This window comes from Geodermatophilus sp. SMS 5-13, from assembly GCF_059428245.1.
Genome location: NZ_CP165729.1, coordinates 2,256,891 through 2,482,107, shown reverse-complemented (window position 1 = coordinate 2,482,107; position 225,217 = coordinate 2,256,891). Strand labels below are relative to the sequence as shown.

Annotated in this window: 220 protein-coding genes, 6 tRNA genes and 3 pseudogenes (2 of these 229 only partly in view); 81 read left to right on the top strand and 148 right to left on the bottom strand. The window is 74.4% G+C overall.

Annotation, left to right across the window (positions count from 1 at the left end; translation table 11 throughout):
- The 20 genes and pseudogenes from yajC to AB3388_RS12085 all read right to left on the bottom strand — a co-directional run.
- Positions 1-156 carry the 5' end (the start) of a preprotein translocase subunit YajC gene (gene yajC, locus AB3388_RS12180; protein ID WP_495411031.1) on the bottom strand. It extends 192 nt beyond the left edge of the window, so only the first 156 of its 348 coding nucleotides appear in the window; it begins with the start codon at positions 154-156; its stop codon lies off the left edge, out of view.
- A 171-nt stretch (positions 157-327) separates the two neighbouring features.
- Positions 328-1,467, bottom strand: a complete 1,140-nt coding sequence (gene ruvB, locus AB3388_RS12175; RefSeq protein WP_495411030.1) for a Holliday junction branch migration DNA helicase RuvB — start codon at positions 1,465-1,467, stop codon at positions 328-330.
- Positions 1,464-2,099 (bottom strand): Holliday junction branch migration protein RuvA, encoded by a 636-nt coding sequence (gene ruvA / locus AB3388_RS12170; RefSeq protein WP_495411029.1) that lies wholly within the window; start codon positions 2,097-2,099, stop codon positions 1,464-1,466. The genes ruvB and ruvA overlap by 4 nt, the downstream gene beginning before the upstream one ends.
- Positions 2,096-2,665: a crossover junction endodeoxyribonuclease RuvC gene (gene ruvC / locus AB3388_RS12165; RefSeq protein WP_495411028.1), complete on the bottom strand. Its 570-nt coding sequence runs from the start codon at positions 2,663-2,665 to the stop codon at positions 2,096-2,098. Before ruvC ends, ruvA begins: the two co-directional genes overlap by 4 nt.
- A gap of 82 nt (positions 2,666-2,747) precedes the next feature.
- Positions 2,748-3,512 carry a YebC/PmpR family DNA-binding transcriptional regulator gene (locus tag AB3388_RS12160; RefSeq protein ID WP_495411027.1) on the bottom strand — a complete coding sequence of 255 codons (765 nt, stop codon included), beginning with the start codon at positions 3,510-3,512 and terminating at the stop codon, positions 2,748-2,750.
- Complete coding sequence (gene pdxT, locus AB3388_RS12155; RefSeq protein WP_495411026.1) at positions 3,509-4,174, bottom strand: pyridoxal 5'-phosphate synthase glutaminase subunit PdxT; 666 nt, start codon at positions 4,172-4,174, stop codon at positions 3,509-3,511. The genes AB3388_RS12160 and pdxT overlap by 4 nt, the downstream gene beginning before the upstream one ends.
- 59 nt (positions 4,175-4,233) lie before the next feature.
- Positions 4,234-5,544, bottom strand: coding sequence for a guanine deaminase (locus AB3388_RS12150; protein WP_495411025.1), 1,311 nt, complete (start codon positions 5,542-5,544; stop codon positions 4,234-4,236).
- The gene (xdhC, locus tag AB3388_RS12145; RefSeq protein WP_495411024.1) at positions 5,541-6,386 is read right to left on the bottom strand and encodes a xanthine dehydrogenase accessory protein XdhC; all 846 of its coding nucleotides are present in this window, start codon (positions 6,384-6,386) and stop codon (positions 5,541-5,543) included. The genes AB3388_RS12150 and xdhC overlap by 4 nt, the downstream gene beginning before the upstream one ends.
- Positions 6,387-6,396: 10 nt before the next feature.
- Positions 6,397-8,844, bottom strand: coding sequence for a xanthine dehydrogenase molybdopterin binding subunit (gene xdhB, locus AB3388_RS12140; RefSeq protein WP_495411023.1), 2,448 nt, complete (start codon positions 8,842-8,844; stop codon positions 6,397-6,399).
- Complete coding sequence (locus AB3388_RS12135; protein WP_495411022.1) at positions 8,841-10,307, bottom strand: xanthine dehydrogenase small subunit; 1,467 nt, start codon at positions 10,305-10,307, stop codon at positions 8,841-8,843. The genes xdhB and AB3388_RS12135 overlap by 4 nt, the downstream gene beginning before the upstream one ends.
- A 45-nt stretch (positions 10,308-10,352) precedes the next feature.
- Positions 10,353-12,287: a 2-oxo-4-hydroxy-4-carboxy-5-ureidoimidazoline decarboxylase gene (gene uraD / locus AB3388_RS12130; protein ID WP_495411021.1), complete on the bottom strand. Its 1,935-nt coding sequence runs from the start codon at positions 12,285-12,287 to the stop codon at positions 10,353-10,355.
- A 49-nt stretch (positions 12,288-12,336) separates the two neighbouring features.
- Positions 12,337-13,101, bottom strand: coding sequence for an aspartate/glutamate racemase family protein (locus AB3388_RS12125; RefSeq protein ID WP_495411020.1), 765 nt, complete (start codon positions 13,099-13,101; stop codon positions 12,337-12,339).
- A gap of 213 nt (positions 13,102-13,314) precedes the next feature.
- Complete coding sequence (locus tag AB3388_RS12120; RefSeq protein ID WP_495411454.1) at positions 13,315-13,980, bottom strand: GntR family transcriptional regulator; 666 nt, start codon at positions 13,978-13,980, stop codon at positions 13,315-13,317.
- Between the two features lie 105 nt (positions 13,981-14,085).
- A complete protein-coding gene (locus AB3388_RS12115; RefSeq protein WP_495411019.1) occupies positions 14,086-14,931 on the bottom strand; it encodes a bifunctional allantoicase/(S)-ureidoglycine aminohydrolase in 846 nt (281 codons plus the stop codon).
- 54 nt (positions 14,932-14,985) lie between these two features.
- Positions 14,986-16,320, bottom strand: a complete 1,335-nt coding sequence (gene allB / locus AB3388_RS12110; RefSeq protein WP_495411018.1) for an allantoinase AllB — start codon at positions 16,318-16,320, stop codon at positions 14,986-14,988.
- Complete coding sequence (locus AB3388_RS12105; protein ID WP_495411017.1) at positions 16,317-17,477, bottom strand: glycerate kinase; 1,161 nt, start codon at positions 17,475-17,477, stop codon at positions 16,317-16,319. The genes allB and AB3388_RS12105 overlap by 4 nt, the downstream gene beginning before the upstream one ends.
- Positions 17,477-19,273, bottom strand: a complete 1,797-nt coding sequence (gene gcl, locus AB3388_RS12100; RefSeq protein WP_495411016.1) for a glyoxylate carboligase — start codon at positions 19,271-19,273, stop codon at positions 17,477-17,479. The genes AB3388_RS12105 and gcl overlap by 1 nt, the downstream gene beginning before the upstream one ends.
- A gap of 41 nt (positions 19,274-19,314) precedes the next feature.
- Positions 19,315-20,217, bottom strand: a pseudogene (locus tag AB3388_RS12095) (2-hydroxy-3-oxopropionate reductase); the annotation flags it as partial.
- 31 nt (positions 20,218-20,248) lie between these two features.
- On the bottom strand, positions 20,249-21,067 hold the full coding sequence (locus tag AB3388_RS12090; RefSeq protein WP_495411015.1) for a hydroxypyruvate isomerase family protein: 819 nt from the start codon (positions 21,065-21,067) through the stop codon (positions 20,249-20,251).
- Positions 21,068-21,159: 92 nt separating this feature from the next.
- Positions 21,160-22,416 carry a DUF6986 family protein gene (locus AB3388_RS12085; protein WP_495411014.1) on the bottom strand — a complete coding sequence of 419 codons (1,257 nt, stop codon included), beginning with the start codon at positions 22,414-22,416 and terminating at the stop codon, positions 21,160-21,162.
- A gap of 133 nt (positions 22,417-22,549) precedes the next feature.
- On the opposite strand from AB3388_RS12085, the gene uraD (AB3388_RS12080) reads away from it, so the two are divergent.
- Genes uraD (AB3388_RS12080) through bcp form a run of 4 tightly spaced genes read left to right on the top strand, consistent with a single transcriptional unit; the run spans position 22,550 to position 24,773 of the window.
- Positions 22,550-23,068, top strand: a complete 519-nt coding sequence (gene uraD / locus AB3388_RS12080; protein ID WP_495411013.1) for a 2-oxo-4-hydroxy-4-carboxy-5-ureidoimidazoline decarboxylase — start codon at positions 22,550-22,552, stop codon at positions 23,066-23,068.
- Positions 23,065-23,397, top strand: a complete 333-nt coding sequence (uraH, locus tag AB3388_RS12075) for a hydroxyisourate hydrolase (RefSeq protein WP_495411012.1) — start codon at positions 23,065-23,067, stop codon at positions 23,395-23,397. The genes uraD (AB3388_RS12080) and uraH overlap by 4 nt, the downstream gene beginning before the upstream one ends.
- Positions 23,398-23,403: 6 nt before the next feature.
- Entirely contained in the window at positions 23,404-24,300 is an 897-nt protein-coding gene (gene pucL, locus AB3388_RS12070) for a factor-independent urate hydroxylase (protein WP_495411011.1), read from the top strand.
- Entirely contained in the window at positions 24,297-24,773 is a 477-nt protein-coding gene (bcp, locus tag AB3388_RS12065) for a thioredoxin-dependent thiol peroxidase (RefSeq protein ID WP_495411010.1), read from the top strand. The genes pucL and bcp overlap by 4 nt, the downstream gene beginning before the upstream one ends.
- Position 24,774: 1 nt before the next feature.
- Here the strand turns inward: bcp and pdxS are convergent, their stop codons facing one another.
- The 10 genes from pdxS to AB3388_RS12015 form a co-directional block, all read right to left on the bottom strand.
- Complete coding sequence (gene pdxS, locus AB3388_RS12060) at positions 24,775-25,686, bottom strand: pyridoxal 5'-phosphate synthase lyase subunit PdxS (protein ID WP_495411009.1); 912 nt, start codon at positions 25,684-25,686, stop codon at positions 24,775-24,777.
- A gap of 47 nt (positions 25,687-25,733) precedes the next feature.
- Complete coding sequence (locus AB3388_RS12055) at positions 25,734-26,285, bottom strand: LemA family protein (RefSeq protein ID WP_495411008.1); 552 nt, start codon at positions 26,283-26,285, stop codon at positions 25,734-25,736.
- Between the two features lie 11 nt (positions 26,286-26,296).
- Positions 26,297-27,505: a glycosyltransferase family 4 protein gene (locus AB3388_RS12050; RefSeq protein ID WP_495411007.1), complete on the bottom strand. Its 1,209-nt coding sequence runs from the start codon at positions 27,503-27,505 to the stop codon at positions 26,297-26,299.
- Positions 27,505-28,476 (bottom strand): phosphatidylinositol mannoside acyltransferase, encoded by a 972-nt coding sequence (locus AB3388_RS12045; protein WP_495411006.1) that lies wholly within the window; start codon positions 28,474-28,476, stop codon positions 27,505-27,507. The genes AB3388_RS12050 and AB3388_RS12045 overlap by 1 nt, the downstream gene beginning before the upstream one ends.
- Positions 28,473-29,123 carry a phosphatidylinositol phosphate synthase gene (gene pgsA, locus AB3388_RS12040; protein ID WP_495411005.1) on the bottom strand — a complete coding sequence of 217 codons (651 nt, stop codon included), beginning with the start codon at positions 29,121-29,123 and terminating at the stop codon, positions 28,473-28,475. Before pgsA ends, AB3388_RS12045 begins: the two co-directional genes overlap by 4 nt.
- Complete coding sequence (locus tag AB3388_RS12035; protein ID WP_495411004.1) at positions 29,124-29,696, bottom strand: HIT family protein; 573 nt, start codon at positions 29,694-29,696, stop codon at positions 29,124-29,126.
- Positions 29,693-31,735: a threonine--tRNA ligase gene (gene thrS / locus AB3388_RS12030; protein ID WP_495411003.1), complete on the bottom strand. Its 2,043-nt coding sequence runs from the start codon at positions 31,733-31,735 to the stop codon at positions 29,693-29,695. Before thrS ends, AB3388_RS12035 begins: the two co-directional genes overlap by 4 nt.
- An 83-nt stretch (positions 31,736-31,818) precedes the next feature.
- A complete protein-coding gene (locus AB3388_RS12025; protein WP_495411002.1) occupies positions 31,819-32,370 on the bottom strand; it encodes an MOSC N-terminal beta barrel domain-containing protein in 552 nt (183 codons plus the stop codon).
- A complete protein-coding gene (locus AB3388_RS12020; RefSeq protein ID WP_495411001.1) occupies positions 32,367-32,780 on the bottom strand; it encodes an HNH endonuclease in 414 nt (137 codons plus the stop codon). The genes AB3388_RS12025 and AB3388_RS12020 overlap by 4 nt, the downstream gene beginning before the upstream one ends.
- A 17-nt stretch (positions 32,781-32,797) precedes the next feature.
- Positions 32,798-33,268 carry a hypothetical protein gene (locus tag AB3388_RS12015; protein ID WP_495411000.1) on the bottom strand — a complete coding sequence of 157 codons (471 nt, stop codon included), beginning with the start codon at positions 33,266-33,268 and terminating at the stop codon, positions 32,798-32,800.
- A 314-nt stretch (positions 33,269-33,582) separates the two neighbouring features.
- Between AB3388_RS12015 and AB3388_RS12010 the strand changes: the two genes are divergently transcribed.
- On the top strand, positions 33,583-34,629 hold the full coding sequence (locus tag AB3388_RS12010) for a polyphosphate kinase 2 family protein (protein ID WP_495410999.1): 1,047 nt from the start codon (positions 33,583-33,585) through the stop codon (positions 34,627-34,629).
- A gap of 32 nt (positions 34,630-34,661) precedes the next feature.
- Positions 34,662-37,466, top strand: a complete 2,805-nt coding sequence (locus AB3388_RS12005; protein WP_495410998.1) for a cation-translocating P-type ATPase — start codon at positions 34,662-34,664, stop codon at positions 37,464-37,466.
- 76 nt (positions 37,467-37,542) lie between these two features.
- On the opposite strand, the gene AB3388_RS12000 is transcribed toward AB3388_RS12005, so the two are convergent.
- The 4 genes from AB3388_RS12000 to AB3388_RS11985 all read right to left on the bottom strand — a co-directional run bounded on the left by AB3388_RS12000 (position 37,543) and on the right by AB3388_RS11985 (position 39,673).
- A tRNA-Val gene (locus AB3388_RS12000) sits at positions 37,543-37,614 on the bottom strand.
- Between the two features lie 27 nt (positions 37,615-37,641).
- Positions 37,642-37,992, bottom strand: coding sequence for a TIGR02611 family protein (locus AB3388_RS11995; RefSeq protein ID WP_495411453.1), 351 nt, complete (start codon positions 37,990-37,992; stop codon positions 37,642-37,644).
- 152 nt (positions 37,993-38,144) lie between these two features.
- Positions 38,145-39,023, bottom strand: a complete 879-nt coding sequence (locus AB3388_RS11990) for an anti-sigma factor domain-containing protein (protein ID WP_495410997.1) — start codon at positions 39,021-39,023, stop codon at positions 38,145-38,147.
- Entirely contained in the window at positions 39,020-39,673 is a 654-nt protein-coding gene (locus tag AB3388_RS11985; RefSeq protein ID WP_495410996.1) for a sigma-70 family RNA polymerase sigma factor, read from the bottom strand. Before AB3388_RS11985 ends, AB3388_RS11990 begins: the two co-directional genes overlap by 4 nt.
- Positions 39,674-39,807: 134 nt before the next feature.
- Between AB3388_RS11985 and AB3388_RS11980 the strand changes: the two genes are divergently transcribed.
- The 4 genes from AB3388_RS11980 to AB3388_RS11965 all read left to right on the top strand — a co-directional run bounded on the left by AB3388_RS11980 (position 39,808) and on the right by AB3388_RS11965 (position 40,646).
- Entirely contained in the window at positions 39,808-40,248 is a 441-nt protein-coding gene (locus AB3388_RS11980) for an SsgA family sporulation/cell division regulator (protein WP_495410995.1), read from the top strand.
- A gap of 84 nt (positions 40,249-40,332) precedes the next feature.
- Positions 40,333-40,405, top strand: a tRNA-Gly gene (locus AB3388_RS11975).
- A 40-nt stretch (positions 40,406-40,445) separates the two neighbouring features.
- A tRNA-Cys gene (locus AB3388_RS11970) sits at positions 40,446-40,516 on the top strand.
- Positions 40,517-40,571: 55 nt separating this feature from the next.
- Positions 40,572-40,646: transfer RNA gene (locus AB3388_RS11965), tRNA-Val, on the top strand.
- Positions 40,647-40,661: 15 nt separating this feature from the next.
- On the opposite strand, the gene AB3388_RS11960 is transcribed toward AB3388_RS11965, so the two are convergent.
- The 4 genes and pseudogenes from AB3388_RS11960 to AB3388_RS11945 form a co-directional block, all read right to left on the bottom strand.
- Positions 40,662-41,801, bottom strand: coding sequence for a tyrosine-type recombinase/integrase (locus tag AB3388_RS11960; protein ID WP_495410994.1), 1,140 nt, complete (start codon positions 41,799-41,801; stop codon positions 40,662-40,664).
- 8 nt (positions 41,802-41,809) lie between these two features.
- Positions 41,810-42,172, bottom strand: coding sequence for a hypothetical protein (locus tag AB3388_RS11955; protein WP_495410993.1), 363 nt, complete (start codon positions 42,170-42,172; stop codon positions 41,810-41,812).
- Positions 42,173-42,294: 122 nt separating this feature from the next.
- The gene (locus AB3388_RS11950; protein WP_495410992.1) at positions 42,295-42,699 is read right to left on the bottom strand and encodes a hypothetical protein; all 405 of its coding nucleotides are present in this window, start codon (positions 42,697-42,699) and stop codon (positions 42,295-42,297) included.
- A gap of 35 nt (positions 42,700-42,734) precedes the next feature.
- Positions 42,735-43,294, bottom strand: a pseudogene (locus tag AB3388_RS11945) (transposase); the annotation flags it as partial.
- Between the two features lie 95 nt (positions 43,295-43,389).
- On the opposite strand from AB3388_RS11945, the gene AB3388_RS11940 reads away from it, so the two are divergent.
- The 12 genes from AB3388_RS11940 to AB3388_RS11885 all read left to right on the top strand — a co-directional run bounded on the left by AB3388_RS11940 (position 43,390) and on the right by AB3388_RS11885 (position 49,430).
- On the top strand, positions 43,390-43,869 hold the full coding sequence (locus tag AB3388_RS11940) for a hypothetical protein (RefSeq protein ID WP_495410991.1): 480 nt from the start codon (positions 43,390-43,392) through the stop codon (positions 43,867-43,869).
- A 129-nt stretch (positions 43,870-43,998) separates the two neighbouring features.
- On the top strand, positions 43,999-44,226 hold the full coding sequence (locus tag AB3388_RS11935) for a hypothetical protein (protein ID WP_495410990.1): 228 nt from the start codon (positions 43,999-44,001) through the stop codon (positions 44,224-44,226).
- Positions 44,227-44,386: 160 nt separating this feature from the next.
- Positions 44,387-44,605 carry a hypothetical protein gene (locus AB3388_RS11930; protein ID WP_495410989.1) on the top strand — a complete coding sequence of 73 codons (219 nt, stop codon included), beginning with the start codon at positions 44,387-44,389 and terminating at the stop codon, positions 44,603-44,605.
- On the top strand, positions 44,598-45,074 hold the full coding sequence (locus AB3388_RS11925) for a hypothetical protein (protein ID WP_495410988.1): 477 nt from the start codon (positions 44,598-44,600) through the stop codon (positions 45,072-45,074). Before AB3388_RS11930 ends, AB3388_RS11925 begins: the two co-directional genes overlap by 8 nt.
- The gene (locus AB3388_RS11920) at positions 45,074-45,670 is read left to right on the top strand and encodes a hypothetical protein (RefSeq protein WP_495410987.1); all 597 of its coding nucleotides are present in this window, start codon (positions 45,074-45,076) and stop codon (positions 45,668-45,670) included. The genes AB3388_RS11925 and AB3388_RS11920 overlap by 1 nt, the downstream gene beginning before the upstream one ends.
- A gap of 7 nt (positions 45,671-45,677) precedes the next feature.
- Positions 45,678-46,100 carry a hypothetical protein gene (locus AB3388_RS11915; RefSeq protein WP_495410986.1) on the top strand — a complete coding sequence of 141 codons (423 nt, stop codon included), beginning with the start codon at positions 45,678-45,680 and terminating at the stop codon, positions 46,098-46,100.
- Positions 46,090-46,377, top strand: a complete 288-nt coding sequence (locus tag AB3388_RS11910; RefSeq protein WP_495410985.1) for a hypothetical protein — start codon at positions 46,090-46,092, stop codon at positions 46,375-46,377. The genes AB3388_RS11915 and AB3388_RS11910 overlap by 11 nt, the downstream gene beginning before the upstream one ends.
- An 11-nt stretch (positions 46,378-46,388) precedes the next feature.
- Positions 46,389-46,784, top strand: coding sequence for a hypothetical protein (locus tag AB3388_RS11905; protein WP_495410984.1), 396 nt, complete (start codon positions 46,389-46,391; stop codon positions 46,782-46,784).
- Between the two features lie 18 nt (positions 46,785-46,802).
- Entirely contained in the window at positions 46,803-47,165 is a 363-nt protein-coding gene (locus AB3388_RS11900) for a phage tail fiber protein (RefSeq protein WP_495410983.1), read from the top strand.
- 4 nt (positions 47,166-47,169) lie between these two features.
- Entirely contained in the window at positions 47,170-48,753 is a 1,584-nt protein-coding gene (locus tag AB3388_RS11895; protein ID WP_495410982.1) for a hypothetical protein, read from the top strand.
- Between the two features lie 12 nt (positions 48,754-48,765).
- Complete coding sequence (locus AB3388_RS11890) at positions 48,766-49,134, top strand: hypothetical protein (RefSeq protein ID WP_495410981.1); 369 nt, start codon at positions 48,766-48,768, stop codon at positions 49,132-49,134.
- Positions 49,134-49,430 (top strand): hypothetical protein, encoded by a 297-nt coding sequence (locus AB3388_RS11885; RefSeq protein WP_495410980.1) that lies wholly within the window; start codon positions 49,134-49,136, stop codon positions 49,428-49,430. The genes AB3388_RS11890 and AB3388_RS11885 overlap by 1 nt, the downstream gene beginning before the upstream one ends.
- A 99-nt stretch (positions 49,431-49,529) precedes the next feature.
- On the opposite strand, the gene AB3388_RS11880 is transcribed toward AB3388_RS11885, so the two are convergent.
- Positions 49,530-50,129 (bottom strand): hypothetical protein, encoded by a 600-nt coding sequence (locus AB3388_RS11880; protein ID WP_495410979.1) that lies wholly within the window; start codon positions 50,127-50,129, stop codon positions 49,530-49,532.
- Complete coding sequence (locus AB3388_RS11875; RefSeq protein WP_495410978.1) at positions 50,126-50,467, bottom strand: hypothetical protein; 342 nt, start codon at positions 50,465-50,467, stop codon at positions 50,126-50,128. The genes AB3388_RS11880 and AB3388_RS11875 overlap by 4 nt, the downstream gene beginning before the upstream one ends.
- Positions 50,468-50,602: 135 nt before the next feature.
- Between AB3388_RS11875 and AB3388_RS11870 the strand changes: the two genes are divergently transcribed.
- Positions 50,603-50,681: transfer RNA gene (locus tag AB3388_RS11870), tRNA-Ser, on the top strand.
- Positions 50,682-50,751: 70 nt separating this feature from the next.
- Here AB3388_RS11870 and coaE read toward each other — a convergent pair.
- Complete coding sequence (gene coaE, locus AB3388_RS11865) at positions 50,752-51,348, bottom strand: dephospho-CoA kinase (RefSeq protein ID WP_495410977.1); 597 nt, start codon at positions 51,346-51,348, stop codon at positions 50,752-50,754.
- 151 nt (positions 51,349-51,499) lie between these two features.
- Between coaE and AB3388_RS11860 the strand changes: the two genes are divergently transcribed.
- Complete coding sequence (locus AB3388_RS11860; RefSeq protein ID WP_495410976.1) at positions 51,500-51,775, top strand: hypothetical protein; 276 nt, start codon at positions 51,500-51,502, stop codon at positions 51,773-51,775.
- A 142-nt stretch (positions 51,776-51,917) separates the two neighbouring features.
- Here AB3388_RS11860 and rpsA read toward each other — a convergent pair whose 3' ends face one another.
- Positions 51,918-53,384: a 30S ribosomal protein S1 gene (gene rpsA / locus AB3388_RS11855; RefSeq protein ID WP_495410975.1), complete on the bottom strand. Its 1,467-nt coding sequence runs from the start codon at positions 53,382-53,384 to the stop codon at positions 51,918-51,920.
- Positions 53,385-53,603: 219 nt separating this feature from the next.
- Here rpsA and AB3388_RS11850 point away from each other — a divergent pair, with 219 nt between their 5' ends.
- Positions 53,604-54,461, top strand: coding sequence for a class I SAM-dependent methyltransferase (locus tag AB3388_RS11850; RefSeq protein ID WP_495410974.1), 858 nt, complete (start codon positions 53,604-53,606; stop codon positions 54,459-54,461).
- Here the strand turns inward: AB3388_RS11850 and AB3388_RS11845 are convergent, their stop codons facing one another.
- Together AB3388_RS11845 and polA are read right to left on the bottom strand one after the other, a co-directional pair.
- Positions 54,462-54,998, bottom strand: coding sequence for a GNAT family N-acetyltransferase (locus tag AB3388_RS11845; protein WP_495410973.1), 537 nt, complete (start codon positions 54,996-54,998; stop codon positions 54,462-54,464).
- A gap of 22 nt (positions 54,999-55,020) precedes the next feature.
- The gene (gene polA / locus AB3388_RS11840) at positions 55,021-57,750 is read right to left on the bottom strand and encodes a DNA polymerase I (RefSeq protein WP_495410972.1); all 2,730 of its coding nucleotides are present in this window, start codon (positions 57,748-57,750) and stop codon (positions 55,021-55,023) included.
- Positions 57,751-57,812: 62 nt separating this feature from the next.
- Between polA and AB3388_RS11835 the strand changes: the two genes are divergently transcribed.
- Positions 57,813-58,217: a PaaI family thioesterase gene (locus tag AB3388_RS11835; protein WP_495410971.1), complete on the top strand. Its 405-nt coding sequence runs from the start codon at positions 57,813-57,815 to the stop codon at positions 58,215-58,217.
- Positions 58,218-58,222: 5 nt separating this feature from the next.
- Here the strand turns inward: AB3388_RS11835 and AB3388_RS11830 are convergent, their stop codons facing one another.
- Positions 58,223-58,840, bottom strand: a complete 618-nt coding sequence (locus AB3388_RS11830) for a GNAT family N-acetyltransferase (protein ID WP_495410970.1) — start codon at positions 58,838-58,840, stop codon at positions 58,223-58,225.
- A 189-nt stretch (positions 58,841-59,029) separates the two neighbouring features.
- Here AB3388_RS11830 and AB3388_RS11825 point away from each other — a divergent pair, with 189 nt between their 5' ends.
- From AB3388_RS11825 to AB3388_RS11805, 5 genes are read left to right on the top strand one after another with little or no spacing between them, the layout of a single operon-like run.
- The gene (locus AB3388_RS11825) at positions 59,030-60,331 is read left to right on the top strand and encodes a branched-chain amino acid ABC transporter permease (RefSeq protein ID WP_495410969.1); all 1,302 of its coding nucleotides are present in this window, start codon (positions 59,030-59,032) and stop codon (positions 60,329-60,331) included.
- Positions 60,332-60,334: 3 nt separating this feature from the next.
- Positions 60,335-61,333: a branched-chain amino acid ABC transporter permease gene (locus tag AB3388_RS11820; protein WP_495410968.1), complete on the top strand. Its 999-nt coding sequence runs from the start codon at positions 60,335-60,337 to the stop codon at positions 61,331-61,333.
- A complete protein-coding gene (locus tag AB3388_RS11815; protein ID WP_495410967.1) occupies positions 61,323-62,318 on the top strand; it encodes an ABC transporter ATP-binding protein in 996 nt (331 codons plus the stop codon). The genes AB3388_RS11820 and AB3388_RS11815 overlap by 11 nt, the downstream gene beginning before the upstream one ends.
- Positions 62,315-63,172, top strand: coding sequence for an ABC transporter ATP-binding protein (locus AB3388_RS11810; RefSeq protein WP_495410966.1), 858 nt, complete (start codon positions 62,315-62,317; stop codon positions 63,170-63,172). The genes AB3388_RS11815 and AB3388_RS11810 overlap by 4 nt, the downstream gene beginning before the upstream one ends.
- Before the next feature lie 11 nt (positions 63,173-63,183).
- Positions 63,184-63,606, top strand: coding sequence for a DUF7712 family protein (locus AB3388_RS11805; protein ID WP_495410965.1), 423 nt, complete (start codon positions 63,184-63,186; stop codon positions 63,604-63,606).
- A gap of 88 nt (positions 63,607-63,694) precedes the next feature.
- Here the strand turns inward: AB3388_RS11805 and AB3388_RS11800 are convergent, their stop codons facing one another.
- Together AB3388_RS11800 and AB3388_RS11795 are read right to left on the bottom strand one after the other, a co-directional pair.
- On the bottom strand, positions 63,695-65,026 hold the full coding sequence (locus tag AB3388_RS11800; RefSeq protein WP_495410964.1) for an ABC transporter substrate-binding protein: 1,332 nt from the start codon (positions 65,024-65,026) through the stop codon (positions 63,695-63,697).
- 210 nt (positions 65,027-65,236) lie between these two features.
- A complete protein-coding gene (locus AB3388_RS11795) occupies positions 65,237-65,836 on the bottom strand; it encodes an ANTAR domain-containing response regulator (RefSeq protein ID WP_495410963.1) in 600 nt (199 codons plus the stop codon).
- 100 nt (positions 65,837-65,936) lie between these two features.
- Between AB3388_RS11795 and AB3388_RS11790 the strand changes: the two genes are divergently transcribed.
- Together AB3388_RS11790 and AB3388_RS11785 are read left to right on the top strand one after the other, a co-directional pair.
- Positions 65,937-66,010 (top strand) — tRNA-Leu (locus AB3388_RS11790).
- A 210-nt stretch (positions 66,011-66,220) separates the two neighbouring features.
- Positions 66,221-67,885, top strand: a complete 1,665-nt coding sequence (locus AB3388_RS11785) for an aminotransferase class V-fold PLP-dependent enzyme (protein ID WP_495410962.1) — start codon at positions 66,221-66,223, stop codon at positions 67,883-67,885.
- A 4-nt stretch (positions 67,886-67,889) separates the two neighbouring features.
- Here AB3388_RS11785 and AB3388_RS11780 read toward each other — a convergent pair whose 3' ends face one another.
- The 17 genes from AB3388_RS11780 to AB3388_RS11700 all read right to left on the bottom strand — a co-directional run bounded on the left by AB3388_RS11780 (position 67,890) and on the right by AB3388_RS11700 (position 90,585).
- A complete protein-coding gene (locus AB3388_RS11780) occupies positions 67,890-68,753 on the bottom strand; it encodes an acyl-CoA thioesterase (RefSeq protein WP_495410961.1) in 864 nt (287 codons plus the stop codon).
- On the bottom strand, positions 68,750-70,168 hold the full coding sequence (pyk, locus tag AB3388_RS11775; protein ID WP_495410960.1) for a pyruvate kinase: 1,419 nt from the start codon (positions 70,166-70,168) through the stop codon (positions 68,750-68,752). Before pyk ends, AB3388_RS11780 begins: the two co-directional genes overlap by 4 nt.
- Before the next feature lie 126 nt (positions 70,169-70,294).
- The gene (locus AB3388_RS11770) at positions 70,295-71,782 is read right to left on the bottom strand and encodes a glutamate synthase subunit beta (RefSeq protein WP_495410959.1); all 1,488 of its coding nucleotides are present in this window, start codon (positions 71,780-71,782) and stop codon (positions 70,295-70,297) included.
- 53 nt (positions 71,783-71,835) lie between these two features.
- Positions 71,836-76,503, bottom strand: coding sequence for a glutamate synthase large subunit (gene gltB, locus AB3388_RS11765; protein ID WP_495410958.1), 4,668 nt, complete (start codon positions 76,501-76,503; stop codon positions 71,836-71,838).
- A gap of 307 nt (positions 76,504-76,810) precedes the next feature.
- Positions 76,811-77,779 (bottom strand): prolipoprotein diacylglyceryl transferase, encoded by a 969-nt coding sequence (lgt, locus tag AB3388_RS11760; RefSeq protein WP_495410957.1) that lies wholly within the window; start codon positions 77,777-77,779, stop codon positions 76,811-76,813.
- Complete coding sequence (gene trpA / locus AB3388_RS11755) at positions 77,776-78,585, bottom strand: tryptophan synthase subunit alpha (protein ID WP_495410956.1); 810 nt, start codon at positions 78,583-78,585, stop codon at positions 77,776-77,778. Before trpA ends, lgt begins: the two co-directional genes overlap by 4 nt.
- Positions 78,582-79,931, bottom strand: a complete 1,350-nt coding sequence (gene trpB / locus AB3388_RS11750) for a tryptophan synthase subunit beta (RefSeq protein WP_495410955.1) — start codon at positions 79,929-79,931, stop codon at positions 78,582-78,584. Before trpB ends, trpA begins: the two co-directional genes overlap by 4 nt.
- A gap of 44 nt (positions 79,932-79,975) precedes the next feature.
- A complete protein-coding gene (trpC, locus tag AB3388_RS11745; protein ID WP_495410954.1) occupies positions 79,976-80,809 on the bottom strand; it encodes an indole-3-glycerol phosphate synthase TrpC in 834 nt (277 codons plus the stop codon).
- Between the two features lie 161 nt (positions 80,810-80,970).
- Positions 80,971-81,609, bottom strand: coding sequence for a Trp biosynthesis-associated membrane protein (locus tag AB3388_RS11740; protein WP_495410953.1), 639 nt, complete (start codon positions 81,607-81,609; stop codon positions 80,971-80,973).
- Entirely contained in the window at positions 81,606-83,105 is a 1,500-nt protein-coding gene (locus tag AB3388_RS11735; protein WP_495410952.1) for an anthranilate synthase component I, read from the bottom strand. Before AB3388_RS11735 ends, AB3388_RS11740 begins: the two co-directional genes overlap by 4 nt.
- Positions 83,102-83,473: a phosphoribosyl-AMP cyclohydrolase gene (hisI, locus tag AB3388_RS11730; protein WP_495410951.1), complete on the bottom strand. Its 372-nt coding sequence runs from the start codon at positions 83,471-83,473 to the stop codon at positions 83,102-83,104. Before hisI ends, AB3388_RS11735 begins: the two co-directional genes overlap by 4 nt.
- A 47-nt stretch (positions 83,474-83,520) precedes the next feature.
- Positions 83,521-84,186, bottom strand: coding sequence for a hypothetical protein (locus AB3388_RS11725; RefSeq protein WP_495410950.1), 666 nt, complete (start codon positions 84,184-84,186; stop codon positions 83,521-83,523).
- On the bottom strand, positions 84,186-85,841 hold the full coding sequence (locus AB3388_RS11720) for an FAD-binding dehydrogenase (RefSeq protein ID WP_495410949.1): 1,656 nt from the start codon (positions 85,839-85,841) through the stop codon (positions 84,186-84,188). Before AB3388_RS11720 ends, AB3388_RS11725 begins: the two co-directional genes overlap by 1 nt.
- Before the next feature lie 10 nt (positions 85,842-85,851).
- A complete protein-coding gene (locus tag AB3388_RS11715) occupies positions 85,852-86,355 on the bottom strand; it encodes a hypothetical protein (RefSeq protein ID WP_495410948.1) in 504 nt (167 codons plus the stop codon).
- A gap of 35 nt (positions 86,356-86,390) precedes the next feature.
- Positions 86,391-86,846, bottom strand: coding sequence for a hypothetical protein (locus AB3388_RS11710; protein ID WP_495410947.1), 456 nt, complete (start codon positions 86,844-86,846; stop codon positions 86,391-86,393).
- A gap of 155 nt (positions 86,847-87,001) precedes the next feature.
- Positions 87,002-88,816, bottom strand: a complete 1,815-nt coding sequence (locus AB3388_RS11705; protein ID WP_495410946.1) for an ABC transporter ATP-binding protein — start codon at positions 88,814-88,816, stop codon at positions 87,002-87,004.
- Entirely contained in the window at positions 88,813-90,585 is a 1,773-nt protein-coding gene (locus AB3388_RS11700) for an ABC transporter ATP-binding protein (RefSeq protein ID WP_495410945.1), read from the bottom strand. The genes AB3388_RS11705 and AB3388_RS11700 overlap by 4 nt, the downstream gene beginning before the upstream one ends.
- 104 nt (positions 90,586-90,689) lie before the next feature.
- Between AB3388_RS11700 and AB3388_RS11695 the strand changes: the two genes are divergently transcribed.
- A complete protein-coding gene (locus AB3388_RS11695; RefSeq protein ID WP_495410944.1) occupies positions 90,690-91,304 on the top strand; it encodes a TIGR03085 family metal-binding protein in 615 nt (204 codons plus the stop codon).
- Positions 91,305-91,331: 27 nt separating this feature from the next.
- Here AB3388_RS11695 and AB3388_RS11690 read toward each other — a convergent pair whose 3' ends face one another.
- From AB3388_RS11690 to AB3388_RS11665, 6 genes are all read right to left on the bottom strand, one after another.
- Positions 91,332-93,851 carry a polynucleotide kinase-phosphatase gene (locus AB3388_RS11690; RefSeq protein ID WP_495410943.1) on the bottom strand — a complete coding sequence of 840 codons (2,520 nt, stop codon included), beginning with the start codon at positions 93,849-93,851 and terminating at the stop codon, positions 91,332-91,334.
- On the bottom strand, positions 93,848-95,260 hold the full coding sequence (locus tag AB3388_RS11685; protein ID WP_495410942.1) for a 3' terminal RNA ribose 2'-O-methyltransferase Hen1: 1,413 nt from the start codon (positions 95,258-95,260) through the stop codon (positions 93,848-93,850). Before AB3388_RS11685 ends, AB3388_RS11690 begins: the two co-directional genes overlap by 4 nt.
- Before the next feature lie 93 nt (positions 95,261-95,353).
- Complete coding sequence (gene hisF, locus AB3388_RS11680; RefSeq protein WP_495410941.1) at positions 95,354-96,127, bottom strand: imidazole glycerol phosphate synthase subunit HisF; 774 nt, start codon at positions 96,125-96,127, stop codon at positions 95,354-95,356.
- Positions 96,124-96,516, bottom strand: coding sequence for a RidA family protein (locus AB3388_RS11675; protein ID WP_495410940.1), 393 nt, complete (start codon positions 96,514-96,516; stop codon positions 96,124-96,126). The genes hisF and AB3388_RS11675 overlap by 4 nt, the downstream gene beginning before the upstream one ends.
- Positions 96,513-97,244: a bifunctional 1-(5-phosphoribosyl)-5-((5-phosphoribosylamino)methylideneamino)imidazole-4-carboxamide isomerase/phosphoribosylanthranilate isomerase PriA gene (gene priA / locus AB3388_RS11670; protein WP_495410939.1), complete on the bottom strand. Its 732-nt coding sequence runs from the start codon at positions 97,242-97,244 to the stop codon at positions 96,513-96,515. The genes AB3388_RS11675 and priA overlap by 4 nt, the downstream gene beginning before the upstream one ends.
- A 68-nt stretch (positions 97,245-97,312) precedes the next feature.
- Positions 97,313-98,128, bottom strand: coding sequence for a mycofactocin-coupled SDR family oxidoreductase (locus AB3388_RS11665; protein WP_495410938.1), 816 nt, complete (start codon positions 98,126-98,128; stop codon positions 97,313-97,315).
- Between the two features lie 60 nt (positions 98,129-98,188).
- Between AB3388_RS11665 and AB3388_RS11660 the strand changes: the two genes are divergently transcribed.
- From AB3388_RS11660 to AB3388_RS11650, 3 genes are all read left to right on the top strand, one after another.
- Positions 98,189-98,788 carry a nitroreductase family protein gene (locus AB3388_RS11660; RefSeq protein WP_495410937.1) on the top strand — a complete coding sequence of 200 codons (600 nt, stop codon included), beginning with the start codon at positions 98,189-98,191 and terminating at the stop codon, positions 98,786-98,788.
- A 123-nt stretch (positions 98,789-98,911) separates the two neighbouring features.
- Positions 98,912-99,289 (top strand): DUF1707 SHOCT-like domain-containing protein, encoded by a 378-nt coding sequence (locus AB3388_RS11655; RefSeq protein WP_495410936.1) that lies wholly within the window; start codon positions 98,912-98,914, stop codon positions 99,287-99,289.
- Positions 99,290-99,296: 7 nt separating this feature from the next.
- Entirely contained in the window at positions 99,297-100,343 is a 1,047-nt protein-coding gene (locus AB3388_RS11650) for a molybdopterin-dependent oxidoreductase (protein WP_495410935.1), read from the top strand.
- On the opposite strand, the gene AB3388_RS11645 is transcribed toward AB3388_RS11650, so the two are convergent.
- The 3 genes from AB3388_RS11645 to AB3388_RS11635 form a co-directional block, all read right to left on the bottom strand.
- Positions 100,344-102,635, bottom strand: a complete 2,292-nt coding sequence (locus tag AB3388_RS11645; protein WP_495410934.1) for a M28 family peptidase — start codon at positions 102,633-102,635, stop codon at positions 100,344-100,346. It abuts the gene before it with no gap.
- Positions 102,636-102,704: 69 nt separating this feature from the next.
- Positions 102,705-103,343, bottom strand: coding sequence for an imidazole glycerol phosphate synthase subunit HisH (hisH, locus tag AB3388_RS11640; RefSeq protein WP_495410933.1), 639 nt, complete (start codon positions 103,341-103,343; stop codon positions 102,705-102,707).
- A gap of 25 nt (positions 103,344-103,368) precedes the next feature.
- Positions 103,369-104,244 (bottom strand): endonuclease/exonuclease/phosphatase family protein, encoded by an 876-nt coding sequence (locus tag AB3388_RS11635; protein ID WP_495410932.1) that lies wholly within the window; start codon positions 104,242-104,244, stop codon positions 103,369-103,371.
- A gap of 123 nt (positions 104,245-104,367) precedes the next feature.
- On the opposite strand from AB3388_RS11635, the gene AB3388_RS11630 reads away from it, so the two are divergent.
- The 3 genes from AB3388_RS11630 (at position 104,368) to AB3388_RS11620 (ending at position 106,431) form a co-directional block, all read left to right on the top strand.
- Positions 104,368-104,547 carry a PLDc N-terminal domain-containing protein gene (locus AB3388_RS11630; protein WP_495410931.1) on the top strand — a complete coding sequence of 60 codons (180 nt, stop codon included), beginning with the start codon at positions 104,368-104,370 and terminating at the stop codon, positions 104,545-104,547.
- A 146-nt stretch (positions 104,548-104,693) separates the two neighbouring features.
- Positions 104,694-105,923, top strand: a complete 1,230-nt coding sequence (locus tag AB3388_RS11625; RefSeq protein WP_495410930.1) for an HNH endonuclease signature motif containing protein — start codon at positions 104,694-104,696, stop codon at positions 105,921-105,923.
- A 58-nt stretch (positions 105,924-105,981) separates the two neighbouring features.
- Positions 105,982-106,431 carry a MaoC family dehydratase gene (locus AB3388_RS11620; protein WP_495410929.1) on the top strand — a complete coding sequence of 150 codons (450 nt, stop codon included), beginning with the start codon at positions 105,982-105,984 and terminating at the stop codon, positions 106,429-106,431.
- A 123-nt stretch (positions 106,432-106,554) separates the two neighbouring features.
- Here the strand turns inward: AB3388_RS11620 and AB3388_RS11615 are convergent, their stop codons facing one another.
- The 5 genes from AB3388_RS11615 to hisD all read right to left on the bottom strand — a co-directional run bounded on the left by AB3388_RS11615 (position 106,555) and on the right by hisD (position 111,497).
- Entirely contained in the window at positions 106,555-108,009 is a 1,455-nt protein-coding gene (locus AB3388_RS11615) for a ferredoxin reductase family protein (protein WP_495410928.1), read from the bottom strand.
- A 237-nt stretch (positions 108,010-108,246) separates the two neighbouring features.
- On the bottom strand, positions 108,247-108,477 hold the full coding sequence (locus tag AB3388_RS11610) for a hypothetical protein (protein WP_495410927.1): 231 nt from the start codon (positions 108,475-108,477) through the stop codon (positions 108,247-108,249).
- Between the two features lie 4 nt (positions 108,478-108,481).
- Complete coding sequence (gene hisB / locus AB3388_RS11605; protein WP_495410926.1) at positions 108,482-109,078, bottom strand: imidazoleglycerol-phosphate dehydratase HisB; 597 nt, start codon at positions 109,076-109,078, stop codon at positions 108,482-108,484.
- Positions 109,075-110,196 carry a histidinol-phosphate transaminase gene (locus AB3388_RS11600; RefSeq protein ID WP_495410925.1) on the bottom strand — a complete coding sequence of 374 codons (1,122 nt, stop codon included), beginning with the start codon at positions 110,194-110,196 and terminating at the stop codon, positions 109,075-109,077. The genes hisB and AB3388_RS11600 overlap by 4 nt, the downstream gene beginning before the upstream one ends.
- Positions 110,193-111,497 carry a histidinol dehydrogenase gene (hisD, locus tag AB3388_RS11595; RefSeq protein WP_495410924.1) on the bottom strand — a complete coding sequence of 435 codons (1,305 nt, stop codon included), beginning with the start codon at positions 111,495-111,497 and terminating at the stop codon, positions 110,193-110,195. Before hisD ends, AB3388_RS11600 begins: the two co-directional genes overlap by 4 nt.
- Before the next feature lie 100 nt (positions 111,498-111,597).
- Here hisD and AB3388_RS11590 point away from each other — a divergent pair, with 100 nt between their 5' ends.
- The gene (locus tag AB3388_RS11590) at positions 111,598-112,446 is read left to right on the top strand and encodes an LON peptidase substrate-binding domain-containing protein (RefSeq protein WP_495410923.1); all 849 of its coding nucleotides are present in this window, start codon (positions 111,598-111,600) and stop codon (positions 112,444-112,446) included.
- Positions 112,447-112,485: 39 nt separating this feature from the next.
- Positions 112,486-112,683, top strand: coding sequence for a helix-hairpin-helix domain-containing protein (locus AB3388_RS11585; protein ID WP_495410922.1), 198 nt, complete (start codon positions 112,486-112,488; stop codon positions 112,681-112,683).
- Here the strand turns inward: AB3388_RS11585 and AB3388_RS11580 are convergent, their stop codons facing one another.
- Positions 112,684-113,457, bottom strand: coding sequence for a DUF2567 domain-containing protein (locus tag AB3388_RS11580; RefSeq protein WP_495410921.1), 774 nt, complete (start codon positions 113,455-113,457; stop codon positions 112,684-112,686).
- 61 nt (positions 113,458-113,518) lie between these two features.
- On the opposite strand from AB3388_RS11580, the gene AB3388_RS11575 reads away from it, so the two are divergent.
- A complete protein-coding gene (locus tag AB3388_RS11575; RefSeq protein ID WP_495410920.1) occupies positions 113,519-114,013 on the top strand; it encodes a nucleotidyltransferase domain-containing protein in 495 nt (164 codons plus the stop codon).
- On the opposite strand, the gene dnaE is transcribed toward AB3388_RS11575, so the two are convergent.
- The 5 genes from dnaE to lspA all read right to left on the bottom strand — a co-directional run bounded on the left by dnaE (position 114,010) and on the right by lspA (position 120,560).
- Complete coding sequence (gene dnaE, locus AB3388_RS11570) at positions 114,010-117,576, bottom strand: DNA polymerase III subunit alpha (protein ID WP_495410919.1); 3,567 nt, start codon at positions 117,574-117,576, stop codon at positions 114,010-114,012. The two genes, AB3388_RS11575 and dnaE, sit on opposite strands and share 4 nt — an antisense overlap.
- Positions 117,577-117,751: 175 nt before the next feature.
- A complete protein-coding gene (locus AB3388_RS11565) occupies positions 117,752-118,201 on the bottom strand; it encodes a GNAT family N-acetyltransferase (protein ID WP_495410918.1) in 450 nt (149 codons plus the stop codon).
- Positions 118,194-118,997, bottom strand: coding sequence for a CPBP family intramembrane glutamic endopeptidase (locus AB3388_RS11560; protein ID WP_495410917.1), 804 nt, complete (start codon positions 118,995-118,997; stop codon positions 118,194-118,196). Before AB3388_RS11560 ends, AB3388_RS11565 begins: the two co-directional genes overlap by 8 nt.
- An 8-nt stretch (positions 118,998-119,005) precedes the next feature.
- Entirely contained in the window at positions 119,006-119,953 is a 948-nt protein-coding gene (locus AB3388_RS11555; protein ID WP_495410916.1) for an RluA family pseudouridine synthase, read from the bottom strand.
- Between the two features lie 43 nt (positions 119,954-119,996).
- Complete coding sequence (gene lspA / locus AB3388_RS11550; RefSeq protein WP_495410915.1) at positions 119,997-120,560, bottom strand: signal peptidase II; 564 nt, start codon at positions 120,558-120,560, stop codon at positions 119,997-119,999.
- Positions 120,561-120,902: 342 nt separating this feature from the next.
- Here lspA and mqo point away from each other — a divergent pair, with 342 nt between their 5' ends.
- Entirely contained in the window at positions 120,903-122,408 is a 1,506-nt protein-coding gene (gene mqo, locus AB3388_RS11545) for a malate dehydrogenase (quinone) (RefSeq protein ID WP_495410914.1), read from the top strand.
- Here mqo and AB3388_RS11540 read toward each other — a convergent pair.
- The 10 genes from AB3388_RS11540 to AB3388_RS11495 form a co-directional block, all read right to left on the bottom strand.
- Positions 122,398-123,669: a glycoside hydrolase family 32 protein gene (locus AB3388_RS11540; protein ID WP_495410913.1), complete on the bottom strand. Its 1,272-nt coding sequence runs from the start codon at positions 123,667-123,669 to the stop codon at positions 122,398-122,400. The genes mqo and AB3388_RS11540 overlap by 11 nt on opposite strands.
- Complete coding sequence (locus AB3388_RS11535; protein WP_495410912.1) at positions 123,666-124,901, bottom strand: DUF4032 domain-containing protein; 1,236 nt, start codon at positions 124,899-124,901, stop codon at positions 123,666-123,668. Before AB3388_RS11535 ends, AB3388_RS11540 begins: the two co-directional genes overlap by 4 nt.
- Before the next feature lie 23 nt (positions 124,902-124,924).
- Positions 124,925-126,022 (bottom strand): glycoside hydrolase family 36 protein, encoded by a 1,098-nt coding sequence (locus AB3388_RS11530; RefSeq protein ID WP_495410911.1) that lies wholly within the window; start codon positions 126,020-126,022, stop codon positions 124,925-124,927.
- Positions 126,023-126,252: 230 nt separating this feature from the next.
- Complete coding sequence (locus AB3388_RS11525) at positions 126,253-127,185, bottom strand: carbohydrate ABC transporter permease (RefSeq protein ID WP_495410910.1); 933 nt, start codon at positions 127,183-127,185, stop codon at positions 126,253-126,255.
- On the bottom strand, positions 127,182-128,165 hold the full coding sequence (locus tag AB3388_RS11520) for a carbohydrate ABC transporter permease (RefSeq protein ID WP_495410909.1): 984 nt from the start codon (positions 128,163-128,165) through the stop codon (positions 127,182-127,184). The genes AB3388_RS11525 and AB3388_RS11520 overlap by 4 nt, the downstream gene beginning before the upstream one ends.
- Before the next feature lie 82 nt (positions 128,166-128,247).
- On the bottom strand, positions 128,248-129,564 hold the full coding sequence (locus AB3388_RS11515) for an ABC transporter substrate-binding protein (RefSeq protein WP_495410908.1): 1,317 nt from the start codon (positions 129,562-129,564) through the stop codon (positions 128,248-128,250).
- Positions 129,565-129,674: 110 nt separating this feature from the next.
- Positions 129,675-130,799, bottom strand: coding sequence for an ABC transporter ATP-binding protein (locus tag AB3388_RS11510; protein WP_495410907.1), 1,125 nt, complete (start codon positions 130,797-130,799; stop codon positions 129,675-129,677).
- Positions 130,800-131,009: 210 nt separating this feature from the next.
- Positions 131,010-131,597, bottom strand: coding sequence for a hypothetical protein (locus tag AB3388_RS11505; protein WP_495410906.1), 588 nt, complete (start codon positions 131,595-131,597; stop codon positions 131,010-131,012).
- A gap of 43 nt (positions 131,598-131,640) precedes the next feature.
- Complete coding sequence (locus AB3388_RS11500; RefSeq protein WP_495411452.1) at positions 131,641-133,143, bottom strand: potassium/proton antiporter; 1,503 nt, start codon at positions 133,141-133,143, stop codon at positions 131,641-131,643.
- Between the two features lie 70 nt (positions 133,144-133,213).
- A complete protein-coding gene (locus tag AB3388_RS11495) occupies positions 133,214-133,390 on the bottom strand; it encodes a hypothetical protein (protein ID WP_495410905.1) in 177 nt (58 codons plus the stop codon).
- Positions 133,391-133,459: 69 nt separating this feature from the next.
- On the opposite strand from AB3388_RS11495, the gene ileS reads away from it, so the two are divergent.
- Positions 133,460-136,612: an isoleucine--tRNA ligase gene (gene ileS / locus AB3388_RS11490; RefSeq protein WP_495410904.1), complete on the top strand. Its 3,153-nt coding sequence runs from the start codon at positions 133,460-133,462 to the stop codon at positions 136,610-136,612.
- Positions 136,613-136,947: 335 nt separating this feature from the next.
- Positions 136,948-137,562 carry an endonuclease domain-containing protein gene (locus tag AB3388_RS11485; RefSeq protein WP_495410903.1) on the top strand — a complete coding sequence of 205 codons (615 nt, stop codon included), beginning with the start codon at positions 136,948-136,950 and terminating at the stop codon, positions 137,560-137,562.
- Positions 137,563-137,603: 41 nt separating this feature from the next.
- On the opposite strand, the gene AB3388_RS11480 is transcribed toward AB3388_RS11485, so the two are convergent.
- The 20 genes from AB3388_RS11480 to mraZ all read right to left on the bottom strand — a co-directional run bounded on the left by AB3388_RS11480 (position 137,604) and on the right by mraZ (position 158,741).
- The gene (locus AB3388_RS11480; protein WP_495410902.1) at positions 137,604-138,185 is read right to left on the bottom strand and encodes a hypothetical protein; all 582 of its coding nucleotides are present in this window, start codon (positions 138,183-138,185) and stop codon (positions 137,604-137,606) included.
- Between the two features lie 77 nt (positions 138,186-138,262).
- Positions 138,263-138,997 (bottom strand): DivIVA-like cell division protein Wag31, encoded by a 735-nt coding sequence (gene wag31 / locus AB3388_RS11475; RefSeq protein WP_495410901.1) that lies wholly within the window; start codon positions 138,995-138,997, stop codon positions 138,263-138,265.
- Between the two features lie 100 nt (positions 138,998-139,097).
- The gene (locus AB3388_RS11470; RefSeq protein WP_448623844.1) at positions 139,098-139,394 is read right to left on the bottom strand and encodes a YggT family protein; all 297 of its coding nucleotides are present in this window, start codon (positions 139,392-139,394) and stop codon (positions 139,098-139,100) included.
- 55 nt (positions 139,395-139,449) lie between these two features.
- Positions 139,450-140,190 (bottom strand): cell division protein SepF, encoded by a 741-nt coding sequence (locus AB3388_RS11465; RefSeq protein ID WP_495410900.1) that lies wholly within the window; start codon positions 140,188-140,190, stop codon positions 139,450-139,452.
- Positions 140,191-140,256: 66 nt separating this feature from the next.
- Positions 140,257-141,027 (bottom strand): YggS family pyridoxal phosphate-dependent enzyme, encoded by a 771-nt coding sequence (locus AB3388_RS11460; RefSeq protein WP_495410899.1) that lies wholly within the window; start codon positions 141,025-141,027, stop codon positions 140,257-140,259.
- Between the two features lie 46 nt (positions 141,028-141,073).
- Positions 141,074-141,805, bottom strand: a complete 732-nt coding sequence (gene pgeF, locus AB3388_RS11455; protein WP_495410898.1) for a peptidoglycan editing factor PgeF — start codon at positions 141,803-141,805, stop codon at positions 141,074-141,076.
- A 71-nt stretch (positions 141,806-141,876) separates the two neighbouring features.
- On the bottom strand, positions 141,877-143,196 hold the full coding sequence (gene ftsZ / locus AB3388_RS11450) for a cell division protein FtsZ (protein ID WP_495410897.1): 1,320 nt from the start codon (positions 143,194-143,196) through the stop codon (positions 141,877-141,879).
- Positions 143,197-143,524: 328 nt separating this feature from the next.
- Entirely contained in the window at positions 143,525-144,127 is a 603-nt protein-coding gene (locus AB3388_RS11445; protein ID WP_495410896.1) for a peroxidase-related enzyme, read from the bottom strand.
- Positions 144,128-144,148: 21 nt separating this feature from the next.
- On the bottom strand, positions 144,149-144,949 hold the full coding sequence (locus tag AB3388_RS11440) for a cell division protein FtsQ/DivIB (protein ID WP_495410895.1): 801 nt from the start codon (positions 144,947-144,949) through the stop codon (positions 144,149-144,151).
- Positions 144,946-146,394, bottom strand: a complete 1,449-nt coding sequence (murC, locus tag AB3388_RS11435) for a UDP-N-acetylmuramate--L-alanine ligase (RefSeq protein WP_495410894.1) — start codon at positions 146,392-146,394, stop codon at positions 144,946-144,948. The genes AB3388_RS11440 and murC overlap by 4 nt, the downstream gene beginning before the upstream one ends.
- Positions 146,381-147,481, bottom strand: a complete 1,101-nt coding sequence (gene murG, locus AB3388_RS11430; protein ID WP_495410893.1) for an undecaprenyldiphospho-muramoylpentapeptide beta-N-acetylglucosaminyltransferase — start codon at positions 147,479-147,481, stop codon at positions 146,381-146,383. Before murG ends, murC begins: the two co-directional genes overlap by 14 nt.
- Positions 147,478-148,998, bottom strand: a complete 1,521-nt coding sequence (gene ftsW / locus AB3388_RS11425; RefSeq protein WP_495410892.1) for a putative lipid II flippase FtsW — start codon at positions 148,996-148,998, stop codon at positions 147,478-147,480. Before ftsW ends, murG begins: the two co-directional genes overlap by 4 nt.
- Before the next feature lie 7 nt (positions 148,999-149,005).
- Positions 149,006-150,403: a UDP-N-acetylmuramoyl-L-alanine--D-glutamate ligase gene (gene murD / locus AB3388_RS11420; protein ID WP_495410891.1), complete on the bottom strand. Its 1,398-nt coding sequence runs from the start codon at positions 150,401-150,403 to the stop codon at positions 149,006-149,008.
- Positions 150,404-150,406: 3 nt separating this feature from the next.
- Entirely contained in the window at positions 150,407-151,483 is a 1,077-nt protein-coding gene (gene mraY, locus AB3388_RS11415) for a phospho-N-acetylmuramoyl-pentapeptide-transferase (RefSeq protein ID WP_495410890.1), read from the bottom strand.
- The gene (locus tag AB3388_RS11410; RefSeq protein WP_495410889.1) at positions 151,480-152,874 is read right to left on the bottom strand and encodes a UDP-N-acetylmuramoyl-tripeptide--D-alanyl-D-alanine ligase; all 1,395 of its coding nucleotides are present in this window, start codon (positions 152,872-152,874) and stop codon (positions 151,480-151,482) included. The genes mraY and AB3388_RS11410 overlap by 4 nt, the downstream gene beginning before the upstream one ends.
- On the bottom strand, positions 152,871-154,361 hold the full coding sequence (locus tag AB3388_RS11405) for a UDP-N-acetylmuramoyl-L-alanyl-D-glutamate--2,6-diaminopimelate ligase (protein ID WP_495410888.1): 1,491 nt from the start codon (positions 154,359-154,361) through the stop codon (positions 152,871-152,873). The genes AB3388_RS11410 and AB3388_RS11405 overlap by 4 nt, the downstream gene beginning before the upstream one ends.
- Before the next feature lie 200 nt (positions 154,362-154,561).
- Complete coding sequence (locus tag AB3388_RS11400) at positions 154,562-156,397, bottom strand: peptidoglycan D,D-transpeptidase FtsI family protein (protein WP_495410887.1); 1,836 nt, start codon at positions 156,395-156,397, stop codon at positions 154,562-154,564.
- Between the two features lie 2 nt (positions 156,398-156,399).
- Entirely contained in the window at positions 156,400-156,930 is a 531-nt protein-coding gene (gene ftsL / locus AB3388_RS11395; RefSeq protein ID WP_495410886.1) for a cell division protein FtsL, read from the bottom strand.
- Complete coding sequence (gene rsmH / locus AB3388_RS11390; protein ID WP_495410885.1) at positions 156,927-157,901, bottom strand: 16S rRNA (cytosine(1402)-N(4))-methyltransferase RsmH; 975 nt, start codon at positions 157,899-157,901, stop codon at positions 156,927-156,929. The genes ftsL and rsmH overlap by 4 nt, the downstream gene beginning before the upstream one ends.
- Before the next feature lie 405 nt (positions 157,902-158,306).
- Complete coding sequence (gene mraZ / locus AB3388_RS11385) at positions 158,307-158,741, bottom strand: division/cell wall cluster transcriptional repressor MraZ (RefSeq protein ID WP_495410884.1); 435 nt, start codon at positions 158,739-158,741, stop codon at positions 158,307-158,309.
- 248 nt (positions 158,742-158,989) lie between these two features.
- Here mraZ and AB3388_RS11380 point away from each other — a divergent pair, with 248 nt between their 5' ends.
- Genes AB3388_RS11380 through AB3388_RS11370 form a run of 3 tightly spaced genes read left to right on the top strand, consistent with a single transcriptional unit; the run spans position 158,990 to position 163,766 of the window.
- Positions 158,990-159,973: an AAA family ATPase gene (locus AB3388_RS11380; RefSeq protein WP_495410883.1), complete on the top strand. Its 984-nt coding sequence runs from the start codon at positions 158,990-158,992 to the stop codon at positions 159,971-159,973.
- Positions 159,974-159,978: 5 nt separating this feature from the next.
- Positions 159,979-161,361, top strand: a complete 1,383-nt coding sequence (locus AB3388_RS11375; RefSeq protein ID WP_495410882.1) for a DUF58 domain-containing protein — start codon at positions 159,979-159,981, stop codon at positions 161,359-161,361.
- Positions 161,358-163,766 carry a transglutaminase TgpA family protein gene (locus tag AB3388_RS11370; protein ID WP_495410881.1) on the top strand — a complete coding sequence of 803 codons (2,409 nt, stop codon included), beginning with the start codon at positions 161,358-161,360 and terminating at the stop codon, positions 163,764-163,766. The genes AB3388_RS11375 and AB3388_RS11370 overlap by 4 nt, the downstream gene beginning before the upstream one ends.
- A 162-nt stretch (positions 163,767-163,928) precedes the next feature.
- Here AB3388_RS11370 and AB3388_RS11365 read toward each other — a convergent pair whose 3' ends face one another.
- From AB3388_RS11365 to AB3388_RS11350, 4 genes are all read right to left on the bottom strand, one after another.
- On the bottom strand, positions 163,929-164,354 hold the full coding sequence (locus AB3388_RS11365) for an SCO2097 family morphological protein (RefSeq protein WP_495410880.1): 426 nt from the start codon (positions 164,352-164,354) through the stop codon (positions 163,929-163,931).
- Positions 164,355-164,462: 108 nt separating this feature from the next.
- Positions 164,463-165,812 (bottom strand): DNA polymerase IV, encoded by a 1,350-nt coding sequence (gene dinB / locus AB3388_RS11360; RefSeq protein ID WP_495410879.1) that lies wholly within the window; start codon positions 165,810-165,812, stop codon positions 164,463-164,465.
- A 56-nt stretch (positions 165,813-165,868) separates the two neighbouring features.
- Positions 165,869-166,477: an SAM-dependent methyltransferase gene (locus AB3388_RS11355; RefSeq protein WP_495410878.1), complete on the bottom strand. Its 609-nt coding sequence runs from the start codon at positions 166,475-166,477 to the stop codon at positions 165,869-165,871.
- On the bottom strand, positions 166,474-167,448 hold the full coding sequence (locus AB3388_RS11350; RefSeq protein WP_495410877.1) for an acyl-CoA dehydrogenase family protein: 975 nt from the start codon (positions 167,446-167,448) through the stop codon (positions 166,474-166,476). Before AB3388_RS11350 ends, AB3388_RS11355 begins: the two co-directional genes overlap by 4 nt.
- Before the next feature lie 142 nt (positions 167,449-167,590).
- On the opposite strand from AB3388_RS11350, the gene AB3388_RS11345 reads away from it, so the two are divergent.
- From AB3388_RS11345 to AB3388_RS11335, 3 genes are all read left to right on the top strand, one after another.
- Positions 167,591-167,881, top strand: coding sequence for a BatC protein (locus AB3388_RS11345; RefSeq protein WP_495410876.1), 291 nt, complete (start codon positions 167,591-167,593; stop codon positions 167,879-167,881).
- A gap of 314 nt (positions 167,882-168,195) precedes the next feature.
- Entirely contained in the window at positions 168,196-169,209 is a 1,014-nt protein-coding gene (locus AB3388_RS11340) for a cupin domain-containing protein (RefSeq protein ID WP_495410875.1), read from the top strand.
- 25 nt (positions 169,210-169,234) lie between these two features.
- Positions 169,235-170,149 (top strand): ferredoxin family protein, encoded by a 915-nt coding sequence (locus tag AB3388_RS11335; protein ID WP_495410874.1) that lies wholly within the window; start codon positions 169,235-169,237, stop codon positions 170,147-170,149.
- Positions 170,150-170,151: 2 nt separating this feature from the next.
- Here AB3388_RS11335 and AB3388_RS11330 read toward each other — a convergent pair whose 3' ends face one another.
- From AB3388_RS11330 to AB3388_RS11320, 3 genes are read right to left on the bottom strand one after another with little or no spacing between them, the layout of a single operon-like run.
- A complete protein-coding gene (locus AB3388_RS11330; RefSeq protein ID WP_495410873.1) occupies positions 170,152-171,321 on the bottom strand; it encodes an alkaline phosphatase family protein in 1,170 nt (389 codons plus the stop codon).
- Positions 171,318-172,061 carry a class I SAM-dependent methyltransferase gene (locus AB3388_RS11325; RefSeq protein WP_495410872.1) on the bottom strand — a complete coding sequence of 248 codons (744 nt, stop codon included), beginning with the start codon at positions 172,059-172,061 and terminating at the stop codon, positions 171,318-171,320. The genes AB3388_RS11330 and AB3388_RS11325 overlap by 4 nt, the downstream gene beginning before the upstream one ends.
- Positions 172,062-172,071: 10 nt before the next feature.
- Positions 172,072-174,891 carry an ATP-binding protein gene (locus AB3388_RS11320; RefSeq protein ID WP_495410871.1) on the bottom strand — a complete coding sequence of 940 codons (2,820 nt, stop codon included), beginning with the start codon at positions 174,889-174,891 and terminating at the stop codon, positions 172,072-172,074.
- Between the two features lie 127 nt (positions 174,892-175,018).
- Between AB3388_RS11320 and AB3388_RS11315 the strand changes: the two genes are divergently transcribed.
- Positions 175,019-176,623 carry an AMP-binding protein gene (locus tag AB3388_RS11315; protein WP_495410870.1) on the top strand — a complete coding sequence of 535 codons (1,605 nt, stop codon included), beginning with the start codon at positions 175,019-175,021 and terminating at the stop codon, positions 176,621-176,623.
- Between the two features lie 6 nt (positions 176,624-176,629).
- Here the strand turns inward: AB3388_RS11315 and AB3388_RS11310 are convergent, their stop codons facing one another.
- The 4 genes from AB3388_RS11310 to AB3388_RS11295 all read right to left on the bottom strand — a co-directional run bounded on the left by AB3388_RS11310 (position 176,630) and on the right by AB3388_RS11295 (position 181,821).
- Positions 176,630-177,112, bottom strand: coding sequence for a VOC family protein (locus tag AB3388_RS11310; protein ID WP_495410869.1), 483 nt, complete (start codon positions 177,110-177,112; stop codon positions 176,630-176,632).
- Positions 177,113-177,266: 154 nt separating this feature from the next.
- The gene (locus tag AB3388_RS11305) at positions 177,267-180,959 is read right to left on the bottom strand and encodes a DNA polymerase III subunit alpha (RefSeq protein WP_495411451.1); all 3,693 of its coding nucleotides are present in this window, start codon (positions 180,957-180,959) and stop codon (positions 177,267-177,269) included.
- A 44-nt stretch (positions 180,960-181,003) separates the two neighbouring features.
- Positions 181,004-181,492 carry an SAV_6107 family HEPN domain-containing protein gene (locus tag AB3388_RS11300; protein ID WP_495410868.1) on the bottom strand — a complete coding sequence of 163 codons (489 nt, stop codon included), beginning with the start codon at positions 181,490-181,492 and terminating at the stop codon, positions 181,004-181,006.
- A complete protein-coding gene (locus AB3388_RS11295) occupies positions 181,492-181,821 on the bottom strand; it encodes a DUF6504 family protein (RefSeq protein WP_495410867.1) in 330 nt (109 codons plus the stop codon). The genes AB3388_RS11300 and AB3388_RS11295 overlap by 1 nt, the downstream gene beginning before the upstream one ends.
- 240 nt (positions 181,822-182,061) lie before the next feature.
- Here AB3388_RS11295 and AB3388_RS11290 point away from each other — a divergent pair, with 240 nt between their 5' ends.
- Genes AB3388_RS11290 through AB3388_RS11270 form a run of 5 tightly spaced genes read left to right on the top strand, consistent with a single transcriptional unit; the run spans position 182,062 to position 186,650 of the window.
- On the top strand, positions 182,062-182,580 hold the full coding sequence (locus AB3388_RS11290) for a YbaK/EbsC family protein (RefSeq protein WP_495410866.1): 519 nt from the start codon (positions 182,062-182,064) through the stop codon (positions 182,578-182,580).
- Positions 182,577-183,149, top strand: coding sequence for a GNAT family N-acetyltransferase (locus AB3388_RS11285; RefSeq protein WP_495410865.1), 573 nt, complete (start codon positions 182,577-182,579; stop codon positions 183,147-183,149). Before AB3388_RS11290 ends, AB3388_RS11285 begins: the two co-directional genes overlap by 4 nt.
- An 8-nt stretch (positions 183,150-183,157) precedes the next feature.
- On the top strand, positions 183,158-184,732 hold the full coding sequence (locus AB3388_RS11280; RefSeq protein ID WP_495410864.1) for a phytoene desaturase family protein: 1,575 nt from the start codon (positions 183,158-183,160) through the stop codon (positions 184,730-184,732).
- Positions 184,729-185,505, top strand: coding sequence for a carotenoid biosynthesis protein (locus tag AB3388_RS11275; RefSeq protein ID WP_495410863.1), 777 nt, complete (start codon positions 184,729-184,731; stop codon positions 185,503-185,505). Before AB3388_RS11280 ends, AB3388_RS11275 begins: the two co-directional genes overlap by 4 nt.
- On the top strand, positions 185,502-186,650 hold the full coding sequence (locus AB3388_RS11270) for a glycosyltransferase family 2 protein (protein WP_495410862.1): 1,149 nt from the start codon (positions 185,502-185,504) through the stop codon (positions 186,648-186,650). The genes AB3388_RS11275 and AB3388_RS11270 overlap by 4 nt, the downstream gene beginning before the upstream one ends.
- Positions 186,651-186,678: 28 nt before the next feature.
- Here AB3388_RS11270 and AB3388_RS11265 read toward each other — a convergent pair whose 3' ends face one another.
- Positions 186,679-186,906: a hypothetical protein gene (locus tag AB3388_RS11265; RefSeq protein ID WP_495410861.1), complete on the bottom strand. Its 228-nt coding sequence runs from the start codon at positions 186,904-186,906 to the stop codon at positions 186,679-186,681.
- Positions 186,907-186,988: 82 nt separating this feature from the next.
- On the opposite strand from AB3388_RS11265, the gene AB3388_RS11260 reads away from it, so the two are divergent.
- Positions 186,989-187,645, top strand: coding sequence for a flavin reductase family protein (locus AB3388_RS11260; RefSeq protein ID WP_495410860.1), 657 nt, complete (start codon positions 186,989-186,991; stop codon positions 187,643-187,645).
- A 3-nt stretch (positions 187,646-187,648) separates the two neighbouring features.
- Here AB3388_RS11260 and AB3388_RS11255 read toward each other — a convergent pair whose 3' ends face one another.
- Together AB3388_RS11255 and AB3388_RS11250 are read right to left on the bottom strand one after the other, a co-directional pair.
- Positions 187,649-188,626, bottom strand: a complete 978-nt coding sequence (locus AB3388_RS11255; RefSeq protein WP_495410859.1) for a carbohydrate kinase family protein — start codon at positions 188,624-188,626, stop codon at positions 187,649-187,651.
- 58 nt (positions 188,627-188,684) lie between these two features.
- On the bottom strand, positions 188,685-189,377 hold the full coding sequence (locus AB3388_RS11250) for a CDP-alcohol phosphatidyltransferase family protein (RefSeq protein WP_495410858.1): 693 nt from the start codon (positions 189,375-189,377) through the stop codon (positions 188,685-188,687).
- A gap of 50 nt (positions 189,378-189,427) precedes the next feature.
- On the opposite strand from AB3388_RS11250, the gene AB3388_RS11245 reads away from it, so the two are divergent.
- Entirely contained in the window at positions 189,428-190,237 is an 810-nt protein-coding gene (locus AB3388_RS11245; RefSeq protein ID WP_495410857.1) for a lipase family alpha/beta hydrolase, read from the top strand.
- Here AB3388_RS11245 and AB3388_RS11240 read toward each other — a convergent pair.
- Positions 190,234-190,728 carry an inorganic diphosphatase gene (locus AB3388_RS11240; RefSeq protein WP_495410856.1) on the bottom strand — a complete coding sequence of 165 codons (495 nt, stop codon included), beginning with the start codon at positions 190,726-190,728 and terminating at the stop codon, positions 190,234-190,236. The two genes, AB3388_RS11245 and AB3388_RS11240, sit on opposite strands and share 4 nt — an antisense overlap.
- Before the next feature lie 120 nt (positions 190,729-190,848).
- Here AB3388_RS11240 and AB3388_RS11235 point away from each other — a divergent pair, with 120 nt between their 5' ends.
- Positions 190,849-191,487, top strand: a complete 639-nt coding sequence (locus AB3388_RS11235; protein ID WP_495410855.1) for a dihydrofolate reductase family protein — start codon at positions 190,849-190,851, stop codon at positions 191,485-191,487.
- A gap of 73 nt (positions 191,488-191,560) precedes the next feature.
- On the top strand, positions 191,561-192,235 hold the full coding sequence (locus tag AB3388_RS11230; RefSeq protein WP_495410854.1) for a hypothetical protein: 675 nt from the start codon (positions 191,561-191,563) through the stop codon (positions 192,233-192,235).
- Here AB3388_RS11230 and AB3388_RS11225 read toward each other — a convergent pair.
- Genes AB3388_RS11225 through AB3388_RS11215 form a run of 3 tightly spaced genes read right to left on the bottom strand, consistent with a single transcriptional unit; the run spans position 192,210 to position 195,051 of the window.
- Positions 192,210-193,019, bottom strand: a complete 810-nt coding sequence (locus AB3388_RS11225; protein ID WP_495410853.1) for an ABC transporter permease — start codon at positions 193,017-193,019, stop codon at positions 192,210-192,212. The genes AB3388_RS11230 and AB3388_RS11225 overlap by 26 nt on opposite strands.
- Positions 193,016-193,945 (bottom strand): ABC transporter ATP-binding protein, encoded by a 930-nt coding sequence (locus tag AB3388_RS11220; RefSeq protein WP_495410852.1) that lies wholly within the window; start codon positions 193,943-193,945, stop codon positions 193,016-193,018. The genes AB3388_RS11225 and AB3388_RS11220 overlap by 4 nt, the downstream gene beginning before the upstream one ends.
- Entirely contained in the window at positions 193,942-195,051 is a 1,110-nt protein-coding gene (locus AB3388_RS11215; RefSeq protein WP_495410851.1) for a LolA family protein, read from the bottom strand. The genes AB3388_RS11220 and AB3388_RS11215 overlap by 4 nt, the downstream gene beginning before the upstream one ends.
- Positions 195,052-195,178: 127 nt before the next feature.
- Here AB3388_RS11215 and AB3388_RS11210 point away from each other — a divergent pair, with 127 nt between their 5' ends.
- From AB3388_RS11210 to AB3388_RS11200, 3 genes are all read left to right on the top strand, one after another.
- Positions 195,179-195,874 carry a PD-(D/E)XK nuclease family protein gene (locus AB3388_RS11210; RefSeq protein WP_495410850.1) on the top strand — a complete coding sequence of 232 codons (696 nt, stop codon included), beginning with the start codon at positions 195,179-195,181 and terminating at the stop codon, positions 195,872-195,874.
- 4 nt (positions 195,875-195,878) lie between these two features.
- Positions 195,879-196,436: a hypothetical protein gene (locus AB3388_RS11205; protein ID WP_495410849.1), complete on the top strand. Its 558-nt coding sequence runs from the start codon at positions 195,879-195,881 to the stop codon at positions 196,434-196,436.
- 108 nt (positions 196,437-196,544) lie between these two features.
- Positions 196,545-197,165, top strand: a complete 621-nt coding sequence (locus AB3388_RS11200; RefSeq protein ID WP_495410848.1) for a hypothetical protein — start codon at positions 196,545-196,547, stop codon at positions 197,163-197,165.
- Here AB3388_RS11200 and metF read toward each other — a convergent pair.
- On the bottom strand, positions 197,155-198,057 hold the full coding sequence (gene metF, locus AB3388_RS11195; protein WP_495410847.1) for a methylenetetrahydrofolate reductase [NAD(P)H]: 903 nt from the start codon (positions 198,055-198,057) through the stop codon (positions 197,155-197,157). The genes AB3388_RS11200 and metF overlap by 11 nt on opposite strands.
- Before the next feature lie 180 nt (positions 198,058-198,237).
- On the opposite strand from metF, the gene AB3388_RS11190 reads away from it, so the two are divergent.
- From AB3388_RS11190 to AB3388_RS11180, 3 genes are read left to right on the top strand one after another with little or no spacing between them, the layout of a single operon-like run.
- Positions 198,238-199,356, top strand: coding sequence for a polyprenyl synthetase family protein (locus AB3388_RS11190; RefSeq protein ID WP_495410846.1), 1,119 nt, complete (start codon positions 198,238-198,240; stop codon positions 199,354-199,356).
- Positions 199,353-200,822, top strand: coding sequence for a phytoene desaturase family protein (crtI, locus tag AB3388_RS11185; protein ID WP_495410845.1), 1,470 nt, complete (start codon positions 199,353-199,355; stop codon positions 200,820-200,822). The genes AB3388_RS11190 and crtI overlap by 4 nt, the downstream gene beginning before the upstream one ends.
- Positions 200,819-201,754: a phytoene/squalene synthase family protein gene (locus AB3388_RS11180; protein ID WP_495410844.1), complete on the top strand. Its 936-nt coding sequence runs from the start codon at positions 200,819-200,821 to the stop codon at positions 201,752-201,754. The genes crtI and AB3388_RS11180 overlap by 4 nt, the downstream gene beginning before the upstream one ends.
- Here the strand turns inward: AB3388_RS11180 and AB3388_RS11175 are convergent.
- The 9 genes and pseudogenes from AB3388_RS11175 to AB3388_RS11135 all read right to left on the bottom strand — a co-directional run.
- Positions 201,751-201,900 (bottom strand): annotated as a pseudogene (locus tag AB3388_RS11175) (lycopene cyclase domain-containing protein); the annotation flags it as partial. The gene AB3388_RS11180 and the pseudogene AB3388_RS11175 overlap by 4 nt on opposite strands.
- 56 nt (positions 201,901-201,956) lie before the next feature.
- Positions 201,957-202,289 carry a lycopene cyclase domain-containing protein gene (locus AB3388_RS11170; RefSeq protein ID WP_495410843.1) on the bottom strand — a complete coding sequence of 111 codons (333 nt, stop codon included), beginning with the start codon at positions 202,287-202,289 and terminating at the stop codon, positions 201,957-201,959.
- A gap of 28 nt (positions 202,290-202,317) precedes the next feature.
- Positions 202,318-202,641 (bottom strand): Rv2175c family DNA-binding protein, encoded by a 324-nt coding sequence (locus AB3388_RS11165; protein WP_495410842.1) that lies wholly within the window; start codon positions 202,639-202,641, stop codon positions 202,318-202,320.
- A gap of 30 nt (positions 202,642-202,671) precedes the next feature.
- A complete protein-coding gene (locus AB3388_RS11160) occupies positions 202,672-203,172 on the bottom strand; it encodes a DUF6158 family protein (RefSeq protein WP_495410841.1) in 501 nt (166 codons plus the stop codon).
- 1 nt (position 203,173) lies between these two features.
- The gene (fdxA, locus tag AB3388_RS11155) at positions 203,174-203,509 is read right to left on the bottom strand and encodes a ferredoxin (RefSeq protein ID WP_495410840.1); all 336 of its coding nucleotides are present in this window, start codon (positions 203,507-203,509) and stop codon (positions 203,174-203,176) included.
- Between the two features lie 82 nt (positions 203,510-203,591).
- A complete protein-coding gene (locus AB3388_RS11150) occupies positions 203,592-204,593 on the bottom strand; it encodes an NAD(P)/FAD-dependent oxidoreductase (protein WP_495410839.1) in 1,002 nt (333 codons plus the stop codon).
- Positions 204,593-206,302: a 2,3-epoxybenzoyl-CoA dihydrolase gene (boxC, locus tag AB3388_RS11145; RefSeq protein ID WP_495410838.1), complete on the bottom strand. Its 1,710-nt coding sequence runs from the start codon at positions 206,300-206,302 to the stop codon at positions 204,593-204,595. Before boxC ends, AB3388_RS11150 begins: the two co-directional genes overlap by 1 nt.
- A gap of 117 nt (positions 206,303-206,419) precedes the next feature.
- Positions 206,420-207,283, bottom strand: coding sequence for an amidohydrolase family protein (locus AB3388_RS11140; protein WP_495410837.1), 864 nt, complete (start codon positions 207,281-207,283; stop codon positions 206,420-206,422).
- A 4-nt stretch (positions 207,284-207,287) separates the two neighbouring features.
- Complete coding sequence (locus tag AB3388_RS11135) at positions 207,288-208,901, bottom strand: benzoate-CoA ligase family protein (RefSeq protein ID WP_495410836.1); 1,614 nt, start codon at positions 208,899-208,901, stop codon at positions 207,288-207,290.
- 162 nt (positions 208,902-209,063) lie between these two features.
- Here AB3388_RS11135 and AB3388_RS11130 point away from each other — a divergent pair, with 162 nt between their 5' ends.
- Positions 209,064-209,906 carry a PaaX family transcriptional regulator gene (locus tag AB3388_RS11130; protein ID WP_495410835.1) on the top strand — a complete coding sequence of 281 codons (843 nt, stop codon included), beginning with the start codon at positions 209,064-209,066 and terminating at the stop codon, positions 209,904-209,906.
- Positions 209,907-209,937: 31 nt separating this feature from the next.
- Here AB3388_RS11130 and boxB read toward each other — a convergent pair whose 3' ends face one another.
- Positions 209,938-211,416, bottom strand: a complete 1,479-nt coding sequence (boxB, locus tag AB3388_RS11125; protein ID WP_495410834.1) for a benzoyl-CoA 2,3-epoxidase subunit BoxB — start codon at positions 211,414-211,416, stop codon at positions 209,938-209,940.
- Positions 211,417-211,515: 99 nt separating this feature from the next.
- On the opposite strand from boxB, the gene AB3388_RS11120 reads away from it, so the two are divergent.
- The 9 genes from AB3388_RS11120 (at position 211,516) to AB3388_RS11080 (ending at position 218,914) form a co-directional block, all read left to right on the top strand.
- Positions 211,516-212,616, top strand: a complete 1,101-nt coding sequence (locus AB3388_RS11120; protein ID WP_495410833.1) for an alpha-hydroxy acid oxidase — start codon at positions 211,516-211,518, stop codon at positions 212,614-212,616.
- An 88-nt stretch (positions 212,617-212,704) separates the two neighbouring features.
- Complete coding sequence (gene pknB / locus AB3388_RS11115) at positions 212,705-214,705, top strand: Stk1 family PASTA domain-containing Ser/Thr kinase (protein WP_495410832.1); 2,001 nt, start codon at positions 212,705-212,707, stop codon at positions 214,703-214,705.
- Complete coding sequence (locus tag AB3388_RS11110; protein WP_495410831.1) at positions 214,705-215,601, top strand: deoxyribonuclease IV; 897 nt, start codon at positions 214,705-214,707, stop codon at positions 215,599-215,601. Before pknB ends, AB3388_RS11110 begins: the two co-directional genes overlap by 1 nt.
- Before the next feature lie 91 nt (positions 215,602-215,692).
- On the top strand, positions 215,693-215,872 hold the full coding sequence (locus tag AB3388_RS11105) for a (2Fe-2S)-binding protein (protein WP_495410830.1): 180 nt from the start codon (positions 215,693-215,695) through the stop codon (positions 215,870-215,872).
- Between the two features lie 15 nt (positions 215,873-215,887).
- Positions 215,888-216,346 (top strand): NUDIX domain-containing protein, encoded by a 459-nt coding sequence (locus AB3388_RS11100; protein WP_495410829.1) that lies wholly within the window; start codon positions 215,888-215,890, stop codon positions 216,344-216,346.
- A gap of 141 nt (positions 216,347-216,487) precedes the next feature.
- On the top strand, positions 216,488-216,682 hold the full coding sequence (locus AB3388_RS11095) for a (2Fe-2S)-binding protein (protein ID WP_495410828.1): 195 nt from the start codon (positions 216,488-216,490) through the stop codon (positions 216,680-216,682).
- A 39-nt stretch (positions 216,683-216,721) separates the two neighbouring features.
- Positions 216,722-217,204, top strand: coding sequence for a bacterioferritin (gene bfr, locus AB3388_RS11090; protein ID WP_495410827.1), 483 nt, complete (start codon positions 216,722-216,724; stop codon positions 217,202-217,204).
- A 63-nt stretch (positions 217,205-217,267) separates the two neighbouring features.
- Entirely contained in the window at positions 217,268-217,594 is a 327-nt protein-coding gene (locus AB3388_RS11085) for a GYD domain-containing protein (RefSeq protein WP_495410826.1), read from the top strand.
- A 156-nt stretch (positions 217,595-217,750) separates the two neighbouring features.
- Positions 217,751-218,914 carry a S8 family peptidase gene (locus AB3388_RS11080; protein ID WP_495410825.1) on the top strand — a complete coding sequence of 388 codons (1,164 nt, stop codon included), beginning with the start codon at positions 217,751-217,753 and terminating at the stop codon, positions 218,912-218,914.
- 4 nt (positions 218,915-218,918) lie between these two features.
- On the opposite strand, the gene AB3388_RS11075 is transcribed toward AB3388_RS11080, so the two are convergent.
- The 3 genes from AB3388_RS11075 to AB3388_RS11065 are packed head-to-tail and all read right to left on the bottom strand — an operon-like array spanning position 218,919 to position 222,338.
- Complete coding sequence (locus tag AB3388_RS11075; protein WP_495411450.1) at positions 218,919-219,947, bottom strand: threonine aldolase family protein; 1,029 nt, start codon at positions 219,945-219,947, stop codon at positions 218,919-218,921.
- Positions 219,948-219,949: 2 nt separating this feature from the next.
- A complete protein-coding gene (locus AB3388_RS11070; protein ID WP_495410824.1) occupies positions 219,950-221,287 on the bottom strand; it encodes a class II 3-deoxy-7-phosphoheptulonate synthase in 1,338 nt (445 codons plus the stop codon).
- Between the two features lie 25 nt (positions 221,288-221,312).
- Positions 221,313-222,338: a 6-phosphofructokinase gene (locus AB3388_RS11065; protein ID WP_495410823.1), complete on the bottom strand. Its 1,026-nt coding sequence runs from the start codon at positions 222,336-222,338 to the stop codon at positions 221,313-221,315.
- A 79-nt stretch (positions 222,339-222,417) separates the two neighbouring features.
- Here AB3388_RS11065 and AB3388_RS11060 point away from each other — a divergent pair, with 79 nt between their 5' ends.
- The 3 genes from AB3388_RS11060 (at position 222,418) to AB3388_RS11050 (ending at position 224,347) form a co-directional block, all read left to right on the top strand.
- Complete coding sequence (locus tag AB3388_RS11060; RefSeq protein WP_495410822.1) at positions 222,418-223,314, top strand: SDR family oxidoreductase; 897 nt, start codon at positions 222,418-222,420, stop codon at positions 223,312-223,314.
- 82 nt (positions 223,315-223,396) lie between these two features.
- Entirely contained in the window at positions 223,397-223,936 is a 540-nt protein-coding gene (locus AB3388_RS11055) for a methyltransferase (RefSeq protein ID WP_495410821.1), read from the top strand.
- A gap of 21 nt (positions 223,937-223,957) precedes the next feature.
- Positions 223,958-224,347 carry a PaaI family thioesterase gene (locus tag AB3388_RS11050; RefSeq protein WP_495410820.1) on the top strand — a complete coding sequence of 130 codons (390 nt, stop codon included), beginning with the start codon at positions 223,958-223,960 and terminating at the stop codon, positions 224,345-224,347.
- Here AB3388_RS11050 and AB3388_RS11045 read toward each other — a convergent pair.
- Positions 224,337-224,918 (bottom strand): GNAT family N-acetyltransferase, encoded by a 582-nt coding sequence (locus AB3388_RS11045; RefSeq protein WP_495410819.1) that lies wholly within the window; start codon positions 224,916-224,918, stop codon positions 224,337-224,339. The genes AB3388_RS11050 and AB3388_RS11045 overlap by 11 nt on opposite strands.
- A 109-nt stretch (positions 224,919-225,027) precedes the next feature.
- Positions 225,028-225,217 carry the 3' end of a polyadenylate-specific 3'-exoribonuclease AS gene (locus AB3388_RS11040; protein ID WP_495410818.1) on the bottom strand. Its footprint extends 296 nt past the window's final position, so the window shows 190 of its 486 coding nt (coding positions 297-486); its start codon lies beyond the right edge, outside the window; the stop codon is at positions 225,028-225,030.

Here is a 225,217-nt window from a genome sequence, read left to right as displayed (position 1 = left end):
GTGCAGGCCGGCGGTGGTCATCACCGGCGTGCCGGGGGCGAGGGAGTCCCGCATCGCCTGCTGCTGGGCCTGCATCCGCTTGCGCTGCCGGGCGGGCAGCACGAACAGCAGGACCGCCGCGAGGGCGAGCAGGATGAGCGGGAAGTACTGCTCCATGACGAGTGCTGTGCCTCTCTACCGCGCAGCGTCTCCGCGGTGGGTGCGCCCCCGCGGATCGGGGACGCTCGGGTGCGTCCAGGTGCGACGCGCGGTCCGTGCGGCTCGGCGCGACCGGGCAGGACGCGCGCGGCCGCGGCCGGACGAGTTGCGCGCCAGCGATTCGTGAGTCTAGGCGTCGAACAGCGTCTCTGACGACGACCCTGGGGTCTGTGGGACCCCTGGGAGGGAGCCGAGGATCCCCGCGCCGCGCGGCACGGGATGGCCGAGGTGCCGCCAGGCCGCCTCGGTGGCCACCCGCCCACGCGGCGTGCGCGCCAGCAGGCCGGCCCGCACGAGGAAGGGCTCGCAGACCTCCTCGACGGTGTTGGGCTCCTCCCCCACGGCGACCGCGAGCGTGGCGACGCCGACCGGCCCGCCGCCGAACTTGGTCACCAGCGCGTCGAGCACCGAGCGGTCGAGCCGGTCCAGGCCCAGCTCGTCGACGTCGTAGAGCGCCAGGGCCGCGCGGGCGACCTCGCGGGTGACCCGGCCGTCGGCCTTGACCTCGGCGAAGTCGCGGACCCGGCGCAGCAGCCGGTTGGCGATCCGGGGTGTGCCGCGGGAGCGCCGGGCGATCTCCTCCGAGCCCTCCCCGGTCAGCTCCACGCCGAGCAGCGCCGCGCTGCGGGACAGCACCAGCTGCAGCTCGGCCGGCTCGTAGAACTCCATCTGCCCGACGAAGCCGAACCGGTCGCGCAGGGGGCCCGTGAGCAGGCCCGCTCGGGTGGTGGCGCCGACGAGGGTGAACGGGCTGATCTCCAGCGGGATCGCGGTCGCGCCCGGTCCCTTGCCGACGACGACGTCGACGCGGAAGTCCTCCATCGCCATGTACAGCAGCTCTTCGGCCGGCCGGGCGATGCGGTGGATCTCGTCGATGAACAGCACGTCGCCGGGGCCGAGGTTGGACAGCATCGCGGCGAGGTCCCCGGAGCGCTCGATCGCCGGGCCGCTGGTGATCTTGACCGAGGTGCCGAGCTCGCTGCCGATGATCAGCGCGAGGCTGGTCTTGCCCAGCCCGGGCGGGCCGGAGAGCAGCACGTGGTCCGGCGGGCGGCCGCGCCGCTTGGCGCCCTCGAGCACGAGGTCGAGCTGGCGGGCCACCTTGGGCTGGCCGATGAAGTCGGCCAGCGAGTGCGGCCGCAGCGCCGACTCGACGACCCGCTCCTCGTCGCCGGCCCCGCCTGACATCGACGAGGCCGACACCGAGAAGTCCCGGCCGTACCCCTCGGCCAGCTCGGCCGACATCGGGATGTCGAAGGGGTTGCTCATGAGCGGCCCAGCATCTGCAGCGCCTGCCGCAGCAGGACGGCGACCTGCACGCCGCCGTTCGCGGCCTGCTCCTCGGCGACCGGCTCGAGCGCGGTCACCGCCGAGTCGGCCTCACGGCCGCTCCAGCCCAGACCCACCAGGGCAGCCGACAGCTGGTCCCGCCACGGGGCCACCGGGGTGACCGAGGGCAGGCCGGCCGCGGGGGCGCCGTCGAGCTGGGTGTCGACGGTGGTGGAGCCGAGCCGGTCGCGCAGCTCCAGCACCAGGCGCTCGGCGCCCTTCTTGCCGATGCCGGGCACCTGCATGAGCGCCTTGAGGTCGCCCATGGACACGGCGCGCCGCACCTCGCGGGGCGGGTGGATGGCGAGCACCGCCTGCGCCAGCCGCGGGCCGACGCCGTTGGCGGTCTGCAGCAGCTCGAAGAGCTGGCGCTCGTCGTCGTCGGCGAAGCCGTAGAGGGTCAGCGAGTCCTCGCGGACGACGAGGCTGGTGGACAGCCGCGCCTGCTCCCCCACCTGCAGCCGGGCGATCGTGCCGGGCGTGCACTGCACCGCCAGCCCGACGCCGCCGACCTCGACGACGGCGCCGTCCGGCGACACGGCCGCGACCCGGCCGTTCACGCTGGCGATCACCGGGACACCCCCGTCCAGCGCGGCAGCGTCCGCGCGCCGGGCATCGGGGCGCCGATCCCGCCGGCCAGCGCCGCGGTCCGCAGCCGCTGCTGCGCCGGGGCGCGCCACACGTGGCAGATGGCCAGGGCCAGCGCGTCGGCGGCGTCGGCGGGCTTGGGCGCGGCCGCGAGGCCGAGGACCCGGGTGACCATGAGCGTGACCTGCTCCTTGTCCGCGCGGCCGTTGCCGGAGATGGCGGCCTTGACCTCGCTGGGGGTGTGCCAGGCGACCGGCCGGTCGGCCTGCGCGGCGGCGAGAGCGGCCACGCCGGCGGCCTGCGCGGTGCCCATCGCCGTCCCCTTGTTGTTCTGGGTGAAGACCCGCTCGATGGCGACCACGTCGGGGCGGTGCTCGCGCAGCAGCGCGGTCACCTGCGTGTGCAGCTCGAGCAGCCGGAGCTCCAGGTCCAGCTCCGCGGAGCTGCGGATCACCCCCACGCCGACCGCGGCCGGCCGGGCGCCGGGGCGGCCGTCGACGATCCCCCACCCGCACCGGGTGAGGCCGGGGTCGATGCCGAGGACCCGCATGGACGCGCCTCCCACAGTGAGCCGAACGGGTGTTCGACCCACGCTAACCGTCCTCCACGACGAGGCGGCGGCGCAACACGCGTCAGGCGTCGACCTTCTCCAGCACGTCGTCGCTCACGTCGTAGTTGGCGTAGACGTTCTGCACGTCGTCGCAGTCCTCGAGGGCGTCGATCAGGCGGAAGACCTTGCCCGCGCCGTCCTCGTCGAGCTCGACCGTGGTGCTCGGCACGAACCCGGCCTCGGCCGAGTCGTAGTCGATCCCGGCGTCCTGCAGCGCGGTGCGGACGGCGACCAGGTCGGTCGGCTCGCTGATCACCTCGAAGGTGTCGCCGAGGTCGCGGACCTCCTCGGCGCCGGCGTCCAGGACGGCCAGGAGGACCGCGTCCTCGTCGGTCTCGCCGCTCTCCTGCGCCTTGGGGACGACGATGACGCCCTTGCGGGAGAACAGGTAGGACACCGAGCCCGGGTCGGCCATCGAGCCGCCGTTGCGGGTCATCGCCGTGCGCACCTCGGAGGCGGCGCGGTTGCGGTTGTCGGTGAGGCACTCGATGAGCACGGCCACGCCGCCGGCGGCGTAGCCCTCGTACATGATCGTCTGCCAGTCCGCCCCGCCGCCCTCGGCGCCGGACCCGCGCTTGACCGCGCGGTCGATGTTGTCGTTGGGGACCGAGGACTTCTTCGCCTTCTGGATGGCGTCGTAGAGCGTCGGGTTGCCCGCCGGGTCGCCGCCGCCGGTGCGCGCCGCGACCTCGATGTTCTTGATGAGCTTGGCGAAGAGCTTGCCGCGCTTGGCGTCGATCGCGGCCTTCTTGTGCTTCGTCGTCGCCCACTTGGAATGGCCGCTCACGAGTCCTCCTCTGCGCCGGCGACCTCGCCGGCGGTCTCTCGAGCCAGATGGGCACGGACGATGTCCGCGAACAGCGCGTGCACCCGGCGGTCCCCGGTCAGCTCGGGGTGGAAGCTGGTGGCCACCAGATTCCCCTGGCGGACGGCGACGATCCTACCGTCGGCCGGTCCGCCCACGACCCGAGCGAGCACCTGCACGCCCTCGCCGGCCTCCTCGACCCACGGCGCCCGGATGAACACCGCGTGCACCGGCGCCCCGCCGAGGCCCTCGAACCCGAGGTCGGCCTCGAAGCTGTCCACCTGCCGGCCGAAGGCGTTGCGGCGCACGGTGGCGTCCAGCCCGCCGATCGTCTGCTGGCCGGGAGGCGCGTCCAGCAGGCGGTCGGCCAGCAGGATCATCCCGGCGCACGAGCCGTAGACCGGCAGCCCGCCGGCGACGGCCTTGCGCAGCGGGTCGAGCAGCCCGAACCGGTCGGCCAGCTTCCCGATCGTGGTCGACTCCCCGCCGGGCAGCACCAGCCCGTCGACGGCGTCGAGCTCCTCGGGACGGCGCACCGGCACCGCCTCGGCGCCCTGGGCGCGCAGGACCGCGAGGTGCTCGCGGACGTCGCCCTGCAGCGCGAGCACCCCCACGACGGGACGGCGCGAGGCTGGCCTGGACACGATCGTCCAGGCTACGGCGATCCGGGCCGGACGCGGACGCCGGTCGGCAGGCCGCCGCGTCAGGCGAGGACGGCGGCCTCCTCCTGGGGCGACGCGGTCAGGCGCTCGCCGTCCACCCAGACCCCGGCGACGTCGGCCGGGGAGCCGAGCGCGAAGGTCTTGGCCAGGGCATCCTCGGCGTCGACGGCGTGCCGCAGCGCGACGGCCAGCGTGCTGCCGGCGCGCGGCCGCAGCCACACCGCGTCGAACCTTCGACCGGCCCCGAGGTCGCCGACGTCCGCCAGCTGCAGCGCCTCGGCGCCCGCCGACGTCGCCAGGTACAGCAGGTGCGCCGGGGTGAGCGGGACGCCGTCCTCCCCCGACAGCTGCTGCACGAAGTAGGCCTGCAGGCCCTCCTTGAGCAGCGAGAACCCCGTGCCGGCCCCGACGTCGGACCCCAGCGCGACCCGCACGCCCGAGTCGAGGTGCCGCTTGAGCGGGAACAGGCCGCTGCCCAGCGCGGCGTTGCTGGTCGGGCAGTGCGCCACGGTGGCGCCGCGGTCGGCCAGGCAGGTCAGCTCCACCTCGGTCGGGTGCACGTTGTGCGCCAGCACGCTGCGCCGGCCGAGCAGGCCGGTCCGGTCGTAGGTGTCGACGTAGCCGCACCCGTCGAAGAGTTGCGCGACCGTCGCGATCTCCACCGCGTTCTCGTTGACGTGCGAGGTGAAGAAGGCGCCGTCCACGTCGGAGAGCAGGGAGCGGCAGGAGTCCAGCAGCGGCTCGTCGCAGGAGAGGGAGAACCGCGGGGTGACCGCGTAGCGGGTCCGGCCGGTGCCGTGCCAGCGCCGCGCCAGCGCCAGGCCCTCGTCGTAGGCGCGCTGGGGTGTGGTCAGCAGCTCGTCCCGCAGCAGCCGGTCGCTGACGACGAGGCCGCCGGTGATCCGCAGGCCGGTCCGGGTGGCCTCGGCGAACAGCGCGTCGACTGCGGGGGCGAAGTGGGCGCCGAACACCAGCGCCGACGTCGTCCCCGCCTGGACCAGCCCGGCGACGAAGTCCGCGGCCACGGCCTCCGCGTAGGAACGGTCGGCCAGCCGGGCCTCCTCCGGCAGCGCGCAGCGTTCGAGCCACTGCAGCAGCGGCATGCCGAGCCCGCCGATCGCCCGGACCTGCGGGAAGTGCACGTGGGTGTCCACGAAGCCGGGCAGCAGCAGGCCCTCGCGCAGGTCGACGACCTCGTCGCCGGGATACCGCGCGGTCAGCGCGGCGAAGGGACCGCGGTCGGCGATCACCCCGTCGCGCACGCGCAGGCCGGCGTCCGCCTCGGCCCGCAGCGCGCCCCCGGCGAACGGGTTCTGCGGGGTGTCGAGGACGGTGGCGCGGAACAGCGTCATGACTCGTCCCTCCCGGCGGCGGGCTCCAGGCGGGCGCCGGCCGCCTCCCGCTCGAGCCGCTCGACCAGCGCCGCCGCCACGCCGATCGCGATCGTCGACGGGTCCTTGCCGGTCAGGCCCGGCAGGCCGATCGGCGAGGTGATCCGGTCGATCGCCGCGTCCGGCTGGCCCTCGTCGGCGAGCTTGCGGCGGAAGCGGGCCCACTTGGGCGCCGAGCCGATCAGCCCGATCGAGCCGAGGCCGGGGGTCCGCAGGGCGGCGTCGCAGAGCGCGAAGTCCTCGGCGTGGTCGTGGGTCATGATCAGCACGTGCGCGCCGGGCGGCAGCTCGGCCAGCACCAGCTCCGGCAGCACCGGCACGTCGTGGGCGTGCACCGAGGCCACCGCGTCGGCCAGCACGCCGAGCCGCTCCGCGGTGAGCTGCTCCGGCCGCGAGTCCACCAGGTGCAGGTCCAGGTCGCGCCGGGCGAGGATCCGCGCGAGCTCGAGACCCACGTGGCCGACCCCGAAGACGGCGACGGCGGGCACGACCGGCAGCGGCTCCAGCAGCAGCGTGACCTCGCCGCCGCAGCACTGGACGCCGTGCTGGTAGGGCGCCTTGTCCGACAGCGCCACCGTCAGGAGCTCGGGCTCTCCCCCGGCGCCCTCGAGCATCGCGCGGGCACGGGCGATCGCGACCGCCTCCAGGTTGCCCCCGCCGACCGTGCACCACGTGCGGTCCGCGGTGACGACCATCTTGGCGCCGGCCTCCCGGGGGGCGTGGCCGCGGACCGCCGCCACGGTGACCAGCACCCCCCGGCGCCGGGAGGCGCGCAGCTCCGCGACCGCCGTCGTCCAGTGCATGGCGACGTCCTCAGGTCCGGGTGAGCGTCTGCTGGGCCCGCTCCGAGAACGGCACCATCGGCGGCGCGTCCGGACCCGGCTGGTCCGGCACGACCCCGGGAGCCCCCACGGCGACGTGCCCGTGCTCGGTGCTCCGGCGGGCCTGCTCGACCGCCCAGTAGACGGCCTCCGGCGTCGCCGGTGAGGCCAGGTCCACCGACAGCCCCGGGGACCCGAACGCCGCGGCGGCCTGGCGCAGCGCCTCGCGCACCGAGAAGGCGAGCATCAGCGGCGGCTCCCCCACCGCCTTGGAGCCGTACACCGCGCCCTCCTCGGTCGCGTTCGGCAGCAGCGTCACGTTGAAGACCTCGGGCATCTCCGAGAAGCTCGGCAGCTTGTAGGTGCTGGCCGCCTGCGTGCTGAGCCGCCCGCGGTTCGGTCCGTCGCTCTCGTCCCACCGCAGGTCCTCGAGGGTGAGCCAGCCGGCGCCCTGCACGAAGCCGCCCTCGATCTGCCCGACGTCCACCAGCGGCGACAGGGAGTCGCCGACGTCGTGCACGATGTCGACCCGCCGGGTGCGGTAGGCGCCGGTGAAGCCGTCGATCTCCACCTCCGACGCCGCGGCGCCGTAGGCGAAGTACTTGAACGGCTCGCCGAGCATCCGCGACGAGTCCCAGTGCAGGCCCTCGGTCCGGTAGAAGCCCGCCGCCCACAGCTGGACCCGCTGGAAGTACGCCTGGCGGACGACGTCCTCCCAGGGGATCCGCTCGCTGGCGAAGGCCACCCCGCGCACCAGGCCGTCGCCGAAGCGGACGTCGGCCGCGGCCACCCCGAGCCGCTCGGCCGCGACCTGCGCCAGCCGGCCCCGGATCTGCTCGCAGGCGTTCTTGACCGCCGCCCCGTTGAGGTCGGCGCCGGAGCTGGCCGCGGTGGCGGAGGTGTTGGGCACCTTGTCGGTGCGGGTCGGGGCGAGCCGCACCCGCTGCAGCGGCACGCCCAGCGTCGTCGCCGCGACCTGGAGCATCTTGGTGTGCAGGCCCTGCCCCATCTCGGTGCCGCCGTGGTTGATCAGGACCGAGCCGTCCTTGTAGACGTGCACCAGCGCGCCGGCCTGGTTGAAGGCGGTCAGGTTGAACGAGATGCCGAACTTGACCGGCGTGACCGCCAGCCCCCGCTTGGTGTGCGGGTGCGCGGCGTTGAACGCGGCGATCTCCCGCTGGCGGTCCTCGAAGTCGCTGCCCTCGAGCACCCGCTGCCAGATGGCCTGCAGCCGCTCGGGGTGCCGCACCGGCATGCCGTACGGCGTGGTGTGGCCGGCCGCGTAGAAGTTGCGCCGGCGCAGGGTGGCTGCGTCGAGGCCCAGCAGCGGGGCGCACCGGCCGAGGATGTCCTCGATCACGATCATCCCCTGGGGGCCGCCGAACCCGCGGAACGCGGTCTGCGAGGTCTTGTTGGTCTTCGCGATCCGGCCGTTCACCCGGACGTTCGGGATCCAGTAGGCGTTGTCGATGTGGCACAGCGCGCGGGCGAGCACGGGCTCGGACAGGTCCAGGCTCCAGCCGCCGTCCGAGGTGAGCGTCGCGTCCAGCGCCTGCAGCCGGCCGGACTCGTCGAAACCGACCCGCCACCGGGCGAGGAAGCCGTGCCGCTTGCCGGACATGGTCATGTCCTGCGTGCGGTTGAGCCGCAGCCGGACCGGCCGGCCGGTGAGGGTGGCGCCGAGGGCCGCGACGGCGGCGAACCCGTGCGGCTGCATCTCCTTGCCGCCGAAGCCGCCGCCCATCCGCAGGCACTGCACGGTGACCTGGGAGTTGGTCAGCCCCAGCACGTGCGCCACGATCTCCTGGGTCTCCGACGGGTGCTGCGTGCTGCTCTGCACGAACACCTGGCCGTTCTCGTCGACGTGCGCCAGGGCGCAGTGCGTCTCCAGGTAGAAGTGCTCCTGCCCGGCGAACTCCAGCTCGCCGCTGAACACGTGCGCCGCGCCGGCGAGGCCGGCCTCGACGTCCCCGCGCTCCATGTGCGGCTGCCCGCCCTGGAAGCTGCCGGCGGCGATCGCCTCCCGCACGGTGATCAGGGAGGGCAGCGGCTCCACCTCGACCTCGACGGCCAGGGCGCCCAGCCGGGCCGCCTCGAGCGACTCGGCGAGCACCCAGCACACGGCGTGGCCGTGGAACATGACCTCGTCGGGGAACAGCGGTTCGTCGTGCTTGACCCCGGCGTCGTTGACCCCGGGGACGTCGGCGGCGGTCAGCACGCGGACCACGCCGGGGACGTCGTACGCCGGCTCGGTCCGCAGCGCCGTGACCCGGGCGCGCGCCTGCAGCACCTGGACCGGCCAGGCGTGCAGCACGTCCTTGGTCCGCTCGACCAGGTCGTCGGTGTAGAGCGCCTCGCCCGTGACGTGCAAGGCGGCGCTCTCGTGCGGGACGGCCCGGCCCACGACCGGGTCGCCGGGCCGCTCGGACAGGGCGCTCATGCCCTCACCTCCGGGTGCTCGGAGAACAGCTTGTGCAGGGACTGGCCCAACATCGCCGCCCGGTAGGCGGCGCTGGACCGGTGGTCGTCGAGCGGGGTGCCCTCGCCGGCCAGCACCTCCGCCGCGCCGCGCACCGTCTCCTCGGTCCAGGGCCGGCCGGTGAGCGCCGCCTCGGTGTCCCGCGCCCGCAGCGGGGTGGCGGCGACCCCGCCGAGCCCGATCGCGGCACGCCGGACGACGCCGTCGGTCACGTCCAGGGCGAACGCGACGGCGACGCTGGAGATGTCGTCGAAGCGCCGCTTGGCGGCCTTGGTGAAGGCGACCAGCCCGGCCGCGGGCAGCGGGATCCGGACGGCGCGGATGAGCTCGTCCGGCCGTCGCACGCTGCGCCGGTAGCCGGTGAAGTAGTCGGCCAGCGCGACCTCGCGGTCACCCTCGAGCGAGGTCAGGACGACGACGGCGTCCAGCGCGAGCAGCGCCGGCGTGGTGTCGCCGATCGGCGAGCCGGTGCCGAGGTTGCCGCCGATCGTGGCGCCGTTGCGGATCAGCCGGGAGGCGAACTGCGGCCAGACCTCGTCCAGCAGCGGCAGCCGCCCCTCCAGCCGGGCCTCGATCTCGGACAGGCTCAGCGCCGCGCCGATCTCGATCGCCGACGCCGAGACGTCGAACCCGCGCAGCTCGGGCAGGCGGTCGATGGCCACCACGAGCGGGGCCCGCACCCCGCGCAGGTTCACCTCGACGCCCCAGTCGGTGGAGCCGGCCAGGAGGACCGCCTCCGGCCGCTCGGCCACGACCCGCAGGGCCCCGGCGAGGTCGGCCGGCCGGACGAACTCCGCGCCGTCGGCCGCCAGCCGGGTCGCGGTCACGGCGGGCGGCGGCTGGCCACGCCGGGCCGCCAGCGGGTCGGCGTCCGCGGGCGCGCCGAGCGCGAACGCGGCGTCCTTGATCGGCCGGTAGCCGGTGCAGCGGCAGAGGTTGCCGGAGAGGGCGTGCAGGTCGAAGCCGTTCGGGCCGTGCAGGTGGTCCGCCCCGTTGCCCCTGTGCCCGTTGCCGCTGGGCCCGTCGGAGCCGGCCGGTGACCGGGCCGGGCGGTAGTACTCGGCCGCCATGCTGCACACGAAGCCGGGCGTGCAGTAGCCGCACTGCGACCCGCCCCGCTCGGCCATCTCCCGCTGCACGGGGTGCAGCGCCGTCGAGGTGCCCAGGCCCTCGGCGGTCACGAGTTCCTGACCGTCGAAGGCCGCGACGGGGACCAGGCAGGCGTTGAGCGCCGTCCACTCCGTCGGGGTGGACCGGCCCGGACGCGCCACGAGGACGGAGCACGCGCCGCACTCCCCCTCGGCGCACCCCTCCTTGGCCCCGACGAGGCCGCGCGCCCGCAGCCAGTCGAGCGCGGTGGTGTGCGGTGCGACGCCGTCGATCGGCATCGACCGGCCGTTCACGGTGACGGCTGGCGATTCCATGAGGTGCTGCTCCCGTCTGGTGGTGTCCCGTCGGTTCGAACCGGGCTACAGCGCCGGGGTGTCGTACGTCTGGGTCCGGGCGGTGTGGATGGGGTTGGCGTCCGCGACCAGGTCGTCGAAGCGGTAGCCGGCGATCTTCGCGATCTCGATCAGCGCGGCCGCGTGCTCCTGCGTCGGGGAGTTCTGCAGCCGGAGCCGCCCCTGCTCGAGGATCCGTTCGCGGCTGGGGTTGTCCCGGACGCAGACGATCAGCGGGAAGCCGAACTTCTCCTGGTAGGCCGTGGTGACCTCGCGGAAGGCCTCGTGGTCCTCGTCGGTCAGCCGGGTCAGGCCCGCGGTCGCCTGGTCGAGCGTGGACTGCTCGCCCGCCTCCCCCTCGGCGACCGGGTCGCTGCCCAGCGCCGGGTAGGCGTGCATCAGTTCGAGCTGCTGCTCCGGCGTGGCCGCGAACAGCGCCTCCTGGAAGGCCAGCCGCAGCGCGCTCGTGCTGCTGAACGGCCGCTGCGTGTAGGCGTTCTCGACCACCCAGGTCGGCCCCTGGAAGAGCTTGCCGAAGGTGGCGACGAACTCCTCGCTGCTCATCATGTTGACGTCGTCCAGCCGGACCTGGTGCTGCCCCGGCATGCCGGCCACCGCGGCGCCGCGGCTGCGGCCGACGTGGTGGAACAGGATGTTGAGGCCGATCGCGACCAGGCTGCCGAGCGTGATGCCGCTGCCCAGGATGATCCGCGCCCAGGACGGCACGGCCTCGGCGATCCCCGGCTGGGCGGTGACCAGCATGGCCAGGCCCAGGCTGGTCGCGACGATCACGACGTTGCGGTGATCGTTGAAGTCGACCTTGCCCAGGGTCTGGATGCCGACCACGGCCACGGTCGCGAACATGGCCAGCGCCGCGCCGCCGAGCACCGGGGCCGGGATGCCGGCGACGATCGCGCCGGCCTTCGGGAGCAGGCCGAGCAGGATCATGAACCCGCCGGCCGCGGCGACGACCCAGCGGCTCTTGACCTGGGTGAGCCGGACCAGCCCGACGTTCTCGGCGAAGCAGGTGTAGGGGAAGGAGTTGAGGACGCCGCCGATCGTGGTCGCCAGGCCGTCGGCCCGCAGCGCCGCGGCGATGTCCTTGCGCCCGACCCGCTTGTCGACGATCTCGCCGGTCGCGAAGACGTCCCCCGTCGTCTCCACGGCGGTGATCAGCATGACGACGATCATCGAGACGATCGCGGCGGCGCTGAACTTCGGCCAGCCGAAGTAGAACGGCGTCGTGACGCCGACCCACGAGGAGTCCGCGACCCCGCTGAAGGTGGCGTCGCCGAGGATCCAGGCGAACAGCGTGCCGACGACCAGGCCGACCAGGACGGCGACGGTCGCCAGGAAGCCGCGGAAGAACCGCTGCATCAGCACGATCAGCGCCAGCGTGCCCAGCGCGTAGGCGAGGTTGCGCGCGTTGCCCGGGTCGGGGTTGGCGCCGCCCCCGACGACGTCGAGCGCGGCCACCGGCAGCAGCGCGATGCCGATGATCGTGATGACCGTCCCGGTGACCACCGGCGGGAAGAAGCGGATCAGCCGGCTGAAGTACGGGGCGATGAGGAAGGTGAACAGCCCGGCGCAGATGACGGCGCCGTAGATGACCAGCAGCCCCTCCGTGCCGCCGCCCGCCGCCAGGCCGATCGCGATCATCGGGGACACGGCGGTGAAGGTGACGCCCTGCAGCAGGGGCAGCCGGACGCCGACCTTCCAGAAACCGACCGACTGGATGATCGACGCGATCCCGCAGGTGAACAGGTCGGCGTTGATCAGGTGGATCAACTCGCGCTCGGTCAGACCGATGGCCCCGGCGAGCAGGATCGGGACGATCACCGCGCCGGCGTAGAACGCCAGCACGTGCTGGATGCCGTACACGGCGAGCTTGCCCGGGGGCGGGACCTCGTCGACGGGGTGCTTGCGCTTGCGCGGTGCGGTCGAGCGGGCTGTCGTGGACATGACGGTCCTCGCTGTCGGGGGTGACTGTGGGTGATGACGAGGGGCGTGTTCAGCGAACGGTCGACAGGCGGCCGAGCGGCCAGCCTCCGAAGTCCTTTCCGCGCGGGGCGGCGTCGGGGCCGGCCGGGCTCGGGCGCAGGCCCTGCCGGACGAGACCCTCGGCGAGCAGGGCGGCGGCCTGGACGCCGTCCACGACGGGCGCCGCGGTGTCCGCCCCCACGGCGTCCCCCAGCCCCGCCATGGCGGCGCACCCGAGGCACAGGACGTCGGCGCCGTCGTCCTCGACCGACCGTCTGGCCTGCGCGGCGATCGCGGGGACGGCCGAGACGGGGTCCTCCTCGAGCTGGCCGACCGTGACCCCGCTCGCCCGGACGCCGGCGCAGCGGACGTCGAGGCCGGCCAGGCGCAGCCGGTCCTCGATCATCGGGACGGCGCGCGGCACGGTCGTGACCACCCCGAAGCGGCGGCCCAGCAGGCAGGCGGTCTGGGCGGCGGCCTCGGTGATGTCCACGACCGGCACGTCGACCAGCTCCTGCAGGCCCTCGCGGCCGTGCTCGCCGAACCCCGCCAGCACGACCGCGTCGTAGGGCCGGTCGAACGAGGCCACCGCGTCCAGCACGGCGACGGCAGCCAGGTGGCTGTCGACCTGGCCCTCGACCGCCTCCGGGCCGAACCGGGGGGTGAGGCCCACGACCTCGGTCGTCGGCGCCACGACCCTCCGGGCGGCGGCCACCACCGTGCCGGTCACGGACGCACTCGTGTTGACGTTGACGAGGAGGATGCGCAGCCGCGCGTCCGGATCGGTGCCGGCCATGGCGCCTCCTCGCCTCAGAGGATCGGGCGGGCCCGGCACCCGGCGTCCGGTGTGAACCGGGCCACAGCGGCACAGTAGGGCGCCCTCACAGCGCCGTCAAGGATTTGGTATACCAAGACTCGGGGGATGGCGGCCTGACGGAGTAATCGGTCGAGCTCACGGCCGATGAGGCGCGAGTGGTATACCGAACGGAGTTCTGCCGGAAGGGTGGACTCAGTCCGGCATCGCGTCGAGGACCATGTGCCGGCTGGCCCGCACGTGCGCCAGCGCGACGGCCGCGGCGAGCTCGGCGTCGCCCATCACGAGCGCGGCGTAGAGCTGCTCGTGCTCGGCCTGCACCCGGGTGTGGTCGGTCGTCTGGCGGAACAGCCACCGCAGCCGGCCGGTCACCGGCTCCAGCAGCGCGCGCAGCGACGGGTTGCCGCTGAGGTCGAGCAGGGTCTCGTGGAAGGCGGTGTTCGCCGTCCCGGCCCACGAGTGGTCGCCCGCCTCCACCGCGCGCCGTCCGTCCTCCACGACGGCGGCGAGCCGGGCCAGGCCCGCCTCGTCGGCGCGCTCGGCGACCAGCCGGGCGACCAGCCCTTCGAGCACCTGCCGGATGTCGAACAGGTCCGCGACCACCGCGCGGGTCAGGTCGCGGACCACCGCGCCGCGGCGCGGCAGCAGCTCGACGAAGCCCTCGCTCTCCAGCGCGCGCAGCGCCTCGCGGACGGGCACCCGCGAGACGTCGAACTCCTCGGCCAGGTCCCGTTCGACGAGACGGAAGCCCGGCGCCCAGACCCCCTCGGCGATGCGCGTCCGGATCTTCTCGCGGACGACGTCGCGCAGCGGCAGGCTCTCGACCGGGGTCACCGGCCCCGGGAGGGACTCGGCTTGCATGCTCACGCCGTAGATCGTCCCTCGCAGCAGCTCGGCGCGTTTCGCGGGGTCGGGACGGGTGGCCTCTTCGGGGTACACCTCGTTCACCCTGGTGGGGGACCCAGCTCAGAGCAGCTGCCGGCTGAGCGCGGCATGCCGGTTGACGTCCTTGTAGAGGAGGTACCGGAACCGTCCCGGGCCACCGGCGTAGCAGGCCTGCGGGCAGAACGCGCGCAGCCACATGAAATCGCCGGCCTCGACCTCGACCCAGTCCTGGTTGAGCAGGTACACGGCCTTGCCCTCGAGGACGTAGAGCCCGTGCTCCATCACGTGCGTCTCCGGGAACGGGATCACGCCGCCGGGCTGGAAGTTGACGATGTTGACGTGCATGTCGTGCCGCACGTCGGTCTGGTCGACGAAGCGGGTCGTCGTCCACGCGCCGTTCGTCCCGGGCATCGGGAGCGGCTCGATGTCGCGCTCGTCGGTCACGAACGCCTCGGGCACCTCGACGCCGTCGACGCGCTGGTAGGCCTTGCGGATCCAGTGGAAGCGGGCCGGCGCCGCCTCGTCGTTGTGCAGCGTCCAGTCCGCGGCCGGCGGGAGGAACGCGTAGCCGCCCGGCTCGAGCCGGTGCTCCTGCCGGCCGACCGTCAGCCGGAGCGTGCCCTCGACGACGAACAGCACCGCCTCGGCGGCCCGATCGGTCTCCGGGCGGTCACTGCCACCCCCCGGGGAGACCTCGACGATGTACTGGGAGAACGTCTCCGCGAACCCGGACAGCGGCCGGGCGATCACCCACAGCCGGGTCCCCTCCCAGAACGGCAGGTTGCTGGTGACGATGTCGGTCATCGTCCCCTTCGGCAGCACCGCGTAGGCCTCGGTGAACATCGCCCGGTTGGTGGTGAGCTCGTGCTGGCCGGGCAGGCCGCCGCGGGGCGCGTAGTACGGCGCCCTCGTCTCCGTCGCTGTCACGCCCGTCGTCCTTCCGCGAAGAGCCGCTCGGCCGCGGCTCGGTGATGTCGGTGGTCATGCCTCGCCCCGGGCCAGGAACCGGCCCCGCGGCTCGCCGTCCACCGGCCGGCCGCGGAGCCACGTCCCCCGGACGACGCCGTCCAGCCGCTGGCCCGCGTAGGGCGTGACGGGGTTGCGGTGGTGCAGCCGCGCGGGATCGACGACGAAGGACCCCTCCGGCGCGAAGACGCAGAAGTCGGCGTCGTAGCCCGCCGCGAGCCGCCCCTTGGTCCGCAGCCCTGCCAGGCGGGCCGGGCCCTCGCCCATCCACCGGACGACGTCGGCCAGCGGGTGCCCGCGCGCCCGGGCCCCGGTCCAGACGGCCGGCAGGCCGAGCTGCAGCGAGCTGACCCCGCCCCAGGCGAGCGCGAAGTCGCCGGCGTCGAACCGCTTGAGCTCGGCGGTGCACGGCGAGTGGTCCGACACGACGCAGTCGATGTCCCCGGCGGCGAGCGCCCGCCACAGCGCCTCGCGGTTGGCCTCCCCGCGGATCGGCGGGCAGCACTTGAACTGCGTGGCGCCCTCGCCGATCGCCTCGGCGGCGAAGGACAGGTAGTGCGGGCAGGTCTCGGCGGTGACGGCCACGCCCTCGGCGCGCGCCGCGCGCAGCGCCGGGAGCACGGCGGCGCTGGACAGGTGCAGCACGTGCGTGCGGGCGCCGGTGCGGCGCGCGGCCCCGAGCACCGTCTCGACGGCCCGGGTCTCGGCGGCGTCCGGCCGGGAGCCGAGGAAGTCCGCGTACCGCCGTCCGCCCCGGTGCGGGGCGTGCGCGATCTCGTCGGGGTCCTCGGCGTGGACGATCATCAGGCCGCCGAAGGAGGCGACCTCCTTCAGATAGGTCTCCAGCTCCTCGGCGGACAGCGGCGGGAACTCCTCGACGCCGGAGTCGAGCAGGAAGCTCTTGAAGCCGAAGACGCCGGCCTCGTGCAGCGCGCGCAGCTCCGGCAGGTTGCCCGGCACGGCGCCGCCCCAGAAGCCGACGTCCACGGCGCACTTGCCCTCGGCCGCCCGCTTCTTGGTCTCCAGCGCGGCGACGTCGACCGTCGGCGGGAGGCTGTTCAGCGGCATGTCGACGATCGTGGTGACGCCGCCGGCGGCCGCGGCGCGGGTGGCCGTCGCGAAGCCCTCCCACTCGGTGCGGCCGGGCTCGTTGACGTGCACGTGGGTGTCCACCAGCCCGGGCAGCAGCACCTCGTCGGACCCCAGCTCGAGCACGTCGGCCCCGTCGAGCCGGTCGCCGAGGGGAACGACGGCCCCGATGCGCCCGTCCCGCACGCCGACGCAGACCGCCTCCTCCCCGCGCCCGGTGACGGCCCGCGGCGCGCGGACGACGAGGTCCCAGCCGCTCACGGCGCGCTCCCCGCCACGGAGACCCCGAGCCGGTCGTGCGCGATGCGCTCCCCGAGGCGCTCGAGCAGCGGACCGGCCTGCTCGATGCACCGGTCGACGTCGCTCTCGAGGTCGGTGAGCGCGTAGGCCGCGTCGATGCCGGCCGCGCGCAGCTCCGCCGCCCCGAGCAGGCAGCGCCCGGCGACGGCGACGACCGGGACGCCGGCCGCCCGTGCCGCCGCGGCGACTCCGGCCGGCGCCTTGCCGTGCAGCGTCTGGGCGTCCAGCGACCCCTCCCCCGTGATCACGAACCCGGCCTCCGGGAGCACGTCGGCGAAGGCCGTCAGCCCGAGGACGACGTCGATGCCCGGCCGGCGCTCGGCCCCCAGCGCGGCGAGGCAGGCGTAGCCCACGCCGCCGGCCGCGCCGGCCCCCGGCTCCTCGGCCGCGAGAACGGCCGGCTCGCCGAGGGCCACCCCGAGCTCGGCGACCCACCGGGTCAGCCCGGCCTCGAGCACCGCGACGTCGGCCGGCGTCGCACCCTTCTGCGGGCCGTAGACGGCGGCGGCGCCGTGCGGTCCCAGCAGGGGGTTGTCGACGTCGGTCGCGAGCACCACCCGGACGCCGGCCGGCCGGACGTCGAGCCCGGAGAGGTCGACGCGGGCGAGACGGGTGAGCGCGCCGCCGCCCAGGGGCAGCTCGGCGCCGGCGGCATCGAGCAGCCGCGCGCCGAGGCCGACGAGCAGCCCCGCGCCGCCGTCGGTGGAGGCGCTGCCGCCGATCCCGACCACGACCTCGCGGCAGCCGAGATCGAGCGCGGCCCGGACGAGCTGGCCCGTGCCGAGGCTGGTCGCCGCGAGCGCCGCGCGCCGCCCGCCCGGCAGCACGGCCAGGCCGGACACCGCCGCCATCTCCACCACGGCGGTCGGGCCGCGGACGGCCAGCGCGCCGTCCAGCGGTTCGCCGGTGGGGCCGGCCACGCGCACCGGCACCCGCCGGAACCCCGCCGCCTCGGCCGCGTCGAGCGTCCCCTCCCCGCCGTCGGCGACCGGGATCTCGCGGACGTCGAGGTCCGGCACCACGGCGCGCAGGCCGGCGGCCACGCGGGCGGCCACCCCGGCCGCCCCGAGGCTGCCCTTGAACTTGTCGGGGGCGACGACGACGACGGGTGCGCTCATCAGTCCAGGTACTGCATGTGCTCGAGGTCGAGCCCGCCGATCGCGGTCGGCGCCAGCTCGCGGGTCGCGGCGAGCTCCTCGAACTCGACGACGCCGTCGATCTCGGTGCCCATCGAGATGTTGGTGACCCGTTCCAGGATGATCTCCACGACCACGGGCACCCGGTGCTGGGCCATGAGCTTCTTGGCCTCCTCGAACGCCGGGAGGATTTCCTCCGGGTCGCGCACGCGGATCGCCTTGCACCCCATGCCCTCGGCCACCTTGACGTGGTCGACGCCGTAGCCCTGCATCTCCGGCGAGTTCTGGTTCTCGAAGCCCAGCTGCACGCAGAAGTCCATGTCGAAGGCCCGCTGGGACTGCCGGATCAGGCCCAGGTAGGAGTTGTTGACCAGCACGTGGATGTAGGGCAGCTGGAACTGGGCGCCGACGGCGAGCTCCTCGATCATGAACTGGAAGTCGTAGTCGCCCGACAGCGCCACGACGGTGGCCCCGGGATCGGCGACGCAGACGCCCAGCGCCGCCGGGAGCGTCCAGCCCAGCGGGCCGGCCTGCCCGCAGTTGATCCAGTGCCGCGGGCGGAAGACGTGCAGGAACTGGCCGCCGGCGATCTGCGACAGTCCGATCGTGCTGACGTAGCGGGTGTCCCGCCCGAAGGCCCGGTTCATCTCCTCGTAGACCCGCTGCGGCTTGATGGGCGTGGTCTCGAAGTGCGTCCTGCGCAGCAGGTCCCGCTTGCGCTCCTGGCAGTCCCGCACCCAGCCGCTCCGGTCGGGCACCCGGCCGGCCGCGCGGCGCTCGCGCGCCACCTCGAGGAAGAGCTCGAGCGCGGCCCGGGCGTCGGACACGATCCCGAGGTCGGGGGCGAAGACCCGGCCGATCTGCGTCGGCTCCACGTCGACGTGGACGAACGTCCGGCCCTGCCGGTACGTGTCCAGCCCGCCGGTGTGCCGGTTGGCCCAGCGGTTGCCGAGGCCGAGGACGAAGTCGGACTCCAGCAGCGTCGCGTTGCCGTAGCGGTGCGCCGTCTGCAGACCCACCATGCCGGCCATCAGCGGGTGGTCGTCCGGGATGGCGCCCCAGCCCATGAGGGTCGGGATCACCGGCACGCCGAGCGTCTCGGCGAACTCGACGAGCAGGTCCGCCGCGTCGGCGTTGATGACCCCGCCCCCGGCCACGATCAGCGGCCGCTGCGCGGTGGCCATCATGTCCAGCGCCTTCTCCACCTGCGCGCGGCTGGCCCGGGGCTTGTAGACCGGCAGCGGCTCGTAGGTGTCGATGTCGAACTCGATCTCGGCCATCTGCACGTCGAAGGGCAGGTCGACGAGCACCGGCCCCGGGCGGCCGGACCGCATGAGGTGGAACGCCTGCTGGAAGGTTCCGGGCACCTGCGCCGGCTCGAGCACCGTCGTCGCCATCTTGGTGACCGGCGCGGCGATCGCGGCGATGTCGACCGCCTGGAAGTCCTCCTTGTGCAGGCGCGCGACCGGCGCCTGCCCGGTGATGCACAGGATCGGGATCGAGTCGGCCGACGCCGAGTACAGGCCGGTGATCATGTCGGTGCCGGCCGGCCCCGAGGTGCCGACGCAGACGCCGATGTTGCCGGCCGCGGCGCGGGTGTAGCCCTCCGCCATGTGCGACGCCGCCTCGACGTGGCGGGCCAGCACGTGCTGGATCCGGCTGTCGCGCAGCGCGCCGTAGAACGGGTTGATCGCCGCGCCCGGCAGGCCGAAGGCGCGGGTCACGCCCTCCCGCTCGAGGATCTGCACGGCGGCCTGGATCGCCCGCATCCGGGGCATGGCTGTCTCCTGTCTGCTCAGGGGAAGGGAAGATGTCGGCGTCAGCCGCGGGTGCGGCCGGAGAGCTGCTCGACCTGGAGCAGCAGGGCGGAGTGGTCGAGGGATCCGTGTCCCTGGGCGCGCAGGGACCCCATCAACTGGGCCACGAGGGCGCCGACCGGGATCGCGACACCCGCCTCCCGAGCCGCGCCGGTGACGATGCCCATGTCCTTGTGGTGCAGGTCGACACGGAAGCCCGGGGTGAACTCGCGGGCCACCATGCCGGCGGCCTTGCGGTCCAGGATCCGGTTGCCCGCCAGGCCACCGGCCAGGACCTTGATCGCGGCGTCGGTGTCCACGCCGTACGCCTCGAGGAAGACCAGCGCCTCGGCGACGAGCTCGATGGTGCCGGCCACGATCAGCTGGTTGGCGGCCTTCACCGTCTGGCCGGAGCCGGCCGGGCCGACGTGGACGACGGTCGAGCCGACCGCCTCCAGCACCGGCCGGGCGGCCTCGAAGTCCTCGGCCTCGCCGCCGACCATGATCGACAGGCTGCCCTCGATGGCGCCGGCCTCACCGCCCGAGACCGGCGCATCCACCATGCGCACGCCACGGGCCCGCGCCGCCTCGGCGACCCGCACCGACACGTCGGGGCGGATCGAGCTGGCGTCGATGAGCAGCGTGCCGGGGCGGACGGAGTCGAGGATGCCGCCCTCGGTCAGGACGGCGTTCTCGACGTCCGGCGAGTCGGGCAGCATCGTGACGACGACGTCGGCCTCCCCGACCGCCTCGACGACGTCGGCCGCCCCGCGGCCGCCCTGCTCGGCCAGGTTGTCGACCTTGTCCTTCCCGCGGTCGTAGCCGATCACCTCGTAGCCGGCCTTGAGCAGGTTGGCGGCCATCGGGCCGCCCATGATGCCGAGTCCGATCACCGCGACGGTGGTCATGGGGTGCTCCCTGGGTCGTGTGCGGTTGTTCGTCGGGGGGAACTGCTGGTCAGACGGCGGAGCGGTGGCCGGCGGGCAGCCAGCCCAGGCCCTCGGCCGTGCTGGTGAGCGGCTTGTACTCGAGGGCGACCCAGCCGTCGTAGCCCGCGGCGGCCAGCGCGCTCAGGTGGCGGTCGAGGTCGATGTGCCCCGTGCCGGGCTCGTGGCGGCCGGGTGCGTCCGCGATCTGCACGTGCGCGACCCGGTCGGCGAACCGGCCGATCACGGCGTCGAGGTCGTCGCCGTTGACGTCGAGGTGGTAGAGGTCGCAGAGCAGGCCCAGGTTCGCCACGCCGGTCTCCTCGCGCACGCGGTCGATGACGGCGACGACGTCCGCGGCCGTGAGCAGCGGATAGCGCGGCGCCCCGCTGACCGGCTCGACCAGGACCGTCCCGCCGATCCGGGCCGCCGCCCGTCCGGCCAGCGCCAGGTTCTCGACGGCGAGTTCGTCCTGGGCCGACGGCGGCTCGCCGTCGACGCGGTTGCCGTAGAGGGCGTTGAAGGCGCGGCAGCCGAGGCGCTCGCCGATGCCGACGGTGACGTCGACGTTGTCCCGGAACTCGGCCGACCGCTTCGGCCAGGACACCAGCCCGCGATCGCCGCCCGGCATGTCCCCGGCGAAGAAGTTGAGCCCGATCAGCGAGACGCCGGCGTCCTCCACGGACCGGACGAACGCGTCGACCCCGGCGTCGGCCGGCACCGCCTCGGCGAACGGCCACCAGAACTCGACCGCGGTGAAACCGGCCTCCCGGGCCGCCGCGGGGCGCTCGAGCAACGGCAGCTCGGTGAACAGGATCGACAGGTTGACGGCGTAGCGACGCGACGGCATGAGCGGCCCTCTCACAGGTGGGGTGGCCGTGGTATACGAAAAGCTAGCCGCGTTGGTATACCAGAGTCAACCCGCTGCGGGCGGAGGCCCGGTCAGGCCGGGGCGCGGCGGGCCAGGACCTCCAGCCGGCCGCGGTCGACGCCGGTCGCGGCGGCCGCCTCCCCCTCGTCCACCGCCCCGCAGTCGAGTCCCCGCAGGATCGCGCCGGCGAGGGCCTGCGCCGTCGCGGGCTCGTCCATCACGCCCCCCTCGAGCCGGCCGAGGTAGGCCCGGATGCGGGCGCCCGCGTCGTCGAGTCCGCCGCGGAAGAAGGCGTAGGTGGCCAGGTAGCGGGTGGGCAGGTGCCCGGGGTGCATGTCCCAGCCCTGGTAGAAGCCGCGCTCCAGCGACCGCGTGACCAGACGGGCGTGCAGCCGCCACGCGCTCGCGACGGCGCCGGGCGACCCGGTCGGGACGACGTTGGTGGAGCCGTCGGAGAGCCGCACGCCGGTGCCGGCCGCGGCGACCTGCATGACCGCCTTGGCGTGGTCGGCCGCGGGGTGCTCCATGCTCTGGTACCCGGCGGCGATGCCCAGCGCCGCGCTGTAGTCGAACGTGCCGTAGTGCAGGCCGGTGCACCGCCCGGCCGCGGCGGTGATCATGCGGGCCAGCGGAGCGGTGCCGTCCGCGGCCAGCACCGCCTGCGGGGTCTCGACCTGGATCTCGAACCCCAGCCGGCCCGGCGGCAGGGAGTGCGCCTGCTCCAGGCGGGCGCAAACCTCGGCCATCGCCGACACCTGGTCGACGGACGTGACCTTCGGCAGCGTGAGCAGGAAGCCGTCCGGGAGGCCGTCCCCCTCGGCCAGCGCGCCGAGGACCAGGTCGAGCGTGCGCAGCCCGCGGCGGCGCGTCGGCGCCTCGAAGCTCTTGAACCGGATCCCGAGGTACGGCGGGCGCCCCTCACGGTGCGCCAGTGCCGTCAGCGCCGCGGCGACGTCGGCGGCCGCCTGGTCCTCCTCGTCGTCGGGGCGGTTCCCGTAGCCGTCCTCGAAGTCGATCCGCAGGTCCTCGACCGGCTCACGGGCCAGCTTCGCCCGCACCCGCTCGTAGACGTCCTCGACGACGGCCGGGGGCAGCGCGGTGCCGGCGGCCAGGTCGCCGGCGGTGGGCGCGTGCCGGTCCACCAGGTCCAGGGCCGCCCGTCCCCATTCCCTCGGGACGTCGGCGGAGAACCGGTCGGCGGGCACGTACACCGTGTGCACCGGCTGCCGGCTGCCGCGCTCGCCCGGATAGCGCGTGCGGAGCTCCTCGTCGGCCGCGGCCAGGCGCTCGTCGAGGAGGTCGGCCAGTTCCTTGCTCACTCCGGTCATGGCTGCAGTGCTCCCTTTCCTGGGAGGGGTCGCCGGACGGGACCCGAGCCCCTGGCGCTCCCCTGGCGGTCACTGGTATACCAAATCTCCGACACGACGTGTTCTCTCAGATGCGGGAGCAGAGGCGACGATCATGCAGCTCGACACCGGCGACGCGGCGCTCGAGCGGTTCTCCGCCCTCGACGACGAGGCCGGCCGGGCCGCGCTGCACGCGTGCTGCGCCAGCCCGGTCTGGGTCGCGCAGATCTGGGCCGGCCGGCCGTACCGCAACCGGGCCGAGCTCCTCGACGCCGCCGAGACCGCCTGCCGCGAGCTCGACGACGCCGAGCTGGACCTGGCGCTGGCCGGCCACCCGAGGATCGGGGACCGGGCGTCCGGATCGGGCACCGAGGCGCGCTGGTCGCGCCAGGAGCAGGCCTCGGTGTCGGACGCCGACGAGCGCACGCGCGACGAGCTCGTCGCGGCCAACCGGGCGTACGAGGAGCGGTTCGGGCACGTCTTCCTGATCCGCGCGGCCGGCCGGTCCGCGACGGAGATGCTGGCCGAGCTGCGCCGCCGCCTCGGCAACGACCCCGCGACCGAGCGCCGCGAGGTCGTGGACCAGCTGGCCCAGATCACCCGGCTGCGGGTCGAGAGGCTGCTGGACTCATGAGCACGCTGTCCACCCACGTCCTCGACGCCGTGGCCGGCGCCCCCGCTCCCGGTGTGCCCGTCGCGCTGGACCGGCGGTCGGCACCGGGTGCGGACTGGGCCGCCGTCGGCCGCGGGACGACTGACGACGACGGGCGGATCAGCGGCCTGGGACCGGTACCGCTCGAGCCCGGGGTCTACCGGCTGGTCTTCGACACCGATGCGTACACCGACGGCGGGGCGGGGTTCTACCCCGAGATCGCGATCGTCTTCCGGATCACCGAGGAACGGCACTACCACGTTCCTGTTCTCCTCAGCCCGTTCGCCTACTCCACCTACCGAGGAAGCTGAGCTCCCATGGCACACCAGCTGGGACACAACCAGTACGGCAAGGCCGAGACCCGCGTCGTCCGGATCTACCGGGACATCGATCCGCACGAGATCGTCGACTACAACGTGAGCGCCGCCCTGTCCGGCGACTTCGCGGACACCCACCTCACCGGCGACAACTCGAAGGTGCTGACGACGGACGGCGTGAAGAACACGGTCAACGCGTTCGCCAAGGAACACGGCGAGGCGGCGCGCCAGCCGGAGTCCTTCGGCCTGGCCCTCGCCCGCCACTTCGTCGAGGACGTGCCGCAGGTGTCCCGCGCCCGCGTGAAGATCGAGGCCTACCCGTGGCAGCGGCTCGACGCGGGCGGCACCCCGCACCCGCACGCCTTCGCCCGCTCGGGCGAGTACACCCGGACCGCGACGGTCACCTACGCCGACGGCCGCGCCTGGGTCGTCTCCGGGCTGCGCGACCTGACCGTGCTCAAGACGACCGACTCGGAGTTCTGGGGCTTCTACCAGGACCGGTACACGACGCTGCAGCCGACCAACGACCGGGTGATGGCCTCGTCGGTGACCGCGCAGTGGTTCCACACCGCCGACGCCGATGACTGGGGGAAGTCGTTCGACGCCGTCCGGGCCGCCCTGTGCGAGGCGTTCGCCGTCTCCTACAGCTACGCGCTGCAGCAGACGCTCTTCGAGATGGGCGGCAAGGTGCTCGACGAGGTCCCGGGGGTCGCCGAGGTCCGCCTGTCGATGCCGAACAAGCACCACTTCGTCATCGACCTCTCCCCCTTCGGGCTGGAGAACCCCAACGAGGTCTTCCACGCCGACGACCGTCCCTACGGGCTGATCGAGGGCACCGTCCGGCGCGAGGACGCGCCCGACCCCGGCCCGGCCTTCGACCCGGGGCAGGGCTGGTGAGCCGGCTCTCCGCCGGCGACTCCGCTCCTCCGTTCGTCCTGCCGGGCGACGACGGCGGCCGCCTCTCGAGCGCCGATCTGCGCGGCCGCAAGGCGGTGGTCTACTTCTACCCGCGCGCCGGCACCCCGGGCTGCACCGCCGAGGCCTGCGACTTCCGCGACAGCATGGCCTCGCTGGCCGGGGCCGGCTACGCGGTCGTGGGGATCTCCCCCGACGCCCCGGAGGACCTCGTCCGCTTCCGGGACGAGCAGGCCCTGACCTTCCCGCTGCTCGCCGACGCCGACCACGCCGTCCACGAGGCCTACGGCGCCTGGGGCGAGAAGACCGTCGGCGAGGCACGCGTCGTCGGCACGCTGCGGTCGACGTTCGTGCTCGACGAGGAGGGCCGCGTCGAGCACGCCCTCTACGAGGTGCCCGCCCGCGGGCACGTCCGGGCGCTGCGGGAGCTGCTCGGGGTCGACCGGCCCCGGTAGGTCACCAGCCGCGCGTGGCGTAGCGCTCGGACTCCGGCAGCGTCGACACGTTGATCCCGACCATCGGCTCGCCGAGACCGCGGGAGACCTTGGCGATCACGGCCGGGTCGTCGAAGAACGTGGTCGCCTGCACGATCGCGGCGGCGCGCTGCGCCGGGTCGCCGGACTTGAAGATGCCCGAGCCGACGAACACGCCCTCGGCGCCGAGCTGCATCATCATCGCCGCGTCGGCGGGGGTGGCGATGCCGCCGGCGGTGAACAGCACGACCGGCAGCTTGCCCAGCCGGGCCACCTCGGCCACCACCTCGTACGGCGCCCGCAGCTCCTTGGCGGCCACGTAGAGCTCGGTCTCGTCGAGCGTGCCCAGCCGCTTGATGCCGGCGCGGATGGCGCGCATGTGCCGGGTCGCCTCGACGACGTTGCCGGTTCCGGCCTCGCCCTTCGAGCGGATCATCGCCGCGCCCTCGGCGATGCGGCGCAGCGCCTCGCCGAGGTCGGTCGCGCCGCAGACGAACGGCACGGTGAACTCGCGCTTGGCGATGTGGTGCGCCTCGTCGGCCGGCGTGAGCACCTCGGACTCGTCGATGTAGTCGACCCCGAGCGCCTGCAGCACCTGGGCCTCGACGAAGTGGCCGATGCGGGCCTTGGCCATGACGGGGATCGAGACGGCGCCGATGATGCCCTCGATCATGTCGGGGTCGCTCATCCGCGCGATCCCGCCCTGGGCGCGGATGTCGGCCGGCACGCGCTCGAGCGCCATGACGGCGACCGCGCCGGCGTCCTCGGCGATCTTGGCCTGCTCCGGCGTGACGACGTCCATGATCACGCCGCCCTTGAGCTGCTCGGCCATGCCGCGCTTGACGAGATCGGTGCCGGTCGCGGGCGAGGGGGCGGGGGTCTGGTCGGATGCCACGGGTTGCTGCCTCAAAGGTGTCGACGACTTCTCGGAACGCTGCGATCCTACGGCCGTTCCGCACCGCGATCGGCGGGCGCCGTCCCGCCGATCCCCTGCACGGGACCGTCGTCGATGTCGAAGAACCGCGGCAGCGGCCGGCGGGCGTGCACCCGCATCAGCCGGGTCAGGCGCCGGTGGCGCAGCTCGCGGGTGTCGCGGACGGCGTCGTTGTAGAAGCGGCGGGCCAGCTGCAGCCGGGTGCCGGTGCCGGCCAGGTCGGCCCGCAGGGCCTCCGGGACGGCGAGGTCGGGGGGCAGGTCGCGCAGCTCCCGGCCCAGCGCGTTCTCAGCCAGCTCCCGGTCCCCGGCCTGCGGGGCGCGAGCGCCCGCCGCGGCAGCGGCCAGCCGGGCGGCGCCCCCCGGCCCGAGGGCGGCCGCGTGGTCGCGGGCCAGCTCCTCGGCCAGCCCGGCGCGGCGCTGCAGCTGGGTGTCCAGCGCCGTCCACGCGCGGTCGGCGCGCTCCTGCAGCCGGCGCAGCCGGGTGAGCGTCCACGCCGCCCAGGCGAGCAGCAGGACGACGACGGCGGCCAGCACCATCAGCCAGGCCCCGGTCGTCACGGGGGGTCAGGCTAGCGCCGGACGCGGATCCGCCGGGCCAGGCGCGGCTCGCCGTCCGGGGACGCCAGCGCCGGGAACTCGTCGTCCTCGCCCGCGGTGACCTCCCCGCCGGGCAGGGACACGGTCTCGTAGACGGCGAGGATCCGCTGGGCCAGGACCGCCCAGTCGTAGCCGGCCGCCACCTTCCGGCCCCGGGTCGCGAGCGCGGCGCGGCGCTCCGGGTCGGCGAGCAGGTCGCCCAGCGCCCGGCCCAGGGCGGCGGGGTCGCCGCGGCGCACCAGCACGCCGGCGGCGCCGTCGTCGAGCACCTTCGCGAAGGCGTCGAGGTCGCTGGCGACGATCGGCGCCCCGGCGGCCAGGGCCTCGATGAGGATGACGCCGAAGGACTCCCCCAGCAGGTTCGGCGCGCAGTACACGTCCACCGACCGCAGGAACGCCGCCTTGTCGGCCTCCGAGAGCATCCCGAGCAGCGAGACGTGCGGGCGCAGGTCCGCGCCGATCAGCTCCTGCAGCTGGTCGGGGTCACCGCGGCCGGCGACCAGCAGCCGCGCGCCCGGGTGCCGCCGCACGACGGTCCGCATCGCCTCGAGCAGCACCGGCAGGCCCTTGCGCGGCTCGTCGTAGCGGCCGAGGAACCCGATCGTCGGGCCGCCGACCCCCCGGGTGTGCCCGGGCAGCCCCAGCCCCTCGGCGAACGCCGACACGTGCACGCCGTTGGGGATGATCACCGCGTCCCCGCCGAGGTGCTCGACCTGCACGCGGCGGGCGAAGTCGGACACGGCGATCCGGCCGCTGATCTTCTCCAGCCACGGCCGCACGATCGGCCCCCAGGCGGCCAGCCACTTCGAGCGGACGGTGGCCGCGTGGAAGGTCGCCACGATCGGGCCCTCGGCCATCATGCAGACCAGCAGCCCGATCGACGGCGGCGCGGGGTCGTGCACGTGGACGACGTCGAAGTGCCCCTCGCGCAGCCAGCGGCGCACCCGCGCGGCGGAGACCGGCCCGAACTGCACGCTGGCCATCGAGCCGTTGTACGGGATCGGCACGGTCCGCCCGGCGAACGTGATGAAGGGGTCGGTGAGCGACTCCTCGTGCTCGGCCGGCGTCAGCACCTCGACGTGGTGGCCCAGGCCGCGCAGCGTCTCGGCCAGGTCCCGCACGTGGTACTGCACACCGCCCGGCACGTCCCACTGGTAGGGGCACACCAGGCCGACGCGCATCAGGAGGCCCCTCTCCTCGGGGGATCGCGTGGCACATCGGACCAGATCCGGCCGAGCATGTGCCAGTCCTCGGGCTGCGCGGCGATGGATTCGGTGAACGCGTCGGCGACCCCCTGCATGGCCGCGGCGACGCGGTCCTTGAGCCGCGCCTCCCCCAGGACCTGCACCTCGGGGTGGAACACGACCCGCCATCCGCGGTCGGTGAACTGGCAGACCGCCGGGACGAGCGCGGCGCCGGTCTGCGCGGCGAGGACGGCCGGGCCGCTCGGCATGGTGGTGGGCCGGCCGAACAGCGAGACCGGGACGCCGGTGGCGCCGAGGTCGCGGTCGACCAGCAGGCACGCCGAGCCGCCGTCGGCCAGCCATTCCCGCAGCACGGTCGAGCTGGGCCGCGGCCCGCCGGTCAGCGGGACGACGCGCATGCCCAGCGACTCGCGGTAGTCCAGGAAGCGCCGGTAGAGCGACTCGGGCTTGAGCCGCTCGGCCACGGTCATGAACGGACCGCCCAGCCAGTCGATGAGCCAGACCCCGGCGGCGTCCCAGTTCCCGCTGTGCGGCAGGGCGAAGACCACACCCCTGCCGCCGGCCGCGGCCTTCTCCAGGTGCTCGATCCCCGGGGTCTCCGTGCCGCGGACGATCCGCTCCCCAGGGATGATCGGCAGCCGGAAGGCCTCGCGCCAGTACCGGGCGTAGGACCGCAGCGCCCGGCCGGTGAGGTCGTCGAGCTCGCGCTCGCCGAGCCGGCCGCCGGTGGCGACGCGCAGGTTGGCGCGCAGCTGACGGGTGCCGGCGCCGTCCCGGCGCGCGGCCCAGGAGGCCGCGCCGTCGAACGCCCGGGTCGCGACGCCCTCCGGCAGCAGCTTGACCGCGCCCCATCCGGCGGCAAAGCCGGCGTCGGTGAGCCGGGCCCCCGCCCGGGCGCGCAGGCCGGGGGCGGGGACGGCGGGCTCCCCGGGAAGTGCCTCGCTCACGGCGCCGCCGGCGGAGTCGGCGGGACGGGCTCGCCGGCGGGCAGCGCGGCGCGGCCGGCGCGGTGGACGGCGGCGAACCGCTGCCCCACGGTGACCGCGCTGCCGACCAGCAGCACCCACAGGGCCACGTGGATCGCGTACGGCACGCCCAGGCCGAAGAAGCCCGTGCCGACCAGCACGAGGATCAGCCGCTCGGTGCGCTCGACGATGCCGACGTCCGCGGACAGCCCCACGCCCTCGGCGCGGGCCTTGACGTAGGAGGTGAGCACGCCGAGCACCAGGCAGATCAGGGCGAGCAGCACCAGCAGCCGGTTGTCGCCGCGGCCGGAGAACCACCAGGCCAGCGCGGCGAAGATCGCGGCGTCGGACGCACGGTCACAGGTGGAGTCCAGCACCGCCCCGAACAGCGAGCCGCCGCCCCGGGCCCGGGCCAGCGCCCCGTCGAGCAGGTCGAGCAGCACGAACAGGGTGACGGCGAACGCGCCCCAGAACAGGTGGCCGGTGCCGATCAGGAACACCGCGCCGGCGATCGACCCGAGAGTGCCGACGATCGTGACCATGTCCGGCGTGACCCCGGCGCGCGCCAGCCGGGTGACGACCGGCGCGAGCACCTTGGCCACCTTCGGGCGGGCGTTGATGCCGAGCACTCAGTCCTCCTGCGCGGCGTGCTCGGCCCACGCGCCGGCCAGCAGCGCCCGGGTCTCGGTGAGCACCTGCGGCAGCACCCGGGTCAGCCCGAGGACCGGCATGAAGTTGGTGTCCCCGCCCCACCGCGGCACCGCGTGCTGGTGCAGGTGGTCGGCGATGCCGGCGCCGGCGATGTGACCCTGGTTCATCCCGATGTTGAACCCGTGGGCGCCGCTGACCGCGCGGATGGTCCGCATCGCGGTCTGGGTGAAGGCGCCGAGCTCGGCGACCTCCTCCACGGTGAGGTCGGTGTAGTCGGGGACGTGCCGGTACGGGACCACCATCAGGTGCCCGGCGTTGTAGGGGTAGAGGTTGAGGACGGCGAACACCGTCCGGCCGCGGGCGACGATCAGCCCCTCCACGTCGTCCATCTTCGGGATGAGGCAGAACGGGCAGTCGTGGTCGCCGGTGGGCTTGCCCTCGCCGCGGATGTAGGCCATCCGGTACGGCGTCCACAGGTGCTCGAACACCGACGCCGGGCCGCCGCCGTCGTTGTCCACGGCGACCCGGAAAGCCTCGTCCTGCTCGCTCACACCGGGACCTCGGCGGTCGGGTCGGCGTTGTGCCGCGCCTCGACCCAGTTCACGACCTGCTCGACGGCGTCGGCGATCGGGACGCCGTTGCGCTGGCTTCCGTCGCGGTAGCGGAAGGAGACCGCGCCGGCCTCGGCGTCGGTCGCCCCGGCGATCAGCACGAACGGCACCTTCTGCTTGCTGGCGGTGCGGATCTTCTTTTGCATCCGGTCGTCGGAGTCGTCGATCTCGACGCGGATGCCCCGCTCGCGCAGCCTCAGGGCGACGTCGCGCAGGTAGGGCACCTGGTCGTCGGTGACCGGGATGCCGACCACCTGCACCGGGGCCAGCCAGGCCGGGAAGGCGCCCGCGTAGTGCTCGGTGAGCACGCCGAAGAACCGCTCGATCGAGCCGAACTTCGCCGAGTGGATCATCACCGGCTGCTGGTGCGAGCCGTCGGCGGCCGTGTACTCCAGGCCGAACCCGGCCGGCTGGTTGAAGTCGTACTGGATGGTCGACATCTGCCACGTCCGGCCGATGGCGTCGCGCGTCTGCACGGAGATCTTGGGGCCGTAGAACGCCGCGCCGCCCGGGTCGGGGACCAGCTCGAGGCCGGTCTCCGTGGCCGCCTCCTCGAGGACCTTGGTGGCGATCTCCCACTGCTCGTCGGACCCGATGAACTTGGCCTGCTTGTCCGGGTCGTCGCCGCGCGTCGACAGCTCCAGGTAGTAGTCGTCGAGGCCGAAGTCGCGCAGCAGGCCGAGCACGAAGGACAGCAGGTGCCGGATCTCGCCGGCGGCCTGCTCGGGCGTGACGTAGCTGTGCGAGTCGTCCTGCGTGAGGCCGCGCACCCGCGTGAGGCCGTGGACGACGCCGGACTTCTCGTACCGGTAGACCGTGCCGAACTCGAAGAACCGCAGCGGCAGCTCGCGGTAGGACCGCCCGCGCGACCTGAAGATCAGGTTGTGCATCGGGCAGTTCATCGCCTTGAGGTAGTACTCCGCGTTCTCCAGCTCCATCGGCGGGAACATGGTGTCGGCGTAGTACGGCAGGTGCCCGGACAGCTCGAACACGTGCGCCTTGGTGATGTGCGGCGTCCCGACGTAGAGGAAGCCCTCCTCGATGTGCCGCCGGCGGACGTAGTCCTCCATCTCCCGCTTGATCACGCCGCCCTTGGGGTGGAAGACGGCCAGGCCGGAGCCGATCTCGTCGGGGAAGCTGAACAGGTCCAGCTCGGCGCCCAGGCGCCGGTGGTCGCGGCGCTCGGCCTCGGCCAGCTGCTCCAGGTAGGCCTTGTGCGCGTCCTTGCTCTCCCACGCCGTGCCGTAGATCCGCTGCAGCTGCGGGTTCTTCTCGCTGCCCCGCCAGTACGCGGCGGCGCTGCGCGTGAGGCTGAACGCCGGGATGTTGTTGGTGCGCGGCAGGTGCGGGCCGCGGCACAGGTCGGTCCAGACCCGCTCGCCGGTGCGGGCGTCGAGGTTGTCGTACATGGTCAGCTGGCCGCCGCCGACCTCGACGTCGGCACCCTCGGCGACTGCCTCCTGGGACGGGCCGACGCCGCCCTTGAGGTCGATCAGCTCGAGCTTGTACTTCTCGTGGGCCAGCTCGGTCCTGGCGTCGTCGTCGCTGATCTCCCGGCGGGAGAAGCGCTGGCCGGCCCGGACGATCTCGGTCATCTTCTTCTCGAGGGCCGCGAGGTCCTCGGGCGTGAAGGGCCGCTCCGGGTCGAAGTCGTAGTAGAAGCCGTTCTCGATCGGCGGGCCGATGCCCAGCCGCGTGCCGGGGAAGAGCTCCTGCACCGCCTGTGCGAGCACGTGCGCCGTCGAGTGCCGGATCACCGCGCGGCCCTCGGGGCTGGCCGCGGGCACCGGCTCGATCTCCGCGTCGGCGTCCGGCGTCCAGGCGAGGTCCTTGAGGTCGCCGGTGGCGAGGTCCCGGACGACGACGGCGCCGTCGGGCCCCTTCAGGGCGGCGCCGGCCTCCTTGAGCGCGTCGGCCGCGGTGGTCCCGGCCGGCACCCGGATCGGGGCGAGCGCGGCGGGGAGGGGTGCGGCAGACACGGGGAGCTCCAAGGAGTCGACGGAGGGCCTGGCCGATCGGCGAGGACAGTCAGAAGGTTAGTGCCCGGAGGGCTGCCGGCCGGTCAGGGCAGCAGCTCGACGCGGTCCCCGGGCCGGACCCGCCCGGGAGTTCGCACCTCGGCGTAGACGCCCAGGCAGTGCTTCGGCGTCCGGGTGACGGAGAGCTCGACGTCGCCGATCCGCAGGCCGCGGCCCACCCAGTCGCGCTCGTCGGCGCCGGCGTCCAGGGCGAGCAGGAGGTTGGCCCGCGGGTCGTCGGCCGAGCAACCCTCGGGGACGTCGCCGCCGGCGGCGCGATCGATCGCGGCGCGGCTGACCAGGTGGACGGCGGCGGCGTCCACCTGTGGCGCCTCGGTCCGCTGCAGCCGCACCGGGCGGCCCAGGACCTCGGTGAGCGTGATCGTGTCGGCCTCGTCGTCCCCGGTTGCGACGACCTCGGCCATGACGGGCGTCGTCTTGACGGTGACCCGCTCCCCCGTCGTCGCGTCGACCACCGACCAGACGCGGTCACCGACCACGCCGCCCGGCTCGATGCGCGCCTCGCCGACGGTGCGCCCGCCCAGGCTCTTCACCGGGTAGACGCTCACCTGCTCGACGGCGCCGACGACACTCACGAGGCGACGTTACGACGGGTGGCCCGGTCGACGCGCGGGGATTCTCGTCGGCGCAGCCGGCGCAGCTGCGCGTCGAGATAGGGCCGCGCCCTCCGGTGGCCGCCGTCGCGGGCGATCGCATCCTGCAGTGCGGCGAGCACCCGGCCCAGCCGCGCCGCGTCCGGCCGCCACCCGCGCCGCTCGCACTCCTCCAGCCACTCGACCGGGGTCCGGTGGCCGCGCTCGCCGTTGCACCGGCCGCAGGCGGCGACCTCGTTCTCCAGGCGCGACGGCCCGCCCTTCACCCGGGGGACGACGTGCTCGGTGGTGGGCCGGACCAGCGGCGCGAAGCCGCGGCCGCACCAGACGCAGGTCGGCCCGTCCCGCTCGACGATCGCCGTCAGCCGGTCGGCGCGGTCGAGCTGGGGCACTCCCCCATGGTGCGCCGCTAACGGCCCGCCCGCCCGCGGCCGCCCGCCACCCGGGCGGGGCGCGGCCGCAGCAGCGCAACGCGCCGGTTCTGCCGCCGCTGCCGCACCGCCTTGCGGAACCGGTACCGGGAGCCGCTCAGGTCGCCGGGGCCGTACGCCGTCCAGACGAGATCAGCGGGCGGCGGGGCCGGGGCCTCGTCGTCGGCGAGGAGGTGGTCGAGCAGCAGCTGGAGCCGGCCCTCGCTCCGGAGCAGCCAGTCCGTGCCGGCGTCCTGCCACCCGTGCTCCTCGAGGAAGCCGTTGAACCGCAGGATGGCCCGCGGGCCGAAGATCTCGTCGACCCGGTCCTGCATGAACGTGACGGTGGCGTCGAGGGGGACGCCCTGCTCCATCGCCCGCTCGGCGGCCAGCCACGCCCGCAGGGTGAACAGGTCCGGACCGCCGCCGCCCGCCGGAGGCATCGGTGTCCCGTCGTCAGGGGCGGTCATCCCCGCAGCATGCCAAGTGGAGTCACTCGAGGCACGGACCGCCGGCGTCGGTCCGCAGGCACTGCTCGAGCCAGCGCCGGACCGGGAGCTGCATCGGCAGGTCCGGAACGACGACGAACGCCGACGGGACCACCGCGGTCGCCGGGGGCGCCGCCGGGTCGTGGAACCAGACCCGGCGCCCGCTCGCGCGCGGCGTTCATCCCGCCCGGACGACGCCGACCCCGGCACGACCCGGTCATCCTCGGACGGCGCCCCGCCGGGAGAGGGTCCACCGGCCCGCGCTCCCCGAACCCGAGGGACTGGAGGTGGTCGGCGTGGTGGAGGTGACCGGCCGGCAGAAGAAGAACATCGAGGCGTTGATCGACCCCCTGCGGGTCCGGCCCGGGGCGCGGGTCGACCTCGGCGAGGACTTCGATCCCGGCTTCCGCTCCGACCTCGTCAAGAAGAAGGACGGCCGCGAGCTCCTCGACACCGGCATCGCCCTGCTGGCCGAGTACCAGGCCCGCCTGGCCGCGCAGAGCACGCACGGCGTCCTCGTGTGCCTGCAGTCCCTCGACGCCGGCGGCAAGGACGGGACGATCCGGCACGTCATGAGCGGGGTCAACCCGCAAGGCGTGCACGTCAGCAGCTTCAAGGTCCCGTCCGCCGACGAGCTCGGCCACGACTACCTCTGGCGCTACGCCCGGCGCCTGCCCGCCCGGGGGGAGATCGGGATCTTCAACCGGTCGCACTACGAGGAGGTCCTCGTGGTGCGCGTCCACCCGGCGGCGCTGGCCCGGCAGAAGCTGCCGCCGAACGCGGCGGGTGACGGCATCTGGCACCGCCGCTACCAGGAGATCAACAACTGGGAGCGCTACCTGGTCGACAACGGCTTCGCCGTCGTGAAGCTGCTGCTCAACCTGTCCCGGGAGGAGCAGCGGACCCGGTTCCTCAAGCGGATCGACCTCCCGGACCACAACTGGAAGTTCTCGGCCGCCGACGCCCGTGAGCGGGCGTACTGGGACGACTACCAGCGGGCCTTCTCGCACATGGTGTCGGCGACGAGCACCGAGCACGCGCCCTGGTACGTCATCCCCGCCGACCGCAAGTGGTTCGCCCGCATCTGCGCGGCGGCGGTGCTCGCCCACACCCTCATCGAGCTCGACCCCCGCTACCCGACGGTGGGCAAGGACGTACGGCAGGAGCTGGCGGCCGTGAAGCGGGATCTCGAGGCGGAGGCCCCCGAGGGCGCCGCCGCGGACCCGTACGCGACGGCGCACGAGCCGGGCCACCACGGGCGCCGGCGCGGCAAGGGAGACGCGGCGCCGTCGGGGATCCCTGAGCCGAGGAAGACGACGGAGGCGGCGAAGACCGGGGCCTGACCGGCCCGGCGCCCGCAGATCGGAGACCGACGGTGCAGACCGGACCCGCGCCGCAGGCGACCAGGGCGCCTGCCGACGGTTGGTACGCGCACTCCCCGGCAGACGTCGCGCAGACCCTCGGGGTCGATCCCGCCGTGGGCCTGTCCGCGGCGACGGCGGCCGAACGGCTGCGCGCGAACGGCCCGAACGCGCTGCCCGAGGAGCGGCCGAAGCCGGGCTGGCTGCGGTTCCTCGAGGAGTACCGCAGCTACATGCAGATCATCCTGGTGGCCGCCGCGGTGGTCTCGCTGCTGATCGCCGAATGGGGCACCGCCGTCCTCCTCCTGGTGCTCACGGTGCTCAACGCCGTGATCGGGCTGCGCCAGGAGGGCAAGGCCGAGAGCGCGATGAACGCGCTGAAGTCGATGATGAAGGCCACGGCCCGCGTCCGGCGGGACGGGGAGGCGGCCGAGATCCCCGCCGAGCAGCTCGTCGTGGGCGACGTGGTGCTGCTCGCCGCGGGCGACCAGGTGCCGGCCGACGGCCGCATCGTCGCGGCCAGCGCCCTGCAGATCGACGAGTCCGCGCTCACCGGGGAGAGCGTGCCCGCCGCCAAGGACGCGTCGGCGCCCGAGGGCAGCGGGCTCGGCCCCGGGGACCAGACCGACATGGCGTTCATGAACACCCCGGTGACCCACGGCAGCGGCACCATGATCGTCACCGGCACGGGGGCGGACACCGAGCTCGGCAAGATCTCGGCGATGCTGTCCGCGGGGGCCAAGGAGAAGACCCCGCTCACCGCCGAGCTCGACCGGCTGACCCTGTGGATCGCCGCCGCGGCCGGTCTGACGATGGTCGTGATGTTCGTCCTCGGCCGCTCGCGCGGCGAGGCGTGGGACGTGCTGTTCGTCAGCGCGGTGGCCCTGGCGATCGCCGCCGTCCCCGAGGCGCTGCCGACGGTGACCCAGATGATCCTCTCGCTGGGCGGGGTGGACCTGGCCAAGCGCAACGCGATCGTCAAGGAGCTGCCCTCGGTCGAGACGCTGGGCTTCACCTCCGCGATCAACTCGGACAAGACCGGCACGCTGACGATGAACCAGATGACGGCGGTCGAGGTCGTGGATCCCGGTGACCGGTACACCGTCTCCGGCAGCGGCTACGGCCTGGAGGGGCGCGTCCACCACGCGGTCGGCAGCTCTGCCTCGATCGAGGCCGCGGTCCTGCCCTACGTCCTCGCCAGCGACGCGCACCTGGTCGACGGCCGGGTCGTCGGCGACCCCACCGAGGGCGCCCTGCTGGTGCTGGCGTTCAAGGCCGGCCTCGACATCGACGCCACGCGGGAGCGGCTGCCCCGGCTGGCCACCCTGCCGTTCGACCCGACGGCCAAGCTCATGGCGACGTTCCACTCGACGATCGGCGCGGACGGGCGGCCGGTCGTCCGCTGCTTCGTGAAGGGCGCCGCCCCGGCGGTGATGGCGCGGGCGGCCACCGCGCTGTCCGCCGACCGCGTCATCGCCTGGGACGCCGGACTGCAGCAGCGGGCGAACGCGCACATGGAACGCATGGAGGAGGCCGGGCGCCGCGTCATGGCCGCGGCCGTGCGCGACCTCGACCCGGCGGACTTCGACCCGGCCGGCGACCTGCTCGGCTACGTGACCGACCTGCAGATGACCAGCCTGGTGGGGATGGTGGACCCGCCGCGGGCCGAGTCGCGGGCAGCGGTCGCCAGCGCCCAGGCCGCGCACATCCGCGTCCGCATGGTGACCGGGGACGACGTCATCACCGGCGCCGCCATCGCGGAGCAGCTCGGCATCCCCGGCGAGTCCATCCTCGGCGAGGAGTTCGCCGCGCTGTCCGAGGACGAGCGGCTGGCCCGCATCGACTCGATCGGCGTCGTCGGCCGCGTCGCCCCCGAGCACAAGGTGCTGCTCGTCGACACGCTGAAGAAGAAGGGTGACGTCGTCGCGATGACCGGGGACGGCGTCAACGACGCACCGGCGATCAAGGCGGCGGACATCGGGATCGCCATGGGCAGCGGGACCGACGTCGCCAAGAACGCCGGCCGCATGATCCTGTCCGACGACAACTTCGCCACGATCGTCTTCGCGGTCGAGCAGGGCCGGAAGATCTACGACAACCTCACGAAGTACATCCGCTTCGTGCTGATCCTGCTCGTCGTGTTCGTGCTCACCTTCCTCGGCGCCAGCCTGTTCAACATCGCCGCCGGCGAGCCGTTCACGCCGCCCCAGGTGCTGTGGATCCACTTCTTCGTCAACGCCGCCTTCGGCCTGGCGCTCGGCTTCGACCGGGAGACCCCGGGACTCATGCAGACGCGTCCGCGCCCCCGCGGCGAGTCGCTGCTGACGCCGCGGCTGATCGCCACCGTCGCGCTCACCGGCCTGGTGATCACGATCGGCCTGCTCCTGCTGATCTCGGTGGGCACCAGCGCGTTCGGCGGCCTCGAGGTCGCCCGGTCGGTCGCGTTCACCTCGTTCTCGCTGTGCCTGATCGTGGCGGCGCTCGAGTGCCGCAGCGAGACCGGGACCGTGCTGACCACGGCCACGTTCGAGAGCAAGCAGATGAACTGGACCCTGCTCGCGGAGTTCGCGCTCGCGGTGCTGATCACCCAGATGGACGTCTTCCAGCGGCTGCTGGACACCACCGCGATCAACCTTGCCCAGTTCGGCTGGGCGCTCGTGCCCGCCCTGGGGCTGCTGGTCCTCTGGGAGCTCGGCAAGCTCCTCGCCCGGCGGACCGGGGCACGCAGCCGCCCGCCGGCCCCGGTGGCGGCGCCCCCGCCCCCGGCGTCCGCCCGACCGTCCGGCGTCGCCATCCCGGTCGCCCGGGACCCGACCTGAGCGGAACCGCGCGGTCGATCCTGGCCGGACGACGACGAAGGGCCGGGTCCGCGACGGACCCGGCCCTTCTCTCCGGTGGGCGATACTGGGTTCGAACCAGTGACCTCTTCGGTGTGAACGAAGCGCTCTACCACTGAGCCAATCGCCCGGAGCGGCTACGAGTGTAGCCAATGGGTCAGCGCCAGAGCGGGACCCACCCCGGCACCCAGTCCGGCACCCCGGTCACGTGCAGGACGACGACCAGCACGCCGTAGACGAAGGCGGCCGTCGCCAGGGCGATGAGGATGCGCACCCAGACCGCTTGCGCCCCCACCCAGTCGGTCCAGCGCTTGACGTGCTTCTTCGTGAACTCGAGCAGCCGCTCGGCCCAGGTGAACTCGGTGGCCAGCACGAACAGGCCGGCGATCACCGTCAGCCAGCCCGGCCCGGGCAGCGGGATGGTGACCAGGCCGAACGCGACGATCAGCCCGCCGACGACCCCGACGATCACCCGGTAGGTGTGGTTCGTGGTCCGGCGGGCGGCCAGCCGCCGGCGCCACCCGGAGTCCTGGACGCGCTCGCGCAGGCTGCGGTGCTCGTCGGCGTCGTAGCGGTCCCGCCGCTGCTGCTCGGTCTCCCGTCGGCGGCGGGGCTCCCGCTCGGGGTGCGACCCCGACGCCCGCGCCGTCCCCTGTGCGTTCAGCTGGTCACCTGCCCGTTCGCGACGACGTCCGAGGGTGTGCTCGGCATCTGGCGGCCAGGCTCGAAACTGATGGCGTACGCCGGGTAGTCGTCGAGACCGGTCTTGTCGGAGCCTACGGTGCGCAGGTCCATATCGGGCCGCACGACGTCGAAGGTGCCGAGCGGCACCGCCGCGCCGTCCCGCACGCCCCACACGACGTAGATCGTCTTCGACCGGTCGTTCATCAACAGGCCGTGGGCGATCACCTGCACCTGGGCGTCGCGGGCCACGACCGTCGCGACGGAGTGCCCGCCCTTGTCGGCCATCGGCGCGATCGCGACCTGTCCCGGCCGCAGCAGCGAGTCCATGACCTCCGCCTGCTGCGCCGCCACGGCCTCCGCGCGGTCCCGGGCCTCGGCCAGGACGACCACCCAGGTCGCCAGGCCGAGGATCGCGGCAACCGCCGCCGCGATCAGGGCCGTGGGCAGCGCCCGGCGCCAGCCCGACCGCTCGAGCCGGCCGTGCGCGTAGAGAGGGAATCCGGTCGCCGGCCGCGGCGGCTCGGCGCCGGCGGACGCCGCCGGGAGGTCCAGCTCGTCGAGGTCCTCGAGGCCGGGGCGCTCGTCCTCCGGCCGCACCTGGTCGGTCCGCTCCACCGCCGCGCGCAGCCGGTCGCGCAACCCGGCGGACGGCTCGGCCGGTGGCAGGTCGGCGGCCATCGCGGCCATCACGTCGGAGGTCTCGGCCACGGTCCGCGCGCAGCGGGCGCAGTCGGGCAGGTGGCGGACGAACGCGGCCTCGTCCTCCGGCTCGAGGGCGTGCAGCGCCCAGCCGACGGCCAGCTCGTCGAAGAGCCCGTGGTCATCGGCGCGGCGGGCGCGGGGGTCACCGGTCACCGGCTGGTCCCGTCCACCGGCGCGGCGCCGCCGAGGGCACCGCCCAGCGACGGCCCGCCGGCCAGGCCGCCGAGCTCCTCCTTGAGCCGGCGCATCCCGGCCAGCATCCGGGTCTTCACGGTGCCCAGCGGAGCGCCGGTCAGGGCGGCGACCTCCCGCTGGGTGTAGCCGCCGTAGTAGGCGAGGGTCAGCGCCTCCCGCTGCGCGGCCGGCAGCACGGCCAGCGCGACGCGGACGCGCTCGGAGACCAGCCGCGCCCACGCCTCCTCCTCGACGTCCTGGACGGCGGTGGGCTCGGCCAGAGCCAGGTCGTCCTCGGCGCGCGACCGGCGGCGGCGCTGGGACTCCTCGCGGCGGACGACGTCCACCGCCTTGTGGTGCACCATCGCCAGCAGCCACGAGGCGAAGTTGCCGCGGGACCGGTCGAAGGCCCCCGGGTCGCGCCAGACGGTGAGGAAGACGTCCTGCAGCACGTCCTCGGCGAGGACGTCGTCGTCGAGGATCCGGCGCGCGAGCGCGAACGCCGGACGGCGGAACCGCGAGTAGAGGTCGTCCACGGCCGACCGGTCCCCCGCGCGGATGCGCCGGACGAGGGCGGCGTCGGCCGGATCCTCCGCCGGGCGCCGTTCCGGACGGCTCACGGCTCCCATCGTCACACGTTCCCTTCGCGCCCGGCAGGCCCTCCGGTTCGGTCTCACACACCCTCGGGTGTGACGGGTGTGACTGATGTGACCGAGGCGGGATGGCGGCGTGACCGAGTGGGTAGTGCGTCGTTGTGAGAGACATGGCGCACCGCTCCTCTTCCCGGTACTCCTGCCCGCTCACGCTGCAGTTGATCGGCCCGCGCTCGTGGACCGAGGTCCCGGCGCAGCTCGTCTACCTCGCCGCCGACCCGTACGCGGTCCGGATCACCTTCGGGGACGCGGGCGAGGACGGCGTCACGTGGCTGGTGGGCCGGGAGCTGCTGCGGATCGGGCTGGACCGGCCGGCCGGGGACGGCGACGTCCGCGTGTGGCCGGCGTCGGCGACCGCCGACGCCCTGTTCCTGCACCTGCGGGCGCCCTCGGGTGAGGCGCTGTTCGAGCTGTCGCGGGCGACGCTGGGGGCGTTCCTCCGCGAGACCGAGGCACTGGTCCCCTCCGGCTCCGAGGACGAGGTGCTCGACCTCGACGGGGAGCTGGTGGCCCTGCTGTCGAACGGCGGTGCCGACCCGACAGGACGCTGACCTGCAGCAACACTGCCAGGGCAGACTCCCGGGACCCCCCTCCCTCGGGAGCCGGCGGGGGCCGTGTAGAGTTCTGCATGCAACGCGGACGTGGCTCAGTTGGTAGAGCATCACCTTGCCAAGGTGAGGGTCGCGGGTTCGAATCCCGTCGTCCGCTCGGACCTCGGGCGCCGGTCGCGAGACCGGCGCCCGTGTGCGGTGGAGTGGCCGAGAGGCGAGGCAACGGCCTGCAAAGCCGTCTACACGGGTTCAAATCCCGTCTCCACCTCGTTCTCCCCCGCGGAGCGCGAGCGCGGAGGAGGGTCCGGTCGCACGACCGGGACGGGCGATTGGCGCAGCGGTAGCGCGCTTCCCTGACACGGAAGAGGTCACTGGTTCGATCCCAGTATCGCCCACCAGCTTCACCAGCACTTTCACCCCCGAGCACGGTCGCCGGAGATCCGGCGTGGGTCATATGTGGGTCGCGGATCCTCGGCGTCCTCGCCCCACGCGGCCCGCACCCGGTCGTGCCGGTCCGGGGTCAGGTGCGCGTACACCGCCAGCATCCGGGTGCTGGAGTGCCCGAGGATCTGCGCGACCTCGGCGTCGGGCACGCCGGCCTGGGTCAGCCACGATGCGCAGGTGTGCCGCATCACGTACGGCCGCGCGGCCTCCACCTTCGCCTGCTCGAGCGCCGGCGCCCACACCCGCTGCCGGAAATTCGACTCCCCCACCCGGCCGCCGCCCGGCGCGGTGAACACCGGCCCGGCCGGCCGGTCGGCGACGATCGCCCACAGCAGCTCGCCGACGTGCCGCGGGAACGGAACCCACCGGGTCGACCGGTCCGTCTTCCCGTACGGCCTCAAGCCCGCCCGGGTCAGGGTCTGCGACACGTAGACCATCCGCCGGTCGAAGTCGATCGACTCGACGTCCAGGCCGGCGAGCTCGCCCGGCCAGCGCAGCCCGGAGTAGCAGCCCAGCGCCACCAGCGCCTGCCACACCGGCGCGTGCGGATCCGGCTGGCCGTGCACGGTGCGCGACGCGAGCGCGAGCTGGATCCGGTCGTGCTCGTCGTGGGTCAGCCACCGCACCCGCCGCTGCCCGATCCGCGGCAGGTCGACGTCGCGGCACGGCGACGCCCCGATCAGCCCCTCCAGCGTCGCGTCGTGCAGCATCCCCGACAGCAGCCGGAACGCCCCGGTCACGGTGTCCGGGCCGTGCCCGGCCTTGGTCATCGCGGTGACCCACGCCTGCACGTCGGAGCGGCGGATCGACGCCAGCGGCCACGGCCCCCACTGCGGCAGCACGTGGTTGCGCATCCAGCTGTCGTCCTTGGCCGCCGTCGCCGGTTCGACGTTGCGGGTCGCCGTCCACCGCCGCTGCCATTCGGCGACCGTGGTGCGCCGGCCGTCCTCGACCGCGAGCGGCTGCCCGGATCGGAACGACGCCTCCAGCTCGTCCGCCCACGCCTTCACCACCCGCTTCAAGGGGTCGGTGAACGAGATGCGGCGGCCGGACGGGTGCCGGACGACGGCGGAGAAGTTCCCGCTGGGCAGCCTGCGAATGTAGGCCACCGCGCCGCCTACACCAGTTCGGCGACCGAGCTGGTCACGACCGTCAGCGGCCCGTGCACGAGGAACAGCCCGGCCGACAGGGCGGCGGCGACGCCCAGCCCGAGGCCCTCGATGCGCCGCAGGTGGCGGCGCAGCCAGTTGTCGCACAGCGTCTCGGCGGCCCGCCTGCGCCCGGCCCGGTCGAGCCGGTCGGAGAACTCCATGATGTTCTCGTCGTGGTGCCACACGTAGTCGACGTCCGGCGGCAGGTGGGACACCCGGAACACGGTCTCCTCCCACGCCTCGCACCCGTGCAGCAGCGTCAGCTTCGGTCGCTGTTCGCGCCCGCCGGCCGGACCGCTGGTTCCGACGTCCCCGCTGGATTCCCCCACGGCCGCCGTCCTCTCCCCCTCGGGCGCGCTCGTGGCCGCCCTCTTGCTGTGCGGTGCCGCGACCATAGACCGGAAGGTGTGGTTTGCGGCACCCGATCCTTGGTATCCGGCAAGGTTTCGGTTCAGTAACGGCCGCGGCGTTCGTCCTGTCTGCCCTGGTCGTAGCCGGATTGGTAGGCGTCGAGGATCGCGGTGCCGAGCTGCTCGAGCAGATCGCGCTGCCGGCCGGTGAGCTGCTCCAGCCGCTTCGGCGGGTTCCACGGGCCGCGCGGCGGGGCCTGGCCGGCGGCCTCGTAGACCCGGTCGACCGGCACCCGCAGCGCCTTCGCCAGCCCCTCGGCGGTGCGGGGCTGCAGCCGGCCGCCGTGCTCGCCGCGCGCGATGGCGCGCAGGCTCTCGTACGAGATCGCACCCTCGGCGAGGTTGGCCGCCTGCAGGCTGGACATCGGCGCGTCGGGGGTGCCCATCTCCCGCAGCCGGGTGAGCACCAGGTCCTGCAGCGCATTGGGCCGCACCTCCTCGGTCATGCCCGCTCTCCCTCACGTCGAGAGGGCGGAGCGTGCAGCCGGGCGACCCGGTTCTCGCCCACTCGGTAGCCCTGCTCGCGCAGCTCGTCGGCGATGAACCGATAGCCGAACGCCGGATCGTCGGCATGGATGCCGTAAGCGGCGTTGATCAGGTGCGCGTCGTCCCAGTCGCGCTGGCTGATCGGATGGGCCAGCCACTTGTAGAAGGCCTGCTTGGAGAAGCCCAGCACCCGGCAGGTCACCGCGACAGGGATCTGCTCGGCGGCGAGTTCACGGACCAGCGGGTAGATCATTTTGGGAGGACATCGCGGGCGAAGTAGGCCGTCGCTCGCCGCAGGATCTCGTTCTCCTGCTCCAGCAGCTTGTTGCGCCGGCGCAGCTCCCGCAGCTCCGCGTCCTGCTCTTTTCCGCCTCCGCGGTCACCGGACGTGCTCGCCGGCGCCGGGCCGTCCTCGCGGTCGGCGATCTTCAGCCAGCGCTGCAGGCAGGTCTCAGAGATGCCGAAGTCCTTGGCCACCTGGGCGACCGAGGCCTCGCTCTTGCGGGCCACCGCGATCACGTCACGACGGAACTCCGCCGGATAGGGCTTGGGCACGATGCGAATCCTTCCAGCGAGGCCGAAGCCTCACAGGCAAGGAGTCAACCGAACCGGGGGCAGTCCCAACCTTGCCAAGGACGTAGCGTGAGGCGGTGCCCATCTTCCGACGTCGTCAGCCGGCCCTGGACACCACCGACCACACCGTCGAGACCCACTACTGCGCCGACTGCGACAGCAACTTCGCCCGCGTCACCGGCTTCGTTCATGCGCCACACGGCGGTCACACGCTGGCCTCCTACTACGCCGTGTGCCACGGGCACCCAGAGCACGAGGTCGCGTTGGACCTCACCCTTGGCACTTGGGGTGACCACAACCCCGATGATCACGAAACGTTCTCCTGCCTCATCAGGCCGAGGCCTCAAGGGGTCATGGCCGTGGACCCGTTCGTCACCCTCGCCTTCGATGAGGGGGAGGAAGTCCCGGCATTGCTCGGGCGCCCCATGAGCCGGGAGGAAGCCCTTAGCAGTCCCCGCATCACGACCGTCTGGGCGATCGTCGATGCCCTGATCGCAACCGTTGACCCGATAGCCGAGCAGTTCTACGCCAGGAGCGGGCGCGCTGGCGCACGCTAAGAGCCGTCGTAACGGCCATCCGTGCAACGTCCCTTAGTGGGCCGCCTAGAGACACCGACCCCGTCCTGTGCCATCCGAGCGAGCAAAGCAGTGCCCCAAGGGCTCCACTGCTGACCTACGGTCACGGTCATGGCGGAGGAGCCCGGGCCCGGCGTTGTCCGCAGCAGTTCGCTGAAGATGCTCGCCTTGGGTGTCGCCCTGATCGCTTCCTACTTCGTCCTCGCCGCAACGACGACGATCGGCGACCCAGGGGACATTGGCGGCGGTCTCATCCTCCTTCTCGGCTACCTCGCAGCAGGAGGAGGCGTGTTGCTCGTCGGCCGAGACCTATGGAAGCACTGGTCCAGCCACAGATGAGCTGATGTCTCATCAGTGGGCCGTTTAGGGACACGGCCAGCAGGGATGGCCCACAAGATCCCCAGAACAGGCTCTAGCCACCCACCCCCACTCATCCGTCGAAGGCCCCATCCCCGTCCGGGGGCGGGGCCTTCGTCATGCCCGGAACGGAGCGCAGCGCATGACCGATCCGACAGCGCCGCCCGACGACGCCGACGCCGGGCTGGAGGGCGGCCTGGGCGAGGTCACCGACCAGCAGTGGCTGGAGGCGCACCAGGCGCTGATCGCCTCCGGCGCGATCCCGGCCGACGAGCTGCGGTTCCTGTTCGACCCCGACCGCGACCCGGCCGACGTCACCCCGGCCGAACTGCTCTACGGGGGAGGGCTCGACCTTGGCTGACGCCGGCGACGTCCGCCGGATGCGGGCCATCATCGACCGGCTGCACGCCTTCGACGTCGTCACCCGCGAGCTGCCCGGCTGGGAGGCGCGCGGCCTGACGTGGGCGCGGGTGCCGGTCGGCATCGTCGACCACCACGACGCCTCCTCGATCAAGTCCGGCGAGTGGGGGTCGCTGGGGATCCTGCCCGGCGGCCGCCCGGGTGTGCCCGGCCCGCTGTGCCAGTTCCAGCGGGCCCGCTGCCTGGACGGGGTGCCGAAGGTGGCGATCGTCGCCGCCGGCCGCGCGAACCACGCCGGCCGGGGCGGCGCCTACCGGTTCCCCGACGGGCTGGTGATCCCCGCCGACGTCGCCAACGCCTGGCTGTACGGCGCCGAGTGGGCGAACAACGGCCTCGGCGAGGCGATCACCGACGCCGCCGACTACGCCACCGACGCCCTGTTCCGCGCGGTGCTGGAGGTGTGCGGCTGATGCTCCCGACCTCGCGCGTGATCGGCCACAAGGAATGGGCGCCGGGCCGCAAGTCCGACCCGCGCTACTCGATGGACTGGCGGCGGGACCGCGTCGCCGGGTTCGCCCCCGACGGAGGGTTCCTGATGACACTGAACGACGACGAGCAGCGGCGGCTGCTGGAGAACACCGACCGGATCGCCTCGGAGCTGATGGGGCCGGGCTGGCGGGCCAACAAGTACGGCTGGCCGACGTGGCGGCTCGGCCCGGACAAGTACCAGCAGACCCTGACCCTGGTGGACTACCTGCGCAGCATCGACCGGGAGATCAACGGCCGGCTGGACCTGGGCAAGCGGCCCGGCCCGGAGCTGGACACCGTGTTCGGGCAGGTGCTGTCGACGCGGGCGCTGGCCGCCGAGCTGGTCGACGCGGCCCGCAACGCCGCCCCCGCGCCGGCCGCGATCGACCCGGCGGCGATCGACTGGTCGCAGGTGACCATGCCGGCGGTGGACGAGGCGGCGATCGTCGAGCAGCTCGCGCAGCGGCTGACCGGCGACCTCGGCGACGTGCTCGCCGACAAGCTCGCCGCCAGGCTCGCCGCCCGCCTCGCCGAGTAGGCCCGGCGTGCGGCTCAACGGCTGGCGCGGCGCCGGGCTGCTGATCATCGGCATCTCCTGCCTGTTCCCCGGCTGGCGGTACACGTTCGACGTCCCGTACCGGCTGCCGCCCGGCATCGACCAGCTCACCCTGGCCGGCCGCATCACCCAGGGGATCGGCGTCGGCTGGCTGATCGCCGCCGTGCTCGGCATCTGGTGCGCGTTCCGGCTGCGGGACCGGCCGGGGATCTTCGCGCTGGCGTTCATGCACGCCGTGTGGTCCGCGGCGCTGCTGATCGGCTGGTTCTTCTACGGCGGGTCGATCGTCTACGCGGTCTCCACCGCCGGCGTGTTCGGCCTGATCGTGTGCTGGTCGCGGATGGTCAACCCGCCTCGGGCCGAGGTGATCGACGCCCTGCTGGACGAGCGAAAGGGCGGCGATGAGCGGTGAGTACGTCGTCCCGATCGTCTGCGCCCTCATCGGCGTGCTCGGCGGTGTCTACGCGACGCGCGGCCGGCGGGCCACCGACCGCAGCAACCTCGCCGACCGGCTGTGGGATCAGGTGCAGGAAGGGGACCAGACGCTGCAGCGCGAGCGCAGCCGGTGGACCTCCCGCGAGTGGATCTGGCGCGACTACGTCGTGCGCCTGCGCCGCCAGGTCGAAGACCTCGGCGGCGACCCCGCCCCGTACCCGGACGCGCTGACCCGCGTGCCCGACAACGTGTGAAGGAGAACCCCGTGTCCCAAGCAGCGAAGGCGGTCATCGCCTCCCTGATCGTGGTCGCCCACGCCGGGCTGCTGGCCTGGCAGTTGCACACCGGCAGCGACGGCTTCCAGTGGCTCGACCTGTTCCCCGTGATCTCCGCCGTCGGCGGCGCGGTGCTGACCTACGTGGTGCCGAACGTGCCGCAGCTGCCCGCCGCGAAGGCGATCGTCTCCGGCGTGCTGCAGGCCGTCGCCGCGGTCGCCGTGCTGTTTCAGGACCCGACGGTGGAGGTCAACGTGACCGCCGTGCTGGTCGCCCTGCTCGGCACGTTCGCCGTCTATCAGGTGCCCAACGCCGTCGACGAGCCCGGCGAGCACACCGCCCCCGAGGCGCCGTCCGCGCACATCCTGCCCGCCCCGCCCGCCTGACCCGAAGGAGACCCTGCCGTGCCTCTGAACACCGACGCCCTCGACGTGATGGCCGACGCGCTCGCCGCGGCCGCCCCGTACCTGTCGCTGCACTCCGCGGACCCCGGCGCGACCGGCACCAACGAGACCAGCGCCGGCCGGGTCGCCGCCGCCTGGCCGGCCGCCTCGAGCGGCGACCTCGTCATCGCCGACAAGGCGTTCACCGGCGGCGCGTCGTCCGGCGCGGTGTCCCACGTCGGGCTGTGGTCGGCGCAGGCCGCCGGCACCGGCACCTTCTACGGCGCCTTCCCGATCCCCACCGACGGGTCGCACGACCTCGCGTTCAACGCCGCCGGCGACTACACGATCACGTCGCTGACGATCGACGGCTCCGCCACCTGACCCGATGGCGACCCTCGCCACCGAGACGTGGACGGGCGCCGAGCAGGACCCCTGGCCGTCCACGTGGTCCCAGCCGGCCGGGCAGGACGCGGGCCCCATCCAGATCCGGTCCAACCGGGGCCGGATGGCCCCGCAGGCCGGCTACAAGGGGAAGTCGTCCTACCGCAACGACTTCACCGCCGCCGAGGTCGACGCCGTCGTCACCTACCGGCTGTCCAACCCCGACGAGACGTTCGCGGTGTTCGGGCTGTGCACCGGCACCACGAAGTCGGCGGCCGGCGGGGCGGCGTTCCCGTCGTCGGGCTACGCCCTGTCGCTCTACACCAGCGGCTCGACCAGCCTGTGGACCCTCTACCGGCAGGACACCCCCACCGTCACCGACCGGCCGGCCGACGGCGCCCTGGTGGCGCTGACGGACTACACGGTGCGCTGGCAGGTGCTCGACGGGGTCGTGCGCGCGAAGATCTGGGATCCGACCGGCCCGGAGCCCGCGACCTGGGACCTGACCTACAACGACCCGAACCCGCTCGGCGCGGGCCGGCTGTGGCTGGGCGCGCAGTCCGGCGAGCTGGGCCGCTTCTACGACTTCGACGACCTGACCGTCACCGACGGGCAGGCCACCGAGCCCCCGGCCGAGGGCGCGGCCTCGGGGTCGTGGACCGTCTCCGGCGGCGTCGCCGGGGCCGCCGAGCACACCGGCAGCACCTCGGGCGGCTGGACGGCGGCCGGCGCGGCCGCCGGGGCCACCGGGCACGCCGGCAGCGCGGCCGGGTCGTGGTCGGCCGACGGCACGGCGGCCGGTCGCGCCGACCACGCCGGGAGCAGCGCGGGCGCGTGGACGGCCGGAGGGACGGCGGCCGGCGCGGCCGAGCACCAGGGCAGCGTCGCCGGGGCCTGGTCGACCTCCGGCGACGTCGCCGGGGCCACCGGGCACGCCGGGGCCGCCTCGGGCGGCTGGACGACGTCCGGCGCGGCCGGCGGCAGCACCGAGCACGCCGGCGCGGCCGACGGCGGCTGGGACGTCACCGGCACGGCAGCCGGAGCCACCGACCACCAGGGGTCCGCCTCCGGCGGCTGGACCGCCGGCGGCGCGGCGGCCGGCACCAGCGACCACGCCGGGACGGCGGCCGGCGGGTTCACGGTCGACGGCACCGCGACCGGGACGGCCGAGCACACCGGCGCGGCGGCCGGGTCGTGGACCGTCACCGGCCACGCCGCCAGCACCTCCACCCCAACCGGGGCCGCCGCCGGGGCCTGGACCGTCACCGGGGCCGCGGCCGGGGCCACCGAACACACCGGGACCGCGTCCGGCGGCACCGTCTGGACCGCCAGCTTCACCCGCCCGACGGCGCTGGAGCACCGGCCCGGGCACGCCGCCGTGCTCGCCGACGCCGGGTTCGCCGCCCTCGCCGCCGACGCCGGGTTCGCCGGCCTGGCCCCGGCCGACACCGGCCGCGCCGAGCTCGCCCCGGCCGCCGGGTTCGCCGCACTCGCCCCGGCCGCGACCGGCCACGCCACCCTGCTCGCCGCCGACGCCGGGCACGCCGACCTCGAGCCCGCCACCGGGTTCGCCACCGTGCAGACCTGAGAGGAGCCCCGCGTGCCCGACTTCCAGATCAAGGCCCACGACAGGCTGCCGGTCATCCGCGCCGCCCTCACCAGCGGCGCCACCCCGGAGACCGCGACACCGGTCGACCTGTCCACCGCGACCGGCGTGGACTTCATCATGCTGCAGTCCGACGCCGCCGGGGTGCCGATCGCCGGCGCGACCCCGACGGTCAACAGCCCGGCCACCGTCGAGGACGACGTCAACGGGGTGGTCGCCTACGAGTGGGCGGCCGGGGACACCGACGCCCCCGAGCACTACGTGGCCGAGTGGGAGGTCACCTGGGCCGACGGGCGGACCCAGACGTTCCCGACGTCGGGCTATCACACGGTCGACGTGCTCGCCGACCTGGACGAGGCCTGATGCCCGCCCCGGCGCGGCCGCAGCCGCGCACCCCGGCCGGCGGGCCGCTGGTCCGGCTGCGCCGCGCCTACACCGACCCGACCGGCCGGCCGCTGCACGGGCAGGTCACGCTGCAGGGCCAGACCCGCCGCGAGACCGGCGGCCGGGTCGTCGTCCCCGCGCCGGTGCCGGTCCGGCTGGTCGACGGCTGGCTCGACGTCCGGGTGCCGCCCGACGTCTACACGCTGACCGGCAGCCTGCGCACCCCGGAGGGCACGGTCGTCGTCGATCGCGACACCGTCACCCTCACCGCGTAGCCTCGCGACGCGAGCTACCCGCCGGACGTCCCCGGGATCGGCTCCGGGCAAAGGGCCCCCTCCGCTACGGCGGAGGGGGCCCTTTCGGCGTGCCTGGGGTCAGAACGCCCACTCCCAGCCGCTCTCCATGTAGACCGGCCGGTAGACCAGGGTTCCGGTCGGCGCGGGCACGTCGAGCACGATCGGGCCGGCGTACTGCTGCGACGGGCCGAGCTGGTCGCTGGTGAACGTCTGGTTGAGGCAGGAGAACGTGGGCCCCGTCGCGAGGTCGGAGACGGTCAGCCCGTCGGGGGTGATCACCTTCCAGTCGTTCGGGTTCATCGAGTAGAACAGGTCGCTCGGCATGGTCGCCCCGGTGGACGCCCGCAGGTCGACCTTGAGCAGGTGCCCGTTCTGCGCCGCCTGCGCGAACTGGTTGTCGCACGGCGGGTCGACGGTGATCGCGTCCACGGTGAAGGTCAGCCACCGCGTCCCGTCCTCGTTCGCGATGCCCGCCTCCTCGCCCAGCTTCTTCTCGATGTTCCCGCGCGCGTTGATCGACGGCCCGGTCGTCGTCGGCGCCGAGCTGGTCGACGTGGCGGTCGTGGTGGCGGGCAGCGTCGGGGTGGAGGCGGCGGCGCTGTCGTCGTCGGGGACGTCGGCGGCGCAGCCGCCCACGGCGAGCACGACGGCGGCCAGCACGGCCAGTCGGCGGGTCATTCGGCCGGCTCCGTCATTCCGCAGATGGGGCAGATCACGCAGCGCACCTTACGGCCGTTTCCGTCCGGTAGCACTCGACGTGCGAGCGCCAGCCCGACCCGTCCGCACCGCTCGCACTGCAGCTGCTCCGGCGTCATCGTCCGGCCGTCGACGACGACGGTCTCCCGGTCGTGCGTCCAGGCGAGCAGCGCGCCGAGCAGCAGCAGGCCGCCCAGGACCAGCCACAGCCACGGGTTGGAGATCAGCCAGCCGAGCAGCAGCAGCGCGGCCAGCACCGACCAGAACCGGCGGGTGAGCATCGCCGCGCCGGCGACCTCGGTGAACGCACGGACGAACATGGGACTCCTCCTCTGTGGTGCGAACGGTTGGCCGGGGCCAAGGGTTTCGGGGCCCGGCGTGGGTCAAACGTGGGTCAGGAATGTGCACAACAGTGGGTGCAGACGACAGTCTTGGACCTACAACGGCCAGCTCAGGGGCATAACGGCACGTCAGCGGGACGTCCTGACTTCCCTGACACGGAAGAGGTCACTGGTTCGATCCCAGTATCGCCCACAACATCGAGGCCCCGGCCCGCGGACAGCGGGTACCGGGGCCTCGTCGCGTTCGGCCGGGAGCCGGCGGGTCAGACGGCGCGGGGCGCCACGCGCTCGGACCAGAACCGGTCCACCTGGGCGGCCAGCTCCTCCTGGGTGCCGCGGTTGTCCAGGATGACGTCGGCGACCGCGCGGCGCTGCTCGTCGGTGGCCTGTGCGGCGATCCGCGCGCGGGCGTCGGCCTCCGGGAGCCCCCGCTGCACCAGCCGGGCCACCCGGGTCTCCTGATCGGCCTCCACGACGAGCACGAGGTCGTAGGGCTCCCACCGCTCGGTCTCGACCAGCAGCGGCACGTCGTGGACGACGACGGCGTCCGGCGGGGCCGTGGCGGCCAGCTCGGCGGCACGGGCCCGCACGAGGGGATGCACGACGGCGTCCAGGCGCGCCCGGGCCTCCGGGTCGGCGAACACGACCGCGGCCAGGGCCGGCCGGTTCAGCCCGCCGTCCGGACCGAGGACCTGCTCCCCGAAGGCCGCCACCACGGCCGCGAGGCCGGGCGTGCCGGGCTCGACGACCTCGCGGGCGATCCGGTCGGCGTCGATCACCACCGCACCGCGCGCGGCCAGCAGCGCCGAGACGGTGCTCTTCCCCGATCCGATCCCGCCGGTCAGCCCGATGCTCAGCACCCGGCGAACCTATCCGGCGGCAGATCACGGATCGGCAACACGAGTCCATCCCGTCCGGCGCGTCGCACCAGTCACACCAGTCACGGGACCTAACGTCCGTCCCGGCGATCTTCCCCGCCGAGAGAGGCAGAACCCGACCATGTCCCGTCCCATGCACGCCCGGCCCTCGACCGCGTCCGCCGGTCACTCCGCCCCCGGCCGACGGGGCCCTGGCCGCCACCGGGCGACGCGCGCCGGCGGGGTCCGCGTCACGGACCTGCCCGCCGTCCGGGAGCGGCTGCAGGCGGACGGCCGCGGCGTGCCGCACCGCAACGCCTTCATGCGCTGGCTGCTGCCCACGGCCCCGGCCGGGCGGCACACCTGGAACTTCCTGGCGATGTCCGGCGGCCGACCGCGCACCGCGTTCGCGATCATCCTCAGCCTCTAGCCGATCGCGCACGAGAGCCCCGCGGACCACGGGTCCGCGGGGCTCTCGTGCCCGGAGAACGGGCCGCGCCAACGACGGAGGCCCGGAACCCCGCGGGGGTTCCGGGCCTCTGCCGTTACGTCAGGCGGTGACCGCTAGGAGGTCACTCCCCGCCGGCGAGCTTGGCCCGCAGCGCGGCGAGCGCCTCGTCGCTGGCCAGCGTGCCGCCGCCGGTGGTGTCGCCGGTCTCGACGTCGCCACCGCTGGAGTAGTTGCCACCGGCCGCAGCCTCGGCGTCGGCCGCGCGGGCGTCGGCGATCTGCTTGCGGTGCGCCTCGTAGCGGGACTGGGCCTCGGCGTACTGCCGCTCCCACTCCTCGCGCTGGGCCTCGTAGCCCTCGCGCCACTCCCCCGTCTCCGGGTCGAAGCCCTCGGGGTAGATGTAGTTGCCCTGCTCGTCGTACGAGGCGGCCATGCCGTAGGCGGCCGGGTCGAACACGTCCTCGTCGCCGATGACGCCCTCGTTGGCCTGCTTGAGCGACAGCGAGATGCGGCGCCGGTCGAGATCGATGTCGATGACCTTGACCAGGATCTCGTCGCCGACCTGCACGACCTGCTCGGGGATCTCCACGTGGCGCTCGGCCAGCTCGGAGATGTGCACCAGGCCCTCGATGCCCTCGTCGACGCGGACGAACGCACCGAACGGCACCAGCTTGGTGACCTTCCCGGGGACGACCTGGCCGATCTGGTGCGTGCGGGCGAACTGCCGCCACGGGTCCTCCTGCGTCGCCTTCAGCGACAGGGAGACGCGCTCGCGGTCGAGGTCGACGTCGAGGACCTCGACGGTGACCTCCTGGCCCACCTCGACGACCTCGGACGGGTGGTCGATGTGCTTCCAGGACAGCTCGGAGACGTGCACCAGACCGTCGACGCCGCCGAGGTCGACGAACGCACCGAAGTTGACGATCGAGGAGACGACGCCCGTGCGGACCTGGCCCTTGGCGAGCTTGTTGAGGAACTCGCTGCGGACCTCGGACTGCGTCTGCTCCAGCCACTGCCGGCGGGAGAGGACGACGTTGTTGCGGTTCTTGTCGAGCTCGATGATCTTCGCCTCGAGCTCGCGGCCCACGTAGGGCTGCAGGTCGCGGACACGGCGCATCTCGACCAGCGAGGCGGGGAGGAACCCGCGCAGGCCGATGTCGAGGATGAGACCGCCCTTGACGACCTCGATGACGGTGCCGGTGACGACCTCGTCGGCTTCCTTCTTCGCCTCGATCGTGCCCCAGGCGCGCTCGTACTGGGCGCGCTTCTTGGACAGGATCAGCCGGCCTTCCTTGTCCTCCTTCTGGAGAACGAGGGCCTCCACCTCGTCGCCGACCTTGACGACCTCGTTCGGGTCGACGTCGTGCTTGATGGAGAGCTCACGCGAGGGGATGACGCCCTCGGTCTTGTAGCCGATGTCCAGCAGCACCTCGTCCCGGTCGACCTTGACGATCACGCCTTCGACGATGTCGCCGTCGTTGAAGTACTTGATGGTCTGGTCGATCGCGGCAAGGAAGTCCTCGGCGGTGCCGATGTCGTTGATCGCGATCTGGGGGGTGCTGTCGGGACGGACCTGAGTAGAGGTCATGTGGTCGAGTGCTCCGGACGGTTTATACGTAGGGACAGGGCGACCCGCGGCCGGGTGTGCCGCGGGAAGAGCGGGGAGAGCCGGCGGGCGCAGTTCCCCGGACCGGGGCACAACGCTGACAGACCTCAGGCGCATTCCCATCGTACGGACGTCGCGGGGGCTCGGTCCACCTGGGTCTTTCGGCCCGGTCCGGCGCGGGCGTGTCACCCTGGGCGTGTCATGAGCGCTCCCCCGCCGCCCGACGACGGACTGCCCCTCGGTACCGACGGGTACCCGGCCGCGAGCGGGGTGGCCCGCCGCCCGGCGGGGACGGCGGAGTCGGCGCGGGCCAACCGGCGGTGGTGGGACGCCGCCGCGGAGGCCTACCTCGCCGAGCACGGCCGCGACCTGGGCGACGTCGACTTCCTCTGGTGCCCGGAGGGGCTGCGCGAGGCCGACGCCCACCTGCTCGGCGACGTCGCCGGCCGGCGGGTGCTGGAGATCGGCTGCGGCTCGGCGCCCTGCTCGCGCTGGCTGCTGCGGGCCGGCGCGCGGCCGGTGGCCCTCGACCTCTCCGCCGGGATGCTGCGCCGGGCGGCCGGGCTCAACCGGGCCACCGGCCTGCCCGTGCCGCTGCTGCAGGCCGACGCCGGCGCGCTGCCCCTGGCCGGCGGGAGCGTCGACCTGGCCTGCTCGGCCTTCGGCGGGCTGCCCTTCGTCGCCGACGTCGAGGGCGCGCTGGCCGAGGTCACCCGGGTGCTGCGCCCCGGCGGCCGGTTCGTCGCCTCGGTGAACCACCCGATCCGCTGGCCGCTGCCCGACTCCCCCGACCCGGACGACCTCCGGATCATCGGCTCCTACTTCGACCGCACCCCGTACGTGGAGACCGACGACCACGGGGACACGGTGTACGTGGAGCACCACCGCACCGTCGGCGACTGGGTGCGCGCGGTGGTCGGCGCCGGCCTGGTCCTCACCGACCTGCTCGAGCCCGAGTGGACGCCGGGGCGCACGCAGGTCTGGGGCCAGTGGTCCCCCGCCCGCGGCGCGCTGGTGCCCGGCACGCTGATCCTCGTCTGCGAGAAGCCGGCCGCTTGATCACCAGAGGTCGCCGTCGCGCCAGTCGCAGGTGAGCTCGGCCGCCGGGTCCAGGTCCGCGGAGCAGGGCAGCACGAACACCGCGCCGTCCTCGTCGGGGGTCCGGACGATCCCGGACGGCGTGAGCGCGGACGCCGGCCCCCTCCAGAGCTCCCAGCCGAGCGAGCGGTACAGGGGCGCCCCGTCGTCCGTGGCACTGAGCGCGCCGAAGTCGTACGCGCGGCGGATCACCTCTTCCAGTGCGCCCATGACGGCCGAGCCGTGGCCACCCCGGCGGGCTCCCGCCGCCACCGCCACCGCCTCCACGTACCCGACCCGCCAGGCCCGGCCGGCGTGGAGGAACCGGCGCAGGACGACGGAGCCGTGCGCGACCAACTCGTCGCCGTCGTAGGCGAGCGCGTGCATCCCGCCGAGGGCGTGCTCCCAGTCCTCCTCGGTGAACCCGCCCGGGCCGAAGGCGTCGCGGACGAGGAGCCACGCGCGGTCCAGCGTCCCTGGATCGAGCTGGGAGGTGTGCGCCACGGTGATCGCCGCCATCGGGGGATCCTCGCAGCGTGGTTCAGTGGGCGGCGTCGTCCCACGTCCGGCCGAAGCCGACCGAGACCTCCAGCGGCACCGACAGCTCGGCGGCGCCGGCCATCTCCCGGCGGACCAGCGCCTCCAGCGCCTCCTTCTCCCCCGGCGCCACCTCGAGCACGAGCTCGTCGTGCACCTGCAGCAGCATCCGCGACGCCAGGCCCTCGGCCGCGATGGCCCGCTCGACGTTGAGCATCGCGACCTTGATGACGTCGGCCGCCGAGCCCTGGATCGGCGCGTTCAGCGCCATCCGCTCGGCCATCTCGCGGCGCTGCCGGTTGTCGCTGGTGAGGTCGGGCAGGTAGCGGCGCCGGCCGAGGGTGGTCTCGGTGAACCCGGTCTGCCGGGCCTCGCCGACCACGCCGTCGAGGTAGTCGCGGATCCCGCCGAAGCGCTCGAAGTAGGCGTGCATCTGCTCGCGCGCCTCCTCGGGGGTGATCCGCAGCTGCTGGGACAGGCCGTACGCCGAGAGCCCGTAGGCCAGGCCGTAGCTCATCGCCTTGATCCGCCGGCGCATCTCCGGGTCGACGTCCTCGATCGGGATGCCGAACGCCCGGGCGGCGACGAAGGAGTGCAGGTCCTCCCCCGACGTGAACGCCTCGATCAGGCCGGCGTCCCCGGACAGGTGCGCCATGATCCGCATCTCGATCTGGCTGTAGTCGGCCGTCATCAGCGACTCGTAGCCGGGGCCGACCACGAACGCCTGGCGGATCCGCCGGCCCTCGGCCGACCGGATCGGGATGTTCTGCAGGTTCGGGTCGATGGACGACAGCCGGCCCGTGGCCGCGATCGTCTGCTGGAAGGTCGTGTGGATGCGCCCGGCGTCGTCCACCATCGGGATCAGGCCGTCGATGACCGTCCGCAGCCGCGTCACGTCGCGATGCCGCAGCAGGTGCTCGAGGAACGGGTGCCCGGTCTGTGCCAGCAGCCAGGTGAGCGCGTCGGCGTCCGTGGTGTAGCCGCTCTTGATCTTCTTGGTCTTCGGCAGGCCCAGCTCGTCGAACAGCACGGTCTGCAGCTGCTTGGGCGAGCCGAGGTTCACCTCCCGGCCGATCACCGCGAAGCACTCGCCGGCCGCGGCGGCGACCTCGTCGGCGAACTCGCGCTGCAGCTCGGTCAGGAAGTCCAGGTCGACGGCGATGCCCCGCTGCTCGATGCGCGCCAGCACGAAGGACAGCGGCAGCTCCAGCTCGCCGAGCAGCCGGTCGCCGCCGCGCTGCCCGAGCACGGTCTCGAGCGCGTCGGACAGGTCGTTGACCGCGACGGCCTTGAGGACGTCGACCTTCGCGGCCTCGGCGGCGAGGTCCTCCTCCGACGGGCCCATCCCGTCGAGGGTCAGCTGCGCCTCCTCGGCGGCGGCGTCCTTGAGCTCGCGGCGCAGGTAGCGCACCGCGAGGTCGCCGAGGTCGAACGAGCGCTGGCCGGGCAGCGCCAGGTAGGCGGCCAGCGCGGTGTCGCTGACCACCCCGTCGAGCTCCCAGCCGCGGGCCCAGATCGCCAGCAGCGGGCCCTTCACCTCGTGCACGACCTTCTGGGTCGCCGGGTCGGCGAGCCAGGCGGCCAGCGCCTGCTCGTCGGCGACGTCGAGGGACGGGCCCAGGTCGACGAAGGTGGCGTGGTCGTTGGCCGCGGCCAGCGCGATGCCGGTCAGCTCACCGACGCCGCGGCCCCACGTGCCGCGGAAGATCAGCCCGGTCCGGCCGGTCGTCGCGTTCGCCTCGAGCCAGGCGCCCAGCTGCCCGGCCGGCACCTGGTCGGCGGTGACGTCGAAGCCGCCCTCGACCTCCGGCTCGGCGCTGGTCAGCGTCGCGAACAGCCGGTCGCGCAGCACCCGGAACTGCAGGTTGTCGAAGAGGGTGTGCACCTCGTTGCGGTCCCACGGCTGGACGGCGAGGTCCACCGGCCCCAGCTCGAGCGGCACGGAGCGGTCGAGCTCGGTGAGCCGGCGGTTCTGCAGCACCGACGACAGGTGCTCGCGCAGCTTGTCGCCCACCTTGCCCTTGACCGTGTCCACCTGGTCGACGAGGGCGTCCAGCGAGCCGTACTCGCGGACCCACTTGGCCGCCGTCTTCTCCCCCACGCTCGGGATGGACGGCAGGTTGTCGCTGGGGTCCCCGCGCAGCGCGGCGAAGTCGGGGTACTGCGCCGGCGACAGGCCGTACTTGGTCTCGACCTCCTCCGGGGTGAACCGGGTGAGGTCGGAGACGCCCTTGCGCGGGTAGAGCACGGTCACGTGGTCGTTGACCAGCTGCAGCGCGTCGCGGTCGCCGGTGCCGATCAGCACGTCCATGCCGGCGTCGACCGCCTGCACGGTCAGCGTGGCGATGACGTCGTCCGCCTCGTAGCCCTCCGCGGTGATGAACGGGATGCGCAACGCCCCGAGCACCTCCTGGATCAGGCTGACCTGGCCGCGGAAGTCGGTCGGGCTCTCGGAGCGGTTGGCCTTGTACTCGGCGTAGATCTCCGAGCGGAAGGTCTTGCGGCCGACGTCGAAGGCGACGGCGAGGTGGGTCGGCGCCTCGTCGCGCAGGATGTTGATCAGCATCGAGGTGAAGCCGTAGACCGCGTTGGTCGGCTGCCCCGTGGTCGTCGAGAAGTTCTCGACGGGCAGCGCGAAGAACGCGCGGTAGGCCAGCGAGTGGCCGTCGAGCAGCAGCAGGCGGGGACGCGGCCCCGTCATCGTTCCGGCGGGAGCAGCAGCGGGAGCGGACATCGGCGTCGATCCTAGGTGCGCCCGCCGACGGAACCGCCGTCGACGCTGGTTACCGTCCGGACGTGACCACCACCCGTCCCGACTGGGCGCCCGCGGACACGATCAGCCCGCTCGACGACAAGCTCGGCATCACGATCACCGACTACGACCCGGACCGGCTGGTAGCCACGATGCCGGTGGAGGGCAACCAGCAGCCCTACGGCCTCCTGCACGGCGGCGCGACCTGCGCCCTGGTGGAGACGGTCGGCTCCTGGGCCGCGGCGCTGTCGGCCGGGCCGGACCGCCAGGTGGTCGGCATCGAGCTCAACGTCAGCTACCTCCGCGCGGCCACCGAGGGGACGGTCACCGCCGTCTGCACGCCGGTGCGCCGGGGGCGCACGCTGACGACCTTCCGCGTCGAGGTCGCCGACGAGCACGGCCGGCCGACGGCCAGCGCCCGGCTCACCTGCCTGACCAAGGAGGGCTGACCGGGTCAGCCCACCCGGCGCGGCAAGGGGCGCAGCTCCGGCACCCGCCGCGGGGCGGGGATCGCCGGCCGGCTGCGGCGCCAGGCCGCCAGCGAGCGCAGCAGGGTCTCCCGGGGCACGATCCGCCGGGTGGTGAGCGGCGCGAACCCCATCCGTGCGAAGAACCGCAGCCGCTCGGGCTCGTGCCCGCCGCAGGCGGCGACCACGTGGTCGGCACCGGTCTCCGCCGCGAAGGCTGCGGAGGCGGCGAGCAGCACCGTCCCGACGCCGCGCCGCCGGTGGTCGCGGTGCACGACCAGGTTGTCGACAGTCACCTGCGGCACCCCGAGGACGACCGACAGCGGGTCCACACCGAGCACGGCCAGACCCACCGGCAGCTCGCCGTCCGTGCTGCCGTCCGCGGCGGCGGCACCGGGCAGGACGGCGAGGACGACGCGGTACCCCGGATCCGCGAGCAGGCGGCGGAACCCCTCCGCGGCGGCCGATCCGGGCGCCATGCCGGTCAGCACTCCCTCGGCGTGCGCCTCGGCCCGGTGCTGGCGGACCAGCGCCAGGACAGCGGGCAGGTCGTCGGGCCGCGCGGTGCGCGTTCCTACGCGAGACCGAGAACCGGATCCTGCCACCGGAGCCCTCCCCTGGACGGTGGCCGAAGACTGCACCCGCGACCAGCCGGGATCACGGCGGCGCGCCGCACTGCCACCGACCGTCAGCACCCGGCGTGTCGCGGAAAGGTCACAGCCGCGCATTGAGAGACGGCGGCGCAACAGAGATGAACTACGGTCCGTGGTCATTCCGACAGACGAGGAGTTGGCGTGACGCACGCGGGACTGCGATCCCGGCGACCGACGAGGGCGCGCAGGAGCCTGATCCGGCTCCTGCTCGTCCTGGTGTTCGCCGGTGGCATCGCCACCCTGGCCCCGGGGATCGCCTCGGCCGAGGGTGAGCAGGTCCTCGGCACGCTGCAGACCAGCCGCAGCGGCCCCATCGAGGGCATCGAGGTCACGGTGACCACGCCGGCCGGGGACGAGGTCGGGTCCGACGAGACCGACGAGAACGGGCGCTGGTCGGTCGAGCTGCCCGGCGCCGGCGAGTACATCGTCAGCATCAACGCCGACGACCTGCCCGACGGCATCGAGCTCGCCGGCGAGGACAGCCGAACGGTGACCGTCGACAACGGCCGCCGGCAGCCGGTCACGATCGGCCTCAACGACGGCAGCCGCGGCTCCGGCGGCGGCAACGTCCGGGCGGTGCAGCTGCTCGTCGACGGCCTGCGCTTCGGCCTGCTGATCGCCATGTGCGCCGTGGGTCTGTCGCTGATCTTCGGCACGACGGGGCTGACCAACTTCGCGCACGGCGAGCTGGTCACGATCGGCGCGATCATCGCCTGGTACATCAACGTCCGGGCCGGTGTCCCGCTGATCCCTGCGGCGCTGATCGCGATGGTCGCCGGCGCCGGGGTCGGCGCCCTGAACGAGCTGGGGCTGTGGCGGCCGCTGCGGCGTCGCGGCACCGGCCTGATCGCCGCGCTGGTCGTGTCGATCGGTCTGTCGCTGGCGCTGCGGTACCTGATCCAGATCGTGTACGGCGGGTTCTCCAACCCCTACACGAGCTTCCAGAACCAGCGGGCGGTCGACTACGGCGTCTTCACGATGACCAACCGGGCGCTGTGGTCGATCATCGTCTCGGTCGTCGTGCTGGTCCTCGTCGCCGTGATGCTGCAGCGGACGAAGATCGGCAAGGCGATGCGCGCGGTCGCGGACAACCGCGACCTGGCCTCCTCCTCGGGCATCGACGTGAACCGGGTGATCCTCGTCGTCTGGATGATGGGCGGCGCACTGGCCACGCTCGGCGGCGTGCTGCTCGGCCTGTCCGACCAGGTCACCTGGGACATGGGCTTCCGGCTGCTGCTGCTGATGTTCGCCGGCGTCACGCTCGGCGGTCTCGGCACCGCCTACGGCGCACTGGTCGGCAGCATCATCGTCGGGATCTTCGTGCAGATGTCGACCCTGATCATCCCGGACGACATGAAGTACGTCGGAGGGCTGCTGCTCTTGATCGTCATCCTCGTCATCCGGCCCCAGGGCATCCTGGGCAGCCGCGTACGGATCGGCTGAGCCATGGGTGATCTCCTCAACGCGATCGCGGTCGCGGGCAAGTCGGCCCTCGGCTTCCAGGCGATCTTCTTCGCGCTGCTGGCCATCGGCCTGAACATGCACTTCGGCTACACCGGCCTGCTGAACTTCGGCCAGATCGCCTTCGCGATGCTGGGCGGGTTCGGCATCGCGATCTCGGTGTCGCAGTGGGGCCTGCCGTTCTGGGCCGGCGTGCTGATCGGCCTGGGCGCCGCGGTCTTCCTCGCGCTGCTGCTCGGCCTGCCGACCCTGCGGCTGCGTGCCGACTACCTGGCGATCGTCACGATCGCCACGGCGGAGGGGCTGCGGCTGCTGTTCCGAGCGGTGGAGGCCACCCCGGTGACCGGCGGCACCCGTGGACTGGCGCAGTTCAACCAGGACTTCGTCGCCCTGGCGCCGTGGGACACCTCCACGCGCTACCCGATCCTGGGCACCCGCTGGAGCGGCGGCGAGCTCTGGGTGGCGCTCGTCGGCTGGCTGCTGGTGGCGCTCTCCTGCCTGCTCATCTGGCTGCTGGTCCGCTCCCCCTGGGGCCGGGTGATCAAGTCCATCCGCGAGGACGAGGACGCCGTCCGCGCGCTGGGCAAGAACGTCTACGCGTACAAGATGCAGTCGCTGGTCCTCGGCGGTGTGCTGGGCGCGATCGGCGGCATGGTGTACGCCGTCGGCACCGGCTCGGCCAACCCCGACCAGTACCAGAACGCCAACACGTTCCTGGCCTACGCCGCGCTGATCCTCGGCGGCGCCGCGCGCGTGCTCGGACCGGTGATCGGGAGCATGCTGCTGCTGTTCATCCTGCAGTTCGCCGACACGGGGCTCCGGCTGCTGATCGACAACGGGATCATCCCGTCGGGCCTGCTCTCCTCGACCGACGTCGCGCAGATCCGCTTCGTGCTGGTCGGTGTCGGCCTGATGCTGTTGTTGATCTTCCGGCCCCAGGGCATCTTCGGCGACCGACGAGAGGTGATGATCGATGCCCGCTGAGCCCACCCCTGCCGGTGCATCCGCATCCGGTGCCGGGCAGCCGCGCCGGCTGGCCCAGGCGGCCCTGCGCGACGTGAAGTGGGAGGTCGGCGTCGCCAAGCCCGACCCCGTCGTGGTCGTCGACAACATCACCCGCACCTTCGGCGGCCTGACCGCCGTGGCGGTCGACCACCTCGAGATCCAGCGCGGCGGGATCACCGGCCTGATCGGTCCCAACGGGGCCGGCAAGACCACGCTGTTCAACCTGCTCACCGGCTTCGACCAGCCCAACACCGGGACCTGGACGTTCGACGGCAAGGACATGGGCCGCACCTCGCCGCACCAGGTGGCCCGGCAGGGCGTCGTCCGCACCTTCCAGCTGACCAAGGCGCTGTCCCGGCTCACCGTGTTGCAGAACATGCTGCTCGGCGCCCAGGGGCAGCGCGGCGAGAGCTTCCTGCGCGCGCTGATCCCGGGCACGTGGAAGGCCCAGGAGAAGGCCAACACGGAGAAGGCGGAGGAACTGCTCGCGCGGTTCAAGCTGGACACGAAGAAGGACGACTTCGCGGGCACGCTCTCCGGCGGTCAGCGCAAGCTGCTGGAGATGGCCCGCGCGCTCATGAGCGACCCCAAGGTGGTCATGCTCGACGAGCCGATGGCCGGCGTGAACCCGGCGCTGACGCAGAGCCTGCTCGGGCACGTCAAGGACCTGCGCGAGCAGGGCATGACGGTGATCTTCGTCGAGCACGACATGGACGTCGTCCGCGACATCAGCGACTGGGTGGTCGTCATGGCCGCCGGCAGCGTGATCGCGGAGGGCCCGCCGGAGTCGATCAGCCAGAACCAGGCCGTCGTCGACGCCTACCTCGGCGCGCACCACGACGCCCCGCTCACCGTCGAGGAGGAGGACCGCGTCCTGGCCGAGGCCGAGCGCGCCATCGCGCGCGAGGAGAACCTCGAGGGCGACGTCCTCACCTCGGAGACCCAGGAGAGGACCGACCGATGAGCGACCCGCTGTTCGAGGTCGACGAGTCCGGCGAGGACCTCACCCGCGCCGACCAGGCCGCCGCGACCACCACGACGCTGTCCCCGGCCGAGAAGGCCGCGACCCGGGAGGAGCACGTCCGCCTCGCCGAGGGCGCGCTGGTGCGCGCCGACGACCTCGTCGCCGGCTACGTGCCCGGCGTGAACATCCTCCGGGGTTGCGACTTCTACCTGCAGGACGGCGAGCTGGTCGGCATCATCGGCCCGAACGGGGCCGGCAAGTCCACGCTGCTGAAGACCATCTTCGGGCTGATCCCCGTCCGGTCGGGAGCGGTGACGCTGCGCGGCGAGGACATCACCTCGGCGCCGGCGCACCGGCTGGTCTCGCTCGGGGTCGGCTACGTGCCGCAGAACAACAACGTGTTCCCCTCGCTGACCATCGAGGAGAACATGCAGATGGGCGTCTACCTGCGGCCGAAGACCTTCCGCGAGCGGTTCGACTACGTCGTCGACCTCTTCCCGCTGCTCGGCGAGCGGCGCAGGTCGAAGGCCGGCACCCTCTCCGGCGGCGAGCGGCAGATGGTGGCCATGGGCCGGGCCCTGATGATGGACCCGTCGGTGCTGCTGCTCGACGAGCCCTCGGCCGGCCTCTCCCCCGCCTACCAGGACGAGGTGTTCATCCGCTGCCGGCGGATCAACGCCACCGGCGTCTCGATCATCATGGTCGAGCAGAACGCCCGGCGCTGCCTGCAGATCTGCGACCGCGGCTACGTGCTCGACCAGGGCCGCAACGCCTACACCGACACCGGCCAGTCGCTGATGACCGACCCCAAGGTCGTCGAGCTCTACCTCGGGACCCTCGCCAAGGCGCAGTGAGGCCCGCGCCCGTGGCGAACTGGACCTGGGAGCTGCGCTCCCGCGACGGCGGGATGAACGGGCTGGAGTTCGCGCGCGCCCTGACGGCGAGCGGCTTCTCCCGCGTGCTCGTGCACGCCGCCCCGGCTCTGCTGCGCGTGCACGTCGCCACCGACGACGGGACGACCGTCGCCCGGGGCGAGCCGGACCGGGACGGCGACTACTCCCCCATCACGCTGCTGGAGGTCGACGGCGACGGCTTCCGCCGCAGCGAGATCTGGCCGGACGACGGCCACCTCGGCCTGCCGGTGCTGCTGCCCGGCGGCGAGGTCGGCGTCCTGACCGCCTGGGAGCACGCCCCGGACCGCTCCTGGTGGCGCTGGTCGGTGGAGTTCTCCAACCACGTCGGCCGCCCCGCCGACTGGCAGCCGCCCGGCCAGACCCTGCAGCGCTGAGCGCCCTCCCGGCGCGGGCTCGGACCCCCGAACGGCACGGAGGCCCGGCACCCTCGCGGGTGCCGGGCCTCCGTCGTGGAGCTAGGGGTCAGCGCTGCGGGCCGATGCCCTGGGCGTTGAGACCCTGGATGATCTTCGACGACTCCTCGAACCCGATCACCACGATCGCGTCGGGGTTGAAGTCGACCATCTGCTGCACCTCGGAGTCGAAGTTCGACGCCGTCGGGTCGTAGACGATCTTCGTGATGTCGTCCTGGCTGAGGCCGGCCGCGATCAGGTCCTTCTCGGTGTTGTCGGCCAGACCCGTGCCGTACGGGTCGTTGCGGGCCAGGATCCCGACGGTGTTGTTGCCGTCGGCCTGGATCAGGTCCGCCAGAGCCTGGGCCTGCAGCACGTCCGGCGGCGCCGTCCGGAAGTAGAGCCCGTTGTCGTTGTAGGTCGTGAACTGGTCGGACGTGTTCGCCGGCGAGATCTGCATGACGCCGGCGCCGGTGATCCGGTCGATGACCGTGAGGCTCACGCCCGAGGCCGCCGCACCGACGATGACGTTGACGTTCGACTGCAGCAGGCGGTCGACGGTCTGCGTCGCGGTGTCGGTGGAGGCGTCGCCGGAGTCACCCTCGACCAGCTGGACCGGCTGGCCGAAGACGCCGCCCGCGGCGTTGATGTCGGCGATCGCCAGCTTGACGCCGGCGACCTCCGGCGGGCCGAGGAAGGCGAGGTCACCGGTCAGCGGCAGCAGGGTGCCGACGATCAGCGGCGCGCCACCGGTCGCGGCCGGAGCCGGGGCCGGGCCCTCGTCGGAGGCCGCGTTGGCCTCGTCGCCCGCGATGACGTACTCGGTCTTGGAGTCGTCGAGCTTGTTGTCGTCGCCGAAGTGCAGCAGCGCGAAGCTCGCCTGCGCCGGCTCACCGGGGTCGGAGAAGCTCAGCGGGCCGGTGACGCCGTCGTAGTCGGGGTTGCCGCCGTCGGTGATGATCTTCAGGCAGCTGGCGTAGTCGGTGCACTTGTCGCCGCCGAAGGTCACGCCGTTGACGTAGGCCTTGAAGACGTTGGCGTCGTTCGTGCCGGCCATCGTCGCGGCCAGCGCGGAGATCACGACGGCGTCGTAGGACTCACCGGCGTAGTTGTAGTCCTGCAGGGCCGGGTCGACTTCCTTCAGCCGGTTCTTGAAGTCGTCGCCGAGGTCGGTCAGCGGCGTGGTGCCACCCATGCCGGCGAGGGATCCCGAGTCCTGGAAGTCCTCTCCCAGGGCGTTGCCCATGTTGCCGTCGGTGCCGTAGACGTTGACCTGCTTCTCGCCGCTGTCAGCCGTCCCCGTGTCGCCGCCGTTGTCGTCGCCGCCGCCGCCACAGGCGGCGAGCGCGAGCAGGGCGGCACCGGAGACGGCGATGCTGCGGGCGGTAATGCCAGTGCGCATCAAGCAACTCCCAGTGTCGTGCGTCGCTCCGCGGGCACCCGCACGGCGAACACGCCGGTCGGAAGGCCCGATCAGTGCGCCGAACCTAACTGCCGGGAGCGGCCTGGGCTCCTGCCCCGAGACGTTCCGTGATGAGGTCGTGACCTCGCGAGGCTCGCCGTGCGGCGGCCCACTCACGCAGCGTCACGAACCCGGTTCCTGAACGGCGCGTCAGGCGGGCGAGCCCTCCGGGGCGGCGTCCTCGGCGAGCAGCTTCTGCGCCAGCGCCTTCATCGAGGTGCGCTCGTTCATCGCCGTCCGCTGGATCCACCGGAACGCCTCGGCCTCGGTGATCCCCCGCTCGGCCATGAGCTTGCCCTTGGCCCTCTCGACGATCTTGCGGGCCTCCAGGCGCTCCTCGAGCGTCCGGACCTCGCCGTCGAGCGCGGTCATCTCGGCGAACCGGGCACGAGCCACCTCGATGGCCGGCACGAGGTCGTTCTTGGAGAACGGCTTGACCAGGTAGGCCATGGCGCCGGCGTCCCGGGCGCGCTCCACCAGCTCCCGCTGGCTGAACGCCGTGAGCACGATGACCGGGGCGGTGCGCGCGCCCGCGATCTGCTCGGCGGCCGACAGGCCGTCGAGGACGGGCATCTGGATGTCGAGGATGACCAGGTCGGGATGCAGCTGCTGCGCCTGGTCGACAGCCTGCTGACCGTCACCCACCTCGGCCACGACGGTGTAGCCCTCTTCCTCCAGCATCTCCTTGAGGTCGAGGCGGATCAGTGCCTCGTCCTCGGCGATGAGGACCCGGGTCGTCTCGCTGCTCACGAGGGGGAAGCCTATCGAGGACCGCTGGACCCTGCCGGTGCTGTGCGCCACGTCGGCGGGACCGGCGGCTACCCTGCTCTGGGCCGGGGCATCCCGGCGCGCCCCCGTACCCCAATCGGCAGAGGGAGCGGATTCAAAACCCGCGCAGTGTGCGTTCGAGTCGCACCGGGGGCACTGAGCTGGATTGCAGCCCTCCGGGCCGCACCGCGGCCACGTGCCGTGGACCGCACCGCGGCGAGGTGTCGTCCCCGGCTCCGCGTGGCCTCCGGTGCGGCTCAACCCGCGTGGGCGGCCGTGGCGCCGCGTCGTGGTGCGGCTCCACGGCCGGTGATCCGGCTCAACCCCGGGCACCGGCCGGCCGTCGCGGAGCCATAGGTTCAGGGCGTGACCGGCCACATGACGCCCGAGCAGTTCCGCCAGCACGGCCACGAGGTCGTCGACTGGATCGCCGACTACTGGACGCGCATCGGCTCGTTCCCGGTCCGCTCGCAGCTCTCCCCCGGCGACGTCCGGGCCGCGCTGCCGGAGTCGCCACCGGAGCAGGGCGAGCCGGTCTCCGCCGTGCTGGCCGACCTCGAGCGCGTCGTCCTGCCCGGCGTGACCCACTGGCAGCACCCGGGCTTCTTCGGCTACTTCCCGGCGAACACCTCCGGGCCGTCGGTCCTGGGCGACCTGGTCTCGGCCGGGCTCGGGGTGCAGGGCATGTCCTGGGTGACCAGCCCCGCGGCCACCGAGCTCGAGCAGCACGTCCTCGACTGGTTCGCCGGACTGCTGGGCCTGCCGGAGTCCTTCCTCTCCACCGGTGCCGGCGGTGGCGTGATCCAGGACTCCAGCTCCGGCGCCAACCTCGTCGCGCTGCTGGCCGCGCTGCACCGGGCCAGCAAGGGCGCGACCGTGCGGCGCGGCGTGGAGCCCGAGCGGGCCACCGTGTACGTCTCGGCCGAGACCCACTCGTCGATGGAGAAGGCGGTGCGCATCGCCGGGCTGGGCACGGACGCCGTCCGCATCGTCGAGGTGGACGGCGACCTGGCCATGCGCCCGGCATCGCTGCGGGCGCGGCTGGAGCGCGACGTCGCCCGCGGCTACACGCCGGTGCTGGTGTGCGCCACGGTCGGGACGACGTCGACGACGGCGGTCGACCCGCTCGCCGAGCTCGGCCCGATCTGCCGCGACCACGACGTGTGGCTGCACGTCGACGCCGCCTACGCGGGCGTCAGCGGCGTCGTCCCGGAGCTGCGCGGCCTGCAGGCGGGCGTCGAGTGGGCCGACAGCTACACCACCGACGCGCACAAGTGGCTGCTCACCGGCTTCGACGCGACGCTGTTCTGGGTCGCCGACCGCGCCGCCCTCACCGGGGCGCTGGCGATCCTGCCCGAGTACCTGCGCAACGCGGCCACCGACGCCGGCGCGGTCGTCGACTACCGCGACTGGCAGATCGAGCTCGGCCGGCGCTTCCGGGCGCTGAAGCTGTGGTTCGTGCTGCGCTGGTACGGGGCCGAGGGGCTGCGCGAGCACATCCGGGGATCCGTGGCGCTCGCCCAGGAGCTGGCCGGCTGGGCCGATGCCGACGACCGCTTCGACGTCGCGACCAAGCACCCGTACTCGCTGGTGTGCCTGAAGCCCCGGTGGGCGGACGACGTCGACGCCGACGTCGCCACGATGACGCTGCTCGAGCGGCTCAACGACGGCGGCGAGGTCTTCCTGACCCACACCACGGTCGGCGGGCAGGTGGTGCTGCGGGTGGCGATCGGGGCGCCGGCGACCACCCGCGCGCACGTGGAGCGGGCCTGGGCGCTGCTGTGCGAGAACCACGACTGGCTGGCCGCCGACTTCGCCGACCAGGCGGCCCAGCGGGCGGCGGAGCAGGCCGCGGCGCGGGCCGAGGCCGAGCGCGCGGCCGCCGAGCGCGCCGCCGCCGAGGCGGCCGCCGCGGAGCAGGTCGCCGCGGCGCCGGAGGAGGAGCCACCGGCGCAGGTGGAGACGCCCGCGGCCCAGGACGAGACGCGCACCCAGGCGGTGGCCCAGGAGGACCTGCCGACGCCGTCCTGACCGGTCAGTCCGACAGGGACCGGATGAGGCCCTCCTGGGCGACCGTGGCGACGTGCGTGCCGTCGGCCGCCCAGATCTGGCCGAGGCACAGCGCCCGGCCGGCCGAGGCGACCGGGCTGTCCCCCTCGTAGAGGAACCACTCGTCCGGCCGGAACGGCCGGTGGAACCAGACCGCGTGGTCGAGGCTCGCGCCGATGAAGGCGCCCCAGCCGACGCCGAGCCGCGCCACGCCCGCCGACAGCAGGGTGAGGTCGCTGGCGAAGGTCAGCGCCGCGGCGTGGACGGCGGGGTCGTCGGGCAGCCGTCCGCGCACCCGCAGCCACGTGCGGTGCTGGGTGTCCGGCGGCGTCTTCGCGACCGGCACGAACGGGTCCTCGAGGAAGCGCTGCTCGACCGCCTCGCCCATGGCGTGCATCCACGAGGCCCGGTCGGGATGCCGGGCGTACATCTCCGGGATGCCGGGCAGCCCCTCCGGCCCGGCGACCTCCGGGATCGGCAGCGCGTGCTCCGCGACCGGCTCCTCCCCCGCCGTGAAGTCGGCGGTGAGCCCGAAGATCGCGACGTCCTCGCCCTTGCGCCGCTGGTGGCCCAGGACCCGCCGGGTGCTGAACGTCCGGCCGTCGCGGATGCGGTCGACGGAGTAGCGGATCTCCTCGTGCGGGTCGCCCGGCCGCAGGAAGTAGGAGTGCAGCGAGTGCACCGCCCGCTCCCCCGGCACGGTCAGGCCGGCCGCCATCAGCGCCTGACCGGCCACCTGGCCGCCGAAGATCCGCTGCTGGGGCGCCGACGGGGTCCGGCCCACGAAGACGTCGCCGTCGCGCTGCTCGAGGGCGAGCACCGCCATCAGCGGCGCGACGGTCGACGTCATGAGTCCGTGCCCACCTCGTGCACCCGGATCAGGTTGGTCGAGCCCACCGTGTTGGGTGGGCTGCCGGCCACGACGACGACCCGGTCGCCCTCCTTGAGCCGGCCGATCGACAGCAGCGAGAAGTCCACCTGGCGGACCATGTCGTCGGTGTGCGCGACCGACGGCACGATGAACGTCTCCACGCCCCAGGACAGCGCCAGCTGGCTGCGTACCCGCGCGTCCACGGTGAAGGCCAGCAGCGGCTGCCTCGGGTGCAGGGCGGCCAGCCGGCGGGCGGTGTCGCCGGTCTGCGTGAACGTGGCCAGCGCCTTGACGTCGAGGGTCTCGCCCACGTCCTTGGCGGCGCGGACGATCGCGCTGGACCGCGAGCGGGACCGGCGGTACAGCTCCGGCACCGCGACGCTGTTGTGGCTCTCGACCGCGTCGATGATCCGTTCCATCGTGCGGACGGCGGCGATCGGGTGCTTCCCGACGGAGGTCTCGCCCGACAGCATCACCGCGTCGGCACCGTCGAGGACGGCGTTGGCGACGTCGGAGGCCTCGGCGCGGGTCGGCCGGGAGGAGCCGATCATCGACTCGAGCATCTGCGTGGCCACGATGACCGGCTTGTTGCGCTCGCGCGCGGCCTGGACCGCCCGCTTCTGCACCAGCGGCACCTGCTCCAGCGGCAGCTCCACGCCGAGGTCGCCGCGGGCGACCATGATGCCGTCGAAGGCCTCGACGATCTCCTCGAGGTTGTCGATCGCCTCGGGCTTCTCGAGCTTGGCGATGACCGGGACGTCGACGTCCTCCTGGCGCATGATCTCGCGGACCAGGTCGACGTCCGCGGGCGAGCGCACGAACGACAGCGCGACGAAGTCGACCGAGAGGTGCAGGGCGAAGCGCAGGTCCTCCTCGTCCTTCTCCGACAGGGCCGGCACGCTCACCGCCACGCCGGGCAGCGACAGGCCCTTGTTGTTGGAGACGGGGCCGCCCTCGACCACCAGGCACGAGACGTCCGGCCCGTCGACGTCGACCACGGACAGCGAGAGCTTGCCGTCGTCGACGAGCAGCCGGTCGCCGACCTTGACGTCGTCGGCGAGGCCCTTGTAGGTCGTGGAGACGCGCTCCGCCGTCCCCTCGACGTCCTCGACGGTGATGCACACCCGGCTGCCGGTCTCCCAGACGACCGGGCCCTCGGCGAACGTGCCGAGCCGGATCTTCGGCCCCTGCAGGTCCGCCAGCACGGCGACCGCGTGGCCGGTGCGGTCGGAGGCCTGCCGCACCACGTTGTAGGCGGCCTGGTGGTCGGCGTGCGACCCGTGGCTGAAGTTCAGCCGGGCGACGTCCATCCCGGCTTCGACGAGGGCGGTGACCTGCTCCAGGGAACTGGTGACCGGCCCGAGGGTGCAGACGATCTTGGCGCGGCGGGACATGCCGCAAACGCTATCCGGCGGGCCGGCGCACCGCCGGGAGGGGCCCTGTGAGCGCTCACACCTCGTCGTGGACGGCACCGGCCGGGTCCCCGTGCGGGGACCCGGCCGTGTCGAGCGGAGGCGCTCTCAGCGCAGGGCGACCGCGGTCGGGGTGATCGGCCGGGGCAGCATCGACTCGCCGGTCAGCCAGGTGTCGACGGCGCCGGCGGCCGCGCGGCCCTCGGCGATCGCCCACACGATCAGCGACTGGCCGCGGCCGATGTCACCGGCCACGAAGACGCCGGGCACCGTGGCCATGAACTCGGCGTCGCGGGCCACGTTGCCCCGGCCGTCGATCTCGACGCCCAGGCCGTCGATCAGGCCCTCGCGCTGCGCGCCGGTGAAGCCCATCGCGAGGAGCACCAGCTCGGCGGGGAGCTCCTGCTCGGTGCCCTCGATCTTCTGGAACCGGCCGTCGACGCGCTCGACCTCGTGGATCAGCAGCGCCCGCACGTGGCCGTTCTCGTCGCCGAGGAAGCGCTCGGTGTTCACCGAGTACAGCCGCTCCCCGCCCTCCTCGTGGGCGCTGGAGACCCGCATGACCATCGGGTACGTGGGCCACGGGTTGTTCTGGGCCCGGCGGTCCGGCGGCGCCGGCATGATCTCCAGCTGGGTCACCGAGGCGGCGCCCTGGCGGTGCGCGGTGCCGAGGCAGTCGGCGCCGGTGTCGCCGCCGCCGATGATCACGACGTGCTTGCCGGTGGCCGAGATCGGCGGCTCGTCGAGCTCGCCGAGCGCCTGGCGGTTGCCGAAGGGCAGGTACTCCATCGCCAGGTGGATGCCGGAGAGCTCCCGGCCCGGGGCGGGCAGGTCGCGGCCGACCGTGGCACCGCCGGCGAGCACGACCGCGTCGAACTCGGCGCGCAGCGCCTCGACCGACAGGTCGTCGTCCCCGGGGCCGCCGACCTCGACGCCGGTGACGAACCGGGTGCCCTCGGCGCGCATCTGGTCCAGCCGCCGGTCGAGGACGGCCTTCTCCATCTTGAACTCGGGGATGCCGTAGCGGAGCAGCCCGCCGATGCGGTCGGCCCGCTCGTAGACGGTCACGTCGTGCCCGGCGCGGGTCAGCTGCTGGGCGGCGGCCATCCCGGCCGGCCCGGAGCCGACGACGGCGACCTTCTTGCCGGTCCGCTCCTGCGGCGGGCGCGGCGTGACCAGGTCGCGCTGGAACGCCTGGTCGATGATCTCCCACTCGATCTGCTTGATCGTGACCGGCGACTCCTGCAGGTTCAGCACGCAGGAGCCCTCGCACGGGGCCGGGCACAGCTTGCCGGTGAACTCCGGGAAGTTGTTGGTCGCGTGCAGCCGCTCGATCGCCTCGGTCCAGTCGTCCCGGCGGGCGAGGTCGTTCCACTCCGGGATCAGGTTGCCCAGCGGGCAGCCGTGGTGGCAGAACGGGATGCCGCAGTCCATGCAGCGGGCGGCCTGCTCGCGCACGTCACCGAGCGGGAAGACCTCGTCCTCCCCGTTCCTGCGGGAGAGGTAGACGTCCTTCCAGTCCAGCAGGCGCAGGTCGACCGGACGGCGCGGCGGGAGCTTGCGCTCGAACTTCAGAAATCCCGTGCTGTCAGCCACGAGCAGCCTCCTTCTCCGCCGTCGGTCCGTAGTCCAAGAATTCGCGACGCGGCTCAGCCACGAGCCGCCTCCATCAGAGCAAGATCCACATCCGTACCGTTGGCCTCGGCCATCCGCTGGGCCTCCAGCGCCCGCCGGTAGTCGCGCGGCATGATCACGCTGAACTGCTCGGCCCAGCGGCCCCAGTCGGCCAGCAGCGCCGCCGCGACCGGCGACTCGGTGTCCTCGGAGTAGCGCACGAGCACGTCGCGCAGCCACTGCGCCGCCTCGCCGTCCAGCGGGTCGACGTCCACCATCTCGGTGTTGACCCGGTGCCGGGCGAGGTCGAGCACGTAGGCGATGCCGCCCGACATGCCCGCGGCGACGTTGCGGCCGGTCGGGCCGAGGATCACGGCGCGGCCGCCGGTCATGTACTCGAGCGCGTGGTCGCCCACGCCCTCGACGACCGCCAGCGCGCCGGAGTTGCGCACGCAGAACCGCTCGCCGACCCGGCCGCGCAGGAAGATCTCGCCCCCTGTCGCGCCGTAGCCGATGACGTTGCCGGCGACGACGTTGTCCTCGGCGGCGAAGGTCGCCTCCAGCGCCGGGCGGACGACGATCCGCCCGCCGGAGAGGCCCTTGCCGACGTAGTCGTTGGCGTCGCCGAACAGCCGCATGGTGATGCCGCTGGGCAGGAAGGCGCCGAAGCTCTGGCCGGCCGACCCGGTGAAGGTCAGGTCGATCGTGCCGTCGGGCAGCCCCTCACCGCCGAAGCGGCGGGTCACCATCGAGCCGAGCATCGTGCCGACGGTCCGGTTGACGTTGCGCACCGGCAGCTCGAGGCTCACCGGCCGCGCGTCGAGCAGCGCGCCCTCGCACAGCTGGATCAGCGTCTGGTCCAGCGCGACGTCGAGGCCGTGGTCCTGGGTGCGCACCCGGTGCAGCGGCGCCCCCTCGGGCAGCTCCGGGACCACCAGGATCGGCGACAGGTCGAGGCCGGCGGCCTTCCAGTGGTCCACCGCGGCGCGGGTGTCCAGCAGCTCGGCGTGCCCGATCGCCTCGTCCAGCGAGCGGAAGCCCAGCTCGGCCAGGTACGAGCGGACCTGCTCGGCCAGGAACTCGAAGAAGGTGACCACGAACTCCGGGCGCCCGGTGAACCGCTTGCGCAGCTCCGGGTTCTGCGTGGCCACGCCGACCGGGCAGGTGTCGAGGTGGCAGACCCGCATCATGATGCAGCCGGAGACCACCAGCGGCGCGGTCGCGAAGCCGAACTCCTCCGCCCCGAGCAGCGCCGCGATGAGCACGTCGCGGCCGGTCTTCATCTGCCCGTCGCACTGCACGACGATCCGGTCGCGCAGGCCGTTGGCCAGCAGCGTCTGCTGGGTCTCGGCCAGGCCGAGCTCCCACGGCGAACCGGCGTGCTTCAGCGAGGTCAGCGGCGCGGCGCCGGTACCGCCGTCGTGCCCGGAGATCAGGACGACGTCGGCGTGCGCCTTGCTCACGCCCGCCGCGACCGTGCCGACCCCGACCTCGGAGACCAGCTTGACGTGGACCCGCGCCTCGTTGTTGGCGTTCTTCAGGTCGTGGATGAGCTGCTTGAGGTCCTCGATCGAGTAGATGTCGTGGTGCGGCGGCGGACTGATCAGCCCGACGCCCGGCGTCGAGTGCCGGGTGCGCGCCACCCAGGGGTAGACCTTCTGGCCGGGCAGCTGGCCGCCCTCGCCGGGCTTGGCACCCTGCGCCATCTTGATCTGGATGTCATCGGCGTTGACCAGGTACTCGCTGGTGACGCCGAAGCGCCCGCTGGCCACCTGCTTGATCGCCGACCGGCGCAGGTCGCCGTTCGGGTCGGCCGTGAAGCGGCCGGGGTCCTCGCCGCCCTCACCGGTGTTCGACTTGCCGCCGATCCGGTTCATCGCGATGGCCAGCGTCTCGTGGGCCTCCTGCGAGATGGAGCCGTAGCTCATCGCGCCCGTGGAGAACCGCTTGACGATCTCGCTGACCGGCTCGACCTCCTCGATCGGCACCGGCGGGCGCTCGCCCTTCCTGATGTCGAACAGGCCGCGCAGCGTCGCGGCCTCGTGCGAGAGCCGGTCGACGGTGTCGGTGTAGCGCTGGAACACCTCGTACTGCCGCGAGCGGGTGGCGTGCTGGAGCAGGAACACCGTCTCGGGGTTGAACAGGTGCACCTCGCCCTCGCGGCGCCACTGGTACTCGCCGCCGGTCTCCAGCCGGCGGTGCGCCCGCTCGCTGGGGTTCGGCGGGTAGGCGCGGCGGTGGCGCATGGCCACCTCCTCGGCGAGGACGTCGATGCCGACGCCGCCGAGGGGCGAGGAGGTGCCGGTGAAGTACTCGTCGACGACCTCCTGCGACAGGCCGACCGCCTCGAAGATCTGCGCCATCGTGTACGAGCCGACGGTGCTGATGCCCATCTTGCTCATGACCTTCAGGACGCCCTTGCCCATGGCCTTGATCATGTTGCGGACGGCCTGGGCCGGCTCCACGCCGATCAGCGAGCCGTCGCGGATCAGGTCCTCGACGCTCTCGAAGGCCAGGTACGGGTTGACCGCGGCGGCGCCGAAGCCGAGCAGCAGCGCGACGTGGTGCACCTCGCGGCAGTCGCCGGACTCCACGACCAGGCCGACCTTCATCCGGGTCTTCTCCCGGATCAGGTGGTGGTGCACCGCGGCGGTCATGAGCAGCGACGGGATCGGCGCGCGGCGCTCGTCGGCGTCGCGGTCGGAGAGCACGATCACCCGCGCCCCGGCCGCGATCGCCTTGCTGACCTTGGTCCGCAGGCCCTCGATCGCCTGGGCGAGGGCCGGGCCGCCGCCGTTGACGTCGAAGTGGCCGGTGATCCGGACGGCGGCGAAGCCAGGCAGGTCCCCGTCGTCGTCGATGTGCAGGATCTTTGCCAGCTCGTCGTTGTCGATGATCGGGTACGGCAGGAACACCTGCCGGCACGAGGCCGGGACGGCCTGCAGCAGGTTCTGCTCCGGGCCGAAGGTGCGCCCGAGGCTGGTCACCAGCTCCTCGCGGATGGCGTCCAGCGGCGGGTTGGTCACCTGGGCGAACAGCTGGCCGAAGTAGTCGTAGAGCAGCCGGGAGCGGTCCGACAGCGCCGCGACCGGGGTGTCGGTGCCCATCGAGCCGATCGGCTCCGCGCCGGAGGACGCCATCGGCGTCAGCAGGACGCGCAGCTCCTCCTCGGTGTAGCCGAACACCAGCTGGCGGCGGACGACGGACTCGTGGCTGGGCCGGGCCCGGCGCCGCTCGGGCAGCGAGGGCAGCTGCACCAGGCCGGCGTGCAGCCAGTCGTCGTAGGGCTGCGCGGCGGCCAGGTCACCCTTGACCTCCTCGTCGGAGATGATCCGCCCGGCGGCGGTGTCGACGAGGAACATCCGGCCCGGCTGCAGCCGGCCCTTGGCGACGACGTCGGCGGCCGGGATGTCGAGGACGCCGACCTCGCTGGCCAGGACGACGAGGTCGTCGCGGGTGTGCCACCAGCGGCCCGGGCGCAGCCCGTTGCGGTCGAGGACGGCGCCGATGAGCGTGCCGTCGGTGAACGCGACCGCGGCGGGCCCGTCCCACGGCTCCATGATCGAGGAGTGGAACCGGTAGAAGGCCCGGCGCTCCGGGTCCATCTCCTCGTGGTTCTCCCACGCCTCCGGGATCATCATCAGCACCGCGTGCGGCAGCGTGCGGCCCGACAGGTGCAGCAGCTCGAGCACCTCGTCGAAGGTCGCCGAGTCGCTGAAGTCGCCGGCGGTGACCGGGAAGATCCGCTCGAGGCCGAGCTCGGCGGCCGGGCTGCCCTCGGGGGCGTCGAACAGCTCGGTCTCGAGCATCGCCTCGCGGGCCCGCATGCGGTTGCGGTTGCCCTTGATGGTGTTGATCTCGCCGTTGTGCGCGATCACCCGGAACGGGTGCGCCAGCGGCCAGCTCGGGAAGGTGTTGGTCGAGAAACGGCTGTGCACCAGGGCGATCGCCGACTCGTACCGCTCGTCGCGCAGGTCGGGGAAGAACGCCGGCAGCTGGTCGGTGGTCAGCATGCCCTTGTAGGTGATGGTGCGCGAGGACAGCGAGGCGAGGTACAGGGAGCTGCCCGCTTCCCGCGCGGACCGCTCGGCCCGCTTGCGCAGCACGAAGGCGCGCCGCTCCAGGCGGGTCACCCCGTTGCAGGTCACCGCGCCGCCGAAGGCCTTCTCGTCGGCGCGCGCCGACATGCTCTCGGCGACGAACAGCTGGGCGAAGTGCGGCATCACGGCCAGCGCCGTGGGGCCGACGTCGGCACCCTCGGGGTCGACGGGCAGCTCGCGCCAGCCGAGGACGGTCAGCCCCTCCTCGCCGGCCAGCCGGGCGACGTCCTCGACCCGCTGGGCGCGCTCGGCCTCGTCGGTGGGCAGGAAGGCCACGCCGACGGCGTACTCCCCGAGCGGGGGCAGGTCGAAGTCCACGTTGGCGCGCAGCAGCGCGTCGGGGATCTGGGTCAGGATCCCGGCGCCGTCACCGGAGTTCGGCTCGGAGCCCGCGGCGCCGCGGTGGTCGAGGTTGTGCAGCGCGGTGAGCCCGGCGGCGACGATCGCCCGCGAACGGCGTCCCTTGGCGTCGGCGACGAAGGCGACACCGCAGGCGTCCTTGTCGTTCGCCGGGTCGTACAGGCCGGAGGCCGGCGGCACGGCGGAGAAGGGGACGGCCTGCCCGGACGAGCGCGTCGTGGCGGGGGCGGTGAGGTCGGACATGTCACTCCCGTCGTCGGCTGGCGCCCGCGCCCTCGGAGGGGCGGTTCGCGGGCAGGGGCCGGGTGGTCTCAAAAGGGTGATGGACGGCAGGGCGAGCACGGCGCCCCGGGGGACTACGTACCCACCCGGGTGGCTGCGCTCCCGAGCCCACCGGGCTGGTGTCCGCTGGGCTGTCGTCCTCGGGGCGGCGCTGGCCCGGTTCCGACGAGGTCCGACCCGCCCAGGATCGCTGGTGGGTCTGGGCAGAAGGGTACACAGCCGTAACACAAGACTCGTGCGCTCGAACGTCGGCCGCGGCGCGTCCCGGTCAGCCGGGCGCGTCCCTCGGACGGTCGGCCTGTTTGCCCTGGTCAGGGGCTCGTCCCCGGACCGGCGCCGCCGGGTCCGCGGCGCCCTCGACGGCGCCGGCACGGTCCTTCTCCGCGGTCGCGGGGCGCCCGCGGCCGGATGTGGTCTTCGTCGCGCCCCGGGTGATCACCTCACGCGGCCGGCCGCGCTGCCAGACGAGGTAGGCGACGGCCAGCAGGCCGACGACGATCGAGGTGAAGACGTTGAGCCGCAGGCCGAAGAAGTGCTCCGCGGTGTCGATGCGCAGCATCTCGATCCAGCCCCGGCCCAGGCAGTACAGCGCCACGTAGAGCGCGAACGCCCGCCCGTGGCTGAGCCGGAACCGGCGATCGGCCCAGATCACCAGCGCCGCGGCGATCAGGTTCCACACCAGCTCGTAGAGGAACGTCGGGTGGTAGGTGGCCACGTCGAGGTAGCCGGCCACCCGGTGCTCGGGGTCGATCTGCAGCGCCCACGGCAGATCGGTCGGGCTGCCGTAGAGCTCCTGGTTGAACCAGTTCCCGAGCCGGCCGATCGCCTGGGCGACGAGGATGCCCGGGGCGATGGCGTCGGCGAAGGCGGGCAACGGGATCTTGCGGCGCCGGCAGCCGATCCAGGCGCCCACGCCGCCGAGCGCGATCGCGCCCCAGATGCCGAGGCCGCCCTCCCAGATGGCGAAGGCCTTCAGCGGCTCCCCGCCCGCCCCGAAGTAGGGCTCGGGCGTGGTGATCACGTGGTAGAGCCGGCCGCCGGCGATGCCGAACGGCACCGCCCACACGGCGATGTCGAGCACGTCGCCGGGTGCGCCGCCGCGGGCCACCCAGCGCTTCTCGCTGATCCAGCAGCAGACGACGATCCCGGCGATGATGCACAGCGCGTAGGCCCGCACGGGCAGCGGCCCGAGCTGCCACACGCCCTGCGCCGGGCTCGGGATGGACGCGAGGGTCACGACGTGCCCCGCCGGCGAACGCCCTCGGCGAGCTCGGCGGCCAGCCGGCCCGCGGCCGCGGCGGCGGCCGGCTCGTCGTCGGCGTCCAGCAGCACGCGGACGAACGCCGAGCCCACGATGACCCCGTCGGCGAACCCGGCCACCTCGGCGGCCTGGTCGCCGTTGGAGACGCCGAGGCCGACGCAGACGGCGAGGTCGGGCGCCGCGGCGCGGGTGCGGGCGACCAACCGCTCGGCGGCGTCGCCCACCGTGGCCCGGGTGCCGGTGACGCCCATGGTGGAGGCGGCGTAGACGAACCCGCGGCAGGCGGCCGTGGTGGAGCGCAGCCGGGCCTCGGTCGACGACGGCGCCACCAGGAAGACGCGGTCCAGGTCGTGCTGGCCGGAGGCGGCGATCCACTCCGCCGCCTCCTCGGGGATGAGGTCGGGCGTGATCGCGCCCCCTCCCCCGGCGGCGGCCAGGTCGCGGGCGAACCGGTCGACGCCGTAGCGCTCGATGGGGTTCCAGTAGCTCATCGGCACCGGGACGGCGCCGGCGGCGGCCACCGCCTCGACGGCCTGCAGCACGTCGCGCATGCCCACCCCGGCACGGACGGCGACGTCCACCGCCTGCTGGATCACCGGCCCGTCCATGCCCGGGTCGCTGTAGGGGATGCCGACCTCGACGACGTCGGCGCCGTTCTCGACGGCGGCCACCATCGCCGCGATCGAGCCCGGCACGCTGGGGTAGCCGACCGGCACGTAGGCGACCAGCGCCGCCCGGTCCTCCGCCTTCGCCTTGGCGAGGACGTCCGCCAGTTGACTCACAGTTCCTCTCCCGCGTCCGGGCCGGCGACGGCCTCGTCGTTGCTCACGGCACCCTCGGTGGGCTGCTGGTCGGTGTCCAGACCGGGGCCCGGGGCGGCGTCGTCGTGGTCGCCCAGGCCGAACCACGTCGAGGCGGTCTCGACGTCCTTGTCCCCGCGGCCGGAGAGGTTGACCAGCAGCAGCGCGTCCGGGCCCAGCTCGCGGCCGAGGACCAGTGTCCCGGCGAGAGCGTGCGCCGACTCGATCGCCGGGATGATGCCCTCGGTGCGGCAGAGCAGCGCGAACGCCTCCATCGCCTCGGCGTCGGTGACCGCGCGGTACTCGGCCCGGCCGATGTCGTGCAGGTAGGAGTGCTCGGGGCCCACGCCCGGGTAGTCCAGGCCGGCGCTGATCGAGTGCGACTCGATCGTCTGCCCGTTCTCGTCCTGCAGCAGGTACGAGCGGGCGCCGTGCAGCACGCCCGGCGTCCCACCGGTGATCGTCGCGGCGTGCCGGCCGGTGTCGACGCCGTCCCCGCCGGCCTCCAGGCCGACCAGCCGCACACCCCCGTCGGGCACGAACGCGGTGAAGATGCCGATCGCGTTCGAGCCGCCGCCGACGCAGGCCAGGACGGCGTCGGGCAGCCGGCCCTCCCGCTCGAGCACCTGGGTGCGCGCCTCGTCGCCGATGACCCGCTGGAAGTCGCGGACCATCGCCGGGAACGGGTGCGGGCCGGCGACGGTGCCGAAGACGTAGTTCGTCGTCTCGACGTTGGTGACCCAGTCGCGGAACGCCTCGTTGATCGCGTCCTTGAGGGTGCGCGAGCCGGTGGCGACCGGGATGACCTCGGCGCCGAGCAGCCGCATCCGGGCCACGTTGAGCGCCTGGCGGCGGGTGTCCTCCTCGCCCATGTAGATCGTGCAGGACAGGCCCATCAGCGCGGCCGCGGTCGCCGTTGCGACGCCGTGCTGGCCTGCACCGGTCTCGGCGATGACCCGGGTCTTGCCGATCCGCTTCGTGAGCAGCGCCTGGCCCAGCACGTTGTTGATCTTGTGCGAGCCGGTGTGGTTGAGGTCCTCGCGCTTGAGCAGCACGCGGGCGCCGCCGGCGTGCTCGGCGAACTTGGGCACCTCGGTGATCGGGCTCGGCCGCCCGGTGTAGTCGCGCTGCAGCCGGTCGAACTCGGCGAGGAAGGCGGGGTCGACCCGCATGGCCTCGTAGGCCTCGGTCAGCTCGTCGAGCGCGGCGATCAGCGCCTCGGGCACGAACCGGCCGCCGAAGATCCCGAAATGCCCGGTCTCGTCCGGCCAGCTCGGGCGCGCCGGCACGAGTCGGTCCTCGGGCGGGTGCAGCGAGCCGGTCGTCATGCCCCTAGTCTCCCGCGCCGGGAGGACTTTTCCGCGCAGGGGGGTCAGCGAGCGGTGCGCGGGGTCGCCGGGTGCGAGCCGGCGGTGACCAGGTCGGCGACCGCCTGGCGGGCGTCGCCGGCGGTCACCAGCCCCTCCCCCACCAGGACGGCGTCGGCGCCGGCGGCCGCGTAGCTGATCAGGTCGTGCGGCCCGCGGACACCGGACTCGGCCACCTTGACCACGCCGGAGGGCAGCCCGGGCGCGATCCGCTCGAACGTCGACCGGTCGACCTGCAGGGTGGTCAGGTCGCGGGCGTTGACGCCGATCACCGAGGCGCCGGCGGCGAGCGCGCGGTCGGCCTCGGCCTCGGTGTGCACCTCGACCAGCGCGGTCATGCCGAGCGACTCGACCCGCTCGAGCAGGCCGAGCAGGGCGTTCTGCTCCAGTGCGGCGACGATCAGCAGGACGACGTCGGCGCCGTGCGCGCGGGCCTCGTGCACCTGGTAGCTGGAGACCACGAAGTCCTTGCACAGGACCGGGACGTCGACCGCGGCGCGGACGGCGTCGAGGTCGGCCTGCGACCCGCCGAAGCGGCGGCGCTCGGTGAGCACGCTGATGACCCGCGCGCCCCCGGCCTCGTACTGGCGGGCCAGCTCGGCGGGGTCCGGGATGTCGGCGAGGGCGCCCTTCGACGGGCTCTGCCGCTTCACCTCGGCGATGACGCCCACGCCGGGGGCGCGCAGCGCGGCCAGGGCGTCGAGCGCCGGGCGGGCGTCGCGGGCGGCGGCCATGACCGCCGCCAGCGGGGTGAGCGCCTCGCGCGCGGCGACGTCCTCGCGGACGCCGGCGACGATCGAGTCCAGCACGTTGCCGTTGTGGCCCGGCGAGTGCGTCACGACGCCACCGTGCGGCGGTGTGGGCTTGCGCACACGCCTCCGGGGTTTCTCGAACTCTGCACGGGTACGTCCCCTCACCAGCCGGATCGGTGGACTCACTCTAGAAGGGGTCCGGGACCGCCCCGCCCCCGGGGCGGGGCTGCGGCCTGCCCGCCGACCTGCTATTGCGTCCCGGAGCCGGGCGCGTCGGCATGGTGCTCCGACGAGTCCGCGGTCGGGTCGACACCGCGGTCCAGCGCCCGCCAGGCGTCCGTCGCGCGCTCCTCCTCCGTGCGCTCGCGCGCCGGGCGTCGCGCTGCGGGCGCGCCGGGGCGCTCGTAGCGCCGTCCCATCGCGGGCCACGCGCGCCCCCGGAGGACGACGAGGACCCCGGCGCCCGCGGCGAGCAGGCCGGCGGCCAGGACGACGACCGGCCAGGCGGGCGCGAGGTCGGTGCGGGCGTCCGCGAGCGCGTCCCCGGGCACCGGCAGCCCGGCGGCGGCGACGTCGAGCCGCCCGCCGAGCGCGCCGATCCCCGACCAGGCCAGCACCCCGCCCGCGACGGCGAGCACCAGGCCGATGCCGACCCGGGCGGCCCCGCGGACGGCGACCAGCGCGACGGCCGCGGCGAGCAGCAGCAGCCCCATCGCCGGGACCAGCGGCGCCGCGGCCGAGCCGGTCAGCGCCCCGCCGACGGGCGGCAGCGGCGGCGACCGGTCGACGGTCACCTCCGCCCAGCGCTGGCCGGCGGCGAACAGCGCCAGCCCGCCTGCGACCGCGGCCCCCAGGACCGCCGTCGTCAGCTGGCGTCTGACATTCACCGGATCTCCCGGAGGCCCTCCGCCGTCGCGATCGCCGAGAGCACCGCCCGGGCCTTGTGCCGCGTCTCGGCCTCCTCGGTCGCCGGGTCGCTGTCGGCCACGACCCCGGCGCCGGCCTGCACGTACGCCCGGCCCTGGTGCAGCACCGCGGTGCGGATGGCGATCGCCATGTCCATGTCGCCGCCGGCGTCGAGGTAGCCGACGGTGCCGGCGTAGAGCGCCCGGCGGGTGGGCTCCAGCGACTCGATGATCTCCATCGCCCGCGGCTTGGGCGCCCCGGAGACGGTGCCCGCCGGGAAGGTGGCGTCGAAGACGTCGAGGGCGTCGCGGCCGGGGTCCACCTGCCCGGAGACGGTGGAGACCAGGTGCATGACGTGGCTGTAGTGCTCGATCCGCATGAAGTCGGGCACCTCGACCGAGCCCGGGACGCAGACCCGGCCCAGGTCGTTGCGCGCCAGGTCGACGAGCATGACGTGCTCGGCGCGCTCCTTGGGGTCGGCGAGCAGGTCGTCGGCGAGCTTGAGGTCCTCCTCGGGGGTCGCCCCGCGCGGCCGGGTCCCGGCCGGCGGGTGGACGACCGCCGACGAGCCGGTCACCGTCACCAGCGCCTCCGGCGAGGAGCCCACGACGTCGAACGGCGTCTCCCGCCCCTCGAAGCGCAGCAGGTACATGTACGGCGACGGGTTGCTGGTGCGCAGCACCCGGTACAGGTCGAGGGCGTCGACGTCGGTCGCCAGCTCGAAGCGCTGGGCGAGCACGACCTGGAAGGCGTCCCCGGCCCGGATGTGCTCGCGGATCCGCTCGACGCCGTCCTCGAAGACCCCCGGCGCCATGTTGCTCTCGACCGGCGGCGCGTCGGCGGTCTCGAGGACGGCGACCGATGCGGGCGCGGCCTTGGTCAGGTCGGCGGCCATGGCGTCGAGCCGGGTCAGCGCGTCGTCGTAGGCGGCCGGCGAGCGGTCCAGCGCGTTGGCGATGAGCAGCACCGTGCCGTCGTGGTGGTCGAGGACGGCGAGGTCGGTCACCAGCATCATCGCCAGCTCCGGCATGCCGAGGTCGTCGGCGCTGCGCACCGGCAGCCGCTCGAGCCGCCGGACGACGTCGTAGCCGAGGTAGCCCACCAGCCCACCGGTGAGCGGCGGCAGCTCCTCGGTCCGCGGCGAGCGCAGCGCCCGCGCCAGCGCGTGGACGGCGGCCAGCGGGTCGGCCGGCAGGTCGTCGGTGAGCCCGGGGATCGGCTCCCCCAGCCACTGCGCGGCGCCGTCCCGCTCGGTGAGCACGCCGGCGCTGCGCACGCCGACGAAGCTGAACCGCGACCACTGCTTGCCCTGCTCGGCCGACTCCAGCAGCACGGTGCCGGGGCGGCCGGCGGCGAGCTTGCGGTAGATGCCCACGGCGGTCTCGCCGTCGGCCAGCAGCCGCCGGGTGACCGGCACGACCGGCTGGTCGAGCCGCGCGAAGTCCTCCCGGGAGGGACTGGTGACGCCGAGCCTCACGCCGCCACCTCCGCCGGAAGCGGCCGGTGGAAGCAGGTCCGCTCGCCGGTGTGGCAGGCCGGCCCCTCCTGGTCGACGAGGACGAGCAGCGCGTCGCCGTCGCAGTCCAGCCGCACGTCGCGGACCCACTGCCGGTGCCCGGAGGTCTCACCCTTCACCCAGTACTCGCCGCGGCTGCGCGACCAGTAGGTCGCCCGCCCGGTGGTCAGGGTGCGGTGCAGCGCCTCGTCGTCCATCCAGGCGAGCATGAGCACCTCGCCGGTGTCGTGCTGCTGGACGACGGCGGCGACCAGACCCGCGGGGTCGCGGCGCAGCAGCGCGGCGACGCCGGGGTCCAGGGCGGACTCGACGGGCGGGACGGCGGACATGCCGCCGATTCTCCCCGGACCGGGTCGGGCGCGGGTGCCCGGGCCGCTCAGGCCGGCGCCGCCGCCGGGTCGAACCAGCGCCGCCCGGAGCCCAGCAGCACCAGCCCGAGGCCGACCACCGGGCTGGCGGCGAACAGCAGGGTGAAGGCGAGGAACGCGCTCGTGGGGTCGGCGCCGGGGATCTCGTCGGCGAGCGCGCTGAGCCGGACCGCCCAGTAGAGGCAGAGCAGCACCTGCACCGCGAAGCCGGCGACGAGCACGACCAGCGCCCGCCGTCTGCGGGTGTTGAGCGCCATCACCCCGCCGACGATGAGCAGCACGGCCGAGGCCACCTGGACGATCCCGAGGACGACGCCCTCGGTGGCCAGCGCGCCCACCTCGTCCGGCGCCGCCGACGGGTCCGCGCCGACGGCGAACCCGGCGACCGAGGCGAGGAAGGCCACGTAGAACGAGGAGAGCAGGACCAGCCCGCCCTGGACGAAGGCGAGGACCGCGGCCGCGATGACCTGGCCCGGCCTCTTCGCGCGCGGCGGCACCACGGGCCAGGGCGGCGGGTAGCCGTACGGGTAGCCGTAGGCCGGCGCCGTCCCGTAGCCGGGCACCGTCCCGTAGCCCGGCGCCGGGTGGGCCGGCGCGGTCGCCGGCGGGCCGCCGTAGGGCGCCCCCGGCTCGGTGGGCGAGTCCGGGTCGGCCCAGGGGCTCGGACCGCCCATCAGAGCGCCGCTGCCAGGGCGCGCCCGGCGGTCCGGCCCGAGAACAGGCAGCCGCCCAGGAAGGTGCCCTCCAGCGAGCGGTAGCCGTGCATGCCGCCGCCGCCGAAGCCCGCGACCTCCCCGGCCGCGTACAGCCCGGCGAACACCTCGCCGCCGGGGCGCAGCACGCGGCCGGACAGGTCGGTCTCCAGCCCGCCGAGCGTCTTGCGGGTGAGCAGGTTCAGCCGGACGGCGACCAGCGGGCCGGCGTCGGGGTCGAGCAGCCGGTGCGGCGGCGCCACCCGGATGAGCTTGTCGCCGAGGTAGGAGCGCGCGCCGCGGATCGCGGTGACCTGCAGGTCCTTGGTGAACGGGTTGGCGATCTCCCGGTCCCTGGCCACCACCTCGGCCTCGACGGTGGCGAGGTCCAGCGCCGGCTCGCCGCCGGTGATCCGGTTCATCCCCTCGACCAGCTCCGGCAGCGTGCGGGCGACGACGAAGTCCTCGCCGCGGTCGAGGAAGGCCTGCACGGGCGGGGCCACCTCGACCCGCGCCCGCTTGAGCAGCAGCCTCAGGTCCCGGTTGGTGAGGTCGGGGTTCTGCTCGGAGCCGGAGAGCGCGAACTCCTTGCCGACGATGCGGTGGGTGGCGACGAACCAGGTGTGCTCGTGGCCGGTCCGCCCGATGTGGGCGAGCGTGCCGAGGGTGTCGAAGCCGGGGAACAGCGGCACCGGCAGCCGCTGGCCGGTCGCGTCCAGCCACAGCGAGGACGGCCCCGGCAGGATCCGGATGCCGTGCTTGTCCCAGACCGGCGAGTGGTTGGCCACGCCCTCGGTGTAGTGCCACATGCGGTCGCGGTTGACCACGCTGGCGCCGGCGGCCTCGGTGGCCTCGAGCATCCGGCCGTCGACGTGCGCCGGGACGCCGGAGAGCAGCCGCCGCGGCGGCTGACCGAGGCGCGCCGGCCAGTTCCTGCGCACCAGCTCGTGGTTGCCGCCGATGCCGCCGGCGGTGACGACGACGGCCTGCGCGGCGATCTCGAACGGCTCGACCTCCACCCGGGAGCTGGCCTCGCCCCGCGCCACGTCACTGGGCTCCAGGACGTGCCCGCGGACGCCGGTGACCGCGCCGCCGGTGACCACCAGCTCGTCGACCCGGTGGCGGAAGAGCAGCTGCAGCCGGCCCTCCTCTGCGGCGGCCCGCACGCGGCGGGCGAACGGCGCCACGACCCCGGGCCCGGTGCCCCAGACGATGTGGAACCGGGGCACCGAGTTGCCGGCGCCCGTGGCGGTGTAGCCGCCGCGCTCGGCCCAGCCGACGATCGGGAAGAACCCGATGCCCTGCTCCTTGAGCCAGGCCCGCTTCTCCCCCGCCGCGAACTGCAGGTAGGCCTCGGCCCACTGCCGCGGCCAGTGGTCCTCCGCGCGGTCGAAGCCCGCGGTGCCGAACCAGTCCTGGCGGGCCAGCTCGAGGGAGTCCCGGACCCGCAGCCGGCGCTGCTCCGGCGAGTCGACGAGGAACAGTCCCCCGAACGACCACCAGGCCTGCCCGCCGAGCGAGCCCTCCGGCTCCTGGTCGAGCAGGACCACCCGCTTGCCGGCGTCGGCCAGTTCGGCGGCGGCCACCAGCCCGGCGAGGCCGGCTCCCACGACGACGACGTCGGTCTGCGCTGTCACGACCGCGACGCTAGCGGGACCGTCCGCCTCCCCGCCGTCCCCCTGGGGAGCGACGCGCCCGGCCGGTCCACGCGCGCACCGGCCGGCGCAGGGTCAGCGCCAGGCAGCCGATCGGCCCGATGAGCAGCAGCAGCGGCTGCCAGAGCGCCGTCCCGCCGGCCAGCGCGCCGAAGAGCGCGACCAGGGCCAGCAGGCCCAGCAGCAGGACGACGCTCACGGCGGTCAGCACCAGCCAGCCCCGGCCGCGGCCGACGACGACCAGGACCGCGCCGACCAGGGACAGTCCCGCCAGCAGCACGGGGACCGCGATGTACCAGTCCCACGTCGACCCCGGCGTGTAGAGCAGCCAGCCCAGGTACAGGTACTCGGCGGCGACCAGGAAGCCGAAGACCGCGGCGAACGGGGCCTCGAGCGGCGGCGTCTGCGCGGCGGCGGGAGCGGCGGCCGGGCGCAGCGGCGCGGACCGCGGCGAGCGCCGCGCCGCCACCCGGGAGCGGGAGGAGGGGGACGGCATGGGGCGACAGCGTAGGCCGGAACCCGGTCAGCAGGTCACGGACGGCTGGACGTCGGCTGTGGGGCGCCCGGGTAGAGCCGGTGCCACCGCCGCAGGGACACCCACCGGCGCACCCCCGGCAGCGCCGCGAGCACCGCCGTCGCGGCGGAGATGAGCCAGGCGACGATCGTGGCCGCCGAGCCCGCCCCGCCCAGGCCGCCGAGGACCAGGCCGACGGTCAGCAGGGCGGCCATCAGGCCCGCGGACACCGTCAGCCCCAGCCACGCCCGGCCCAGCAGCAGGCGGACGGCGCCGACGAGCAGGCCGGCGACCCAGCCGATCGTGAGCAGCAGGACCACCCAGGTGGCGGCGCCGCCGTCGGAGCGGTCGGTCGCCAGCGCCAGCGCGCCGTTGCCGATGCCGAGCAGCAGGTACGCCGAGGGCAGCGCCAGCACGGCCGCCGTGATCGCCACGAGGGGCGGGCGGCGCTCCGGATCGCTGGCGGCGGGCACGAGCCGAAGACTACGGCCGTTGTCCCGTCCTTGGCCTCCCCGAGCCGCGCATCGTTCCGCGGCGAGATTCGCCTGTGTGTCGCCATCGACGCGGGGGTCACGACACTCAGGCGAAAGTCGGCGCCGACCACGAGTGGTCGAGGCGAGGCTCGCGCTCAGGCCACGGGCTCGGGTTGCCCCGCCGACGAGCGCCGCCAGGAGGCGTGCAACCGGGCGTAGGGGCCCTCGGCGCCTACGAGCTCCGCGTGGGTACCGCGCTGCACGACCCGGCCGGCGTCGACCACCAGCACCTCGTCGGCCCGCTCGGCGGTGGAGAGCCGGTGCGCGATGGTCAGCGTCGTCCGGCCGTCGGTGAGCTTGTCCAGCGCCCGGGTGAGCCGCTGCTCGGTGGCGGGGTCGACCGCGCTGGTCGCCTCGTCGAGCACCAGCAGGTCGGGATCGGCGACGTAGGCGCGGGCGACGGCGACCAGCTGCCGCTCCCCCGCCGACAGCGACTCGCCGCGCTGGCCGACGGGGGTCGCCACGCCGTCCGCCAGGCCCTCGACCCAGGCGCCGAGGCCCAGCTCGTCGAAGGCGGCGACGACGTGCGCGTCGGTCATGCCGGGCTTGCCGTAGCGGACGTTGTCGGCGACGGTCGCGTCGAAGAGGAACCCGTCCTGCGGCACCATGACGACCCGCTCGCGCAGGCTCGCGAAGGCGACGTCCTTCAGGGGGACGCCGCTGAGCCGCACCTGCCCCTCGACCGGGTCCATGAGCCGGGTCACCAGCTTGGCGAACGTCGTCTTGCCCGAGCCCGTCTCGCCGACGATGGCCACCCGGCGGCGCGCGGCGATCTCCAGGTCGACGTCGTCCAGGGCCTTCCTCGCGCCCGGCGCGTAGCGGAAGGAGACGTGCGCGAAGCGCACCGACAGCGGGCCCTCCGGCAGGGTCCGCGCGGAGCCGGTGACGGCGGGATCCTGCACGTCGGGCTCGGTGTCGAGGACGTCGAGCACCCGGCGGAAGCCGGCGAGGGCGTTCTGCGCCTCGTTGAGCACCTCGCTGGCGGTCTGCACCGGCGCGACGAACAGGGTGACCAGGAACAGGAAGGCGACCAGCGTCCCGGCGGTGATGTGCCCGCCCAGGCCGAGCAGCACGCCGACGATGACGACGGCGGCGTTGGCGATCGCCGCGACCAGCTCGCCGGTGACGTAGACGGCGGCGGTCGTCTTCTGGGCGTGCACCGAGGCGGAGTAGTGGCGGCCGATCGCGCCGTCGATGCGGGCGGCGGTGCGCTCGCGGACGCCGTAGGCCCGCACGGTGGGCGCGCCGACGACCGACTCCGACACCGCGGCCAGCACGTCGCCGACCCGCTCGCGCACGGTGCCGTAGACGACGGCGAGCTTCTTCGCGAAGAAGCGCACCGCCACGGCCAGCGGCAGGAAGCAGACGATCACCAGCACGGTGAGCTGCCACGAGTAGACCGACATGACCGCGATCGCCACGATCAGCTGGCCGACGCTGATCACGCCGAGCACGCCGCCCCACTGCATGAACACCGACAGCTGGTCGACGTCGCTGGTCACCCGGGAGACCAGCGATCCCCGCCGCTCCCCCTGCTGGTGCAGCACGGAGAGGTCGTGCACGTGCCGGAACGCCCGCACCCGGAGGCCGGCCAGCGCGGTCTCCGTCGTCCGGAAGAGCCGGACGTTCATCCGGTAGACGGCGACGGCGGTGATCAGGACGACGACCGCGCAGGCGGCCACCAGCCAGCGGACGAGGCCGAGGTCGGGGCCGCCGGAGCCGGACAGCCCCTCGTCGATCGTCTGCTGCACCGCGATCGGGACGACGACCCGGCCGGCGGTGGCGATCAGCGCGAGCAGGAAGGTCAGCGGGAGCCCGCGGCGGAACTCGGGCATCATCCGCAGGCCGCGGCGCAGCGTGGCGAACGCGCCCTCGGTGTTCCGGTCGGCGGGAAGTTCGATCTCGCTCATGCCGCGGCCGCCTCCTGGTAGGCGCGGACCAGCGCGGCGTAGCCGGGGACGCTCGCCAGCAGCTCCTCGTGGGTGCCGCGCGCGGTCACCCGCCCGTGCTCGAGCCAGACCACCTCGTCGGCGAGGGCGATGGTCGCCTGCCGGTAGGCGACGACGACCACCGTCGACGGCGGGTCGGTGGCCCGGAGGGCGTCGAGGATGCGCTGCTCGACCGCGGGGTCGACGGCGCTGGTGGCGTCGTCGAGGACCAGCAGCCGGGGCTTCCGGACGACGGCGCGGGCCAGCGCCAGGCGCTGCCGCTGGCCGCCGGAGAGCGACGCGCCGCGCTCGCCGACGCGGGTGTCGAGGCCCCGCGGCAGCGCGGCGACGAACTCGTCGGCGGCGGCGGTGCGCAGCGCCGTCCACACCTGCTCGTCGGAGAACTCGCCGCCGAGGGTGACGTTGCCGCGCACGGTGTCGTCGAACAGGAAGGTGCCCTGCGGCACGAACGCGGCCTGGCCGCTGACCTCGCCCTCGCGCAGGGTGCGCAGGTCGACGCCGTCGAGCAGCACGTGCCCGTCGGCCGGGTCGACCAGCCGGACCAGCAGCCCGGCCAGCGTCGACTTGCCCGACCCGGTCGGGCCGACGACGGCGAGCGTGCTGCCGGCGACGACGTCGAACGTGACGCCGGTGAGCGTGCTGCGGTGGGCGCCGTCGAAGGCGAAGTCGAGGCCGGCGACGGTGAGCGCGGCGCCGCCGGTGCCCCGGGGGGCGGCGTCCGGACCGTGCGGTGTCTCGCCCGTGGCCTCGAGCACCGGGGTGACCCGGTCGAAACCGGCCAGCGCCCGCGGCAGGTCGGCGAGCACCCAGCCGATCGCCCGGATCGGCAGGGTCAGCAGGCTGAACAGGTAGGCGATCGAGACCAGCGCGCCGGCGTCGGTGGCGCCGTCGGCGACCCGGCTCGCGCCGATCAGCAGGATCGCGAGGATGCCGAGGTTGGGCAGCGACTCCAGCATCGGGTCGAACAGCCCGCGGACCCGGCCGACGGCGACGAGGCCGTCGCGCAGCTCGAAGGCCCGCTCCTCGAAACGGCGGGTCTCGGTGTCCTCGCGGCCGAGGGTCTTCACCACGAGGCCGGCGTCGAAGCTCTCGTGCGCGATCTCGCTGACCTCGGCACGCAGCTGCTGCGCCCGCTGCATGCGCGGGCTCATCACCTGCGAGTAGACGACGTTGGTGAGGAAGACCAGCGGGAAGACGACGAGGCCCACGAGCGCCAGCCACGGGTCGGTGAGCAGCAGCGCGGTCACCGTGATCGCGATCATCACCAGCGAGCCGCAGGCGAACGGCAGGGGCGCGACGAAGAACCAGGCGCTCTCGACGTCGGAGTTGGCGTTGGACAGCAGCTGGCCGGTGGGGTGGCGCTGGTGCCACGACAGCGGCAGCCGCAGGTACTGGCCGGTGACCCGGCGGCGGTAGTCGGCCTGCAGCCGGTACTGCATGACGCCGGCGAACAGCCGCCGGCCGAGGATGCCGAGGATCTTGAGGACGGCGACGGCGACGATCGCGGTGGCGGCGAGGGCCAGCGCACCGGCCGTCGTCCGGCCGTCGCGGAACGCGGGGAGGATGACCCGGTCGGTGACCTCGCCGATGACGTAGGCGCTGGCCACCGTCATGCCGGCGTAGACGCTGCTGCCCAGCAGGGCGAGGGCGAACATCCCCCGCTGCTCGCTGACGGCGCGCCCGACGTGGCGCAGTCCGCGCCGCACGACGGCGTCTCGGCGGCGGGGCACAGCTCTCCTCAGGTCGTGCGGACGGCTTTCCGACTGTACGTGATCGTTAGGGACGCTAACCGCTGTGGCGGCGGTCGCGCGGACACCGTGGCTAACGTGGCGGGATGAGCAGCCCTTCCCGGCCGCTGGCCGAGCGCGAGCGCGCCGAGCTCGCCGACCTGCTGGACACGCTCGGACCCGACGCGCCCACGTGCTGCGCGGACTGGGACACGGCGCACCTGGCCGCCCACCTCGTCGTCCGGGACCGCCGTCCCGACGCGCTGCCCGGCTACGGCCTCGAGCGGATCAATCCCGCGCTGGGCGCGTGGGGACACCGGCTGGAGGACCGGCTGCGCGAGTCCACCGGCTACGCCGACGTGGTGGCGCGGGTCCGGTCGGGTCCGGCGGCGTACCTGCCGATGGGCTGGCCGGGCATCGGGACGTTGCTGAACACCACCGAGTTCGTGATCCACCACGAGGACGTCCGGCGCGCGCGCCCGGGCTGGTCGCCCCGCCGCCTCTCCCGGGCCGACCAGGACCAGCTGTGGCGGGCGGTGGGGTTGCTCGCCCGCCAGGCCGCCGGCCGGGGCCGGACGCTGGTGCTGCGCCGCGCCGACGTCCCCGGCGCCGAGAAGCGGATCGGCAGCGGCGAGCGGCGGAAGGTGCTCACCGGCGAGCCGCTGGAGCTGCTGCTGTGGATCAGCGGCCGCAAGGACGTCGCCCGCGTCGCCGTCTCCTGAGGGACTTTCGGCGCCGAAAGTCCCCGGCTACAGGCGCGGGTCGACCGGCTCGGACTCCAGCGCGAGGACGGCGAACACGCACTCGTGCACCCGCCACAGCGGCTCCCCGCGGGCGGCCCGCTCCAGCCCCTCGAGGCCGAGCGCGTACTCGCGGTGCGCCAGCCCGCGCTTGCGGCCCAGGGCGCGCTCGCGCAGCCGGTCGAGGTTCTCCGGGCGGGTGTAGTCCGGGCCGTAGATGATCCGCAGGTACTCCCGGCCGCGGACCTTGAGCCCCGGCTGCACGAACCCGCGCCGGCCCCGGGTCAGGTTGGCGGCGGGCTTGACCACCATGCCCTCGCCGCCGGCCGCGGTGAGCTCGGTCCACCAGGCGGTGGCCGCCTCCTCCGCGGCCGGGTCGGTGACGTCGACGAACCGGTGCGCCGTCGGCCGGAGCAGCTCCGGGTCGGCGGCGACCAGCCGGTCGGCCAGCGCCAGGTGCCAGGAGTGCTCCCGGTCGGCGAAGGTCGCACCGGCCGCGGCGAGCAGCTGGAACGGCGCGACCGAGATCCCGGCCAGCCCGTCGGTGGGCCAGCAGTACCGGCGGTACGCGTCGGTGAACGCATCGCCGTCGTCGGCCCTCCCCCGCTGACGGTCCAGCAGGTCGCCGACCTCCAGCCCGCGCGCGGCGGCGGCCTCCAGCACCGACACCGCAGCGGGCAGCGCGGCGCGGGCCGCGGCGCCCACGGCCGCGTACTGGGTGCGGATCAGCTCGCCGGCCTTGGCCGACCACGGCAGCAGCTCGGCGTCGAGCAGCACCCAGTCGCTGGCCAGCTCGTCGAAGAGCCCCGCCGTCCGGACGGCGGCGGCGAGCCGGGTCAGCAGCTCCGCGGTCAGGGCGCCCCCGAAGAAGGAGCGGCCGGTCCGGGTGTGCACCGCTCCGCCGCCGTCGGCGCGCACCAGGGCGACCGCCCGCGACCCCATGTGCTTCTCCTGGCAGACGACCTGCGCGACGCCCTCCCCGCGGTAGTACGCGAACGCCTCCGCGGGGTGCTCGAGCAGCCCGGGCAGCGCGGAGGTGGCGACCGGGCTCATCGTCGGCGGCAGGTACAGCAGCTGCTGCGGCGCGATCGCGAACCGGCTCATCACCTCGATCGCGGCCGCGGCGTTCTCCGCGCGCACGGTCACCCGCCCGGCGACGCGGGTCTCGACGATCCGCTTGCCGAGCACGTCGTCGACGTCCAGGACGTCGTCCGCGCGCGTCTGGACGGCGGGAGCCGCAGAACCCTCGGGCAGGAACGGCCGGGCCGGCGCGTACCAGGTCCGGTGCGCCGGGACGGCGACGACCTCCCGCTCCGGGTAGCGCAGCGCGGTGAGCCGGCCGCCGAACACGCAGCCGGTGTCGAGGCACATCGTGTTGTTCACCCACTCCGGCTCGGGCACCGGCGTGTGGCCGTAGAGCACCATCGCGCGGCCGCGGTACTCGGTCGCCCACGGGTAGCGGACCGGCAGGCCGAACTCGTCGGTCTCCCCCGTCGTGTCGCCGTAGAGCGCGAAGTCCCGCACCCGCGCGCTGGCCCGGCCGTGCAGCCTCTCCGGCAGCCCGGCGTGCGCGACGACCAGGTTGCCGCCGTCGAGGACGTAGTGGCTGACCACGCCGTAGCAGAACCGCTCGACCTCGGCGCGGAACTCCTCGGGCTCCTCCTCGAGCTGGGCGAGGGTCTCCTCCAGGCCGTGGCTGATCCGCACGTCGCGCCCGCGCAGCGCCCGGACCAGCTTGTTCTCGTGGTTGCCCGGCACGCAGAGGGCGTGCCCGGCGGCGACCATCCCCATGACCAGCCGCAGCACGCCCGGGGAGTCGGGGCCGCGGTCGACCAGGTCGCCGACGAACACCGCCGTCCGCCCGTCGGGGTGGACGGCGTCCACCGGGCGACCCTGGGCGTCGCGGGTCACCGCGTAGCCGAGCGCGGCGAGCAGCTCCTCGAGCTCGGCGCGGCAGCCGTGCACGTCACCGATCACGTCGAACGGGCCGGTCAGCTCGCGGCGGTCGTTGAACTGCTTCTCGTAGCCGATCGTCGCGGCCTCGACGTCCTCCGGGGTGGCCAGGACGTGCACCTTGCGGAACCCCTCGCGGCCGAGGCCCTTCAGGCCGCGGCGCAGGTCGGCCCGCTGCCGCCGGATCACGCCCGGGTCGAGGTCGCGGTCGGGGCGCGCGGCGGTCCGCTCCAGCAGCACCCCCTCCGGCAGGTCGAGCACGATCGCGACCGGCAGGACGTCGTGCGCGCGGGCGAGGGCGACCAGCGAGGCGCGGTCCTCGCGCTTGACGTTGGTCGCGTCGACGACGGTGAGCAGCCCGCGGCGCAGCCGGACGCCGGCGATCGCGTGCAGCACCTCGAAGGCCTCCGGCGTCGCCGCCTGGTCGTTCTCGTCGTCGGCGACCAGGCCGCGGCAGAAGTCGCTGGAGAGCACCTGGGTGGCGCGGAAGTGCCGGCGGGCGAACGTGGACTTGCCCGAGCCGGAGGCGCCTATCAGCACCACCAGCGCGAGATCGGGGACGGCGAGCTCGCTCATGCGGCCACCTCCTGCGCACGGCTGAACACGGCCATCTGCGTGGGCGGGCCCACCTCCGGGTCGTCGGCGCCGACGGGCACGAACCGGACGGCGTAGCCGTGCCGGCCGGCCACGCCGGAGGCCCACGCGGCGAACTCCGCGCGGGTCCACTCGAACCGGTGGTCGCGGTGCCGCATGGTGCCGGCGGCCAGGTTCTCGTAGCGGACGTTGTGCTCGACGTTGGGCGTCGTGACGATCACGGTGCCGGGCGCGGCGTCGGCGAAGACGGTCCGCTCCAGTGCCGGCAGCCGGTCGGGGTCGAGGTGCTCGACGACCTCCATGAGGACGGCGGCGTCGTAGCCGCGCAGCCGGGCGTCGGTGTAGGTCAGGGCGCCCTGGCGCAGCGTGATGCGGGCGCGCTGCCGCTCCGGCAGGCGGTCCAGGCGCAGCCGCCGGGCGGCCTCGTCGAGGGCGCGGGCGCTGACGTCGACGCCGACGATCTCGGTGAGCGCGCGGTCGTTCAGCAGCGCCGCGAGCAGCGCGCCGTTGCCGCAGCCGAGGTCGAGCACCCGGGTGGCGCCGGCGGAGCGCAGGGCGGCCAGCACCGCGCCGTGCCGCTGCTGGACCAGGGGCACCGGGCGGTCGGGGACGTCGGCCGGGTCCGGGACGGCGTCGTCCAGCCGGTCGGCGTCGAGGTCGTCGACCTCGGCCAGCCGGGCCATGGCCTCGCGGGCGAGGCTCGTCCGGTGGGCGAGGTAGCGCCGGGTGATCAGCTCGCGCTCGGGGTGGCCGGCCAGCCAGGCGCCGCCGGCGCGCAGCAGCTTGTCGACCTCGTCGGTGCTGACCCAGTAGTGCTTGGCGTCGTCGAGCACGGGCAGGCCGACGTAGAGGTGGTTGAGCGCGTCGGCCAGCCGCAGCGTGCCGGTCATCCGCAGGTCGAGGTAGCGCGAGTCGCCCCACTCGGGAAACCGTGGGTCCAGCGGCACCGGCCGGGCGTCGATCCGCCAGCCCAGCGGCGTGAAGAACTGGGCGGCCATCCCCGCGCCGCCCCGGCAGGACAGCGCCGGCAGGTGCACCTCGAGCGGGATCGCCGTCTCGGCCAGCTCCGGCCGCTCCTTGCTCACGCCGCGGCGTGCGCTCGCGAACGCCTTGCCCAGCGCGACGGCCAGCAGGCTGGAGGCCGCGTACGGGCGGTCGTTGACGTACTGGCCGAGGCTGAACCCCTCGGCGCCCCGCGAGCCGCGGACCAGCGCGATCGGGTCGACCTCGAGCAGCAGCGCGACCGTGCAGCGCTCGTCGGATGCCTCGGGGTAGAAGACGTGCGCCGTCCCCGCCGAGACCTCGACCGTCTGCGCCCGCGCCGGGTTCTTGTGCAGCAGGAAGCCCAGGTCGGTGGCGGGCGCGTGGGTGGTCGACAGCGTCAGGAGCACCGCTGGAGTCTCGGCAGCCCGGTACGCGATCGTCCAGCGAGTTCCCTCGTGTGGAGTGGATTCGTCGGGGTCACGCCGACGGATCCACGCCGTTCAGGCGCGCACGGGGACGCCGGCGGCGGCGAGGCCCTCCTTGACGTCCCCGATGCGCAACTGGCCGAAGTGGAAGACGCTGGCCGCCAGGACGGCGTCGGCGCCGGCCTCCACCGCGGGCGGGAAGTGCTCGACCGCGCCCGCTCCCCCGCTGGCGATCACCGGCACGCTCACCTCGCTGCGCACCGCGCGGATCAGCTCGACGTCGAACCCGGCGCGGGTGCCGTCGGCGTCCATCGAGTTGAGCAGCACCTCGCCGACGCCGAGCTCCGCGGCCTGGACCACCCACTCGACGGCGTCCCGGCCGGTGCCCCGTCGCCCGCCGTGCGTGGTGATCTCGAACCCGGAGTCGGTGACCGCGCCGTCCTGCACCCGGCGGGCGTCCAGCGACAGCACGAGCACCTGGTTGCCGAAGCGGTCGGCGATCTCGGCGATCAGCTCCGGCCGGGCGACGGCGGCGGTGTTGACGGCGACCTTGTCCGCGCCGTTGCGCAGCAGCCGGTCGACGTCCTGCACCGAGCGCACCCCGCCGCCGACGGTGAGCGGGATGAAGACGCTCTCCGCCGTCCGCCGGACGACGTCGTAGGTGGTCTCGCGGTCGCCGGAGCTGGCGGTGATGTCGAGAAAGGTCAGCTCGTCGGCGCCCTCGGCGTCGTAGACGCGGGCCATCTCCACCGGGTCGCCGGCGTCGACGAGGTCGACGAAGTTGACGCCCTTGACCACCCGGCCGGCGTCGACGTCCAGGCACGGGATGACCCGCACGGCGAGGCTCATGCCGGAAATCCGCGGACGGCGTCGGCCTCGATCTCGACCAGCATCCCGGGGTCGATCAGCCCGGCGACCTGCACCATCGAGGTCGCGGGCCGGACGTCGCCGAACGCCTCGCCGTGCGCCCGGCCGACCTCCTCCCAGCGGCTGATGTCGGTGACGAACATGCGGGTGCGGACGACGTCGGCCAGCGAGAACCCGGCCCGCTCGAGCGCGTCGCGCAGGTTGGCGATCGCCTGCCGGGTCTGCGCGCCGGCGTCGCCGGGGTGGACGACGACGCCGTCCACCGTCGCGGTCGTGCCGCTGACCCAGGCCGTGTCGCCGCGCACGACCACCCGGCTGTAGCCGACGACCGGCTCCCAGGGCGCCCCGGAGCCGAACCGCAGCACGCTCATGCGGCGTCCTCGGTGACCTTCAGCGCCTCGGGCAGCGTGAACGCGCCGGCGTAGAGGGCCTTGCCGACGATGGCGCCCTCCACGCCGATCGCGGTCAGCCCGGCCAGCGCGCGGATGTCGTCGAGCGAGCTGACCCCGCCCGACGCGATCACCGGGCGGGCGGTCGCCGCGCACACCTCGCGCAGCAGGTTCAGGTTCGGGCCGCGCAGCGTGCCGTCCTTGGTGATGTCGGTGACCACGTAGCGCGCGCAGCCCTCCTCGTCGAGCCGGGCGAGGGTCTCGTACAGCTCGCCGCCCTCGCGGGTCCAGCCGCGGGCGGCCAGCCGGGTGCCGCGGACGTCGAGGCCGACGGCGATCCGGTCGCCGTGCTCCGCGATCGCCCGGGCGCACCACTCCGGTGACTCCAGCGCGGCGGTGCCGAGGTTGACCCGCCGGCAGCCGGTCGCCAGGGCGGCGGCCAGCGATGCGTCGTCCCGGATGCCGCCGGACAGCTCGACGTCGACGTCCAGCTCCCCGACCACGCGGGCCAGCAGCTCGCGGTTGGAGCCGCGGCCGAAGGCCGCGTCGAGGTCCACCAGGTGCACCCACTCCGCGCCGTCGCGCTGCCAGGCCAGCGCGGCCTCCAGCGGGTCGCCGTAGGAGGTCTCGCTGCCGGCCTCGCCCTGGACCAGGCGCACGGCCTGGCCATCGGCGACGTCGACGGCGGGGAGCAGCTGCAGCTTCGGCACGACCAAAGCGTATGCGGCCCCCTGCAGAGTCCCGCCGCGAGCGTGCGACGGCGGGGCAGGGGGTCCTTCTAGATCTCGGAGATCCCCGCGTCCGGCGCGAGCTCGTGCGCGGTCACGAACCGCGACTCGTCGGAGGCGAGGAAGACCACGGCGTCGGAGACGTCCTCGGGCAGGGTGCCCTCGACGGGGAGCAGGTTCATGAACATCGCGCCGAGCCGCTGGTCCTCCGCCATGGCCGCGCCGATGACCTCCTGCATGCCGCCGGAGCCCATCGGGGTGGCGACACCCGTCGGGTGGACGCTGTTGACGCGGACGTTGTGCCGGGCCAGCTCGACCGCGAAGGCCTTCGCCATCCCGCGGACGGCGAACCTGCTGGTCGTGTAGTGGACCATGAACGGCTGCACCTTCAGCCCCGCCACCGAGCTGATCAGCACGATCGACCCGCCGCCGGCCCGCACCAGGTGCGGCGCGCCGACCATGACCGTGTTCCAGACGCCGGTGACGTTGATGTCCATCGTGTCCTGGAACTGCTGGGGAGTGACGGCGTGCCAGGCGCTGGGCGTGCAGATACCGGCATTGGCGACGACCACGTCGAGCCGGCCGAGCTCGGCCACGGCGGCGTCCACCTCGGCGCGCATGCCCTCGAGATCGCGGACGTCGCGGCGCACCGCGACCACCCGCCGGTCCTCGCCCTCGACCAGCCGCACCGTCTCGTCCAGGTCCCCGGGCTTCGGCTGGTCGTACGCGATGCCGGGCAGCTCGCCCGGGGTGTCCAGGGCGATGACGTCGGCGCCCTCCCGGGCCAGCCGGACGGCGTGGCTGCGGCCCATGCCGCGCCCCGCGCCGGTGACGAAGGCGACCTTGCCCTCCAGGCGTCCTGCCACGGGTTCCTCCTCAGCGGTGGGGAGCCGCAACGTATCGGGCGCATCCGGCAGAGTGGCCACGTGGAGTTCCGCGACGTCGTCCGGCGGCGGCACATGGTCCGCGACTACGACCCCGACCGGCCGGTGCCCGCGGAGCTGCGGGAGCGGCTGCTCGAGCACGCGATCCGGGCGCCGTCGGCCGGCTTCAGCCAGGGCTGGGCGTTCCTCGTGCTGGAGACCGAGGAGGAGCGGGCCCGGTTCTGGACGGCGACGACGTCCGGCGGGCCGCCCGACTCCTGGCTGACCCGCATGCGCCGGGCGCCGCTGCTGATCGTGCCGCTGTCGCACAAGGCCGCCTACCTCGCCCGCTACGCCGAGCCCGACAAGGGCTGGACCGACCGCGACGAGGCCCGCTGGCCGGTGCCGTACTGGGACATCGACACCGGCATGGCGGCGCTGCTCATGCTGCTCACCTCCGTCGACGAGGGGCTGGCCGCCTGCTTCTTCGGGATCCAGCCCGAGCACCTGGCGTCCTTCCGCGCTGCCTTCGGCGTCCCGGACGAGTACACCCCGATCGGCTGCGTGTCGGTCGGTTACGCGGGCACGGCGGACCGCCGCTCCCCCTCCCTGCGGCGCGGCCGGCGCGGCACCGACGAGGTGGTGCACCGCGGGCACTGGTGAGCCGGTCCGGAGCGTTGGGCGGGTACGTCGGCCTGCGTAGGCGGAATACCGCTCCCAGGACGACGACGGCGCACAGGAAAGCGGCGCACCATGGGCGCGCGGAGAACGACAGGAGGCGGCCAGATGCCCGAGCCCCGGATGCCTGCGCCCCGGATGCGTGCCGGTGACGCCGACCGGCAGCAGGTGGTGGAGAAGCTCGGCCGGCACCTCGGCGAGGGCCGGCTGACGATGGACGAGTTCGACGAGCGGGTCGTCCGCGCGCACGCGGCGGTGTACCTGGACGAGTTGCCGGCGCTGACCGCCGACCTGCCGGAGCCCCCGGCGCCGGTCCCCGCGCGGCCGGTCCGCCGGCCGGGCCCGCCGCCGGCGGTGGCCGCCGTCCTGCTGGTGCTCGCCGCGGCGTGGACGGTGTCCCTGGTGGCCTACGGCGTCGCGCCGATCCTGCCGCTGATCCTGGCGTTCCTGTTCCTGCGCCACCAGCGCTGGAGCCGGCGCTGGTAGGACCCGCGTGGTCCTGGGGCTGCGCCGGGGCCTGGGGCTGCGCCGCGCCGGGCGGCGCACCAACCTCGGGCTGCTGACGCTGCTGGTCGTCGCGGCGGCCACGGGCGTGCTCGCCTACGGCGTCGGGACGACGACCGCGGCGCGGGTCGTGGTCGCCGTCCACGGGGCGGCCGGGCTGGGACTGCTGCTGCTCGTGCCGTGGAAGGCGGTCGTCGTCCGGCGGGCGTGGCGGCTGCCGCCCGAGCGCCGGGCGCCGGCCGCGGCGCTGTCGCTGGCGGGGCTGGTCACCGTCACGGTCGGCTCGGGGGTGCTGCACGCGGTCGGCGTGACCGGCGGCGGGCTGACGCTGCAGGTGCACGTCGCGGCGGCGGTGTGCACGCCGGCGGTGCTGGTCCTGCACGCGTGGGGACGGCGGCAGCGGTTCCGGCGGGCGGACCTCGGCCGGCGGGCGCTGCTGCAGGCCGGCGGGCTCGCGGTCGGCGCCGCGGCGCTGTGGGGCGCCGCGGAGGGCACGCTGCGGCTCACCGGCGCCCCCGGGGCGGACCGGCGCGCGACCGGCTCGGCCGAGCAGGGCAGCGGCGATCCCGCCGCGATGCCGGTGACGCAGTGGTTCACCGACACGGCGCCCTCCGATCGCGGCGACGTGGTGGACGTCGTCAGCGGCGGCCGGCGGACGGCGGTGCCGGTGGCCGACCTCGCCCGCGGCGACCGGGTGCGCGCCGTCCTCGACTGCACCGGCGGCTGGTACGCCGTCCAGGACTGGGCCGGGGTGCGGCTGGACCGGCTGCTCGCCGAGGTGGCCGGCGACCTCCCGGACGGCGGCAGCGTCGACGTCGTCTCGGCCACGGGCTACCGCCGGCGGCTGCCGCTGTCCGACGCCGGCGCCCTGCTGCTGGCGACATCGGCGGCCGGGCGGCCGCTGTCGGCCGGGCACGGCGCGCCGGTGCGGCTGGTCGCCCCCGGCCGGCGCGGCTTCTGGTGGGTGAAGTGGGTGGTGCGGGTCGAGGTGGTCGACGCGCCGTGGTGGCTGCAGTCGCCGTTCCCCTTGCAGTGATCAGCCGAGCGGGACCGTGGCCGAGACGAGCACCAGGTCGGAGCTGTGCGTGCCGGCCGCGTCGACGCCCGGCGGCCGGGGCGCGTACCCGGGCAGCCCGTCGAGCCCGTTGCTGCCGTCCATCACCCGCAGGCCGAGGGCGCCGGCCGATTCCACGGTGATCACGACCTCGATGCCGTCGGGGGGCAGCGCGTGGAAGGACAGCCACAGCGACGACTCCCCCAGCGCCTCCTCGGCCACGTCCCGGCCCTGGGCGCGGGCGCCGACCACCGTGCCGCCGCCGGTGTCGAGGTCCAGCAGGACGAAGCGGACGCCGTCGCGCTGCGGCCGGATCCGCAGGGAGACCTCGCGCCGCTCGCCGGACACCCGGTCGGCCAGCGTCTCGACCGCGGGGGCGGGCAGCGCCGCGACCTGGGCCTTCCCCGTCCAGTAGTCGTCCAGCTCCCGCAGGTACGGGTACTCGGCGTCCAGCGGACGGCGGACGTCCATGTAGTGCTCGGTGTACGAGCCGGGGTCGGACTCGGCCGAGGCCCACCACGCCTGCTCGGTGTCGGTGTCGAGCACGTAGACCAGCTGGCTGGGCACGGGGTGGCGCTCGTCGAACCGGTCCACGACGAGCCCGGCCGCGGTGCAGGCCGCGGCCACCAGGACCGCGATCCCCGGCACGGCCACGGCGCGCAGCCGGCGGCCGTCGTCGGCGAACAGCAGCTCGGCCGCCGGCAGCAGGGCGAGGGCGCACAGCGTCGTGAAGACCGACGGCACCGCCGCCGACGACAGTCCGAGCGCCGGCAGGAACAGCGTCACGGTGGGCACGAGGACGGCGACGGCGACCGCGCCGGCGATGAGCGCGGCGATCGGGCGGGCGGCCGGGGCGGTGACCAGCGCCGCCAGCGCGCCGGCAAGGGCGGGCAGCGCGGCCAGGTAGGAGCCGCCGGGCGCGAGCGCCGCGAGCGCCCCGCCGATCAGCGCGAGCCAGACCTGGGCGCCGGTGATCAGGGCGGGCGCGCCGATCCGCTCGCGCAGCAGCGCGTACCAGCTCAGCACGACCGCGAGGACGAGCGCGACCGTGGCGACCCGGTACCAGCCCGGCCGCCACGGGTCCAGCATCGAGGCGTAGCCGGGGCGGATGAGGACCAGCGCCATCCACAGCGCCTGGGCGGCCAGGGGCGCCAGGGCGAGCGGGAGGAGGGCCAGCGCCGTCCCGGCCGCCGTCCGGCCGAGGGAGCTGATCCCGCGGCGGGCGTTGACCAGCACGAGCAGCCCGACCGCGACGACCGCGGCGATCGCCAGCGGCCAGACCAGCGCGGCCGGGTAGCGCACCAGCTGCCCGAGCACCGGGAAGTAGGTCGCGTCGTCGTCCGCCGGCTCGGCCAGCGTGGTCAGGTCGCGGTCACCCAGGTCGCGGGTCAGCGCGAGGGCCACGTCGCCCAGCCCCTGCAGGCTCGCCGGGTCCTGCCGGTCGGGGGTGTCCTGCGGCCCGTGGTAGGCGGCGGCGCCGTCGATGAAGGCGGTGTTCAGCCCGGTGTAGCCGCCGTCGGCGAGGAACGGGGTGAAGTCCGTGTCGTTGGGCAGCGCCCGGTAGACCTCGACGGCGAAGCTGGTCGCCACGGGGTTCGGCACGGCGTCGGCGTAGACCGCCGCCAGGTCGGCGTTGCCCAGCGACGTCTCGAACATGATCGGCGGGCCGCCGGTGCCCCGGGCCTCGAAGTTGAGCACCACCCCGCCCCGGGCGAGCGGATGGGAGGCGACGAACGCCTCGGCGCCGCAGAGGCACGCCTCCTCGGAGTCGGTGAGGACGACGACCACGTCGTTGCGCAGCTGCGGTCCGGCGGCCAGCGCGCGCACCGACTCCAGCAGCGCCGAGACACCGGCGCCGTCGTCACTGGCCCCGGGGCCGGCCTCGGCGGAGTCGTGGTGCGCGGTGAGGAACAGCCGGCCGGTCGGGTCGCTGCCCGGGAGGACGGCGACGACGTTGCGGACGTCCGCCAACTGCGCGCCGTGGGTGTCCGAGTACCAGGAGCCGACGGCGTTCTGCACACGGGTCTCGAGCCCGAGGCCCGTCAGCGTGTCGGCCAGGTACCGGACGACGTCGGCGTCCGCGGCGCTGCCCGCGACGTGGTTCTGCGTGCCGAGCCGCTGGACGTGGTCGAACGCGCGCTCGGCGCTGAACCGGTCGGCCGGGGCGTCCCGGGGCTCGGGCGACGGCGGCTGCAGCGCGACGACCGTCCACGCGATCAGCCCGAGCAGCAGCGCCACGACGACGAGGCCGCCGAGGCGGGTGGTGGACCGCAACGCGTGCCTCCAGGTACGCCGGTTTCAGGACGGCGTCACCCTAGGTGGCGAAGGCTGAGCGGACCGTCGTCAGGCCAGCGTGTCCAGCCAGTTCGTGAGCAGCTGGGCGCCGGCGTCCCCGCTCTTCTCGGGGTGGAACTGGGTCGCGGAGAGGGCGCCGTTCTCGACGCCGGCCACGAACCGGTCGCCGTGCTCGGCCCAGGTGACCAGCGGGCGGGCGATCGGCGACGGCGGCCCCTCGGTGCCGAGCGGGAACTCGCGGACGCCGTAGGAGTGCACGAAGTAGAAGCGCTGGTCGGCGAGCCCGTCGAAGAGCACCGTGCCCTCCGGTGCCTGCACCGTGTTCCAGCCCATGTGCGGCAGGACGGGCGCCTTGAGCTGCTCGACCACACCCGGCCATTCCCCGCAGCCCTCGGCGTCGTGGCCGTGCTCGACCCCGCGCTCGAAGAGGATCTGCATGCCGACGCAGATGCCCAGCACCGGGCGGCCGCCGGCCAGGCGCCGGTCGATCAGGCGCGGGCCGTCGACGGCGCGCAGCCCCGCCATGCACGCGGCGAAGGCGCCGACGCCGGGCACGACCAGGCCGTCGGCGTCGAGGGCGGCCTGCGCGTCGGCGGTCACCGTCACGTCGGCGCCGACGCGGGCCAGCGCCCGCTCGGCGCTGCGCAGATTGCCCGACCCGTAGTCGAGGACGACCACCTTCTTCACGCTGCCCACGGTACGTGCCAGCGGATCACCGGCCGCGGCGATTCCCGGCGGCGGAGGTGTCGGGCATCGCACGTCCGCGGGGCGCGAGGTCGGCGTGGACGCCGTAGTGGTCGCTGGGCTGCACGCCGTCGACCGGCTCGTGCACGGCCGGCCCGGCGGCGACGATGCGCAGCGTCGGGCCGTGGTCGCCGCAGCGGACGAGCACGTAGTCCACCCGCCGTCCCTGCGTCTCGCCGGGCTCGTCGATCTCGCGGAGCGGGTTGCTCGGGACGAGCGTGTGCCCTTCGGCGTCGCCGTGGACGGCCTCCCAGGCGTCGCGGTAGGCGGTGCTCACGCCGTCCAGCGACGTCCGGCCCGTGAGGAAGCGCATGCTGCTCGCCTGCGGCTCGGCGTTGAAGTCGCCACCGAGGACGACGTGCGCCGGCTCCTTCGCGATCAGCTCCTCGACGGCTCTCACGACCGCCACGGCCTGCAGTTCCCGCTCCCGCTCGGCCCACCGGGCCCACGAGTTGCCGTGGCTGCCCACGATGAGCCGGCCGACGGGGCTGTCGACCTCGGCGAGCACCGTTCCGCAGCTGTAGTCGTGCGTGCGGTCGGTCAGGTGCAGGTCCACCTCGTGGACCGCGCGGACCGGCCACCGGCTGGCGACCGACGAGCCGCGGTGGGTGCCGTCGCCGACCAGGCCCTGCTGCTGGTGGACGAGGTGGTACCCCTCCCCCAGCAGCTCGGCGGCCTGGTCGTAGCCGCCGTCGACGATCGCCTCCTGCAGCGCGAGGACGTCGGCGTCGAGCTCCCGCAGGCGCCGCTGCAACGCGGGCCGGCGCCGCTCCCAGTCGCCGTGCCGGGCGAACAGGTTCACCGTCGCGGCCCGGATGGAGCCGGCCGGCCTCCCCTCGGTCATCGTCGTCACGCTAGTGGCGCGTGCGGGCCTCATGCCGATACAAGAGGTGACGGGGGACGGCCCGTGTCCACCGCGTCCCTCACCCCGTCGAAGGGATCCGCGTGCTCAGCGATCATCGTGATCATGGCCGGCAACCTGCTGTGGGCGTGGGCCCTGGTCGACGCTGCCCGAACTCCCCGCGACGAGTTCCACAAGGCCGCGTCCAGCAAGGTCGAGTGGCTGCTGATCATCGCGCTCACCTGGGTGTTCGGCGCCGCCGGGTACCTGTTCAACGTCCGGCGGGAGATCCGCTCCGCCAGATGAAGTCGTTCGCATCGGGCCGTCACCCATCACCTCGTGCAGTGCGTCGGGCGATCTGTGGACAGGCTGCTGACCTGGGGATTCAGGTCGCGGAACACTCCTCGGAGCGGTATGCTTCGAACATCTGATCGAGTGTCGGGGAGGTGTTCGTGGACGAGCTCACGTCGGTGCTTGACGCCCTCGCCGACGAGGACCTCCACGCCCTGACCGGATCACAGCTGCTCGACCGCACCGCCGACCTGGTGGCACAGCAGAACCGGATCGCCGCCGAGCTCGCCCGCACCGTGCGCACCGCCGAGAACAAGCAGGCGTTCACCACCGATGGGATGGCCACGGCACAGTCCTGGCTGCGCGGGCACTGTCGCCTCTCCGGCAAGGCGGCGTCGCGCGTGGTCCGCCACGGCCGGACGCTGGAGCAGCTGCCCGCCGTCGCCGCCGCGCACGCCGCGGGGCAGCTCACCGCCGATCAGGTCGATGCCATCGGCAAGATCACCGGTCCGCGGCCGGTCGCGCTGGCCGCCGCCCAGGGCATCGACCTGACCGAGGTCGCCGCGGTGCTGGCCCGCTTCGCCGCCGGACATCGGCACGACGAGCTGGTCCGCCTCGTGCACACCGTGCTCGAGCGGCTCGACGCCGACGGCCCCGAGCCCGATCCCACCGAGGAACGGTTCCTGTCCTTCGCCAAGCACGCCGACGGCTCGGGCACCGGCCGCTTCCACCTCGACCCGCTGGGCATGGAGAAGCTGCAGGCCGCGATCGAGTCGCTGCTGCAGGCCCACCGGCCGGCCGGCGATGCGCGCACCCGGCCCCAGCAGCAGGCCGACGCCCTCGTCCAGCTGGCCGACATCCATCTCGGCTGCGGCACCCTGCCGCTGCTGCGCGGCGTCAAGCCCCAGGTCGCGGTCCGGGTGAGCAGCGAGGACCTGGCCGACCCGGCCACCGGCAGGGGCGCCGCGCGGGCCGGGTTCGGCGCGATCTTCTCCGCCGCCCGCGCCCGCCAGGTGGCCTGCGACGCCGAGCTGCGCCGCTACCTGCTCTCCGCCGACGGCGAACTGCTCGACTACGGCCGCGCCCAGCGGCTGGTCACCCCCGGCCTGCGCAAGGCCGTCGAACTCCGGGACGAGCACTGCGTGTTCGCCGGCTGCGATGCCCCGACCTACTGGTGCGAGGTTCATCACGTCGTGCATCGGCTCTTCGGCGGCGAGACCTCCGCGGAGAACTCCGCGCTGCTGTGCGAGCGGCACCACACCCAGGCCCACCACGGCTTCCGCGTCGAACGAGACACCAACGGACGCTGGCACACCTACCGCCGCGACGGCACCGAGATCTTGGTGCTCCGGCCACCCGCCGACGACCCGGAGCTCGCCCGCGCCGGCTGAGCGAGCGCCCGCACCCCCGGCGGGATCAGCCGGTGCACGGCGGTTCTACGTTGAGCCGGTGGTGGAGCGCTGGTTCGAGGACTACGTCCCGGGCGGGACCGCCGAGTACGGCCCCCTCCGGGTCGACGAGACGCAGGTGGTCGACTTCGCCCGGGAGTTCGATCCGCAGCCGTTCCACGTCGACCCCGACGCGGCGACGACCGGACCCTTCGGAGGCCTGATCGCGAGCGGCTGGCACACGTGCGCGCTCATGATGCGGCTGTTCGCCCAGGAGTACCTCTCCCCGGCGTCCTCGCTGGGATCGCCGGGCGTCGACGAACTGCGCTGGATCCTGCCGGTCCGGCCCGGCGACGAGCTGACGCTGCGCACCACCGTGGAGGAGGCACGACGCTCGGTCAGCAAGCCGGATCGGGGCATCGTGCGCACCCGCATCGAGCTGGTCAACCAGGCAGACGACGTGGTGCTGCGCATGATTGCGATGAACCTGATCCGCACCCGGCCCGACTGACCCCGATGAGGCCGGCCCCGTCCGGCGCGGCCGGATCAGCCCTGGACCACCGACCAGAGCAGGCAGAAGGCCAGCAGCAGCACGCTGACCCCCACGGTCGCCGACGTCACCGATGTGCGCACGTCACACCATCCCGAATTTCTCGCTGTGGACACGGTCGGCCGGGATCTCGAGGGTCCCCAACGCGGACTCCACGGAGCAGACCACGTCCTCCCTGGCGCAGATGAAGTACTGGAGGGATCGGCGGGCGGCGGGCAGGTGCCGGTCGAGCAGCGCGGCGTCGACGCGCCCCCGCTCGCCCTGCCACTGATCGGACGGGCGGCTGATCACGTGCACGACGCGCAGGTTCAGCCGGCCCTGCAGGCGGGCCAGTTGACGCACCCCGGTCACCTGGTCCTCGTGCCGGTTGCCGAGGAACAGCCAGATGGGCCGGCTGTCCCCCTGGTCGGCCAGCGTCGCGAGCATCGACAGGAACGGCGTCACCCCGACCCCCGCGCCCACGAAGACGTAGCCCATCCCGGGGTGGTCCTCCAGCGTGAAGGACCCGTGCGGACCGTCCACGTAGACGCGGTCGCCGACCCGCAGGGACCGCAGCGATCCGGTGAAGGAGCCCACCTGCTTGATCGTGAACTCCAGCTGTGACGAGAGGGCGCTCGAGGAGATGGAGAAGGGGTGGTACGTCGGCGTGAACGGGTTGCGGCTGGGCAGGATCCAGGCGAACTGGCCGGCCCGGAAGGAGAAGCCCGGTCCCGCGTGGCGGAACGCGGGCTCCAGCCCGACGGTCAGGCTGCCGCCCGGCTCCGGCCACAACTCGGCCACCCGCCACGGCCGCAGGCTCAGCCGCAGCGGCTTGACCAGGCGCACCCACACCGCGAGCCAGAGGAAGGCGGCGGTGTAGACCAGCCAGACGCCGCGGACCAGCGGCTGGCCGAAGTAGTAGTCGACGAGGAAGGCGTGCCCCAGGGCGGCTAGGACGATGAGGACGCCCAGCGCCGAGTGCAGGACGTGCCACACCCGGTAGCTCAGCCGCAGCGCCCGGCGCCAGATCGAGGTCACCATCAGCAGCGCCAGCGCCGCGACGGACAGCCACGCGAACGTCGCCCGCAACGGCAGGTCCGCGAGGTCCAGCAGCGCCCGGTACTTCTCGTCGGCCAGGAACAGCAGCACGGGGTGACCGAAGGCCGCGGTGGTCGCGAGCAGGGAGATCTGCCGGTGGTAGGCGAGGACGACGTCGATGCCGAAGGGCGCCGAACTGCGCGAGAAGCGGGCGGCGAGCGCGAACTGCAGACCCAGGACCGACAGCGCGACGAAGCCCAGCGCGACGGACAGGTCGACGAGGAAGCCCCGCCCCGGCTTCAGCTGCGGGAGGCACAGGGCGAGCGGGGCGACTGCGACGAGCACGTGCAGCCCGAGCCACCCCAGCCGGTGGGCGCTCCGCCCCGGAGCGGCGCGGCGAGCCCGGGTGACGCCCGGCTGGACCTCCCGATGGCCGTTCGGGAGCTGGATCAACCGGTGCCCGCTCGGGTGCGGGTCGTGGAAGATGACGCGGTTCTGCGAGGGGCTGACGACCGACGTCATGCCGGCCCTCCCGACGGGAGGTGGCAGGCGGGCAGCATGGAAAGCCTTCCGAGCGCGGGGGTGCGGGCCCAGCGCGGCTGTGCGCGGCGACCACAGGCGTTATCGATCTGTAATCAAACCTGCGCGTTGCGTGACCGTCAACCCGCACCTCGGCAACTGTGCATGAATGCGCAGCTCAGCTTTGGCGCGTGGGACTCCCCACAGTCACACGGGCCCCACCTACCGTCCCGGGCGGCGTCACAGCAGGCGGAGAACGCCCGCCGCGGTGGCCAGCAGCGCGGCGATCAGCAGGACCACCGCGAGGACCACCTGGGGCGCCGAACGACCGCGGGCCTCGGCGGCCTCGGCGCCCGAGGCCCTGCGGCCGGCGGGAGGGCTGTCGTCGTCCTCCGCGCTCATCCGCCACATGCTCCAGGCGCCGCCGAGCAGGAACCCGCCGGCGATCAGCAGGACCGGACCGAGGTCCACGGAACTACAGCGCGCCCTTGGTCGAGGGGATGCCGGACACCCGCGGGTCGATCGCGAGGGCCGTGCGCAGGGCCCGGGCGAGCGCCTTGAACTGCCCCTCCACGATGTGGTGGGCGTCCCGGCCGGCGTAGAGGACCCGGACGTGCAGGCTGATCCGCGCGTTGAAGGCGAAGGACTCCAGGACGTGCTTGGTGAGCGAGGTCGGGTAGTCCGGCCCGATCATCGGCGTCATGTTCTCCGGCTCGGCGTGCACGAAGTACGGCCGCCCGGAGAGGTCCACCGCCGCCTGCACGAGCACCTCGTCCATGGGGATCGTGGCGTCGCCGTAGCGGGTGATGCCCTTCTTGTCGCCCAGCGCCTCGGCGAAGGCCTGGCCGAGCGCGATCGCGACGTCCTCCACCGTGTGGTGGGCGTCGATGTGCAGGTCGCCGTCGGCGCGGACGGTGAGGTCGATGCCGCTGTGCCTGGCCAGCGAGGTCAGCATGTGGTCGTAGAAGCCGACCCCCGTGCTGATGTCGCCGGCGCCGGTGCCGTCGAGGTCGATCTCGACGACGAGCTTGGTCTCGCTCGTCGCCCGTTCGATCCGTGCAGTGCGGCTCATGGGCGCCATCCTCCCAGAGGCGCGCGGAAGTCCGGCGCGACCTCACTCAGGGCGGTGAGGAAGGCGTCGGTCTCCTCCGGCGTCCCGGCGGTGACCCGCAGCCACCCGGGCAGCCCCACGTCGCGGACCAGGACGTCGCGGTCGAGCAGCGCCTGCCAGGCGGCGCGGGAGTCGGCGAAGCGGCCGAAGAGCACGAAGTTCGCGTCCGACGGGACGCTGGTCAGCCCCATGCCGGGCAGCGCTGCGACGATGCGGTCGCGCTCGGCCTTGACCGCCTCGACCGTGGCCAGCAGCGCGGGCGTGTGCGCCAGCGCCGTCCGGGCGGCCGCCTGGGTGAGCGACGACAGGTGGTACGGCAGCCGCACCAGCTGGATCGCGTCGACGACGGCGGGGTCGGCGGCGAGGTAGCCCAGCCGCAGCCCGGCCATCCCGAACGCCTTGCTCATGGTCCGGCTCACCACCAGCCGCGGCCGGCCCGGCAGCAGGGTCAGCGCCGACGGCGTCCCCGCCCGCGCGAACTCCGCGTAGGCCTCGTCGACGATCAGCACGCCCTCGGTCGCGTCGTAGAGCTCGGTGATCGTCTCCAGCGCCACCGCGGTGCCGGTGGGGTTGTTCGGGCTGGTCACGAAGACGACGTCCGGCCGCACCTCGCGCACCTGCGCGACGGCCTGCGCGGTGTCGATCGTGAAGTCGGCCCGGCGGTGCCCGTCGACCCAGCCGGTGCCGGTGCCCGCGGAGATGATCGGGTGCATCGAGTAGGACGGCGTGAAGCCCAGCGCCGTCCGCCCGCTGCCGCCGAAGGCCTGCAGTAGCTGCTGGAGCACCTCGTTGGAGCCGTTGGCCGCCCACACCTGCGCGGGCTCGACCGGCTCCCCCGACGTCCGGGTCAGGTACGCGGCGAGGTCGGCCCGCAGGCCGACGGCGTCCCGGTCGGGGTAGCGGTTGAGGTCCCGCGAGGCCTCGGCCAGCGCCGTGCCCAGGTCGGCGAGCAGCGCCGGCGGCAGCGGGTACGGGTTCTCGTTGGTGTTGAGCCGGTGCTTGACGGCCAGCTGCGGGGCGCCGTAGGGCGTGCGGCCGCGCAGCTCCGGCCGCAGCGGGAGCGAGTCCAGATCGGTCATGCGCGGGTACGCGCCCGGACGGCGGCGGCGTGCGCGGGCAGGTCCTCCGCGCCGGCGAGGGCGTCGATGTGCGGCGCGACCTCGGCCAGCGCCGCCTCGTCGTACTCGACGACGTGCACGCCGCGCAGGAACGACTGCACCGACAGGCCGCTGGAGTGCCGGGCGCAGCCGCCGGTGGGCAGCACGTGGTTGGAGCCCGCGGCGTAGTCGCCGAGGGACACCGGCGACCAGGCGCCGACGAAGATCGCGCCGGCGTTGCGCACCCGCATCGCCACCTCGCGGGGATCGCGGGTCTGGATCTCCAGGTGCTCGGCCGCGTAGGCGTCCACCACCGTCAGCCCGGCCTCGAGGTCGTCGACCAGCACGATCCCGGACTGACTGCCGTCGAGGGCCGTGGTGATCCGGTCCGAGTGCTTGGTCGCCGCCACCTGCCCGGGCACCAGCCCGAGGACGGCGTCGGCCAGCTCCTCGCTCGTCGTCACCAGCACCGCCCCGGCCAGCGGGTCGTGCTCGGCCTGGCTGATCAGGTCGGCGGCGACGTGCACCGGGTCGGCGGTCTCGTCGGCGAGGATCGCCACCTCGGTGGGCCCGGCCTCGGAGTCGATGCCGATCAGCCCGCGCAGCAGCCGCTTGGCCGCCGTCGTGTAGACGTTCCCCGGGCCGGTGACCAGGTCGACCGGCTCGCAGGAGCCCGCGCCGTAGCCGAACATCGCGATCGCCTGCGCGCCGCCGACGGCGTAGACCTCGGTGACCCCGAGCAGGGCGCAGGCGGCGAGGACGCCGGGGTCGGGCAGCCCGCCGTGGTCGCGCTGCGGCGGCGAGGCGACGGCGATCGACGCCACGCCCGCGATCTGCGCCGGGACGACGTTCATCACCACGCTGGACAGCAGCGGGGCGAGCCCGCCGGGCACGTACAGCCCGACCCGGCGCACCGGCAGCCAGCGCTCGGTGACCGTGCCGCCGGGAACCACCTGGGTGACGACGTCGGTGCGCCGCTGGTCGGCGTGCACCTTCCGGACCCGGGAGATCGCCTCCTCCAGCGCGGACCGCAGCGTCGGGTCGCAGGCGGCGAGGGCGCCGTCGAGCGCGGCCCGCGGGACGGCGAAGTCCTCGAGGTCGACGCCGTCCAGGCGCGCGGTGATCTCGCGGACCGCCTGGGCGCCGCGCAGGCGCACGTCCTCGCAGAGCGGGCGCACGGTGGCGAGCACCGAATCGATGTCGGTGGCCGCCCGGGGCAGCAGGCCGGTGAGCTCACGCATCCCCGGCAGCGCGTTTCCACGCAGGTCGATGCGGCCGAGCACGGGACACCTCCGGGGTAGCGAACGGCGGCACCCAGGGTAGCCAGGACCACGCGGTGACCCCTCCCCCGGCCGCGCGCCGCCGCCCGTAGGCTCGGTTCCCGTGGGCGAGCTCATCCCGATGTTCCCGCTCAGCTCACCCCTGTTCCCGAGCGTCGTGCTGCCCCTGAACATCTTCGAGCCGCGCTACCGCCGGCTGGTGCACGACCTGATCGCCCTGCCGGCCGGCAGCGACCGGCGCTTCTTCGGCGTGGTCGCGATCCGGCAGGGCTGGGAGGTCGAGCAGGTCGCCCCCGCCGAGGCGCTCTACGACGTCGGCTGCGCGGCCCGGCTGCAGGCCGTGCGGCCGCAGCCGGACGGCGGCTTCCGCATCGTCACGGTCGGCGGCGGGCGCTTCCGCCTGCTCGACGTCGTCGTCGGCGACGACCCGCCGTACCTGCAGGGCGAGGTGGAGTGGCTGGCCGACGAGGAGGCCGCCCAGGAGGCGGCCGCCGACACCGAGGGCCTGGTCGGGCCCGCCGGCGCGGACGTGGCCGCCGACGTGGCGCGCTCCTCCATGGCGGTGCTCGTCCGCGGGGTCCGCGACCTGTTCAGCCGCTACGTCGCGGAGGTGGCCGCGCTGCGCGGCGGCGGCTGGGCCCCCGGGGACGACGAGGACGTCGACCCCGACCTGGCCGACCCCTCCGGCGGCCCCGAGCGGCTGCAGGTCGGCGCCGAGACCGCGGCGCTGCTGCGCGAGGTGGCCGACGACCCGCGGGCGCTGTCCTGGCTCGTCGCCTCCGCGGCGCTGCTCACGACCGAGGACCGGCAGGCGCTGCTGGCCGTGTCCGCGACCCGGCGCCGGCTGGCCGCCGAGTCCCGGCTGCTGCGCCGCGAGCTGACCCTGCTGCAGACGCTCGGTGCGGTGCCGGTGCCGCTGCAGGAGTTCGCCACGCCGATGACCGTCAACTGAGACCGATGAGATCCGGCCGGCCGGCCGGTCCCCGCTGACGTGACCGACGACGACCTGCCCCGGGCCATCGGCCGCCCCGCGACCGCGGCCCTGCACGCGGCCGGCATCACCCGGCTGTCGCAGCTCCCCGACCACCGGGAGAAGGAGCTCGCCGCGCTGCACGGCGTCGGTCCCAAGGCACTGCGGCTGCTGCGGGAGGCCCTCGCCGAGCGCGGCCTGTCCTTCGCCGGGGAGTGATCAGTCCCGCGGCCGGCCCGGCGCCGGGTCGGCCGGCGACCAGGCCAGCGCCGGCTCCCCGGCGACCGGGCGCTCGGCGGCCGGCTGCCCGGCCGGCCGGCCGAGGTCGTCGCGGCGGGTGAACAGCGCGGCCATCAGATAGGCCAGGACGGCGCAGAACGGCCCCACGGCCAGCGCGGGCAGCGAGCCGAGGGCCAGGCTGGTGGTCACCCGCGCCCCCACGTCGGAGAGCTCGGCATGGGTGGGGGCCGGCCCGAGCAGCTCACCGAGCTGCCAGGCGATGCCGGCCGCGGCCGAGGCGCCGACCGCGAGCGCGAGCAGCACGGCCACGCCCCGGCGGCGGCGCAGGAACGCCCAGGCCAGGACACCGGCGAGCAGCCCCACCGCGGCGAGCAGCAGGGCGAAGACGGCGTCGTCCGCGGCCAGCAGCTCGGCCGACGGGTTGCCGATCGCCGCGGGACCGTCGGCGGTGATGCGGAAGTCCGCGCGCGGGGCGAGCGCCCACCAGAGCAGCCCGACCGGGAACCCCACGAGGGCCAGCGTCGCGACCAGCAGACCCGCCGGGCGCAGGTCGCCGCGGATCTCCGACCAGGCCGACCACGGCCGCCGGGCCGCGAGGACGGGTGCGCCGTCCGGTCCGGTCAGCCCGCCGAGGGCGGCCGACCCGGCGGCGACGCCGGGGTCGACGGGGTGCGACAGCGGAACGGCCGGTGGCCACGCCGCCCCGGGGCCGGCTGCGGAGGCGGCCGGGGAGTCGTCGGGGGCGTCGCTCATGCCCCCAGTGAACCCCGGCCGCCGGGGAGACGGCGGAAGGGGCGGACGGTTAGCGTGCCGCGTGCCCGAGTTCGGCGGGATGCGCGCGGCGGAGGTCGTCGCCGTGCTGGACGCCCTCGCGGCCGCGGGCTGCCCGGCGTGGCTCGAGGGCGGGTGGGGCGTCGACGCGCTCGCCGGGCGGCAGACGCGGGCACACCGCGACCTCGACCTGGCCGTGGACGCGATGCAGGAGGCCGCCGTCCTGGCCGCGCTCGGGGACCTCGGCTACGCGGTCGAGACCGACCAGCGGCCGACCCGCGTCGAGCTCGTCGCGCCCGGCCGGGGCTGGGTCGACGTGCACCCGGTGACCTTCGACGCCGACGGCACCGGTATCCAGCTCGGCCCGCACGGCGAGTGCTGGGTCTACCCGGCGGTCTGCTTCACCACCGGGACCGTCGCCGGGCGGACCGTCGGCTGCATCTCGGCCACGCAGCAGATCGACTGGCGCTCCGGCTACGAGCTGCGCGCGGTGGACCACCACGACCTCGCGGTGCTCCGCCGGCTGGTTGCCGGCTAGAGGATCGCGACGCTGGTCGGGCCGAGCAGTGCCTTGATGTCGCCCATGAGCGCGGTGCTCGGACGGACCCGCAGGCCCTGGTCGAGGCGCAGCACGGTCTCCCGGCTGCCGTTGACCAGCTTCAGCTGCACCTCGGTCGTGCCCGGGTGGCTGCCGAGCACCTCGCGCAGCCGCTCCACCACCGGCGGCGTGCACCGGGTGGCCGGCATGGAGACCAGCACCGGCCCGCGCGGCCCCTCGGTGAGCTCGGGGATGCTCACCTCCGAGCCGAACAGCGAGGGCTGGTCGTCGCGGCGGCTGATCCGGCCCTTGACCACGACGATCTGGTCGCGGACCACCTTCTCGGAGACCTCGGCCCACGTCTTCGGGAAGAACAGCACCTCGATGCCGGACTCGAGGTCCTCCACCGTGGCGATCGCCCAGGGCGCGCCCTGCTTGTTGGTCCGCGGCCCGACGGCGGTGAGGATCCCGGCGATCGTGACGTTCGCGCCGTCCTCGACCCCGCCGGCGTTGATCTCGGCGATCGGGGTGTCCGCGTGCGACGCGAGGACGTGCTCGACGCCGTGCAGCGGGTGGTCGGAGACGTAGAGGCCGAGCATGTCGCGCTCGAAGATGAGTCGCTCCGACTTCGACCAGTCCGCCGTCGGGATCGCGATGTCCAGCGCCCCGCCGAACGGGTCGTCCGCGCCGTCGCCGGCGCCGAAGCCGCCGAACAGGTCGAACTGGCCCTCGGCCTCCTTGCGCTTGAGCGCCATCGCCATCTCGACGGCGTTGGCGTGCACGGCGACCAGGCCCTGCCGCGAGTGGCCGAGGGAGTCGAAGGCGCCGGCCTTGCACAGCGACTCGATGACCTTCTTGTTGCAGACGACGGCGTCGACCTTGCGCAGGAAGTCGGAGAAGTCCTTGAACCGGCCCTGCTCCTCGCGGGCGCGGGCGATCGCCTCGACGACGTTGTGCCCGACGTTGCGGATCGAGGCCAGGCCGAAGCGGATGTCGGTGCCGACCGGGGTGAAGTCGGCGGCCGACTCGTTGACGTCCGGCGGCAGCACCTTGATGCCCATGCGCCGGCACTCGGCCAGGTAGATCGGCCGCTTGTCCTTGTCGTCGCCGACGCTGGTGAGCAGCGCGGCCATGTACTCGGCCGGGTAGTTGGCCTTGAGGAACGCCGTCCAGTAGGAGACCAGGCCGTAGGCGGCCGAGTGGGCCTTGTTGAAGGCGTAGTCGGCGAACGGGACGAGGATGTCCCAGAGCGTCTTGATCGCCGCGTCGGAGTAGCCGCGTTCCTTCATGCCGGCTTCGAAGCCGACGAACTCGGCGTCCAGGACCGACTTCTTCTTCTTGCCCATCGCGCGGCGCAGCAGGTCGGCCTTGCCGAGCGAGTACCCGGCGACCTTCTGCGCGATCGCCATGACCTGCTCCTGGTACACGATCAGGCCGTACGTGCCGCCGAGGATGTCCTCCAGGGGCTCGGCGAGCTCCGGGTGGATCGGGGTGATCTCCTGCTGGCCGTTCTTGCGCAGCGCGTAGTTGGTGTGCGAGTTCGCACCCATCGGGCCCGGCCGGTAGAGCGCGCCGACCGCGGAGATGTCCTCGAAGTTGTCCGGGCGCATGAGCCGCAGCAGCGAGCGCATCGGCCCGCCGTCGAACTGGAACACGCCGAGCGTGTCGCCCCGGGCGAGCAGGTCGTAGGTGGCCGGGTCGGTGAGGTTCTTGGACAGCTCGTCGAGGTCGATCGCGTCCTTGCCGTTGGCGACGATGTTGCGCAGCGCGTCGTCGATGACGGTGAGGTTGCGCAGGCCCAGGAAGTCCATCTTGAGCAGGCCGAGCGTCTCGCAGGTCGGGTAGTCGAACTGCGTGATGACGGCGCCGTCGGCCTCGCGGCGCATGATCGGGATCGAGTCGATCAGCGGGAAGCGGCCGATGATGACGCCGGCGGCGTGCACGCCCCACTGCCGCTTCAGGCCCTCGAGCTTGCGGGCCTGGTCGACGACCTCGGCCGCGCCGGGGTCGGACTCGTACCTGGACCGGAACTCCGCGGCCTCCTTGTAGCGCGGGTGGGCCGGGTCGAACACCCCGGACAGCGGGATGCCCTTGCCCATCACGTCCGGCGGCATGAGCTTGGTGAGCTCGTCGCCGACCGAGTAGGGGCGGTCGAGCACGCGGGCGGCGTCCTTGATCGCGGCCTTCGCCTTGATCGTGCCGTAGGTGACGATCTGGCTGACCCGCTCCTCGCCGTACTTGCGGGAGACGTACTGGATGACCTCGCCCCGGCGGCGGTCGTCGAAGTCGATGTCGACGTCGGGCATGGAGACGCGCTCGGGGTTGAGGAACCGCTCGAAGATCAGCCCGTGCGCCAGCGGGTCGAGGTCGGTGATGCCCATGGCGTAGGCGGCCAGCGAGCCGGCGGCCGAGCCACGGCCCGGGCCGACCCGGATGCCGTTGTCCTTGGCCCAGTTGATGAAGTCGGCGACCACCAGGAAGTACCCCGGGAAGCCCATCTGGGTGATGATCCCGACCTCGTAGTCGGCCTGCTTGCGCACATGGTCGGGGATGCCGCCCGGCCAGCGCTTGTGCAGGCCGCGCTCGACCTCCTTGACGAACCAGGAGGTCTCGTCCTCCCCCTCCGGGAGCGGGAACCGGGGCATGAGGTCGGCGCCCTCGGTGAACTTGATCTCGCACTGCTCGGCGATCAGCAGCGTGTTGTCGCAGGCCGCGGCCAGCTCGCCGGGGAACAGCGCGCGCATCTCGGCGGCGCTCTTGAGGTAGTAGCCGTCGCCGTTGAACTTGAAGCGGTTGGTCTCGTTGAGCCGCGAGCCGGTCTGGATGCACAGGAGCGCGTCGTGCGCCTCCGCGTCCTCCTTGTGCGTGTAGTGCAGGTCGTTGGTGCCCAGCAGCGGGATGCCGAGGTCCTTGGCGATGGCGAGCAGCTGCGGGCGGGTCTTCTTCTCGATGGACAGGCCGTGGTCCATCAGCTCGGCGTAGAAGTTCTCCTTGCCGAAGATGTCCTGGAAGTCGGCCGCCGCCTGCCGGGCCTTGTCCTCCTTGCCGGCCCGCAGCCACATGTTGACCTCGCCGGACGGGCAGCCGGTCGTGGCGATCAGGCCCTTGCCGTACTGCTCGAGCAGCTCGCGGTCGAAGCGCGGCTTGCGGTACTGGCCCTCGAGGCTGGCCAGCGAGGAGATGCGGAAGAGGTTGTGCATGCCCTCGGTCGTGCGGGCGAGCAATGTCATGTGCGTGTAGGCGGCCTTGCCGCGCGAGGAGCCGCCCTCGCCGTCCTCGTCGATGAGGTTGTCGCCGAAGTCGAAGGGCGCGCGGTCGAACCGCGAGCCGGGCGTGTAGTAGCCCTCCATGCCGATGATCGGCTTCACGCCGGCGGCGTTGGCCTGCTTGTAGAAGTCGTAGGCGCCGAACACGTTGCCGTGGTCGGTCATCGCCAGGGCCGGCATCCCCTGCTCGGCGGCCGCCCTGGTGACCTCCGGCAGCTTCGCCGCGCCGTCGAGCATCGAGTACTCGGTGTGCACGTGCAGGTGCACGAACGAATCCTTCGACGGGCTGCTGCTCACGGGCGGTCCTGCTCCTCAGTGGTCGTGCGTGCCCACCGTCGGTGATCCGGCGGGCGACCGGCGGGGAAGACCGGCGGTGCGGGGGGATTCGGTGGGCGGTACCGCGATCCTCGCACTGAGGAGGGTGTACGCCGAGGGTCTGACAGAACGTGTCGGCCACAGGTGGACCGATCCGTCACACGAGCTGCTTGCGCATCGTGATGTGCGCGATGCCGGCCTCCTCGTACTCCTCGCCGACCGCGGTGTAGCCGGCCCGCTCGTAGAACCCGCGGGCGGTGACCTGGGCGTGCAGCTCGACCTGCCGCAGGCCGCGCAGCACCGCCTGCCGGTGCAGCTCGGCGAGGACGGCGGCGCCGTGGCCCCGCCCGCGCACCGCGGGGTCCGCGGCCATCCGGCCGATCACCGCGGTCCCCTTCCCCTCCGGACCGGAGCACTCCAGCAGCCGCCCGGTGGCGACCACCCGGCCGTCGGCGTCCCGGCTCACCGCGTGGACGGCGGTGGCGTCGGCGTCGTCCTGCTCGATCTCCGGCGGCACGCCCTGCTCCTCGACGAAGACGCGGGTGCGCAGCGCCGCGATCGCCGGCCGGTCCGCGGGGCCGGCCAGCCCGGCCCGCGGCTCAGCCACCGGTCACCTCCCGGGCGCCGCGGACGAACGGCGGCAGCACCGACGCCGGCAGCAGCAGGAACCGCAGGTCGATCACCGCGTGCAGGAGCACCGGCAGCAGCAGCGAGCCGGTCTCCAGGTACAGCGCGGCGAGGACGCCGCCGAGCACCGCGGTGGTGACGATCCCCGCCACGCCCTGGTAGGCGTGCGCCAGCCCGAACGCGGCGGCCGCGACGACGACGAGGACGAGCAGCGGCGGGCGGCCCAGCAGCGCCGCGACGACGGCCAGGAAGACCCCGCGGTAGAGCCACTCCTCGCAGATCCCGGCAGTGAGGCCGACGACGGTGAACAGCCGGCGCTCGCCGCGCGTCCGCGGGAGCAGCGCCAGGGTGGCGTGCACCGGCGGCTCGGCGTGCCGCCCGTCGCCGGGGCGGCGCAGCTGCTCGGCCGCGGCGCGCAGCGCCCCGGCGGCCATCGCCCGCAGCGAGACGAGCAGGAAGGCCAGCACCAGCAGGACGGCGACCGCGGTGATCGGACCCGGCCACGCCTGCGGCCAGCGCAGTCCCACCGCCTCGGCGCCGACCCCCGGCGCGGCCGCCCACACGACGGCGGCGACGACGGCCAGCCCCCACTCGAGGATCAGCAGCCGGCCGTAGAAGGAGCGCCGCGCGGCCGGGTCCCGCTGCAGCCGCCCCTCGAACCGCCGGTGCAGCACGTAGCCCGCCACCGGCTCCCCGGCCACGAGGTAGCCGGCCAGCAGGACCGCCGCCAGCGCGGCGGGGCCGAAGGCGTCCAGGGACTCGGGCAGCCAGGTCACGGCCGGGCTCAGGCCTCGGCGCGCAGGATCGCGAGCGCGCCGGCGAGGTCGGCCGGGTACTCGCTGGTGAACTCCACCCACCGGCCGTCGGCGGGGTGCGGGAAGGTCAGCCGGACCGCGTGCAGCCACTGCCGGCCGACGCCCAGCCGCGCGGCCAGGGTCGGGTCGGCGCCGTAGGTGGTGTCGCCGACGCACGGGTGGCGCATCGCGGAGAAGTGCACGCGGATCTGGTGCGTCCGCCCGGTCTCCAGCGCGATGTCGACCAGGCTCGCGGCGGGGAACGCCTCGATGACCTCGTAGTGCGTCACCGACGGTCGCCCGCCGCTGACGACGGCGAACTTCCAGTCGTGCCGGGGGTGCCGGTCGATCGGCGCGTCGATGGTGCCGCGTGACGGGTCGGGGTGGCCCTGCACCAGGGCGTGGTAGCCCTTCTCGACCGTCCGCTCCTTGAACGCCGCCTTGAGCGCGGTGTAGGCCCGCTCGCTCTTGGCGACCACCATGACGCCGGTGGTGGCGGCGTCGAGGCGGTGCACGACCCCCTGCCGCTCGGCCGCGCCCGAGGTGGAGATCCGGTAGCCCGCGGCCGCCAGCCCCCCGATCACCGTGGGGCCCTCCCAGCCGGGGCTGGGGTGCGCGGCCACGCCGACCGGCTTGTCGACGACCACGACGTCCTCGTCGTCGTACAGGACGGCGAGCCCCTCGACCGGCTCCGGCGCGGACGGCTCGCCGGGGGGCGGCGGCAGCTCGACCTCCAGCCAGCTGCCGCCGGTCACGCGGTCGCCCTTGCCCCGCACCCGGCCGTCGACCTGCACGTTGCCCGCGTCGGCGACCTCGGCGGCGGTGGTGCGGGAGAGCCCGAACAGCCGGGACAGCGCCTGGTCGACCCGCTGCCCCTCGAGCCCGTCCGGCACCGGCAGGGCGCGGTACAGGCCGGAGGAGGAGGTCACGGTGCCCATTGTGACCGGCGGGCGCGGCCCGGCGCCGCAGCCGCCCGGGCGGTCAGCCGCGCGCCGCGCCGCCGTCGTCGGCCCCGGTGCCCGAGACCGACGTCGCGCGGCCGCGCGAGCCGTCGAACTCGATGCCGCGCAGGGCCAGCAGCGCGCCGAGGATGCCGCCGCAGACGATCGCCGAGTCGGCGACGTTGAACACCGGCCACACCCGGCCGTCGGGGGCGAACACCGAGACGAAGTCGACGACGCCGCCGCGCAGGAAGCCCGGGGACCGGAAGATCCGGTCGATCAGGTTGCCGAGCGCGCCGCCCAGCACCAGGCCGAGCGCGACCGCCCAGCCGGTGGAGAACAGCCGCCGCGCGGTGCGCACGATGACCACCACGACGGCCACCGCGATCAGGCTGAACAGGATCGTCGCGCCCTCGGCGAAGGAGAACGCCGCGCCGGTGTTGCGCCAGAAGGTCAGGTAGACCGCGCCGCCGAGCAGCCGGATGTTCTCGCCCTCGTCGATGGTCGCGACCACGAGGACCTTGGTGACGACGTCGACGGCGAGCACGGCCGCGGCCAGGGAGAGCAGCAGCCGCGTCCGCGGCCGGCGCGCGCCGGCGTCCACCGGCTGGTCCCCCGCGGGGTCGGGGTCGGGGTGCTCGGCCAGGACGGCGCTCCTGTGGTCGGTGCGGCCGGGACGCCGCGCTCCCCGACGACGATACGGCGGTCCGCGGGCGGGGCGGTCCGTCGCGGGGGCGCGTCGCCGCACCACCCGGAGGAGTGACGGCGACCGCCGCGACCACCCTGAAACGGCCGTTCTCGAGCCGGAAACATGGCGAACATCACGGACCGGAGATTCCTCACACCGCCGAACCCGCATGTCACGGCCCGGAACGTCCGACGATCGGACAGGCGCCTCCGGCGCTCCCCCATCGTTCCGCCGCCACCGCAGCGAGGAAAGGCAGTCGTGACTTCCGACCCCGGCGTAGTAACCGACAGCGCGAACCCCGACGTCGTCCTCGTCGGGGGCGGCATCATGAGCGCGACGCTGGCCGCGCTCATCGGTGTCGTCGCGCCGCAGTGGAGCGTCACCGTGTTCGAGTCCGCCCCGGACGTCGCGGGTGAGAGCTCGGACGCGTGGAACAACGCCGGGACCGGGCACGCCGCCCTCTGCGAGCTGAACTACACGCCGGCCGGCCCCGACGGGCGGGTCGACCCGTCCAAGGCCGTCACGATCAACGAGCAGTTCCAGGTCTCGCGGCAGTTCTGGTCGCACCTGGTCCGCGAGGGCATGACCGAGGGCTCGCCGAAGACGTTCATCACCCCGGTCCCCCACGTCGGCTTCGTGACCGGCGAGGACGGCCGGGCGTACATGCGCGCCCGGTACGAGGCCCTCGCCCGTCAGCCGCTGTTCGCCGGCCTGGAGTACGCCGAGCACCAGGCGGACCTGGCCGAGTGGCTGCCGCTGATGATGGAGGGCCGCGACCCGAGCCAGGTCGTGGCCGCCACCCGCTCGTTCGCCGGCACCGACGTCAACTTCGGCGCGCTCACCCGGTTCCTGCTCGAGGACGCCGAGCGCCGCGGCGTGCAGGTCCACTGCAACCAGCGGGTCTCCGGCCTCGCCCGGGAGACCGACGGCCGCTGGCGGGTCACCGTCCGCGACACGGTCACCGGCGAGCGGCGCGTGCTGCGCACCCGGTTCGTGTTCGTCGGCGCCGGCGGCGGCGCCCTGCCCCTGCTGCAGACGGCGGGCATCCCCGAGATCCGCGGCTTCGGCGGCTTCCCGGTCAGCGGCATGTTCCTGCGCACGAACTCCCCCGAGCTGGTCTCCCGGCACCAGGCCAAGGTCTACGGCCAGGCCGCCGTGGGCGCCCCGCCGATGTCGGTCCCGCACCTGGACCTGCGGCTCATCGACGGCGACCACTCGCTGCTGTTCGGCCCGTACGCGGGCTTCTCGCCCAAGTTCCTCAAGGCCGGCTCGATGTTCGACCTGCCGAAGAGCGTCAAGCCGAACAACCTCGGCTCGATGCTCGGGGTCGCCCGCACCGAGATGGCGCTCACCAAGTACCTGATCGGCGAGCTGCTGCAGTCCCGCGACGCCCGCCACGAGACGCTGACCGCGTTCGTCCCCGGGGCCGAGCAGCACGACTGGGACCTGATCACCGCCGGCCAGCGGGTCCAGGTGATCAAGCGCGACCCGGCGACCGGCCGCGGCGTGCTGCAGTTCGGCACCGAGCTCGTCGTCGGCGGCGAGGGCACCGTCGCCGGCCTGCTGGGCGCCTCCCCCGGCGCCTCGACCGCGGTGTCGGCGATGCTCACGCTGCTCGAGCGCTGCTTCCCCGACCGGATCGACGCGTGGCGGCCGGCGCTGCAGGAGGCCATCCCCTCCTACGGGCGCTCGCTGGCCGACGACCCGGCGCTGCTCGCGCAGGTGCGGGCCGAGACGATGCAGACCCTGGAGCTCAACGCCTGAGCAGGCCGTGGACGGTGACCCGGCGCAGCCCGTGGGCGGTCAGCCGCACGGGCTCGCCGGCGGGGTCCAGTCGCACCACGGCGGCGTCCCCGCCGGCGAACACCTCGGCCACGCCGACGTCCAGCAGCAGCCGGAGCTCCGCCGTCCCGGGCCGCAGCGGCAGCCGCTCGTCCAGGCGTCCGGGGCGCCGCAGCACCACGGCGTCGGCGCCCACGTCGAGCGTGAGCAGGTCGCCCAGGACCAGCTGCGCCGGCCCGTCGAGCTCGGCGCGCACGTCGAGGAACGGCTCGAACGGCCCGGCGCCCCGCGGCTCGGTGAGGTCGGCGAGGACGCCGGTGCGCAGCCCGTCGACGTCCGGGTGCGGCGCCAACGCCACCCGGTCGCCGTCGAGCGCGAGGACGACGGGCAGCGACAGCAGCCCCGCCCACGCGGGCCCCGGGGACGCCGGCTCGCGGATCCAGGACAGCGCGCCGCGCCGGCCGGCGGCGTCGGCGAACGTGGTCGTGGCGTATACCGCGTCGGTGGCGGTGAACCGCTGCCATGACCGCGCGGTGAACCGGCGGCCGTCGTAGTCCCCGACCGCGCAGGCGACCCGCCGCGGCTCGCCGTCGTCCCACACCGAGACCAGCAGCACCCACGCGCCGTCCAGGGGGAACAGCTGCACGCACTCCCACACCGAGCCCGTCGCCGGCTGCGCCGTCCCGGGCCGCTCGGCCAGGACGCCGTCCAGGGACCAGTGCCGCAGGTCGGGCCCGCTGTACTGCAGCGCGACGGCCGTGCCGTCGTCCCGCCCGCCGCCGACGACCATCCGCCACGTGCGGCCGTGCCGGAAGACGAACGGGTCGCGGAAGTGCCGCAGGCCCAGGCCCGCCGGCGGACCGGGCAGCACCGGCCCGCCGGGGTCGGCCGTCCATGTCCGCCAGGCCGGGTCCCCCGTCGCCAGGGCGACCGCCCCGAGGTCGAGCGAGCCGGCGCGCACGCTGGTGTAGACGATCACCGGCAACCCGTCGTCCGCGACCACCACGGCCCCCGACCAGCAGCCGTCCTCCCCCGGCCCGGGCGTCAGCGCGGTGCCGACCCAGGTCCAGCGGACGAGGTCGGGCGCGGTCAGCTGTCCCCACCGGCAGGCCGGCGCCCACTCCGGCGCGTCCGGGTTGTACTGCACGAACAGCTCGTAGCGGGAGTCGTGCCAGGTCACGCCGAGCGGGTCGTTGATCCAGCCGGAAGGCGCGGTGACGTGGAAGCCGGGGCGCGCCGTCACGAGGTCTCGGAGCTGACCGGCGCCGGCGTCACCAGCTCCTCGGGCACCTGCGGCAGCACGTTGGTGATGTAGTCCGCGGCCGCGGCCGTGGTGCCGACGTCGCGGCCGGCCGCCTCGGACAGGAACCAGCGGTGCTCCAGGATCTCGTGGAAGATCTCCGCGGGATCCAGCCGGCTGCGCAGGTGGGGCGGGATCGACTCCAGCACCGGCTGGTAGACCTCGCGCAGCCACCGGGTGGCCGCGACGGCCAGGGGCACCCGGCGCTGCTGGACCTGCTCCATCCAGCCGCGGAAGCTGGCGATGTCGGCCAGCAGCCGGCGGGCCTGGTTCTCCCACACGTCCAGCCCGGTCAGCGCCATCAGCTCGCGGCGGTGCCGGCCGGGCTCGGCGACCCGGGTGGTGAGCTTGAGCCGGCTGCCGCCCTTCGGGTCGTCGATCAGCTCGACCTGGTCGACGTCGAAGCCGAGCTCGTTGAGCCGGCGGATCCGTTCCGCGATCCGGTAGCGCTGCTCCTCGCGCTTCATCACCTCATCGGCAGTCAGCTCGTGCCAGAGGTGGTTGTAGCGGTGCACCAGGTCGTCGGCGACCTCGAGCGGATCGAGGTCCTCGGCCAGGCAGTCGCCGGCCTGCAGGTCCATCAGCTCCGCGGCCACCCGCTCGTGGGCCAGCTCGAGGTCGTACTCGCGCTGGCCCCGAGAGAGCTGGTCGTGCAGCTCGCCGGTCTCGGCGTCGACGAGGTAGGCGGCCAGCGCCCCGGCGTCGAAGCGGAACAGGGTGTTCGACAGCGAGCAGTCGCCCCACATGAACCCGGCCAGGTGCAGCCGGGCGAGCAGCTCCACCAGGGCGTCCATGAGCCGGTCGGTCATGTGCGCCCCGCGCGGATTGGCGAACAGCGCGCGGAAGGACGAGGAGTAGTCGAGGAAGCGGGTGACCAGGATCGCGTCGAGGTCGTCGGGCCGGTCCACGACGACGCCGAGGACCTCGACGGCCGGGATGCCCAGCTCCTTGAGCCGGCGCAGCATCGAGTACTCCTTGCGCGCGAGCCGCTCGTCGATCTCCTTGAGCGCGAACACCTCGCCGGCCTCGGCCACGAACCGCACGACGTGCCGGGACAGGCCGCGTTGCGGGATCTCGGTGAGCCGGTCGTCGTCCCAGTCCTCCAGCGGGCGGTCCCACGGCAGGTCCAGCAGGCCGGCGGCCGCTTCGGCCGGTGGGGTGAACACGAAGCGCACGGCGGACCTCGAGAAGGCGCGGATCAGGGGACGAGCGGCTCGACCAGGCCCGGCCGCAGCAGCCGGCGGGTGACGTCCAGGCCCCACTCGTCCAGGCCGCGCAGCCGGTCGCTGCTGCTGCGCAGCCCGCTGTACGCCTCGACGATCGGCGCCCACTCCTCGCGCCGCTCCACGTGCGGCCCGGCGACCAGGCAGTCGGTGTCGTTGACCCAGAAGCGGCCCTGCTGCCAGGCCCGCCAGCGGCTGTTCATGGCCGCGGCCCGCTGCGAGGGCTGGGAGAGATCGCCGTCGAGCGGCTCGAAGTGGTGGGCGATGTCGGGGCCGACGCGCATGCCGTCGACCAGCCCCACGCTGGGCAGGATCGGCGCGCCGCAGCCCAGCAGGAAGGCATCCGGCCCGATCGCCTCGCGGATCACCCCCAGCCCGTGCCGGTAGGCGTCCACCCCGGTGACCGAGGGGTCGGCGCGGCGACCCTCCATGGCCCCGGCGTAGATGAAGTCGATCTTGAAGTAGTCGATCCCGGTCGAGCGGAGGCTGCCGAACACCTCCCGCAGGTAGGCCTCGGCACCCGGGTGCGTGGCGTCCAGGCAGGCCAGCTGCTGCTCCCAGCCCCGGCCGGGGTCGGCCCCGCCGATCAGCCAGTCCGGGTGCTCACGGGCCAGGGCGGAGCGCTCGCCCACCATGAACGGGGCCACCCAGATCCCGGCGCGGCGCCCGGCGCCGCGGATGTCGCCGACCACCTGCTCCAGCGAGGCGAACCGGTCGGAGAGGGCCAGCCAGTCGCCGATCTCGGCCTGGTACCCGTCGTCGATCTGCACGACGTCGAGCGGCAGGCCGAGCTCGTCGATGGCGGCGAGGTTCTCCTCGATGTCGGCCTGGGTGACCCGCTCGAAGTAGTGGTACCAGGAGCACCAGACCGTCGGCGGCGGCCGCAGCGGGCCCACGCCGGCGGCCGCGGCGAACCCGCTCCCCCACCGGGCGAGGACGGCGTCGAGCCCGCCGCCGTCGCCGTCGACGGTGTGGACGACGTCGGGCGTCCCGCTGACCACCACCTCGTCGCCGGCGACCTCGGCGTGCACGGACGGGATCGCCCCCGGCGAGGGGGCGGCGAAGACGTGCACGCCGTCCCCCGTGCCCGGGTCGACGGCCAGCAGCCCCTCACCCCAGAAGGCCTCGTGCGGCGCCGTCCGCTCGGGGTGGTAGTTGCCGACGCGCCGGGCGTCGCTGACCGGCCGGAACGGGCGCTCGTCGAGCCGGTAGGCGGTCGTGGGGCTCCACGACTGCCAGCCGTGCTCGTAGACCAGCGCCCGCTCCCGGTCGACGGCGACGCGAGCGAGGACGTCGCCGGAGATCAGCCCTTCACCGACCCGGCGGTCAGGCCGCGGACGAAGTACCGCTGCAGCGAGAGGAACACGATGATCGGCACCAGCATGGTGAACAGGCCGCCCGCGGTGAGCAGCTGCCAGCCCTGGCCCTGCTGGCCGAGCAGCTGGTTGAGGGCGACGGTCAGGGGCTGGTTGTCACCGGGACCGATGAACACCAGCGCGTTGAGCAGGTCGTTCCACACCCAGAGGAACTGGAAGATCGCGAACGACGCCAGCACCGGGGTGGACATCGGCAGGATCAGCCGCCAGAAGGTCTGGAAGTGGCTGGCCCCGTCGATCTTGGCGGACTCGATCACTTCCTTCGGCAGCGTCGCCATGTAGTTGCGGGTGATGTACACGGCCAGCGGCATGCCGAAGCCGATGTGCGCCAGCCAGATGGCGAGGAACGTGCCGTTGATGCCCAGGTTGCCGTAGATCTGCAGCAGCGGGACCAGCGCCACCTGGGTGGGCACGACCAGCAGGCCCACGATCAGGATCAGCAGGAGATCGCGCCCGGGGAACTCCATGAACGTGAACGCGTAGGCGGCGAACGCGGCGATGAGGATCGGGATGATCGTCGCCGGGATGGTGATCGCCAGGCTGTTGACGAACGCCGTCCCCATGTCGGCGAAGTCGAAGACGTCGCTGTAGTTCTGCAGGGTCAGCTCGGTGAGCTGGGCCGGGTTGGTGAAGATGGTCCACCAGCCGGTGGAGTTCGCCGCCTCCTGCGGGCGGAACGACGTGATGGCCAGCCCGAACGTGGGGATGATCCACAGCAGGCAGATGATCACGATCGCGATCTTGACCCAGATGGACGCACGCGCCGTCGGGTCGTGCTTGCGCCCTCGCCCGGCCCGGGCGCCGACGGCCGTCGGTTCCTTGGGGACCTGGACCGGGGCGACGGTCTGGCTGCCGGTCATCGGGCGGCCTCCTCGGCGCGGAACTGGCGGACCTGGAACACCAGGATCGGGATCATGATGATCATGAGCATCACGACGATCGCCGCGGCGTAGCCGGCGTTGTTGTTGGTGAACAACTGGTTGAAGAAGTCGACGGCGATGATGTTGGTGTTGAAGTTGCCGTTCGTCATCACGTAGACGATGTCGAAGCTCTTCAGCACCGTGATCAGCACGGTGATGAACACCGTGATGATCGTCGTCCGGATCTGCGGCACGATGATCTTGAAGAAGATGGCGCCCTCACCGGCGCCGTCGAGCCGGGCGGCCTCCAGGGTCTCGGTGGGCACGCCCTTGATCGCGGCGGAGAGCAGGACCATGGCGAACCCGGCCTGCACCCACAGCAGGATGACCATGAGCAGGAAGCTGTTGAACCGCAGCGTCGTCAGCTGCAGCCAGTTGACCGGTTCCCCGCCGAGGCCGACCCAGATGCCGTTGAGCAGGCCGACCTGGTCCTGCGTCGGCGGGTTGGCCGCGTAGATGAACCGCCAGATGGCCGCGGCGCTCACGCCCCCGATCGCCATCGGCAGGAAGATCAGCGTCTTGGCGAACTTCTCCCCGCGCGGCCGCAGCCGGTCGGCGAGGGTCGCGATCAGCAGGCCCAGCACGATGGTCCCGGCCGGGACGACGATGATCCACAACAGCGTGTTGAACAGGGTGTTCTGGAACCCGCTGGAGGACAGCAGGTTGCCGTAGTTGTCCAGGCCGACGAACTCGGTGCTGGCCGCGTTGGCGAAGCTGTACACGACCGTCTGGATCGTCGGGTAGATCAGGTAGAGCCCGATGGCGAACAGGGCCGGCAGCAGGAACAGGTACGGCTTGACCCGGTCCTCCCAGCGGCCCGGGAGGATCTCGGCGAGCTTGTTGAGCAGGTAGTACACGAGGATCGCGCCGATCACGCCGCCGACGACGGCGATGAGCGCGTTCAGGATCTTGATGGTCACGGGACCCTCCCGTCGGGGCGGTGCGGGGCAGCGGTGACCTCGCCGGTGCCGGCGGCGAACCGCCGGCACCGGCGAGCGGGCGTCAGGCCGGCCAGCTGTTCTCGATGTTGTCGAGCGCCGTCTTGGCGTCCTCCTGACCGGCGATCCAGGCGGTCATCTCCTTCCAGAAGGAGCCGGAGCCCACCTCACCGGGCATCTGGTCCGAACCGTCGAACCGCCATTCGGTGGCCCCGTTCTGGATGGTGGCGAAGGTCTTCGCCGTCTCGCTCTTGTACCCGTTCAGGTCCGCGTCGGTCCGCGGGGCCATGTACGAGTCCGACTGCGCGATCGCCGCGTCCTGGAACTCGGTGGACGTCAGGTACTCGAGCGTCTTCTTCGCGGCGTCGTTGTCGGCGCTGAACAGCCCGGCCATGTCACCGCCACCGAGGACCGGCTTGGAGTCCGCCGCCGTGCCCGGCATCGGGAACACGCCCACGCTGTCGTCCAGGTTCGAGACGACGTCCTCGGGGAAGAAGCCGGGCTGCACCAGGAAGTTGCCCTGGCGGTACATGTAGCAGCCGGGCGGGGTGTCGAACATGACGTTGCCGGCGGTGCCGAAGTTGTTCGACGCGACCGACTGCCGACCGCCGTTGACGTGCCCGTCGGCGAGGACCAGCGCCTCCATCTGGTTGAGGACGTCGAGGACCTTCGGGTCGTTGAACGGGATCTCGTGGTTGACCCACTGGTCGTAGACGTCGCCGCCGTAATTGATCAGCATGAGGTTCTCGACCCAGTCGGTGGCCGGCCAGCCGGTGGCCGCCTCCGCGCCGATGCCGAAGCACCACGGCGTGGTCCCGGTGCCCGCGATGGTGTCGGTCAGCTTCGAGAGCTGGTCGAAGGTCGAGGGACCTTCCACCGTGATCCCGGCCTGCTGCGCCGCCGCCTTGGGGAAGTACACGATGCTCTTCACGTTCGAGCTGATCAGCACCGCGTACTGCGTGCCGTCCGAGGACTGCCCGGCCTCGAGCGCGCCCGGCACCGTGTTGTCCGTGAGGTCGCCCATGTCCAGGACGTCGGACAGGTCGGCGAGGTCCCCGCGGTCGGCGATGGACCGCATGATGCCCGGCTGCGGGAAGATCGCGATGTCCGGGAGCTGGTTGCCCTGCACCCGGGTGTTGATGAGCTGGTTGAAGTTCGCGGTCGGCGAGAACTTGATGTCGATGTTGTTGTCGTCCGCCCAGGGCTTGACGACGGCGATGAAGTCGTCCGACTGCTGGCCGGTGAAGCCGTACATGATCTCGATGCTGCTGCTGGTGTTCCCACTGCCTCCCCCGCCGCCCCCGGAGCTCAGGCAGCCGGTGGTGAGGACGGCGACGGCGCCGGCCGTCGCCACCGCCCCGAACGTGGATCTGATGCGCATGTGCACTCCTTCGGACACTTGCTGGCTCGAGCGGTGCGGGGAAGCGGTGCGAGGGGACGGGTCCGGACCGTCCGGCGCCGGCGTGGGCGCCGGACGACGGCGGTCGAGGGTCAGGCGGAGGGCACCCGGTCGTCGCTGGAGATGCGGCGGCCGGTCTCCGCGCTGAAGACGTGCAGCTCCTCGGGCGCGATCTGGATGTGGATCGTCTCGCCCTTCATGGGCGGGCGCTTGGCGTCGACGCGGATCGTCATGAGCTTGTCGCCGCCGCCGGCGCCCTGGCCGGCGTGCAGCGTGCCGTAGGCGTAGGCGTCGGAGCCGAGCTCCTCGACGACGACGACCTCGAACGGGAAGCCGTCGCCGTCGCCGACGACGCGGACCGCCTCGGGGCGGAAGCCGACGGTCGCGGTCTGGGCGCCCTCGCCGGACAGGGCGGAGAGCTGGTTCCGCTGCAGGGGCAGCGTGCGGTCACCGATGCAGGCGCCGTCCTGGAGCAGCGGCAGGTCGACGATGTTCATCGCCGGGGAGCCGATGAAGCCGGCCACGAACACGTTGTCCGGGCGGTCGTAGAGCTCGCGCGGCGTGCCGACCTGCTGCAGGTAGCCGTCCTTGAGCACGCAGACCCGGTCGCCCATCGTCATGGCCTCGACCTGGTCGTGGGTGACGTAGACGGTGGTGACCCCGAGCCGCCGCTGGAGCGCGGCGATCTGGGTGCGGGTCTGCACGCGCAGCTTGGCGTCGAGGTTCGACAGCGGCTCGTCCATCAGGAAGCACTGCGGGTGGCGGACGATCGCGCGGCCCATGGCGACGCGCTGCCGCTGGCCGCCGGAGAGCGCCTTGGGCTTGCGGTCCAGGTAGGGCTCGAGGTCGAGGATCTTCGCCGCGTCCTCGACGCGGCTGCGGATCTCCTCCTTCTTCATCCCGGCGATCTTGAGCGCGAAGCCCATGTTGTCGGCCACCGTCATGTGCGGGTAGAGCGCGTAGTTCTGGAACACCATCGCGATGTCCCGCTCCTTGGGCGGCAGGTGCGTGACGTCGCGGTCGCCGATCCGGATGGAGCCCTCGGTCACCGCCTCCAGCCCGGCGAGGGCGCGCAGCGAGGTGGACTTGCCGCAGCCGGACGGGCCGACGAGCACGAGGAACTCACCGTCGGCGATGTCGAGGTTCAGAGCGTTCACCGACGGCCGTTCAGCACCCGGGTACTGGATGGTCGTGTGGTCGTACGTGATTGCGGCCATCGGGGTCGATCCTCTCCGCTCTGCCGGTGCACCCGGAGAGCCGCGCCGGCCCGCGCGTCAGGCCCGGCCGCTGCTCGACCTCCAGGTGCGTTCATCGGAACCTTGGCACGCGCTTGTGGTGCGTGCCACAGGGAGGACCTCAACCGATCCGTACCGTTACCTGCCGGTGATCTTTCTCGCTGCGGGCGTCTCGAGGGGTCGGTCGCACGGTCATCCCGACCGGACGACGGGGCCGGAGAGCTCGTGCCCGCGGAGCCCGGGGCGGGCGGCGCAGAGCGTCTCGGCGGCGTCCAGCGCGGGGCCGGCGCGCCGGACCTCGACCCGCCGCGACGTCGGCCCGGCGTCCTCGCGCCGCACCCGGACGTCCACGGTCAGGGCCGCCGGGGCGCCGTCCCCCGCGGTGCAGGTCAGCCGGAGCGACGCGGGGATCAGGGCCAGTCGCCCCGGGTCGATCCGCCGCTCGGCGTCGTCCCGCGTGCGCAGCCGCAGCCGGCCGGACCCGCCCTCCACCGAGGTGACCCACAGCGGACGGGCGCCGTCGTTGCGCACGACGACGTAGTAGAGGACCGAGCCGCCCACCGGGGACGCCGGACTGATCTCGACCTCGAGCGCCGCGGTGATGCGCACCTGCTGCCGGAGCGCGCGCTCGGCGGCCCAGCCGCGCACCGCGAGCAGCCCCGCGCCCAGCAGGACGACGACGGCGAGGAGGACCGCGGCCCGGCGCCACCGCCGCGGGAGCGCCGCCCAGCGCCGGAACGGCGGGTCACCGCTCTCGATGAGGTCGACGCCGGCGGGCACGGCGTCATCGTCGGCCGCGGCGGCCCCGGCGGCCAGGCAGCGCTCAGTCCGCCTCGCCCGCGGCGCCGCTCTCCCCGCGCCAGCTGGCCAGCCGGCCGGCCCGGCTGACCGCCCGCAACCGCCGTTCGGCCTCCGCCCGCGACCGTCTGGCGGAGACCAGCAGCGCCTGGTCGCCGCGCATCAGGCGGGTGGTCTCGTCCGGCACGAAGGAGCGCCCGCCCCGCACGATCAGGACCACGGCGGCGTCCTCGGGCAGCCGCAGCTCCGGGAGGTAGACCCCGTGCAGCCGGGACCCCGCGGGGATGGTCATCTGCATGAGGTCGGCGTCCAGCTCCTCCAGCGGGGCGGACTCCACCTGCACCTCGCGGGGGGTCAGCGGGGTGGCGATGCCGAGCCGGCGCGCCACCCAGGGCAGCGACCAGCCCTGCACGATCGTGAACACGACGACGAGCACGAACACGGTGTCGAACACCACGGTCGCCCCGGGCACGCCGGCGGTCAGGGGGAAGGTGGCCAGCACGATGGGGACGGCGCCGCGCAGCCCCGCCCAGGAGACGAACGCCTGCTGGGGCCAGGGCATGCGGAACCAGACCAGGCTGGCGGCGACCGACAGCGGGCGGGCCAGCAGCAGCAGCGCCAGCCCGACCAGCAGCGCCGGCCCCACGGCGCCGGTCAGGCGGTCCGGGGAGACCAGCAGCCCGAGCATCACGAACAGGCCGATCTGGGCCAGCGAGGCCATGCCCTCGGCGAACCCGATGCTCGCCGACCGGTGCGGCAGCGGCGCGTTGCCGAGGACCAGGCCGCACAGGTAGACGGCCACGAAGCCGGAGGTGTGCGCGAGCGCGGCCGAGGAGAAGGCCAGCACGCACAGGGCCAGCGTGGCCAGCGGGTAGAAGCCGGACAGCGGCAGCGCCGAGCGGCGCAGGAGTTCGACGCCGGCGAACCCGGTCACGACGCCGATGGCGGCGCCGCCGAGCAGCTCGCCGGCGATGATCAGGCCGGTCAGCCACCAGGCCTGCTCGGTGCCGGTCGTGAGCCGCTCGGCCAGCACGGTGACCAGCAGGATGACGGGGGCGTCGTTGAGGCCGCTCTCGACCTCCAGCGCCGCGGCCATGCGGCGCGGCAGCGGGAGGCGGCGCAGGGTGGCGAAGACGGCGGCGGCGTCGGTGGAGCTGACCACCGCCGCGAGCAGCAGGGCGAGCCCCCAGGAGAAGTCGAGCAGCCAGACCGCGATCGCCGCGGTGGCGACGACGCTGACCGCGACACCGACGGTGGCCAGCGCCAGCCCCGGCCCGATCGCCCGGCGGACGTCGGCCCAGCGGGTGGTCAGCCCGCCCTCGGCGAGGATCACCACGAGCGCGGCGACGCCGAGCGTCTGCGTCAGGGAGAAGTCCTCGAACTGGACGCCGGCGCCGGCCTCCCCCAGCGCCACCCCGAGGGCGAGGTAGAGCAGCAGGCTGGGCAGGCCCAGGCGGTCGGCGAGGCGCAGCGCCACCGCGGCGACGAGGACGACGAGCGCCCCGACGGCGAGCCCGACGGTGACCATCGTGTTCACCGCGCGCCCCGCTCCATGCGCGCAGTTTTCCGTACCGCGCCCGCTCCGGCCGGGAACGCACTCAGCCGCGCAGCGCCCCGGCCCAGCGCCAGTCGCCGTCGGGACCGAGGAACTCGACGCGCTGGACCTCCTCCTCGCGCTCGTCGTCCTCGGCCCACGCCAGGGCGTCCGCGTGCCGGTCGAACTCCCCCTCGGCCACCACGTCGCCCATCCCGTCGAGGAAGCGGTAGCGGGTCACGGCGGAAGGCTAGGCGCTGGGCGACCCGCCTGCGCGAACCCGGTTGTCGGCTCGGGGACAATGGGCGCCGTGAGTGATCCGCGCGCCACCGGCCCCTTCTCGGCCCTCCCCCCGCAGGTCGACCTGCCCGCGCTGGAGCAGGAGATCCTGCAGCGCTGGGAGGCCGACAAGGTCTTCGCCCGGTCGATGGAGAGCACCGCGGGGTCGCCGCAGTGGAACTTCTACGAGGGCCCGCCCACGGCCAACGGCCGCCCGGGCACCCACCACATCGAGGCGCGGGCGTTCAAGGACGTCTTCCCCCGGTTCAAGACCATGCAGGGCTGGCACGTGCCGCGCCGCGCCGGCTGGGACTGCCACGGCCTGCCGGTGGAGATCGCGGTCGAGCAGGAGCTCGGCTTCGCCGGCAAGCCCGACATCGAGCGCTACGGCATCGCCGAGTTCAACGCCCGCTGCCGCGAGTCGGTGGAGCGGCACGTGGACGCGTTCACCGAGCTGACCCGGCGGATGGGCTACTGGGTCGACCTGTCCACCGCCTACTGGACGATGGACCCGGCCTACATCGAGAGCGTCTGGTGGTCGCTCAAGCAGGTCTTCGAGAAGGGCCTGCTGGTCGAGGACCACCGGGTGGCCCCGTACTGCCCGCGCTGCGGCACCGGCCTGTCCGACCACGAGGTCGCGCAGGGCTACGAGTCGATCACCGACCCGTCGGTGTACGTGCGGCTGCCGGTCACCAGCGGCGAGTGGGCCGGCAAGGCCGACCTGCTCATCTGGACGACGACGCCGTGGACGCTGCCGTCGAACACCGCCGTCGCCGTCCACCCGGACGTGACGTACGCGGTGGCGCGCACGGACGCCGGCATCTTCGTCGTCGCCGAGCCGCTGCTGACCGCGGTCCTGGGCGAGGGCGCCGAGGTGCTGGCCCGCACGAGCGGCCGCGACTGGGAACGGGTGCACTACCGGCGGCCGTTCGACGTGGTCGAGTTCCCCGACGGGGACGCGCACTACGTCGTCCTGGCCGACTACGTGACCACCGAGGACGGCACCGGCCTGGTGCACCAGTCCCCCGCGTTCGGCGCCGACGACCTCGCGGTCTGCCGGGCCTACGGGCTGCCGGTGGTCAACCCGATCGACCCGTCGGGGCACTTCCTGCCCGAGGTCGGGCTGGTCGGCGGGCACTTCTTCAAGGCGGCGGATCCCGGCCTGGTCGAGGACCTGAAGAAGCGCGGCGTGCTCTTCCGCGAGCAGCGCTACGAGCACAGCTATCCGCACTGCTGGCGTTGCCACACGCCGCTCATGTACTACGCGCAGCCGTCCTGGTACATCCGGACCAGCGCGGTCAAGGGCCAGTTGCTCGCCGAGAACGAGCGCACGCACTGGTACCCGCCGACCATCCAGTGGGGGCGCTACGGCGACTGGCTGCGCAACAACGTCGACTGGGCGCTCTCCCGCGACCGGTACTGGGGCACCCCGCTGCCGATCTGGCGCAACGACGCCGACCCGTCGCGGGTGGTCGCCGTCGGCTCGCTGGCCGAGCTGTCCGAGCTGACCGGCCGCGACCTGTCCGACCTCGACCCGCACCGGCCGTTCATCGACGAGGTCACCTTCACGCTGCCCGGCGAGGAGGGCACCTTCCGGCGGGTGCCGCAGGTCATCGACGCCTGGTACGACTCCGGTTCGATGCCGTTCGCCCAGTGGGGCGCGCCGTACCGCAACGCCGAGGAGTTCGAGGCGGCCTACCCGGCCCAGTTCATCTGCGAGGCGATCGACCAGACCCGCGGCTGGTTCTACTCGCTCATGGCCGTCGGCACGCTCGTGTTCGGGAAGAGCTCCTACGAGAACGTCCTGTGCCTCGGCCACATCCTGGCCGAGGACGGCCGCAAGATGAGCAAGCACCTCGGCAACATCCTCGAGCCGATCCCGCTGATGGACCGGCACGGCGCCGACGCCGTCCGGTGGTTCATGCTGGCCGGCGGCTCGCCGTGGTCGGCCCGCCGGGTGGGGCACGAGACGCTGTCCGAGGTGGTCCGGAAGGTGCTGCTGACCTACTGGAACACCGCCAGCTTCTTCACCCTGTACGCCGAGACCAACGGCTGGGACCCGGCCGTCTCCCCCGCCCCGCCGCGGGCCGACCGGCCGCTGCTGGACCGCTGGGCGCTGGCCGAGCTGGCCTCGGTCACCGACGGGGTCACCCGGGCGCTCGAGGACTTCGACACCCAGGGCGCCGGCCGGCTGATCGCGCAGTTCGTCGACGACCTGTCCAACTGGTACGTCCGGCGCTCGCGCCGCCGGTTCTGGGACGGCGACCCGGCCGCGCTCGGCACGCTGCACGAGGTGCTCGACGGGCTGACCCGGCTCATGGCCCCGTTCACGCCCTTCGTCACCGAGGAGGTGTGGGGCCGGGCGGTCGCCCCGGGGCTGGTCGACGCGGCCGACTCCGTCCACCTCTCCTCGTGGCCGGCCGTCGACGAGGGCGCCCGCGACGAGCGGCTGGTCGAGCAGGTCGCCCTGGTGCGGCGACTGGTCGAGCTCGGCCGCGCCGCGCGGACCTCGGCGAAGGTGCGCACCCGGCAGCCGCTGGCCCGCGCCGTGGTCGCGGCGCCCGGCTGGCGGGACCTGCCGCGCGACCTGGTGGCCGAGGTGGCCGACGAGCTCAACGTCGCCGAGCTCTCCGAGCTGGCCGCGGTCGGCGGCGACCTGGTCGACGTGAGCGTGAAGATCGACTTCCGCGCCGTCGGACGGCGGCTCGGCAAGCAGGTGCAGGCCGTCGCGAAGGCGGTCGCCGGGGCCCACCCGGCGGAGCTGGTCGCCGCCTACCGGGCGGGGACGGCGACGGTCGAGGTCGACGGCGCGCCGGTGCGGCTGGAGGAGGGCGACCTGATCGTCACCGAGACCCCGCGCGAGGGCTGGACCGTGGCCAGCGGCGGCGGCCTCACCGTCGCGCTGGACCTGGAGCTCACCCCGGAACTGGAGCGCGCCGGCCTGGTGCGCGAGGCGGTCCGGCTGGTCCAGGAGGGCCGCAAGTCCAGCGGGCTCGCGGTCAGCGACCGGATCGAGCTGTGGTGGACGGCGGAGGGCGCGATGGCGCAGGCGCTGGCCGAACACGCCGAGCAGGTCGCCGGCGAGGTGCTCGCGGTCGCCGTCCACGCCCGCGAGGCCGGCCCGGGGACGGCGCTGGAGGGTCCCGACGGCTCCCGCTTCTGGCTCGCGAGGGCCACCGCCTGACCTCTAGGGACTTTCCGCGCGGAAAGTCCCGTTCGACCGCCCCCTGTGGACGACGACGGCGCGGGCACCCGAGGTTCGTTCACGCTGCGTCGGTGTCACGGATCCAAGCACTGCACGGTGTCTTCCTCGGGTCGCACGCGGTCGCCGAAGGTGCCGCCACCGAGAAGCAGCTCAAGTCGGGGCTCTACCGCCGCCTGCTGCGCAACGTCTATGCGGATCCGGGCATCCCGGTCAACCATCAGCTGCGCGCCCGGGCCGCGGGACTCCTCATGCCCGCTGATGCGGCACTGGGGGGCCGGTCCGCAGCCGCTTGGTACGGGGCGCCCTTCGCCGCGGTGACCGAGCCCGTCGTCGTCCTGGTGGCGCCGGATTCCGCCTGGCGAGGCCCGAGTGGTGTGCGGGTCCATCGAACGGAATTGGCGCCGAACGAGGTCACCCTCGCCGACGACCTCCGCCTCACGACGGCGCTGCGGACGGCCTGGGACGTGGCGACCCTGGAAACGGTGGCCACCGCCGTAGGCCTGCTCGATGCCATGGCCGGAGCCGGCACCCTGGACGTGGCCGCATTCGGCAGACTGACCGACACCGCACGGGGTCGTTGGCGGTCGAGCCGCGCGGCCGTGGTCGCTCCACTGATCGACGGCCGCAGCGAGAGCCCGCCGGAGTCCTGGGTGCGCGTGGCCTGCATCAGAGGAGGGTTGCCGCTTCCGGTGCCTCAGTACGTCGTCATGGAGTCCGGGGAGTTCCTGGGACGGGTCGACCTGGCCTGGCCAGAAGCTCGGCTCGTCGTGGAGTACGAGGGCGCCTACCACTTCGAGGGCATGCAGATCCGGCGGGACGACGAGCGCTACCGCCGGCTGGTCGCGGCCGGTTGGCGCGTGATCCGGCTCAGCGCGGCCGATCTGCGCGACATGACGGCTGTCGTCACCCGGATCGCCGCAGCTCTCTGAGGACTTTCGGCGCGGAAAGTCCCAGGGACGAGGGCCTTCCCTCAGGCTCTTCGGCGGGCGCGCTCGCGCTCGGCGGTGGCGCGGTCGGGCGAGCAGACGCCGCAGGGGGTGAAGCCGTCGGTGCGAGCCTCGTCGATCGGCAGCGGGATCGCGGTCTGGCCGGCGAGGCGGCGGCAGTCGGCCAGGTGGTAGCGCGGGTGCTCGTCGACGACGAACACCTCGTCCTTGAGGTCGACGACGAGCAGCAGGTCGGTGACCTCGACGTCCTCGACCGGCGGCTCGCCCTTCGCCTCGGTGGCGGGCGCGTGCGGCGGGGTCACCGGGGCGCGCTCGACGGCTTCCGGCTCGGCGGCGGCCGCGGCCTGGCCGTCGGCGTCCGGCCCGGTGGGCGCGGCGGGGGCATCCGGGGTGGCACCGGGGACCTCGGCAGTGGTGGCCAGGTCGGCGGGGCGGCGTCCCCGGGACGCCTCCGCGGCCAGGCCGCGCCGCGAGAGCACCAGGAGGACGGCGGCCGCGGCGCAGACCGCCACGGTGGCCCAGTAGAGCACCGTCGTCCCCGTGGCGAGCCCGGCGACGAACAGGCCGAGCCCCAGCAGCACGAGCAGCCCCGCAGCCAAGATCACGCCTGCACGATAACCGCGGGGAACGACAGCGGCCCCCGGACACGAGGTCCGGGGGCCGCTGGGCGAGCCTGGGGGCGTCAGGCGCCCGCGTGCTGCGTCTGCCGGCTGTTGATCGCCGGCTCCGCGGAACCGCGGCTGTCGAGGTCGCGCAGGTGCGACTCGAGGTAGGAGCGCAGGCGGGTGCGGTACTCGCGCTCGAAGGTGCGCAGCTCCTCGATCTTGCGCTCGAGGCTGGTGCGCTTCTCCTCCAGCGTGCTGACCGCCTCGGCGTGCCGGCGCTCGGCGTCCTGCTCGAGGGCGGCCGCCTTGGCGCGCGCCTCGCGCTCCATCGTGTCGGCGCGGGTGCGGGCGTCGCCGACCATCGAGTCGGCGCGGTGCTTGGCCTCGCTGACCATCTGCTCGCTCTTGGCCCGCGCGTCGGACATCAGCCGCTCGCTGTTGGTCTTCGCGCTGACCAGCATCTGCTCGGCCTGGGTCTTGGCCTCGTTGACGTACCGGTCGGCGGTCTCGGTGGCCAGCGCCAGCATCCGGGAGGCCCGGGCGCTGTCGTCCTCGCGCGGGGCCGCGACGGCCGGCGGCGGGGGCGCCTGGACGACGGGGGCCGGCGCCGGCGGCTCGGGGCGCTCGTCCACCCGCGGGGCGGCGGCGCGGCTGCCGCTGGCGCGCAGCTCGTTGTTCTCCTCGATCAGGCGGGCGAGCTCGGCCTCCACGACGTCGAGGAAGGCGTCCACCTCGTCCTCGTCGTAGCCGCGCTTGCCGATCGGCGGCTTCTTGAAGACGACGTTGTGCACGTCGGCAGGCGTCAGTGGCATCGGGTCACCTCGGGTCGGACGGCGGGAACAGGGTCGTTCTCGGGCGAGCGGCGGTGGACCACGCACCTGGTGCGGCCTGCGCCCCTGGGCTGTCGTTCGGTCACAGGGGGTTAGCGAGCGACAACGTGAAGCTGCGAAGGATGAGTACGGCGATGAGCAGCACCATAAACCCGAGGTCCAAACGGACCGACCCCAGGTTCAAGGGCGGGATCACCTTGCGGATGGCCTTCAGCGGGGGGTCCGTCGTCGAGTAGACGACCTCCAGACCCGCTGCGACCAGGCCCTGCGGGCGCCAGCTCCGCGCCAGCACCATCACCCAGTCGACGACGAAACGGGCGAACAGCAGCACGAGGAAGACGAGCAGCACCGAGGAGACGATCTGCCAGAAGAGAGCCACGGTCCTCGCTCGTTCGGGGCACCTCGCGTGCCGTTGTCACCTGCCTGCCAACGCCTCAGGACTGGTTGAAGAACCCGCCCTCGCGGATCCGCGCCTTGTCCTCGGCGGTCACGTCGACGTCCCTCGGGCTGAGCAGGAACACCTTCGCCGTGACCCGCTCGATACTACCGCGAAGTCCGAAGATGAGACCCGCGGCGAAGTCGACGAGCCGCTTGGCGTCGGCGTCGTCGAGCTCGGTGAGGTTCATGATGACCGGGCAGCCCTCGCGGAACCGCTCGCCGATCTCGCGCGCCTCGTTGTAGGTGCGCGGGTGCACGGTGGTGATCCGGTAGGTCTTCGGGGGCGCGGGCGCCGGCTCCGGAGCGGCCGCGACCGGCTCGCGGACGGCCAGCCCGGCCGCGCCGACACCGGCGGACGAGCCGCTGCCGAGGCTGCTGCCCGTGCGGACGGCGCCGGCGGTGGACCCGGAGGGGGCCAGGCCCAGCGGCGGGCGCGCGGTGCTCGGCCGGCGCGCGGTCACCGGCTCGGGCTCGCGCGCCGGCGGCGGCTCCTCGGCGTCGAGCTCGTCGTCGGCGTAGCCGGCGCCGTAGTGCTCGTCGGCGAAGTTCTTGTCGGCGTACCGGTCGTCGGGGTAGTCGGCGGTCCCGTAGCGGGAGTCCTCGTACCGGCCGTAACGGCGGTCGTCGGCGCGCTCGGGGTAGTCGGCCTGGCGGGCGTCGTACCGGCCGTAGGCCCGGGCGTCGTCGTCCTCGACGAGCCCGAGATAGATACCCATCCTGCGCATGGCTCCGGCCATCGGACCTCCCCCTCTACTGGTGTCCTCAGCGTCGCGGTCGTTTCGTCAACTTCGTCCAACGAGACATCACACTCGTGGGTCGTCCGTGTCCCGTGTGACTGGTGTGACTCGTGTGGCTGGGATCCCCCGATCCTCACCGGAGGGTAGGGGGCGCGCGCCGAAGATCGCGGTTCCGACACGCACGAGCGTCGCGCCGGATGCGATCGCCGCCTCCAGGTCCTCGCTCATGCCGGCCGACAGCTCGGTGGCCCCCGGGTGGTCGGCCCGCACCCGCTCGGCGAGCGCGGCCAGGCGGGCGAAGGCGGGGCCGGGCTCCACCCCGCGGGGCGCCACGGCCATGAGGCCCCGCAGCCGCAGCCCGTCCAGCCCGGCGACGGCGTCGGCCAGGCCGGGGACGTCGGCCGGGTCGGCGCCGCCGCGGGCGGCCTCCTCCCCCGCCGGGCCGCCGAGGTCGACCTGCAGGAGGACGTCGACCGGCCGCCCGCCGGCCTCGCCGGCGCGGGCCAGGGTCTCGGCCAGCGACAGCCGGTCGACCGAGTGGACGACGGCGCCGAGCCGGGCGACGGCGGCGGCCTTGTTGCGCTGCAGCTGCCCCACGAAGTGCCAGCGCACGGGAACGTCGGTCAGCTCGGCGGCCTTGGCCAGCAGTTCCTGGGCCCGGTTCTCGCCGAAGTCGGCCTGGCCGAGCGCGGCCAGCGCGCGGACGTCGCCGGCCGGCCAGGTCTTGCTGACCGCGACCAGCCGCACCCCCGCCGGGTCCCGCCCGGCGGCCCGGGCGGCCGCGGCGATCCGCTCCCGCACGGCGCGCAGGTTCTCCTCGAAGCGGCTCGCAGACACGGGTGCATCGTCGCAGCGAGACCGGACGCCCGCGGTCATGGCCAGATCAGCTCAGCCAGACGAGACCGGCCTGGCGGCCCGTGACGCCGTCGCGGCGGTGGGAGAAGAGGAAACGGTCCTCGACGGTGCACCGGGGGTCGTGCACGACCTGCCCGACGCCGGCCCGGCCCAGCTGCTCGGCCACGCCGGCCCGCAGGTCCAGGCCGGGTGTCCCCTGACGGGTGCGGACCGCGGCGCCCGGCGCCACCCGCGCCACCTCGGCCTGCATCGCGGCGGGCACCTCGTAGCAGGCACCGCAGACGGCCGGGCCCAGCAGCGCGGTGATGTTCCGCGGGCGGGCGCCGAGCCGGCCCATCGCGGCGAGCGCGGCGGGCACCACCTTCTGCCGCAGACCCTCGCGCCCGGCGTGCACCGCGGCGACCACCCCGGCGTCGGCGTCGCTGAGAAGCACCGGCACGCAGTCGGCGACCAGCACGCACAGCACCAGCCCCGGCTGCGCCGTCACCAGGGCGTCGGCGTCGGGCAGCGGCGCCTCCTGCGGCCGGTCCACGACGGCGACGCCGGCGCCGTGCACCTGGGTCATCCAGACCAGCCGCTCCCCCGGCACGCCCAGCTCCCGGGCGAGCCGCTCGCGGTTGGCGGCGACGTCCTCCGGCCGGTCGCCGACGTGCGCGCCGAGGTTGAACGAGTCGTACGGAGACGCGGACCGGCCGCCCCGCCGATCGGTGACGACCTTGCGGGGTCGCACCGACGGCGAGGCGGCCGGGGACGAGGTCATGCGCGTCACGCTACGGCCCCGCTGCAGGGTCCCGCGCCGAGCGGGCGGGGCGTGGGGGCAGCGGGGTCCTTTCAGTTGCGCAGGAACTCCGGGATGTCGAGCTCCTCCTCGAAGTCCTCGCTGGACAGCGGCCGGCGGCCGGTGACCGACCCGGAGACCGGCGGCAGCGGCGGGACGGTGAGCGGCGCGGCGGGCCGCGCCGGCACGGCGGGCGCCGGCGGGACGACCGGGGCCGGCGGGGGCACCGGCGCCGCGGCCGCGGCCGACGCGGTCGCGCCCGAGGTCGCCGGCGAGCCGAGCAGGCGCTCCCCCGTGGCGATCGGGGCGGCGACCGGCGCGACCGGCGCGGCCGGCGTCCGGTGCGGCAGGCCCGGGGTGAACGCGCCCGCGGCGGAGGTGCCGGCCGGTACCGCGGCGACCCCGGCGTCCTTGCGGCTGCTGGGCCGCCCGCCGTCGAAGCCGGCGGCGATGACCGTCACCCGCACCTCGTCACCCAGGGCGTCGTCGATGACCGCGCCGAAGATGATGTTGGCGTCGGAGTGCGCGGCGTCGGAGACCAGCGAGGCGGCCTCGTTGATCTCGAACAGGCCGAGGTCCGAGCCGCCGGAGATCGACAGCAGAACGCCGTGCGCGCCCTCCATCGAGGCCTCGAGCAGCGGGCTGGCGATCGCCTGCTCGGCGGCGAGCAGGGCACGGTTGTCCCCGCGGGCGCTGCCGATGCCCATCAGCGCCGACCCGGCCCCGGACATGACCGACTTGACGTCGGCGAAGTCCAGGTTGATCAGGCCGGGCGTGGTGATCAGGTCGGTGATGCCCTGGACACCGGAGAGCAGCACCTGGTCGGCCGTCCGGAAGGCGTCCATGACGCTGACGTTGCGGTCGCCCAGCTGCAGCAGCCGGTCGTTCGGGATCACGATGAGCGTGTCGCACTCGTTGCGCAGCTCCTCGATGCCGGACTCGGCCTGCACCGCGCGCCGCTTGCCCTCGAAGGCGAACGGGCGGGTGACGACGCCGATGGTCAGCGCACCGAGCTTGCGCGCGATCGAGGCGACGACCGGCGCACCGCCGGTGCCCGTGCCACCGCCCTCGCCCGCGGTCACGAAGACCATGTCGGCGCCCTTGAGCACCTCCTCGATCTCCTCGCGGTGGTCCTCGGCGGCCTGGCGGCCCACGTCGGGCTGCGCGCCGGCGCCGAGGCCGCGGGTGAGCTCGCGGCCGACGTCGAGCTTGACGTCGGCGTCGCTCATCAGCAGCGCCTGGGCGTCGGTGTTGATGGCGATGAACTCGACCCCCTTGAGGCCGACCTCGATCATCCGGTTGACCGCGTTCACCCCGCCGCCGCCGATGCCGACGACCTTGATGACCGCTAGATAGTTGTGCGGAGGTGTCATGCGGCGCTCCCCAACGTGGACCCTCATCCTCAAGTACAGGCTTACAGTTATGTCAACTCGGTCGACGGAGAGGAAGTTAGGCAGGCCGGAGGGGCGGCACAAACACCCCGAGGCGATCGGCGTGTCGGTGGCACGAGTTCTCACCGACCTCAGGCGACCCGTTCGTCACAAGGGCCTCACGAAGTGTGACGACCCGCCCCGGAAACGTCTCATGGCGGGCTCCAGGGTCCGGCGCGGCGTCGTCCGCAGTCGTGGCAGATCTCTTCCTGCACCGGGCGTGTCGCGCGTGTCGAGCGTGTCGGCTGAGACGGGTGTGACCAACCCTCCATCAGGCCCGAGGGATGCGACCGAGGAGGTAGAACTCCTCGTTCGGCGGGATCGCCGCCCAGTGCGCCAGCCGGTTGGACAGCGCGAAGAGAGCGACGATCGCGCCGACGTCCCAGACGTCGTCCTCGGTGAGGCCGTGACCGCGCAGCCGGTCGGCGTCCGCGGCGGTCACCGCGGCCGGCTCGACGGCCAGCCGGACCGCCACGTCGAGCACGTCGTGCTGGCGGGGCGACAGCGGCGCCTTGCGCCAGTCGACCGCGACCTGGTCGGCCAGGTACGGGTCGCGGTTGCGGATCCGCGCGATGGCGCCGTGCGCGACGACGCAGTACAGGCAGTCGTTGGCCGCGCTGGTGGCGACGACGATCAGCTCGCGGTCGCCCTTCGACAGCCCCGGCGTCTCCTTGTCCATGAGCGCGTCGTGGTAGGCGAAGAAGGCCGCCGCCTCCGCCGGGCGCCAGGACAGCGCCCCGAAGATGTTCGGCAGGAACCCGGAGCGCTCCTCGACCTCGGCATAGCGCTCGCGCAGCTCGCCGGGCAGCTGCTCGGTGGGGACGACGGGGAAACGGCTGATCGGTCCGGCGTCGGACGGCGCGGCGTCGCTCATGCCGCCATGCTCCGTCGGGAGCTAGCGGAGCACCACCGCGTCCGGCGCGCTGACGTCGATGGTCTCGGCCGGCTCGAGGGTCCCCGCCGAGAGCTGGTCGAGCAGCGCCGAGAGGACCCTGCCCTTCGCGGCGCTGTCGCCGCCGTCCCCCCAGCGGACCGTCGTCCCGTCGGTCAGCGTCAGCGTGACGTCCTCGCCGCTGGTGGCGCTCGCGCCGACGACGTCGGCGCGGACGTCGCGGGGCAGCGACGCCAGCGCGGCCAGCCCCGCCTCGGTGGCGCGGTCCCCCGGGCCCGGGTCCGGCACGTCCAGCGGCACCACGCCGGGCGGCGGGTCGCCGGTGATGGTGTCGAACAACACGGCCTCGTCGTCGACCAGGTAGCGCTGCCCGCCGGCCTCGACGACGGCGAGCGCCGACCGCTCGGTCACCGTGATCACCACGCTGGCGGGCCACCCGCGGCTCACCTGGACCGCGGCGATCTGCGGCAGCCGGGCCACGCGGGCGCGGGCGGCGTCGGTGTCCACGCGGAGCAGCGGCGTCCCCGTGGCCACCCCCGCGGCGTCGCGGACCTCGTCCGCGGTGAGCGACACCGCGCCGTCCACCCGCACCGTGCGGACGGCGAGCACCGGGCCGGCCCACAGCACCCACGCCACGGAAGCCAGCAGCGGGACGACGAGCAGCGCGCGCAGCCGGCGCTGGCGACGGCTCCGGACGCGGCGACGGCGGTTGGCGGCCGGCGCGGGCCGGGCGCGGCGGCTCGCCTCGGGCCGGGCCGCCGGCCCCCGCGCGCGGTCACGCGTGGTCGTGCCGGCGCGGTTCACCGCTCGGCGTCCGCGGACTCGGGGAGGTCGGCCCGCCGCAGGGCCTCGAGCACCTCCGGCCCCACCATCGACACGTCGCCGGCGCCCATGGTGACCACCAGGTCGCCGGGACGGGCGCGGGCGGCCAGCGCCGGGGCGGCGGCCGACCAGGAGGGCTCGAAGAGCACCCGGCCGGGCGGCAGCGGGACGGCGTCGGCGACCAGCGCGCCGGTGATCCCGGGAACCGGGTCCTCCCGGGCGCCGTAGACGTCCATCACCACGACGTCGTCGGCCAGGGCGAGCGCGTCGCCGAAGCCGTCGGCGAACTCGCGGGTGCGGCTGTAGAGGTGCGGCTGGAAGGCGACGACGAGCCGCCCGTCGCCGGCCACCGCCCGGGCCGCGGCCAGCTGCGCGCGGACCTCGGTCGGATGGTGGGCGTAGTCGTCGTAGACGCGCACCCCGCCGGCCACGCCCTTGAGCTCGAAGCGGCGGTGCACCCCGCCGAAGCGGCCGAGCCCCTCGACCAGCCCGGCGAGCGGCAGGCCCAGCTCCAGGCCCGCGAGCAGCGCGGCCGCGCTGTTGCGGGCCATGTGCTCCCCCGGCACCCGGATGCGCACCCGGCCGAGGTCGGTGCCGTCGAGGACGGCGGTGTAGGACGTCCCGTCGCCGGCCACGTCGAGGTCGGTCAGCCGCAGGTCGGCGTCCTCGGCGGTGCCGTAGGTGCGCACCCGGGCCGGCGTCGGCACCCCCCGCAGCCGGGCCGCGCCGGGGTCGTCGGCGCAGAGCACCACGAAGCCGTCGGGGTGCACGGTCTGCAGGAACCGGTCGAAGGCGGCCTCGACCGCCGCCAGGTCGCCGTAGTTGTCGAGGTGGTCGGCCTCGACGTTGGTGACGATCCCGGCGTGCGGGGCGAGCAGCAGGAACGACCGGTCGCTCTCGTCGGCCTCGGCGACGAACACGTCGCCCTGCCCCGCGTGCGCGTTGCTGCCGGACTCGTTGAGGTCGCCGCCGATGGCGAACGACGGATCGACCCCGCAGGCCTGCACGGCGACGGTGAGCATCGAGGTGGTGGAGGTCTTGCCGTGGGTGCCGGCGACGGCGACGCTGCGCCGGCCGGCCATGACCGCGGCGAGGGCGACCGCGCGCGGCAGCACCCGCAGGCCCCGCGCCCGGGCGGCGGCCAGCTCGGGGTTGTCGTCGCGGATCGCGGTGGAGACGACGACGGTGTCCGCGTCGCCGAGGTGCGCCGGGTCGTGGCCCACCTCCACCCGCGCCCCGAGCGCGCGCAGCGCCAGCAGGGTCGGGGTGTCCCGCCGGTCGCTGCCGGACACCACCACGCCGCGGGCGAGCAGGATCCGCGCGATGCCGCTCATGCCGGCCCCGCCGATGCCGACGAAGTGCACCGCGCCGAGCTCGCCCGGCGCGGGCACCGGCGCGTTCCAGGCGGCCACGTCAGCCGCGGGCACGGGCCACCTCCAGCACGATGTCGGCGAGCCGCTCGTCGGCGTCCGGCGCCCCGGCGGCCTTGGCACCCGCCGCGTAGCCCGCCAGCGCGCCGGGGTCGGTGAGCAGCGGCACGAGGTGCTCGGCGATCCAGGCCGGGCTCAGGTCGGCGTCGTCCACCAGCAGCCCTCCCCCGGCCTCGACCAGCGGCAGGGCGTTGCGGCGCTGCTCGCCGTTGCCGATCGGCAGCGGCACGAAGGCCGCCGGCAGCCCGACGGCGGCCAGCTCGGCGACGGTCACCGCGCCGGCCCGGCACAGGGCGAGGTCGGCGGCGGCGTAGGCGAGGTCCATGCGTTCCAGGTAGTCGACCACGACGTACGGCGCGCCGCCCGCCGGGCGCGGGGGCACGGTCACGTCGGTGTTCTTCGGCCCGCGCGCGTGCAGCACCTGCGCCCCGGCCGCGGTGAGCGCGTCGGCGGCGCCGACGGCGGCCCGGTTGAGCGAGGCGGCGCCCTGCGAGCCCCCGAACACGAGCAGGGTCGGCCGCTCGGCGTCCAGGCCGAACTCCGCCCGGGCCTCCGCCCGCCGCGCGGGGCGGTCCAGGCCGGTGATCGTCCGCCGCAGCGGCATGCCCACGTGCTCGCCGCGGTGCAGCGGCGTCCCGGGGACGGTGACCGCCACCCGCTCGGCCAGCCGGGCGCCGATGCGGTTGGCCAGGCCGGGCAGCGCGTTCTGCTCGTGCACCACCACCGGGACCTTGGCCCGCCGCGCCGCGAGGTAGGCAGGCAGGGCGACGTAGCCGCCGAAGCCCACGACGACGTCGGCGGCGAGCCGGGTGAGCAGCTCCCGGGTCTCGCGGACGGCGCCCACGACCCGGCCGGGCACCTTGAGCAGGTCCGGGGTCGGCTTGCGCGGCAGCGGGACCGGCGGGATGAGCCGCAGGTCGTAGCCGCGGGCGGGGACCAGCCGGGTCTCCATGCCGCGCGCGGTGCCCAGGCAGGTGATGCGCACGCCCTCGTCGCGTCGGCGCAGCGCGTCGGCCAGCGCCAGCATCGGCTCGATGTGCCCGCCGGTGCCGCCGCCGGCCAGCACGATGCTCAGCTCGCTCACCGCGGCCTCCCCGGCCGGCGGGCGGGGCCGGGCACCGGCGTCCCGGGGCCCGGCACCGGCCGCCGCGGCGCGGCGCGGCCGCGGTCCTCGGCGGGCGGGCGGGGGCGCGCGGGCCCGGGGACGCTGCGCTCCCGCGGGGCGGCCCCCTCGGTCACCTTCGCGACGGTGCGGCGCCCCGCGACGACCGGACGGCGACCGGCCCGCTCCCCCGCGTCGGGGCGGCCGGCGGGCGCGGAACGGCGGCGGGCCCGGACCGGGTCGACCGCGGCCGCCGGCACGGGCAGCAGCCAGCGCGCGAGCCGGCCGCGGGAGCGCCGCTGCTGCGACTCGATGGCGGCCGGCTCCGAGCGGGCGAAGCGGGCCAGCAGGCCGACGATGAACAGGGTGAGCACCAGCGACGTCCCCCCGGCGGAGACCAGGGGCAGGGTGACGCCGGTGACCGGCAGCAGCCCGACCACGTAGCCCATGTTCATGGTCGCCTGGCCGACCAGCCAGGTGGTGATGGCGATGCTGGCCAGCTGCACGAACCGGTCGGTGGAGCGGCGGGCGATGCGGAAACCGGCGTAGGCCAGGACCCCGTAGAGGGTCACCACGACCAGGCAGCCGAGGAAGCCGAGCTCCTCGCCGATGATCGCGAAGATGTAGTCGGACTCCCCGTAGGGCAGCAGGCCCCACTTCATCCGGCTGTTGCCGAGACCGACGCCCCAGAAGCCGCCGGTCGCCAGGGCGTAGAGGCCGCGCACCGCCTGGTAGCCGGAGTTGGAGGCGTCGGCGAACGGGTCGAGGAACGAGGTGACCCGGGCCCACCGGTAGGGCTCGCTGATCAGGTAGGCGATCCCGGCCAGCCCCACCGCGCCGAGGCCGAGCCAGACCTTGAGCCGGGCGCCGCCGGCCCACAGCAGGGCGACCAGGATGACCGCGAAGGTCATCACGCCGCCGAAGTCGGGCTCGGCCAGCAGCAGCAGGGCGATCAGCCCGAAGGCCGGCACCAGCGGCAGCAGCAGCGACTTCGTGGTCAGGTAGCGGTCGCGCGTGGCCAGCATGTGCGCGCCCCACAGCGCGAACGCCAGCTTGGCCGGCTCCGAGGGCTGCAGGTGCGCGACGCCGAGGTCGAACCACTGACGGGCGCCGTTGAGCCGCACGCCGACGACCAGCACGAGCAGCAGCGCGAGCAGCGAGGCGAGCATCGCCCAGCCCGACCACCGGCGCAGGAAGCCCACCGGCAGCCGCAGCGCCACGAGCAGGGCCACCGCGCCCAGCCCGGCCCAGGTGAGCTGCTCGACGCCGGGCCGCCAGGCCGACTGCTCGTCGAGGGCCGCCTTGACCGCCGAGGCGGAGAAGACCATGACCAGGCCGATCGCCAGCAGCAGACCGGCCGCGCCCAGCACCAGGTGGCAGCTGGTCATCGGGCCGGCCAGCCAGTCCGGTCCCTGCAGCCGGCGGACCCGGTAGCGGCGGGCGGTGCCGGCCGCGGACGGGCCGGTGGCGGTGGCGCGGGGGCGGGTGCTCGCGGTCATCGGGCGCTCAGCCCAGCTCGCGCACCGCGTCGGCGAAGGCGCGGCCGCGGTGCGCGTAGTCGGTGAACACGTCCATCGACGCCGCCGCGGGCGCCAGCAGGACGGTGTCGCCGGGCCGGGCCAGCCGGGCGGCCTCCGCCACAGCCGCCCGCATGGTCTGCTCCGCGGTGCGCCCCATCCCCTCATCGTCGCCGCTCGGCACCTCCACCCGCGGAACCGCCGGGGCGTGTCGCGCCAGCGAACGGACCAGTTCGGCCCGGTCGCGGCCCAGCAGCACCGCCCCGGCCAGGCGTGGCGCGACCGCGGCGACCAGCGGGTCGACGTCGGCGCCCTTGAGCAGGCCGCCGGCGATCCAGACCACGCGTGGATAGGCGGCCAGCGAGGCGCCGGCGGCGTGCGGGTTGGTCGCCTTGCTGTCGTCGACGTAGTCCACGCCGGCCACGGTGGCGATCCGCACGTTGCGGTGGGCGCCACCGCGGAAGCCGGCCAGGCCGCGGCCGACCGCCTCGGCGGGCACCCCGGCGGCCCGCGCCAGGGCGGCGGCGGCCAGCGCGTTCACGGTGTTGTGCGGCCCGGGGACCTGCAGCGCTCCCTGCTCGAGCAGCACCTCCCCCGCGGGGTCGTCGGCGAAGGCGCGGTCGACCAGGGCGCCGTCCCGGACGCCGAGCTGGCCGGCCGCCGGCTCGCCGAGGGTCACCGTCACCGGGCGCGGGTGCGCGGCGACCAGCGCGGCCGCGACGGGGTCTCCCGCGTCGGCGACGGCCACCCGCGCGCCGCGGAGGATGCGCGCCTTGGCGTCCCGGTAGGCGGCGAAGGAGCCGTGCCAGTCGGTGTGGTCGTCGGCCACGTTGAGGACGGCGGCCGCCTCCGGGGCCAGCGTGCTCGACCAGTGCAGCTGGAAGCTCGACAGCTCGACGGCCAGCGCGTCGTAGGCGGGGGCGCCGTCCGCCCCGGTCTCGGTGACCACCTCGACCAGCGGACGGCCGACGTTGCCCGCCGCGACCGCCCGCCGTCCCCCGGCGACCAGGATCGCCTCGAGCATGGTGACCGTCGTCGTCTTGCCGTTGGTGCCGGTGACCGCCAGCCACGGGGCGGGCGGCTCGGAACGCAGCCGCCAGGCGAGCTCCGGCTCGCCGATCACCTCGACCCCCCGGCGGCCGGCGTCGGCCAGCAGCGGCGCGTCGGGCCGCCAGCCGGGCGAGGTGACCACCAGGTCGGTGCCGGACGGCGTCTCGGCCAGCGCGCCGAGCCACTCGGCGCCGCCCTCGAGCAGCGGGTCGACCGCGGAGGGGCGGGCGGCGTCGGCGAGCAGCACCCGGGCGCCGCGGGCGAGCAGCACGCGGGCCGCCGCTGCTCCGGACACGCCCAGGCCGGCGACGAGCACGGTCCGGCCGGAGAGCTCCACCGCCTACAGCCCCACGACCGACAGCCAGTCGGCGTAGAACAGGCCGATCCCGAAGGCCACCGCCATGCCGGTCACCAGCCAGAACCGGACGATCACGGTGTTCTCGGTCCAGCCGGCGAGCTCGAAGTGGTGGTGCAGCGGCGCCATCCGGAACACCCGGCGGCGGGTGGCGCGGAAGAACGCGACCTGGATGACCACCGACAGCGTCACCGCGACGAACAGCCCCCCGAGGACGACGAGCAGCAGCTCGGTGCGGGTGACGATGGCCAGGCCGGAGAGCAGCCCGCCGAGCGCGAGCGAGCCGGTGTCGCCCATGAAGATCCGCGCCGGGCTGGTGTTCCACCACAGGAAGCCCAGGCAGGCGCCGAGCGCCGCGGCGGCCACCAGCGTCACGTCGAGGGGGTCGCGGACCGCGTAGCAGCCGTCGACCAGCTCGTTGGTGCAGTCGTGGGTGAACTGCCAGAAGGAGATGAAGACGTAGGCGGCGAAGACCATGGCCGCGCAGCCCGAGGCCAGGCCGTCGAGGCCGTCGGTGAGGTTGACCGCGTTGGAGAAGCCGGCGATGAACAGGTAGGCCAGGATCACGAACCCGACCGCGCCGAGGCCCATCGGCGCGATGTCGCGCACGAAGGAGACGCTCGTCGACGCCGGCGACATCCCGTCGCTCTGGAAGTTGAGCGCCAGGATCGCGAAGCTGACACCGACGACGAGCTGCCCGACCAGCTTGGCGGTCTTGTTCAGGCCCAGGCTGCGGCGGAAGCGGATCTTCAGGTAGTCGTCGAGGAAGCCGACGGTGCCCATGCCGACCATGAGGTAGAGCAGCAGGATCCCGCTGGTGGTCACCCCGCGCCCGGGCTGGTCGAGCAGGAACAGGTGGGCGATGAGGTAGCCGCCGACCGTGGCGCCGACGATCACCGTGCCGCCCATCGTGGGCGTGCCCTTCTTGGACAGGTGGCTCTCGGGCCCGTCGTCCCGGATCTCCTGCCCCAGGCCGTGCCGGCGGAACGCGCGGATGGCCAGCGGGGTGAGCAGGATCGACATGATCAGGCCGAAACCGCCGGCGATGAGGACCGACTTCACGCGCCTGCCCCGGCCGTCAGCAGGTCCTCGGCGAGGCGCTCCAGCCCGTACGAGCGGCTGGCCTTCACCAGGACCACGTCGCCGGGGCGCAGCAGCTCCGACAGCAGGTGGCGGGCGGCAGCCCGGTCCGGCACGTGCACCGACTCCTCTCCTGGCCGCCTTCCGGCGGCCGCTGCCCCGCTCGCTATGCCTACCGCATCGGCGCCGACGGCGACCACGAGGTCCACCCCCGCCGCCGCCGCGTCGCGGCCGAGCCGCTCGTGCTCCTGCCCGCCGCCGGGGCCCAGCTCGGCCATCCCGCCGAGGACGGCGATCCGCCGCTCCCCCGGCAGCGCGGCGAGCGCGGCCAGCGCCGCGCGCATCGACTCGGGGTTGGCGTTGTAGGCGTCGTTGACGACGGTGACGCCGTCCGGACGGCGGGTGACCTCCATGCGCCACCGGCTGCGCGGCTCGGCGGCCGACAGGGCGGCGGCGACGTCGGCCGGCGCCATGCCGAGCGCGAGCGCCGCGCCGGCGGCCGAGAGCGCGTTGGCGACCTGGTGCTCGCCGACCACCCGCAGCGCGACGTCGCGCTCCTCCCCCGCGGCGGCGAGGGTGAACCGGGCGCGGCCGAGCTCGTCCAGCCGCACCCCGGTCGCGCGGACGTCGGCATCGGCGGCGCGGGCGGTCGTGCACACGCGGGCGCGGGTCCGCGGGGCCATGCCGATCACCCGCGGGTCGTCGGCGTTGAGGACGGCGGTGCCGTGCTCGGGCAGCGCCTCCACCAGCTCGCCCTTGGCCTGCGCGATGACCTCGGCGGAGCCGAACTCGCCGAGGTGGGCCGAGCCGACGTTGAGGACGACGCCCACCTCGGGCCGGGCGACGCGGCACAGCCGGGCGATGTGCCCGGGCCCGCGCGAGCCCATCTCGAGCACGAGGAATCGGGTGGCCTCGTCGGCGGACAGCACGGTCAGCGGGAGGCCGATGTCGTTGTTGTAGGACCCCGGCGGGCTGACCGTCGGGCCGGCGGCGGCGAGCACCTGGCCGAGCAGGTCCTTGGTCGAGGTCTTGCCGGAGGAGCCGGTGATGCCGACCGTGCGCAGGCCGGCGTCGGTCAGCCGGCCGTGGACCGCCGAGGCCAGCCTGCCGAGGGCGGCCACCGGGTCGTCGACGACGACCGTCGGCAGCGCGGGGTCCGGCCGGGTGGTGAGCGCGGCGACGGCGCCGGCCGCGGCGGCCGCGGCGAGGAAGTCGTGGCCGTCCACCCGCTCCCCCGGCAGCGCGACGAACAGGTCGCCGGGGCCGACCGTGCGGGAGTCGACGGTGACGGCGCCGGTCACGGTGGCGTCGGCGCCCGCGGGAACGTTCCCGGAGACCGCCGCGGCGATCTCGGCGAGGGTCAGCGCGATCATGCGGTCCCCGCCGGGGTGCCCAGCGCGGAGAGCGCCTCGCGGAGCACCTCGCGGTCGTCGAAGGGGGTGACCTCGCCGGCCACCTCCTGGCCGCTCTCGTGGCCCTTGCCCGCGACCAGCACGGTGTCGCCGGCCCGGGCCAGGCCGACCGCGGCGGTGATCGCGGCGCGCCGGTCGCCGACCTCGAGCACCTCGGCGCGGTGGCCGGCCGGGACACCGGCCAGCATCGCGGCCCGGATCGCGGCGGGGTCCTCCGAGCGGGGGTTGTCGTCGGTGACGACGAGGACGTCGCTGCCCTCGGCCGCCGCGGCGCCCATGGCGGGCCGCTTGCCGGGGTCGCGGTCGCCGCCGCAACCGAGCACGGTGATCAGCCGGCCGGAGCCGGCGGCCCGCAGCGCGTCCAGCGCCGTCCGGACGGCCTCGGGGGTGTGCGCGTAGTCGACGACCGCGACGAACGGCTGGCCGGCGTCCACCGGCTCCATCCGGCCGGGGACGACCGTTGCGGCGAGGCCGGCCAGCGCCGTCGCGGGGTCGATGCCGACCGCGTCGAGCAGCGCGACCGCCAGCACCGCGTTGGCCACGTTGAACGCGCCGGGCAGCCGCAGCCGGGCCGGCCAGCTGCGCCCGCCGGGGCCGCGCAGCGTGAAGGTCGACCCGCCGTCGGCGGCCCGGGCGACGTCGATCGCCGTCCAGTCGGCGTCCGCGCCGGTGCCGGAGACGGTCACCGTGCCGTCCGTGACCAGCCGGCGGCCGTGGGCGTCGTCGACGTCGACCACCTCGACCGCGGCGCGGCCGTCGAAGAGCAGCGCCTTGGCGCGGAAGTACTCCTCGAGGTCTCCGTGGAAGTCCAGGTGGTCCTGGCTGAGGTTGGTGAACCCGGCGGCGGCGAACCGCAGCCCGCCGACCCGGCCCTGCACGAGCGCGTGGCTGGAGACCTCCATGACCACGGCGGTGACGCCGGCCTCGGCCATGCTCGCCAGCAGCCCGTGCAGCACCGGCGCCTCGGGGGTGGTCCGCACGCTGGGCAGCGCGGTGACGGCCCTGCCGCTGCGGGTGCGGGTCTGCACCGTGCCGATCAGCCCGGTGTCCCGGCCGGCCGCGGCGAACCCCGCCTCGACCAGGTAGCTCGTCGTCGTCTTGCCGTTGGTGCCGGTGATGCCGATGACGGTCAGCCGGCTCCCCGGGTCGCCGTACACGCGGGCGGCGACGTCACCGAGGACGGCGCGGGGGTCGTCGACGACGCAGACGGGCAGCCCGCTCGCCAGCGCCTCGTCCCGGCCGGTGGGGTCGGTGAGGACGGCGACCGCGCCGCGCGCGACCGCGTCCGGCAGGTAGCGGACGCCGTGGGTGCGCGCGCCGGGCAGCGCGGCGTAGAGGTCGCCGGGGCGGACCTCGGCCGACGCGAGGGTCACGCCGCGCACCGCCGTCCCGGCGTCGTCACCGCCGACGGGCCGGCCGATCAGGTCGGCCAGGTCGGGAAGCGGCACCGGTCGGTTCCCCGCGGGCCGGGGCGCCGACCCGGGATCGGTCGGGGTCACGGGGCTTCAATCTACCGGCGCACGCTGCGTGACCCGATCATTCGCGCGGATCCGCGCGGGGCGCGAGCGCGGCCGGATCGGCATCCCCGCAGGTCGGCGTAGGTCCGGAGCCCCCCGAGAGGTCGAACCCGACCCCGGGAGCGGCGCCGTCAGGGGGCGGTGAGCTGGAAGTCCGGCCGCGGCGTGCCCGACGGCACGATGCCGCCCGAGGTGAGGGCGTAGCGCATGACGTCGGCGAAGACGGGGGCCGCCACCTGGCCGCCCTCCTCGTCGCTGTCGGGGCGCTCGAGGTTGACCGCGACGACGTACTGCGGGTCGTCGGCCGGCGCGAACCCGACGAAGGTGGTCACGTAGCCGCCCCCCTCGTAGCCGCCGGTCTCGGGGTTGGCCCGCTGCGCGGTGCCGGTCTTGCCGGCCACGCGGAAGCCCTCGATCTCGCCGAGCGGCGCGGTGCCGCCGGGCCCGACGACGGCCTCGAGCATGTAGGCCATCCGGTCGGCGGTGGACTCGCTGATCACCCGCGTGCCCTCGGGCGCCGGGGAGGTCCGCACGGAGCCGTCGGCGGCAGTGACCGACTGCACCACCCGCGGCGGGATCCGTACCCCGCCGTTGGCGATGGTCTGGTAGATCGAGGCCATCTGCAGGGTCGTCACGGAGACGCCCTGGCCGATCGGGACGTTGGCCGCGCGGCCGGGGTCCCAGTCGGCGGAGTTCTGCAGGATGCCGGCGCTCTCCCCCGGCAGCTCGATGCCGGTCTCGCTGCCCAGGCCGAAGGCGTGCAGGTACTTCTCCAGCGTCGCGTCGCCCACCTCGCGGGCGAGCATGATCGTGCCGACGTTGCTGGACTTGGCGAGGATGCCGGTCACCGTCCAGCCGATCGGCTGGTGGTCGTGGGCGTCGGTGACGACCCGGTCGCCGGCCTGGATGTGCCCGTTGACGGTGAGCACGGTGTCCGGCGTGGCCACGCCCTCCTGCAGCGCGGCCGACAGGGTCACCGCCTTCATCACCGAGCCCGGCTCGAAGACGTCGGAGACCACCGGGTTGCCCAGCAGGTCGGGGTCGGTCTCGTTGTAGTGCGCGGGGTCGTAGCCGGGGCAGCTGGCCATCGCCCGCACCTGGCCGGTGTGCACGTCGAGGACGACGGCGGAGGCGCGGGTCGTGTAGCCGTCCGCGCACGCCTCGGTCAGCCGCTGCTCGGCCACGTACTGCAGGTCCTGGTCCAGGGTCAGCGTCACCGTGCTGCCGTCGACCGCCGGCGTGGACTCGTCGATGCCCGAGGGGATCGGGTTGCCGCCGCTGCCCACCTCGACCCGCCGCTGGCCGTCGGTACCGGCGAGCTGGTCGTCGAAGCGCTGCTCGATGCCGGCGGCGCCGGCGCCGCTGCGGTTGACGAAGCCGACCACCTGCCCGCCGACCGTGCCGGCCGGGTAGAGCCGCAGCGGGTCGTCCTCGAAGGAGACGCCGGCCAGGCCGAGGTCGTCGATGGCGTCCTTGGTCTCGGGCTCGACCTGCGAGGCGAGGACGACGTAGCGCTTGTCCTCGGAGAGCTCGTCGGTCAGCTCGGAGGCGGGGACGTCGAGCAGGGTCGTCAGCGCCAGCGCGGTCCGCGCCGGGTCGTCGACCACCGTGGGGTCGGCCACGACCCGGTAGGCGTCGACCGTGTAGGCCAGCGGGTTGCCGGCGCGGTCGACGATCGCCCCGCGCAGCGCCGCGATCGGATAGGTGCGCAGCCGGTCCTGCTGGGCGGCGTTGGCGTAGTCGCTGCCGTCGACGCCCTGGACGAAGACCAGCTTGACCAGGACGACGACCAGCAGCAGGACGAGGAGGACCAGCCCCACCTTCCCGCGCCGGCCGCGCTGGTCCAGGCTCAGGCCGCCGCTGCTGCGCCGGCTGCCCGGGCGGCGGCGGGGGGTGAACGCCCCGGTCCGCGGGGGCGGCGGCGTGGCGCGGCGGGCCGGGCCCGGCGGGCGCAGAGTGCTCGACACCGTCAGTTCCCCTCGTCCGGATCGGGCGCGGCGGGGTCCACGGCGGGCTGGGGCTCACCGCGGACCGTCGAGCTGCCGTCCGGCTCGAGCACCAGGTAGGCCGGCGGCCCGGCGGGCACCAGGCCGGCGTCGGCGGCCTGCTCCGCCACCTCCTCCGGCGTCCGGCCGTCGACGACCTGCCGCTGGAGGCGCTGGACGTCCTCGACCCGCTGCGCGTTCTCCGTGCGCAGGTGGGTGGCCTTGAGCGAGTCGACCGCGATGGCCGTGTTGAGGAAGAGCAGCCCGAGCGTCGTGCACACCAGCAGGCCGACGACGAGCAGCACGAACGGTGCGCGGCGGCTGCGGAGGGACGACCGGGGACGGCGGGCCGGCTCGCCGGCGGGCACCAGCCACAGGTCCGGGCGGATCGGCGTGCTGCGCCCGGCGCCGGTGGAGGGACGCAGGTTGCCGGTGCGGATGACCCCGGTGCGGTGCGACCGCGCGGACGTCGTCCGGACCGGGCCGGTCGCGGGGCGGCGGGCGGCGTCGGTCATGCCGCCCGCCGGATGCGCTCGGCGGCCCGGACGCGGGCGGAGGCGGCCCGCGGGTTGGCCGCGGTCTCGGCCTCGGACGGCGCCTCGCCGCCGCGGGTGAGCAGCCGCAGCACGGGGCTGTGCTCGGGCAGGGGCACGGGCAGCTCCGGCGGAGTCGAGTCGGTGGCACCGGCCGCGAGGGTCTGCTTGACGATCCGGTCCTCGAGGGAGTGGAAGGTGATGACGGCGATCCGGCCGCCCACCGCGAGGGCCTCGATCGCCGCCGGGAGCGCGCGGGTGAGCGCGCCCAGCTCGTCGTTGACCTCGATCCGCAGCGCCTGGAAGGTGCGCTTCGCCGGGTGCCCGCCGGTGCGCCGGGTGGCCGCCGGGATCGCGTCGCGGACCAGCTCGGCCAGCCGGCCGGTGCTGGTGAACGGCGCCCGCGCCCGCTCGCGCTCGATAGCCGCGGCGATGCGCGAGGCGAAGCGCTCCTCGCCGTAGACCCGCAGCACCCGCGCGAGCTCCTTGGCGGAGTAGGTGTTGACGACGTCGGCGGCGGTGCGCGGCGCCGTGGGGTCCATGCGCATGTCCAGCGGGGCGTCGGCGGCGTAGCTGAAGCCGCGCTCGTTGCGGTCCAGCTGCAGGGAGGAGACGCCCAGGTCGAACAGGACCGCCCGCACCTCGGGCAGGCCCAGCCGGTCGAGCACGTCGGGCAGTTCGTCGAAGACGGCTGGGACGACGGTGGCGCGCTCGGCGACCCCGGCCGCCTGCAGACGGCGGGTGGCCTCGGCGCGCGCCTCGGGGTCGCGGTCCAGGCCGATCAGCCGCAGCCCGGGGTGCGCGCCGAGCAGGGCCAGGGAGTGCCCGGCCAGGCCCAGGGTCGCGTCGACGAGGACGGCGCCGTCCTCGGCGCAGGCCGGCCCGAGCAGCTCGGTGACCCGGTCGAGCAGCACGGGCACGTGCACCGGGGGCACGTGCTCGGTGCTGTTCATGCTCGGGCTGCCTCTCGAACGGGTCGGACGGCGTCCCCCGATGGTGACGGAGGGACGCGGCGGACTGTGGGACCCCGCGGCGAGGCGCGCGGAAGCACCGCGGCTGCGCGGGCGCGGGGGCAGACGTGGGACAGGGGTGGGGCGGAGTGGGGAATGTGGGGCCGAGTGGGGTGGCGTCCCGGGACGGAGGGGATCGTCGTCCCCCGCGGGGCCCGCCTGGCGCCGGGGAAGTGCGTCAGGTGGGACCCCGCGGGGACGGTGCGGTCCGCCGGGCCCCGATCCTCCGCGCGGGCGGACCGAGCCGCGGGGAAGGCGGTTCGGGCCGGTCCTGCTCTCGAGCCGCGGGGAAGACGGCTCGATCGCGGAGCGCGGGGGTCCGGGGTGTGGCGGACGAGGTCTCGGGGGTCACGACAGAGTCGGCATCCCCTCGCTCTCCATGTCGGCGAAGGCGGCCTCCTGCTCGGCCACGTAGGCCTCCCAGGTGGCGGCGTCCCAGATCTCGAAGCGGGTGTCGACGCCGACCACGACCACGTCGCGGTCGAGGTGGGCGTACTCGCGCAGGTTGGCCGGGATGGTGATGCGGCCGGTCTTGTCCGGCTCGACCTCGACCATCGAGCCGAAGCTCATGCGGGCGCGCATGCGGGCGGCGGCGGTGTCGGCGGGGGCCATCTGCTGCAGGGCGGTGCTCTGCTCGGCGACGCGGTCCATGGTGAGGCCGTAGATGCAGCGCTCCTGGCCCTTCTTGATCACCATGCCTCCCGCCACCTGGTCGCGGAAGCGGACAGGAAGGGCGAGCCGGCCTTTCTCGTCGAGCCGCAGCGGATAGCTGCCGACGAACACCGGATCACCCCCGTCACTGGTCCTCCCCCTTGGAGATGAGGGACTGCTGTGCAGCTCCCCCTGGATCGGGAACTGCTCCCCACCGGCCGACACAGTAACCCACTAGCCCCCACTGGACACCACTCGTCGCCGTGTCGTGACCTTCCGGCTGCCCCACAGGGGCCCAGGTCAGCGCGCCAGAGGGCCGGTGGGGAGCAGTGGGGCGCGAGAACGCCCCGAGACGCGCCGGGACACGTACGGTGGGCGGCGTGACGGAGGCGACACGGACCGCCGACGGAACGGCCGGGTCCTCGGTCGACGTCGCAGCGGAAGGGGCACGCATCGCGGCCAACATCAGCCGGGTGATCGAGGGCAAGCCGGACGTCGTCCGTCTCGCGCTCGTGGTGCTGCTCGCCGAGGGGCACCTGCTCATCGAGGACGTGCCCGGGGTGGGCAAGACGACCCTGGCCAAGTCCCTCGCCGCGTCGATCGACGCCAGCGTGCGGCGGATCCAGTTCACGCCGGACCTGCTGCCGAGCGACGTGACCGGCGTCAGCGTCTACGACCAGGAGACCCGCGAGTTCGAGTTCAAGCCCGGGGCGATCTTCGCCAACCTGGTCGTCGCCGACGAGATCAACCGCGCGTCCCCCAAGACGCAGTCGGCACTCCTCGAGTGCATGGAGGAGCGGCAGGTCACCGTGGACGGCGTCAGCTACGAGCTGGCCCGTCCGTTCCTCGTGATGGCCACGCAGAACCCCATCGAGATGGAGGGCACCTATCCCCTCCCCGAGGCGCAGCGCGACCGGTTCACCGCGCGGGTGTCGATGGGCTATCCCGACCGCGAGGCCGAGCTGGCCATGCTCGACGAGCGGGCCACCGCCGACCCGCTGGCGTCGCTGCCCGCCGTCGCCGACGCCGCGACCGTCCAGGAGCTGATCGGCGCGGTCGGCCGGCTGCACGTCGCCGAGGCGATCCGCCGCTACGTCGTGGCCCTGGTCGACGCCAGCCGCCGCTCCCCCGACCTGCGGGTGGGCGCCTCGCCGCGCGCCGGGCTGCAGCTGCTGCGCGCCGCGCGGGCCGCCGCCGCCCTCGCCGGCCGCGACCACGTGCTGCCCGACGACGTCCAGGCCCTCGCCGTCCCGGTGCTCGCCCACCGGCTGCTGCTCACCGCCGATGCCACCCTCGCCCGGCGCAGCGCCGAGCAGGTGGTCACCGACCTGCTCGCCACCGTGCCGGTTCCCCGCGGACGCTGACGGCCGTGCGCGGGCGGGTCGGGACGGCGCTGTCCTCCCTCACACTGCGCGGCCGGTGCCTCATCGCGGCCGGCGGGACCCTGCTGCTCCTCGGGGCCGTCCTCGGCGAGCGCGCGCTGGTGCAGCTCGCGGTGTTCGTGCTGGCGCTGCCGCTGCTGTCGGCCGCGGCCGTGGCGCGGGAGCGCTTCCGGCTCGCCTCGCGGCGCACCGTCACGCCGGCCCGGGTGCCGCGGGGGCAGGACGCCGACGTGCTGCTCGAGATCAGCAACGCCGACAGCCGCACCGGCGGGCTGTGGCTGCTCTCCGAGCAGCTGCCGCCCGAGCTGGGGGCCTCGCCGGGGTTCGTGGTCGAGCGGCTGGCCGGCGGGGAGACCGCCGAGCTCGGCTACCGCGTGCACGGCACCCGCCGGGGCCGGCACACCCTCGGCCCGCTGCGGCTGCGCCTGGTCGACCCGTTCGGGCTGGTGCTGCGCACGGCCACGGGGGCGGATACCGTCCCGCTGGTCGTCGTCCCCCGGGTGCGGCCGCTGGGGCCGTGCGGCCCGGCCGGCGGGCACGGCGGCGGAGGCGACGGCAGCCGCCGGTCGATCGCCGTCCACGGTGAGGACGACGTCAGCGTCCGCGAGTACCGCCACGGCGATGACCTGCGCAAGGTGCACTGGCGGACGACGGCCCGCACCGGCGAGCTGATGGTCCGCCTCGAGGAGCGGCCCTGGCGGGCGCAGGCGACCCTGCTGCTCGACACCCGGACCCGCGCGCACCTGCTCGCCCACCGCGACGCCGCGGCGCGGGGCGCCGTCCTGGCGGCCGGCCCGGCCGGGGACGACAACCCGCCGCCGGACAGCCTCGAGTGGCTGATCGAGGCGGCGGCCAGCATCGGCGCCGCCCTCGGCCGCCGCGGCGCCACGCTGCGGGTGGTCACCGAGTCCGGCGAGCTGGCCACGGCCGGCACGCGCGGCGGGCTGGACCCCGAGGAGCTGCTGGACGCCCTGGCCGGGGTGCGGCCGTCGAAGGCGTCCGGCCTGGGCACCGGCGTGGAGCTGCTCTCGCGGGCCGCCGGCGACGGTCCGGTCATCTGCCTGCTCGGCGCGGCCGGCGCCGACGAGGCGGCCGACCTGGTCCGCGCCCGCTCGGGCCCGAGCACCGACTTCGCGGTCCTGGTCGACATCGGCAGCTGGGCCGACGCCGGGCTGCAGCGCGGCCGGCGCGCCCCGTCGTCGACCGCCCGCGCCGAGCTGGACCGGCAGCGCGACGACGCCGCCGCCCTGCTGCGCGCCGCCGGCTGGCACGTCGCCGTGGCCCGCGCCGACTCCCCGGTCGAGCAGGTCTGGGCGGAGCTGACCGGACCGGAGGCCGCCTCGCTGTCCGCCGCCGGGGTGCCGGCGTGAACCGCGAGGACATCGGCTCGGCGCTGGCGGCGGCGGCCGCGACGCTGCTCGGCGCCTTCGCGCTCGCGCCCGTGTACGCGACCGGCGGCTGGTTCGCCCCCGTCCTCGCCACCGTCGTCGTCGTCCTGGCCGGGGGGCTGCTGCTGCGCACCGCCGGCCCGGCGCTGTGGGTGCGGCTGGCCGGCGACCGGCCGGTGCCGTCCCGGCTGGCCGCGGCCGGCGTCCCGCTCGTCCCGATCGGCCAGGTCGCGCTGGTCTGCTGCCTGCTGACGGCGTTCTTCGCGCCCACCGACGCCTTCCTCGGCGTGGTGCCGACGCCGACCAGCCTCACCGGGCTCTCCGAGGTGCTGGCCGACGGCTCGGCGGAGCTGCGCGAGCAGGCCACGCCCGCCCTGCCGCTGCGCGGCCTGCTGGCGCTGACCGTGATCCTGGTCGGGCTGGTCGCCGTCGCCGTCGACCTGGTCGCGGTGGCCGGCCGGCAGCCGGCGCTGGCCGGGCTCGGGCTGCTGATCCTCTACTGCGTGCCGGTCGGCACGATCACCGGCGGCATCGGGCTGACCGCCATCGCGGCGCCGGCGGCGGGGCTGGCCGTGCTGCTGTGGGCCGACCAGCGCCGCCGGCTGGCGCAGCGGGCCCGCTCCGGCCGCCGGTCGCTGCTGGGCACCGGCACCCTGCTCGCGGTGCGCACCGGCGTGTTCGCCCTCGCCACCGGCCTGGTCCTCGGCGCGCTGGTCCCGACCCTGCGCGAGGGGTCGCTGACCACCGGCCTGGGGGCGGGCAGCGGGACCGGCAGCGCCACCGGCACGTCGCTGGACCCGGTCGCCCAGCTGCGCGGCGAGCTGACCCTGCCCGAGGCCATCGACCTGCTGCGCGTCGACGCCTCGGTCGAGGACCCCGGCTACCTGCGGGTCGTCTCGCTCGACCAGTACGACAGCGACGAGGGCTGGTCGCTGTCCAACCTCGACGGCGAGCGGTCCATCGCGGACGACGACCGGCTCGCCCCGCTGCCGGACGGCGAGCCGGGCCGGCAGATGACCGCGACCATCACCTCGGTCGGCCACTCCGACCGGTTCCTGCCGCTGCTGACCTCGCCGCTGACGGTGAGCGTCGCCGGCGACGGCGACCGCAGTTGGCGCTTCGACCCGGCCACCGGCACGGTCTTCGGCCGCAACGTCACGACGTCCGGCCTCACCTACCGGGTCACCGCCCGCCAGCCGGAGCCCTCGGCCGAGCTGCTGGCCCAGTCGCCCGCCCTGCCCCGCAACAACCCGGTCCAGGCGCGCTACACCGAGCTGCCGCTGCTCAACCCCACCGTCGTCGACCTGGTGCGGAGACTGACCGCCGACGCGGCCACCCCGTACGAGCGGGTCCGGGCCATCCACGCCTTCCTGACCGACCGGTCCAACGGCTTCGTGTACAGCCTGTCGACGGCGCCGGGCACCAGCGGCGACGACCTCGCCGACTTCCTGCGGCTGCGGCGCGGCTACTGCGAGCAGTACGCCGGCGCGGAGGCCGTGATGGTGCGGGCGGCGGGCGTGCCCGCCCGCGTGGCGCTGGGCTACACACCGGGCAGCGCCGACCGCAACGGCACCCGGGTGATCACCAGTGACGACGCGCACGCCTGGGTCGAGGTCTACTTCGCCGGCCTCGGCTGGGTGCCCTTCGACCCGACGCCGATCTCCGTCGAGCGCCGGGTGGCGCTGCCGTGGGCGCCGCGCGCCGACGCCCCGCAGCCCAGCGACCCGGCGGCGAGCGCCTCGGCGCCCCTCCCCTCGGCCCCCTCGGTGCCCACCCGCCAGCTCGACCGCGACGACCAGTTCGTCCCGCTGAACCTGCCGCAGGAGCAGACCGCGCCCTGGCTGCGCCCGGTCCTGATCGGCGGCGGTGTCGCGGTGCTCGTGCTGGCGTTGCTGGCGACGCCGGCGGCGCTGCGCGCCCTGCAGCGGCGCCGGCGGCTGGCCGACGGCGCACCGGCGGCGCTGTGGGACGAGCTGGCGGCCACCGCGCGCGATCTCGGGGTGCCGCTGCACCCGGCGCTGACCCCGCGGCAGACCGCCCGGCAGCTGGCCGGGGTGGTCACCCGCTCGGCCGGGGCCGCGGCGGGGCGCGCCGTGCGCCGTCCCGACTCGGCCGCCGAGGCCGCGGCCGACGACGCGCTCCGGCGGCTGGCGCTGGCCGAGGAGGCCGCCAGCTACGCCCGGCCCGGCAGCGTTGCCGCCGACCCGGAGCTGGCGGCGGCGCTGCGCACCGCGCGGCGCGGGCTGGTCCGGGCCACCCCGCCCCGCGCCCGCCTGCTGGCGCTGCTGTGGCCCGGCTCGCTGCTCGGCGGCGCCGGCCGGCGCGCCGCGGACGCGGTGAGCCGCCGGCTGGCCACGCTCGTGCGCCGCCGGACGCGGACGGCCTGACCGCCGGTCCGCCGCTGGGTGGGCGGTCACCCTCGCCGCGCGGTCGCGACCCTCGCGATGGACCGCGAGGTCGGCGACCACACCGCGCGGGTCGCCCCGTCCCGGATACGCGAACGGCCGCCGTCCCGGGTGGGACGGCGGCCGTTCGGCGACGACTGCGGGCTACTGGTCGTAGCGGCGGCGGAAGCGCTCCTCGAGGCGGTTCTTCAGCGGCTGGCGACCACGGCGGCCACCCTTGCCCCGGCCACCGGCCGGGCCGCGACCACCGCTCGCGGGGGCGCCGGCCTCGACGGCCCCGGTCGCGGACTTGTAGTTCAGGACGCCGAGGGCTGCCCCGCCGAACATCACCAGGAAACCGATGCCCCCGAGGATCACCGAGTGTGCGACGGCGCCGCCCGTCAGGACCGCGAGCCCGACGACGACGAGTGCGGCACCGAGCTGCAGCTTGCGGCGGGCCTTCAGCCGGCGGTCACCGGTGCGGACCGAGGAAGCGAACTTGGGATCGTCATCGACGAGGGCGCGCTCGATCTGCTCCAGCAGTCGCTGCTCGTGCTCGGAGAGCGGCACGTCGACCTCCACGTGGGCCATAGCCAGGTACCGCCGGTCGTCACCGCCGGCGGTGTCACCGAGGATACGAGCCGATCGCAACGGGCGAAAGGCGAGTTGCCGCCGACCCGCCGGGGATCGCCGGCGTGATCACTCTCCCGGGTGCCCGGGGGCCGCCGACGGGGCAGCTCCGAGCGCCGGCAGGCGGCGCCGGGGCCGGTCCGGGCGCGGGATCGGGACGGCGGCGACCGGCCCGTCGTCGGCTCCCCCGCGCCGCCAGCCGTCGGCGGATGTCCCTCCTCGGTGCAACAGCGTCGCCGGGCGGACCGCGCCGGCCCCGAAGCGGCGGGCGGCGCGGTCGGCGGCGAGCTCGGCCTCACGGCGGCCGTGCTCGCGGGCGCCGAGCTCCAGCTGCCGCGGCGCGGACTCCTCGTCGACCAGCCGCTCGGCGCGCACGCCCACCAGGCGGATGCGGGCGCGGTCCAGCCCCAGCGCGTCGAACAGCGCCCGGGCGGTCTCGTAGAGCTCGTGGCCCACGTCGGTGGGGACGGCGAGGGTCCGGCTGCGGGTGATCGTGGCGAAGTCGGCGAAGCGGACCTTGATGCTCACCGTGCGCGCCAGCGCGCCGACCGACCGCAACCGGCCCGCCGTGCGCTCGGCCAGCCGCAACAACTCGCGGTGGATCACCGCCGGGTCGTCGACGTCCGTGGCGAAGGTCTCCTCCGCCCCGGTGGAGCGCTCCGGCTCGTCGGGGACCACCCGGCGCGGGTCGCGGCCCCACGCCAGCTCGTGCAGGTGCGACCCGGCGGCGGCGCCGACCGCCCGCTGCAGGGTGCGGGCGGGCACGTGCGCGAGGTCGCCGACGGTGCGCAGCCCGAGCCGCAGCAACTGCTCCTCGGTCTTGGGCCCCACGCCCCACAGCGCGCCGACCGGCAGCGGGTGCAGGAAGTCCATGACCTCGGCCGGGCGGACGACGAGCAGCCCGTCGGGCTTGCTGTGGGTGGAGGCGAGCTTGGCCACGAACTTGGTCGGCGCCACCCCGACCGAGCAGGTGATCCCCTGCTCGTCGTAGACGCGGGCACGGAGGTACTCGCCGATCTCGGCGGCGTCGCCCAGCCGCCGCCCGGCGCCGGCGACGTCGAGGAACGCCTCGTCCAGGGAGAGCGGCTCCACCAGCGGGGTGATCGACCGGAACAGCGCCATGACCGACCGGGACACCTCGGCGTAGAGCGCCATGTCCCCCGGCAGCACCGTCGCGGTCGGGCACAGCCGCAGCGCCCGCGCGGTGGGCATCGCGGCGTGCACGCCGTAGCGGCGGGCCTCGTAGGTGGCCGAGGTGACCACGCCGCGGTTGCCCGCGCCGCCGACGATGACCGGCGTCCCGGCGAGCTCGGGGTGCCGGCGGACCTCGACGCTGGCGAAGAAGGCGTCCATGTCGACGTGCAGGACGGTGCACCCCTCGGCGCGCCCCAGCATGCCCACCTCCACTTCATCGAACACGTGTTCGAGAAGGATAGAGGGTGGGAGGGCGGATCGGCGCGCTGCGACCCGCCGCCTCAGACCAGCCCCTCGGCCGCGGCGACCGAGGCGGCCCGGGCGTCGTCGGCCGCCACCCAGCAGTCGAGCAGGAAGTCCGGCTCCTCGTGCGCCGCCGCGCGCGGCCAGGCCAGGCCGGCCCGGAGCGCCGCGTGGACGGCGTCCCCTCCTTGCGGGTAGTCGGCGACCCCGTGGCGCCAGTGCACGGCCAGCAGCGTCCCGCCGGGGCGGACGGCGTCGCGGGCGGCCACGACGGCGGCCCGGAGGTCGTCGTCGTCCAGGTAGTACAGGACCTCCGACAGGACCAGCAGGTCGCACGGCGGCAGCGGGTCCACCGGGAACCGGCGCCGCTCCACCGTCACCTGGCCCAGGCCCTCGGTCCGCGCGCGAGCCGCCGCGACGGCGGCCGCGCTGACGTCCCAGCCGGTCAGCCGGTCGCAGCGGGATGCGAGCAGCGCGGTCAGCTCCCCCACCGAGCAGCCCACCTCGACCGCGTCGGGATAGCGCCGGCGGGGCAGCACCGCCGCGGTCACGGCGTACTTGCGCCGCTCGTACCAGCGGCTGCGCATCGACCAGGGATCGTCCGAGGCCGCGTACAGGCCGTCGAAGTACGAGTCCGGCAGGCTCACCGAGCCCCCTCCTCCCGCAGCAGGGCCCCGAACGCGGCGACGTCCCGCTCGGCGTGGTGCTGGCGCAGGTAGACGCCGAGGTCGGCGACCCGGGCGGCGTGCGCCGGGTCGCGGGCGAGCGGTCCGGCGCCGAGCGCGTGGCCGACCGTGGCGAGGACCTGCTCGGCCGCACCCGCCACGACGGCGCGCACGAGCAGCGCCCGCCGCCGGGCCGCCGGCAGGTCGTGCGGATCGGCGTCGACCTGCGCGGCAGCGGTGTCCAGCACCGCCCCGGCCGCGCCGAGGGCGACCTCGCAGGTCCCGCGGGCCAGGTCGTGCAGCACGTCGGGGGCGCCCGCCCGGGACAGCGCCCGTGCCACGCCGAGCGCACCGCCGAGCCAGACCGCGGCCACTCCCGCTCCGCCGTGCCAGAAGCCGGGCCGCTCGACGTAGCCGCCCGGCGGCCCGACCGGCACCGCCGGGACGGCGGCGAAACCCACGTCCGCGGTGTCGCTGGCCCGCATCCCCTGCGCAGCCCACGTCGACGGCTCGACGCTCACGCCCGGACCGGTCAGCTCGACGAGGAACAGCCGGGGCCCGTCGTCGGCCTCCGCCGTCACCAGCGCGGCGGTGAGCACGGAGGCGCCCGAGCACCACGCCTTGCGGCCGTCGACGCACCACCCGGCCGGCGCCCGACGGGCACGCAGCCGGGCGTCCGGCGGTTCCGCCGCCCACACGCCGAGCCGGCTGCCGGGACCGGGGGTCGGGCCGCCGAGCTCGCCGAGGATCGCCGCTGCGTCGGCGTGGCCCTCCAGCAGCCGCGCCAGCGACAGGTTCTGCGCCCCCAGGCAGGTCAGCTGCCGCCAGCGCTCGCGGGTCGCGCCGCCGCCCGGGACCGGCACCGCCCACCCCTCGCCGAGCAGGGAGGTGACGGCCGCGGCGACCGTCGCGGGCCCGGCATCGGGCGCACAGACCACGCCGGCGGGACGCACGCGGGGGCGGCTACCCGCCGGCCGCCCCCAGCAACCTCGTTGCACGCAACCGAACAGGTGTGAGCACTGGTCGGGTGCGGTAGGAAGACGCGCAACGGGCGCCTGACCGGGGCGGCCGGTGAACGAGAGGGCGGAGGAGCACATGGCGCTCGACGACGACGACATGACCAGCACGGAGGGGCCCGCCGACGGCGGCGCGTCCGGCACTCCGGGCCAGCACGACGGCGGCGCGGACGGCGGAGCCGACGGCGGCGCGGGCCGTGACGGCGGCGCCGATGGCGGCGCCGATGGCGGCGCGGACGGCGGCGCCGATGGCGGCGCCGATGGCGGCGCGGACGGCGGAGCCGATGGCGGCGCGGACGGCGGCGCCGATGGCGGCGCGGACGGCGGCGCCGATGGTGGCGCCGACGGTGGCGCGGACGGTGGCGCCTGAGCGACGACCTCACCTCCCGGGGCCGGACGGGGCAGCACGCCCGTCCGGCCCTGTGGCGGTGCACGCACACCGACCCGGACGCGTTCGCCCGGGAGCACTGGTCCCGGCGCCCGCTGCTCGCCCGCGCCGAGGACACCGGTGAGTCCTTCGCCGACCTGCTCACCCTCGACGACGTCGACGAGCTGCTGACCCGCCGCGGGCTGCGCACGCCGTTCCTGCGGATCGCCAAGGACGGCGCGGTCGTCGACGCGAAGCGGTTCACCACCTCGGGCGGCGCCGGCGCCGAGATCGCCGACCAGGTCTCCTCCGACGCGGTGTTGCGGCTGTTCGCCGAGGGCAGCACCGTCGTCCTGCAGGGGCTGCACCGGCTGTGGCCGCCGCTGATCGAGTTCGCCGACCAACTCGCCGCCGACCTCGGCCACCCGACGCAGGTCAACGCCTACCTCACGCCGCCGTCCTCGCGCGGGTTCAGCCCGCACTACGACGTCCACGACGTCTTCGTGCTGCAGTTCGCCGGCGAGAAGCGCTGGCGGATCCTCGAGCCGGTGCTGGCCGACCCGCTGCGCACCCAGCCGTGGAACGACCGGGCCGCCGACGTGGCCGCGGCCGCGGAGCACGAGCCGGTGATCGACACCGTGCTGCGGCCCGGCGACGCCCTCTACCTGCCCCGCGGCTACCTGCACTCGGCGACGGCCCTCGGCGCGATCAGCGGCCACCTGACCGTCGGCGTCCACGCGGTGACCCGCTGGGCGGCCGCGGAGTCGGCGCTGGACCTGGTGCGCACCCTCGCCGCCGACGATCCCGAGCTGCGCCGCTCGCTGCCGCTGGGGCTGGACCTCGCCGATCCGTCGTCGGCGACCGACGACGTCGCGACCGTGCTCGCCGCCCTCCAGGACTGGCTCGGCCGGGTGGACCCCGCGGAGGTGGCCGACCGGCTGCGCGCGCGGACCTGGGCGCAGGTGCGCCCGGAGCCGGTCGCCCCGCTCGCCCAGTCCGCCGCGGCGGCCGCGCTGACCCCCGGGACCGTGCTGCAGCTGCGCCGCCGGCTGCGCTGCAGCCTCCGACCGGCCGCCGACGGCCGGGTCACCCTGGTCGCGGGACGGCGGACCCACGACCTGCCCGCCGAGACCCGGCCGGCCCTCGCCGAGCTGCTGGCCGTCGGCGAGCTCAAGGTCGCCGACCTGCCCGGCCTCGACGGCGACGACCGGCTGACGCTGGCGAAGCGGCTGGTCACCGAGGGGATCGCGGTCGTGCCCGACGCCGTCGCCGGGACCGGCGACGCGGGGCACGATGGGCCGCGTGCGGAGGAGCCCGGGACCCGACGGTGAGGGCCCGCTCCCCCGGGAGCCGGCCGTGACCGGCGCCGCGCGGCCGGCCGGCCGGCTCGACCCCTCCCGGTGCTCGGTGCAGGCCCTGGCCCGGCGGGACCCCCTGATGGCCACCGCCTCCCTGGCGCAGCGCTGGCTGCTCATCGAGCAGCCGGGGCCGTGGGGGCGCGACGCCCTGGAGCAGTCGCGGTTCGATCCGGAGGTGGCGCCGCTGCTGGCCCGGCGGTCGCGGCGGGAGAACGTGCGGCTGCTGCTGATCCGGCGGCCCGGCGACCGGCTGACCGACTCCGGCCGGCGGTGGGCCTACGTGGACTCCCGGCCCGGCCGCGAGGGGCTGTGGTGGTCGGTGCGCGGCAGCGACGCCGACCTGCTCGACGTCCCGTGGGACGGCTCGGCCGGCGAGCCGGCGGCCGGCCCGGTCTACCTCGTGTGCACGCACGGCGCGCACGACGCGTGCTGCGCGCTGCGCGGCCGGCCACTGGCGCGCAGCCTGCCGGCACCCGGGCCCGCCGACGTCTGGGAGTGCAGCCACCTCGGCGGCGACCGGTTCGCCGCCAACGTCGTCGTCCTCCCGCACGGCTTCTACTACGGGCAGGTGCCCGGGGACGGCGGCGACCTGGTCGCGGCGCACGCGCGCGGGCAGGTCGCGCTGCCGTGGCTGCGCGGCCGGGCCGGGCTGGCCCCGCCGGCGCAGGCCGCGCAGCAGCTGGCCCGCACCGAGCTGGGGCTGGCAGGCGTCGACGACCTGCGGCCGCTCGGCGTCCGGCAGCTCACCGTGCCGGGCGCGGAGATCGAGCGCTGGACGGTGACCCTGGCCGGCCCCGACGGCGAGCTGACGGCGACCGTCGAGAGCGCCCCGTCGGAGGAGGCGGCGCACCTGACCTGCTCGGCGCTGCATCCCGCGCACATGCGGCTGTGGCGGCTGGAGTCGCTGGGCTGAGCTCAGCCCAGGGCGCTGCCCCGGGCGGCGAGCAGCGGGATGGCGAGCTCGGTCGCGGTGAGCGAGCCGTGGTAGGCCGCCAGCCGGCTCGGCCCCGGCTCGTGCCGGCTCGCGGTCAGCGCCCAGGAGCCGCGGGCCAGCGCCACGACGTCGCCGATGCGGGCGGCGACGCCGTCGTCCACCGGACCGAACACGCCGCTGGCGATGGCCTCGTCGCGGCCGACGACCCACGCGCGGTGCCCGACGACGTCGCGCCAGCGGGCGAGGACGTCGTCCGCGGCGCCCGGGAGGGTGTGCACGTAGCGGGCCCGGGGCTCGCCGGCCAGGACCCGGACGCCATCGGCCAGGTCCGGCTCGTCGTCGACGTCCAGGCGGGTGTCGGGCGGCACGTCGAGCATCCCGTGGTCGGCGGTGACCAGCAGGGCGGCGTCCTCGGGCAGGCCGGCGACCAGCTGCTCGACGAGCCGGTCGATGATCGCCAGCTGGGCCCGCCAGCTGTCGGAGTCGACGCCGCGGACGTGCCCGGTGAGGTCCAGCTCGGGGATGTAGGCGTAGACCAGCGCCCGCGGCACCGCCCGGAGCGCCTGCAGGGTCACGGCCGTCAGGTCGCCGGGGCTGACCACTCCCGCGTAGTCGGCGCCCCGGTAGGCCGCCTCGGTCAGCCCCGACCCGCGGTAGGCGTAGGGGCCGACGGCGGTGACCGCGACCCCGGCGTCCCACGCCTGCTCGAAGACGGTGCGCTGCGCCTGCCAGGCCATCGGGTCGGGGTCGTCGCGCCACTGGGTGTGGTTGAGCAGGCGGTCCTCCCCCGGCACGTCGGTGACGAAGCCGAGGATGCCGTGGCTGCCCGGCGGCAGGCCGGTGCCCAGGGTGGCGAGGCTGACCGGGGTGGTGCTGGGGCACGGCGCCTGCAGGACCCCGACCGGGGAGGCCAGCGCCGCCAGGGTCGGGGCGAGGCCGGCGTGCGCGCGCAGCAGGTCGACGCCGAGCCCGTCGACCAGCAGGACGGCGACGCGGCGGGCACCGGCCAGCGCCGCGGTGAGGCCGAGCGGATCGGCCGGCAGGTCGCCGCGGCGCACGTCCACGCCGATGGCCGCGGCCGCGCCGGGCAGGACGTCGGCGAGGGTGGCCGTGCCGTAGTGCGGGCGGGCGAGGTCCGGGGGCAGCGTCATGGCCGACTGGCCAGGACGTGCAGGCCGGTGGCGACGTCCCGGTAGGGCGAGGTCTCGGCGAGGGCGAGCTCGAGCGCGCGCACGTTCGCCGGGTCCGCCTCGGACGAGGCGTCGAGCAGGTCGGCGACGACCGAGACGCCGCGCCAGCTGTCCGCGCGCAGCCCGGCCTCCTCGACGAGGGCGAGCAGCTCCTCGGGGGCGAACCGGCGCCGGGCGGGACGGGCCCGCCCCGGCGCGGGGTCGCGGTCCTCGACCAGGGCCAGGGCCTCGACCGGGTGGCCGGAGAGGGCACGGGCGAGGACGGCGCCGGCGCGGTTGACCGTCGCCACGCTCACCTGGCCGCCCGGCCGCACGGCGCCGGCGATCTCGCGGAGGGTGACCGCGGGGTCGTCGACCACCTCGAGCACCGAGTGGCACAGGGCGAGGTCGTAGCCGCCGTCGCCGAGGGCGGGCAGCACCTCGTGCAGCAGGTCGCCGTCCCCCTGGACGCCCCGGACGCTGCCCCCCACGCCGGCGGTGTCGGCGCGCCGGCCGAGGGTGGCCAGGGCGTCGGCGCTGGGGTCGACGACGGTCACCTGGTGGCCGAGGCGGGCCAGCGGCACGGCGAAGATGCCGCTGCCGCCGCCGACGTCGAGCACCCGCAGTGGGGTGCCCGATCGGATCACCGGGTCGAGGGCGGCCCAGACGGCGGCGGCGCGGGCGGACTGGTGCTCCGCGGCGGTCGAGGCAGAGGGCTGCACCCGGCCGACCCTAGTGGCGGGCGCCGGCGAGGGCTCCCCCGGCGCGGTCCCCGGGAAGCTGCTCCGCGAGCTCGGTGCGCGACGAGATGCCCAGCTTGCGGTAGGCGCTGCGCAGGTGGAGCTCCACGGTCTTGACCGTGACGAACAGGGACTGGGCGATCGCCCGGTTGCCCAGGCCTTCGGCGGCCATCCGGACGACTCGCAGTTCGCTGGGGGTAAGGGCGTCGATGCCGATGGCGGCCCGGCGCGGCCGGACGCCGGCCGCGGCGAGGTCCTCGCGGACCCGTTCGGCCAGCGGGGTCGCGCCGCAGCGCTGGGCCAGGTCGAGCGCGCGGCGCAGCGGCTCCCTCGACTCGATCCGCCGGTTCGCGCGGCGCAGCGCCCCACCGAGGTCGGCCAGCGCCCGCGCCTCCTCCAGCCGCGCCGAGGACCGGGCGAGCACCGTCGACGCCTCCTCCAGCAGCGCCAGGCCGGGCCCACCGCCGCGGACCAGACCGGCGGCCCGCAGCGCGATGCCGACCGCGCGGGGCACGCCGAGCCGCCGCGCGAGCTCGAGCTCCTCCTCGGCCAGCTGCCGGGCCTCCCGCGGCCGGTCCAGGCGCAGCAGCGCCAGCGCGGCGCTGGACCGCCAGGCCAGCATGCCGGGGTGGGAGGTACCGCGGGCGACCAGCCGGCGGCCCGCGTCCAGGAAGTCCTCGACGGCGTCGCCGAACCGGGCCTGCGCGCAACGCAGCCTGCCGCGGCTGTCCAGCAGCAGGGAGAGGTTCATCGGGACGGGGCCGGCGGCCAGCCGCTCGGCGGCGCTCGCCGTCTCCCCCCGCTCGACCAGCGCGCCGACCAGGAACGCGAGGCTGTACCGGCGGGTCAGGTCCAGGCCGTGCTCGCGGAGCATGTCCTCGGCCAGCTGCGCGTCGGCCTCGGCGTCGGCCAGGCGGCCGCGGCGGTAGGCCAGGCAGGCGCGCACGGTCGCGGCGGCGGCGAACCCGATCACCCACCCGCCGCGTCGGGCACGGTCCACCTCGGCGTCCCACGCCTCCTCCGCGGCGTCGAGCCGGTCGGTGGACATCAGCACCCCGCTGGCCATGAGCGCGGCGTCGGCCTCGCCGGCGTGCAGCAGGCGGCCGTCCCGCAGGGCGGCGGCGGCGAGCCGGGCGGCGTCCTCCGCGGAGCCGCGCTCCTCGAGGGCGTCGGTGGCCAGGTCGGCCAGCAGCAGGCACCCGGCCGTGCTGTCCGGTCCGGCCAGGCCGGCCAGCTCGCGCAGCCGCCGCGTGACGTCGTCGCGCGTGTCGGGATAGCGGCGGCCGATGCTGATGTAGGTGGCGTCGAGCCGCAGCCGCAGGTCCGGCTCGAGCGTCCCGGGTGCGGCGAGCGCGCGACGGAGCACGGTGACCGCCCCGCGGGTGTCCCGCGCGGTGCTCATGACCCGGGCCAGCTCGAGGGCGATCACGGCCCGGTCCCCGTCCCGCGTGCTGCGCTCCAGGGCCTCCTCGAGATACCGGCACGCCTCGGCCGGCCGGGTCCGCGCCACGGCCGAGCCGAGCTCGGCGAGCACGCCGGGCCGATCCTGCGGCAGGGGCGGCTCGGCCAGCGCGCGGCGGAGATAGCCGGCCGCCTCCTCGACCGCTCCCCGGTCCAGCGCCAGGTGCGCCGCCGCGCGGAGGACGTCGACCACCCGCGTGTCCCCGAGGCACTCGGTGGCCGCGAGGTGGGCGGCGATCCGGTCGGCGGGCGCGTGCTCGGCGTCGAGGAGGTCGGCCGCCGCCCGGTGCGCGCGGTGCCGCTCGGCGGCGGGCAGGCTCTCGTAGACCGCCCGGCGGACGGTCGGGTGCACGAACTCCAGCGGACGGCGGGGCGCGAGGATCCCGGCGGCCGCGAGCGCGTCGACGGCCCGGGTCGCCGGCCCGCCGGCCAGCCCCGCGAGGGCGGCGGCGTGCCGCAGCTCGACCCGGTCCCCGAGGACGGCGACCGCACCGGCGAACGCCACGGCCCCGCCCGGCAGGCGGCGCAGCCGGGGCAGCACCGACACCGCCGCCACCTGGGCGGCCAGCGCCGTCACCCGTTCCCCGGTGGGCGCCCCTTCCTCGTCGCGGAGGGCCTCGGCGAGCATCCGCAGCAGCAGCGGGTTGCCGCCGGTCGCCGCGAAGCAGGCGGCGCAGCAGGCCGCATCCGCGCGCGGCGAGAACACCGACCGGACCAGGACGGCCGCGGCCGGTGCGGAGAGCGCCGCGGGCCGGAGACGGACGACGAGCGGGTCGTCGCGCAGCACGTCGAGCGAGTCCGGCCGCCCCGGCTCGTCGGACCGGCAGGCGGCGACGAGCAGCACGGGCAGCGCCTCGATCCGGCGCAGCAGGTAGACGAGGAAGCGCAGCGAGGCCTCGTCGGCCCAGTGCGCGTCGTCGACGGCGAGCACGAGCGGCCCCCGCTCGGCGAGGTTGGCGGTCAGCCAGAACAGGCCGTGCAGCCCGGCGAAGGCGTCACCGAGGGGCGCGGCGGGGGCGTCCCCCAGCAGCGGCGCGGCGAGCGAGGCGGGCCCGTCGAGAAACGCGTCCCGGTCCGCGGGCGCGGCCCGGCGCAGGGGCGCCTCGTACAGCTGCCGGACGATCCCGAACGGGGAACCGCGCTCCAGTTCCCCGCCGCGGGCCCGCAGCACCGTCATCCCGTCGGCGATGGCGCGCCCGCACGTCCCCCGCAGCAGCCGGGTCTTCCCGATGCCGGCCGGCCCCTCGAGCAGCAGGAGCGCGCCGGCTCCCTCCCGCACCGCGACGACGCGATCGGCCACCAGGGCCATCTCGCCCTCGCGCTCGAGCAGCGGGAGGTGCTCCCGGTCCATCGTCGGGCCTCCTCGTCAGGCACCGGCCGGACGAAATCCTCGGGTGCGCACCCCGGTGCGCCCCGCCCGCATCCAGTGAACCGTTCCCCCGGAGGGCCGCCAAGGGCCTCGGGACCCGGGAGGACCGATGGACACAGCCACGCTCGCCTACCGCCCGGCGGACGGCGCCGTCCCGCTGCTGGAGCGGACCGTCGGCGACGCCCTACGCGCCGCGGCCGCCACCGCCCCCGACCGGATCGCCGTCGTGGAGGCCGGGCCCGGGGGGACGGCGCGGCGCGCGCTGACCTACGGCGAGCTGCTCGACGCCGCCGAGCGGACCGCCCGCGCGCTGCTCGGCCGGTTCCGCCCCGGCGAGCACGTCGCCGTCTGGGCGGGCAACTCCCTCGAGTGGATCCTGCTCGAGCACGGCGCCGCGCTCGCCGGGCTCGTCCTGGTCACCGTCAACCCGGCGTACCAGGGCGCGGAGCTGGAGGACGTGCTGCGCCGATCCCGCAGCTCGGGCCTGGTGCACGGCGCCGGCTTCCGGGGGAACCCGATGGCCGAGATCGTCGCCGACGTGCGTCCTCGGCTCGACGACCTCCGCGAGGTGATCGCCCTGGCGAACTGGGAGCGGTTCCTCGCCACGGCCGACCCCGCGGTCGCGCTGCCCGCGGTGAGCTCGTACGACGACGTGCAGATCCAGTACACGTCGGGCACCACCGGCTCCCCCAAGGGCGTCCTGCTGCACCACCACGGCATGCTCAACAACGCCCGGCTGGTGATGCAGCGGATGGGCACCGGGCCGGGCGACGTCTTCGTGTGGCCCATGCCGCTGTTCCACACCGCGGGCTGCGGGATGGGCGTGCTCGGCGCGCTGTCCGCCGGGGCCACGTTCGTCTGCCTCACCCAGTTCGACCCCGGTCTGCAGCTCGCGCTGATCGAGTCCGAGCGCGCGACGGTCAGCGGCGGCGTCCCGACCATGCTGCTGGCGCTGCTCGGTCATCCCGACGCCGGACGACGTGACTTCTCGAGCCTGCGGACCCTCGTCTCCGGAGGGGCGCCGGTGCCGCCGCAGGTGGCCCAGGAGTGCGAACGCCGGTTCGGGGTCCGGTTCTCGATCGTCTTCGGGACGACCGAGTGCTCGCCGATCATCACCATGACCGGCCCGGACGACCCTCCGGAGACGCGCACCGGCACGCTGGGGACGGCGTTGCCGCAGACCGAGGTGATGGTCGCCGATCCGGCCGGCGGGAGGCCCGTCCCGGTCGGCGCGGTCGGGGAGCTCTGTGCCCGCGGCTACCTGGTGATGCACGGCTACTTCGGGGAGCCGGAGGCCACCGCCGCCGCGATCGACGCCGACGGCTGGTACCACACCGGCGACCTCGCGCAGATGGACGGCGACGGCCGGCTGCGGGTCGAGGGCCGGATCAAGGACATGATCATCCGCGGCGGGGAGAACATCTATCCCCGGGAGATCGAGGAGCTGCTCCACCGCCACCCGGCGGTCGCCGAGGTCGCCGTCGTGGGCCGGCCCGACGCGACGTGGGGCGAGACCGTCGCGGCGTTCGTGCGGCCCGCGCCGGGTGCCACGGTGACCGAGGCCGAGCTGCACGCCTTCAGCCGGGCGCACCTCGCCGCGTACAAGACGCCGACGACGTGGGTGTTCGTCGACGCCTTTCCGCTGACCGCCTCGGGGAAGATCCGCAAGAACGAGCTGCGGGCGCAGCTCGCGGCGGCACCCGCCCGCGCCTGAGGCTCGTCAGGCGGGGACGGCGTCGGCGGCGCGCTCGAGGTCGGCGATGACGATCTTCTTCATGCCGAACATCGCCTGGACCGCGCGCTGCCGACGGGCCGGGTCGGGGTCGTTCTGCAGCTCCATCAGCCGGGTGGGCACGACCTGCCAGGAGACGCCGAAGCGGTCCTTGAGCCAGCCGCACTGGCTCTCCTCGCCGCCGTCGGTGAGCCGGTCCCAGTAGTGGTCGACCTCGGCCTGGTCGGCGCACATGATTTGGAAGGAGATGGCCTCGGTGAAGGCCCAGTTCTGCGGGCCGCCGTTGAGGCCGACGTACTCGGTGTCGCCGAGCCGCCAGTTCGCGGTCAGCACGGTGCCCGCGCGCTGCGGGTCCTCATCCCCGTAGCGGAGGACGCCGAGGATCTCGGCGTCGGGCCAGATGGAGGTGTAGTACTCGGCGGCCTGCTCGGCCTCGGTGTCGAACCACAGGCAGATCACGGTCTTCGGCATCGTCGTCCTCCTGGTGTGCGGTCTCGTCAGTAGGAACGCTCGGCGGGGCAGGAACTCATCGGTCGAGGAGGTTTCGCCCGCTGTTCGCGCGGATCACCGGGCCCGCAGCGCCGGCAACCCGCAGGAAGAGCGGGGCGAACCAACGGCGCCGGCATCAGTGGCCCGAACTGCCGGGGCTGGAGTGCCACAGCTTGCGCGGCGCCGCGGCCGTCCGGCGGGCGGCCAGCTTGGTGTCCTCGCCGGCCGGCTTGATGTCGGCGTAGGGCGACATGCGGAAGCCGGTCGGGTGCACCAGCACCGGCCGCACCATGACCGGCCGCGAGCCGTGCGACGCCGCCGCGCCGGCGATCGCCCGCTCGGTGTACTCCCCCGGCGCCGCCATCTGCTCGGCCACCGCCGCCAGGCCCCCGGCCTCCCACGCCTCGTGCAGCGCGGGCAGCTCCCAGGCCCCGGTGGCCCGCAGCGACACCCCACGGGGGCCGGTGCGGCGCACCACCCCGCGGATGACCAGCAGCCACGAGTGGAACACCGTCGCAGCGTAGGGACCCTGCACGTCCTCGAAGAAGGTGGAGTCGGTGCAGCCGGTGCCGTCGTCGAGGGTCACGAAGACGACCCGGCGGCCGGAGCGGATCGGCGGCGTCTGCGTCGCCACCTTCACCCCGGCGACCAGCACCTCGGCCTCGCTGCGGCAGGTCAGCATCTGACTCGCCGGCACCGCGCCGAGCTCGCCGAGGAACCGCCGGTAGAAGTCGATCACGTGCCGGCTGGCGTCCAGGCCCAGGACCTCGAGCTCGGCGCGCACCAGCTCGGCATCGGTGAACTCGGGCAGCCCGCTGCTGTCGGCCCACTCCGGCGCCGCCTCCTCCTCCGGCAGCTCCAGCCCCAGGAGATCCATGTCCATGAAGTCCAGGCTGAGCTGGCCGCGGGCGCCGGCCCGGGCGCCGCTGCGGGTCCACCGGTCGAGCTCGCCGATCTGCAGCAGCAGGTCGCGCCGGTTCACCTGGTGACGGCGCCGGGTCGGCCGGCCGGCCTCGCGGTCGCGCAGCCCGAAGCCGTAGAGGGAATCGAACCCGCCGGCCAGCACCAGCCGCTCCACCACCGGCCGGGACACCGACGCCCGCTGCCAGAAGTCGGCCAGCGACCGGAACGGCTGCCCGTCGACGATCCGGCCCACCTCCTCCTCGGAGATGCCCTTCACGTCGGTCAGCGACAGCCGGATGCCGTAGCGGGACGGGTCGGGCATCGACGCCGGCATCCACTCCGGCCGCAGCCGGCGCCCCTCGTCCGCGTCGTCCGGCTCCTCCTCATCGCCGAGCCGCTCGACCCGGTAGGTGTCGGCCGAGGCGTTGACGTCGAGGCCCAGCACCCGGATGCCGAAGTTGCGGGCGTCGTCGAGGATCAGCCGCTTCGGGTACATGCCGGGGTCGTGGGTGAGCACCCCGGCGAGGAAGGCCGCCGGGTGGTGCGCCTTGAGCCAGGCCGACTGGTAGGTGGGCAGCGCGAACGCCGCCGCGTGCGCCTTGCAGAAGCCGAACGAGCCGAAGGCCGCCAGCACCTCCCACACCCGCTCGGCGACCTCGACCGGGTAGCCGGCCTCCAGCACGGCAGGCATGAACCAGGCACGGACCTCCGGATGGGCGTCCTTCTCCCCCAGCGCGCGGCGCACCTCGTCGGCCTCGGCCAGGGACACCCCGGTCATCCGGGAGACGATCTGCAGCACCTGCTCGTGGAAGACGACGACGCCGGCGGTCTGCTCGAGGGCGAACTCGAGGTCGGGGTGCGGGTAGACCACGTCCCGCCAGCCGTTCCGGGCCATGAGGAACGGCGTGACCATGTCGCTCTTCACCGGCCCGGGCCGGAACAGCGAGATGTCGATGACGATGTCCTCGAACGATCGCGGCCCGAACTTGCCGACCAGCTCCCGCTGCCCCGGCGACTCGATCTGGAACATGCCCAGCGTGCGGGTGCTGCGGATCAGCTCGAACGTGGTCGGGTCGTCGCGCGGGACGGCGTCGATGTCGACCGTCTCGCCGTCCATCCGCTCGATCTCGCCGAGCGCGTGGGCGATCGCCGACTGCATCCGGATGCCGAGCAGGTCGAGCTTGAGCAGCCCGAGTTCCTCGACGTCGTCCTTGTCGAACTGGCTCATCGGATAGCCGAGGAAGCTGTTCTCCACCGGCGTGCGGTCCAGCAGCGTGGCGTCGGAGAGCAGCACCCCGCACGGGTGCAGGGCGATGTGCCGGGGCAGCCCGTCGAGCCGGGCGACCAGGTCGAACATCAGGTCCAGGTCGCCGGTGCCGCCCCCGCGCTTGCTGCCCATCCGGCTGGCCCGCAGCTCCGGCAGGTCGCGCAGCGCGGCGTGCACCTGGTTGGCCCGGATGTGCGGGAACGCCTTGGCGATGGCGTCGACCTCGGCGACCGGCATCCCCAGCGCGGCGCCGACGTCGCGGATCGCGTGCCGGACCCGGTAGGTGTCCATCATCGAGATGCAGCTGACCCGGTGCGCGCCGAAGCGCTCCAGGACGGCGTCGTAGACCTCCATGCGCCGGGCGGACTCCACGTCGATGTCGACGTCGGGCAGCTGGTGGCGCAGCGGGGAGAGGAAGCGCTCCATCAGCAGCCCGTAGCGGATCGGGTCGACGTCGGAGATGCCGAGCAGGTAGGTGACCAGGCTGCCCGCGCCCGAGCCGCGCGCCGCCGCCCGGACCCGCAGGCTCTTGATCAGGTCGACCACGTCGGCGACGGTGAGGAAGTAGGAGGGGTAGCCGAGGGAGTCGATGACGCCCAGCTCCTCCTCCAGCCGGACGCGCACCCGCTCGGTCAGCGCCATCCCGCGGCGGCCGAGGCCGGCCTCGCAGCGGGCGCGCAGGACCTGCGACGGGCTCATCCCCCGCTCCGCGGCGGTGGTGACGACGTCGAGCTCGGGATAGCGCACGGTGCCGATGCCGAGGTCCTCGCGGACGTCGACGGCGCACTGCTCGGCCAGCCGGGCGGTGCCCTCGAGCAGCCGCAGCGCGGCGTCGCGGTCGGGGCCGACGAGGTCCTCGGCCACCTCGGCCATCTCCTTGCCCGACTTCAGGTAGCCCTCGGCGGTGCGCCGGTCGACGTGCCGCAGGTCGAGCGGGACCAGTCGGCGGGACGCGTCGAGCACGTCGGCGGTGGGGGCGTCGAGGGCGTCGACGTAGCGGACGGCGTTGCTGAGCACCACCGGCACCTGCTGCTCGGCGGCGAACCGCAGCATCGCCGCGGCCCGGGCGCGGTCGCCCCGGCCGCGGTGGTGGACCAGCTCGACCGCCAGCCGGCCCGGGCCGAAGATCGCCCGCCAGGCGTCCAGCGTCGCCGCGGCGGCGTCGGCCCGGCCCTCGGCCAGCGCCCGCCCGACCGGGGACTCCGGCCCGAGCAGCGCGACCAGCCCCGGGGCGTGCTCGGCGGCCAGCGCCAGCGAGCTCACCGGCTCCCCCCGCGTGCCGCGCAGGTGGGTCGCGCTGGTCAGCCGGCACAGCGAGCGCCAGCCCTCCCCGTCGCGGGCGAGGAAGGTGACCCGCGGCAGCCGCGGGTCGACGCTGGCCCCGCCGCGCGCGGGCACCCGCCGGCCGGCCGGGCCGCCGAGCCGGGACGCCGCGCCGTTCCCCAGCGGCCGGGCCAGCGGCCGCGGGACGGCGGAGTCGACGGCCGGCGCCATCGCGAGGTCCACCCCGAAGATCGGTCGCACCCCGGCCGAGCGGCAGGCGAGCGCGAACTTGACCGCGCCGTAGAGGCCGTCGCGGTCGGTCAGCGCGAGCGCCGCCATGCCGTGCTCGGCGGCCCGGGCCACGAGGTCGGCGGGATGGTTGGCGCCGTACCGCATCGAGTAGCCCGAGGCGACGTGGAGGTGGACGAAGGGGTCGGCGCTCACCTTCGGTGGTCGGAGCCGCCGACCACCCGGGGGCGGGTGGCCGCCGGCCGGACCGGCTCGGGGGCGAGGGCGCCGAGGGTGTGCTCGACGACGGTGAGGAACGCCCGGACGTCGCGGACCAGGTCGTCGGCCTCCCGCTCGGTGACCGCGCGGGAGAGGCCGGCCTCGGCCGCGGCCCGCTTGGCGGCGCCGGCGGCGAAGAAGGTGGCCCACTCCCCCAGCTCCGGCGCGACCTGACCGAGCAGCACCCACGCGCTGCGCGGCCGGCGCCGACCGGCCTCGGGCCGGGTGCGGGCGGCGAGGACGGCGGCGGCTGCGCGCAGCGCGCCCAGGTGGGCGGTGGCGTACCGGCGCCGGGGGTCGTCGGTGCAGCCCGCGGCCTCGGCCAGCGCGCGGTGGGCCTGGTCGAGGAGCTGGGCCGCCGCCGGGGGCAGAGGCGGCGGCAGCGGCAGCTGGTCGGCGGGCATGACTCGCGCGGCGCCCATCAGTCGTGCACCCGCACGAGCCACCAGCGGTTGCCGGCGGCGTCCCAGGACAGGTCGTAGACGCCGGCGAAGCTCATCCGCGACCGGCCGGCCCGCACCGCCTCCACCCGCCACACCTCGCGGGAGGCGACCAGCTCGGCCGAGGCGCCGCCGGAGGAGCTGACGGCGTGTTGCTGCCACCAGGGGGCGGTCTCCACCCAGGAGTCGAGCAGCTCGCCCACGACGTAGCGTGACTCGCCGCGCCAGAACTGCACCGGGCCCAGCGCGCCGCGCTCGACCTGCACCTCCTCGCCGACCCGACCGGCCGGCCCGCCGAGCACCCGGCTCATGGCACACTCCCCTGTCTCGCTCTCCCGCCAAGGCCGTCCGGCCCACCGCCCCGGGCGGGGAAGGACCCGAGAGCGGCGGGTGTCGGCTGTGTCCGAACCCTGTTGATCGAACGCATGTTCGAACACGGAGAAGTAGACCTGACGCGGCCGGGCCCGTCAAGTGGTGCGCCGCCCGTGTCCCGCCGCCGACCGCGCCGGATCGGGGCGCGCGGGTCGCCGGGCCGGTGGCAGGATTCAGCCATGACCCGTCCCGCGCACCCACGGGTCGCCGAGGTCGCCGAGCTCCTCGCGGTCTCCGGAGCGACCGGGCAGGTGCGCGAGCTGCCGGGCAGCGCCCGCACCGCCTCGGCGGCCGCCGCACAGCTCGGCGTCCCCGTCGGCGCGATCGCCAACAGCCTGCTGTTCGACGTCGACGGCGAGCCCCTGCTCGTCCTGACCAGCGGCGGGCACCGCGTCGACGAGGTGCAGGTGGCCGGGCTCCTCGGCGTCCCGCACGTCCGGCGGGCCTCGCCCGACTTCGTCCGGGAGCACACCGGGCAGCCAATCGGCGGCGTGGCCCCCATCGGCCACCCCGAGCCGATCGGCACCCTGGTCGACGTGGAGCTGGCCCGCTACGACCGCGTGTGGGCCTCGGCGGGACACCCCTCGGCGGTCTTCCCCACCACCTACGAGGAGCTGCTCCGGCTCACCGCCGGCACGGCCGCGGAGGTCGCCGGGGGCATGCTCGATCCCGACGTCGAGGAGGTGGTCGGCCCATGACCGGCACCCGGCCCACCGCACGGGTCACCGAGCTGCCCGTCTCGTGGATCCGCGAGCACATGCACGAGGCCCTGGCCATCTACGGGCTGGCCATGGGCTACGACCCCTCGGTCGTCGCCGGCCGCTACGGCTACGCCATGCAGCACACCGAGCGCCCGGGCTTCCGCGCCGTCGGCGCGTTCGCCGAGACGCCGGAGGGCGAGCAGCTCGTCGGCTTCGGCTACGGCTACCTGGTCGCCCCCGGGCAGTGGTGGCACGACCAGGTCCGCGCCGCGCTCGACCGCCGGACGGCGAAGCGCTGGCTGCCCGGCGCGTTCGAGGTGTGCGAGCTGCACGTCCACCCCGAGCACCAGAGCCGCGGGCTGGGCCGCCAGCTGCTGCACGCCCTGGTGGCCGGCCTGTCCCATCCGGCCGCGCTGCTGTCCACGCCGGACGCCGACACCAAGGCCTTCCGGCTCTACCACGCCGACGGCTTCGTCGACCTCGCCCGCGGCCACCACTTCCCCGGCGACTCGCGGCCGTTCGCCATCCTGGGCGCGCGCCTGCCGCTGCGGCCCGCCGGCACCTGAGCCCACGGGTGGGCACCTCGTCCGTCGACGCCGTCGTCGTCGGCTCGGGGCACAACGGGCTGGTCGCCGCCTGCTACCTGGCCCGCGCCGGCCTGTCGGTCGAGGTGGTCGAGCGCGACGCCGTCCTCGGGGGCGCGGTCTCGACGGTGGAGCGCTGGCCGGGCGTGCGGGTCGACCGCGGCTCCAGCGCGCACGTGATCATCCGGCACAGCGGGATCGTCGAGGAGCTCGACCTGGCCGCCCACGGGCTGCGCTACGTCGACTGCGACCCGTGGGGCTTCGCGCCGGGCGACCCGCCCCTGGTCTTCCGGAGGGACCTCGCCGCCACGGCCGCGTCGATCGAGGCGGCCTGCGGCCCGGACGACGCCGCGGCCTACCGCCGCTTCGTCGAGGTGTGGGGACCGCGCAGCCGCGCGGTGGCCGCCTCCTTCGGCGGTCGCCCGGCGGCCGGCAATCTGCTGCGCGCGTTCTGGCCGCTCGGGGCGCCCCGCAACGGGCGGCCGCGCACGCCCGGCGGCGAGCTCGCGGTCGACTTCCTCGGCTCGGGCGACGCGCTGCTCGACCGCTGGTTCACCAGCGAGCGGCTCAAGGCCGCGCTGGCCTGGTTCGGCGCGCAGTCCGGCCCGGCGATGTCCGAGCCGGGGACGGCGGCGATGGTCGGCTGGGTGGCGCTGCTGCACGACGTCCCGCCCGGTCATCCCGTCGGTGGCTCGGGAGCACTGACGGAGGCGCTGCGCCGCCGGCTGGAGGCCGACGGCGGCCGGGTCACCCTGGGCGATGCCGCCACCGGGCTGCTGGTCGAGGACGGCCGGGTCACCGGGGTGCGGACGGCGTCCGGACGGCGGATCGCGGCCGGCACCGTCGTCGCGGCCTGCCACGTGCTGGCCACCCGCGAGCTGGCCGGCGCCGCCGCTCCCCCGGCGCTCGCGGACGCCCGCCCGCCGCTGGGCAACGGCTTCGGCCTCGTCGTCCGCGCGCTGACCGACGCGCCGCCGTCCTACCCCGGCGCGGGTCCCGAGGCGCAGGGCGGGCTGCAGCTGCTGTGCACCGACCGCGCCGAGCTCGCCGCGGCGCACGGCGACTGGCGGGCCGGCCGGCTGCCGCGCGTGCCCGTGCCGCTCGCGATGTGCTTCTCCGCATCCGACGACACCCTCGCCCCGGAAGGCCGGCACGTGGTGACCGTCTGGGGGCAGTGGTACCCGTACGAGCTCGAGGACGGCGGCGACTGGGCCGGCCTCGCCGACGCCGAGGCCGACCGGCTGATCGCGGCCGTGGACCGGTTCGCGCCGGGCTTCGCCGCCTCGGTGGTCGACCGGTACGTGCAGACGCCGCTGCGGCTGGAGCAGGAACTGTCGCTGCCCCGTGGCAACGTGATGCACGTGGAGATGGGGCTGGCCAGCATGTTCGCGTTCCGGCCGACGCCGGCGCTGGCCGGCTACCGGGTGCCGGGGCTGGCCGGGTTGTACCTGGCCGGCGCGTCCACGCACCCCGGCGGCGGGGTGTCGGGCAACTCCGGCCGGACGGCGGCCCGGCTGGTGCTGGCCGACCGCAGGAGGCGCCGGTTCGTACGGTGGCGCCGGTGACGACCGCGACCGTGCCCGGGGTGGTCGGACGGCGGGTCCCCCTGGTGCTCGCCGTGCTCCTGGTGCTGACCGCGATCGCCTACCCGCTCACCGACGGCGGGGCGCGCGACGCGGTGACCTGGGCGATCGTGCTGCTCGGCTCCGCCGTCTCGGTGACCCACGCGGGGGTCTCCCGCGGCCGGCGCACCGGGCTCGGCGTCGCCGCTCTCGTCGTGGTCACGGCGATCGCGGTCGAGGCGGTCGGACTGGCCACCGGCTTCCCGTACGGCCGCTACACCTACGGCGACGTGCTCGGGCCGCGGCTGCTCGGCGTGCCGTTCCTCGTGCCGCTGGCCTGGCTGATGATGGCCTGGCCGAGCTGGGTGCTCGCCGCCCGGCTGGCCCGCCGCCGCCTCGCCCGCGTCGCCGTCGCCTCCGCGGTGTTCGCCGCGTGGGACGTCGTCCTCGATCCGCAGATGGTGCAGGCCGGGTACTGGACGTGGGCCCGTCCGGAGCCCGGGCTGCCCGGCATCGACACCGTCCCGCTGACCAACCTCGGCGGCTGGCTGCTCGCCGGCCTCGGGCTCATGGCGCTGCTCGACGCGCTGGTCGCCCGCACCGCGACCGCGCCACGCATCGGCGACGCCGCGCCGCTGCTCGCGCTGGGCTGGATGACGCTGGGCGGCGCGCTCGCGCACGCGGGCTGGCTCGGGCTGCCGGGATCGGCGGTGTGGGGCGCGGTCCTCGCCGTCCCGGTGCTGGTGGCGCTGGCCCGGCAGCGGACCCGGTCGTGAGCCGCCCGGTCGGTGTGCTCGCCGCTCTGTCTGCGGCTGGAGCGGTGCACGCGGCGGTCAACATGGCCCTGCTGCGCCGCCCGCCCGCCGTTCCGCCGCCGGTGCACCGCCCGGTGACCGTCGTCCTGCCGGTGCGCGACGAGGAGCGGCAGGTCGGCGAGTGCCTGGCCGGGGTGCTCGACCAGCGCGGCGTCCCCGACCTGCGGGTCGTGGTGGTCGACGACGGCTCCACCGACGGCACCGCCGAGGTCGTCCGGGCGGTCGCCGACCCGCGGGTCCACCTGATCGAGACCGACGGCCCGCCGGCCGGGTGGCTCGGCAAGCCGCACGCCTGCGCCGTCGGGGCAGCCGAGACCCGACCGGACGACGACGGCGTGCTGGTCTTCCTCGACGCGGACGTGCGGCTGTGGCCGGACGCCGTCGCGGCGGCCGTCGCCCTGCTCGACGCGCACGGCCTGGACCTCGTGTCGCCGTGGCCGCGGCCGCTGGCCGGCAGCCTTGCGGAGCGGCTGGTCCAGCCGCTGTCACCGTGGCTGTGGGCGACCACGCTGCCGCTGCGACCGGCCGAGCGCTCGCCGCGGCCGTCGCTCGCGGCGGCCAACGGGCAGTTCCTCGTCGTCCGGACGGCGACCTACCGCCGGGCCGGCGGGCACGCGGCGGTACGCGGCGAGGTGCTCGAGGACCTCGCCCTCCTGCGGGCGGTCAAGCGGGCCGGGGGCCGGGGCGTGCCGGTCGACGGGTCGCGGCTGGCCGCCTGCCGGATGTACGAGGGCTGGCCGGCGCTGCGGGACGGCTACGCGAAGTCGCTGTGGGGCACGGTCGGCGGCTCGCCGGCGGCCAGCCTGGCCGCGGCCGGGGTGCTCACCGCGGTGGGCGTCGTCCCCGCGGTCGCCGCGCTGCGCGGGTCCCGGGCCGGGCTGGCCGGCTACCTCGCGGGCGTGGCCGGGCGGGCCGTCGTCGCCGCGCGCACCGGCGGGCGGGTGTGGCCGGACGCGCTGGCGCACCCCGTCTCGCTGCTGGTCCTCGACGCGCTGATGGCACGCTCGGTTCTGGGGCACCGGCGCGGCACGCTCACCTGGCGCGGCCGGAGGCTCGCGATGCCGGAGGTCAGGAGGGCCGGCGGATGTCGACCCGGATCCAGGTGACCTCGAGCCGGGTGACGCCGGTGGGCGGTTACGGGTTGCGGCCGGCGAGCTGACGGGCCGCCACCCGACCGGCCGCCTCCACCGCCTTGGCCGCGGCGAGCGCGGTGACCGCGACCGCGGACGCGGCGAGCACCGGTCCGGCGGTGGCCGCCCGAGCCAGGGCCGGGACGAGGGCGCGGGCGCGCGGCGCGAGGGATCTCCCGGTGCGGCGGGCGACGACGCCGTCCCTCCCGATGACCTCGACCTGGTGGGCCATGGCGTCCTCCGTCCCCGCGGCGGGTCCCGCCCAGTGTGACCCCCGCTCGGCCGCCGGACCGGGTGGGGACGACGATGAGGGCGTGACCTCGGCCGACTCGCCGCCCCGCATGCAGTTCGACCCCGCCGAGATGGAGTCCCGGGCGTTCTACCGGATCCTCAACTCGGTGGTGGTGCCGCGCCCGATCGCCTGGGTGTGCAGCCGTTCGGCGGACGGCGTGGACAACCTGGCGCCGCACTCCTTCTACACCGTGGCCTGCGTCGACCCGCCGATCGTGCAGTTCACCTCGGTGGGCCGCAAGGACTCGCTGAACAACGTCGAGGCGACCGGCGAGTTCACGGTCAACCTCACCCCGCGGGCGCTGTTCGAGCAGATCAACGCCACCGGCACCGACTTCCCGCCCGACGAGAGCGAGGCCGAGCACACCGGCGTCCGGCTGGAGCCCAGCGAGCGGGTGGCGGCGAAGCGGGTGGCCGAGTCGCCGGTCAGCATCGAGTGCACCCTGCACTCGACGACGAAGCTGGGCGACTGCTGGGTGGTCTTCGGCCGGGTGCTGGCGATCAGCGTCTGGGAGCACGCGGTGCGCGACGGGCGGCCGCGGATCGAGCACCTCGACCCGGTCGCCCGGCTCGGCGGCAACGAGTGGACGACGCTCGGCGAGATCCTGGAGATCCCGCGGATCCCGTACAAGAAGTGGTCGGGCGACCCCTCGATCGGCGAACGCCTCCGCGGCGGTTAGGGCTCAGGCGGGCAGGAATTCCGCGATCTCCGCGGCGGCGTCGGGGCCGAAGGCGTCGGCGAAGCGCTCGAGGAACGGCTCGCGGACGATCGAGTACTCCTGCGTGCCCACCACCTCGACCGCCTCCGTGGCGACGGCGGAGCCCAGCTGGGTCGACCGCTCGAGGGAGAGCCCCCACACCCGGCCGGCGATGAAGCCGGCCCGCAGCGCGTCGCCGCCGCCGGTCGGCTCGACCGGCTTGGTCTCGGGCACCGCACGCACGCGCAGCGGCTCCTCGCCGGCCCGCCGCACCAGCACGCCCTCGGCCGCGCGGGTGGTCACCCAGGTGCCGACCCGGGCGAGCACCTCCCCCTCGCTCCAGCCGGTCTTCTGCAGCAGCAGCGCGCCCTCGTACTCGTTGGTGAACAGCAGCTCGGCGTCGGCCACCAGCGAGCGGATCATGTCGCCGTCGGCCCAGGCCAGCTGCTGGCTGGGGTCGGCGGCGAAGGCGTAGCCGCGCTGTCGGCACTCCTCGGTGTGGCGGACCATCGCGGTCGGGTCGTTGGGGCCGACGACGACGAGGTCGAGCGGTCCCACCCGCCGCTCGACGGGCGCGAGCTCGATCTGCGCCGCCTCGGCCATCGCCCCCGAGTAGAACGAGGCGATCTGGTTGTTCTTGGCGTCGGTCGTGCACACGAACCGGGCGGTGTGCTTGAGCTCCGACCAGTGCACGCTGCCGGTGTCCACGCCGTGCCGCGACAGCCAGGCCTCGTAGTCGGCGAAGTCGCTGCCGACGGCGCCGACCAGCACCGGCCCCAGCCCGAGCAGGCCCAGGCCGTAGGCGATGTTCGCGCCGGCGCCGCCGCGGTGCTGGACCAGGTCGTCGACGAGGAACGACAGGGACACGTTCTCCATCTGGCCCTCGACGAACTGCTCGGTGAACGTGCCCGGGAAGGTCATCAGGTGGTCGGTGGCGATGGAGCCGGTGACGGCGACGGGCACGGCGGGCGCTCCTCGGTGAGGACGGTGAACGATGGGCGACGTCGCGGGAAACAGCACCTCAGGGTAGGGGCGCCCCCGAGGGGCCGCCCGCCGGTGGTCCGGTGCGGCCCCCGAGGGCGCGGCGCAGGGCGACGCCGAGCTGCACCACGGCGACCGCGCCGAGGACCGCGCCGGCCGCCGTCCCCGCGGTGACGACGGCGGCCGCGGCCCCGCCGACGACCCCCGCCCCGCCGAGGGTGAACCCGGCCATCGCCACCCGCGTCGGCCGCTCCCACACCGACAGCGCGCCGGTCTCGGCCACGCCCGCCTGCCCTGCCCGCGCCCGCAGGTAGTCCGGCAGCCAGCACAGCGCGCCGAACGCGGCCGCCAGCCAGCCGGGCGCGCCCGCTGCCCACAGCGCGCCCGCGTAGGCGGCCTCGGTCAGCCGGTCGACGGCGGAGTCCAGCACGAAGCCGCGCCGCGACGCCCGGCCGGTCGCGATCGCCAGCGCCCCGTCGAGGCTGTCGAGCAGGCCGGAGAACCCCACGAGCAGCCCGGCGGCGACCAGCCAGCCGCCGCCGGCCACGGCGGCGCCGACCGCGGCCACCGACACCAGCAGCCCGAGCGCCGTGACGAGCAGCGGCGGCAGCCCGGCGAGCGGGCGGGCCAGTCCGTAGGCCAGCGACAGCCAGCCGCGGACCAGCCGGCTGTCGGCGGGCTCGGTCCCGCCGTGCCAGCGCGCCCACGCGGCGAGGTACTCGTCGCGGCTCATCACGGGCGCAGTCTGCATCAACGGGCCGCGCGATCAGGGACAGTGGGAACGTGCTCGCCGGCCTCTCCCCCGCCCGCCGACGCGTCGTCCTCGTCCTGCTGGCGCTGGTGGGGGTCGCCGTGGTCGCGCTGGCCGCCGTCCTGCTGGTCCCCCACGGACCCGGCCGCGGCGACGAGCCGGTCTCGCAGGAGGAGCCGGGACCGGTGCTGCTCGTGCCCGGCTACGGCGGGTCGACGGAGTCGCTGCGGGAGCTCGCCGACCGGCTCACCGCCACAGGGCGCGACGCCACCGTGGTCGCCGTCCCGGGCGACGGGACCGGCGACCTCCACGCCTCCGCCGACGCGCTGGACGACGCCGCGAGCGAGGCGCTGGAGCGGACCGGGGCCGACAGCGTCGACGTCGTCGGGTACTCCGCGGGCGGGGTCATCGCCCGGCTGTGGATCGCCGACGGCGGCGCCGCCGTCGCCCGTCGGGTGGTCACCCTCGGCACCCCGCACCACGGCACGACCCTGGCCGACCTCGCCGGCCGGGTCGCCCCCGGCCGCTGCCCGACCGGCTGCCAGCAGCTGGCCACCGACAGCGCCCTGCTGGCGCAGCTCAACGCCGGCGACGAGACCCCGGCCGGCCCGACCTGGGTCTCCATCTGGACGACGCAGGACGAGACGGTCACCCCCCCGGACTCTGCCCGGCTGGACGGCGCGCTGAACCTGACCGTGCAGTCGGTGTGCGCCGACGCGCAGGTGGGCCACGGCGGGCTGCCGCGGTCACCGCTGGTGCAGGCGATGGTCGAGGCCGAGCTCGCCCCCGGCGACCCGGTCGCGCTGACCCCCGCCGACTGCGCGCGGCTGAGCGGCGGCTAGACCGACGCGCCGTGCTCGGCGAACCGCCGCCGCGCCTGCTCCAGGGCCTGCACGGCCTCCGTGCTGCGCTCCCAGTGGCCGGTCTCGGTCGTCTTGTGCGGCTCGATCCGCTTGTAGATGTCGAAGAAGTGCCAGATCTCGGCGATCTGGTGCATCGGCACGTCCTCGAGCTCCTTGAGGTGCGCGTGCCGCGGGTCCTCGGCCGGCACGCCCAGCAGCTTGGCGTCCGGGCCGGCCTCGTCGCGCATCCAGTACACGGCGATGATCCGCGCGTGCACCAGGCAGCCGGGGAAGGTCGGCTCGTCGAGCAGCAGCAGGACGTCGATCGGGTCGTCGTCCTCGGCGAGGGTGTCGGGCACGAACCCGTAGTCGCCGGGATAGCCGGTCGCGGTGAACAGCATCCGGTCCAGCCGGATGCGGCCCCAGCGCGGGTCCCACTCGTACTTGTTCCGCGATCCCTTGGGGATCTCGACCATCACGTCGACGTCCACGGACCACCCCTCCCGGCGAGAGCGACCTTCGCCCGGTAGCCCGGGCGCGTCAACTCGGGACCGATGACTTCGTAGCCGCGGCGGAGTCGTCAGGGACGAGACCGAGACGAGGAGGACGCCATGCCGAGACTGCGTGTGCACAACCTGTCGATGTCGCTGGACGGCTACGCCGCCGGGCCGGACCAGAGCACCGACGAGCCGCTGGGCGTCGGCGGCGAGCAGCTGCACGAGTGGATGTTCCGGACCGCGTACTGGCACGACATGGTCGGTGAGCCCGGTGGATCGACCGGGCGGGACGACGACTTCGCGCGCCGCGGCGACGAGAACATCGGCGCCCACATCATGGGCCGCAACATGTTCGGCCCGGTCCGCGGCGAGTGGGGCGACAGCGACTGGAAGGGCTGGTGGGGGCCGGAGCCGCCCTACCACCACGCGGTCTTCGTCCTGACCCACTATCCGCACGAGCCGATCGAGATGGCCGGCGGGACGACGTTCTTCTTCGTCACCGACGGCATCGAGTCGGCGCTGGAGCAGGCGTTCGCCGCGGCCGGCGGGCGGGACGTGCGGCTCGGCGGCGGTGCGGCCACCGTCCGGGAGTACCTCCGCGCCGGCCTGGTCGACGAGCTGCACGTGGCCGTCGCCCCGGTCCTGCTCGGCAGCGGCGAGCGGCTGCTCGGCGACGGCGTCGGCACCGACCTCGAGCTGGCCGAGTTCGTCCCCTCGGAGGCCGTGACGCACGCCCGCCTGGTGCGCCGCTGACCCCTGTTCGCCCCGCGAGCACCCGCGTAGTCTCGCCGCGCGGCCTGACCCTCCTCCGACTGGAGGCACGCCGATGAGCGCACCATCGCTGCCCGCCGCGGGACACCCGACAGCTCTCCAGCGGTCACTGCGCATCGGGGGCCTTGCCGGGATCCTCATGTTCCCGGTCTTCGCGATCACCGTCGTGCTCCTGACGTGGGCGGAGTGGGACTTCCTGCACGGCCTCGGCTGGACCGTGCTGGACGCGCACGAGGTCAACTACCCGAGCGGCCTGGCACGGGGCGATCTCGGCGCGATCCAGTCGCTGAACTTCCTGGTGGTCCTGAGCGTGCTGTGCCCGCTGTTCGCCCGGGCCCTGCGCACCCAGTTCCGGCACCGCTGGTCGGGCGCGGTCGCCGTGGTGGCGCTGGGTGCCGTGGTTCTCTCGGGCGTCCTCAGCGCGTTTCCCACCGACCTGCCCGGCGAGGCCGCCTCGTGGCACGGGGCGCTGCACGGCCTCGGCTTCGTGTTCCTCATGGTCGGGAACCTGGTCGCGTTCGTGGCCGCGGGCCTCGCGCTGCGCGGCGCGCCGGCCTGGGCGGGCTTCTGGGTGTACTCCGTCGTGAACGCCCCCGCGGCCGTGGTCGTGTTCCTCCTGCCCCTCGGGCAGCCGGCGTTCTACGCCGCGGTCACCGTGATGCTGGTCTGGTACGCCGTCCTCGGCGCCCGGATGTACCACCTGGCTAGCTCGTCACGTCCTTGGTCGTGAAGTTGGCCCAGGCGGCGGCGAGCAGCACGCCGACGTAGACGCCCTGCAGCGCCAGGCCGCGGGTGATGTCGCGCCACTGGATCGGGTCGCGGAAGAAGTCGACGAACGCCAGCCAGTAGCGCGTCGGCAGGTACGGGGCGATCGGCGAGGCGGCGTCGAGGGTGAACAGCAGCGACGAGGCGACCAGCACCGCCAGGGCGCCGAGGGTCGCGCCCAGCGGCGAGTCGGTGAACGTGGAGAAGAACAGCGCGAACGCGGCCACCCCGCACATCGACACGGTCACGTAGCCGATCGAGAGCAGCGTGCGGCCGGTCAGCTCCTGCGCGGTCAGCGAGGTGCCGGACACCGACGTCCCGCCGACCGGCTGGGCGTCGAACAGCGTCGTCCCGAGGAGGTAGCCCACGGCGGCCACCACGACCACCGTCACCAGCACGAAGGCCAGGACGGCGATCAGCTTGGCCACGAGCAGCCGGGTGCGACCGGCCGGGCGGGCCAGCAGGTAGCGCAGCGTGCCGGCCTGCGCCTCGCCGGCCACCGCGTCGCCGGCGACGACGGCCACCGCGATCGGCAGGAACAGCGGCAGCACGATCGCCAGCGCGGCCAGCGGGAACAGCGCTCCGTTGGTGAGGACGGCGGAGAGGAACGGCGGCCCCTCTCCCGGCCGCGGCGCCAGGTCGGTGATCACCAGCAGGACGGCGACGGTGATCGGCAGCGCGTTGAGGACGGCGATCGTCGCCCACGTCCGCGGCCGGCGGAACAGCTTGCGCAGCTCGACCGTGATCATCGGAGGGATCCCCGGGCCTCCACCCGGTCCGGGCTGGCGCCGGCCGCCTCCAGCACGACCTGCTCCAGCGTCGGGCGCTCCAGGGCCAGCCCGGTCACGGGCACGCCGGCCCGCACGAGCACCGCGTTCACCTCGGCCGGGTCCGCGCCGCGCACCACCACCCGCTGGCCGTCGACCGCGGTGACCCGCCCGTCGAGCGTGGCCCGCACCCGGTCGGGGTCGGGGGTGTGCACGACCGTCGAGCCGGTGGGCGCGGTGAGCACCGACAGCTCCTCCTGGAGCACCAGCCGGCCGCGGTCGAGGACGCCGACCCGCGTGGCCATCTGCTCCACCTCGGCCAGCAGGTGGCTGGACAGGAAGATCGTCGTCCCCCCGCGGTGCAGGTCGAGCAGCAGCGTGCGCACCTCGTGGATGCCCTGCGGATCGAGGCCGTTGGTCGGCTCGTCGAGGACCAGCAGCTCCGGGCGCCGCAGCAGCGCGCCGGCCAGTCCCAGCCGCTGCCGCATCCCCAGGGAGTACGCCTTGACCGGACGGCGGCCGACCCCGGCCAGGCCGACCTGCTCGAGCACCTCATCGATCCGCCGCCGGCGGGTACGCCAGCCGCCGCCCGCGCCGGAGGCGTCGAGCAGCGCGAGGTTCTCCCGGCCCGAGAGGTGCCCGTAGTGCGCCGGGCCCTCGATCAGCGCGCCGACCCGCGGCAGCACCCGCCGTCCGGCCCGCGGCATCCGGCCGCCGAGCAGCTCCACCTCGCCGCTGGTCGGAAGGACGAGCCCCAGCAGCATGCGCACCGTCGTCGTCTTGCCCGACCCGTTGGCGCCGAGGAAGCCGTAGACGTCCCCCTCGCGGACGTCGAGGTCGATGCCGTCGACGGCGCGCACCCGGCCGAAGCGCTTGACCAGGCCGCGCGTGGCGATCACCGCGGTCATCCGCGGCTCCGCAGGTCCGGCAGCTCCCGCGCGGCGGCCTCGAGCGCGTCGAGGGTGACCGTGCCGGTGAGCACGTAGGTCTGCTCGCCCGGGGAGCCGACCAGCATGATCCCGAGCGGGCCGGCGGTCAGCCGGGTGCCGAGCTCGTCGTCGACCGCGGTCGGGCTGGCCGCGGCCGCCTGGCGCAGGTCCCCGGCGAAGCGCCGCGGCACCGGGACGACGGCCAGCAGCGTCACCCCGCGGCCGTAGAGGCCGATCGCGTCCGGCGCGCCCTCGATCGACCGGCGCGGCAGCCCGGCGAGGACGGCGGGCAGGTCCACCGGCCGCAGCCGGCGGTCCGCCGTGTCCAGCACGCCGTTCTCGACGTCGCGGCCGAACACGACGCCCGGCGGTGGGATGAACGCGACCACCTCCCGCGACGGGCGGCGCAGGTCCAGGTCGAGGAAGCGGGTGTCCAGCGCCGGGTTGCCGGCGCCCTTGCCGAACAGCTGGACCTTCAGCGGCAGCCCGGTCGGCCCGTCCACCCAGACCTCGACCCGCGCGACCGACGCCGCGGCCTCCGCGGGCACCAGCCGCAGGCCGAGGGCGTCGCGGCCGGCGATGCGGGCGGCGCCGATGCGGCTGAGCTCGTCGTCGGTGGCCTCGGACAGCAGCCGGCGGCCGAGCGTGGTCGGCAGCAGATCGGGGGCGGCGGGCAGGCTCAGCGGGGCGGTCTCGGTACGGGTAACCCGGTTGGCCTCGTACTCCCAGATCCAGCTGCCCTCGCGGTCGCGGTGGACGTCGGTCTCCCCGCCGGCGGTGACCACGTCGACGCGGTGCTCGTCGGGGCCGCGCCACCAGACGCGCATCGTCGTCCGGTCGCTGAACAGGTCGGCCAGGCTCGGCAGCTCGTCGGACACCGGCAGCGCCAGGCCGCCGGCGGACTCGGCGTAGCCGGAGAAGCCGACGCCGGCGCTGGCGAGCACCGCGGCGCGCAGGTCGGCGGCGGAGACGTCGGAGTCGGTGGCCGGGAGCGCCCCGATGGCCGCCGGCAGCGCGGCGAGGACGGCGACCAGCGCGGCCACGAGCGACCAGCGCCGGGCCGCGCCGTACCGCTCCCGCACCACGGATCAGACGGTACGACGCCGCCCTGTGCGCGCACACACGCTCAGCCGCCGTGCGAGAGGGCGCTCACCGTGTGTTGATCATGTGCGGCGGTCGCTGCCGCACATGATCCTGCCGAGAAGGACGTAGATGGACGGCGACACATGGGTGGCCTCATTCGCTCGACTGCGCCACGAGTGGGAGCAGATCGAGCAAGCGGCGATCTCGGATGCTGAGCTGGTTGCCGAGTGGACGCTCCACCTGAACGGGATGGACGCCGAGGTCGCTGACCTTCGCGCTGCCGGGCGGTGGGTGGGTGGCCCTCGCACGTTGCTCCACGCCCTCGGGCTCCACCACCACGAGGTGATGCTGACCGCTGGTTTGAAGTGGCTGCTGCAGCCAGACGGGCATCACCGTCTCGGGGAGGGCGTTCTGCGCCGTTTCGTCGATCACCTCGGAATCCCGGTGGAATCGCTGCACCCCGCGCGGGTTGTCACCGAGGAATCTCGCCAGACCGAGGGATCCGACGATCTGACCCGAGCGGACCTGGTGATTCGGGTGCCAGGGGCGACGATCCTGGTCGAGGCAAAGGTGTGGGCCGGCGAACAGCCGCAGCAATGCGCTCGCCTCGCCCGGCTGTGGGCCGATGAGGATCCCGTTCTCGTTTTCCTCACGCGGGACGGGCGTGCACCCGCGACGGCGACCGAACGAGACCAGTGGCGCTCTCTTCGCTGGTCAGACGTGGCTTCCCTCATCGACGAGGCCGTCCGTGACCTACCCGATGACCGCGCGGCACACGGTGTCCGCGACTACCTGACCACGCTGAACCAATTTCAGAGGAACTGAACGGATGAGCATCGACGAGAAGGCCGCCTTCTACTTCCGCCATCGCACGCAGATCGAAGAGTGGGCGGCACTGCGGACCGGCGCACGGGAGGCGTTGACGACCGAACTGTGGGCTGCCCAGGACCGGATCGCGAACATGGGGGCACCGGATGGCGCTGTGCCCGTGCCCGAAGACTCGCAGTTCTCCAAGCTCGGCCTGACCAAGACGACGTGGAAGTCGGCGGGTTGGGACCTGCGGGTCGCGCTGGGATGGAACACGGGAAGCGCCTTCGATCCGGCCGGTCGGGCCCCGTGGCCGTACATCGTCGTGTACGTGGCGGACGATCAGCCTGCAGGCAAGGAGAAGTCCCAATTCGTCAAGGCGAAGTGTTTGCCGGTCGCGCGACGCCTCGGCTGGTCGGTCAAGACGGGAGACGCGTTCGCGGTCTGGACCTACGTGCCACCGGCTGAGGGCACAAACGAGATCCCGGACTATGTGGAGCAGTTGCTGAGTGCCTTCCACAACGGCTGGCAGGAGCTCCATCCCGTGCTCGACGAGCTGATGGAGCACGGTCTCACATGATCACCTCGGGTCCACCGGTGTCTCGCGACGGCTGAGGCACCGGTGGACCCGAGGTGATCATGGGTGCGGTCACGCGTGAGGGTCGGCGGATCGGGGCACGCACCACCCATGGCTCCGATCAGCGATGCGGTCGTCGTGGACGTGCTGCGCCGGGTCGACCGGCTGGCCACCCCGCTGGTCCGCCGGTTCGGCCGTCCGCAGGCCCGGCCCCAGGACGAGCGCGACGCGTGGTGGGCCGATCGGTTCCCGGTCGTCGCGGCCGTGGTCGCCGCGCTCCCGCGGTTCGCGGGAAAGCTGGCCGACATCCTGCCGCTGCAGAACACCGTCGGCAGCGCCGTCCAGTCGATCGTCGTCCTCGGCGTGGCCGGCGAGCACAAGGTGACCGATCCGGCCGAGCGGGTGTCCCTGCTGGCGCGGGTGCTGCTCGACCGCGACCTTCCGCCGGACAGGGTCCGGCCGCTGCTGACCCATGCCACGGGCACCTACCGGGAGGAGGCCTTCGGCGCGCGGCGCGGCGGCCTGTTCGGCACGATCCGCACGGTGTGGCGGATGTCTCGGCTGCTCGGCCGGATCGACGACGCGCTCGACGCCCGCCCGAAGGGCAGGCTGCACCACCGCGCGCTGGCCAACCTGCCCGTGGTGGGCGTGCTCGGGGGATACGAGGCCGAACGCGAGGCGCAGCGCAAGGCCGCCGTGCAGGCCGGCCGGGCACTCAGCGTCAGGGGGTAGGCGCGAGCGCCGCCAGGTTGGCGTAGATCTCCCGCGTCGCGGTCGACCGGTTCATCGTGATGAAGTGGATGCCGGGCACGCCCTCGGCGAGCAGCCGGCGGCACAGCTCGGTGGCCACCTCGACGCCGAGCGCGCGGACGGCGGCCCTCGCCTCCGGGGTGTCCCCGTCCAGCGCGGCGAACCGCTCCGCGAGCTCGGACGGGAAGGCCTGCCCCGACAGCTGCACGATCCGGTTGATCATCTTCACGTTCGTCACGGGCATGACCCCGGCGATGATCGGGACGTCGCAGCCGCGGGCGCTCACCCGGTCACGCAGCCGCAGGTAGTCCTCGGCGCGGAAGAACATCTGGGTGATCGCGAAGTCGGCGCCGGCGGCGCACTTGGCCACGAACATGTCGGCGTCGGACTCGAAGTCCGGCGAGCGCGGGTGCCGCTCCGGGAAGGCGGCCACGCCCACGGAGAAGTCGCCCATCGAGCGGATCAGCTCGACCAGCTCGGCGGCGTAGCGGAAGCCCGCCGGGTGCGCGATCCACTCCGCCTGCGGGTCGGCGCCGGGCGGGTCGCCGCGCAGCGCCAGCAGGTTGCGCACCCCCGCGGCGGCCAGCCGGCTGACCACCTGCCGCAGCTCGGCGACGCTGTGGTCGACGGCGGTGAGGTGCGCCAGGGGGGTCATCGTGGTGTCGGTGGCGATCCGCTCGGTGACCGAGACGGTGCCCTCGCGGGTGGTGCCGCCGGCCCCGTAGGTGACCGACACGAACGACGGGTGCAGCCGCTCCAGCTCGCGCAGCGCCGTCCACAGCTGGCGCTCGGCCTCGGGCGTGCGGGGCGGGAAGAACTCGAACGACCACGTGGGCCGCCCCTGCTGGAGCAGCTCGCGCACGGTCCGGGTCACGGGGGGAAGGGTACGGAACGAGAAATGCCGGCCCGTGCATCCGCCCGGGACCGCGCGGCGGAAGAACCGTCGGCACGCACCTTCACCACACGGGAGGAGACGCCGGTGAGCGTCGACGGCAGACCGCGGACGACCCTGGTGCCGGGATGGCGCCCCACAGGGTGGGGCGATACTGAACCGGTGACCGCCGGGACGCAGGGCCTCGACGCCGCCGACCGGCTGGCCGCCGTCGACCTCGACCGCGTGCGCACCGCCGTCGCCGCGGCGCTCGACGACTTCCTCGACCTGCAGCACCGCACGCTCGCCGGCATGGAGCCCGCCCTCGCCCCCGTCGCCGACGAGGTGCGCGCCCTCGCCCGCGGCGGCAAGCGGCTGCGCCCGGCGTTCGCCTACTGGGGCTGGCGCGGCGCCGCGGCCGGTGCCCCGGGCCCGGTCGAGGACGACACCGCCGTCCTCCGGGCGGTCGCCGCCCTGGAGTTCGTGCACGCCAGCGCGCTGGTGCACGACGACGTGATGGACGGCGCCAGCACCCGGCGCGGCCGCCCCGCCACGCACCACGGCTTCGCCACCCGGCACGGCGCCGACGCCCTCGCCGGCGACCCCACGGCGTTCGGCGTCGGCGCGGCGATCCTCGTCGGCGACCTCGCGCTGGTCTGGTCCGACGAGCTGCTGCGCTGCTCCGGACTCACCGACACCGCGCTGACCCGGGCCCGCGGCGTCTGGGACACCATGCGCACCGAGGTGACCGCCGGGCAGTACCTCGACCTGCTGCGCGCCGCCGGCGGACTGCCGGGCCCGGAGGGGGCGCTGACCGTCGCCCGCTACAAGAGCGCCGGCTACACCGTGCAGCGGCCGCTGCAGCTCGGCGCGGCGATCGCCGGCGCCGGCCCGCGGCTGTTCGAGGCCTACAGCGCCATCGGGCTCCCCCTCGGCGAGGCGTTCCAGCTGCGCGACGACGTCCTCGGGGTGTTCGGCGACCCGGCCGTCACCGGCAAGTCCGCCGACGACGACCTGCGCGAGGGCAAGCGGACGCTGCTCATCGCGCTGGCCGAGCTGGAGGCCGACGAGCCCGGGCGGACCCTGCTGCGCGAGTCGCTGGGCGACCCCGATGCCGGCCCCGACCAGTTCGACGCGCTGCGCCACCTGATCGAGAGCACCGGCGCCCGGGCCCGCGTCGAGGAGCGGATCGCCGAGCGCACCCGGCGGGCCCGCGCCGCGATCGCGGCCGCGCCGATCGCCGAGGACGCCCGCGCGGCGCTGGACGCGCTGGCCGTCGCGGCCACCTCGCGCACCGCGTGAGGACCGTCCCCGGCCGCACCGACCGCGTGGTCGTGGTCGGCGCCGGGCTGGCCGGGCTGGCCGCCGCGCTGCGGCTGCGCGGCGCCGGCCGCGAGGTGACCGTCGTCGAGCGCTTTCCCGGTCCGGGTGGCCGGGCGGGCGTCGTGCGACGGGGCGGATACGTCCTGGACACCGGGCCATCGGTGTTCACCGCGCCGGAGGTGCTCGAGGACGCTCTCGCCGCCGTCGGCGACAAGCTCGCCGACCGCCTGACGCTGCTCCCCCTCGAGACGACGTACCGCGCGCAGTACGCCGACGGCACGCAGCTCGACGTGCACGCCGACCCCGACGCGTTCGCCGCCGAAGTCGAGGCGCTGTGCGGGCCGGCCGAGGCGGCCGCGCTGCGCCGCTACCTGGCCGGCCTCGCCGACCTCTACCGGCTGCAGCTGACCACGTTCATCGACCGCAACCTCGACTCCCCGCTGGACCTGCTCGGGCGGCCGCTGGCCGAGCTGGCCCGCCGCGGCGGGTTCCGTCGCCTGTCCACGCATGTCGGACGGGCGTTCACCGACGAGCGGCTGCGCCGGCTGTTCAGCTTCCAGGCGCTCTACGCGGGGGTCTCGCCGTTCCGCGCGATCGCCGCGTACGCCGTCATCGCCCAGCTCGACATCGGCGCCGGGGTCTGGCACCCGGTGGGCGGCATCGGCGCCGTCCCGCGAGCGCTGGCCGACGCGGCGGCCGACGCGGGGGTGGTGTTCCGGTACGGCGCGGAGGTCCGCGAGCTGGTCGCCCGGGGCTCCAGGGTCACCGGCGTGCGACTGGCGGACGGCGAGACCCTGCCCGCCGACGCCGTCGTCGTCACCGCCGACGCGCCGCACCGGCTGGTGCCGGGGCTGCGTGGACCGCGCCGGCCGGTGTACTCGCCGTCCTGCGTGGCGCTGCACCTGGGCGTGCGCGCGGAGCTGCCGGGGCAGGCGCACCACACGATCAGCTTCGGGGAGTCGTGGCGGACCGTCTTCGACGAGCTGACCCGCGACGGGCGGCCGATGAGCGACCCGAGCCTGCTGGTGAGCATGCCGTCGGTGACCGACCGCTCGCTGGCCCCCGACGGCGGGCAGGTGCTCAGCGTCGTCGCGCCCACGCCGAACCTCGACGTGGGTCGCGACCTCGTCTGGCGCGCGCTCGGCCCGCGCTACCGCGACGAATTGCTGGCCACGCTGGAGGCCCGCGGCTGGACCGGGCTGACCGGCGCGATCGAGGTCGAGGAGCTGGCCACCCCAGCCGACTGGGCCGCGCAGGGCATGGCCGCCGGCACGCCGTTCGCGCTGGCGCACACCGTCGGGCAGACCGGCCCGTTCCGCCCGCCGACGCTGCCGCGGACCGGCCCGGAGAACGTCGTCCTCGCCGGGTCGTCTGTGCAGCCGGGGGTCGGGGTGCCGATGGTGCTGATCAGCGGCCGGCTGGCCGCGGAGCGGATCACCGGATGACGGCCGTCGCGGGCCGGCAGGCCGAGCTGGACGCCGCCTACCGGCACTGCGCGGAGATCGCCGCCCGGCACGGCAAGAGCTACCACCTGGCCACCCGGCTGCTCACCCCCGACCGGCGGCCGGCGGTGCACGCGCTCTACGCCGCCGCCCGCACCGCGGACGACCTGGTCGACGTCCCGGGGGCCGACCCGGCCGGCGACCTCGCCGGCTGGTCGCGCGCCGTCCTCACCGAGCTGGACGACGGCTGGTCCGACGACCCGGTTCGCCTCGCGCTGGTGCACACCTACCGCCGGTACGCGATCGACGTCGACCACCTGGTCGACTTCCTGGCCGCGATGACCAGCGACCTCACCGTCCCCGGCTACGCCGACCTCGCCGCGCTCGACCGCTACATGTGGGGCTCGGCCGCCGTCATCGGGCTCATGGTCCTGCCGGTGCTCGGCACGGCGCCCGGGGTGTCCCGCGAGGAGGCGGCGCCGTACGCGATCGCGCTGGGCGAGGCGTTCCAGCTGACCAACTTCTGCCGCGACGTCGCCGAGGACGCCGACCGCGGCCGGGTCTACCTGCCGGCGGACCTCCTGGTCGCCCACGGGGTCACCCGCGAGCAGCTGGCGGCCCGCCACCACTCCCCCGGCTTCCGGGAGCTCATGCGCGAGATGGTTGCGATCACCCGCCGCCGCTACGACGACGCCGCCCCCGGCACGCCGCTGCTGGCCCCCGAGTCGCGCGACTGCGTGCGGGCGGCCACCGACCTCTACGGCGGCATCCTCCGCGAGATCGAGCGGGCGGACTACCGGGTGCTCGACCGCCGGGTGCGGGTGCCGAAGCCCCGGCGCCTCGCGGTGTTCGCCCGCCGGTTGACCGCCGCCCAGCTGGCCAGGGTGAGCGTGACCAGGGCGAACCCGAACAGCAGGTCCTCGACCGGGGCGTAGGCGATCCGCGGCCCCCAGATCGCGTCAGGGTCGTAGAGGACCACGTCCAGACCGGTGAGGACGCCGTTCATCAGCAGCTGGAACAACAGCACGATCGCGTAGGTGACCCAGAAGACCTTCCGGGTCACCAGGCGGGTCCGCAGCACGGCCAGGTCGACCACGAGGACGGCGACGACGGCGGTGACCGCGAGCGCGGAGTAGCTCACGACTCCTCGTATCCCGCGCGCCAGCCGGTGACCGTGCGGACCGCCTCGAACGCCAGCACCGCGCACACCGGGACGACGAGGAAGAACAGCACCTCCTCGACCGGGATGCCGCCGGGCAGCCGCACGCCGAGGGTGCGGCTGTCGCTGTAGTCCCAGTGCCCGGCCGCGATCGCGTAGAGCACCCAGGCCACGAAGACGACGAACTCCGGCAGCAGCGCGAGCAGCAGCCGCCGCCAGCGGGCGTAGACCCGGACCCGGAGCACGATCTCCAGGGGCGCCGTCACCACGAGGCAGCCGGCCAGCAGCGCCAGGTAGGTCAGCCGCTCCATGGCGGGACTTTCGGCGCCGAAAGTCCCACTACAGGGCCAGCGCCTGGGCGCGGCGGGTGACCTCGGTGTGCCGGTCGCCGCGCAGTGCCTCGACCGGCGTCCCCGGCAGCGAGTCGTCGCTGCGGAACAGCCACTCGAAGGCCTCCTCGTCGCTGAACCCGCCGTCGCGCAGCACCGTGAGCAGCCCGGGCAGGTGCTTGAGGACGGCGCCGTTCTGCACGAAATCGGCGGGGATCCTGCTGTTGCCGCTCCCGGGTACCGCCATCAGCTTGCCGTCGCGGATGAGCTGGCGGACCCGGTTCGGTGAGACCCCGAGCGTCTGGGCGACCTCGGCGGGGGTGAGCGTCTCCACGCCCGCGAGCCTATGACGCGTCGCCGCCGGTCAGGGGCGGGAGCGCACCAGGACGCGCTGGTCCTTCTCGGTCCGCAGCACGGCGTCCTCGCCGCGGTAGAGCCGGGCGAGCGCGGCCGGGCCGATGCCGAGCTCGCGCGCCACCTGGTGCAGCTCGAGCTTGTGCATCCGCCCGCCGTTGGCCTCGACCCGGTCGAGCAGCGCGGCGACCTTCTGCGGGTCCGGCTCGTCCTCGGGCCGCTCGTCGAGGCCCTCGGCGAGGATCGCGTCGATCTGCCGCTGCAGCCCGCGCAGCGCCAGCCGCAGCCGGGTCGCCTCGTCGACGACGCCGCCGTCCTCCCCCGAGCCCTGCCAGGTGCGCTTGGGATAGCGCCGCAGGTACTCCTGCTCCAGCTCGAGCATCCGCTCGGTGTGCCGCTGGTACTGCTCGGCGGTGCCGTGCAGGAAGACCCAGTTGCGGGTCGCGTGGGCGTGGGTGCCCTGCTGCTCCAGCTCCTCGTCGGAGAGGTCGCGCGCCGGCCGGCCCTCCATCTCAGCCCTCCCAGTTCGCGACGAGCGGGGTGTCCACGCCGAGCTCGCCGACCTTGCGCGAGCCGCCGGGCGCGCCCAGCGGGGCGTCCCGGCCGGGCAGGATCTCGGTGAAGAACGCCCGGTTGTCGGTGATGAACGGTTCCCACTCGTCGGGCACCCGGCGGTCCTGGGTGATCGCCTCCACCGGGCAGACCGGCTCGCAGGCGCCGCAGTCGATGCACTCCTTGGGGTTGATGTAGCTCTTGCGCTCCCCCTCGTAGATGCAGTCGACCGGGCACTCGTCCACGCAGGCCTTGTCGTTGACGTCGATGCACGGCTCGGCGATGACGTACGGCACGGGGCGCTCCTTCCTCGGCGAGATCTGCACACTCGCGGTCATCCGGCGCTGATGCCCGCGAGTGTGCAGATCTCGCGGGCGTTCAGACAGGGGTCGGGACGGGGGCGTTGTCGGTGGAGTGGCCGGGGAACAGCTGCGCGGCCGGGTCGAGCTCGACGGCGGCGTTGTTGACCGCCGTCGCCACCTCGCCGAAGCCGACGCTGATCAGCCGCACCTTGCCGTCGTAGTCGACGATGTCGCCGGCGGCGTAGATGCCGGGCACGGTGGTGCGCATCCGGGTGTCGACGACGACGTGCCGGTTGTCGTGCAGCTCCAGGCCCCATTCGCGCACCGGGCCGAGGTCGGCGAGGAAGCCCAGCGCGGCGACCACGGTCTGCGCCGGGAAGATCCGCGGCTCGGCCTCGCCCTTGACGGTGACCTCGACCGCGTCGACCCGGTCGGCCCCGAGCACGCGGCCGACCTCGGCGTCGGTGAGCACCGTGGCCGCCGAGGCCTGCACCGCCGCCACCGACGCGGCGTGCGCCCGGAAGGCCCTGCGCCGGTGGACCAGCGTCACGCTGCGCGCGATCGGCAGCAGCGCGAGGGTCCAGTCGCAGGCGCTGTCACCGCCGCCGACGATGACGACGTCCTTGTCCGCGTGCTCGGCGAGCGCGGGCACGAAGTAGGCCAGGCCCCGGCCGAGGAACTCCTCCCCCGCCGGCAGCGGCCGCGGCGTGAAGGTGCCGATGCCGCCGGTGACGACCACGGCGCCGCAGCGCACCGTCGTCCCGGCGTCGGTGCGGACGGCGAACCGGCCGTCGTCCCCCCGGTGCACCGACACCGCCGACTGCCCGAGCACGTAGGCCGGGTCGTACTGCGCGGCCTGGGCGACCAGGTTGTCGACCAGGTCGCGGCCGCGGACGCTCGGGAAGCCCGCCACGTCGAAGATCGGCTTCTCCGGGTACATGGCGGTGATCTGGCCGCCCGGCTCCGGCAGCGAGTCGACGACGACGGTCGACAGCCCGCGGACGCCGGCGTAGTAGGCGCCGTAGAGGCCGACCGGGCCGGCGCCGACGAGCAGCAGGTCGACGTCGTGGTCGGCCATCAGACGCGGACCCGGTCGAAGGCGGCGCGGGTGCCGGTACCGAACCGGCGCAGCGCGCCGTCCGGGCCGCTGGCGTTGGGCCGGATGAAGATCCAGTTCTGCCAGGCGGTGAGCCGGCCGAAGATCTTGGTCTCCAGGGTCTCCGGGCCGACGAAGCGGTGGTTGGCCTCCATGCCGGTCAGGGCGTCGGGCGAGAGCGAGGCGCGCTCCTCCAGCGCGATCCGCAGCTCCTCCTCCCAGTCCAGGTCATCGGGCGCGAGGGTGACCAGGCCGAGCTCCATCGCGTCGGCGGCCTCCAGCGGCTCGCCGATCCGGTCGAGGACGGCGGTGAGCTCGTCGTCGCGGCCCCAGTACCGCGACAGCAGGCGGGTCAGGTCGTTGCCCATCGGACAGCGGCCGGTGTTGGCCGAGCCGAGGACGATCCGCGCCGGGCCGTCGGCCGGGTCGATGCCCTCGAGCTCCTCCTCCGGGACGCCGTCGAGCATGTACTGCCGGTCGCAGGCCAGCGCCAGCTCGAGCAGCGTGCCGGCGAAGCAGCTGCCCGGCTCGATGACCGCGATGAGGCTGCGGCTGGTGACGTCGAACCGCTTGAGCACCCGCTTGAGGTAGTGGTTCACCTCGTTGACGAACCAGTCGCCGGCCAGCTCCTCCAGCTGCGCGTCGTAGGCGAGGACGGCGTCGGCGTCGCCGCGGGTGCGGACCACCCAGGTGCCGAGCTCGAGCTCGTTGGTGCGCAGGTGCAGCACCAGGTGGTCCAGCTCGCGGGCCAGCGCCATCGGCCAGTAGTCGACGCCCTGCTCCAGCACGCCGGCGGCGTCGGCCGGCGGCGGGGCGTCGGGGCCGTGCACGGTGATGTCGACGCGGCGGGCCGCGCGGTCCAGGCGCGCCTCGACGTGCGGGTAGCGGATCGTGTCGCCGTCCTCGGTGCGCCGCAACGGGGTGAGCGCGACGCCGCGCTCGCCGCTGCGGGCCGAGCGGGCCACCGCGGCCTCGGCGCGGGCGCGGACGGCGTCGGGGAAGCGGCTCATCGGCACGGTCTCGTCGACCAGGCCCCACTCGACGGCGGTGCGGCCCTTGATGCCCTCGTTCTTGGTCGCGAAGACGTCGGCGCGGTCCTTGCGCACGAACCGCTTGTCGACCACGCGGGTCAGCCCGCCGGTGCCGGGCAGCACGCCGAGCAGCGGCACCTCGGGCAGCGACACCGCCGACGACCCGTCGTCCACCAGGACGATCTCGTCGCAGGCGAGCGCGAGCTCGTAGCCGCCGCCGGCCGCGGTGCCGTTGAGCGCGGCGACGTAGGTCTGGCCGCTGTGCGCGGTGGCGTCCTCGATGCCGTTGCGGGTCTCGTTGGTGAACTTGCAGAAGTTCACCTTCCACGCGTGCGAGCTCTGGGCCAGCATCCGGATGTTCGCGCCGGCGCAGAACATGCGGTCCAGGCCGCCGGTGACGACGACGGCCGTCACCTCGGGGTGCTCGAAGCGCAGCCGCTGCACCGCGTCGTAGAGCTCGATGTCGACGCCGAGGTCGTAGCTGTTCATCTTCAGCTCGTAGCCCGGCACCAGGCCGCCCTGCTCGTCGACGGCCAGGGTCAGCGTCGCGACCGGCCCGTCGAACGAAAGCCGCCAGTGGCGGTAGCGCTCGGGCGAGGTCTCGAACTCCACGCGCACCGGAACGGGGTTCTCGGTGGCGGTGTCGGCGAGCAGCGTCATGGCGGGGACCTCCGGGGCCGTCGACGTGTCGCCAAACACACTACTGACTCTTGGCGTCGCGTCAAGACGGCGTAGCAGGTTCCGCGCCGCGAGGGGCCAAAATGGCCATTTTGGCCCTCAGCGGGCGGGGTCGAGCCCGGAGTAGACGCGCAGCGCGTTCTCCCCCAGGACCAGCGGGACGACGTCCTCGGGCAGGCCCAGGCCCGCGACCACCCGCGCGTTGGCCGCCTGGCCGGGGACGCCGGGCCAGTCGGTGCCGTAGATCCACTTGCGCGCCAGGCGGCCCAGGTCGTAGCGGGCGTAGTACTCCGGCAGCCGCTTGGGCGGCAGGCCCGACAGCTCCAGCCACACGTGCTCCCGGGAGAGCGCGAGGAACGCCACCGCGTCGTACCACCAGCCGCGCCCGCCGTGGGCGAGGACGACGTCCAGATCCGGGAAGTCGCGCAGCACCGCGTCGAGCAGCATCGGGTCGGCGTAGGCGTTGGTCGAGCCGGGGAACGTGCTCGTCCCGCAGTGCACGATCAGCGGCACCCCCCGCTCGACCAGCACCGCGTAGGCGGGGTAGAGCGCCGCGTCGTCGGGGCGGAAACCGCCGTGCACCGGGTGGATCTTCAGCGCCGCCGCGCCGGCGTCGAGCTGCCGGGCGAGCTCGCGCGCGATCGGGAAGTGCAGGTGCGGGTTGACGTTGGCCACCGGGCGGAACCGGCGCGGGTTGTGCTCGACGATCGGCAGCAGGTCGTCGAAGAGCTGGTAGCCGGTCGCCTTGGGGCTGTACTCGCAGAACAGCAGGGCGACGTCCACCCCCTGCTCGGCGAACAGCTCGTCCAGCCGCGCCGGGTCGGGGGTGCCGTCGTCCCGCCAGACCGCCTCGAGGATGCCCGGCGGGCCGAACTGGCGGGCCCAGTCGATCCAGGCCGGCGCCAGGGACGACAGGTGCGGGACGTGGACGTGCGCGTCCACCAGGACGTGACCGTCGAGCACGGACTCAGACGGTAGCCGGGAGCGCCGGGGCCTCCGTCGACGGCCGCCCCTGCGGCTGCGGGGGCACCAGCGTGCGCGCGGTCTCGCGCAGCCGGAACCGCTGGATCTTGCCGGTCGCGGTCTTGGGCAGCTCCTCGACGACGAGGACGGCGCGCGGCCGCTTGAACGCGGCCAGGCCCTCGCGGCACCAGGTGATCAGCTCGTCCGGGGTGACGGCGGCGCCCGCGGCGAGGACGACGCAGGCCACCGGCTTGTCGAGTTCGTTGCTGTCGGGGACGCCGACCACCGCCACCTCGGCGACCGCCGGGTGCTGCAGCAGCCGCTCCTCCACCTCGGCCGGGGAGACCCAGATGCCGCCGGCCTTGAGCAGGTCGTTCGACCGGCCCATGCAGGTGTAGTAGCCGTCGGCGGAGCGGACGTAGGTGTCCCCGGTGCGCAGCCACTCGCCCTGGAAGACCGCGCGGGTGGCGTCGGTGCGGCACCAGTAGCCGGTGGCGATCGACTCGCCGCGGACGAACAGCGCCCCCGGCGTCTCGTCGGGCACCGGGCGGCCCTCCTCGTCGCGCAGCGCGATGTCGTAGCCCGGCACCGGCGTGCCGGAGGTCCCGGGCCGGACGGCGCCCTCGGTGTTGGACAGGAAGATGTGCAGCGCCTCGGTGGAGCCGATGCCGTCGAGGATGTCCACGCCGAAGCGCTCGGTGAACCGCCGGTAGAGCGCCGCGGGCAGCGCCTCGCCGGCCGACGCGCACAGCCGCACCGAGCCGAAGGTGTCCTCCGGCAGCTCGGCCGCCAGCAGCGCGGCGTAGAAGGTGGGCCCGGCGAAGAAGAGGGTGGGCCGGTCCTCGGCCATGCGCTCGGCGACCACGGCGGGCGAGGGACGCCGCGGCTCGAGCACCGTCGTCGCGCCCACCGAGAGCGGGAACAGCGCGGAGTTGCCCAGGCCGTAGGCGAAGAACAGCTTCGCCACCGAGTAGCAGACGTCGTCCGGGCCGATGCGCAGCACGTCGCGGGCGTAGGTCTCGCAGACCCAGCGCAGGTTGGCGTGCCGGTGCATGGCGCCCTTGGGCGTGCCGGTCGTGCCGGAGGTGTAGAGCCACAGCGCCGGGGTCTCGTCGGTGGTGGGCGCGACGGCGTCGTCCCGGTCGGCGCCGGCAGCCAGGACGGCGTCCCACGACAGCACGCCGGCGGTCGCGGTCGGCGCCAGCTCGGCGCCGTCGACGGCGACGAGGTGGGCCAGCTCGGGGGCGGCCTCCGCGGCCGGCTGCGCCGCCGCGGCGAACTCGGGGGTGGCCACCAGCACGCGGGCGCCGGAGTCGGTGACCACCTTGGTCAGCTCCGGGCCGGTCAGCATGGTCGACACGGGGACGGCGACCGCGCCGCGGCGCCAGCAGCCGAGCAGCCCCGCGAGCAGCTCGGGCCGGTCGGAGCAGACGAACAGCACCCGCTCCCCCGGCCGCACGTCCAGCGCCCGCAGGCCGTTCGCGAAGTTGGCCGCCAGGTCGCGCAGCTCGGCGTAGGTCAGCGTGCTGCCCCCGCTGCGGACGGCGGTCCGCCCGCCGGCGCCGGCGTCCACGTGCCGGTCGAGGAAGTAGTGGGCGGCGTTGAAGGGCTGGCTCACGGTCGTTCCTCCGGCGGCGCGGGCGGGGCGAGACAGGCGTGGCGTGTCGTGTCGAGGCGGGGCGTGGCGCAGAACACACTACGCACAACCGGCATACCGTCAAGGGGGTGTAGAAGGTTGACAGATCTTGGTCGCGCCGCACCGCTGTGGTGTCATGACCGGGTGACCCCGGAGGCCGGCGCCCGCCGCCGCGAGACCGGCGCCGCGAGCGCGCGCTCGCTGCTGCTCACCCTGCTCGGCGAGTTCGTGCTGCCCACCGGCGCCGCCGCCTGGACCGGCGCCCTGGTCGCGGGGCTGGCCGAGGTCGGCGTCGAGGAGAAGGCCGCCCGCCAGGCGCTCTCGCGCACCGCCGCCGAGGAGCTGATCGTCGCCGAGCGGGAGGGCCGCCGGGTCCGCTGGCGGCTGACGCCGGCCGGGCACACGCTGCTGTCCGAGGGCGCCGAGCGGATCTACACCTTCGGCCGCGGCCTGGCCGACTGGGACGGCCGCTGGCTGGTCCTCGCGGTCAGCGTGCCCGAGACCCACCGCCGGCTGCGCCACCAGCTGCGCACCCGCCTGACCTGGGCCGGGCTGGGCTCACCCATGCCGGGCCTGTGGGTCACCCCCGACGTGGAGAAGGAGAAGGAGGTCGCCGCGGTCGTCGCCGACCTCGGCGTCGAGGCCTTCTCCTTCACCGGCCCGTTCGGGCAGGTCGGCGACGAGCAGCGGGTGGTCGCCGAGGCGTGGGGGCTCGCCGACGTCGAGGAGCGCTACCGGGCCTTCCTCGACGAGGTCGCCGCGCAGCGGGTGCTTACGCCGGCCGACGCGTTCGGCGCGCAGGTGCGACTGGTCCAGGAGTGGCGCCGGTTCCCGTTCCTCGACCCCGCGCTGCCGCCGTCCCTGCTGCCGGAGACCTGGCCCGGCCCGGCGGCCGCGGACCTGTTCCACCGCCGCCACGACGAGTGGCACGAGGCCGCCCAGCTGCACTGGACCGAGCTCGCCACCACGGCCGCCGCCCGCATCTGAGGGGCCAAAATGGCCATTTTGGCCCCTCGGGTCAGTCGTCGAGGTGCTCGAAGCGGACGTAGTCGTACTCGACCGGCATGTTGTTGATCCCCTGCGGCGGCGGGGCGATCCAGCCGGCGAAGTCCCCCTCGTCGTAGTGCGGCACCATCAGCTCGGCGACCCGCGCGCGGTCCTCCGGCGTCGGCACCCACTCCGCCATGCGGGCCTCCCAGGCGGCCTCGTCGAGCACCTCGCCCTCGGGGCTGAGGTGGTGCCCGGCGTAGGCGCCCACCTTCCGGAAGAACCCCTCGTGCGGCAGCGTCAGCCGGTGCGGCAGCCCGGCGTCCTCCAGCGCCTGGTTCCAGCGGCGGACGCCGTTCTCGCAGTCGGCGACGTACTCGTCGCGCAGGTCGAGGTTGAGCGCGTTCAGCAGCGGCACGGTCTGCTGCGCGATCGCGCCGTCCCGGACGACGTTCATCGGCCGCTCCTGGCCGATGAGCACGTGGTCGTCCTTGCGGCGGGTCTCCTGCCAGCGGCCCTTGAGGCCGGAGGTGAAGTAGTTGCCCGCGTTGGTCGACTGCTCGGAGCCGAAGAGGTCCATCGAGACGGCGAACTGGAAGTTCAGGTACTTCTGGATCACCGACAGCGGGATCGCGCCGTGCTCGAACGTGTCCTCGGTGTCGTGCTCCTTCATCACCTGGGCGGTGCGCTCCACCGTCCGCTGCACGCCGGTGGTGCCCACGAACATGTGGTGGGCCTCCTCCTTGAGCATGAACTCGCAGGTGCGCGCCAGCGGGTCGAAGCCGGACTCCTTGAGCGTCCCGAGCTGGTACTTGCCGTCCCGGTCGGTGAAGTAGGTGAACATGAAGAACTGCAGCCAGTCGGTGGTGTCCTCGTTGAACGCGCCGAGGATGCGCGGGGCGTCGACGTCCCCGGAGTTGCGCTTGAGCAGCTGCTCGGCCTCCTCGCGCCCCTCCCGGCCGAAGTAGGCGTGCAGCAGGTAGACCATCGCCCAGAGGTGGCGGCCCTCCTCCACGTTGACCTGGAAGAGGTTGCGCAGGTCGTAGAGGGACGGCGCGGTCATGCCCAGCTGCCGCTGCTGCTCCACCGACGCGGGCTCGGTGTCGCCCTGGACGACGATCAGCCGCTGCAGGTCGGCGCGATACTCCCCCGGCACCGTCTGCCACGCCAGCTCGCCCTTGTGCCGGCCGAACGCGATCCGCCGCTCGGGGTCGCGCTCGGCCAGGAAGATCCCCCAGCGGTAGTCCTGCATCGGCACCCGGTCGAAGTGCGCCCAGCCGTCGCGGCCGACCGCGATCGCGGTGCGCAGGTAGACGTCCCGGTGCTCCAGCTGCGGGCCGAGCGTCTTCCACCAGTCGAGGAACTTCGGCTGCCAGCCCTCGAGCGCGCGCTGCAGCCGGCGGTCGTTGGCCAGGTCGACGTTGTTCGGGATCCGCTGCGAGTAGTCGACGGGGCTCAGCGGCCCGGTCGGCTCGGGAGCGTTGCCCGTCTGCGTCATCGATCCCGTCATGGCATTCCCTCCGGGTGCGCGTACGTCCTACGTCGGATTGTCGCGGCGTCAGAAGTGTGTAGCACTTCGGGAAGGGAGCGCAAGCCCTAGGGTCGAGTCGTGGCGGCCGCGCAGAACGATCCGGGACTGCGCCGCCGGACGCCCGAGGACCCCGGCGCCCGGCCCGCCTTCCTCGACCTCGCCGCCCTCGAGGAGCGGTCCCGCGCCCTGCTGCCGCCCGACGTGTACGACTTCTACGCCGGCGGCGCCGAGCGGGAGACGACGCTGACCGAGGCGACCGCCGCCTGGCGTTCCTGGCGGCTGCGCCCGCGGGTGCTGCGCGGGCTGGCCACGGCCGACCTGCGGACGACGCTGCTCGGCACGGACGTCGCGACGCCGATCGGCGTCGCCCCCTGGGGCTACCAGGCCCTGGCGCACCCGGACGGCGAACGGGCCACGGCCCGCGGCGCGGCCGCCGCCGGGGCGCTCATGACCGTGTCGACCGCGGCCAACACCGCACTGGGCGACGTCGCCGCGGTCGAGCCGGAGGCGCCCAAGTGGTTCCAGCTCTACCGGCTGCACTCCCCCGCGTACACCGACGACCTGGCCCGCCGCGCCGGACAGGCCGGCTACGCCGCGCTGGTCCTCACCGTGGACCTGCCGGTGTACGGACGGCGGCTGCGCGACGTGGCCAACGACTTCGCGCTCCCCCCGGACGTCCCGATGGCCAACCTGCCCACCGTCTCCGGGATCCCGACCGCGCCGAGCCCGGTCTGGACGTTCGACGACATCGCCCGGTTCGGCGAGCTGTCCGGCCTGCCGGTCGTGGTCAAGGGCGTGCTGCGCGGGGACGACGCCACCCGCTGCGTGCAGGCCGGGGCCGCGGCGGTGTGGGTCTCGGCGCACGGCGGCCGGCAGGCCGACCCGGTGGTCGCCACGGCGCACGCGCTGCCCGAGGTCGTCGCCGCGGTCGGCGACGAGGCGGAGGTCTACGCCGACGGCGGCCTGCGCGCGGGATCCGACGTCCTCACCGCCCTGGCCCTGGGCGCGCGGGCGGTGTTCGTGGCCCGCCCTGCGGTCTGGGGTCTGGCGACCGGCGGCGCGGACGGCGTGGCGCGGGTCCTCGCCGGGCTGTCGGAGGAGCTGGCGCACACCATGGTGCTGTGCGGGCTCGGGTCGGTCGGCGGGGTGCCGCGGGACACGGTCGCCGCCGCACGGTGACCGAACCCGTTCGTCCCAGCCGCCCCGGCCACCTCGTTCACCGCGTGGTTCGCCGGACCGGCAGCCCGTCGCTCCTACACTCGCCAGGGTGGACACCGTCGTGACCGACCCCGTGGTCGGCGCCGTCCTCGAGGGGCGCTACCGCCTCGAGGAGCGCGTCGCCCGCGGCGGCATGTCCACCGTCTACTCCGCGACCGACCTGCGGCTGCACCGCACGGTCGCGGTCAAGATCATGGCCGACCACCTGGTCCACGACCCGACGTTCGTCGACCGGTTCACCCGCGAGGCCCGCGCCGCGGCGATGCTCAGCCACACCAACGTGGTGTCGGTCAGCGACCAGGGCAGCGACCGGGGGCTGGTCTACCTGGTCATGGAGCTCGTCCGCGGCCGCACGCTGCGCGATCTGCTGCAGGCACGCGGCCGGCTGACCGTGGCCGAGGCCTTCGCCGTCCTCGAGCCGGTGCTCGCCGGGCTGACCGCCGCCCACCGGGCCGGCATCGTGCACCGCGACATCAAGCCGGAGAACGTGCTCATCGGCACCGACGGCGTGGTCAAGGTGGCCGACTTCGGTCTCGCCCGCGCGGTCGAGGGCAACGGGCAGAGCGTCGCCACCGGCGGCGTGCTCATCGGCACGGTCGCCTACCTCTCCCCCGAGCAGCTCGAGCGCGGCCGCGCCGACGCCCGCAGCGACGTCTACGCCGCCGGTGTCGTGCTCTACGAGATGCTCACCGGGCACCCGCCGTACGGGGGCGACACCCCGCTGGCGGTGGCCTACCAGCACGTGCACCACGACATGCCGGTGCCGTCGGCGGAGGTCCCCGGCATCCCGTGGCAGGTCGACGAGCTCGTCGCCCGCGTCACCCGCCGCGATCCCGCCGTCCGCCCCATCGACGCCGGCGCCTTCCTCGCCGAGCTGACCGACCTGCGCACCGACCTCGGCATCGAGCGGGTGCCCGTGCCCACCGGCCGCAGCACCGCCGGGCCGGACACGCTCCGGCCGACCAACCGGCCGCACACCACCCGCCCGCGGCACCCGAGCGACCCGGGCACCCGCGACATCCGCCCCGGCACCGAGGTGCTGGGGCCCGGCCGGCACACCAACGGGCGGACCAGCGTCCTCGGCGCCGGGCCGACCACGAGCGTGTCCAGCCGTCCGCCGGTGCGCCCGCGGCCCGGCACCGTCCCCGAGCACATCCGCAAGCGGCGCGCGCGGCTGATCATCGCGATCATCGCGCTGCTCGCGATCACCATCGGCGCCGTCGGCTGGTGGCTGGGCTCCGGCCGGTGGACCACGATCCCCGACCTGGTCGGCAAGCCCAAGGACACCGCGATCGGCCTGCTGCAGGAGGCCGACCTCGACCCCGACTGCTGCGACGAGCAGTGGAGCGAGGACGTCCCGGCCGGCGTCGTCATCTCCGCCGACCCCGCCGGGGGCGACGCGATCCGCGGCTCCGACATCCGGCTGGTCGTCAGCAAGGGGCAGGAGCGGTACACCGTCCGCGCCGACCTCGCCGGCCAGTCCGAGGACGACGTCGTCGCCGCCCTGCAGGAGGACCTGCCCGAACTCCAGGTGACGACGGAGAAGCAGTACGACAACGACGTCGACGCCGGTTTGGTCATCGGGTTCGACCCGCCGGCCGGGACGCCGATCAAGCGCGGCGAGGTCGTCACCGTCCTGGTCAGCCTCGGCCACGAGCCGGTCGACATCCCCAACGTCATCGGGTCCACCCCCGAGGCGGCGACCGCGACGCTGGAGGAGCTCGGCTTCACCGTGCAGAAGGGCGACGACGGCCGCAGCCGCGACGTCGCGGCCGGCCAGGTCATGGCGGTCACCCCCGACCCGGCCGCCGGGCCGGTCGACTACGGCAGCACGGTGACCATCCAGGTCTCGGCCGGCGTGCCCCAGGTGGACGTGCCCGACGTGCGCGGCAAGAGCGCCGCCGAGGCCAAGCAGATCCTCGAGGGCATGCACCTGAAGGTGAAGATCAACACGTTCATCGCCGGCGACCGCGTCTACCAGCAGAGCCCCAAGCCGGGCGAGACCGTCGACGAGGGCACGACCGTCCAGCTCGCGGTGAGCTTCGGCTAGTGGTGCACCACGCCACGCCGATCGGCGCGCAGATCCAGATCAAGGGCGGCCTGGCCAAGGGCGGGCTGGCCTACACCGACGCCGTCGGCGCCCGCGCCGTCCAGGTCTTCGTCGGCAACCCGCGGGGCTGGAGGCTGACCGACGGCGACCCGAAGCAGGACGCCGCGTTCACCGCCGGCTGCACGGAGCGCGGGGTGCCCTCGTTCGTGCACACGCCGTACCTGGTCAACGTCGGCTCCCCCACCGAGGCCACCGTCGAGCAGTCGATCGCCACGATCCGGCACAACCTGCTCCGCGGCGCCCAGCTCGGCTGCCGCGGGGCCGTCGTCCACGCGGGGTCGGCGGTCGGCGAGGACCGCTACGCGGCCGCGCTCACCCAGCTGCGCGAGCGGCTGCTGCCGGTCCTCGAGTCCCTCCCGGACGACGGGCCGCGGTTGCTCATCGAGCCGACCGCCGGCGGCGGCAAGTCGCTGGCCGCGACCGTCGAGGACCTCGGGCCGTACCTGGCCGCGCTGGAGCACCACCCGCTGGTCGGCGTCTGCTTCGACACCTGCCACGCCTGGGCGGCGGGGCACGACCTGTCCGTGCCGGGCGGCATGACGGCGACCCTCGACGCGCTCGAGGCCACGGTGGGCCCCGGCCGGCTCGGGCTGGTGCACGCCAACGACTCCCTCGACGCGTGCGGCTCCAAGCGCGACCGGCACACCACGATCGGCGCCGGCTCGATCGGCGTGGAGCCGTTCCGCGAGCTGCTCGCGCACCGCTCGCTGGCCGGCGTCCCGGTCGTCATCGAGACGCCGAGCGAGCTCGACGGGTCGCCGTGGGCCGGGCACGCCCGCGACATCGCGCTGCTGTGCTCGCTGCGCGACGACGTCGCGGAGGACGCCGCGGCCTGACCGCATCGGTCAGGGAAGACGTCCGGATCGGTACAGCCCGTCCGGGCCGGGTGCCGCAGGCTCTGGGGGTCGCCGGACCAGGGAGTGCGCCGTGTACGTCTGCATCTGCTTCGCCGTGACCGAGCGCGAGCTCGCCGACGTCATCGCCGACGGCGCCCGCAGCGAGGAGGAGGTCGGCGACGCCTGCGCGGCCGGCACCGGCTGCGGTGGCTGCCTGGACCGCATCTGCGACCGGCTCGAGGCCGCCGAGGGTCTGCTGATCGCCGCGTAGGGCAGGCTGCGGCAGGTGATCGCGCTCGTGCCCGCGTCCTACGTGCTGCTCCGGCGGACCGAGGACGGCGTGCAGCGCGTGCTGCTCCAACTGCGCCGCGGCACCGGGTACATGGACGGCCACTGGGCGGTCTCCGCCGCCGGCCACGTCGAGCCCGGCGAGGACGCCGTGGCGGCCGCCGTGCGCGAGGCGGCCGAGGAGCTCGACGTCGTCCTCGACCGCGCCGATCTCGTGCCGCTGTGCGCGATGCACCGCACCGCCGGCCGCTCGGAGCCCGGCGAGGAACGGGTCGACTTCTTCTTCCAGTGCCGCCGCTGGGCCGGCGAGCCCCGGCGCCGCGAGCCCCACCGGGCCGCCGAGCTGCGCTGGTTCGACCTCGCCGTCCTCCCTCATCCGGTCGTGCCCCACGAGCTGCGGGTTCTCGACGGACTGCGGCGCGGCGGCGTGCCGGCGATCCTGACGCACGGCTTCTGAGTGGGCTGGAGCACATCCCGGCGCGGCGCGCAAGGGACAGGGCGCACGTCATTCGATCGACTGCGGTCTCTTGGCACCTAGGTGAGGCTGGGCTAACTTAGGGGTGCCTTGCTTCCCCGCACCTCCCGGAGCGCACCGCCGATGTACGTCTGCATCTGCTTCGCCGTCAGCGAGTCCCAGCTGGCCGACGTCATCGCCGACGGCGCGCGCACGGAGGAGGAGGTCGGCGACGCCTGCGCCGCCGGCACCGGCTGCGGCAACTGCCTGGAGCGCATCTGCGACCGGCTGCGTGTGGTCGATCCGCTGCACGGGCTGGAGATTCCCGCCGTCGCCTGAGCCGATAGCCTCGGCCGCAACCCGGACCGAGGAGGACCCATGCAGGGTGACGCGCGCGTGATCGAGCTGCTCAACGAGCAGCTGACCAGCGAGCTGACCGCGATCAACCAGTACTTCCTGCACGCCAAGATGCAGGAGAACTGGGGCTACACCAAGCTCGCGTCGCACACCCGCGCGGAGTCCATCGAGGAGATGACCCACGCGGAGAAGCTGACCGACCGCATCCTGTTCCTCGAGGGCCTCCCGAACTACCAGCGGCTGCTGGCCCTGCGGGTCGGGCAGACCGTCCGCGAGCAGTTCGAGTCGGACATGGCGATCGAGGTCGAGGTCGTCGACCGGCTGCGCCCGGCCATCGCCCACTGCGAGGAGGTCGGCGACCACACCAGCAAGCGGCTGTTCGAGGAGATCCTCGCCGACGAGGAACACCACATCGACTACCTCGAGACCCAGCTGTCGCTGATGGACCACCTCGGTGAGCAGCTCTACCTCGCCGGCCAGGTGGAACACCCCTCCGGCGACTGACCCCCGCTACGCTGCGGTCCCCTCCGGCGCGCGACCCGCGCGCACGACGAGGGGACGGCGGCGATGGCGCTCTACCTGTCGAAGTTCAGCTACACCCCGGAGACGTGGGCGCGGCTGATCGCGCACCCGGAGGACCGGCGGGAGGCGGCCCGCACCTACATCGAGTCGGTCGGCGGGAAGCTGCACGGGTTCTGGTACGCCTTCGGCACGCACGACGGGTACAACCTCTGGGAGGCCCCCGACCACGTGTCGATGGCGACCGTCGCCATCGCCCTGAGCAGCGGCGGGGCGATCAGCTCGCTGGAGACGACGGTGCTGCTGACCGTCGACGAGACGCTGGAGGCCCTGGGCCGGGCCGGCCAGGTGAGGTACCGGCCGCCCGGCGCGTAGCGAGGTCCTGAGTCCACCCGCCGCGCGGTCGCGCCGCGTACCCCCTGTGGGCTACGCGGCGCGACCGCGTGGTGACTTTGCGCTGCCGTTTCGGCCGGGTTCACTTCCGGCGCCCGCACGCGATCCGAGCGTGCCGCGAACCGAGACGAGGCGCCTGTGCTCTCCCGCCGTTCCCTGGCCGCTGCCGCGACCGCGACCCTGACCGCCACCGGCATCGGCCTCACCGCCGTCCCCGCGGCAGCCGCTCCCGCCGCCCCAGTCCTGCAGTCCTACATCGTCACGCTGACGCCGGGCAGCCCGGCCGCGGCCGTCGCCGAGCGCGCCCGTGCGCTCGGCGGCCGGATCAGCCACCTCTACAGCGCCGCGCTCGACGGCTTCGCCGTCACCCTGCCGACCACGGTCGCCGACCGGCTCGGCCGCCTGCCGGGCGTGCAGGCCGTCGAGGTCGACGCGCCGGTGACCGCCACCGCGTCCCAGGCCGGCGCCACCTGGGGTCTCGACCGGATCGACCAGCGGACCCGGCAGCTGAGCACCAGCTACAGCTACTCGGCCACCGGCACCGGCGTCACCGCGTACGTGATCGACACCGGCATCCGGTTCGACCACGCCGAGTTCGGCGGCCGCGCGGTCTCCGGCTTCGACGCCGTGGACGGCGGCAGCGCCGACGACTGCAACGGCCACGGCACGCACGTCGCCGGCACCGTCGGCGGCGCGACCTACGGCGTCGCCAAGAACGTGTCGCTGGTCGCCGTCCGGGTGCTCGACTGCTCCGGCAACGGCAGCACCTCCGGCGTCATCGCCGGGATCGACTGGGTCACCGCCAACCACGCCGCCGGCACGCCGGCGGTGGCCAACATGAGCCTCGGCGGCAGCACCAGCACCGCACTCGACAACGCCGTGAGCCGGTCGATCGCCGACGGCGTCACCTATGCCGTGGCCGCCGGCAACGGCAACGCGATGGGCGTGCCGCAGGACGCCTGCAAGTCCTCCCCCGCGCGCGTCGGCGGAGCGCTCACCGTCGCCGCCAGCGACCAGAACGACAAGCCGGCCTCGTTCAGCAACTACGGCTCCTGCGTCGACCTGTTCGCGCCCGGGGTGGGCATCACCAGTTCCTGGGTCTCCGGCAGCACGGCGACGAACACGATCAGCGGGACGTCGATGGCGACCCCGCACGTGGCCGGCGTGGCGGCGCTCCACCTGGAGACCCACCCGACGGCGAGCCCGGCCTCGGTCGCCAGTGCCCTCAAGGCGGCGACCACCAAGGACGCCGTGGGCACCCCCCGCACCGCCAACAACGACCTGCTGTTCACCAGCTACTGACGGTTCAGCGCTCCAGCAGGCCCGCCAGGACGTCGGCCGCCCGCTCCACCGCGGCGCGGTCGACGTCCAGGTGGGTGACCAGCCGCAACCGGCGCGCGCTCACCTGGCTGACCAGCACGCCCTGCGCCTTCGCCGCCTCGGCGACCATCGGCGCCGGGACGTCGTCCAGCACGACCATGTTCGTCTCGACGCCGGCCGGGTCGGCGCCGAGCCGCTTGGCCAGCAGCCGCGCGTGCTCGTGGTCCTCGGCCAGCCGGTCGACGTGGTGGTCCAGCGCGTGCAGCCCGGCCGCGGCGAGGACGCCGGCCTGCCGCATCCCGCCGCCGAGCCGCTTGCGCCAGAGCCGGGCGACGGCGATCCGCTCCGCCGAGGCGACCAGCACCGAGCCGACCGGCGCGCCGAGGCCCTTGGACAGGCAGACCGACGCGGTGTCGGCCAGCCGGCCGTAGGTGGCCAGGTCGACGCCCGAGGCGACGTGCGCGTTGAACAGCCGGGCGCCGTCCAGGTGGACGGCGACGCCGGCACCCCGCGACCAGTCCCAGAGCTTGCGCAGCTCGGCGAGCGGCTGCACGATGCCGCCGCCGCGGTTGTGCGTGTTCTCCACGGCGACCGCCGCGGTCGCGGTCAGGTGCCAGTCGTCCTTCGGCCGCACCTGCGCGATCAGCGCGTCGGCGTCCAGCCGGCCGCCCGCCGACACCACGGTGCGGGTGGAGAGGCCGAACACCGCCGCCGCGGCGCCCATCTCGTAGGTGACCACGTGCGCGTCGGCGTCGCAGAGCACCTCCTGGCCGGGCTCGGCCACCAGGCGCATGCCGATCTGGTTGCCCATGGTCCCGGACGGCACGAACAGCGCCGCCTCGTGGCCCATCAGCGCCGCGACCCGCTCCTCGAGCGCGTTGATCGTCGGGTCCTCGCCGTAGACGTCGTCACCGACCTCGGCCTCGGCCATGGCGCGGCGCATCGCCTCCGTGGGACGGGTGACGGTGTCCGAGCGGAGGTCGATCAGGTCGGCCCGGGGTGGTGGGGTGGGCACGATCAACCGCGCAGCATCTCCGCGATCAGGAACGCCAGCTCCAGCGACTGCCCGGTGTTCAGCCGGGGGTCGCAGGCGGTCTCGTACCGGCTGTTGAGGTCCTCGTCGCTGATCTCCATGGCGCCGCCGAGGCACTCGGTGACGTCCTCACCGGTCAGCTCGACGTGGATGCCGCCCGGCCAGGTGCCCAGCGCCCGGTGGACGTCGAAGAAGCCGAGCACCTCGTCGACGATCCGGTCGAAGTGCCGGGTCTTGTAGCCGGTCGAGGACTCGTGGGTGTTGCCGTGCATCGGGTCGCACTGCCAGACCACCAGGTGGCCGCTGGCGGTGACCTTCTCGACGATGCCGGGCAGCACGTCGCGGATCTTGCCGTTGCCCATCCGGCTGATCAGCGTGAGCCGCCCGGGGACCCCCTCGGGGTCGAGCCGCTCGACCAGCTCCACGGCCTGCTCCGGCGTGGTGGTGGGGCCGATCTTGACGCCGATCGGGTTGGCGATCCGCGAGACGTACTCGATGTGCGCGCCGTCCATCTGCCGCGTGCGCTCGCCGACCCAGACGAAGTGCGCCGACAGGTCGTAGGCCCGGCCCTCGTGCACGCGGGAGAGCGCCCGCTCGTACTCGAGGATCAGCGCCTCGTGGCTGTTGAAGAGCTCCACCGAGCGCATCGCGGCGTGGTCGATGCCGCAGGCCTTCATGAACGCCAGCGCGCGGTCGATCTCGCGGGCGATCACCTCGTAGCGCACGCCGGCCGGCGAGTTGGCCACGAAGTCCTTGTTCCAGTCGTGGACCGCGTGCAGGTCGGCCAGCCCGCCGCGGGCGTAGGCGCGGATCATGTTCATCGCCGCGGCGGAGTTCGCGTAGGCGCGCACCAGCCGGGTCGGGTCGGGCAGCCGCTTCTCGAGCACCGGGTCCAGCGCGTTCACCATGTCGCCGCGGTAGGACGGCAGGCCCAGGGCGTCGGTGTCCGACGAGCGCGGCTTGGCGTACTGCCCGGCCACCCGGCCCACCTTCACCACCGGCACGCTCGCGCCGTAGGTCAGGACGACGGCCATCTGCAGCAGCGTGCGCGTGGTGCTCTGCAGGTGCGGCTCGGTGTTGAGGTCGAAGGTCTCCGCGCAGTCCCCGCCCTGCAGCAGGAACGCCCTGCCCCGCGCCACGTCGGCGAGCTGGTCGCGCAGGTGGTCGACCTCGGCCGGGGCCACGATCGGCGGCACGGTGGACAGCGTCTCGAGGACGGTGTCCAGGGCGCCCCGGTCGGGCCACGTCGGCTGCTGGGCGGCGGGCAGCTCCCGCCACCGGTCCAGGCCGGGGACCAGGTCAGCAGGTTCGGTGAGACTCACACGCTTCAGGGTACGGGCCCCCGGTTCAGCCGAAGAACACCTCGGCCTCCGCGTACCGCTCGACCGGCACCAGCTTCAGCTGCGCCGTCGCGGCCGTCAGCGGCACGCGCACGATGTCGGTGCCCCGCAGCGCCACCATCACCCCGGACTCGCCGTCGTGGATGGCCTCCGTGGCGGCCAGGCCGAACCGGGTGGCGAGCACCCGGTCGAACGCCGACGGCGTGCCGCCGCGCTGGATGTGCCCGAGGACGACGGCCCGCGCCTCGCGGCCGGTGCGCTCCTCGATCAGCGAGGCCAGCGCCGCGCCGATGCCGCCGAGGCGGACGTGGCCGAACGCGTCCGTCTGCCCCGTCGACAGCGACAGCTCCCCGCCCTTGGGCGCCGCGCCCTCGCTGACCACGACGATCGGCGAGTAGCCCGATGCGAAGCGGTGCTGGCAGTGCGCGACGACGGCGTCGACGTCGAACGGGTGCTCGGGGATGAGGATGACGTTGGCGCCGCCGGCCATGCCGGCGTGCAGCGCGATCCAGCCGGCGTGCCGGCCCATGACCTCGACGACGAGCGTGCGGTGGTGGCTGTCGCCGGTGGTGTGCAGCCGGTCGATGGCCTCCATGGCGACGCCGACGGCGGTGTCGAAGCCGAAGGTGTAGTCGGTCGAGTCCAGGTCGTTGTCGATGGTCTTCGGGACGCCGACGACGCGGACACCGGCCTCGGAGAGCTTGGTGGCGACTCCGAGGGTGTCCTCGCCGCCGATCGGGATGAGCGCCTCGATGCCGAGCCGCTCGAGGTTGGCCAGCAGCCGGTCGGGGCCGCCCTCGACGCCGTAGGGATTGGTGCGGGAGGTGCCCAGCACCGTGCCACCCCGCGGCAGGATCCCGCGGACGGCGGAGAGCTCCATCGGCACGGTGTCGGCCTCCAGCACGCCCCGCCAGCCGTCGCGGAAGCCGACGATCTCGTCGCCGTGCTCCGTGACGCCCTTGCGGACGACCGCGCGGATCACCGCGTTGAGGCCGGGGCAGTCGCCGCCGCCGGTGAGGATGCCGATGCGCATGAGCTGTCCTTAGGGGAAGGAACGGGGGTGCTGGCGGGTTGTCCCGCGTCATGATGCCGCAGGTGGGACTGGTGCACGCATGACCAGGGTGATCGCCGTCACCGGCGCGACCGGAACGCTCGGCCGCCGCGTCGCCGAACGGGTCGCCGCGGGCGCGGCCGCCGCCGACGCGACGGTCCGGCTCGTCGTCCGCGACGCGTCCCGCGTGCCACGCCTGCCGGGCGCCGCGGTCACCGAGTTCCCGGGCGGCTACGCCGACGGTCCCGGCTTCGCGGCCGCCCTCCAGGGGGTGCACACCCTCTACCTGGTCTCCGCGGCCGAGGCCGAGGACCGGCTGCGCCAGCACCTCACCGCCGTCCAGGCGGCCGCGGCCGCCGGGGTGGAGCGGATCGTATACACGTCGTTCCTCAACGCCCGGCCCGACGCCGTCTTCACGCTCGTGCGCCAGCACTGGGCCACCGAGCAGGCGCTCGCCGCCACCGGGGTGCGCTGGACCGCGCTGCGGCACTCGATGTACGCCGACTTCGTGCCGTTCTTCGCCGTGCCGGAGGGCGACGGCGCCGTGATCGCGGCGCCGGCCGGGGACGGCCGGACCAGCTTCGTCTCCCGTGACGACTGCGCCGACGTCGGCGCCGCCGTCCTGCTCGACGACTCCCGGACGCACGACGGGCGGGCGCTCGACGTCACCGGCCCCGAGGCGCTGTCGATGACCGAGGCCGCGGCGGTGCTCACCGAGGTCCTCGGCCGGCCGGTGGAGTACCGGCAGCAGACGGTCGAGGAGGCGTGGGACACCCGCCGGCCGTCGGGCCACCCGGACTGGGAGATCGAGGGCTGGGTGACCAGCTACCTGGCGATCGCCGCCGGCGAGCTGGCCACCGTCGGCGACGCCGTCCCGCGGCTGACCGGGCACCCGGCGCTGACGGTCGCCGAGCACCTGCGCGCGCACCCCGAGGACTGGGCGTCGCTGGTCCGGTGATCCGATCGCGCCCCCGGCGACGTATACCCGGACGGACGACTGCGGTCCCGGTCGTCGCCCGCCGATGGATCGGGAGCCCGCGATGACCGGCACCCCGTACGCGCCCGGCCTGACGGCCGACCTGGTGGCCCTCGCGCTGACCGGGTACACGGCCCCCGGCGGACGCACGGTGGCCGAGATCGGGGGCGCCTCGCTGGTGAGCGCGGTGCTCGCGCACGACCCCGACCCGCGGCGGCTGGGGATCGTCTTCGACGCACCGTCCGTCGTCGCCGCCACGCGCGCCCGCCTGGTCGGCTCGCCGCTGGCCGACCGGATCGGCGTCATCGGCGGCGACTACCTCGTCGTCGTCCCCACCGCCGACACCTACCTGCTCTCGACGCTCCGGAGCGACTGGGACGACGAGGCGTGCGGGCTCATCCTCGGCACGATCACCGCCGCGGCCCGGCCCGGCGCCCGGCTGGTCGTGCTGGAGTCGCTCGCCCCGCCCGGCGAGGACCCGCTCCCCGGGCGCGGGCGCACCGCGGAGGCCCTGGAGAAGCTGCTGGTCGCGGCGGGCTTCCGCCTCGACGCCGTCCGGTCGACCGCCACCCCGGTGTCGATCGTGGAGGCGACGCTGAGCTGATCGGCGCGGCAGGATGCGGCCGTGACCGCCGACCTGCTCGCACTGATGCCCTTCGCCGTCACGTCCGGGATCGAACTGGACCGCGCCGGTCCCGAGGAGGTCGCCGGCCGGCTGGCCTGGGCGCCGGAGCGGTGCACCGCCGGTGGGCTGATGCACGGCGGCGCGCTCATGACGCTGGCCGACTCGGTCGGTGCGGTCTGCGCCTTCCTCAACCTGCCGGCCGGCGCGTCGACGTCCACCGTCTCGTCGACGACGTCCCTGGTGCGCGGCGTGCGGTCGGGCTCGGCGCACGCCGTCGCGCGCCCGGTGCACGTCGGGCGGTCGTTCATCCTCGTCGGCGTCGAGGTCACCGACGACGACGGCCGGCTGGTCGCGCAGACGACGCAGACGCAGGCGGTGCTCAGCGGCTGAGGGCGGTCGCCATCGACCACACCGTCGGCCCTCCGGCGGCGAGCCGGACCTCGGCCCGGACCTCGAACCCGTGGGCCTCGTAGAACGGCACGTTGGCCGGGTTCATCGTCTCCAGGCAGGCGACCAGGCCGGCCGCGCGGGCGGCGGCCAGCCCCGGCGCCAGCACCTCGCCGCCGAGGCCCCGGCCGCGCAGCTCCGGGTCGACGGCCAGCAGGTGCAGGTACGCGTGCGGCTCCGGCGAGCGCACCTCGCCGAGCACGGACATCGCGCGCCCCCGCTCGGCGGCGCCGGCCGCCCCCATGAGGGCGGTCATCAGGCCCGACGCCGTCGGCAGGACGTCCTCGGGCGGGTTCCCGGTCCCGGGCAGGCGCCACATCGCGACGGCCACCGGCGCGGTCCGGCGCACGACGTCGACCCGCCCGGCCCGCAGGTAGTGCTCGGCGAACAGCCCGAACATCGCCGCGCAGGCGTGCAGCCGCGTGCCGCCGTCCGGGAAGAACCACACCATCAGCGGGTCGTCGACGAAGGCCCGCGCCAGCAGCGTGCGCGCCTCTGCGACGGTCAGCTCCACGGGCGCCAGCCTGCCGCGCGCCGGGCCGTCGAGAAGGCAGTTCGTGCACGCGACACGGTGCGACACGCCGCGCGGGCGCGCACGGATCGCCGTCTCGGCCGGCCTCAGCTCACCGCCGCGTCCCGTCCATCGCCCGCCAGCGGGCGAGGTTGTAGCGGGCGTCGACCAGGGCGTCGTGCGCGCCGCCGGGCTTGGGCGGCAGCGGGGGCTGCCCCAGGTCGTCCCAGCGCTGGCGCAGCTCCCGGGTGAACCGCGGGATCGGCCGCGGCAGCGCCGGCATCGGGCCCCACAGCTGCACC

Bases quoted from the DNA above. Each gene is read 5' to 3' on its own strand.
- AB3388_RS12085 (WP_495411014.1), bottom strand. From the start codon at position 22,416: ATGACCGGAGTGAGCAAGGAACTGGCCGACCTCCTCGACGAGCGCCTG.
- uraH (WP_495411012.1), top strand. From the start codon at position 23,065: ATGAGCACGCTGTCCACCCACGTCCTCGACGCCGTGGCCGGCGCCCCC.
- AB3388_RS11345 (WP_495410876.1), top strand. From the start codon at position 167,591: ATGGCGCTCGACGACGACGACATGACCAGCACGGAGGGGCCCGCCGAC.
- rpsA (WP_495410975.1), bottom strand. From the start codon at position 53,384: ATGACCTCTACTCAGGTCCGTCCCGACAGCACCCCCCAGATCGCGATC.
- AB3388_RS11065 (WP_495410823.1), bottom strand. From the start codon at position 222,338: ATGCGCATCGGCATCCTCACCGGCGGCGGCGACTGCCCCGGCCTCAAC.
- AB3388_RS11410 (WP_495410889.1), bottom strand. From the start codon at position 152,874: ATGATCGCGCTGACCCTCGCCGAGATCGCCGCGGCGGTCTCCGGGAAC.
- ruvB (WP_495411030.1), bottom strand. From the start codon at position 1,467: ATGAGCAACCCCTTCGACATCCCGATGTCGGCCGAGCTGGCCGAGGGG.
- xdhC (WP_495411024.1), bottom strand. From the start codon at position 6,386: ATGCACTGGACGACGGCGGTCGCGGAGCTGCGCGCCTCCCGGCGCCGG.
- AB3388_RS11055 (WP_495410821.1), top strand. From the start codon at position 223,397: ATGACCGGCACCCCGTACGCGCCCGGCCTGACGGCCGACCTGGTGGCC.
- AB3388_RS11225 (WP_495410853.1), bottom strand. From the start codon at position 193,019: ATGATCACGGTCGAGCTGCGCAAGCTGTTCCGCCGGCCGCGGACGTGG.
- AB3388_RS11950 (WP_495410992.1), bottom strand. From the start codon at position 42,699: ATGACCGAGGAGGTGCGGCCCAATGCGCTGCAGGACCTGGTGCTCACC.
- AB3388_RS11780 (WP_495410961.1), bottom strand. From the start codon at position 68,753: ATGACGTCGACCGTCGCGCCGCTGATGGCGGTGCTCGCCCTCGAGCAG.
- AB3388_RS11310 (WP_495410869.1), bottom strand. From the start codon at position 177,112: ATGCCGAAGACCGTGATCTGCCTGTGGTTCGACACCGAGGCCGAGCAG.
- AB3388_RS12050 (WP_495411007.1), bottom strand. From the start codon at position 27,505: ATGCGCGTCGGCCTGGTGTGCCCCTACCAGTGGGACGTGCCGGGCGGT.
- AB3388_RS11290 (WP_495410866.1), top strand. From the start codon at position 182,062: ATGACCCGTCCCGCGCACCCACGGGTCGCCGAGGTCGCCGAGCTCCTC.
- AB3388_RS12150 (WP_495411025.1), bottom strand. From the start codon at position 5,544: ATGACGCTGTTCCGCGCCACCGTCCTCGACACCCCGCAGAACCCGTTC.
- AB3388_RS11690 (WP_495410943.1), bottom strand. From the start codon at position 93,851: ATGAGCGAGCTCGCCGTCCCCGATCTCGCGCTGGTGGTGCTGATAGGC.
- AB3388_RS11810 (WP_495410966.1), top strand. From the start codon at position 62,315: ATGAGCGACCCGCTGTTCGAGGTCGACGAGTCCGGCGAGGACCTCACC.
- AB3388_RS11160 (WP_495410841.1), bottom strand. From the start codon at position 203,172: ATGGAGGGCCGGCCGGCGCGCGACCTCTCCGACGAGGAGCTGGAGCAG.
- AB3388_RS11365 (WP_495410880.1), bottom strand. From the start codon at position 164,354: ATGGCCCACGTGGAGGTCGACGTGCCGCTCTCCGAGCACGAGCAGCGA.
- AB3388_RS11580 (WP_495410921.1), bottom strand. From the start codon at position 113,457: ATGAGCGACGCCCCCGACGACTCCCCGGCCGCCTCCGCAGCCGGCCCC.
- AB3388_RS11445 (WP_495410896.1), bottom strand. From the start codon at position 144,127: ATGAGCGACGCCGCGCCGTCCGACGCCGGACCGATCAGCCGTTTCCCC.
- bfr (WP_495410827.1), top strand. From the start codon at position 216,722: ATGCAGGGTGACGCGCGCGTGATCGAGCTGCTCAACGAGCAGCTGACC.
- AB3388_RS12120 (WP_495411454.1), bottom strand. From the start codon at position 13,980: ATGCAAGCCGAGTCCCTCCCGGGGCCGGTGACCCCGGTCGAGAGCCTG.
- AB3388_RS11880 (WP_495410979.1), bottom strand. From the start codon at position 50,129: ATGACCCGCCGACTGGCCGTGCTGGCCGCCGTCGTGCTCGCCGTGGGC.
- AB3388_RS11800 (WP_495410964.1), bottom strand. From the start codon at position 65,026: ATGCGCACTGGCATTACCGCCCGCAGCATCGCCGTCTCCGGTGCCGCC.
- AB3388_RS11850 (WP_495410974.1), top strand. From the start codon at position 53,604: ATGAGCGCTCCCCCGCCGCCCGACGACGGACTGCCCCTCGGTACCGAC.
- AB3388_RS11250 (WP_495410858.1), bottom strand. From the start codon at position 189,377: ATGAGCCGCGACGAGTACCTCGCCGCGTGGGCGCGCTGGCACGGCGGG.
- AB3388_RS11315 (WP_495410870.1), top strand. From the start codon at position 175,019: ATGGACACAGCCACGCTCGCCTACCGCCCGGCGGACGGCGCCGTCCCG.
- AB3388_RS11935 (WP_495410990.1), top strand. From the start codon at position 43,999: ATGGCGGAGGAGCCCGGGCCCGGCGTTGTCCGCAGCAGTTCGCTGAAG.
- AB3388_RS11285 (WP_495410865.1), top strand. From the start codon at position 182,577: ATGACCGGCACCCGGCCCACCGCACGGGTCACCGAGCTGCCCGTCTCG.
- AB3388_RS11235 (WP_495410855.1), top strand. From the start codon at position 190,849: ATGCCGAGACTGCGTGTGCACAACCTGTCGATGTCGCTGGACGGCTAC.
- trpB (WP_495410955.1), bottom strand. From the start codon at position 79,931: ATGACGACCGGCTCGCTGCACCCGCCCGAGGACCGACTCGTGCCGGCG.
- uraD (WP_495411021.1), bottom strand. From the start codon at position 12,287: ATGTCCACGACAGCCCGCTCGACCGCACCGCGCAAGCGCAAGCACCCC.
- AB3388_RS11220 (WP_495410852.1), bottom strand. From the start codon at position 193,945: ATGACCGCGGTGATCGCCACGCGCGGCCTGGTCAAGCGCTTCGGCCGG.
- AB3388_RS11860 (WP_495410976.1), top strand. From the start codon at position 51,500: ATGCACGCCCGGCCCTCGACCGCGTCCGCCGGTCACTCCGCCCCCGGC.
- AB3388_RS11205 (WP_495410849.1), top strand. From the start codon at position 195,879: ATGAGCATCGACGAGAAGGCCGCCTTCTACTTCCGCCATCGCACGCAG.
- AB3388_RS12125 (WP_495411020.1), bottom strand. From the start codon at position 13,101: ATGGCCGGCACCGATCCGGACGCGCGGCTGCGCATCCTCCTCGTCAAC.
- AB3388_RS11725 (WP_495410950.1), bottom strand. From the start codon at position 84,186: ATGGGCGGTCCGAGCCCCTGGGCCGACCCGGACTCGCCCACCGAGCCG.
- ftsZ (WP_495410897.1), bottom strand. From the start codon at position 143,196: ATGACACCTCCGCACAACTATCTAGCGGTCATCAAGGTCGTCGGCATC.
- AB3388_RS11655 (WP_495410936.1), top strand. From the start codon at position 98,912: ATGCCCGAGCCCCGGATGCCTGCGCCCCGGATGCGTGCCGGTGACGCC.
- ftsW (WP_495410892.1), bottom strand. From the start codon at position 148,998: ATGACCGCGAGCACCCGCCCCCGCGCCACCGCCACCGGCCCGTCCGCG.
- AB3388_RS11330 (WP_495410873.1), bottom strand. From the start codon at position 171,321: ATGACGCTGCCCCCGGACCTCGCCCGCCCGCACTACGGCACGGCCACC.
- AB3388_RS12015 (WP_495411000.1), bottom strand. From the start codon at position 33,268: ATGACCGCCCCTGACGACGGGACACCGATGCCTCCGGCGGGCGGCGGC.
- hisF (WP_495410941.1), bottom strand. From the start codon at position 96,127: ATGAGCCTCGCCGTGCGGGTCATCCCGTGCCTGGACGTCGACGCCGGC.
- AB3388_RS11060 (WP_495410822.1), top strand. From the start codon at position 222,418: ATGACCAGGGTGATCGCCGTCACCGGCGCGACCGGAACGCTCGGCCGC.
- ftsL (WP_495410886.1), bottom strand. From the start codon at position 156,930: ATGACCGACGCCGCCCGCCGCCCCGCGACCGGCCCGGTCCGGACGACG.
- AB3388_RS11555 (WP_495410916.1), bottom strand. From the start codon at position 119,953: ATGGGCACCGTGACCTCCTCCTCCGGCCTGTACCGCGCCCTGCCGGTG.
- AB3388_RS11095 (WP_495410828.1), top strand. From the start codon at position 216,488: ATGTACGTCTGCATCTGCTTCGCCGTCAGCGAGTCCCAGCTGGCCGAC.
- AB3388_RS11210 (WP_495410850.1), top strand. From the start codon at position 195,179: ATGGACGGCGACACATGGGTGGCCTCATTCGCTCGACTGCGCCACGAG.
- AB3388_RS11910 (WP_495410985.1), top strand. From the start codon at position 46,090: ATGAGCGGTGAGTACGTCGTCCCGATCGTCTGCGCCCTCATCGGCGTG.
- AB3388_RS11675 (WP_495410940.1), bottom strand. From the start codon at position 96,516: ATGAGCGTGCTGCGGTTCGGCTCCGGGGCGCCCTGGGAGCCGGTCGTC.
- AB3388_RS12105 (WP_495411017.1), bottom strand. From the start codon at position 17,477: ATGAGCGCACCCGTCGTCGTCGTCGCCCCCGACAAGTTCAAGGGCAGC.
- pgeF (WP_495410898.1), bottom strand. From the start codon at position 141,805: ATGACCTCGTCCCCGGCCGCCTCGCCGTCGGTGCGACCCCGCAAGGTC.
- AB3388_RS11200 (WP_495410848.1), top strand. From the start codon at position 196,545: ATGGCTCCGATCAGCGATGCGGTCGTCGTGGACGTGCTGCGCCGGGTC.
- AB3388_RS11305 (WP_495411451.1), bottom strand. From the start codon at position 180,959: ATGCGGTACGGCGCCAACCATCCCGCCGACCTCGTGGCCCGGGCCGCC.
- AB3388_RS11515 (WP_495410908.1), bottom strand. From the start codon at position 129,564: ATGCGCATCAGATCCACGTTCGGGGCGGTGGCGACGGCCGGCGCCGTC.
- gltB (WP_495410958.1), bottom strand. From the start codon at position 76,503: ATGTCCGACCTCACCGCCCCCGCCACGACGCGCTCGTCCGGGCAGGCC.
- ruvC (WP_495411028.1), bottom strand. From the start codon at position 2,665: ATGCGGGTCCTCGGCATCGACCCCGGCCTCACCCGGTGCGGGTGGGGG.
- hisB (WP_495410926.1), bottom strand. From the start codon at position 109,078: ATGAGCCGCACTGCACGGATCGAACGGGCGACGAGCGAGACCAAGCTC.
- AB3388_RS11510 (WP_495410907.1), bottom strand. From the start codon at position 130,799: ATGGCCGCAATCACGTACGACCACACGACCATCCAGTACCCGGGTGCT.
- AB3388_RS11150 (WP_495410839.1), bottom strand. From the start codon at position 204,593: ATGGCCGACCACGACGTCGACCTGCTGCTCGTCGGCGCCGGCCCGGTC.
- AB3388_RS11170 (WP_495410843.1), bottom strand. From the start codon at position 202,289: ATGGAGCGGCTGACCTACCTGGCGCTGCTGGCCGGCTGCCTCGTGGTG.
- hisI (WP_495410951.1), bottom strand. From the start codon at position 83,473: ATGTCCGCCGTCCCGCCCGTCGAGTCCGCCCTGGACCCCGGCGTCGCC.
- AB3388_RS11295 (WP_495410867.1), bottom strand. From the start codon at position 181,821: ATGAGCCGGGTGCTCGGCGGGCCGGCCGGTCGGGTCGGCGAGGAGGTG.
- xdhB (WP_495411023.1), bottom strand. From the start codon at position 8,844: ATGAGCGCCCTGTCCGAGCGGCCCGGCGACCCGGTCGTGGGCCGGGCC.
- AB3388_RS11230 (WP_495410854.1), top strand. From the start codon at position 191,561: ATGAGCGCACCATCGCTGCCCGCCGCGGGACACCCGACAGCTCTCCAG.
- AB3388_RS11500 (WP_495411452.1), bottom strand. From the start codon at position 133,143: ATGGTCACCGTCGGGCTCGCCGTCGGGGCGCTCGTCGTCCTCGTCGCC.
- rsmH (WP_495410885.1), bottom strand. From the start codon at position 157,901: ATGAACAGCACCGAGCACGTGCCCCCGGTGCACGTGCCCGTGCTGCTC.
- pyk (WP_495410960.1), bottom strand. From the start codon at position 70,168: ATGTCCCGCCGCGCCAAGATCGTCTGCACCCTCGGGCCGGTCACCAGT.
- AB3388_RS11635 (WP_495410932.1), bottom strand. From the start codon at position 104,244: ATGACCGAGGGGAGGCCGGCCGGCTCCATCCGGGCCGCGACGGTGAAC.
- wag31 (WP_495410901.1), bottom strand. From the start codon at position 138,997: ATGCCACTGACGCCTGCCGACGTGCACAACGTCGTCTTCAAGAAGCCG.
- AB3388_RS11615 (WP_495410928.1), bottom strand. From the start codon at position 108,009: ATGACGTCGGTCGTCAGCCCCTCGCAGAACCGCGTCATCTTCCACGAC.
- AB3388_RS11930 (WP_495410989.1), top strand. From the start codon at position 44,387: ATGACCGATCCGACAGCGCCGCCCGACGACGCCGACGCCGGGCTGGAG.
- gcl (WP_495411016.1), bottom strand. From the start codon at position 19,273: ATGCCCCGGATGCGGGCGATCCAGGCCGCCGTGCAGATCCTCGAGCGG.
- AB3388_RS11715 (WP_495410948.1), bottom strand. From the start codon at position 86,355: ATGCCGTCCCCCTCCTCCCGCTCCCGGGTGGCGGCGCGGCGCTCGCCG.
- AB3388_RS11980 (WP_495410995.1), top strand. From the start codon at position 39,808: ATGGCGCACCGCTCCTCTTCCCGGTACTCCTGCCCGCTCACGCTGCAG.
- AB3388_RS11845 (WP_495410973.1), bottom strand. From the start codon at position 54,998: ATGGCGGCGATCACCGTGGCGCACACCTCCCAGCTCGATCCAGGGACG.
- AB3388_RS11265 (WP_495410861.1), bottom strand. From the start codon at position 186,906: ATGGCCCACCAGGTCGAGGTCATCGGGAGGGACGGCGTCGTCGCCCGC.
- AB3388_RS11600 (WP_495410925.1), bottom strand. From the start codon at position 110,196: ATGACCGATCTGGACTCGCTCCCGCTGCGGCCGGAGCTGCGCGGCCGC.
- AB3388_RS11895 (WP_495410982.1), top strand. From the start codon at position 47,170: ATGGCGACCCTCGCCACCGAGACGTGGACGGGCGCCGAGCAGGACCCC.
- AB3388_RS11300 (WP_495410868.1), bottom strand. From the start codon at position 181,492: ATGGGCGCCGCGCGAGTCATGCCCGCCGACCAGCTGCCGCTGCCGCCG.
- AB3388_RS11875 (WP_495410978.1), bottom strand. From the start codon at position 50,467: ATGTTCGTCCGTGCGTTCACCGAGGTCGCCGGCGCGGCGATGCTCACC.
- AB3388_RS11085 (WP_495410826.1), top strand. From the start codon at position 217,268: ATGGCGCTCTACCTGTCGAAGTTCAGCTACACCCCGGAGACGTGGGCG.
- AB3388_RS11630 (WP_495410931.1), top strand. From the start codon at position 104,368: ATGGCCGGCAACCTGCTGTGGGCGTGGGCCCTGGTCGACGCTGCCCGA.
- AB3388_RS11525 (WP_495410910.1), bottom strand. From the start codon at position 127,185: ATGACCGGCAGCCAGACCGTCGCCCCGGTCCAGGTCCCCAAGGAACCG.
- AB3388_RS11885 (WP_495410980.1), top strand. From the start codon at position 49,134: ATGCCCGCCCCGGCGCGGCCGCAGCCGCGCACCCCGGCCGGCGGGCCG.
- AB3388_RS11465 (WP_495410900.1), bottom strand. From the start codon at position 140,190: ATGGCCGGAGCCATGCGCAGGATGGGTATCTATCTCGGGCTCGTCGAG.
- boxB (WP_495410834.1), bottom strand. From the start codon at position 211,416: ATGACGGGATCGATGACGCAGACGGGCAACGCTCCCGAGCCGACCGGG.
- AB3388_RS12090 (WP_495411015.1), bottom strand. From the start codon at position 21,067: ATGCCGTCGCGTCGCTACGCCGTCAACCTGTCGATCCTGTTCACCGAG.
- AB3388_RS11320 (WP_495410871.1), bottom strand. From the start codon at position 174,891: ATGGACCGGGAGCACCTCCCGCTGCTCGAGCGCGAGGGCGAGATGGCC.
- AB3388_RS11705 (WP_495410946.1), bottom strand. From the start codon at position 88,816: ATGAGCGAGATCGAACTTCCCGCCGACCGGAACACCGAGGGCGCGTTC.
- AB3388_RS11820 (WP_495410968.1), top strand. From the start codon at position 60,335: ATGGGTGATCTCCTCAACGCGATCGCGGTCGCGGGCAAGTCGGCCCTC.
- AB3388_RS11920 (WP_495410987.1), top strand. From the start codon at position 45,074: ATGCTCCCGACCTCGCGCGTGATCGGCCACAAGGAATGGGCGCCGGGC.
- AB3388_RS11985 (WP_495410996.1), bottom strand. From the start codon at position 39,673: ATGGGAGCCGTGAGCCGTCCGGAACGGCGCCCGGCGGAGGATCCGGCC.
- polA (WP_495410972.1), bottom strand. From the start codon at position 57,750: ATGTCCGCTCCCGCTGCTGCTCCCGCCGGAACGATGACGGGGCCGCGT.
- uraD (WP_495411013.1), top strand. From the start codon at position 22,550: ATGCAGCTCGACACCGGCGACGCGGCGCTCGAGCGGTTCTCCGCCCTC.
- AB3388_RS12135 (WP_495411022.1), bottom strand. From the start codon at position 10,307: ATGGAATCGCCAGCCGTCACCGTGAACGGCCGGTCGATGCCGATCGAC.
- AB3388_RS11695 (WP_495410944.1), top strand. From the start codon at position 90,690: ATGAGCAGCCCTTCCCGGCCGCTGGCCGAGCGCGAGCGCGCCGAGCTC.
- AB3388_RS11180 (WP_495410844.1), top strand. From the start codon at position 200,819: ATGACGGCCGTCGCGGGCCGGCAGGCCGAGCTGGACGCCGCCTACCGG.
- pucL (WP_495411011.1), top strand. From the start codon at position 23,404: ATGGCACACCAGCTGGGACACAACCAGTACGGCAAGGCCGAGACCCGC.
- boxC (WP_495410838.1), bottom strand. From the start codon at position 206,302: ATGACGCTGCTCGCCGACACCGCCACCGAGAACCCCGTTCCGGTGCGC.
- AB3388_RS11815 (WP_495410967.1), top strand. From the start codon at position 61,323: ATGCCCGCTGAGCCCACCCCTGCCGGTGCATCCGCATCCGGTGCCGGG.